The 225187-nt window shown below is 70.8% G+C and carries 214 protein-coding genes and 2 pseudogenes (1 of these 216 cut by a window edge); 113 read left to right on the plus strand and 103 right to left on the minus strand.

Annotated elements, in window-relative coordinates:
* Window positions 1-232: 232 nt before the first annotated feature.
* Together ACFSKW_RS46265 and ACFSKW_RS46270 are read left to right on the plus strand one after the other, a co-directional pair.
* Window positions 233-772: an RNA polymerase sigma factor gene (locus ACFSKW_RS46265; RefSeq protein WP_379580984.1), complete on the plus strand. Its 540-nt coding sequence runs from the start codon at window positions 233-235 to the stop codon at window positions 770-772.
* The gene (locus tag ACFSKW_RS46270; protein WP_379580985.1) at window positions 769-1680 is read left to right on the plus strand and encodes a hypothetical protein; all 912 of its coding nucleotides are present in this window, start codon (window positions 769-771) and stop codon (window positions 1678-1680) included. Before ACFSKW_RS46265 ends, ACFSKW_RS46270 begins: the two co-directional genes overlap by 4 nt.
* On the opposite strand, the gene ACFSKW_RS46275 is transcribed toward ACFSKW_RS46270, so the two are convergent.
* Entirely contained in the window at window positions 1647-2801 is a 1155-nt protein-coding gene (locus ACFSKW_RS46275; RefSeq protein ID WP_379580986.1) for an N-acetylglucosamine kinase, read from the minus strand. The two genes, ACFSKW_RS46270 and ACFSKW_RS46275, sit on opposite strands and share 34 nt — an antisense overlap.
* A gap of 60 nt (window positions 2802-2861) precedes the next feature.
* Between ACFSKW_RS46275 and ACFSKW_RS46280 the strand changes: the two genes are divergently transcribed.
* The 6 genes from ACFSKW_RS46280 (at window position 2862) to ACFSKW_RS46305 (ending at window position 9036) form a co-directional block, all read left to right on the plus strand.
* Window positions 2862-3731, plus strand: coding sequence for a MurR/RpiR family transcriptional regulator (locus tag ACFSKW_RS46280; RefSeq protein ID WP_379580987.1), 870 nt, complete (start codon window positions 2862-2864; stop codon window positions 3729-3731).
* Window positions 3728-4468, plus strand: a complete 741-nt coding sequence (locus ACFSKW_RS46285; RefSeq protein WP_379580988.1) for a sugar isomerase domain-containing protein — start codon at window positions 3728-3730, stop codon at window positions 4466-4468. Before ACFSKW_RS46280 ends, ACFSKW_RS46285 begins: the two co-directional genes overlap by 4 nt.
* Before the next feature lie 18 nt (window positions 4469-4486).
* On the plus strand, window positions 4487-5815 hold the full coding sequence (locus ACFSKW_RS46290; protein WP_379580989.1) for a cellulose binding domain-containing protein: 1329 nt from the start codon (window positions 4487-4489) through the stop codon (window positions 5813-5815).
* A gap of 42 nt (window positions 5816-5857) precedes the next feature.
* Window positions 5858-7108, plus strand: a complete 1251-nt coding sequence (locus tag ACFSKW_RS46295; RefSeq protein WP_379580990.1) for an extracellular solute-binding protein — start codon at window positions 5858-5860, stop codon at window positions 7106-7108.
* 174 nt (window positions 7109-7282) lie between these two features.
* A complete protein-coding gene (locus ACFSKW_RS46300) occupies window positions 7283-8218 on the plus strand; it encodes a carbohydrate ABC transporter permease (RefSeq protein ID WP_379580991.1) in 936 nt (311 codons plus the stop codon).
* Window positions 8218-9036 carry a carbohydrate ABC transporter permease gene (locus tag ACFSKW_RS46305; protein WP_379580992.1) on the plus strand — a complete coding sequence of 273 codons (819 nt, stop codon included), beginning with the start codon at window positions 8218-8220 and terminating at the stop codon, window positions 9034-9036. The genes ACFSKW_RS46300 and ACFSKW_RS46305 overlap by 1 nt, the downstream gene beginning before the upstream one ends.
* Here the strand turns inward: ACFSKW_RS46305 and ACFSKW_RS46310 are convergent, their stop codons facing one another.
* Window positions 9037-9987 carry an N-acetylglucosamine kinase gene (locus ACFSKW_RS46310; protein ID WP_379580993.1) on the minus strand — a complete coding sequence of 317 codons (951 nt, stop codon included), beginning with the start codon at window positions 9985-9987 and terminating at the stop codon, window positions 9037-9039. It abuts the gene before it with no gap.
* Window positions 9988-10153: 166 nt separating this feature from the next.
* Here ACFSKW_RS46310 and ACFSKW_RS46315 point away from each other — a divergent pair, with 166 nt between their 5' ends.
* The 4 genes from ACFSKW_RS46315 to ACFSKW_RS46330 are packed head-to-tail and all read left to right on the plus strand — an operon-like array spanning window position 10154 to window position 14214.
* Window positions 10154-11017, plus strand: a complete 864-nt coding sequence (locus ACFSKW_RS46315; protein WP_379580994.1) for a MurR/RpiR family transcriptional regulator — start codon at window positions 10154-10156, stop codon at window positions 11015-11017.
* A 2-nt stretch (window positions 11018-11019) separates the two neighbouring features.
* Complete coding sequence (gene ngcE / locus ACFSKW_RS46320) at window positions 11020-12432, plus strand: N-acetylglucosamine/diacetylchitobiose ABC transporter substrate-binding protein (RefSeq protein WP_379580995.1); 1413 nt, start codon at window positions 11020-11022, stop codon at window positions 12430-12432.
* Between the two features lies 1 nt (window position 12433).
* Window positions 12434-13330: a carbohydrate ABC transporter permease gene (locus ACFSKW_RS46325; RefSeq protein ID WP_379580996.1), complete on the plus strand. Its 897-nt coding sequence runs from the start codon at window positions 12434-12436 to the stop codon at window positions 13328-13330.
* Complete coding sequence (locus tag ACFSKW_RS46330; protein ID WP_379580997.1) at window positions 13330-14214, plus strand: carbohydrate ABC transporter permease; 885 nt, start codon at window positions 13330-13332, stop codon at window positions 14212-14214. The genes ACFSKW_RS46325 and ACFSKW_RS46330 overlap by 1 nt, the downstream gene beginning before the upstream one ends.
* A 6-nt stretch (window positions 14215-14220) precedes the next feature.
* Here ACFSKW_RS46330 and ACFSKW_RS46335 read toward each other — a convergent pair whose 3' ends face one another.
* The 3 genes from ACFSKW_RS46335 to ACFSKW_RS46345 form a co-directional block, all read right to left on the minus strand.
* Complete coding sequence (locus tag ACFSKW_RS46335; protein ID WP_379580998.1) at window positions 14221-14484, minus strand: hypothetical protein; 264 nt, start codon at window positions 14482-14484, stop codon at window positions 14221-14223.
* A gap of 53 nt (window positions 14485-14537) precedes the next feature.
* The gene (locus tag ACFSKW_RS46340) at window positions 14538-14918 is read right to left on the minus strand and encodes a VOC family protein (RefSeq protein WP_379580999.1); all 381 of its coding nucleotides are present in this window, start codon (window positions 14916-14918) and stop codon (window positions 14538-14540) included.
* 86 nt (window positions 14919-15004) lie between these two features.
* Complete coding sequence (locus ACFSKW_RS46345) at window positions 15005-15949, minus strand: LysR family transcriptional regulator (RefSeq protein ID WP_379581000.1); 945 nt, start codon at window positions 15947-15949, stop codon at window positions 15005-15007.
* 215 nt (window positions 15950-16164) lie between these two features.
* Between ACFSKW_RS46345 and ACFSKW_RS46350 the strand changes: the two genes are divergently transcribed.
* Complete coding sequence (locus ACFSKW_RS46350; protein WP_379581001.1) at window positions 16165-18108, plus strand: HelD family protein; 1944 nt, start codon at window positions 16165-16167, stop codon at window positions 18106-18108.
* Here ACFSKW_RS46350 and metE read toward each other — a convergent pair.
* The gene (metE, locus tag ACFSKW_RS46355) at window positions 18074-20209 is read right to left on the minus strand and encodes a 5-methyltetrahydropteroyltriglutamate--homocysteine S-methyltransferase (RefSeq protein ID WP_379581002.1); all 2136 of its coding nucleotides are present in this window, start codon (window positions 20207-20209) and stop codon (window positions 18074-18076) included. The two genes, ACFSKW_RS46350 and metE, sit on opposite strands and share 35 nt — an antisense overlap.
* A 45-nt stretch (window positions 20210-20254) precedes the next feature.
* On the opposite strand from metE, the gene ACFSKW_RS46360 reads away from it, so the two are divergent.
* Window positions 20255-21088 carry a LysR family transcriptional regulator gene (locus ACFSKW_RS46360; RefSeq protein WP_379581003.1) on the plus strand — a complete coding sequence of 278 codons (834 nt, stop codon included), beginning with the start codon at window positions 20255-20257 and terminating at the stop codon, window positions 21086-21088.
* Here ACFSKW_RS46360 and ACFSKW_RS46365 read toward each other — a convergent pair.
* Window positions 21030-21755 (minus strand): DNA alkylation repair protein, encoded by a 726-nt coding sequence (locus ACFSKW_RS46365; protein WP_379581004.1) that lies wholly within the window; start codon window positions 21753-21755, stop codon window positions 21030-21032. The genes ACFSKW_RS46360 and ACFSKW_RS46365 overlap by 59 nt on opposite strands.
* A complete protein-coding gene (locus tag ACFSKW_RS46370) occupies window positions 21752-22417 on the minus strand; it encodes a TetR/AcrR family transcriptional regulator (protein WP_379581005.1) in 666 nt (221 codons plus the stop codon). Before ACFSKW_RS46370 ends, ACFSKW_RS46365 begins: the two co-directional genes overlap by 4 nt.
* A gap of 97 nt (window positions 22418-22514) precedes the next feature.
* On the opposite strand from ACFSKW_RS46370, the gene ACFSKW_RS46375 reads away from it, so the two are divergent.
* Window positions 22515-23651 carry an acetyl-CoA C-acetyltransferase gene (locus ACFSKW_RS46375; RefSeq protein WP_379581006.1) on the plus strand — a complete coding sequence of 379 codons (1137 nt, stop codon included), beginning with the start codon at window positions 22515-22517 and terminating at the stop codon, window positions 23649-23651.
* 28 nt (window positions 23652-23679) lie between these two features.
* On the opposite strand, the gene ACFSKW_RS46380 is transcribed toward ACFSKW_RS46375, so the two are convergent.
* Window positions 23680-24141 carry a MarR family winged helix-turn-helix transcriptional regulator gene (locus ACFSKW_RS46380; RefSeq protein ID WP_379581007.1) on the minus strand — a complete coding sequence of 154 codons (462 nt, stop codon included), beginning with the start codon at window positions 24139-24141 and terminating at the stop codon, window positions 23680-23682.
* Window positions 24142-24226: 85 nt separating this feature from the next.
* Between ACFSKW_RS46380 and ACFSKW_RS46385 the strand changes: the two genes are divergently transcribed.
* From ACFSKW_RS46385 to ACFSKW_RS46400, 4 genes are read left to right on the plus strand one after another with little or no spacing between them, the layout of a single operon-like run.
* A complete protein-coding gene (locus ACFSKW_RS46385) occupies window positions 24227-24640 on the plus strand; it encodes a DoxX family protein (protein ID WP_379581008.1) in 414 nt (137 codons plus the stop codon).
* A gap of 22 nt (window positions 24641-24662) precedes the next feature.
* Window positions 24663-25964, plus strand: coding sequence for an alkaline phosphatase D family protein (locus tag ACFSKW_RS46390; RefSeq protein WP_379581009.1), 1302 nt, complete (start codon window positions 24663-24665; stop codon window positions 25962-25964).
* A 44-nt stretch (window positions 25965-26008) separates the two neighbouring features.
* Complete coding sequence (locus tag ACFSKW_RS46395; protein ID WP_379581010.1) at window positions 26009-27520, plus strand: glycoside hydrolase family 3 protein; 1512 nt, start codon at window positions 26009-26011, stop codon at window positions 27518-27520.
* Window positions 27521-27524: 4 nt separating this feature from the next.
* Window positions 27525-28196, plus strand: coding sequence for a pentapeptide repeat-containing protein (locus ACFSKW_RS46400; protein ID WP_379581011.1), 672 nt, complete (start codon window positions 27525-27527; stop codon window positions 28194-28196).
* On the opposite strand, the gene ACFSKW_RS46405 is transcribed toward ACFSKW_RS46400, so the two are convergent.
* From ACFSKW_RS46405 to ACFSKW_RS46420, 4 genes are read right to left on the minus strand one after another with little or no spacing between them, the layout of a single operon-like run.
* On the minus strand, window positions 28183-29211 hold the full coding sequence (locus ACFSKW_RS46405) for an NAD(P)H-dependent flavin oxidoreductase (protein ID WP_379581012.1): 1029 nt from the start codon (window positions 29209-29211) through the stop codon (window positions 28183-28185). The genes ACFSKW_RS46400 and ACFSKW_RS46405 overlap by 14 nt on opposite strands.
* Window positions 29208-29888 (minus strand): CoA-transferase subunit beta, encoded by a 681-nt coding sequence (locus ACFSKW_RS46410; RefSeq protein ID WP_379581013.1) that lies wholly within the window; start codon window positions 29886-29888, stop codon window positions 29208-29210. The genes ACFSKW_RS46405 and ACFSKW_RS46410 overlap by 4 nt, the downstream gene beginning before the upstream one ends.
* Window positions 29885-30661: a CoA transferase subunit A gene (locus ACFSKW_RS46415; protein ID WP_379581206.1), complete on the minus strand. Its 777-nt coding sequence runs from the start codon at window positions 30659-30661 to the stop codon at window positions 29885-29887. The genes ACFSKW_RS46410 and ACFSKW_RS46415 overlap by 4 nt, the downstream gene beginning before the upstream one ends.
* Window positions 30662-30669: 8 nt before the next feature.
* Window positions 30670-31401 (minus strand): enoyl-CoA hydratase family protein, encoded by a 732-nt coding sequence (locus ACFSKW_RS46420; protein WP_379581014.1) that lies wholly within the window; start codon window positions 31399-31401, stop codon window positions 30670-30672.
* Window positions 31402-31446: 45 nt separating this feature from the next.
* Between ACFSKW_RS46420 and ACFSKW_RS46425 the strand changes: the two genes are divergently transcribed.
* The 6 genes from ACFSKW_RS46425 (at window position 31447) to ACFSKW_RS46450 (ending at window position 35366) form a co-directional block, all read left to right on the plus strand.
* On the plus strand, window positions 31447-32193 hold the full coding sequence (locus ACFSKW_RS46425) for an SDR family oxidoreductase (protein ID WP_379581015.1): 747 nt from the start codon (window positions 31447-31449) through the stop codon (window positions 32191-32193).
* Window positions 32177-33112: an SDR family oxidoreductase gene (locus tag ACFSKW_RS46430; protein WP_379581016.1), complete on the plus strand. Its 936-nt coding sequence runs from the start codon at window positions 32177-32179 to the stop codon at window positions 33110-33112. The genes ACFSKW_RS46425 and ACFSKW_RS46430 overlap by 17 nt, the downstream gene beginning before the upstream one ends.
* A gap of 207 nt (window positions 33113-33319) precedes the next feature.
* Complete coding sequence (locus tag ACFSKW_RS46435) at window positions 33320-33577, plus strand: hypothetical protein (RefSeq protein ID WP_379581017.1); 258 nt, start codon at window positions 33320-33322, stop codon at window positions 33575-33577.
* Between the two features lie 64 nt (window positions 33578-33641).
* On the plus strand, window positions 33642-33899 hold the full coding sequence (locus tag ACFSKW_RS46440) for a hypothetical protein (protein ID WP_379581018.1): 258 nt from the start codon (window positions 33642-33644) through the stop codon (window positions 33897-33899).
* A 77-nt stretch (window positions 33900-33976) separates the two neighbouring features.
* On the plus strand, window positions 33977-34792 hold the full coding sequence (locus ACFSKW_RS46445; RefSeq protein ID WP_379581019.1) for an ATP-grasp domain-containing protein: 816 nt from the start codon (window positions 33977-33979) through the stop codon (window positions 34790-34792).
* A gap of 232 nt (window positions 34793-35024) precedes the next feature.
* Window positions 35025-35366: an RNHCP domain-containing protein gene (locus tag ACFSKW_RS46450; RefSeq protein WP_354906770.1), complete on the plus strand. Its 342-nt coding sequence runs from the start codon at window positions 35025-35027 to the stop codon at window positions 35364-35366.
* Between the two features lie 2 nt (window positions 35367-35368).
* Here ACFSKW_RS46450 and ACFSKW_RS46455 read toward each other — a convergent pair whose 3' ends face one another.
* From ACFSKW_RS46455 to ACFSKW_RS46485, 7 genes are read right to left on the minus strand one after another with little or no spacing between them, the layout of a single operon-like run.
* Window positions 35369-36115: an SDR family oxidoreductase gene (locus tag ACFSKW_RS46455; RefSeq protein WP_379581020.1), complete on the minus strand. Its 747-nt coding sequence runs from the start codon at window positions 36113-36115 to the stop codon at window positions 35369-35371.
* A 34-nt stretch (window positions 36116-36149) separates the two neighbouring features.
* Window positions 36150-37451 carry a DUF2252 domain-containing protein gene (locus ACFSKW_RS46460; protein ID WP_379581021.1) on the minus strand — a complete coding sequence of 434 codons (1302 nt, stop codon included), beginning with the start codon at window positions 37449-37451 and terminating at the stop codon, window positions 36150-36152.
* Window positions 37452-37482: 31 nt separating this feature from the next.
* The gene (locus ACFSKW_RS46465) at window positions 37483-38490 is read right to left on the minus strand and encodes a hypothetical protein (RefSeq protein ID WP_379581022.1); all 1008 of its coding nucleotides are present in this window, start codon (window positions 38488-38490) and stop codon (window positions 37483-37485) included.
* Window positions 38487-38843, minus strand: a complete 357-nt coding sequence (locus ACFSKW_RS46470; protein ID WP_379581023.1) for a PadR family transcriptional regulator — start codon at window positions 38841-38843, stop codon at window positions 38487-38489. Before ACFSKW_RS46470 ends, ACFSKW_RS46465 begins: the two co-directional genes overlap by 4 nt.
* 29 nt (window positions 38844-38872) lie before the next feature.
* Window positions 38873-39631 (minus strand): SDR family oxidoreductase, encoded by a 759-nt coding sequence (locus ACFSKW_RS46475; protein WP_379581024.1) that lies wholly within the window; start codon window positions 39629-39631, stop codon window positions 38873-38875.
* Window positions 39628-40728 (minus strand): acyl-CoA dehydrogenase family protein, encoded by a 1101-nt coding sequence (locus ACFSKW_RS46480; RefSeq protein ID WP_379581025.1) that lies wholly within the window; start codon window positions 40726-40728, stop codon window positions 39628-39630. The genes ACFSKW_RS46475 and ACFSKW_RS46480 overlap by 4 nt, the downstream gene beginning before the upstream one ends.
* A complete protein-coding gene (locus ACFSKW_RS46485; protein ID WP_379581026.1) occupies window positions 40725-41330 on the minus strand; it encodes a flavin reductase family protein in 606 nt (201 codons plus the stop codon). Before ACFSKW_RS46485 ends, ACFSKW_RS46480 begins: the two co-directional genes overlap by 4 nt.
* A 117-nt stretch (window positions 41331-41447) precedes the next feature.
* Here ACFSKW_RS46485 and ACFSKW_RS46490 point away from each other — a divergent pair, with 117 nt between their 5' ends.
* Window positions 41448-42587, plus strand: a complete 1140-nt coding sequence (locus ACFSKW_RS46490) for a thiolase C-terminal domain-containing protein (protein ID WP_379581027.1) — start codon at window positions 41448-41450, stop codon at window positions 42585-42587.
* Between the two features lie 4 nt (window positions 42588-42591).
* On the plus strand, window positions 42592-42936 hold the full coding sequence (locus ACFSKW_RS46495) for a Zn-ribbon domain-containing OB-fold protein (RefSeq protein WP_379581028.1): 345 nt from the start codon (window positions 42592-42594) through the stop codon (window positions 42934-42936).
* 114 nt (window positions 42937-43050) lie between these two features.
* Here the strand turns inward: ACFSKW_RS46495 and ACFSKW_RS46500 are convergent, their stop codons facing one another.
* A complete protein-coding gene (locus tag ACFSKW_RS46500; RefSeq protein ID WP_379581029.1) occupies window positions 43051-43248 on the minus strand; it encodes a hypothetical protein in 198 nt (65 codons plus the stop codon).
* A 292-nt stretch (window positions 43249-43540) separates the two neighbouring features.
* On the opposite strand from ACFSKW_RS46500, the gene ACFSKW_RS46505 reads away from it, so the two are divergent.
* From ACFSKW_RS46505 to ACFSKW_RS46515, 3 genes are all read left to right on the plus strand, one after another.
* Window positions 43541-44263 carry a GntR family transcriptional regulator gene (locus ACFSKW_RS46505; protein ID WP_379581207.1) on the plus strand — a complete coding sequence of 241 codons (723 nt, stop codon included), beginning with the start codon at window positions 43541-43543 and terminating at the stop codon, window positions 44261-44263.
* A gap of 186 nt (window positions 44264-44449) precedes the next feature.
* A complete protein-coding gene (locus ACFSKW_RS46510; protein ID WP_379581030.1) occupies window positions 44450-45028 on the plus strand; it encodes a GNAT family N-acetyltransferase in 579 nt (192 codons plus the stop codon).
* Between the two features lie 84 nt (window positions 45029-45112).
* Window positions 45113-45790, plus strand: coding sequence for a copper homeostasis protein CutC (locus tag ACFSKW_RS46515; RefSeq protein ID WP_379581031.1), 678 nt, complete (start codon window positions 45113-45115; stop codon window positions 45788-45790).
* A 21-nt stretch (window positions 45791-45811) separates the two neighbouring features.
* Here the strand turns inward: ACFSKW_RS46515 and ACFSKW_RS46520 are convergent, their stop codons facing one another.
* The 7 genes from ACFSKW_RS46520 to ACFSKW_RS46550 form a co-directional block, all read right to left on the minus strand.
* Window positions 45812-46975: a DUF6986 family protein gene (locus ACFSKW_RS46520; protein WP_379581032.1), complete on the minus strand. Its 1164-nt coding sequence runs from the start codon at window positions 46973-46975 to the stop codon at window positions 45812-45814.
* A gap of 9 nt (window positions 46976-46984) precedes the next feature.
* Complete coding sequence (locus ACFSKW_RS46525) at window positions 46985-48376, minus strand: cellulase family glycosylhydrolase (RefSeq protein WP_379581033.1); 1392 nt, start codon at window positions 48374-48376, stop codon at window positions 46985-46987.
* A 41-nt stretch (window positions 48377-48417) separates the two neighbouring features.
* Window positions 48418-49719 carry an FAD-dependent oxidoreductase gene (locus ACFSKW_RS46530; protein WP_379581034.1) on the minus strand — a complete coding sequence of 434 codons (1302 nt, stop codon included), beginning with the start codon at window positions 49717-49719 and terminating at the stop codon, window positions 48418-48420.
* A 21-nt stretch (window positions 49720-49740) separates the two neighbouring features.
* Window positions 49741-50886 (minus strand): class I adenylate-forming enzyme family protein, encoded by a 1146-nt coding sequence (locus ACFSKW_RS46535; RefSeq protein ID WP_379581035.1) that lies wholly within the window; start codon window positions 50884-50886, stop codon window positions 49741-49743.
* A 33-nt stretch (window positions 50887-50919) separates the two neighbouring features.
* Window positions 50920-52380: an AMP-binding protein gene (locus ACFSKW_RS46540; RefSeq protein WP_379581036.1), complete on the minus strand. Its 1461-nt coding sequence runs from the start codon at window positions 52378-52380 to the stop codon at window positions 50920-50922.
* 9 nt (window positions 52381-52389) lie between these two features.
* Window positions 52390-53382 carry a phenylacetate--CoA ligase family protein gene (locus tag ACFSKW_RS46545; protein ID WP_379581037.1) on the minus strand — a complete coding sequence of 331 codons (993 nt, stop codon included), beginning with the start codon at window positions 53380-53382 and terminating at the stop codon, window positions 52390-52392.
* Between the two features lie 132 nt (window positions 53383-53514).
* Window positions 53515-54561 carry an LLM class flavin-dependent oxidoreductase gene (locus tag ACFSKW_RS46550; RefSeq protein ID WP_379581038.1) on the minus strand — a complete coding sequence of 349 codons (1047 nt, stop codon included), beginning with the start codon at window positions 54559-54561 and terminating at the stop codon, window positions 53515-53517.
* Window positions 54562-54721: 160 nt separating this feature from the next.
* Here ACFSKW_RS46550 and ACFSKW_RS46555 point away from each other — a divergent pair, with 160 nt between their 5' ends.
* Window positions 54722-55171 carry a hypothetical protein gene (locus ACFSKW_RS46555; protein WP_379581039.1) on the plus strand — a complete coding sequence of 150 codons (450 nt, stop codon included), beginning with the start codon at window positions 54722-54724 and terminating at the stop codon, window positions 55169-55171.
* Here the strand turns inward: ACFSKW_RS46555 and ACFSKW_RS46560 are convergent.
* Both ACFSKW_RS46560 and ACFSKW_RS46565 read right to left on the minus strand, forming a co-directional pair.
* Window positions 55168-56088, minus strand: a complete 921-nt coding sequence (locus ACFSKW_RS46560; protein ID WP_379581040.1) for an acyl-CoA dehydrogenase family protein — start codon at window positions 56086-56088, stop codon at window positions 55168-55170. The two genes, ACFSKW_RS46555 and ACFSKW_RS46560, sit on opposite strands and share 4 nt — an antisense overlap.
* Complete coding sequence (locus tag ACFSKW_RS46565) at window positions 56085-56261, minus strand: hypothetical protein (protein ID WP_379581041.1); 177 nt, start codon at window positions 56259-56261, stop codon at window positions 56085-56087. Before ACFSKW_RS46565 ends, ACFSKW_RS46560 begins: the two co-directional genes overlap by 4 nt.
* Here ACFSKW_RS46565 and ACFSKW_RS46570 point away from each other — a divergent pair, their 5' ends adjacent.
* The 3 genes from ACFSKW_RS46570 (at window position 56262) to ACFSKW_RS46580 (ending at window position 59213) form a co-directional block, all read left to right on the plus strand.
* A complete protein-coding gene (locus tag ACFSKW_RS46570) occupies window positions 56262-56822 on the plus strand; it encodes a hypothetical protein (protein WP_379581042.1) in 561 nt (186 codons plus the stop codon).
* Window positions 56823-56879: 57 nt separating this feature from the next.
* Window positions 56880-58625 (plus strand): proline--tRNA ligase, encoded by a 1746-nt coding sequence (locus ACFSKW_RS46575; protein WP_379581043.1) that lies wholly within the window; start codon window positions 56880-56882, stop codon window positions 58623-58625.
* Between the two features lie 423 nt (window positions 58626-59048).
* The gene (locus tag ACFSKW_RS46580; RefSeq protein WP_379581044.1) at window positions 59049-59213 is read left to right on the plus strand and encodes an alpha/beta fold hydrolase; all 165 of its coding nucleotides are present in this window, start codon (window positions 59049-59051) and stop codon (window positions 59211-59213) included.
* Between the two features lie 9 nt (window positions 59214-59222).
* Here the strand turns inward: ACFSKW_RS46580 and ACFSKW_RS46585 are convergent, their stop codons facing one another.
* From ACFSKW_RS46585 to ACFSKW_RS46600, 4 genes are all read right to left on the minus strand, one after another.
* Entirely contained in the window at window positions 59223-59429 is a 207-nt protein-coding gene (locus ACFSKW_RS46585; protein ID WP_379581045.1) for a DUF4236 domain-containing protein, read from the minus strand.
* A gap of 66 nt (window positions 59430-59495) precedes the next feature.
* Window positions 59496-59702 (minus strand): DUF4236 domain-containing protein, encoded by a 207-nt coding sequence (locus ACFSKW_RS46590; RefSeq protein ID WP_379581046.1) that lies wholly within the window; start codon window positions 59700-59702, stop codon window positions 59496-59498.
* Window positions 59703-59823: 121 nt separating this feature from the next.
* Window positions 59824-60285, minus strand: coding sequence for a ferritin-like domain-containing protein (locus ACFSKW_RS46595; RefSeq protein ID WP_379581047.1), 462 nt, complete (start codon window positions 60283-60285; stop codon window positions 59824-59826).
* Entirely contained in the window at window positions 60282-60761 is a 480-nt protein-coding gene (locus ACFSKW_RS46600) for a hypothetical protein (RefSeq protein WP_379581048.1), read from the minus strand. Before ACFSKW_RS46600 ends, ACFSKW_RS46595 begins: the two co-directional genes overlap by 4 nt.
* A gap of 243 nt (window positions 60762-61004) precedes the next feature.
* Between ACFSKW_RS46600 and rimP the strand changes: the two genes are divergently transcribed.
* The 8 genes from rimP to truB all read left to right on the plus strand — a co-directional run bounded on the left by rimP (window position 61005) and on the right by truB (window position 69325).
* On the plus strand, window positions 61005-61505 hold the full coding sequence (rimP, locus tag ACFSKW_RS46605) for a ribosome maturation factor RimP (RefSeq protein WP_379581049.1): 501 nt from the start codon (window positions 61005-61007) through the stop codon (window positions 61503-61505).
* A gap of 12 nt (window positions 61506-61517) precedes the next feature.
* Window positions 61518-62522 (plus strand): transcription termination factor NusA, encoded by a 1005-nt coding sequence (gene nusA, locus ACFSKW_RS46610; RefSeq protein WP_379581050.1) that lies wholly within the window; start codon window positions 61518-61520, stop codon window positions 62520-62522.
* Window positions 62506-62802 (plus strand): YlxR family protein, encoded by a 297-nt coding sequence (locus ACFSKW_RS46615; protein ID WP_379581051.1) that lies wholly within the window; start codon window positions 62506-62508, stop codon window positions 62800-62802. The genes nusA and ACFSKW_RS46615 overlap by 17 nt, the downstream gene beginning before the upstream one ends.
* Before the next feature lie 125 nt (window positions 62803-62927).
* Window positions 62928-66050: a translation initiation factor IF-2 gene (gene infB, locus ACFSKW_RS46620; RefSeq protein WP_379581052.1), complete on the plus strand. Its 3123-nt coding sequence runs from the start codon at window positions 62928-62930 to the stop codon at window positions 66048-66050.
* A 497-nt stretch (window positions 66051-66547) separates the two neighbouring features.
* Entirely contained in the window at window positions 66548-66844 is a 297-nt protein-coding gene (locus ACFSKW_RS46625) for a DUF503 domain-containing protein (protein WP_354906737.1), read from the plus strand.
* A 22-nt stretch (window positions 66845-66866) separates the two neighbouring features.
* Window positions 66867-67337, plus strand: a complete 471-nt coding sequence (rbfA, locus tag ACFSKW_RS46630) for a 30S ribosome-binding factor RbfA (RefSeq protein ID WP_379581053.1) — start codon at window positions 66867-66869, stop codon at window positions 67335-67337.
* The gene (locus ACFSKW_RS46635) at window positions 67334-68464 is read left to right on the plus strand and encodes a DHH family phosphoesterase (RefSeq protein WP_379581054.1); all 1131 of its coding nucleotides are present in this window, start codon (window positions 67334-67336) and stop codon (window positions 68462-68464) included. The genes rbfA and ACFSKW_RS46635 overlap by 4 nt, the downstream gene beginning before the upstream one ends.
* Window positions 68465-69325, plus strand: coding sequence for a tRNA pseudouridine(55) synthase TruB (gene truB / locus ACFSKW_RS46640; RefSeq protein ID WP_379581055.1), 861 nt, complete (start codon window positions 68465-68467; stop codon window positions 69323-69325).
* Window positions 69326-69392: 67 nt separating this feature from the next.
* Here truB and ACFSKW_RS46645 read toward each other — a convergent pair whose 3' ends face one another.
* Window positions 69393-70379, minus strand: a complete 987-nt coding sequence (locus ACFSKW_RS46645) for a TRM11 family SAM-dependent methyltransferase (RefSeq protein ID WP_379581056.1) — start codon at window positions 70377-70379, stop codon at window positions 69393-69395.
* Window positions 70380-70468: 89 nt separating this feature from the next.
* On the opposite strand from ACFSKW_RS46645, the gene ACFSKW_RS46650 reads away from it, so the two are divergent.
* Together ACFSKW_RS46650 and ACFSKW_RS46655 are read left to right on the plus strand one after the other, a co-directional pair.
* The gene (locus ACFSKW_RS46650) at window positions 70469-71434 is read left to right on the plus strand and encodes a bifunctional riboflavin kinase/FAD synthetase (protein WP_379581057.1); all 966 of its coding nucleotides are present in this window, start codon (window positions 70469-70471) and stop codon (window positions 71432-71434) included.
* A gap of 103 nt (window positions 71435-71537) precedes the next feature.
* Window positions 71538-72332, plus strand: coding sequence for a pentapeptide repeat-containing protein (locus ACFSKW_RS46655; RefSeq protein WP_379581058.1), 795 nt, complete (start codon window positions 71538-71540; stop codon window positions 72330-72332).
* 79 nt (window positions 72333-72411) lie between these two features.
* Here ACFSKW_RS46655 and ACFSKW_RS46660 read toward each other — a convergent pair whose 3' ends face one another.
* Entirely contained in the window at window positions 72412-72993 is a 582-nt protein-coding gene (locus ACFSKW_RS46660; RefSeq protein ID WP_379581059.1) for a DJ-1/PfpI family protein, read from the minus strand.
* 295 nt (window positions 72994-73288) lie between these two features.
* Here ACFSKW_RS46660 and rpsO point away from each other — a divergent pair, with 295 nt between their 5' ends.
* The 7 genes from rpsO (at window position 73289) to ACFSKW_RS46695 (ending at window position 81162) form a co-directional block, all read left to right on the plus strand.
* On the plus strand, window positions 73289-73558 hold the full coding sequence (gene rpsO / locus ACFSKW_RS46665) for a 30S ribosomal protein S15 (RefSeq protein WP_379581060.1): 270 nt from the start codon (window positions 73289-73291) through the stop codon (window positions 73556-73558).
* 265 nt (window positions 73559-73823) lie between these two features.
* Complete coding sequence (locus ACFSKW_RS46670) at window positions 73824-76172, plus strand: polyribonucleotide nucleotidyltransferase (RefSeq protein ID WP_379581061.1); 2349 nt, start codon at window positions 73824-73826, stop codon at window positions 76170-76172.
* A complete protein-coding gene (locus ACFSKW_RS46675) occupies window positions 76169-77479 on the plus strand; it encodes a M16 family metallopeptidase (protein ID WP_379581062.1) in 1311 nt (436 codons plus the stop codon). The genes ACFSKW_RS46670 and ACFSKW_RS46675 overlap by 4 nt, the downstream gene beginning before the upstream one ends.
* Before the next feature lie 199 nt (window positions 77480-77678).
* Complete coding sequence (gene dapB / locus ACFSKW_RS46680; RefSeq protein WP_379581063.1) at window positions 77679-78416, plus strand: 4-hydroxy-tetrahydrodipicolinate reductase; 738 nt, start codon at window positions 77679-77681, stop codon at window positions 78414-78416.
* Window positions 78417-78536: 120 nt separating this feature from the next.
* Window positions 78537-79010 carry a GNAT family N-acetyltransferase gene (locus tag ACFSKW_RS46685; RefSeq protein ID WP_379581064.1) on the plus strand — a complete coding sequence of 158 codons (474 nt, stop codon included), beginning with the start codon at window positions 78537-78539 and terminating at the stop codon, window positions 79008-79010.
* Window positions 79007-79666 (plus strand): TenA family protein, encoded by a 660-nt coding sequence (locus ACFSKW_RS46690; protein ID WP_379581065.1) that lies wholly within the window; start codon window positions 79007-79009, stop codon window positions 79664-79666. Before ACFSKW_RS46685 ends, ACFSKW_RS46690 begins: the two co-directional genes overlap by 4 nt.
* The gene (locus ACFSKW_RS46695) at window positions 79657-81162 is read left to right on the plus strand and encodes a PucR family transcriptional regulator (RefSeq protein WP_379581066.1); all 1506 of its coding nucleotides are present in this window, start codon (window positions 79657-79659) and stop codon (window positions 81160-81162) included. Before ACFSKW_RS46690 ends, ACFSKW_RS46695 begins: the two co-directional genes overlap by 10 nt.
* Here ACFSKW_RS46695 and ACFSKW_RS46700 read toward each other — a convergent pair.
* Entirely contained in the window at window positions 81159-81821 is a 663-nt protein-coding gene (locus tag ACFSKW_RS46700; protein ID WP_379581067.1) for an alpha/beta fold hydrolase, read from the minus strand. The two genes, ACFSKW_RS46695 and ACFSKW_RS46700, sit on opposite strands and share 4 nt — an antisense overlap.
* A 34-nt stretch (window positions 81822-81855) precedes the next feature.
* Window positions 81856-82221 (minus strand): YybH family protein, encoded by a 366-nt coding sequence (locus ACFSKW_RS46705; RefSeq protein ID WP_379581068.1) that lies wholly within the window; start codon window positions 82219-82221, stop codon window positions 81856-81858.
* Window positions 82222-82317: 96 nt separating this feature from the next.
* On the opposite strand from ACFSKW_RS46705, the gene ACFSKW_RS46710 reads away from it, so the two are divergent.
* Window positions 82318-83211, plus strand: coding sequence for a LysR family transcriptional regulator (locus ACFSKW_RS46710; protein WP_379581069.1), 894 nt, complete (start codon window positions 82318-82320; stop codon window positions 83209-83211).
* Between the two features lie 59 nt (window positions 83212-83270).
* Here the strand turns inward: ACFSKW_RS46710 and ACFSKW_RS46715 are convergent, their stop codons facing one another.
* Window positions 83271-84104, minus strand: a complete 834-nt coding sequence (locus ACFSKW_RS46715) for a helix-turn-helix transcriptional regulator (RefSeq protein ID WP_379581070.1) — start codon at window positions 84102-84104, stop codon at window positions 83271-83273.
* 126 nt (window positions 84105-84230) lie between these two features.
* Here ACFSKW_RS46715 and ACFSKW_RS46720 point away from each other — a divergent pair, with 126 nt between their 5' ends.
* Window positions 84231-85067 carry an NAD(P)-dependent oxidoreductase gene (locus ACFSKW_RS46720; protein ID WP_379581071.1) on the plus strand — a complete coding sequence of 279 codons (837 nt, stop codon included), beginning with the start codon at window positions 84231-84233 and terminating at the stop codon, window positions 85065-85067.
* 58 nt (window positions 85068-85125) lie between these two features.
* Window positions 85126-85581: a cupin domain-containing protein gene (locus ACFSKW_RS46725; RefSeq protein WP_379581072.1), complete on the plus strand. Its 456-nt coding sequence runs from the start codon at window positions 85126-85128 to the stop codon at window positions 85579-85581.
* 1 nt (window position 85582) lies between these two features.
* On the opposite strand, the gene ACFSKW_RS46730 is transcribed toward ACFSKW_RS46725, so the two are convergent.
* From ACFSKW_RS46730 to ACFSKW_RS46760, 7 genes are all read right to left on the minus strand, one after another.
* Window positions 85583-85945: a winged helix-turn-helix transcriptional regulator gene (locus ACFSKW_RS46730; protein ID WP_379581073.1), complete on the minus strand. Its 363-nt coding sequence runs from the start codon at window positions 85943-85945 to the stop codon at window positions 85583-85585.
* A gap of 113 nt (window positions 85946-86058) precedes the next feature.
* Window positions 86059-87051, minus strand: a complete 993-nt coding sequence (locus ACFSKW_RS46735) for an adenosine deaminase (protein ID WP_379581074.1) — start codon at window positions 87049-87051, stop codon at window positions 86059-86061.
* Complete coding sequence (locus ACFSKW_RS46740) at window positions 87048-88772, minus strand: adenine deaminase C-terminal domain-containing protein (RefSeq protein ID WP_379581075.1); 1725 nt, start codon at window positions 88770-88772, stop codon at window positions 87048-87050. Before ACFSKW_RS46740 ends, ACFSKW_RS46735 begins: the two co-directional genes overlap by 4 nt.
* Window positions 88765-90114, minus strand: coding sequence for a purine-cytosine permease family protein (locus tag ACFSKW_RS46745; protein WP_379581076.1), 1350 nt, complete (start codon window positions 90112-90114; stop codon window positions 88765-88767). The genes ACFSKW_RS46740 and ACFSKW_RS46745 overlap by 8 nt, the downstream gene beginning before the upstream one ends.
* 107 nt (window positions 90115-90221) lie before the next feature.
* Window positions 90222-91097 (minus strand): 1,4-dihydroxy-2-naphthoate polyprenyltransferase, encoded by an 876-nt coding sequence (locus tag ACFSKW_RS46750; RefSeq protein WP_379581077.1) that lies wholly within the window; start codon window positions 91095-91097, stop codon window positions 90222-90224.
* Complete coding sequence (locus ACFSKW_RS46755) at window positions 91097-91705, minus strand: GNAT family N-acetyltransferase (RefSeq protein ID WP_379581078.1); 609 nt, start codon at window positions 91703-91705, stop codon at window positions 91097-91099. The genes ACFSKW_RS46750 and ACFSKW_RS46755 overlap by 1 nt, the downstream gene beginning before the upstream one ends.
* A gap of 153 nt (window positions 91706-91858) precedes the next feature.
* Window positions 91859-93256, minus strand: a complete 1398-nt coding sequence (locus tag ACFSKW_RS46760) for an aminotransferase-like domain-containing protein (protein ID WP_379581079.1) — start codon at window positions 93254-93256, stop codon at window positions 91859-91861.
* Between ACFSKW_RS46760 and ACFSKW_RS46765 the strand changes: the two genes are divergently transcribed.
* The gene (locus ACFSKW_RS46765; protein ID WP_379581080.1) at window positions 93255-94178 is read left to right on the plus strand and encodes a DMT family transporter; all 924 of its coding nucleotides are present in this window, start codon (window positions 93255-93257) and stop codon (window positions 94176-94178) included. The genes ACFSKW_RS46760 and ACFSKW_RS46765 overlap by 2 nt on opposite strands.
* A 55-nt stretch (window positions 94179-94233) precedes the next feature.
* On the plus strand, window positions 94234-95256 hold the full coding sequence (locus tag ACFSKW_RS46770; RefSeq protein WP_379581081.1) for a hypothetical protein: 1023 nt from the start codon (window positions 94234-94236) through the stop codon (window positions 95254-95256).
* Between the two features lie 68 nt (window positions 95257-95324).
* Here ACFSKW_RS46770 and ACFSKW_RS46775 read toward each other — a convergent pair whose 3' ends face one another.
* Window positions 95325-95549 carry a hypothetical protein gene (locus tag ACFSKW_RS46775; protein WP_379581082.1) on the minus strand — a complete coding sequence of 75 codons (225 nt, stop codon included), beginning with the start codon at window positions 95547-95549 and terminating at the stop codon, window positions 95325-95327.
* Between the two features lie 380 nt (window positions 95550-95929).
* On the opposite strand from ACFSKW_RS46775, the gene ACFSKW_RS46780 reads away from it, so the two are divergent.
* Window positions 95930-96367 carry an ASCH domain-containing protein gene (locus ACFSKW_RS46780; RefSeq protein ID WP_379581083.1) on the plus strand — a complete coding sequence of 146 codons (438 nt, stop codon included), beginning with the start codon at window positions 95930-95932 and terminating at the stop codon, window positions 96365-96367.
* A gap of 496 nt (window positions 96368-96863) precedes the next feature.
* Here the strand turns inward: ACFSKW_RS46780 and ACFSKW_RS46785 are convergent, their stop codons facing one another.
* Window positions 96864-97265, minus strand: a complete 402-nt coding sequence (locus ACFSKW_RS46785) for a hypothetical protein (protein ID WP_379581084.1) — start codon at window positions 97263-97265, stop codon at window positions 96864-96866.
* Between the two features lie 592 nt (window positions 97266-97857).
* Here ACFSKW_RS46785 and ACFSKW_RS46790 point away from each other — a divergent pair.
* Entirely contained in the window at window positions 97858-98505 is a 648-nt protein-coding gene (locus ACFSKW_RS46790) for a hypothetical protein (protein ID WP_379581085.1), read from the plus strand.
* A 240-nt stretch (window positions 98506-98745) separates the two neighbouring features.
* Here the strand turns inward: ACFSKW_RS46790 and ACFSKW_RS46795 are convergent, their stop codons facing one another.
* On the minus strand, window positions 98746-99243 hold the full coding sequence (locus ACFSKW_RS46795) for a GntR family transcriptional regulator (RefSeq protein ID WP_379581086.1): 498 nt from the start codon (window positions 99241-99243) through the stop codon (window positions 98746-98748).
* A 26-nt stretch (window positions 99244-99269) separates the two neighbouring features.
* Window positions 99270-99758, minus strand: coding sequence for a GntR family transcriptional regulator (locus tag ACFSKW_RS46800; protein WP_379581087.1), 489 nt, complete (start codon window positions 99756-99758; stop codon window positions 99270-99272).
* Window positions 99759-99866: 108 nt separating this feature from the next.
* Here ACFSKW_RS46800 and ACFSKW_RS46805 point away from each other — a divergent pair, with 108 nt between their 5' ends.
* Window positions 99867-100157: a hypothetical protein gene (locus ACFSKW_RS46805; protein WP_379581088.1), complete on the plus strand. Its 291-nt coding sequence runs from the start codon at window positions 99867-99869 to the stop codon at window positions 100155-100157.
* A 985-nt stretch (window positions 100158-101142) separates the two neighbouring features.
* On the opposite strand, the gene ACFSKW_RS46810 is transcribed toward ACFSKW_RS46805, so the two are convergent.
* Window positions 101143-101820, minus strand: coding sequence for a JAB domain-containing protein (locus ACFSKW_RS46810; protein ID WP_379581089.1), 678 nt, complete (start codon window positions 101818-101820; stop codon window positions 101143-101145).
* Window positions 101821-101928: 108 nt separating this feature from the next.
* Entirely contained in the window at window positions 101929-102651 is a 723-nt protein-coding gene (locus ACFSKW_RS46815; RefSeq protein ID WP_379581090.1) for a GntR family transcriptional regulator, read from the minus strand.
* A gap of 743 nt (window positions 102652-103394) precedes the next feature.
* Between ACFSKW_RS46815 and dapA the strand changes: the two genes are divergently transcribed.
* Window positions 103395-104309, plus strand: a complete 915-nt coding sequence (gene dapA / locus ACFSKW_RS46820; RefSeq protein WP_379581091.1) for a 4-hydroxy-tetrahydrodipicolinate synthase — start codon at window positions 103395-103397, stop codon at window positions 104307-104309.
* A gap of 59 nt (window positions 104310-104368) precedes the next feature.
* A complete protein-coding gene (locus tag ACFSKW_RS46825) occupies window positions 104369-106054 on the plus strand; it encodes a ribonuclease J (protein WP_379581092.1) in 1686 nt (561 codons plus the stop codon).
* Window positions 106055-106170: 116 nt separating this feature from the next.
* Here the strand turns inward: ACFSKW_RS46825 and ACFSKW_RS46830 are convergent, their stop codons facing one another.
* The 3 genes from ACFSKW_RS46830 to ACFSKW_RS46840 are packed head-to-tail and all read right to left on the minus strand — an operon-like array spanning window position 106171 to window position 108394.
* Entirely contained in the window at window positions 106171-106938 is a 768-nt protein-coding gene (locus tag ACFSKW_RS46830; protein WP_379581093.1) for an ABC transporter permease, read from the minus strand.
* The gene (locus ACFSKW_RS46835; RefSeq protein WP_379581094.1) at window positions 106935-107687 is read right to left on the minus strand and encodes an ABC transporter permease; all 753 of its coding nucleotides are present in this window, start codon (window positions 107685-107687) and stop codon (window positions 106935-106937) included. Before ACFSKW_RS46835 ends, ACFSKW_RS46830 begins: the two co-directional genes overlap by 4 nt.
* The gene (locus tag ACFSKW_RS46840; protein WP_379581095.1) at window positions 107684-108394 is read right to left on the minus strand and encodes an ABC transporter ATP-binding protein; all 711 of its coding nucleotides are present in this window, start codon (window positions 108392-108394) and stop codon (window positions 107684-107686) included. Before ACFSKW_RS46840 ends, ACFSKW_RS46835 begins: the two co-directional genes overlap by 4 nt.
* A gap of 96 nt (window positions 108395-108490) precedes the next feature.
* Between ACFSKW_RS46840 and ACFSKW_RS46845 the strand changes: the two genes are divergently transcribed.
* Genes ACFSKW_RS46845 through ACFSKW_RS46855 form a run of 3 tightly spaced genes read left to right on the plus strand, consistent with a single transcriptional unit; the run spans window position 108491 to window position 110702 of the window.
* On the plus strand, window positions 108491-109585 hold the full coding sequence (locus tag ACFSKW_RS46845) for a sensor histidine kinase (RefSeq protein ID WP_379581096.1): 1095 nt from the start codon (window positions 108491-108493) through the stop codon (window positions 109583-109585).
* On the plus strand, window positions 109582-110214 hold the full coding sequence (locus ACFSKW_RS46850) for a response regulator (RefSeq protein WP_379581097.1): 633 nt from the start codon (window positions 109582-109584) through the stop codon (window positions 110212-110214). Before ACFSKW_RS46845 ends, ACFSKW_RS46850 begins: the two co-directional genes overlap by 4 nt.
* The gene (locus tag ACFSKW_RS46855) at window positions 110211-110702 is read left to right on the plus strand and encodes a DUF402 domain-containing protein (protein WP_379581098.1); all 492 of its coding nucleotides are present in this window, start codon (window positions 110211-110213) and stop codon (window positions 110700-110702) included. Before ACFSKW_RS46850 ends, ACFSKW_RS46855 begins: the two co-directional genes overlap by 4 nt.
* A 61-nt stretch (window positions 110703-110763) precedes the next feature.
* Here ACFSKW_RS46855 and ACFSKW_RS46860 read toward each other — a convergent pair whose 3' ends face one another.
* A complete protein-coding gene (locus ACFSKW_RS46860; protein ID WP_379581099.1) occupies window positions 110764-111957 on the minus strand; it encodes an alpha-amylase family protein in 1194 nt (397 codons plus the stop codon).
* Between the two features lie 5 nt (window positions 111958-111962).
* Entirely contained in the window at window positions 111963-113219 is a 1257-nt protein-coding gene (locus ACFSKW_RS46865; RefSeq protein ID WP_379581100.1) for a glucarate dehydratase family protein, read from the minus strand.
* Window positions 113220-113331: 112 nt separating this feature from the next.
* Between ACFSKW_RS46865 and ACFSKW_RS46870 the strand changes: the two genes are divergently transcribed.
* Entirely contained in the window at window positions 113332-114759 is a 1428-nt protein-coding gene (locus tag ACFSKW_RS46870) for an aldehyde dehydrogenase (NADP(+)) (RefSeq protein ID WP_379581101.1), read from the plus strand.
* A gap of 75 nt (window positions 114760-114834) precedes the next feature.
* Here the strand turns inward: ACFSKW_RS46870 and ACFSKW_RS46875 are convergent, their stop codons facing one another.
* The 5 genes from ACFSKW_RS46875 to ACFSKW_RS46895 are packed head-to-tail and all read right to left on the minus strand — an operon-like array spanning window position 114835 to window position 119657.
* Window positions 114835-115737, minus strand: coding sequence for a 5-dehydro-4-deoxyglucarate dehydratase (locus ACFSKW_RS46875; protein WP_379581102.1), 903 nt, complete (start codon window positions 115735-115737; stop codon window positions 114835-114837).
* Between the two features lie 33 nt (window positions 115738-115770).
* Complete coding sequence (locus ACFSKW_RS46880; RefSeq protein WP_379581103.1) at window positions 115771-116529, minus strand: IclR family transcriptional regulator; 759 nt, start codon at window positions 116527-116529, stop codon at window positions 115771-115773.
* A 40-nt stretch (window positions 116530-116569) separates the two neighbouring features.
* Window positions 116570-117430 carry a carbohydrate ABC transporter permease gene (locus ACFSKW_RS46885; protein WP_379581104.1) on the minus strand — a complete coding sequence of 287 codons (861 nt, stop codon included), beginning with the start codon at window positions 117428-117430 and terminating at the stop codon, window positions 116570-116572.
* A complete protein-coding gene (locus tag ACFSKW_RS46890; protein ID WP_379581105.1) occupies window positions 117427-118353 on the minus strand; it encodes a carbohydrate ABC transporter permease in 927 nt (308 codons plus the stop codon). Before ACFSKW_RS46890 ends, ACFSKW_RS46885 begins: the two co-directional genes overlap by 4 nt.
* Window positions 118350-119657 (minus strand): ABC transporter substrate-binding protein, encoded by a 1308-nt coding sequence (locus tag ACFSKW_RS46895; RefSeq protein ID WP_379581106.1) that lies wholly within the window; start codon window positions 119655-119657, stop codon window positions 118350-118352. The genes ACFSKW_RS46890 and ACFSKW_RS46895 overlap by 4 nt, the downstream gene beginning before the upstream one ends.
* 137 nt (window positions 119658-119794) lie before the next feature.
* Between ACFSKW_RS46895 and ACFSKW_RS46900 the strand changes: the two genes are divergently transcribed.
* Window positions 119795-120589 carry an NAD-dependent epimerase/dehydratase family protein gene (locus tag ACFSKW_RS46900; protein WP_379581107.1) on the plus strand — a complete coding sequence of 265 codons (795 nt, stop codon included), beginning with the start codon at window positions 119795-119797 and terminating at the stop codon, window positions 120587-120589.
* A gap of 304 nt (window positions 120590-120893) precedes the next feature.
* On the opposite strand, the gene ACFSKW_RS46905 is transcribed toward ACFSKW_RS46900, so the two are convergent.
* Window positions 120894-121085 carry a hypothetical protein gene (locus tag ACFSKW_RS46905; protein ID WP_379581108.1) on the minus strand — a complete coding sequence of 64 codons (192 nt, stop codon included), beginning with the start codon at window positions 121083-121085 and terminating at the stop codon, window positions 120894-120896.
* A 40-nt stretch (window positions 121086-121125) separates the two neighbouring features.
* The gene (locus ACFSKW_RS46910) at window positions 121126-122010 is read right to left on the minus strand and encodes an NAD-dependent epimerase/dehydratase family protein (RefSeq protein ID WP_379581109.1); all 885 of its coding nucleotides are present in this window, start codon (window positions 122008-122010) and stop codon (window positions 121126-121128) included.
* Between the two features lie 208 nt (window positions 122011-122218).
* On the opposite strand from ACFSKW_RS46910, the gene ACFSKW_RS46915 reads away from it, so the two are divergent.
* The 8 genes from ACFSKW_RS46915 (at window position 122219) to ACFSKW_RS46950 (ending at window position 130883) form a co-directional block, all read left to right on the plus strand.
* Window positions 122219-123187 (plus strand): LacI family DNA-binding transcriptional regulator, encoded by a 969-nt coding sequence (locus ACFSKW_RS46915; protein ID WP_379581110.1) that lies wholly within the window; start codon window positions 122219-122221, stop codon window positions 123185-123187.
* Window positions 123184-124086, plus strand: a complete 903-nt coding sequence (locus tag ACFSKW_RS46920) for an aldose epimerase family protein (protein ID WP_379581111.1) — start codon at window positions 123184-123186, stop codon at window positions 124084-124086. Before ACFSKW_RS46915 ends, ACFSKW_RS46920 begins: the two co-directional genes overlap by 4 nt.
* Window positions 124087-124378: 292 nt before the next feature.
* Window positions 124379-126877, plus strand: coding sequence for an FtsK/SpoIIIE family DNA translocase (locus ACFSKW_RS46925; protein ID WP_379581112.1), 2499 nt, complete (start codon window positions 124379-124381; stop codon window positions 126875-126877).
* A gap of 76 nt (window positions 126878-126953) precedes the next feature.
* Window positions 126954-127727 carry a helix-turn-helix domain-containing protein gene (locus ACFSKW_RS46930; protein WP_379581113.1) on the plus strand — a complete coding sequence of 258 codons (774 nt, stop codon included), beginning with the start codon at window positions 126954-126956 and terminating at the stop codon, window positions 127725-127727.
* 56 nt (window positions 127728-127783) lie between these two features.
* Window positions 127784-129190, plus strand: a complete 1407-nt coding sequence (rimO, locus tag ACFSKW_RS46935) for a 30S ribosomal protein S12 methylthiotransferase RimO (RefSeq protein ID WP_379581114.1) — start codon at window positions 127784-127786, stop codon at window positions 129188-129190.
* Entirely contained in the window at window positions 129187-129759 is a 573-nt protein-coding gene (gene pgsA, locus ACFSKW_RS46940; protein WP_379581115.1) for a CDP-diacylglycerol--glycerol-3-phosphate 3-phosphatidyltransferase, read from the plus strand. Before rimO ends, pgsA begins: the two co-directional genes overlap by 4 nt.
* A gap of 4 nt (window positions 129760-129763) precedes the next feature.
* Entirely contained in the window at window positions 129764-130267 is a 504-nt protein-coding gene (locus ACFSKW_RS46945; protein ID WP_379581116.1) for a CinA family protein, read from the plus strand.
* A 259-nt stretch (window positions 130268-130526) separates the two neighbouring features.
* A complete protein-coding gene (locus ACFSKW_RS46950; protein WP_354906842.1) occupies window positions 130527-130883 on the plus strand; it encodes a helix-turn-helix domain-containing protein in 357 nt (118 codons plus the stop codon).
* 9 nt (window positions 130884-130892) lie between these two features.
* On the opposite strand, the gene ACFSKW_RS46955 is transcribed toward ACFSKW_RS46950, so the two are convergent.
* The 4 genes from ACFSKW_RS46955 to ACFSKW_RS46970 are packed head-to-tail and all read right to left on the minus strand — an operon-like array spanning window position 130893 to window position 134140.
* Window positions 130893-131672, minus strand: a complete 780-nt coding sequence (locus ACFSKW_RS46955; protein ID WP_379581117.1) for a DNA-formamidopyrimidine glycosylase family protein — start codon at window positions 131670-131672, stop codon at window positions 130893-130895.
* Window positions 131659-131802, minus strand: a complete 144-nt coding sequence (locus ACFSKW_RS46960) for a hypothetical protein (protein WP_379581118.1) — start codon at window positions 131800-131802, stop codon at window positions 131659-131661. The genes ACFSKW_RS46955 and ACFSKW_RS46960 overlap by 14 nt, the downstream gene beginning before the upstream one ends.
* A 50-nt stretch (window positions 131803-131852) precedes the next feature.
* Window positions 131853-132302, minus strand: coding sequence for an RrF2 family transcriptional regulator (locus ACFSKW_RS46965; protein ID WP_354906673.1), 450 nt, complete (start codon window positions 132300-132302; stop codon window positions 131853-131855).
* Window positions 132303-132310: 8 nt separating this feature from the next.
* Entirely contained in the window at window positions 132311-134140 is a 1830-nt protein-coding gene (locus tag ACFSKW_RS46970; RefSeq protein WP_379581119.1) for an endonuclease/exonuclease/phosphatase family protein, read from the minus strand.
* Between the two features lie 52 nt (window positions 134141-134192).
* Between ACFSKW_RS46970 and ACFSKW_RS46975 the strand changes: the two genes are divergently transcribed.
* Complete coding sequence (locus tag ACFSKW_RS46975; protein ID WP_379581120.1) at window positions 134193-135353, plus strand: ROK family transcriptional regulator; 1161 nt, start codon at window positions 134193-134195, stop codon at window positions 135351-135353.
* On the opposite strand, the gene ACFSKW_RS46980 is transcribed toward ACFSKW_RS46975, so the two are convergent.
* From ACFSKW_RS46980 to ACFSKW_RS46995, 4 genes are all read right to left on the minus strand, one after another.
* Entirely contained in the window at window positions 135354-136784 is a 1431-nt protein-coding gene (locus tag ACFSKW_RS46980) for a glycoside hydrolase family 3 protein (protein ID WP_379581121.1), read from the minus strand.
* A gap of 231 nt (window positions 136785-137015) precedes the next feature.
* Entirely contained in the window at window positions 137016-137867 is an 852-nt protein-coding gene (locus ACFSKW_RS46985) for a carbohydrate ABC transporter permease (RefSeq protein WP_379581122.1), read from the minus strand.
* Window positions 137864-138880 carry a carbohydrate ABC transporter permease gene (locus tag ACFSKW_RS46990; protein ID WP_379581123.1) on the minus strand — a complete coding sequence of 339 codons (1017 nt, stop codon included), beginning with the start codon at window positions 138878-138880 and terminating at the stop codon, window positions 137864-137866. Before ACFSKW_RS46990 ends, ACFSKW_RS46985 begins: the two co-directional genes overlap by 4 nt.
* 2 nt (window positions 138881-138882) lie before the next feature.
* A complete protein-coding gene (locus ACFSKW_RS46995) occupies window positions 138883-140217 on the minus strand; it encodes an extracellular solute-binding protein (RefSeq protein ID WP_379581124.1) in 1335 nt (444 codons plus the stop codon).
* 166 nt (window positions 140218-140383) lie between these two features.
* Here ACFSKW_RS46995 and ACFSKW_RS47000 point away from each other — a divergent pair, with 166 nt between their 5' ends.
* Both ACFSKW_RS47000 and ACFSKW_RS47005 read left to right on the plus strand, forming a co-directional pair.
* Entirely contained in the window at window positions 140384-141544 is a 1161-nt protein-coding gene (locus ACFSKW_RS47000; RefSeq protein WP_379581125.1) for an ROK family transcriptional regulator, read from the plus strand.
* Between the two features lie 12 nt (window positions 141545-141556).
* Entirely contained in the window at window positions 141557-142198 is a 642-nt protein-coding gene (locus ACFSKW_RS47005; RefSeq protein WP_379581126.1) for a M15 family metallopeptidase, read from the plus strand.
* 87 nt (window positions 142199-142285) lie between these two features.
* Here the strand turns inward: ACFSKW_RS47005 and ACFSKW_RS47010 are convergent, their stop codons facing one another.
* Genes ACFSKW_RS47010 through ACFSKW_RS47025 form a run of 4 tightly spaced genes read right to left on the minus strand, consistent with a single transcriptional unit; the run spans window position 142286 to window position 151510 of the window.
* On the minus strand, window positions 142286-144106 hold the full coding sequence (locus tag ACFSKW_RS47010; RefSeq protein WP_379581127.1) for a N,N-dimethylformamidase beta subunit family domain-containing protein: 1821 nt from the start codon (window positions 144104-144106) through the stop codon (window positions 142286-142288).
* On the minus strand, window positions 144103-145350 hold the full coding sequence (locus ACFSKW_RS47015; RefSeq protein WP_379581128.1) for a condensation domain-containing protein: 1248 nt from the start codon (window positions 145348-145350) through the stop codon (window positions 144103-144105). Before ACFSKW_RS47015 ends, ACFSKW_RS47010 begins: the two co-directional genes overlap by 4 nt.
* Window positions 145347-145583, minus strand: coding sequence for an acyl carrier protein (locus tag ACFSKW_RS47020; protein ID WP_379581129.1), 237 nt, complete (start codon window positions 145581-145583; stop codon window positions 145347-145349). The genes ACFSKW_RS47015 and ACFSKW_RS47020 overlap by 4 nt, the downstream gene beginning before the upstream one ends.
* Window positions 145580-151510: an amino acid adenylation domain-containing protein gene (locus ACFSKW_RS47025; protein ID WP_379581130.1), complete on the minus strand. Its 5931-nt coding sequence runs from the start codon at window positions 151508-151510 to the stop codon at window positions 145580-145582. Before ACFSKW_RS47025 ends, ACFSKW_RS47020 begins: the two co-directional genes overlap by 4 nt.
* A gap of 182 nt (window positions 151511-151692) precedes the next feature.
* On the opposite strand from ACFSKW_RS47025, the gene ACFSKW_RS47030 reads away from it, so the two are divergent.
* Genes ACFSKW_RS47030 through ACFSKW_RS47055 form a run of 6 tightly spaced genes read left to right on the plus strand, consistent with a single transcriptional unit; the run spans window position 151693 to window position 162662 of the window.
* Entirely contained in the window at window positions 151693-153096 is a 1404-nt protein-coding gene (locus ACFSKW_RS47030; RefSeq protein WP_379581131.1) for a class I adenylate-forming enzyme family protein, read from the plus strand.
* Window positions 153089-154489 (plus strand): condensation domain-containing protein, encoded by a 1401-nt coding sequence (locus ACFSKW_RS47035; protein WP_379581132.1) that lies wholly within the window; start codon window positions 153089-153091, stop codon window positions 154487-154489. Before ACFSKW_RS47030 ends, ACFSKW_RS47035 begins: the two co-directional genes overlap by 8 nt.
* A complete protein-coding gene (locus ACFSKW_RS47040; RefSeq protein ID WP_379581133.1) occupies window positions 154486-155346 on the plus strand; it encodes a thiamine pyrophosphate-dependent dehydrogenase E1 component subunit alpha in 861 nt (286 codons plus the stop codon). Before ACFSKW_RS47035 ends, ACFSKW_RS47040 begins: the two co-directional genes overlap by 4 nt.
* Window positions 155343-156308, plus strand: a complete 966-nt coding sequence (locus ACFSKW_RS47045; RefSeq protein WP_379581134.1) for an alpha-ketoacid dehydrogenase subunit beta — start codon at window positions 155343-155345, stop codon at window positions 156306-156308. The genes ACFSKW_RS47040 and ACFSKW_RS47045 overlap by 4 nt, the downstream gene beginning before the upstream one ends.
* Window positions 156301-157413: a 2-oxo acid dehydrogenase subunit E2 gene (locus ACFSKW_RS47050; RefSeq protein WP_379581135.1), complete on the plus strand. Its 1113-nt coding sequence runs from the start codon at window positions 156301-156303 to the stop codon at window positions 157411-157413. Before ACFSKW_RS47045 ends, ACFSKW_RS47050 begins: the two co-directional genes overlap by 8 nt.
* Complete coding sequence (locus ACFSKW_RS47055; protein WP_379581136.1) at window positions 157413-162662, plus strand: non-ribosomal peptide synthetase/MFS transporter; 5250 nt, start codon at window positions 157413-157415, stop codon at window positions 162660-162662. The genes ACFSKW_RS47050 and ACFSKW_RS47055 overlap by 1 nt, the downstream gene beginning before the upstream one ends.
* A gap of 51 nt (window positions 162663-162713) precedes the next feature.
* Here the strand turns inward: ACFSKW_RS47055 and ACFSKW_RS47060 are convergent, their stop codons facing one another.
* The 5 genes and pseudogenes from ACFSKW_RS47060 to ACFSKW_RS47080 all read right to left on the minus strand — a co-directional run bounded on the left by ACFSKW_RS47060 (window position 162714) and on the right by ACFSKW_RS47080 (window position 170144).
* Complete coding sequence (locus tag ACFSKW_RS47060; protein ID WP_379581137.1) at window positions 162714-163073, minus strand: phosphotransferase; 360 nt, start codon at window positions 163071-163073, stop codon at window positions 162714-162716.
* 383 nt (window positions 163074-163456) lie between these two features.
* A pseudogene (locus ACFSKW_RS47065) lies at window positions 163457-163789 on the minus strand (hypothetical protein); the annotation flags it as partial.
* A 14-nt stretch (window positions 163790-163803) separates the two neighbouring features.
* A complete protein-coding gene (locus ACFSKW_RS47070) occupies window positions 163804-164706 on the minus strand; it encodes an oxidoreductase (RefSeq protein WP_379581138.1) in 903 nt (300 codons plus the stop codon).
* Between the two features lie 227 nt (window positions 164707-164933).
* Complete coding sequence (locus tag ACFSKW_RS47075; protein ID WP_379581139.1) at window positions 164934-165176, minus strand: hypothetical protein; 243 nt, start codon at window positions 165174-165176, stop codon at window positions 164934-164936.
* Window positions 165177-165305: 129 nt separating this feature from the next.
* On the minus strand, window positions 165306-170144 hold the full coding sequence (locus ACFSKW_RS47080) for an ATP-dependent helicase (RefSeq protein WP_379581140.1): 4839 nt from the start codon (window positions 170142-170144) through the stop codon (window positions 165306-165308).
* Window positions 170145-170398: 254 nt separating this feature from the next.
* Here ACFSKW_RS47080 and ACFSKW_RS47085 point away from each other — a divergent pair, with 254 nt between their 5' ends.
* The 4 genes from ACFSKW_RS47085 to ACFSKW_RS47100 all read left to right on the plus strand — a co-directional run bounded on the left by ACFSKW_RS47085 (window position 170399) and on the right by ACFSKW_RS47100 (window position 173261).
* Window positions 170399-171718: a pyridoxal phosphate-dependent decarboxylase family protein gene (locus ACFSKW_RS47085; RefSeq protein WP_379581141.1), complete on the plus strand. Its 1320-nt coding sequence runs from the start codon at window positions 170399-170401 to the stop codon at window positions 171716-171718.
* 32 nt (window positions 171719-171750) lie between these two features.
* Entirely contained in the window at window positions 171751-172248 is a 498-nt protein-coding gene (locus tag ACFSKW_RS47090; protein WP_379581142.1) for a VOC family protein, read from the plus strand.
* A 243-nt stretch (window positions 172249-172491) separates the two neighbouring features.
* Window positions 172492-172686: a DUF3046 domain-containing protein gene (locus tag ACFSKW_RS47095; protein ID WP_379581143.1), complete on the plus strand. Its 195-nt coding sequence runs from the start codon at window positions 172492-172494 to the stop codon at window positions 172684-172686.
* 17 nt (window positions 172687-172703) lie between these two features.
* The gene (locus tag ACFSKW_RS47100; RefSeq protein WP_379581144.1) at window positions 172704-173261 is read left to right on the plus strand and encodes an AAA family ATPase; all 558 of its coding nucleotides are present in this window, start codon (window positions 172704-172706) and stop codon (window positions 173259-173261) included.
* Here ACFSKW_RS47100 and ACFSKW_RS47105 read toward each other — a convergent pair.
* Together ACFSKW_RS47105 and ACFSKW_RS47110 are read right to left on the minus strand one after the other, a co-directional pair.
* On the minus strand, window positions 173239-173559 hold the full coding sequence (locus ACFSKW_RS47105) for a DMT family transporter (protein ID WP_379581145.1): 321 nt from the start codon (window positions 173557-173559) through the stop codon (window positions 173239-173241). The two genes, ACFSKW_RS47100 and ACFSKW_RS47105, sit on opposite strands and share 23 nt — an antisense overlap.
* A gap of 12 nt (window positions 173560-173571) precedes the next feature.
* Window positions 173572-173913, minus strand: coding sequence for a DMT family transporter (locus ACFSKW_RS47110; protein ID WP_379581146.1), 342 nt, complete (start codon window positions 173911-173913; stop codon window positions 173572-173574).
* Between the two features lie 88 nt (window positions 173914-174001).
* Here ACFSKW_RS47110 and ACFSKW_RS47115 point away from each other — a divergent pair, with 88 nt between their 5' ends.
* Window positions 174002-174427, plus strand: coding sequence for a MarR family winged helix-turn-helix transcriptional regulator (locus ACFSKW_RS47115; protein ID WP_379581147.1), 426 nt, complete (start codon window positions 174002-174004; stop codon window positions 174425-174427).
* 15 nt (window positions 174428-174442) lie between these two features.
* Window positions 174443-174739 (plus strand): annotated as a pseudogene (locus ACFSKW_RS47120) (transposase family protein); the annotation flags it as partial.
* A gap of 69 nt (window positions 174740-174808) precedes the next feature.
* On the opposite strand, the gene ACFSKW_RS47125 reads toward ACFSKW_RS47120, so the two are convergent.
* Window positions 174809-175078, minus strand: a complete 270-nt coding sequence (locus ACFSKW_RS47125; RefSeq protein WP_379581148.1) for a hypothetical protein — start codon at window positions 175076-175078, stop codon at window positions 174809-174811.
* Window positions 175079-175326: 248 nt separating this feature from the next.
* Here ACFSKW_RS47125 and recA point away from each other — a divergent pair, with 248 nt between their 5' ends.
* Entirely contained in the window at window positions 175327-176424 is a 1098-nt protein-coding gene (gene recA, locus ACFSKW_RS47130) for a recombinase RecA (protein WP_379581149.1), read from the plus strand.
* 1141 nt (window positions 176425-177565) lie between these two features.
* On the opposite strand, the gene ACFSKW_RS47135 is transcribed toward recA, so the two are convergent.
* Window positions 177566-177901 (minus strand): hypothetical protein, encoded by a 336-nt coding sequence (locus ACFSKW_RS47135; RefSeq protein ID WP_379581150.1) that lies wholly within the window; start codon window positions 177899-177901, stop codon window positions 177566-177568.
* Between the two features lie 42 nt (window positions 177902-177943).
* On the opposite strand from ACFSKW_RS47135, the gene recX reads away from it, so the two are divergent.
* Window positions 177944-179773, plus strand: coding sequence for a recombination regulator RecX (gene recX, locus ACFSKW_RS47140; RefSeq protein WP_379581151.1), 1830 nt, complete (start codon window positions 177944-177946; stop codon window positions 179771-179773).
* 654 nt (window positions 179774-180427) lie between these two features.
* A complete protein-coding gene (gene rny / locus ACFSKW_RS47145; RefSeq protein ID WP_379581152.1) occupies window positions 180428-182047 on the plus strand; it encodes a ribonuclease Y in 1620 nt (539 codons plus the stop codon).
* 760 nt (window positions 182048-182807) lie between these two features.
* Here rny and ACFSKW_RS47150 read toward each other — a convergent pair.
* The 5 genes from ACFSKW_RS47150 to ACFSKW_RS47170 form a co-directional block, all read right to left on the minus strand.
* Window positions 182808-184625, minus strand: coding sequence for a S9 family peptidase (locus ACFSKW_RS47150; RefSeq protein ID WP_379581153.1), 1818 nt, complete (start codon window positions 184623-184625; stop codon window positions 182808-182810).
* A 38-nt stretch (window positions 184626-184663) separates the two neighbouring features.
* Window positions 184664-185575: an amino acid ABC transporter permease gene (locus ACFSKW_RS47155; protein WP_379581154.1), complete on the minus strand. Its 912-nt coding sequence runs from the start codon at window positions 185573-185575 to the stop codon at window positions 184664-184666.
* Complete coding sequence (locus ACFSKW_RS47160; protein ID WP_379581155.1) at window positions 185572-186240, minus strand: amino acid ABC transporter permease; 669 nt, start codon at window positions 186238-186240, stop codon at window positions 185572-185574. The genes ACFSKW_RS47155 and ACFSKW_RS47160 overlap by 4 nt, the downstream gene beginning before the upstream one ends.
* 72 nt (window positions 186241-186312) lie before the next feature.
* Window positions 186313-187182, minus strand: coding sequence for a glutamate ABC transporter substrate-binding protein (locus ACFSKW_RS47165; protein ID WP_379581156.1), 870 nt, complete (start codon window positions 187180-187182; stop codon window positions 186313-186315).
* Between the two features lie 14 nt (window positions 187183-187196).
* Window positions 187197-187946 (minus strand): amino acid ABC transporter ATP-binding protein, encoded by a 750-nt coding sequence (locus ACFSKW_RS47170; RefSeq protein WP_379581157.1) that lies wholly within the window; start codon window positions 187944-187946, stop codon window positions 187197-187199.
* 124 nt (window positions 187947-188070) lie between these two features.
* Between ACFSKW_RS47170 and miaB the strand changes: the two genes are divergently transcribed.
* The 5 genes from miaB to ACFSKW_RS47195 all read left to right on the plus strand — a co-directional run bounded on the left by miaB (window position 188071) and on the right by ACFSKW_RS47195 (window position 193185).
* Complete coding sequence (gene miaB, locus ACFSKW_RS47175; RefSeq protein WP_379581158.1) at window positions 188071-189552, plus strand: tRNA (N6-isopentenyl adenosine(37)-C2)-methylthiotransferase MiaB; 1482 nt, start codon at window positions 188071-188073, stop codon at window positions 189550-189552.
* Between the two features lie 1209 nt (window positions 189553-190761).
* Entirely contained in the window at window positions 190762-191334 is a 573-nt protein-coding gene (locus tag ACFSKW_RS47180) for a hypothetical protein (RefSeq protein ID WP_379581159.1), read from the plus strand.
* Between the two features lie 100 nt (window positions 191335-191434).
* Window positions 191435-192166 (plus strand): isocitrate lyase/PEP mutase family protein, encoded by a 732-nt coding sequence (locus ACFSKW_RS47185; protein ID WP_379581160.1) that lies wholly within the window; start codon window positions 191435-191437, stop codon window positions 192164-192166.
* Complete coding sequence (locus ACFSKW_RS47190) at window positions 192163-192498, plus strand: MarR family winged helix-turn-helix transcriptional regulator (protein WP_379581208.1); 336 nt, start codon at window positions 192163-192165, stop codon at window positions 192496-192498. The genes ACFSKW_RS47185 and ACFSKW_RS47190 overlap by 4 nt, the downstream gene beginning before the upstream one ends.
* 9 nt (window positions 192499-192507) lie before the next feature.
* A complete protein-coding gene (locus tag ACFSKW_RS47195) occupies window positions 192508-193185 on the plus strand; it encodes a class III extradiol ring-cleavage dioxygenase family protein (protein WP_379581161.1) in 678 nt (225 codons plus the stop codon).
* An 83-nt stretch (window positions 193186-193268) separates the two neighbouring features.
* On the opposite strand, the gene ACFSKW_RS47200 is transcribed toward ACFSKW_RS47195, so the two are convergent.
* Window positions 193269-194165 carry a ribonuclease Z gene (locus tag ACFSKW_RS47200; protein ID WP_379581162.1) on the minus strand — a complete coding sequence of 299 codons (897 nt, stop codon included), beginning with the start codon at window positions 194163-194165 and terminating at the stop codon, window positions 193269-193271.
* A 1-nt stretch (window position 194166) separates the two neighbouring features.
* Here ACFSKW_RS47200 and ACFSKW_RS47205 point away from each other — a divergent pair, with 1 nt between their 5' ends.
* Window positions 194167-194691, plus strand: coding sequence for a methylated-DNA--[protein]-cysteine S-methyltransferase (locus ACFSKW_RS47205; RefSeq protein WP_379581163.1), 525 nt, complete (start codon window positions 194167-194169; stop codon window positions 194689-194691).
* Between the two features lie 75 nt (window positions 194692-194766).
* On the opposite strand, the gene ACFSKW_RS47210 is transcribed toward ACFSKW_RS47205, so the two are convergent.
* Window positions 194767-195039, minus strand: coding sequence for an antitoxin (locus ACFSKW_RS47210; protein WP_379581164.1), 273 nt, complete (start codon window positions 195037-195039; stop codon window positions 194767-194769).
* A gap of 68 nt (window positions 195040-195107) precedes the next feature.
* Between ACFSKW_RS47210 and miaA the strand changes: the two genes are divergently transcribed.
* The 7 genes from miaA to ACFSKW_RS47245 all read left to right on the plus strand — a co-directional run bounded on the left by miaA (window position 195108) and on the right by ACFSKW_RS47245 (window position 204091).
* Entirely contained in the window at window positions 195108-196001 is an 894-nt protein-coding gene (gene miaA / locus ACFSKW_RS47215) for a tRNA (adenosine(37)-N6)-dimethylallyltransferase MiaA (protein WP_379581165.1), read from the plus strand.
* The gene (gene dapF / locus ACFSKW_RS47220) at window positions 195998-196804 is read left to right on the plus strand and encodes a diaminopimelate epimerase (protein WP_379581166.1); all 807 of its coding nucleotides are present in this window, start codon (window positions 195998-196000) and stop codon (window positions 196802-196804) included. The genes miaA and dapF overlap by 4 nt, the downstream gene beginning before the upstream one ends.
* 220 nt (window positions 196805-197024) lie before the next feature.
* Window positions 197025-197780: an SCO6745 family protein gene (locus tag ACFSKW_RS47225; protein WP_379581167.1), complete on the plus strand. Its 756-nt coding sequence runs from the start codon at window positions 197025-197027 to the stop codon at window positions 197778-197780.
* Between the two features lie 19 nt (window positions 197781-197799).
* Complete coding sequence (locus ACFSKW_RS47230) at window positions 197800-200082, plus strand: tetratricopeptide repeat protein (protein ID WP_379581168.1); 2283 nt, start codon at window positions 197800-197802, stop codon at window positions 200080-200082.
* Window positions 200083-200841, plus strand: a complete 759-nt coding sequence (locus ACFSKW_RS47235; RefSeq protein WP_379581169.1) for an SDR family NAD(P)-dependent oxidoreductase — start codon at window positions 200083-200085, stop codon at window positions 200839-200841.
* A gap of 89 nt (window positions 200842-200930) precedes the next feature.
* Window positions 200931-203351, plus strand: coding sequence for a GcvT family protein (locus tag ACFSKW_RS47240; RefSeq protein ID WP_379581170.1), 2421 nt, complete (start codon window positions 200931-200933; stop codon window positions 203349-203351).
* Between the two features lie 74 nt (window positions 203352-203425).
* The gene (locus tag ACFSKW_RS47245) at window positions 203426-204091 is read left to right on the plus strand and encodes an HNH endonuclease family protein (RefSeq protein WP_379581171.1); all 666 of its coding nucleotides are present in this window, start codon (window positions 203426-203428) and stop codon (window positions 204089-204091) included.
* Window position 204092: 1 nt separating this feature from the next.
* Here the strand turns inward: ACFSKW_RS47245 and ACFSKW_RS47250 are convergent, their stop codons facing one another.
* Genes ACFSKW_RS47250 through ACFSKW_RS47260 form a run of 3 tightly spaced genes read right to left on the minus strand, consistent with a single transcriptional unit; the run spans window position 204093 to window position 206346 of the window.
* Window positions 204093-204389, minus strand: coding sequence for a PepSY domain-containing protein (locus ACFSKW_RS47250; RefSeq protein WP_379581172.1), 297 nt, complete (start codon window positions 204387-204389; stop codon window positions 204093-204095).
* Window positions 204390-204424: 35 nt separating this feature from the next.
* A complete protein-coding gene (locus ACFSKW_RS47255) occupies window positions 204425-205669 on the minus strand; it encodes a sensor histidine kinase (protein WP_379581173.1) in 1245 nt (414 codons plus the stop codon).
* On the minus strand, window positions 205666-206346 hold the full coding sequence (locus tag ACFSKW_RS47260; RefSeq protein WP_379581174.1) for a response regulator transcription factor: 681 nt from the start codon (window positions 206344-206346) through the stop codon (window positions 205666-205668). Before ACFSKW_RS47260 ends, ACFSKW_RS47255 begins: the two co-directional genes overlap by 4 nt.
* 92 nt (window positions 206347-206438) lie before the next feature.
* Between ACFSKW_RS47260 and ACFSKW_RS47265 the strand changes: the two genes are divergently transcribed.
* On the plus strand, window positions 206439-206906 hold the full coding sequence (locus ACFSKW_RS47265) for a hypothetical protein (protein WP_379581175.1): 468 nt from the start codon (window positions 206439-206441) through the stop codon (window positions 206904-206906).
* Here the strand turns inward: ACFSKW_RS47265 and ACFSKW_RS47270 are convergent.
* Both ACFSKW_RS47270 and ACFSKW_RS47275 read right to left on the minus strand, forming a co-directional pair.
* Window positions 206887-208791, minus strand: a complete 1905-nt coding sequence (locus ACFSKW_RS47270; RefSeq protein WP_379581176.1) for a hypothetical protein — start codon at window positions 208789-208791, stop codon at window positions 206887-206889. The genes ACFSKW_RS47265 and ACFSKW_RS47270 overlap by 20 nt on opposite strands.
* Before the next feature lie 31 nt (window positions 208792-208822).
* Window positions 208823-209035, minus strand: coding sequence for a DUF2277 family protein (locus tag ACFSKW_RS47275; RefSeq protein WP_379581177.1), 213 nt, complete (start codon window positions 209033-209035; stop codon window positions 208823-208825).
* Between the two features lie 80 nt (window positions 209036-209115).
* Between ACFSKW_RS47275 and ACFSKW_RS47280 the strand changes: the two genes are divergently transcribed.
* Window positions 209116-210009 carry an SPFH domain-containing protein gene (locus ACFSKW_RS47280; RefSeq protein WP_379581178.1) on the plus strand — a complete coding sequence of 298 codons (894 nt, stop codon included), beginning with the start codon at window positions 209116-209118 and terminating at the stop codon, window positions 210007-210009.
* A 41-nt stretch (window positions 210010-210050) separates the two neighbouring features.
* On the opposite strand, the gene ACFSKW_RS47285 is transcribed toward ACFSKW_RS47280, so the two are convergent.
* From ACFSKW_RS47285 to aceB, 5 genes are read right to left on the minus strand one after another with little or no spacing between them, the layout of a single operon-like run.
* The gene (locus tag ACFSKW_RS47285) at window positions 210051-210794 is read right to left on the minus strand and encodes an IclR family transcriptional regulator (protein WP_379581209.1); all 744 of its coding nucleotides are present in this window, start codon (window positions 210792-210794) and stop codon (window positions 210051-210053) included.
* 2 nt (window positions 210795-210796) lie between these two features.
* The gene (locus ACFSKW_RS47290; protein ID WP_379581179.1) at window positions 210797-212113 is read right to left on the minus strand and encodes a (Fe-S)-binding protein; all 1317 of its coding nucleotides are present in this window, start codon (window positions 212111-212113) and stop codon (window positions 210797-210799) included.
* 5 nt (window positions 212114-212118) lie between these two features.
* Complete coding sequence (locus ACFSKW_RS47295) at window positions 212119-213288, minus strand: FAD-binding oxidoreductase (RefSeq protein WP_379581180.1); 1170 nt, start codon at window positions 213286-213288, stop codon at window positions 212119-212121.
* On the minus strand, window positions 213288-214730 hold the full coding sequence (locus tag ACFSKW_RS47300; protein ID WP_379581181.1) for an FAD-binding oxidoreductase: 1443 nt from the start codon (window positions 214728-214730) through the stop codon (window positions 213288-213290). Before ACFSKW_RS47300 ends, ACFSKW_RS47295 begins: the two co-directional genes overlap by 1 nt.
* A 52-nt stretch (window positions 214731-214782) precedes the next feature.
* Window positions 214783-216360: a malate synthase A gene (gene aceB, locus ACFSKW_RS47305; RefSeq protein WP_379581182.1), complete on the minus strand. Its 1578-nt coding sequence runs from the start codon at window positions 216358-216360 to the stop codon at window positions 214783-214785.
* Window positions 216361-216492: 132 nt separating this feature from the next.
* Here aceB and ACFSKW_RS47310 point away from each other — a divergent pair, with 132 nt between their 5' ends.
* The 5 genes from ACFSKW_RS47310 to ACFSKW_RS47330 all read left to right on the plus strand — a co-directional run bounded on the left by ACFSKW_RS47310 (window position 216493) and on the right by ACFSKW_RS47330 (window position 222620).
* Complete coding sequence (locus ACFSKW_RS47310) at window positions 216493-217185, plus strand: DUF4097 family beta strand repeat-containing protein (RefSeq protein ID WP_379581183.1); 693 nt, start codon at window positions 216493-216495, stop codon at window positions 217183-217185.
* Window positions 217186-217258: 73 nt separating this feature from the next.
* Window positions 217259-218704 (plus strand): GTPase HflX, encoded by a 1446-nt coding sequence (gene hflX, locus ACFSKW_RS47315; protein WP_379581210.1) that lies wholly within the window; start codon window positions 217259-217261, stop codon window positions 218702-218704.
* A gap of 431 nt (window positions 218705-219135) precedes the next feature.
* Entirely contained in the window at window positions 219136-220344 is a 1209-nt protein-coding gene (hutI, locus tag ACFSKW_RS47320; protein WP_379581184.1) for an imidazolonepropionase, read from the plus strand.
* 13 nt (window positions 220345-220357) lie between these two features.
* Window positions 220358-221176 carry a DegV family protein gene (locus ACFSKW_RS47325; protein ID WP_379581185.1) on the plus strand — a complete coding sequence of 273 codons (819 nt, stop codon included), beginning with the start codon at window positions 220358-220360 and terminating at the stop codon, window positions 221174-221176.
* Window positions 221177-221765: 589 nt separating this feature from the next.
* Window positions 221766-222620 (plus strand): ComEA family DNA-binding protein, encoded by an 855-nt coding sequence (locus tag ACFSKW_RS47330; RefSeq protein ID WP_379581186.1) that lies wholly within the window; start codon window positions 221766-221768, stop codon window positions 222618-222620.
* 495 nt (window positions 222621-223115) lie between these two features.
* On the opposite strand, the gene ACFSKW_RS47335 is transcribed toward ACFSKW_RS47330, so the two are convergent.
* Window positions 223116-223247: a hypothetical protein gene (locus ACFSKW_RS47335; RefSeq protein ID WP_379581187.1), complete on the minus strand. Its 132-nt coding sequence runs from the start codon at window positions 223245-223247 to the stop codon at window positions 223116-223118.
* 358 nt (window positions 223248-223605) lie between these two features.
* On the opposite strand from ACFSKW_RS47335, the gene ACFSKW_RS47340 reads away from it, so the two are divergent.
* Window positions 223606-225187: the 5' portion of a ComEC/Rec2 family competence protein gene (locus ACFSKW_RS47340; RefSeq protein ID WP_379581188.1), read on the plus strand. Its footprint extends 578 nt past the window's final position; 1582 of the gene's 2160 nt are visible here — the first part of the coding sequence; it begins with the start codon at window positions 223606-223608; the stop codon falls past the right edge of the window.

Below are 225187 nucleotides of genomic sequence, written 5' to 3' on the forward strand. Positions count from 1 at the left end.
CTCTGAACAAAGGACTCCGGATCCGTCCGGTATGTGACACCCCGATCAGTGAGGTCGATCACGTTGGCGGATGCCCTGGGTTCGCGCCCTCCCGGACTTCTCGGCCTTCCCGGAACCCTGGGCTTTCCGGGTTCCTGGGCTCGTCATGCGGGTTTGAAATGCAGGGGCGCCTTCCGACATGGAGAGGGTGTCAGACATTCCCGACCAAGGAGGCCGACCATGGGAACCGCCCGTGGCTGACCACAGGAGGGCCAGGTTCGAGGCCGTCTACGCCGGAACCTACGAACAGATCGTCGGCTACGTCGTCCGCCGATGCCCCTCGCCTGACGACGCCGCAGACGTGGTCGCGGAGACCTTCGCCATCGCGTGGCGAAAGATCGACGAGCTGCCGCCCGGCGCGGAAGCCCGGCTGTGGCTGTACGGCGTGGCCCGCAACGTGCTGGCCAACCATCGAAGGAGTACCGCCAGGCATCACGCCCGCACGGTCGAGCTCGACGCCGACCTGGCCGACCTCTACGCCGCCGCTCCCGACACCACGCTCGAGCTCGGCGCCATCGGCAGGGCCTTCCGGAGCTTGGGGGACGACGACCGCGAGCTGCTCGGCCTGGTCGCGTGGGAGGGGCTGGAACGGAGCGAGATAGCGGCCGTGCTCGGCTGTTCGCGCAACGCCGTACGGATCAGGCTTCATCGTGCGCGCAAGCGTCTGGCCCGCGCCCTGCAGGCGGCGGGCATCTCGGTCGACCGTGTCGTTCTCGCGGGGAGGGAACTGTGAAGAGCATCGAGGAGCAGGTCGGCGGCCTGGCCAGGGTCCGGGACGAGGATCTCAGGGGGCAGGGGTCCGGCGCGGGGGCGCGGACGCTGCTGGAGTCGATCACGGCTGCCGATGGGGCGCACGAGCCTGCCGTACGGCGGCGCGGGCCACGCCCCGCGCGCAGGTTGGCGGTGGCCGCGATGGCGGTGTCGGCGCTTGCCGCCGCCGTGGTGATCGGTCCGGGGCTGATCGAGGGCGGGAAGGGGGTGCCCACCTCCTACGCCAACGCCGCCATCGAGATCGAGCGGCGCGGGGACCAGTGGGTGGCCAGGGTCAAGGACCCGTACGCCGACCACGCAAGGTATGCGGAGGCGTTCAGGGCGGTGGGCCTGGACGTCAGCCTCAACCTGCTGCCGGCCTCGCCGAGCGGGGTCGGGAAGGTCGTGAGGATGGGCTTCAGCGGGAACACCTCTCCCAACAAGGGCATCGGCGGTGGTTTCGAGCCGGAGGGCTGCGAGATGGGCTCTCCCGGCTGCGCGCTGGCGGTCACCGTGTCGGTGGGTTTCACCGGTACGGGGGTGGTCTCTCTCGGACGGCCCGCCAAGCCGGGGGAGCGGTACGGGAACGCGGCGTCGGCCACCAGGAAGGGTGAGCCGCTGCACGGCCTCGAGGTGGACGAGCGCACGGTCGGCGAGGTCAGGAAGGCGGCCGCCGAGCGCGGCGTCAAGACCGAGGTCTGGGTGATCGAGCCCTCCGAAGGCGGCGGATTCGGCTACAACCCGAAGCGGCAGCCGGACGACGTCGGCGACGACTGGATCGTGTGGGACGCCGAGGTGCTGTCGGCCGACACCGTCAAGCTGCTGGTGACGGAGAAGCGGCTGGCCAAGAACCCGGTCTACGACGGCCCCAAGCCGCCGGACACCGAATAGCCGACGAAGCGGGAGTGGAGCGGCGCGGCCCTCGCGGTCCCGAGCAGGTCCAGCGCGGCCAGCCACGCCGCCGCTCCCGCTCCGTCCGCCGCCACCGTGACGGGGGCCGCCGCCCATCGCTGTTCGAGCAGGGCCCGTACGGCACGCCGGACGGGACCCGCGGAGGTCAGCACGCTCCCGGCCAGCACGATCGGGGAGCCGTCGCCAGGCTCGCGCACCTCGGCGGCGGTGCGGGCGAGCCTGGTGGCGGCGGCCTCGACGATGGACAGCGCGGCGGGGTCGCCTTCGGCGGCGGCCAGGCTGACCAGCGGCGCCAGTTCGGCCAGCGCGAGCGGCGGCCGGGACTGCACGGTGGCCGCGATCATGTCCACCAGCTCCCCTCCGAGCCCGGCCCTGCCCCCGGAACCCGGCCGCCCGGCACCTTCCGCCTTCCCGGCCGCCGGCCCTGAACCGCCCGCCCACCCGACCGTGAGATCCGGCCGAGGGTCGGCCCACGCGACCGTGAGATCCGGCGGAGTGCCGGCCCGCTCGCCCATGGGATGCGGCCCTTCAGCGCGTTCGGCCTGAGGCGCGAGCGCGTCGAGGACGAGCAGGGTGAGCGGGCCCGCCGTTCCCGCGGTGAGCTCGCGTACCGCCACCCTGGCGGCGGCCCTGCCGAGCCAGAACCCCGACCCCTCGTCGCCCAGCAGCCAGCCGAACCCGTCGGCCACCCTGTCCTGGCAGCGGTCAATAATTTTTGCCGCGATGGCCCCGGTACCTGACACGAGGACGGTGCCGTCGGCGGCGGGGGTGCCCGCCGCGAACGTCACGACCACGTCTCCCACCGGGATGGGCGGCGCGGGCAGGCCGGCGAACACGTCGGCGAAGGCCGCGGACGCTGATGGTTCGCGCAGGATGCCCGAGCCCGCGAACCCCACGACTCCGCCTTTGATCGAAGCGGGATCCGTCGAGCTCAGGGCCGACTCGACGGCTTGTCTCATGTTCCCGAAGGCCGTCGCGGTGCCTGCTGCCATCGGGTTGCCGCATCCCGCGAGTCCCCTGCCCACGAGCTTTCCGTCGAGGGACATCACCACGGCGCGGGTCGAGGTCCCGCCCGCGTCCACGCCTAACACCATCGTCATGTCAAAAATTATTCTCCCGAACCCTTGACGAGGCCAGTAGCTGAGCATAATTTTCATCGCGTGGAACTGCTGAGCCGCATCAGAGCCGAACAGGCCGACCAGCCGGAGGCGTTGCGCAAGGTCGCCGAGGTGATCCTCGCCAACCCCGCCGACGCGGCCCGATCGACGATCGTCGACCTGGCCGAGCGCAGCGGCACCTCGACCGCCACGATCACCAGGTTCTGCCGCGCGCTCGGCTTCGGCGGCTACGCCGAGCTGCGCGTGGCCATCGCCACCGAGACCGGCAGGACGGCCAGGCAGCGCTGGGAGACCGACATCGGGCAGGAGATCCTCCCCACCGACGGGCTGGACAGGGTGCTCGGCGTGGTCTCGGGCAACGACACCAGGCTCATCCAGGAGACGGCGGCCCAGCTCGACCTGGCCATGGTCGAGAAGGTCGCGGAGGCGATCGCCCACGCGGGCAGGGTGCTGCTGTTCGGCGTCTCGAGCAGCGCGGCCGTCTCCAGCGAGATGGAGCACCGCCTGCAGCGGATCCGCATCCCCACCTGGAGCAGGTCCGACGCGCACTCCGCCCTCAGCGACGCCGCACTCCTCGGCCACGGCGACGTGGCGGTGGGCATCTCGCACAGCGGCAGGACCCGCGAGGTCATCGAGGTGCTGGCGGAGGCGGGCAGCCACGGCGCCATCACCGTCGCTGTCACCTCCCACCCCGGCTCGCCTCTCGCCGAGGTGGCCGAGCTGGTGCTCACGACGGCCAGCCGCGAGACCACCTTCCGCGCCCACGGCTTCGCCGCCATCCACTCCCAGCTGCTCGTCCTCGACGTGGTCTACGTCTCGGTCGCGCAGCGCACCTACGAACGCACCCGCGAGGCGTTCGACCTGACCGTCAGGGCCGTCGAAGGCCACCGCCTACCAGAAGGAGAATCGTGAACCCGGCCGACTACGCCAGGCACATCGCCGACCTCGTCGCCGTCATCCCGCAGGATCCCGAGATCGGCAAGGCCGCCGCCCTCGTCGTCCGGACACTCGACAGGGACGGGGTGATCCAGGCGTTCGGCTCGGGGCACTCCGAGGCCACCGCGATGGAGATCTCGGGCCGCGCGGGAGGCCTGGTGGCCACCAACAGGCTCGCGCTCAGGGACATCGTCCTGTACGGCGGCGCCGACCCTGCCGAGCTCGAACGCTATGACCTGGAACGCGACCCCGGCCTCGCCCGGCGCATCCTCGACCTCGCGCCCGTCAGGGACGAGGACCTCTTCGTGATCATCTCCAACTCGGGCGTCAACGGCGTCGTCGTCGAGCTGGCCACCCTGGTCAAGGAGCGCGGTCACGACCTGATCGCCATCACCTCCCTCGCCCACAGCTCCAGCGTGCCGTCCAGGCACCCGTCAGGGCGCAAGCTGCTCGAACTCGCCGACGTGGTCCTCGACAACAGGGCGCCGCGCGGCGACGCCTTCCTCCCCATGCCAGGAGGCGGCGCGGTCGGCGCCGTCTCCTCGATCACCTCGGCGCTGCTGGTCCAGCTCGTCGTCGCGGAGGCGGTCAGGGAACTGGTGGAGGCGGGGCGGACGCCGCCGGTGTACCTGTCGGCGAACGTTCCCGAGGGCGACGCGCACAACCTGGCACTCGAGGCCCGTTACGAAGGCCGCATCAGAAGAGGCGGCTGACACCAAGGAGATCCAGCCGTGAAGATCCTCCTCGCTTTAGCCCTTCCCTTCGCCATCCTCGCCGCACTGCTGGCAGCCCCCGCGAACGCCGCGCAGGGACTGCGCCTGCAGTACAAGAACTCCTCGACCACCCCCACCACCGCGCAGGCCGAGCCGTGGTTCCAGCTGCTGAACGACGGGCCGGCCGCCGTACCTCTGAACCAGGTGAAGATCCGCTACTACCTCACCGGCACGGAGACCTACAGATTCGCCTGCTCATGGGCGGTGGTGGGGTGTTCGACCGTGACGGGCACGTTCGGGCCCGGCTACCTGGAGGTGGGCTTCACCTCGGGGACGTTGCCGCCCGGCGGCAGCACCCGTGACCTGCAACTGCGCTTCTACCGTGCCGACTGGCAGAGCTTCGACCAGTCCGACGACTACTCCTTCGGCGCCCAGACGAGCTACGCCGACTGGGACAGGGCCGCCGTCTACCTGGACGGCCTGCTGGCCTGGGGCAGGCCGCCGGGCGGGGGCGAGCCGACGCCGACCCCGACCCCGACCCCGACGGTCCCCCCGACGGGCTCGGCCGGCGTCCTGTTCGACGACTTCTCCTACACGGGCTCGAGCGACCCCCGCCTGGCCCAGCGCGGCTGGACCGTCAGGTCCAGCTCGGGTGGCCCAGGTGTTCCCGGGGCGACCTGGTCGCCCGCGGCGGTCACCTTCCCGAACGGCGTGCTGCAGCTGGAGTCCTCCACCGACGGCACCGGCGGCGGCACCGTCCAGACCGAGCTCTCGACGGCCGGGCGCAAGTTCTTCGAGGGCACCTACGCCGCACGCGTGCGCTTCAGCGACGCCCCCGTGACGGGGCCCGACGGCGAGCACGTGGTGCAGACGTTCTTCACCATCACCCCGCTGCTCCAGAACATGGACCCCGACTACGGCGAGCTCGACTTCGAGTACCTGCCCAACGGCGGCTGGGGCGAGCCAGGCAACATCCTCTACACCACCAGCTGGGAGACCTACCAGGCCGACCCGTGGCAGGCGGTCAACACCCACACGGAGGAGCGCGCGAGCTTCGCCGGCTGGCACGACCTGGTCATCCAGGTCTCGGGCGGGCACATCAGGTACTACCTCGACGGACGCCTGTTCGCCGACCACGGCGGCATCCACTACCCCGAGACGCCGATGTGGATCATGTTCAACCAGTGGTTCATCGACCTGCAGGCAGGCTCCTCCAGGCGGGCCTACCAGCAGCAGGTCGACTGGGTCTACTACACCAAGAACGAGGTCGTCTCGCCCGCCGACGTACTGGGCAGGGTCGCCGCCCTGCGCACCGCGGGGACGGCCTTCCAGGACACCGTCTCCTGACATCCGTCCGGCCAACCTCTCCTCACCCGAAGGTGACCCCCCATGAAGTACCGCCTTCTGGCCCTCGCCGCCCTGTTCGCGGTGACCGCGTGCGGTTCCGCGGACCCCGAGCCCGCCGCGAGCGCGGGCCCCGCCAAGCTGACCGTCTGGATCATGGACGGCAGCGTCACGAAGGAACTGCTCAAGCAGTTCGAGACCGACTACGAGGCCGTGCACGCCAACGTCGACCTCGACATCCAGATCCAGGCGTGGGACGGCATCGGCGAGCGCGTCACCGCCGCGCTGGCCAGCACCGACGCCCCCGACGTGATCGAAGTGGGCAACACCCAGGTCGCGCAGTACTCCGCCAGCGGCGGCGTCGTCGACCTCACCGCCAAGGTGGCCGACCTGAAGGGCGAGGACTGGATCCCCGGCCTGGCCGAGCCGGGCAGGATCGACGGCAAGCAGTACGGCGTGCCCTGGTACGCCGCCAACCGCGTCGTCGTCTACAACAAGGACCTGTGGGCGGCGGCGGGCATCACGGCGCCGCCCAGGACGCGGGAGGAGTGGCTGGAGGTCACCGCCAAGCTGGGCAAGCGCGGCAACCAGGGCATCTACCTCACAGGCCAGACGTGGTACGCCCTGGCCGGGTTCATCTGGGACGAGGGCGGCGACCTGGCGGTCAAGGACGGCGACAGGTGGAAGGGCGCGCTCGACAGCCCGCAGGCCCTGGCGGGCATGGACTTCTACCGGCGGCTGCAGGCCCTCGGCAAGGGGCCCAAGGACGCCGATGAGGCCAACCCGCCGCAGCACGAGGTGTTCGCGCAGGGCAGGGTCGGCCAGATCATCGCCGTTCCCGGCATCGCCGCCCGCGTGCTGGAGGTCGAGCCAGGGATGAAGGACAAGATGGGGTTCTTCCCCATCCCGGGGAAGACCGCCGGAAAGCCGGGCGCGGTGTTCACCGGCGGCTCTGACCTGATCATCCCTGAGGCGTCGAAGAACCAGGAGGCCGCCTACGAGGTGGTCAAGGCGCTGGCGGGAGAGAAGTTCCAGACCGAGCTGGCCAAGGCGATGAGCTTCGTGCCGAACAGGGCCTCGCTGGCGGGAGTGCTGAGCGGGGACGAGGGCACGGCCGCGATGGCGGTGGGGGCGGCGTACGGCAAGGCCACCCCGAACACGCCCAACTGGGCGGCGGTGGAGGCGACGTCGGTCATCAAGCAGTACATGACCGCGGTGCTGACGGGGAAGGACGCGGCGGCCGAGGCCCGTAAGGCGTCGGAGTCCATCACCACGACCCTCAACAGCGGCTCCTGACCTAGGCCGGTCCGCCGGAGCTGCCCCCGACCGGGCCGTCCCCCGGGGACGCGGCCATGGCCGCGCCGCCGCCCCGGGGGTGACGGTCTTCCGGCGAGCGCCGTCATCCCAGGGACACGCCCATGACCGCGCCGCCGTCCACCTGTCCACGATCCTCGCCCCAGGAGGGAGCGCATGCCCGCCGCCACCCGAGCGCCGGCTCCGCCACTCACCCGCGTGCCGCGGCCACCGCGCGGCAGCGGCCGCCGCCGCGGAAGCGCCTGGCCGTACCTGCTGATCGCCCCCGCGGTCGTGAGCGGGGTCCTGCTCCTGCTGTACCCGCTGTTCCGAGCAGGTGTGATCTCCTTCCAGCACTTCAGGATGGGCGAGCTCATCAGGGGCGGCGCCACGTTCGTCGGTCTCGACAACTACGGCGAGCTGCTCGCCGGCCACGAGTTCTGGACCGTCCTGCTCAGGACCGCGGGGTGGACGGCCGTCAACGTCGTCCTCATCGTCGGCCTGTCCACCGGCGTCGCCGTCATGCTGCTGCGCCTGGGCCGCCGCATGCGGGTGGCGCTGATGAGCGCGCTGGCCCTCGCCTGGGCCACGCCGATCATCGCCGCCACGACCGTCTTCCAGTGGTTGTTCCAGTCGGAGCTCGGCATCGTCAACTGGTTGCTGGACATGCGCGGCTACTCCTGGTTCGCCAACGGCACCGCCATGTTCGCCATCCTGGTGGTCCTCGTCGTCTGGCAGTCGGTGCCGTTCGCCGCGCTCACCCTGTACGCCGGGCTGACCACGATCCCCGTCGAGCTGTTCGAGTCGGCGCGGATCGACGGCGGCACCGGCAGGCAGATCTTCGCCAAGGTGGTCTTCCCGATCCTGCGCCCGATGTTCGCGCTGGTCACGTCGCTGGAGGTGATCTGGGTCTTCAAGTGCTTCCCGCAGATCTGGGTGCTCAGCCAGGGCGGGCCCGACGGTGCGACGACCACGCTCCCCGTCTACGCCTTCAAGGTCGCCAGGGTCCTGCACAGGTACGACCTGGGTTCGGCCGTGGCGGTCGTCACCGTCGTCATCCTCGCTGTCGCACTGGTCACGAACCTGCGGCGGATGCTCAGGCAGGAGTCGTGATGCGCAGGGCACTGCTGAACGGCGCGGCGCTCGTCACGCTCGCGCTGACCGTCTTCCCCGTCTACTGGATGGTCGTCACCGCGTTCAAACCGACCAGGGACATCCAGGCCGAGTCGCCCTCGCTGCTGCCGCTCCACCCGACGCTCGACCACTTCACCACCGCCATGAGCGCCGAAGGCTTCTGGTCCTACTGGCGCAACAGCCTGGTGGTGACCGGCGCGGCCGTCCTGCTGGCCCTGGTGGTGTCGCTGTTGTCCGCGTTCGCGGTCGCGCGGCTGCGCTGGAGGGGCAGGGGCGTGTTCGTCGTGGCGGTCTTCGCCGCGCAGATGGCGCCGTGGGAGGCGCTGCTCGTGCCGATGTTCATCATCGCCCGCGACAGCGATCTGCTCGACTCGCTGGCGATGCTGTCCGGTGTCTACTTCATGGTGACGCTGCCGTTCACGATCGTCACCCTGCGCGGCTTCCTCGACGCGGTGCCGGCGGAGGTGGAGGAGGCGGCGCTGGTCGACGGGGCGAGCAGGTTCACCGCCTTCCGGCGGGTGATCTTCCCGCTGCTGGCGCCGGGTCTGATGGCCACCTCGCTGTTCGGGTTCATCACCGCCTGGAACGAGTTCTCCTTCGTCAACGTGCTCATCATCAAGGACCAGGACAAGCGGACGCTGCCGGTCTGGCTGTCGACCTTCCGCGACGTCTACGGCACCGACTGGGGCGCCACCATGGCCGCCGCCACGCTGTTCGCGCTGCCGGTGCTGGTCGTCTTCCTGTTCCTGCAGCGCCGGGTGGGCACGGGCATGATGGCGGGCGCGGTGAAAGGCTGATCAGCCGGTGAAGGCGGCGTGCAACCGCTCGGCCTCGCCGTCCGGCAGCAGGGCCAGGGCGGCCAGCCACGCCGCCGCCCCCGCCCCGTCGCGCGCGGTGCTGACCTCGGCCTCCCATCGCCGCTCCAGCAGCGCCCGTACGGCCTGCCGTACCGGGCCTTCGTTGGTCAGCACGGAGCCGGCCAGCACGATGGGCCCGCCGTCGTAGACCCTGGCCACGGTGTCGGCCAGGTGGGCGGCGGCGCGCTCGGCGATCTCGGCGGCCATCGGGTCGCCCGCGGCCGCGGCCTGGCTGACCAGGGCCGACAGCGGGCCGAGCGTGGTGCGGTCGGCCTGGGCGAGCCTGACGATGCGCTCGGCCTCCCTGCGGGGGGTGGGGCCGCGGTCGTCGCCGAGGAAGCGGGTCACGACCAGGTCGGACAGGAGCCCTCCCCGCTCGCCGCGGTCGAGGGCGTGGACGACGGCCTTGGCGGCCTGCCTGCCGATCCAGAAGCCGGAGCCCGCGTCGCCCAGCAGCCAGCCGAGCCCGTCGGACAGCAGGGCGAGCTCGTGCTCGGTGACGCGCGCGGCGACCGCCCCGGTGCCGGACAGCAGAAGCGTGCCGGACGGCGCCGCGGAGCCGGCCGCGTAGGCGATCGGCACGTCGTTCGTCAGGCGGGGGCCCGAGGCGATGCCGTGGTCCGCCCACAGCTTGTCGAGGGCGACGCCGAAGTCGACGGTGTTGCCCGCCACGCCCGCCACCGAGCGCGACACCCGCGAGGGGTCGACTCCCTCGAGGGCATGGCCGAGCGCCTCGCCGATCGCGGAGGCCGCCGCCTCGACACCGTGGGCGCTGGGGTTGCCGCCGCCGGCCTTGCCGTAACCGAGCCTGGTGCCGTCGAGGGCGTGCACGGCGACTCTGGAGGAGGTCGCGCCGGCGTCGACACCGACCACCACGTCTGCGCGTTTCACGGGGTCACCCACCTACTCGCTCTCGCCCACCCTTGGTGGAGGCCACCGTACCGGCCATGACTTCGCAAAAAGAAGCCGTTATGCACGTGTCACATCCTGGGTCTTGACTCGACCCGATTGCAAGAATAATTTTCGCCGCAAGGTCCGATATTCGGAAGGAATATTCGTGCCATCTGGTGCCCTCGGCCGCGTCGAAACCGAACTCCCCGGTCTGCCGGAAGCTCTCCGCAGGGTGGGTGAGGTGATTCTGGGCGATCCTGCGGAGGCCGCCCGTTCCACGATCATCGCGCTGGCCGAGCGGGCGGGCAGCTCGCCCGCCACCGTGACGAGGTTCTGCCGCGCGTTCGGCTTCTCCGGTTACGCCGAGCTCCGCGTGGCGCTGGCGACGGAGACCGGAAGGGCGGCACAGGCCGGTTGGGGCGCGGGAGTGGGCCAGGACATCGGCCCTGACGACCCGCTGGACGCCGCCGTCGAGGTCATGGCCGCCGCCGACGCCCGGCTGATCCAGGACACCGCCGCGCAGCTCGACCTCGCCGCCGTCAGCCGGGTCGCCGACGCGATCGTCTCGGCCCGCAGGGTGCTGCTGGTGGGCGTGTCCACCAGCGGCGCGGTGGCCACGATGTTCGAAGGGCGGCTGCGCCGGATCGGCGTGCCGTGCTGGAGCTCGGGCGACGCGCACGTGTCCCTGTCGGACGCGGCGCTGCTCGCGCGGGGCGACGTCGCGATCGGCATCTCGCACAGGGGCCGCACCCGCGAGGTCATGGAGGCGCTGGCCGAGGCCCGCACCCACGGCGCGATCTGCGTCGCCGTCACCTCCTTCGCCCGCTCGCCGCTGGCCGAGCTGGCCGACCTGGTGCTCACCACGGCCAGCAGGGAGACCACGTTCCGTCTCGGCGGCCTAGCCGCCGTGCACTCGCAGTTGTTCGTGCTGGACGCCGTCTACGTGGCGGTCGCCCAGCAGACCTACGAACGCACCAATCAGGCCTTCGAACTGACGATCAAGGCCGTGGAGAGTCATCGACTGGAGTAGCCATGCCGAACACCCCCCAGATCACCCGACGTCAGCTTCTCCGCAGCGCCGTCCTCGTTCCCGCGGCGGGCGCGCTCGCGGCCTGTGCCACGCCGGCCGCCCCACCCGCCACCTCGGCCCCTGCCGCGGCGGCGCCGACCAGCGCGGCCAACCCCTTCGGGGTGGCCGCCGACAAACCGCTGGAGATCTGGATCTTCGACGGCGGCTTCGGCAACGCGTACGCCAAGGACATCCACCAGCCGCTCTTCGCCTCGAAGTACCCGAAGGTGGAGATCAAGCACAACACCACCAAGGAGATCACCAAGGTCCTGCAGCCGCGCTTCGCCGGCGGCAACCCGCCCGACGTCATCGACAACTCGGGCGCGAACGCCATGGACTTCGGCGCCCTCGCCCAGGACGGCCAGCTCCTCGACCTGACTCCTCTGCTCGACGCGCCCACCTGGGACGACCCCGCGATCAAGGTGAGGGACGCCATCGACCCCGCCGTGATCGACATCGGCACCTATGACGGCAAGTTCAGCGTGCTCGGCTATGTGAACTACATCTTCGGCATCTGGTACTCCAAGAAGGCCTTCGACGAGAACGGCTGGCAGGCCCCCAAGACGTGGGAGGAGTTCATCGCGCTGTGCGAGGCCATCAAGAAGTCCGGCAAGATGGCCCCCTTCACCTACGCGGGCAAGTTCCCCCAGTACCTGTACGAGGTCCTGCTGACCATGGCCGCCAAGATCGGCGGGAACGAGGTGCTGGTCAACATCGACAACCTCGAGGACGGCGCCTGGACCACCGACGCCATGAAGCAGTCCGCCACCCGGTGGGCCGAGGTCGGCTCGAAGTACCTGATGCAGGGCACCGCCGGCCTCGACCACGTGCAGACGCAGACGGCTCAGAACAAGTACGAGGTCGCCATGCTGCCTTCGGGCTCCTGGCTGGAGAACGAGCAGAAGGACACCACCCCCGCCGACTTCGCGTACCAGATGTTCGTCGTCCCCGACGTCACGGGCTCCGACAAGCTGCCGTACGGCACGCTGCACACCTCCCCCGGCGAGAACTTCATCGTGCCCGCCAAGGGCGCCAACCCGCAGGCGGGCCTGGAGTACCTGCGGGCCATGCTGTCGAAGAAGGCGTCGGGCGACTTCAGCGAGCTGGTCAGGACCGTCTCGGTGGTCAAGGGCGCGGGTGACGGCAGGGCGCTGTCGCCCGGCGCCAAGAGCGCGTCCGACGCCGTGGCCGCCGCCGGCGCGAACACTGTCTACTACCGCTGGCAGACCTGGTACGCCCAGCTCAAGGACGAGGCGATCGCCGCCACGGGACAGCTGATGAGCGGCGGGCTGACCCCTGACAAGTACCTGGAGCGCATCCAGAAGAAGGCCGACGAGATCAAGAAGGATTCCTCGATCAAGAAGTACACGCGCTGACATGCTGCGACGCCGTCTCTTCATCGCCTCCTTTCTCGCGGCGCCGGTCACGCTCTACCTCGTCTACGTGATCGCGCCGTATCTGCAGGCGTTCTACATCGCGATGACCGACTGGCGCGGCGTCTCCGCCGCGCCGCGGTTCGTCGGCTTCGACAACTTCCGGCGCCTGTTCGACGACGGGATCTTCTGGAAGGCGGTGTGGCACAACGGGCTGCTGCTGGTGCTGCTGCCCCTGATCACCATCGTCGTCGCGCTGTTCTTCGCGTTCCTGCTGAACGTGGGGGGCAACGGCATCGCGGGCGTGGCGGGCTCGAAGTTCTACCGGGTGGTGTTCTTCTTCCCTCAGGTGCTTGCCGTGGCCGTGGTCGCCGTGCTGTTCCAGCAGGTCTTCAGGCCTGACGGCAGCGGCATGCTCAACGGCCCGCTCATGTCGCTCGGCCTGTCGCCGGTCGGCTTCCTGTCCGATCCGTCGATCGCGTTCTGGTCCGTGCTGGGCGTGATGATCTGGCAGGCCGTCGGCTTCTACGTCGTGCTCTTCTCAGCCGGCCTCGCCTCGATCCCCGGAGACATGTTCGAGGCCGCGCAGATCGACGGGGCGGGACGCTTCTCGCTGTTCTTCCGCATCACGCTCCCGCTGCTCTGGGACACCGTCCAGGTCGCCTGGGTCTACCTCGGCATCCTCGCCCTCGACGTCTTCGCGATCGTGTGGGTGATGACCGACCAGCACGGCGGTCCCGACTTCTCCACCACCGTCATGGCCGCCGAGATCTACCGCAACGCCTTCCAGTACTTCCGCTTCGGCTACGCCTCCGCCCTCGGCGTCGTCATGTTCTTCTTCACCATCGGCTTCGCGATCCTGGCCCTGCGCCTCTCGCGTCGGGAACGAATCGAGTACTGATGTACCTATCGCGCAAGCGCCTCCAGGTGGAACGGCGGCGGCGACTCGGGCCGCTGTCGGCGCTCACGCACGTGGCGCTGCTGGTCTGGACCGTCCTCGTGGTCGTCCCGATCCTGTGGACCTTCCTCGCGTCGGTCAAGAGCGAGGACGAGATCTTCGGTGACGCGTGGTCGCTTCCCGCCTCGATCCGGTGGGACAACTTCGCCAGGGCGTGGGAGCAGGCCCACATCGGCCAGTACATGCTCAACAGCGTCATCGTCGTGTCGTTCAGCACGCTCGGCACGATGCTGCTGGGCTCCATGGCGGCGTACGTGCTGGCACGCTATCCCTTCCGCGGCAACCGCGGCTTCTACCTGCTGTTCGTCTCCGGCCTGGCCTTCCCCGTCTACCTGGCGCTGACCCCGCTGTTCTTCGTGGTGCAGAACATGGGGCGGGTCATCCCCTTCATCGGCCTGAACACCCACGCGGGTCTGGTGCTGGTGTACATCGCCTACTCCCTGCCCTTCACGGTGTTCTTCCTCGCCGCCTTCTTCCGCACCCTGCCGACCGCGGTGGCGGAGGCGGCCCTGGTGGACGGCGCCTCGCACACACGCGTCTTCTTCCAGATCATGCTGCCGATGGCCAGGCCTGGCATCGTGAGCATCACGATCTTCAACGTGCTCGGCCAGTGGAACCAGTACCAGCTCCCGCTGGTCCTGCTGCAGGAGCGCGACAAGTGGGTGCTCACCCAGGGCATCGCCGACATCTCCACGGCCGCGGGCTACGACCAGGACTGGTCGGCGCTGTTCGCCGCGCTGACCCTCGCCATCCTGCCGATGCTCGTCGTCTACACCGTCTTCCAACGGCAGATCCAGACGGGCCTGACCGCCGGCGCGCTCAAGTAGCCTCGCTCAGTCCGGCGGTTCGGGCACCTCGCCCCCGCCGGGCTCCGACGGGGATCCCTTCCACAGTGCCTCCCGGCGCGCGGCCTCCTCGGGGTCCCCGTCGTCGTCCTGCTCGGGACGTCCTTGGCGCAGCGGCGCCGCCTCCGCCTCCGCGACCACATGGGCGTCGCGCTGGTCCACCTCGTCCGGCGCCCCGTCGTCGTTCAGTGCCCTGTCGACGCGCTCGGCCGCTTCTTCCCCCGTGTACCTGGCATCAGGTGTCTCACTCATGCTCGGCCAGCTACCCAGGAGTCCGGCGAAACACCCATATCGCCGCCGTGGATTCAGGAGGGGAGCTGCTGCAGCGTCCAGGTGTTGCCGTCGGGGTCGCTGAACCACGCGTAGGAGATGGTCGGCTTGCCCGGCGCGCTCATGTCCTCGACCTCGCCGATCTCCATTCCCCTCTCCACCAGCGCGGCCCTGGCCTCGTGGATGTCGGGGACCACCAGGTGCAGGCCGCGCACCGAGCCCGGCGCGGTGTCGACGACGCCGATGCCGATCGCGATGGAGCAGGCCGAGCCGGGCGGGGTGAGCTGCACGACCCGGAACTCCTCTCCGGGTGAGAAGTCGAGGTCGCAGGTGAACCCGGCCTTCTCGACGTAGAACTTCTTGGCGCGGTCGACGTCGGAGACGGGGACGGGGATCAGCTCGAGCCTGAATTCCATGATCGGTCGCTCTCCTGTGGCCGGAAGGTCCCCTGATCGGGAGCCGGTCTCCAGTGTGATCCATTCCGCCGGTTCCCGGCGAGCGTTCACGGACCGAGCAGCGCCTCGTCCGCGGCGGGCAGCCAGGAGCCGGCGGGGCGGTCCATCCAGTCCTCCTCCTCGGCCACCGCCTGGAAGAGCGCGGTCAGTCCCGGATGCCGCAGCCCGGGCCGGTGAACCAGGCTGACGAGCGACAGCGGCACGGGATCCACCAGCGGACGCACGACGACCCCCCGCGTCTCGCCCCAGCCGACGCTGGACAGCACGGGCTCGCCGTGCCGCCGCACGTAGACACGCAGTTCCTCCAGCCCGATCGGGCACGCGTGCGGGTCGGCGAGCGTGAGTCCGAACTCCTCGGCCAGCAGCCTTCCGAGATCGGTCCACTCGGTGGTGTTGGGGTTGCCGCCCATGACGTCGAGGCGGAAGCCGGCCAGCGCGCTGAGCGGCACCTCCTTCAGCCGGGCCAGCGGGTGCTCCTCGGGGAGGATCACCGCCATCGGGTGCAGCCTGACGGGAACCTGTGCCAGGCGCGCCCGCGTCTCGGCGGCCAGCCCTGCGAAGCGGCCGAAGGACACGTCCACGTCTCCGGCCACGATCGCCGCGGCACCCGCCGAGAGCCCGCCGTGGAAGCGCGCGACGATCTCCGCTTCGGGCGCCAGCTCGCGTGCCCTGACCAGGTGGCGGGGCAGCCGCGTGCCGGGGCTGTTGAGGTCGACGAGCAGCGGCCCCGCGGCGCCTCGCGTCTCGGCGACCAGCTCGTCGTGGACGGCGAGCAGCCGCCTGGCCGCGGGCACCAGCCTGACGCCTGCCTCGGTCAGTTCGACCTGGCGCGTGGACCGCCTGAACAGCACGACGCCGAGCTGCTCCTCCAGGCGGCGGATGTCGCGGCTCAGCGCCTGCTGGGCCAGGTAGAGCCGGGCGGCCGCCCGGCCGAAGTGGAGTTCCTCTGCCACGGCGACGAACACCCGCAGGAGCCGGGGGTTGATGTCCACCTCCCGAGATTAACAACAAAAGAGCGTTAATCCAGAAAGTTATGGTGTTGGACGCAATGTCCGGTTCGGCGGGAGCCTTGTGGCATGTTCCTCCGCTTCTTCCGCACGTTCGGGCTGTCCAGCACGCAGGCCTTCATGCTGCTCTCCCTCCCGCAGGGCGGCGGCCACCTCCCGATGTAACCCGGTTAAAAACTTAACCGGGTTACACTATCTCCATGACCGAACTCGAGAGCGAGCGCGCCTACGTCACCGAGTGCAGAAAAGGGCTCCAGCGGATGCTCGACGGAGCCCGCGAGAACGTCATCGTGGGAGAGGCCGTCGCGGGCGACCGCTACAGCGCCGAACGTCTCGGCCGCCACCTCAAGAGCCTGGCCAAGGAGCTCAGCGAGGCCCCGGAGGGACCGCCGTTCTTCGGCCGCCTCGACGTCGAGGAGGGCCACCGCTACTACATCGGCCGCCGGCACATCTCCGGAGAGACCGGGCACCCGCCCGTCGTGATCGACTGGCGGGCCCCGGTCTCGACCGCCTTCTACCGCGCCCACGCGGGCGACAGACGCGGGATCCTCATGCGCCGCAGGTACGGCTGGGCCGACCTGACCCTCACCGGCTTCGAGGACGAGCACCTCGACGGCGGCGCGCAGGTCGCCAGCAGGATCCTCGCCGCCGAGATCGAGCGGCCCAGGGTCGGCCCCATGCGCGACATCGTCGCCACCATCCAGCCCGAGCAGGACGAGCTGGTCAGGGCCGAGCTGGAGGAGTCGATCTGCGTGCAGGGCGCGCCCGGCACCGGCAAGACCGCCGTCGGCCTGCACAGGGCGGCCTACCTGCTCTACGCCCACCGGCAGCGGCTCGACCGGCACGGCGTGCTCATCCTCGGCCCCAACCGCGCCTTCCTCGGCTACATCGGCGCCGTCCTGCCCGCGCTGGGCGAGGTCGACGTCGAGCAGACGACCGTGGACGATCTGCTCCGGCGGGTCCAGGTGAAGGGCACCGACTCCGCCGAGGCCGCGGTCGTCAAACACGACGAGCGCATGGCCGCGGTGCTCAGAAAAGCGCTGTACGGGAGGATCGCCAAGCCGGCCGAGCCGGTGGCCGTGCGCGACGGGGCCTTCGTGTGGCGGGTCCAGCAGGAGGACCTGCGGCGCATCGTCGACGACGCGAGACGGGCGGCGCTGCCGTACCGGATCGGGAGGGAGCGGGTGCTTTCGCAGACCGTCGCACTGATCAGACGCCAGGCCGAGCTGCGCGGCCGCACCGCGACCGCGGCGTGGATGCGCGCGATGACCAGAGGAGCGACGCCCGCGATCGACGCCGTCTGGCCGAACGTGAAGGCGGAGGAAGTACTGACCGAGCTGCTCGCCGACCCGACCGGGCCCGCCGAGGGGATCCTCGCCCCCGAGGAACGGCGGGCGATCACCCGCGCGCGCAAGACGTGGACGGCGGCGGACAACGTGCTGATCGACGAGTTGGAGGGGCTGCTCGACCACCCGAAGGGCTACGGGCACGTGATCGTGGACGAGGCGCAGGACCTGTCGCCGATGCAGTGCAGGGCCATCGCCCGCAGGAGCGAGTACGGCTCGCTGACGGTGCTCGGCGACCTGGCCCAGGGCACCACCCCGTGGGCGGCGGCCGACTGGGCCGACCAGCTGAAGAGCCTGGGCAAGCCGGACGCCACCGTGATCGCGCTGACGACCGGGTTCAGGGTGCCCGCCGCGGTCGTCGAGCTGGCCAACGGGCTGCTCGACGACCTGGGCGCCAACGTGCCGCGCACCCGCTCGTTCCGGTCGGAGGGACGGCTGCTGATGCGGGCCGACGGCGAGGCGGCGGCGGCCGTCACCGAGGCCATGGCCTTCGAGGGCTCGGTCGGCGTGATCGCGGCCGACCACGAGCTGCCCGGACTGGTGGCGCGGCTGCGGGCCGCGGGCGTGGACCTCGCGCCGGTGGACGAGCCCGGCGCGAGGGTGACCGCGGTGCCGGCGAGCATGGCCAAGGGGCTGGAGTACGACCATGTGGTGGTCGTCGACCCCGAGGCCATCGTCGCCGCCGAGCCGCGCGGCATGAACCGCCTCTACGTGGCGCTCACCAGGGCGGTCTCGCGGCTCGACGTGGTGGGCCCGCTGCCGCTCACACGGACCCGCGGAGCGAGCGGGCCGCGCTGACCAGGTTGGCCAGCGACGCCTCGACCTGCTCGTAGGTGCGGGTCTTCAGGCCGCAGTCAGGGTTGACCCAGAGCCGATCGGCGGGCAGCACGCCGAGCGCCTCCTTCAGCAGCGCCTCCACCTCGGCCTCCGCCGGCACGCGAGGGGAGTGGATGTCGTACACGCCGGGGCCGAGGCCGCGGGAGTAGCCGCCGACGTTCTTCAGGATCCGCGCCCCCGACCTGGCCGACTCGATCGTGGTCACGTCGGCGTCGAGGCCGTCGATGGCCGCCAGGATCTGGTCGGCGTCGGAGTAGCAGAGGTGCGTGTGGATCTGGGTGCGGTCGGCGGCCACCGAGGTCGCCCTGCGGTAGGCGGCCACCGCCCACTCCAGGTAGTCCTCCTGGGCGCCGGCCCGCAGGGGGAGCAGCTCGCGCAGCGCCGGCTCGTCCACCTGGATGATCGAGATGCCCGCCGCCTCCAGGTCGCGCACCTCCTCCGCGATGGCGTCGGCGACCTGGAACGTCACCTCGCGCAACGGCAGGTCGTCGCGGACGAACGACCAGGCGACGATCGTGACGGGGCCGGTCAGCATGCCCTTGACCGGCTTGGCCGTCAGCGAGCTCGCGTACGTCGCCCATCGCACGGTGATGGGGGCAGGGCGGCTGACGTCGCCGTGCAGCAGCGGCGGCCTGGTGCAGCGCGAGCCGTACGACTGGACCCAGCCGTGCCTGGTCACCGCGAACCCGTCGAGGTGCTCGGCGAAGTACTGCACCATGTCGTTGCGCTCGGGCTCACCGTGGACGAGCACGTCGAGGCCGAGCCGTTCCTGCACCCTGATCGCGCGCTCGATCTCCTTCTCCACCAGCGCCTCGTAGTCGGCCACCGGCAGCGACCTGTCGGCGCGGGCCGCCCGCAGCTCGCTCGTCTGCGGGAAGGAGCCGATCGTGGTGACGGGCAGGAGCGGAAGGTCGAGGTGCCCGGCCTGGGCCCTGGCCCGCACGGGATAGGGACTGCGGCGGGCGGGCGCGACGCCGTCCCTGCGGGCCCGCGTCACCGTCTCCTCCAGGCCGGGCGCCGCGCCCTCGGCGAACAGGCGGGCGAGCGTGACCACCTCGGCCACCTTCTCCTCCGCGAACGCCAGCCGCTCGCGCAGGCCCGGCTCCAGCTCGTCCTCCACCGCCACCGTGTACGGCACGTGCTGCAGCGAGCACGAGGTGCTCACCACCACGTCGTCCGCCTGTACGGCCCGCAGCGCCGCCAGCGCCCTGGCCTGCGAGGTGCGCCAGACGTCCCGTCCCGACACCACGCCCGCCACCACCGTCTTGCCCGGCAGCGCGGGCGCCTGGCCCCGCACCAGGTCCACGCCGATCGCCTCGACCGGCGTCGCCGCCAGCACAGGCAGCGCCTCGCCGAGGTCGCCGAAGTAGCTCGCCACCAGCAGCGAGGGCCTGGCCGCCGTCGAGCCCAGGCGGTCGTAGGCGGACCGCACCGCCGCCAGCTCGGCCGGCGTCCGATCCCCGACCAGCGCGGGCTCGTCGAACTGCGCCCACGCCACCCCCTCCGCGGCCAGTGCCGACAGCAGCTCCTCGTAGCAGCCGAGCACGTCGTCGAGCCGGTCGAGCGCGTTCGAGAGCAGGAGGAAGGTCACGGGGCCGATCACCACGGGCCGCGTCTCGAACCCGAGCGCCCTCGCCTGCCGCACCTCGCCGAGCGGCTTGGCGGCGTCCAGCTTGAAGACGGTGCCGGGGCCGATCTCCGGAACGATGTAGTGGTAGTTGGTGTCGAACCACTTGGTCATCCGCAGCGGGGGCAGGCCCTGGGTGCCGCGCGCCATCGCGAAGTAGGGGTCCTCGGCGTCCCTGTAGCGCTCCGGCACCGCGCCGACCATCACCGCCGTGTCGAGCACCTGGTCGTAGAGCGAGAAGGTGTTGGACGGCAGCCCTTCGAGCCCGAGCTCGGCCAGCCGCCGCCACGTCTGCTCGCGCAGCTCAGCGCCCACCCGCTCCAGCTCCGCGCGGGTGGCGCGCCCGTCCCAGTACGACTCGAGGGCTCGCTTCAGCTCGCGGTCGGGACCGATCCGCGGGTAACCCAGCACGGTGGACGAAGGAAAAGAAGTCATGCGCCAACCGAACACGCGCGGCCGCTTCCGGTGCATCATCTATTGATGCTGCTTATGCTCAGGGAGATCCAGTGCTTCGAGCGCGTCGCCGCGCTGCTCAGCTTCTCCCGGGCGGCCGCCGAGCTCGGCATGTCGCAGCCCGCGGTCAGCCAGGCCGTCACCCGGCTGGAGAAGGCCCTGGGTCTCCGGCTCTTCGACAGGTCCGCCCGCGCGGTGCGGCTGACTCCCGAGGGCAAGGCCCTGCTCGGCCACGCGCACCAGGTGCTCGACAGCGTGACCGCCTTCGGCCTCGAGGGGGCGCGACTGGCCAGGCCGGTCATTCATCTGGCTTATCCACCGCTGGCGGGGCCGCTCGTCGCCCGCGTCGCCAGAAGGCTCGCGGGGCGGGGGATCGCCGTCGAACTCGTCACCGCGGGGCGGGGCGCGGCGGCCAGGGCGCTGGACGAGGGGGAGGCCTCGGCGGCGATCGTGGCCGTGCCCGCGCCGCCCAGGTTCGTCACGGGGGCCAGATTCCATGTGACCGTGGACAGGCTCGCCGTACCGGTGGACCACGCCTGGCGGTCCAGGGTCACGGCCGCCGAGCTCGGCGGCCGTGACGTGCTGATCCCCGGCGGCCGGTGGGCCGGCCTGCCCGGCAGGCACCGGCAGGTGGCCGACGACGACTTCGGCGCGGCGCTCGACCTGGTCGCCGCGGGCGTGGGGCTGCTGCCGATCCCGCAGCTGGTCGCCAGGACCGTGCGCCGCGACGACATCAGGTTCGTCCCGCTGGAGGCCGCCGACCTGCGCCTCACCTACACGCTGGCATGGCAGGGGGAGGCGGTCACGCCCGAGCTGATGGCGCTGGTCCAGGCGGTGCAGCAGGCGCTGTGGACACGGTGACGTTCTTCAGCGCCTCGCGCCTGCTCAGGCCGCTGATGCCCTTGGCCTCGACGTAGCGGACGACCTCGCGCGGATTGGTCTTGGCGTACTCGCGCAGCGCCCAGCCGATCGCCTTGCGGGCGAAGAAGTCGATGTCGGACAGGCTCGGCTCGATGCACGCGTAGAGCAGCGCGGTGTCGGTGCGCTCCTTGAACCTGTTCTGGGCCAGGATCGCGGTGCGTCGCTTCCACAGGTTCTCCGCGTGCGCCCACTCCAGCAGGAGCGGCCGCATGGCGTCGGGGTAGGCGGCCAGCAGCCCGCCCACCCGGTGCGTGGCGATCTCGTCGACCAGATCCCACCACGCGCCCGAGACGACCATCTCCTCGTACATCGGGACGGTGTAGAGCGTCTGGAAGTCCCTGTAGAAGCGGAAACCCGACAGCTCGATCGCGGCGTAGCGCTCCTCCCGGAACTCGGCCTCCCGCCACAGCTCCAGCACCGAGCGCCGCCACTCGGGCGCGGACTCGATGCGGTGCTCGGCGAACACCTTCTTCAGCGCGGCCCGCCGCGGCCCCGACTGCACGCCGAGGAAGGGCATCTGCGACTTCATGTAGGCCTGCATCGCCGGGGCCTTGTCGGGCTCGGCGACCTCCAGCAGTGCCAGCCGTACCACCTTCGGGAGGCTCATGCCTGCGGCTGGGTGGTCCGCTCGCCGGTGGCCAGGCCGTCGAAGAGCACGGTGATGTAGTGCTCGGCCAGGCCCGCGGTGTTGAGCCTGCCGCCGGGGCGGAACCAGCGCACCGCCACCCAGATCGTGTCGCGGATCATGCGGTAGGTCAGCTTCGGGTCGACGTCGGCGCGGAACTGCCCGGCCGCCTGGCCCGCCTTGATCTGCCGCACCCACATCTGCTCCACGTCGTCCTCGGCCTTGACGAGGTAGTTGAAGCGGGGGAACTGGCGCAGATAGTTCCAGTCGTTCTGCATCACGGTGATCGCGGCGCGATGCGGCTCCAGCGTGCCGAACCCGATGCGCACCATCTCCGACAGCACGGTGCGCGGGTCGCCGCCGCTCTCCAGGGCCGCCCGGTAGCGGGCGATCAGGTCGTCGAGGAAGGTGGACAGCACCTCGTCGACGATCGTCTCCTTGGAGTCGAAGTGGTGGTAGAGACTTCCTGAGAGGATGCCGGCCTCGTTGGCGATCTCGCGAACGGTCGTCGCCTGGAAGCCCTTGCGTGCGAAGATCTCGGCGGCGAGCTTCACGAGGTGGTCACGGCGCTCCGAGGCCGATCCCGACGCGGCGGCGCGCTTGGTCTTCGGCGGCGCGGCGGTCGGGTTCTTTCGTGTTGTCACGCCTCCATTATGGGCCTTTGCGCAATCGCTTGTTCACAGAACACCCGCAGCTCACCGGCACTTCCGAACCGAACCAAGCGCTTGCTAGGATTCGGGCATGAGCGAGGCCTACATCGTCGGCGCGGTCAGGACCCCCGTGGGTCGCAGGAACGGCGGCCTGGCCGGGGCGCACCCCGCTGACCTGGGCGCCCACGTCATCGGCGCGGTGGTCTCCGGCATCGACCCTTCCGCGGTCGACGACGTGATCTTCGGCTGCGTCGACACGGTCGGCCCCCAGGCCGGCGACATCGCCCGCACCTGCTGGCTGGCCGCGGGACTGCCGGAGGAGGTGCCCGGCGTGACCGTCGACAGGCAGTGCGGCTCCTCCCAGCAGGCGCTGCACTTCGCGGCGCAAGCGGTGCTCTCGGGCACGGCGGACCTGGTCGTGGCGGGCGGGGTGCAGAACATGAGCATGGTCCCGATCTCCTCGGCCATGCCCTTCCCCGGCTTCGACACGCCGTTCTCCGGCTCCAAGGGCTGGGCGGCGCGGTACGGCTCGCAGGAGGTCTCGCAGTTCGCGGGCGCCGAACGGATCGCCGCCTCGTGGGGCATCTCCCGCCAGGAGATGGAGGCCTTCGCGCTCACCTCGCACGAGCGGGCCCTGCACGCCGTCGACACGGGCAGGTTCGCCCGGCAGATCGCCCCCTACGAGGGCGTCGAGGTGGATGAGGGACCGCGCAGGGACACGTCGCTGGAGAAGATGGCGGCGCTGCGCCCGCTGCTGCCCGACGGGTCGCTGACGGCCGCGCTGTCCTCGCAGATCTCCGACGGGGCCGCGGCGCTGCTCGTCGCCTCGGAGCGGGCCGTACGCGATCACGGGCTCACGCCGCGTGCCCGCGTCCACCACCTGTCGGTGCGCGGCGCGAACCCCATCGTCATGCTCGACGCGCCCATTCCCGCCACCGAGCACGCGCTGGCCAGGGCGGGGATGTCCATCACCGACCTCGCCGCCGTCGAGATCAACGAGGCGTTCGCCTCCGTGGTGCTGGCCTGGCTCAAGGCGACAGGCGCCGACCCCGCGATCGTCAACCCCAACGGCGGCGCCATCGCCCTCGGCCACCCGCTGGGCGCGACGGGTGCGGTGCTGGCGGTCAAGCTGCTGCACGAGCTGGAGCGGGTCGGCGGACGCTACGGCCTGCAGACGATGTGCGAAGGCGGCGGACAGGCGAACGTGACCATCCTCGAACGTCTGTGACGGCACCGTCCACGAACGCCTGTGACGGCTAGGTCGATGGCCGCATGGCCTGCCGTGCCCTGCTCATGGCCGCGGTCATCGTCTCCAGCTCCTCGGGGGTGAGCAGGTCGATCAGGAACCTGCGCACCACCTCGACGTGCCCTGGGGCGATCTCGGCGAGCTGCCGCGCGCCCTCCTCCGTGAGCACCGCGAGCACCCCGCGCTCGTCTCCCGGCGAGCTCGTGCGCTGTACCAGGCCGCGCTTCTCCAGCTGGGAGATCTGGTAGGTGAGCCCGCTCTTGGACACGACCACGCCACGGGCCAGCTCGGTCATCCGCATCCTCCGCCCGGGGGCCGCCGACAGCAGGGTCAGCACCTCGAACTGCGGATGAGTCAGGCCCGCCGCGCCCTTCAGCTGCTCCTCGATCCGCCTCTCCAGCAGGTGTGAGGCGATCAGGAACGCTTGCCACGCGGCCATCTCCCTCTCATCCAGCCATCGTGTCTCGGTCACGTTCGCCAGTCTATGAGTTGTTCAGATTTGAACGACCATCTAGAGTGGGATTGTTCAAATCCGAACAACAATGACGGAGTAAACCATGGCTCAATCGCTCACCCTGCTGCTCGCCAGGCTGGCCATCGGCGTCACCTTTCTGATCCACGGTTGGGTGAAGTTCACCACCATGGGCGTCTCGGGCGTCACCGCGTTCTTCGAGCAGATCGGCGTTCCGCTGCCCGGTCTCGCCGCTCCCGCCGTGGCCGTGCTGGAGGTCGTCGGCGGCATCGCGCTCATCGTCGGCGCCGCGCTGCCGGTGTTCGGCGTCCTGCTGGCGCTGGACATGGTGGGCGCGATCGTCTTCGTGCACCTGCCCAACGGGTTCCTGGCCGAGAAGGGCGGCATCGAGCTCCCGCTCGTCCTCGGCGCGGCCTGCCTCGCGCTGGCGTTCACCGGCGGCGGCGCGCTGGCGGCCGACCGCCTGTGGCAGCGTCGCAAGGCGGCCGTCGCGGCCTGAGCGCTGTGCGTACCATCGGGCTATGCCCAACCCGTTCACTCTGGGCGTCGCGTCGGGTGAGCCGTTACCGGACGGTGTGATCCTCTGGACCAGGCTGACCGGCCTGTCCCATCCAGTCGAGGTGCGATGGCAGCTCGCGGAGGACGACCGGTTCGCCAGAGTCGTCCAGCAGGGCACCGTGCAGGCCCTGCCCGCGTGGGCCCACAGCGTCCACGTCAGGGTCGAGGGATTACGTCCCGCGACCGACTACTTCTACCGGTTCAGGTCCGGATCGGAGCTGAGTCCTGCGGGCCGTACCAGGACCGCGCCCGACGCCGCCTCCACCCAGCAGGTCCGCTTCGCGGCCGCCAACTGCCAGCGCTTCGAGCACGGCTGGTTCACCGCCTACCGCCACCTCGCGGCCGAGCGCCCGGACGTGGTCTTCCACCTCGGCGACTACATCTACGAGTACGGCAGGCCGGCACAGGGCGTGCGCCGTGTCGATCCCCCCGAGGAGACCACCACCCTCGCCGGGTACCGCGCCCGCTATGCCGCCTACAAGCGCGATCCCGACCTCCAGGCCGCCCACGCCGCCGCCCCGTGGGTGCCGACCTGGGACGACCACGAGGTGATGGACAACTATCAGGGGCGCGGCGACGGCTCCGACCGCTTCCTCAGACGTAGGGCCGCCGCCTACCAGGCCTACTACGAGCACATGCCGCTGCGCGTGCGCCCGCGCGAGGGGGCGCTGCAGATGTACCGCAGGCGCACCTACGGCCTGGTCGCCGACTTCATGGTCCTGGACGTGCGCCAGTTCCGCGACGCGGGCACCATGCTGGGCGCCGCCCAGGAGTCGTGGCTGCTGTCCAGGCTGACCTCCACTCCCGTCAGGTGGCGGGTCCTGGTGCAGCCGCTGTTCTTCACCCGCAGGTTCGTCCCCGGGCCGCCGCCGAACCTGCGCAAGGACGCCTGGGACGGCCGCCCCGAGCAGCGCGCCCGCCTGCTCGCCGCCGTCTCGCGGAACCTGGTGGTGCTCAGCGGCGACGTGCACAACGCGTGGGCCGGTGACGTCGTCGACGCCGCGGGGCAGACGGTCGGGGCGGAGTTCGTCGGCTCCGCGATCAGCAGCAACCCCCCGGTCACTGACGGTCCCGGCGTGCTGGCCGCCAACCCGCACCTGCGCTATTTCGACGCTCATCGCGGCTACCTGTCGGGGGCGGTGAGCCAGGCCGAGTTCCGCGTCGCGTTCAAAGGGGTGGACTTCGTCGACAGGAAGGACGCCCCTGTCCGTACACTTGCCGAGTTCGTCACGGAGGGCCGTGGAATCAGACGCGTTGACGTCTGAAGATGCCTCTAGAAAATAGGAAACTTTCCTATTAGATTTCGGTCATGCCCAAGCCTGGCCGCGACTTGCTTCGCCTTGCCGACTCCGTCGTCCTCCCGGGATTCGTCGGGACGACGCCCCCCGACTGGCTCCGCCACCGCCTGTCCGAAGGCCTGGCGGGCGTGGTGCTCTTCTCCCGCAACATCGCCGGCCCCGCCCAGGTGGCCGAGCTGACGGCGGCGCTGCACGCGGACAACCCCGCTGCGCTGGTCGGAGTGGACGAGGAGTCGGGCGAGGTGACCAGGCTCGAGGTCGCCAAGGGAAGCAGCAGGCCCGGCAACTACGCGCTCGGCGTGGTGGACGACGTCGCGCTCACCGAGGAGCTCGCCCGCGACCTCGGCCGCGACCTGGCCGCCGCGGGGATCACGATCGACTTCGCGCCCTCCGCGGACGTGAACTCCAACCCCGGCAACCCCGTCATCGGCCTGCGCGCCTTCGGCGCCGACCCCGCGCTCGTGGCCAGGCACACCAGGGCCTTCGTCCGCGGACTCCAGGCGACGGGAGTGGCGGCCTGCGCCAAGCACTTCCCAGGACACGGCGACACCGCGGTCGACTCCCACCACAGCGTGCCGGTGGTGGCGGGCGACATCGAAGAGCACCTGCTCCCCTTTCGCGCGGCCGTCGAGGAAGGCGTGCGAGCGATCATGACGGGGCACCTGCTCGTGCCCCGCTACGACGACCTGCGGCCCGCCACGCTCAGCCCGCACGTGCTGACCGCCCTGCTCCGCGAGGAACTCGGCTTCGACGGAATGATCATCACTGACGGGATCGAGATGGCGGCCGTCTCCGGCGCCCACGGCGTGGGCGGGGCGTCGGCCATGGCGATCGCCGCGGGCGCCGACGCGATCTGCGTAGGCGGCGAGCGCTCGGACGAGGCGACGGCCGTCGAGGTGCGTGACGCGATCGCCCACGCGGTGCTGGAAGGCAGGCTGCCGGAGGAGCGCCTGGCCGATGCCGCGCGCAGGGTCACGGGACTCGGGGCGTGGTCGGCGGCCACCAGGGCCGCGCAGAACGGCCAGGGCGGGGCGAACGACGACGGCCACGCGGTCGAGGGCGAGATCGGCCTCATCGCCGCCCGCCGCGCCGTCAGGGTCACCCGCAGGACCTCCGCGCCCATCCTCCCGCTGACCGTCGCGCCACAGGTCGTCGAGTTCGCCCCCGAGATGAACCTGGCCATCGACAAGGGCACGCCGTGGGGCGTGGGCGAGCCGTTGAGCAAGCTCCTGCCCGGCACCACCGTCAACAGGCTCACCGCCGAGGAGTCGCGCGCCGCCGTCCTGGAGAACCTGCTCAGATCCGCCGCCGACCGCCCGCTGGTGATCGTCGCCCGCGACGCCCACCGCTACCCGTGGCAGTCCGAGGCGATCAGCCACCTGCTCAGCGCCCGCGCCGACGCCGTGGTGGTGGAGATGGGCCTGCCCGAGCGCTCCGACCTCGGCGCGGTCCACATCGCCACATACGGCTCGGCCCGCGTCTGCGGGCAGGCCGCGGCCGAGGTGATCACGGGTAGCCTGTGACGTCGTGAACTTCGACGGCGAGGACCTCTCCCACCTCTCTATGGCCGACCGTCTCACGGCGGACGAGACGCACCTCTTCCGCGACTGCGACCTCACCGAGACCGACTTCTGGGGCGCGTCGCTGGCCGGGGCCAGGTTCGAGTCGTGCGTGCTCGAGCAGACCGACTTCCGCAAGGCCGACCTCGACGGCGCAGTGTTCACCGGCGGGGGAGGCCTGCGGGCCAGGTTCGCCGACGCCGACCTGCTCGACGCCGGCTTCACCGACGTCGACCTGTCCTCCGCGCACTTCGGCGGTGCGCTGCTGACCGACGCCGCCTTCAGCGGCTGCCGCATGATCGGCGCGTCGCTCACCGGATCGAGGGGCACGGGATTCACTCTCGCGCGCTCGAACCTGACGATGGCCAACCTGGGCGGCTGCTCACTGCGCGGTCAGACGCTCGAGGGCATCAGGTTCGACGACGCCGACCTGTCGGGCTGCGACTTCACCGAGGCCGTCTTCAGCGACTGCCGCCTGATCGGCACGAAGGTGCTGAAGACGGTCTTCGCCAAGGCCGACCTGCGGGGAGCCGACCTCGGCGAACCCGACGACGCCAAGCTGCGCGCCCTGTCCGGCGCGATCATCAACCAGGCGCAGGCCAACGCGATCCTCGGTGCCCGCGGGCTCACGGTGGTGTGAGCCGCCCGAGCACCTGGCCGGCCTCGGCCATGATCCGCTCGACCAGCTCCTCGCACGAGGGCAGGTCGTCGAGCACGCCCACCACCTGGCCGGCGGCCATCACCCCGAGATCGGTGCGGCCCTCGACCATGGCCGCCCTGAGCATCATCGGGGTGTTGGCCGCCTGCAGCACCTGGGCCCAGCTCAGGTCCCTGCCCGCCCGCATCCTGCGGCCCTCGCCGACCAGCTGTCCCCAGCCGAGGCCCGACAGCCGTCTGAAGCGCGCCGCGTTGACGAGCGCGCGCAGCAGGCGGGTGCGTTCGAGCGAGGTGACGAACGGCGTGGCGAGCACCCGGTGCGGCACCCCGTCCACCTTGCGGGTCACGATCGTGTCGGTGGCCTCCAGGTAGAGCCGCTTCACCTGGTCGGGCACGGGGGAGTCCTTGGTGAGCAGGAACCGGGTGCCCATGGCGATGCCGGCCGCGCCGTACGCCATGGCCGCCACCAGGCCGCGGCCGTCGAAGAAGCCGCCGGCGGCGATCACGGGGATGTCGACGGAGTCGACGACCTGGGGCAGGAGCAGCGTGGTTGGGACGGGACCGGTGTGGCCGCCGCCCTCGCCGCCCTGGACGATCACCGCGTCCACTCCCCACGCGGCGACCTTCTCGGCGTGGCGGCGCGCGCCGACGGAGGGGATCGTGACGACGCCCGCCTCCTTGAGCCTGTCGATGAGCTCCCTGCGCGGCGCCAGGGCGAAGGAGGCCACTCTGACCCCCTCACGGATCATGATCTCAACCCGTTCGGCGGCGTCGCCGGCGTCGGAGCGGATGTTGACGCCGAAGGGCGCGCCGGTGCGCTCCTTCACCTCGCGGATCGCCGTCGTCATCTCCGCCACGGACATGGTGGAGGCGGCGATGACGCCGAGGCCCCCCGCGCCCGACGTGGCGGCGGCGAGCCTGGCCCCCGCCACGTAGCCCATGCCGGTCTGCACGATCGGGTAACGGCAGCCGACCAGGTCGGTGAGCGCGGTTCTCATAGCGCCTCGCGCAGGTTGCCGGGGTCGAGCGTCTCCAGGACGCGGCGCTCGTCGTCGGTCGGCAGCCGCGTGGTGGGCACGTCGGGCGGGACGACCAGGTCGAAGCCGGTCGCCTGGACCACCTCGGCGACGTCGACACCGGGGTGGACCGACACCAGCCGCATCGACCCGTCCGGAGTGCGGAGGTCGAGCACCGCGAGGTTCGTCACCACCCTGCGGATCATCGGGCCGCCCACGCCGGAGACCATGTCGACCTGCTCGACGAACACGCGAGGGCTGTGCTTGGGGATCCAGTAGCTCGTCGGGCAGCAGACGGTGTTGCCCGGCGCCCCCCGCACGCCGAGGAGCTGGGCCTTGGGCCGCTCCCACGGGCCGATGCAGGAGATGTTGGTGTTGCCGAACCTGTCGATCTGCGAGGCGCCGAGGAACACGTGCCGCCTGCCGTTCAGCACCAGCCACAGGTGCTCGCGGAAGGGCAGCCAGCCCTCCACCACGCCGGGCGCGTCGCCGGTCAGCAGGCACACGCCGTCGGTCGTGATCAGGTCGGGCTCGAACGTCATCCTGGCCAGGCGCGCGGCCAGCAACGTGATCGGCCCGCCGATCCCGGCCGCCACGATCTCGCCGTCGCCCCTGAACGCCTCGGCACAGGCGACCACGCACACATCAGCCCTGCTCATCGCGATGCTCCTGCCGCATACTCCTGCCACGGCGTCGTGGCGTACCTGCGCTGCTCCGCCTCGTTCCTGCCGTAGTCGGGCTCGCACGAGGTGAAGCCCGCGCCCCCAGGGGCCTCGACCACGCCCGCCACGAACGACCTGCTGATCAGCAGGGACTGCACCGGCCCCTCCTTCAGCAGGTCGGCGCTGTCGACGAGCCGCTCGCATGAGACGTAGCAGCTCGTGGCCGCCTTGGCGTAGAGGTCGTCGAAGTAGGGGTCGGGGCCGAGGTACTGCGCGTTGCCGCGCCTGTCGGCCCTGTTGAGGTGCACCAGCGCGACGTCCATGGTCAGCGCGGGCACCGCCACCAGGTCCTCCTCCGTGTACGGCGAGCGCACCGTCCTCAGCTCGGGGTTGACCCGCATGACGTCGGACCCGAGCCCCGCCCGCGTCGGCAGGAAGGGCAGCCGGTGCGCGGCGGCCAGCAGGCCGAACATGAACATGCCCTCGTCGTACTCGGTGAACTCGATCGCGCCCCGCTGCCTGGCGGTCCTGAAGTGCGGTTCGAGGGGGATGGTGTCGAGCGTGACGAAGGGGGCCACGACCCTGCGCACCTTGCCCGCCGCGCACAGCATGCCGACGTCGGCGCCGCCGTACGAGATGATCGTCAGGTCGGTGGCGGGGGAGCGGAGCAGGGCGTGGACGAGCGCCATCGGCTTGCGGCGCGACCCCCATCCGCCGACGCCCACGGTCATGCCGCTCTCGATCCTGGCCGCGACCTCGTCGGCCGTCATCACCTTGCTCACCGCAGGAACCTCTCTCTGTGCTCGTCGCCCGCGCCCATCAGGTTCAGCTCGAAGGTGAGACCCTGCTCGAAGCGGTAGCTGCGCTTGACGTCGACCGGGTCGATGCCGTTGAGCGACTCCTTGGCGCGGCGGATCACGTAGGGGTCCTTGTCGGCGATCCGTCCTGCCACCTCCATGGCCGTGGCGCGCAGTTCGTCGCGCGGCGTCACGTGCAGCACCGAGCCGAACGCGTGCAGCTCGTGCGCGGTGACGTTCCTGCACGTGTAGACCATCGCGCGCATGAGGTGCTGCGGCACGAGCCTGGCCAGGTGGGTGGCCGCGCCGAGCGCGCCCCTGTCCACCTCGGGCAGTCCGAAGTAGGCGTCCTCGCTGGCGAGCACGATGTCGGCGTTGCCCGCCAGGCCGACGCCGCCGCCCAGGCAGAAGCCGTGCACGGCCGCGATCACCGGCACCTCGCAGTCGTAGACGGCCGCGAACGCCCGGTAGCACCCCCGGTTGGCGCCCACGAGCGCGGCGTGACCTTCGTCTTCCTGCATCTCCTTGATGTCCACGCCCGCGTTGAACCCGCGGCCCTCCGCTCTCAGCACCACGACCCTGGTCCCGGGGTCCTGCCCCGCGGCCTGGACGGCCTGCGCGAGGTCGTGCCAGTCCCGCACCCGCAGCGCGTTGACAGGGGGGACGTCGACGACCACCTCGGCGATCGGTCCCGCCCGCAGCGTGATTCCCATGACGCTCCTGTCGTTACCTAACGCTTGCTTGGTACCGTAGCATCCGTGATCTCCTACGACTACACCGGCAAGGTGGTCCTGGTGACCGGCGGAACCAAGGGCCTCGGGCTGGGGATCGCCCGCGCCTTCGCCGCCGCGGGAGCCGACGTGATCGTCTGCGCCAGGACCCCTCCCGCGGGAGCGCCGGATCTCGGGCCTGGCGCCCGGTTCGTCCAGGCGGACGTGCGAGAGCCCGGCGACCTGGAGCGGCTGTTCGGCGGGCTCGACCGGCTCGACGTGGTGGTCAACAACGCGGGCGGCGCGCCGTACGCGATGGTCGCGGGCACCTCGTCCCGCCTGCACGCACGCGTCATCGAGCTGAACCTGACGGCGCCGCTCCTGGTCGCCCAGCGCGCGCACCCTCTGCTCGCCGCCGCGGGCGGAGCGGTGCTCATGATCGGTAGCACCAGCGGCACCCGCCCGTCCCCCGGCACCTCCGCTTATGGCGCGGCCAAGGCGGGCCTGCACCACCTCGCCGCGTGCCTGGCCGCCGAGTGGGCCCCCGACGTCAGGGTGAACACGGTCGTGGTCGGCCTGGCAAAGACGGAGAACGCCGCCGAGCACTACAACGACAGGATCGACGTCATCAACGCGACCATCCCCGCGGGACGGATGGCCGAGCCGGACGACGTCGGCGAGGTCTGCCTGTGGCTGGCGGCCTCCCGGTACGTCACGGGCGCGCAGGTTCTCGTGCACGGAGGCGGCGAGACCCCTGCCTGGAAATGGCTCGCATCTGATGAAATCTCCCGATAACCAAGGAGGGCGTGTGGCGAGGATCTGTGAAGACCGGGTCGTCATCGTGACGGGCGCGGGGCGCGGCATCGGCAGGGAGCACGCGCTGGAGTTCGCCAGGCAGGGTGCCAAGGTCGTCGTCAACGACCTGGGCACCGGGCGCGACGGCGGCGGCAGGTCGGGCGCGCCCGCCCTCGACGTGGTGGAGGAGATCCGCGAGTCGGGCGGCCAGGCGGTGGCCAACTGCGACGACGTGGCCGACTGGGACGGCGCCGCCAGGCTCGTCAAGATGGCGGTCAGCGCGTACGGCCGGCTGGACGTCCTGGTCAGCAACGCGGGCTTCCTGCGTGACCGCATGCTCGTCTCGATGACCGAGCACGAGTGGGACGAGGTGATCAGGGTCCACCTGAAGGGCCACTTCCTCCCCTTGCGGCACGCCGCCGCGCACTGGAGGGAGCGGGCGAAGGCGGGCGAGCGGGTGGAAGGCCGCGTCGTCAACACCTCGTCGGGCGCGGGCCTGCTCGGCAGCGTCGGGCAGGGCAACTACGCCGCGGCCAAGGGCGGCATCGCGACGCTCACCCAGGTCGCCGCGGCGGAACTCGGCCGTTACGGGGTGACCGTCAACGCCATCGCCCCCGCGGCCAGGACGAGGATGACCGAGGAGGTGTTCGCCGCCACCATGACGAGGCCGGAGGCGGGCTTCGACCCCATGGACCCGGCGAACGTCGCGCCGCTGGTGACCTGGCTCGGCTCCGTCGGCTCCGGGCATGTCACGGGGCGGGTCTTCGAGGTGGAGGGCGGGAGGATCGGGCTGGCCACCGGCTGGCGCCATGGACCCGCCGTGGACGGAGGTCGCCGCTGGGATCCCGCCGAGGTGGGCGAGGCGGTCACCGCCCTGCTCGAGCGGGCACCCGAGCCCGAGCCGGTCTACGGATCGTGAGGCCGCCGTCCGGTGGAGAAGCCTGAGCGGCGAGGAGTCTGCCACAGAATAATCTTCTGATTACTAAGAGCTACACATCGAATGCACTCAGCTATATGATCGCTTTGGCTTTGACCTCACCCGGTCAAGCGGAGTCAAACGGACAGTCGCGCACCATGGGCCCAAGGTGCGCATCGGTCCACGACCCCCACTGGCGAAGGAGCTGAAGTGATCAAGAAGCTGTGCGCAACCGGTGCCGTTCTGGCAGCGGCCACGGGCGTCACGCTGCTGGCGGCCCCCGCACACGCCGATACCTGGACCAGCAACTGGAGCCGCAACAGCGACTCCTGGCAGTCCGGCAACAACTTCGGGAACGTCGCGGCCTTCAATCACGGCGGCAGCGATTCCACCAACGTCAACAACATCAACGGTATCGCCAACACCGCCACCGACGGCAGCATCACGGTGACATACATCTTCTACTAGGCGGCACGTCTTCCTCATGCCTAATGGAACGTTCCATCATCCCCTGAACTGGAAGGAAGTCGACATGCTCAAGAAGCTCTGCGTCACCGGGATCGTCGTCGCGGCCGCCGGCGCCACCCTCATGAGTGCTCCTGCCAGCGCCGACACCTACATCCGCAACGGCAGTCACAACCACGAGGCGTCGCAGTCGGGCAACAACTTCGGCAACGTGTATGCGGGCAACATCGGCACGCGTCGCGCGACCAACGTCAACAACATCAACGGCAACGCCGCCACCGCCACCAACGGCAGCGGTGTGGGCATCAGGGTCTGGGTCGACTAGCCGGCCCCGAAAGCGTGCGAGCCGGGTCGGCGACGGCCCGGCTCGCGCCGGTTTTCCTACCGCGTACTATCCCTCGGGTGACTATCTGTGCATATGTGACATTTGGTGATGACGACTCCCGGGACGACGAGCGTGACCTCGTCATCGCCGCGTGGCGTGCCGCGGGCATCGACGGGCAGGCCGTGCGCTGGGACGATCCCGAGGCCGACTGGAGCGCGTTCGACGCGGCCGTCGTGCGCTCGGTGTGGGACTACCTGGACAGGCGCGAGGAGTTCCTGGCATGGGCCAGGGCGACGGCGGGTGTGACCAGGTTGCTCAACCCGGCTGCGGTCCTGGAGACCAATACCGACAAGACCTACCTGCGTGAGCTGGGCGTGCCGACCGTGCCGACGCACTGGTCGGCGGACGGCATGCCGCAGTGGAGCGAGTACGTCGTCAAGCCGACGGTCTCGGCGGGGGCGCGCGACACGATCAGGACCACCGACAGGGCGGTCGCGCAGGCGCACGCGCAGGCGCTGGAGGCCTCGGGGCGCACGCCGATGGTCCAGCCGTACCTCGACATGGTCGAGGCCGAGGGCGAGACGTCACTGCTCTACTTCAACAGGACCTTCAGCCACGCCGTCCGGCGCAACGCGATGCTCGCCGGCGGGCAGAGCCTCGCCGACAACTCCCGTGCCGAGCCGCGCACGCCTGCCGACGACCAGGTCGAGCTCGCCGAGAAGGTGCTCGCGGCGGTGCAGGGCGAGCTCCTCTACGCCAGGGTCGACCTCATCAGGCTCCCCGACGGCAGCCCCGCGCTCATGGAGCTGGAGCTCACCGAGCCCTACCTGTTCCTGCGCTACGCCGAAGGGGCGGCGGCCAACCTTGCGAGGGCGCTCACCGAGCTGCTCTGACGCGCGGAAAACCCGTTGCGAGGTGCGGCGGCGGATTGGTTGACTGCCGATGACGAGCAGGCACACGAGCGGACGCGAGGGGGGATGTTGATGCCCGCGGGCACCGAGGTCGCCGTCGCGCGCCCTCGAGCGGACTCACCTTCTCGCCGGAGCGGCCGGCGGGGCTGACTCCGCATGGCGGTGAGCGACGGCACAGATGTCCCGTCCTCAACGTCACGAAAGCGCTACTCCGTTGCCTCGTAAGAGTTCGTTCCGCTGCGTCAACTGCCGGCTCGACGTCCCCATGGACGCCCCCGGCACCCGCCACCGCAACCACTGCCCCACCTGCCTGTGGTCCCGTCATGTCGACAGGACCCCGGGCGACCGCGCCGCCGACTGCGCGGCGGGGATGGCGCCCATCGCCATCCACGTGAGACAGGGCGGCGAATGGCAGATCATCCATCGCTGCACCTTCTGCGGCGAGCTGGACGCCAACCGCATCGCGGGTGACGACAACCCGCTCACGCTGATGCGTCTGGCCGTCGCCCCGCTCGCCCAGCCGCCCTTCCCTCTCGACTGGTTCGCCCGTCTCTAGGCTCAGGCGGTGATCCCGCCGTCCACCGGGATCACCGTGCCGGTCAGGTAGGCGCCCGCCCGCGAGGACAGGAAGATCGCCGCTCCGGCCATGTCGTCGGGGCGGCCGATCCTGCCCAGCGGCACACCGGCGGCGACCATCTCGCGGGTGGCGGGATCGTCCAGGGCGAAGGCCATCATCTTCGACTCGAACGGGCCCGGCGCGATCGCGTTGACCGTGATGTGCTCGGGCGCCAGTTGCCTGGCCAGGTGCCTGGTCAGCATGTGGACGCCCGCCTTCGCCGCGGAGTAGGCGTAGTTCTCCATCGCGGGCACCCTGATGCCGTCGACGGAGCCGATGTTGATCACTCTGGCCGGGTCGTCGGCGCTCGCCGCGGCCCGCAGGTGGGGAAGGAGGCGCTGCGTCAGGTAGAAGACGCCCTTCACGTTGATGCCCCACAGCTTGTCGAAGGCGTGCTCCGGATACTCCTCGAGCGGCGCACCCCAGGTCGCGCCCGCGTTGTTGACCAGTACGTGCAGCGGACCGTCGACCGCTTCGGCCAGTGCGGCGACGCCCTCGGGGGTCGACAGGTCGGCGGGCACGGCTGCGCAGCCCAGCTCGGCGGCGGCCTTCTCGACCTCGGCCGTCTTGCGCGCGGAGATGTGAACCGTGGCCCCTGCCGCGACGAACCCTGCCGCGATCATCCGTCCGATGCCTCTGGAGCCGCCGGTGACGACGACCTTCTTGCCTTCCACCGAGAACAGAGTCATGTTCTGGAAGCATGCCATACCAACCGGTCGGTTCCTAGAGCCCTGGGATCCTGCCGTTCCTGAACAGGTCGACGAAGGTCTGGTGGTCCTGGCGTGCCTGCGCGCCATAGGCGTGGGCGAAGTCCACCAGCATCCTGAGGAACCCGGCCGAGTCCCCGTCGATGACGGCCACGATCGCCTCCTCGGTCGAGAAGTCGACCAGGTCGTGCGCGGACTCGTCGTCGGCGACCGAGTGCATCCGCGCCACCGCGCGCCCGAGGTCGCCCACGATCGAGAGCAGCTCGCGGGGCTCGTTGACGTCGTCCCAGTCGAGATCGGCCGAGTACGGCGAGACCTCGGCCACCAGTTGCCCGATCCCGTCGAGCGTGGTGTAGCCAAGCCACGGATCGGCGTAGGCCTGCAGGGCCCGCTGCGACTCGGCGGTCCTGTGCCCCTGGTGCCGGAAGTAGGCCGAGACCTTCTCGTCGTGGATGTGCCTGGCCACGGCCGGCACCTGGGCCTGCTTCATGTAGAGGATGACGTCGTTCTCCAGTGCCTGCGTGTGGCCCTCCAGCAGCAGGTTGTAGGAGGGCAGTCCCGCCGAGCCGATGCCCACGCCCTTGCGCAGCGCCACGTCCTTGATCACGTGCTCGACGGGGTTGGTGTGGCCGGGCAGCGTGGCGAGGTAGTCGGCGAAGGCGGCCAGCACCGCCGCCCTGGTCTGCTCCGAGACCGCTTCGCGCCCTTCGATCAGCGCGAAACGCCGGTCGTAGTCGTCGATCACGGTCTCGACCTCGAGCATGGCCACGCGGGTGCGCAGCCGCGCCGACAGCAGCACCCGGTGGAGCACGCCCTTGGTGGTGTTCAGCGTCAGCGAGCCGATCGCGTCGTCGCCGCCCTTGGCGATGGCGGTCAGCTCGGTCAGGTAGGCGGCGCCGAAGTCGCTGACCAGGCGGGAGATCGCCTCGTCGGACAGGGCCTTGCCGTACCCGATGAGGGCGACGCTGGCCGCGAAGCGCTTCAGGTCCCAGGTGTAGGGCCCGACGTAGGCCTCGTCGAAGTCGTTGACGTTGAAGACGAGGACGCCCGAGGCGTTCATGTAGGTGCCGAAGTTCTCCGCGTGCAGGTCGCCGTGGATCCACACCCGGCCTGTCGGCCCGTCGAGGTAGGAGTCGTCGGCGAAGCCGCCCGTCATGTCGGCGTAGAAGACGGCCGCGCTGCCGCGGTAGAACGCGAACGCCGACCCCGCCATCTTCCTGAACTTGCGCAGGAACGCGGCGGGGTCACGTTCGATGGAGGGGCCGAACTCGGTGGTCAGGACCTCGAGGAGGTGTGACGCGCGGCTCTGTGTCGCCATAGCTCACAGTAGGCCCGCGCGCCCCCTCAGGCTAGGTGGGGCGCGGCAGCGACCTGACGCTCACGACGGCGAGCGCGGCGGCCAGCACCAGCAGTGCCGCGAACTGGGCGATCATCGTGGTCCCCAGCGGCTGCGTGGCGAAGCTCTCGGCGTCCAGGGGCAGCGAGGGCGCCCGCATCACGCCCTGCAGCATCGCGACCACGGCCAGGGCCAGACCCCAGGCAGGCGGTGAGGCCCGCCGGACGAGGCAGTGCACGCCGGCCACCCCGATCGCGATCGCGCTCAGACCGGACAGGTCGGTCCACGCGGCTATCCAGGTCAGATCGTCGCCGTTGTAGAAGGCCAGGCGCTGAGTGGTGGCGAAACCGACAGCGACGTGCAGGGCAGTCAATCCCAGCGGAAGCACCGCGAGCAGCGGCGAGCGGCGCACCGGCGCGTCGTTGTGGTAGCCGATCAGCAGCGCCACGCCGGGCGTCGCCATGACCAGCAGGTAGAGCACCTGCTCGGTGATCGTCCGCTCCCACATGAACAGACCCATCCCGGTCATGACCGCGATATACAGCAGGCTCAGCCAGGTGAGGATCCTGGCCGCGTGCACCCGGCCCAGTGCGAGCGAGGCGAAGGCCGCGACCCCCACCAGATCCGCGGCCGCGGACACGAGCCCCCACGCCTGCCCGGCCGGATCGGTGATCACGTACTCGGGGTCGAGGTCGCCCACGATGCCGAAGGAGAACAGCGTGCTGATGAGGCCCTCCCAGCCCAGGACGGCGTGGTAGCCCAGGCCGAGCAGGGCGACCAGCCTGACCGCGTCTCCCATCTCCCGGTAGCGGGGGGCGGCGCCGGGCCCGCCCGCCCTCACCCGGATCGCCAGCGCGGCCACGGAGGCGACCTCGCGCCACGTCGGCCGGGCGTTGTCCTCGTCGCGGACCTGCCCGGTGCTGTCGAGGAAGGCGTCGACCATCTCCTCTTCGCGCTTGGCCCGGTAGGACGCGGGCAGCATCCTGAGCACGAAGCGGTAGCGCTGCTCCAGCAGGGTCATGCGGAACCTCCGGCGATCGAGGGGCGGGCGGTGAAGGAGCGCCCGCGGGCGCTGAGCCGTTCGGTGGCGGCCTGGAGGGTGCCGGTCAGCCTGGCGACCTCCGCCTGGAGCGCGTCCTCGCCCGCGTCGGTGAGGCGGTAGTAGCGGCGCAGCCGCCCCGACTGGACCTCTTCGTGATCGAGCTCGACGAGGCCGTCGGAGGCGAGCCTGTCGAGCACGCCGTACAGAGTGCCGATCTTGAGCTGCACCTTGCCTTCGGACAGCCGTTCCACTTCCTGCACGATGCCGTAGCCGTGGCGGGGCTCGTCGAGAAGCGCCGTCAGAGCCAGGAACATGGGCTCTGTCATATTCATGCCTTCACGATAACATGCGAGGCAAGATATCAGGCGCGCTGGCTCGAAACCGAGACCACCTCTCCCGTCATGTAGCCGGAGTACTCGCTCGCGAGGAAGACGATCACGTTGGCCACCTCCCACGGTTCCGCCGCCCTGCCGAACGCCTCCCTGTCCACCAGCTCGGCCAGCACCTCCTCCGTGGTGACCCTGCTCAGGAACGGATGCATGGCCAGTGAGGGCGCGACCGCGTTGACCCTGATCCCGTGCTCGGCGGCCTCCACGGCCGCGCACCTGGTCAGCGCCATCACTCCCGCCTTGGCCGCGGCGTAGTGCGACTGGCCGCGTTGCGCCCTCCAGCCCACCACCGAGGCGTTGTTGACGACCACGCCGAAGCCCTGCGGCATCATGTGCCGCAGCGCCGCGCGCGTGCAGCGCATCGTGCCCGTCAGCGTCACGTCGAGCACCGCGTGCCACTGCTCGTCGGTCATCACGGCCAGCTCGGCGGTGCCGCCGAGCCCCGCGTTGTTGACGAGCACGTCCAGCCGCCCGTGAGCCTCCACCGTCGCCTCGAACAGCGCGCGCACCTGCGCCTCCGAGGTGACATCGCACGGTACGGCCAGCGGCTCGGCGCCCGCGTGCTCGGTCAGCGCCTCGGCCGCCTCCCGCAGCCGCCGCTCGTGCCGGTCGGAGATGACGACGATCGCCCCCTCCTCCGCGCAGCGCCTGGCGGTGGCGTACCCGATGCCGGTGCCCGCCGCGGCGGTGACCAGCGTGACCTTTCCTTCGAGCAGGCCGTGTGACTTCACTTGGGCAGCCCCAGGGTGCGTTCGGCGATGATGGTGCGCTGGATCTCGCTCGACCCCGCGTAGATGGTGTCGGCGCGGCTGAACAGGTAGAGGCGCTGCAGGTCGCCGAGCTCGCCCACCAGGCCCTCCTTGCCCAGCACCGCCTGGGCCAGCTCACCCAGGCGCTGGTGCCACTGCGACCAGTAGAGCTTGGCGATCGACGGCTCGGCGTCGGGGCGCAGCGCGTTGAAGCGCATGATCCGCAACTCCAGCCACGACCGGGCGAGCTCGTCCCTGATCAGCGGATCGTCCAGCGCGCCGGTCCGCCGCGCCGCCTCGACGACCTTGGCCAGCTCACGCTGGAAGCCGATCTGCTGGCCGAGGGTGGAGACGCCGCGCTCGTAGCCGAGCGTGGCCATCGCCACCCGCCAGCCCTCACCCGGCGCGCCCAGGATGTTGCCCTTCGCGGTCCTGGCGCCGTCGAAGAAGACCTCGTTGAACTCGGCGGTGCCGGTGAGCTGCCTGATCGGGCGCACCTCGACCCCGTCCTGCCGCATCGGGACCAGCAGGTACGACAGCCCGTGGTGCCGCGCGGAGCCCTGCTCGGTACGGCACAGCACGAAGCACCAGTCGGCCACGTGCGCGAGCGACGTCCAGACCTTCTGACCCGTGACGACCCACTCGCCGCCGTCGAGCACCGCCCTCGTCTGGACGTTGGCCAGGTCGGAGCCCGCCTCGGGCTCGGAGTAGCCCTGGCACCACAGCTCGTCGCCGCGCTGGATCGGGGGCAGGAAGCGGTCCTTCTGCTCCCGCGACCCGAAGTCGAGGATCGTGGGGCCGATCAGCCCCTCGCCGATGTGGCCGACCCTGGCGGGGGCGTCGGCCCTGGCGTACTCCTCGTGGAAGGCGATCTGGTCCTCGAGGGAGGCTTCGCGCCCGCCGTACTCCTTGGGCCAGGCCAGGCACGTCCAGCCCGCCCTGCCGAGGTGGCGTTCCCACGCGTGCCGTACGTCGTGGCCCTCGTGCTCGCGGCCCGGACCGCCGAGCCCTCGGGCGTGGGCGAACTCGGCCGAGAGCGCCGACTCCAGCCAGTCCCTGGCCTCCTGCCTGAGCGTCATGAGGCGAATCGCCCGTAGCCGCCGCGGAAGAACAGCAGCGGGCCTCCGTCGGCGTGGGTGTCGAGCTGGTGGACCCTGGCCACGACGATCACGTGGTCACCCGCGGGGTGCTCGGCCTCGACCGAGCACTCCAGCCAGGCCAGCGCGCCTTCGAGTAAGGGGTTGCCGCCGGGGGAGCGGGTCCAGGAGAGGCCCGCGAACTTGTCGCCGCCCTTGGTCGCGAGCTGCGCGCACACCGGCTGCTGGTGCTCGGCGAGCACGTTGACGGTCAGCGTCCTGGCCGCGCGGAGCCTGGGCCAACTGGTGCTGGTGTGCGCCACGCAGAAGGCGACCAGCGGCGGGTCGAGTGAGACGGAGGTGAAGGAGTTGGCCGCGAGGCCGCTCGGCCTGCCGCTCTCGGGATCGAGGGCGGTGATGGCGACGACGCCGGTGGCGAACCTGCTCAGCACCGACCTGAAGTGCTTGGCGGCCCCGTTGGGCCCTCCCGCGGAGGTGCTTGCGATGGGGGTGTTCCCGTTGGTGGTGCCGTGCTGGTACGGCGCGCCATGCGGCCTGCCGTCACAGCCGTCCGGCGCGATCAGCCGGGCAGCGTGTGTGCTCATGGGCGCCTCCTCGTCCACCACTGTATCTTACCAAGCGCTTGCTTGGACGGTAGGCGTCTCCCCGAAAGCCTGTCAACGCGTTGACAGCCGTTTCGTGCGCGGCATAGCGTCGAACACGTGGCCAAGCGCTTGCTTGATTTCAGAGATGCGGCCGCGATCGCGGGAGTCGGGTACACGCCGTTCTCCAAGGACTCGGGCGTCAGCACGCTGACCCTGGCCTGCAGGGCCGTGCTCGCCGCGCTCGAGGACGCGGGCCTCACCGCCGGCGACGTGGACGGCCTGGCCACCCACAGGGTGGGCGACTCCGCCGCGCCCTCCGTGGTCGGCCCCGCGCTCGGGATCACCGCGCCCACCTGGCACCTCGACCACTTCGGCGGCGGCAGCGTCTCGCACGCCGTCGTCGGCCAGGCGGCGCTGGCGGTGGCGGCGGGCATCGCGGAGACGGTGGTCTGCTACCGGGCGATCAACGCCAGGTCCGAGTTCCGCATGGGGACGGCGCCGAACCCCAGCCCCGAGACGCAGTACCTCGCCCCTTACGGCTACGGCGCGCCCGTGCAGCAGTTCGCGATGTACGCCCGCGCCCACATGCTCGAGTACGGCACCAGGCCCGAGCACTTCGGGCACGTGGCGGTCAGGCAGCGAGCCCACGCCGTGGCCAACCCCCGCGCGCTGATGCGCACCCCCATCACCCTCGACGACTACCTCGCCAGCCGCCCGATCGCCGAGCCGCTGCGCCTGCTGGACTGCTGCCTGGAGACCGACGGCGCGTGCGCGGTGGTCGTCACCACCGCCGAGCGCGCCCGCGACCTGCGCAGGCGGCCGGTGCTGATCTCCGGCGCCGCATGGGGAGGCGGCGACTCCTTCCTCGCCCCCGGCGAACCGACCGTGACCGCCGCCGCCGCCCTGGCCCCCCGCCTGTACGGCATGGCAGGCGTGGGCCCGGGCGACGTCGACGTGGCCGAGCTCTACGACTGCTTCACCTACTCGGTGATCGTCCAGCTGGAGGACTACGGATTCTGCGCCAAAGGCGAGGGCGGCCCCTACGCCGCCTCGGGAGAGGGGCCGCCGGTCAACACCCACGGCGGATTCCTGTCCGAGGGATACGTGCACGGGCTCAACCACATCGCCGAGGCCGTCTCCCAGCTGCGGGGTGACGCGGGCGAGCGGCAGGTGCGCGGGGCCGAGGTGGCGCTGTCCACGGCCCAGCCAGGCCACATCCTGCCGGCCACCTCGGCGCTGATCCTGCGGAAGGGGTGAGCGGGTGGACAGGGACTCGGCCGAGTGGTGGCAGCTGGTGGCCAAGGGGGTGCTCGCGGTCCAGCGGTGCTCCTCGTGCGGGCTGCTCAGGTTTCCCGCCAGGGCGTTCTGCGCGGGCTGCCGTACCGAGGGGTGGTCGTGGGCGCCCGTCGTGCCCGAAGGGCTGGTGGAGAGCTGGATCGTCAGCCACTGGCGGGCGCCGGCGCCCTACACGGTGGTGCGGGTGCGGCTGGCCGAGGCGCCGGGTTGCGTGCTGTACGGCACCTGGCGGGGCGAGGGCGAGCCGCGGCGGGGACAGCGGGTGCGGGCGCTCCTCACCGGCGAGCCGCTGATCGAGTGGACCGCCTGACCAGGCGGCGGGATGGTCGGCAAAGAGAACGCGCCCTGGCGGGCGTGGGGGACCCGCCAGGACGCGTCTCCGTACCGTGCGCGTCGACCCAGGACCCCGGCGAGGGATGGGGTCCTACGCCGAGTGCTCGCGCACGGAGCGGGTGGGGGAGTGACCGTCTGAAGTTGGGTGGCGGTAGTGCTCGGCGATGCGGAGTGCCGCTCCTACCGGGTCGTCGATCGGGTGGGTGACGGTCTCTCCCTCCTCGTTCCATTCGAACGAGCCGTCCCTGCACCACACGGTCAACTCGGTCAGTACGGATAACACCGACATGCCGTTCCCATTGCTCTGGTAGGTGTGGGTGAACCCCTGGCGATGCAACGCGTAACGCAGTAAACGTGTTGCCTCGCGGGGGTCGTGCCAGGGCAGGTACGGCGTACCCGCGCGGACCGGTAACACCGGCCGTCACCCCCCTCGCCCGACCTTTCGATGGATTTGTACCAACGAATGGATGATGCGGCTGTCAAGGCGCTCCGGTCAAGGGGTTGTAGCTAGCTAGAACCAGATCGTCTAAATTGTTGGAACAAAAGGGGTGAAAGTGGCTCGGTCGTCGCTGTACCAGCAGGTGGCTTCGGATCTGCGAAGGGCCATCTACTCCGGCGACCTCGGCCCCGGGGCGCAATTGCCCACAGAAGCCCATCTTCAGGACAAATACGGAGTAAGCCGCAATACCGTCAGGTTGGCCCTCGGCGAGCTGGTGAACGAGGGTCTGGTCACGCGTGCCCCCCGGCGCGGCACGGTCGTGCGGGATCGCCGGCCGTTGCTGATGTATCCGCAGCGAGAGCTCGCTCCGCAGCCGCGCGGTGAGGTGCGGGAGGCATTCGCGTACGCCGTCTCACAGGAGGGTCGCGAGCCGAGCCAGACGATCGAGGTGCAGATCGTCAGTCCGGTCGAGGAGATCGCCAGCCGTCTGGAGCTGGGCGACACCGACCTGGCGGTCGTCAGGCGCAGGCTGCGGTTCGTCGACGGCCAGCCGTACAACACCAACGACTCCTACTTCCCGCTGGCCCTGGTGCAGACCTCGGAGATCGCCAGGCCCGGGGACATCGCCCGCGGGGCGAACAGGGTGCTCGAAGAGCTCGGCCACGGACAGGTGAGGGTGGTCGACGACATCATGGCGCGGATGCCGAACCAGGAGGAGGCCGAGCGCCTCCAGCTGGAGCTGGGGACCCCGGTCGTCGTCTACATCAGGGTGGGCTACGACCGCGCCGACACGCCCGTGCGTGTGGCGGTGTCGGTGCTCCCGGCGGACAAGCACTTGATCCGATACGAGCTGGGTCTCCGCTAGACCAGGCTCGCTTGGGGGTGATCCCGTCCGTGCGGCGCGGGTCACTCTTCCGCGCTGGGCACGGTGGAGTTGTGCATACTCCCCCAAATTGCATTTTTCCCTGAAATATCGCCATGAAAGCCGTGTGCCACCGAGTGGACACGTTCCGTGTTCACTCCGTCACCCATCGGAACGAAGGGCAGAAACATGCACTCCAACATCCTCCTTCCCCCGCTGACCCTCCGGCGGGCCATACCCGACGACCTCCCCGGCGTCCTCACCCTCCTCGCCGACACCGCCGAGTGGCTCCATCTCCAAGGCGTCCGGCAGTGGCCGCGCGGCGGCTTCGGCCCCGAGCGGATCGTGCCGCTGATCGAGGAACAGGTCCTCTACCTGCTCGAAGGCCACTTCGGTGAGACCGTCGCGACCATCGCGCTCGACGGTCACGCCGACGCCGAGTTCTGGGCGCAGGCCGACGAGCCCGCCTCGGCCCTCTACGTCCACAAGCTGGCCGTCTCCCGCGCGGCCGCGGGCACGGGCCTCGGAGACGCGCTGCTCGACTGGGCGGGTGGCGCCGTCGCCGCCTCGGGTCTCGACTGGCTGCGGCTCGACTGCTCGAAAGACAACCCGCGGCTCCAGCAGTACTACCGGCGCCGCGGATTCCGCCATCTCCGCACGGTCGACCTGCCGCACCGGGCCTCAGGCGCGCTGTTCCAGCGCCCCGCCGAGGTGCGCACCTGCGTCGCGGAGGGTCTGTTCCGCACGCTCGATCTTGTCGACGTCTGACCTGGCCTGACATGAATTGTCAGAAATGACCACTGCCCTCCTCCATGCCGAGAGGAGGGCAGATTAGGCGATAACCTCTTTTTCATGACCGGATCCTTGCTTGAGGTGATCGCGCTCGACGCGCGTGACGCCGTGGCCGCGGAAGAGGGCGGCGCCGACCGTGTCGAGGTCGTCGCCGACATGGCCGCCGACGGCCTCACCCCTGCGACGGAGACGGTCGCCTCGATCGCGCGAGAGTGCGCGCTACCGCAGATGGTCATGCTGCGCGCCGACGCGAACTTCACCCCCGAGTCGCTCGACAAGCTGGTCTCCGCGGTGAAGGAGCTGGCAGAGGCGGGCGCGGCGGGGTTCGTGTTCGGCTTCCTCACCTCCGAGGGCGTCGTGGACCTGGAGGCGACGCAGACGCTCATCCACGCGGTCTCGCCGTTGCCGTGGACGTTCCACCGGGCCGTCGACCACGCCGCGGACGTGCAGGCCTCGTGGCGGGCGGTCCGGCTGCTGCCCAACCTGGCGACGGTGCTGACCTCGGGCTCGCCCGCGGGCGTCACCGAGGGACTCCCCGTGCTGCGGGCGCGCGCCGAGGCGGGCGACGCCGGACTGATCCTCGCCGGCGGCGGGCTCAAGCTGCGCCACATCCCGACGCTGCTCGACTACGGCGTGCGCGCCTTCCACGTGGGCAGCGCCGTCCGCTCGGCGTGGACCGCCCCCGTGGACCCCCATCTCGTCGCCCAGTGGCGCGCGCTGATCGACCGCGACATCTAGCCGCTACGCCTTCGGGACCCGCTACGCCTTCGGGGAGGCCGGGCTGAGGGCCGAGTCGGCCCTGTGCAGCGCGGCCACGAGCGTCTTGATCGTGGCCGGCTCGTCCAGCACGCCGCCGTCGGCCGCCCTCCGCTCCTCCCACGCCCGCACCCTGGCCGCGTGGGCGTCGTAGTGCGCCAGATGGAAGGCGTAGACGGTGGCGAAGCGCGACACCAGGTGCGAGGGATGCATGTCCCACCCCTGGTAGAAGCCGTGCGACAGCGAGTGCCTGACCAGGGCGGCGTGCCTGCGCCACAGCGCGTGCACGTCCTCCGTCGAGGCGGAGGCGGGCGAGGCGGCCAGCGACCCGTCCGACAGCTCGACGCCCGTCCCTGCGAACGCGGTCTGCATGACGTGGCGGGCGTGGTCGCAGGCGGGATGGTCGAGCCGCTGCTCGTGCGGCGGCAGGCCGAGCGCCGCGGTGTAGTCGAACACGCCGAAGTGCGCCGCCGCGAGCCGGCCGCCGAGCGACTCGGCCAGGTCGGCGCGCAGGAACATGACGGTCTGCGGCGCCTCGACCTGGATCTCGAACCGCACCGGCGAGGGCAGGGCGAGCCGACTCTCCAGCGCGGCCAGCACCTCGCAGAACTGTCCCAGGTACTCCTCCATCAGCACCTTGGGGAAGGTGAGCGTGAAGCCCGGCGGCAGCGCGCCGGCCCGCGTGACCACCTCGGTGAGGAACAGCTCCAGCGTGCGGACCGAACGGCCGGGGTCGCCGTCGGCGAACGACTTGACCCTGAGCCCCCACCTGCGTGGCAGACCGCCTTCGGCGTGCAGGCGGGCCAGCGCCGAGGCGGCCGCGACCGCGTCGCCGTCCTCGGCGTCGGGCCGCACGCCGTACCCGTCCTCGAAGTCGACGCGCAGGTCCTCGACGGGCTCGGCGGCGAGCTTGGCGGCCACGCGCGCGTGCACGTCGGCCGCCAGGCCCGCGGGGAGCTCGAACACCTCCGCCATGGCCGCGGCGTCGGGCAGGTGCGCCTTCATCAGATCGAACGCCTGGCCGCCCCACGAGGACGGCGTCGAGGACGAGAACAGGTCGGCGGGAACGTAGATCGTGTGCACGGGCTGCCAGCGGGGCTCCAGCACGGGATAGCGGGCCTGCTGGACCCGGTGGACGTCCTCGAAACCGTCGACGGTGATGCGCATCGTCACACGTTATCGAGGGCTCACTGTCACGGTCACGGCGGTGCCGGGGCGGGCGCCGACTGCCACCTTCAGCAGGCCGTCGCGCTGCGACGTCACGGCGGAGCGGACCCCGGAGACCTTGACCCGCACGCCGCGGGGGAAGAACTCTCGCGGCACCGCGATCTCGGTCGGCGCGTGCACGCCGCGCCTGGTGGTGTAGGTGAGCGTGAGCGTCCTGGCGGCCGCGTCGTAGGACTCGGCGACCGGCAGCCCCGCGACGCGGCGCGCGTAGGCGCCGAGGGCGGGCTCGGCTCCCGGAGCCGTGCGGCCTCCGCCGTCGAGCTGGCAGTAGCCGCCGGAGTCCGACCTGCACCAGTAGAACATCGCCCAACCGGTCGAGAAGCGGTTCATCGCGGCGACCGAACCGCTGACGAGCCGCCGGTTGCCGGGCAGGCGGCTGTTGGGCGGCCCCCACTCGCCGACGATCACCGGCATCTGGTTGGCGGCGGGGTAGAGTCCGATGGCCGCCTCGTAGCGCTCGATGAAGCCGCTGGACGGATCCCAGTCGCCGCCCGCCTCGACGCCGGTGGAGTACATGTGCGGGGCGTAGCCCACCTTCGGGTCGTCGAACCTCGGCAGCTGCGTCGGAACGCCCTCGCCGACCAGCACCGTCGGCTCCACGAAGATCCATGACTTCCTGTCGTGGACCCTGATGCCCGCGATCAGGCGGCGGTACATGTCGGCGAGCTGGGTCCGCTCGATCCTGGCCGAGGCCGTGACCAGGTCCTCGCCTTCCAGGAACCTGCCGAACGGCTCGTTGAAGAGGTCGTAGCCGAGCAGGGAACGGTGCCAGGAGACCTTCCTGACCAGCGTCTGCCACATCTCCACCTGCTCGGCGCGCAGGTCGGCGTCCTCGTAGAGGTGCTCGAAGGCGGCCATCACGGCGGGCTGGAAGTAGTCCTGGAACCAGTCGCCGGGGTTGCGCTCGAACGGCAGGCCGTCGTCGCGCGTCGCCCACTCGGGGATGCCGTTGTGGCCGCCGAACCTCGGCCCGTAGACGTCCTGGTGCATGTCGATCATGACGTGCAGGCCGTACCTGTCGGCCCAGCCGAGGACGCGGTCGACGTAGCCGAGGTACTCCTGGTCGTAGACGTCCTTCCGCGGCTCGATGTACTGCCACTGGACGATCAGCCGGAGGAACGTGAGCCCCTTGCCTGCCATGGCCCTGACGTCGTCCTCGGTGACCCTGTCGGTGGGGTACTTGCCGGCGTTGAAGCCGCGCAGCCTGATCACGCGGCCGTCGTCGTCGGTGAGGTAGGTCCGGCCGTCGGCGGTGATCTTTCCGGGGGTGCGGGAGGCCTCGGCGGGCAGGGGAGCGGTGAGGAGAGCGGCGAGGGTCACGAGGGCGAGTGAGCGGCGCATGGTGGACCCTAACCCGCCGGTCCGCTAAAGGTGAACGGTACTCATGTTGCAATTCGGCCGCAGGCCGCCAGCATCGCCTCGAGCCCGACCAGCTTGACCCGCTCACCCCTGCCGAGCGTCCTGGCGAGGTCCGCCTCGGCCGCCTCGATGGCCTGCCAGTCCTCGTAGGTGACGGGCCTGACGCCACGTGCGGCCAGCAACTCGTCGATCGAGGCGACGGCGCCCGAAGGAGCGTCGGCCAGCAGCGTACGGACGGTCTCGGCGGCATCGGACTTGTTGGTCCCGATCACGCCGGTCGGCCCGCGCTTGAGCCAGCCCGCCACGTACTCGCGGTCGCGGACCCTGCCTGCCAGGTTCGGCACCGTCATCGTCTCGGTGGAGAACGGCACACCGGGCAGCGGCACGCTCTGGTAGCCCACCGAACGCAGCACCATCCCGACCGGCAGCGTCTCGAACTCGCCCGTGCCCACCACCCTGCCGTCCTCCGACAGCCTCGTCCGCTCCAGGCGCAGGCCCTCCACCCTGGTGGTGCCCAGGATCTCCACGGGGCGCAGCCAGAAGCGCACGTCCAGCCTGCGGGGGCGGCCCACGGGGGAGCGCTCCGACCATGACCGCAGCACGTCGATGTTGCCCTTGATCTGGCGCGGGAAGTCGCCGCCCAGCACCACGGCCTCGTCGGGGCGCACGCACACGTCCGCGTTGGCCACCTCGCCCAGCTCGCGCAGCTCCTTCAGCGTGAACTTGGCGTGCTCGGGGCCGCGCCGCCCGATCATGTGGATGGCCTTGACCTGGCTGTCGGCCAGCCTGGCCAGCACGTCGTCGGGCACGTCGGTGGCCCTCAGATCCTCGGCCGTCTTGGCCAGCACGCGCACCACGTCCACGGCCACGTTGCCCACGCCGATCACGGCGACCTCGGGACTGTCGAGCTCGAACGCCTCGGGCGAGACGTCGGGATGGCCGCAGTACCAGTTTACGAAGTCCGTCGCGGCGACGCTGCCCAGCAGGTCCTCCCCCGGGATGCCCATCTTCCTGTCGACCATCGCGCCCGTGCAGTAGACGACCGCGTCGTAGCAGGCGAGCAGGTCCTCCACGGAGACCTCGGAACCGAGCGTCACCCCGCCGAGAAACCGGACCCGAGGCAGCTCGAGCACCTTCCTGAGGTAGTTGGCGATCGACTTGATCGAGGTGTGGTCGGGTGCCACCCCGTAACGCACCAGCCCGTACGGCGTCGGCAGCCGTTCGAGCACGTCCACATCGACGGGATCCGCCGACTGCTTCACCAGCGCCTCCGCCGTGTAAATGCCGGCGGGGCCCGATCCGACGACTGCCACGCGCAACGACACGCTGCCTCCTCGGTGGCGACGCTATGTCCGTGATTCTGTACCTACCAGACGCAGGCGGCCAAGCTCGTCGAGGAATCCCGTGTCGCCTGTCCTGACGAACCCGTCCTTGGCGAACACTCCAGGCTCGCCGTCTCCGACGTACCCGCTCATGACCGCCTGGGAGCGCAGCAGCACGTCGCCCTTCGCGCCCACGGGCAGCGGTCGGCCCGCGGGATCGCGGACGGACAGGTCCACGCCGGTGCGCGGCCTTCCGACGGTGAGCTCTGCGTCCTGCGGCGGGTCGCCGGGGCGGGTGCCGAGGCCGAGGCCGGCCTCCGTGCACAGGTAGCGGTTGCACACGGGCACCCCGAACCGCTCCCGCAGCCGTCTGATCAGCTCAGGCGCCGCGGGCCCTCCGCTGGACAGGACCAGGTCCAGCGACGGCGGCGCGCCGCTGACCTCCAGGATGGCGGCCAGCTGGGCGGGCGTGCCGTGGAGCACCCGCAGCTCCTTCTCGCACACCAGGCGCAGCACCGCCTCGGGGTCCCAGCGCGGCAGCACGTGAGTGGTCCTGCCGGTCTGCAGGAAGACCGGCAGGCGCGTCGCGAACGCCATGTGACCCATCGGATGCCACAGCACGCGCGAGTCGCCCTTGCCCCACCTCACGCCCGCGCCGTGCGCCCTGATCGCCTCCAGCTGCCGCTCGCCGAAGACCGCGGCCTTGGGCGGGCCCGTCCTGCCGGAGGTGTAGGTGATCACGACGGGCCGTCCGGGGTCCGGGGGCAGCGGGGGCGGCGGGGCCTCGTTCCTCGCCAGCGTGCCGTACCCGCTGCCGGGCAGCGTCACGACGTCGAGCCCCGGCAGGGAGGGGAGCAGGCCCGGCATGGTGACGACGATCATCGGGTCGAGCGCGGCGAGCAGGCGCACCCTCAGGGGATGGCGCGGGTCGACGCCCGCCGCGACCGCGCCGATCTTGGCGGCGGCCACGTAGCAGACGGCGAACTGGGGGCCGTCGGGCAGCACGAGGGCGACCACGTCGCCGATGCGCGTACCGCGGTGGGCGAGTCCCGCGGCCACCTGGTCGGAGAGGCGGTCAAGTTCGGAGAAGGACAGGCGGGAGGTGCCGGAGTCGACCGCTACGCGCCCCCCGAACCTGCGCGCGGCCTCCCCGGCCAGCAGGCGCAGCATGGCGGCTCCTGACGAAAAGGCGCACTGGAGTTCCTACCCGTGTCGCGCTGCCTCACGCAGGGCGATCTTGTCCAGCTTGCCGTTGACGTTCACGGGCAGCTCGTCGAGGACGAAGACCCGCCGGGGCACCTTGTAGTCGGCCATGTTGGCCTTCGCCCACGCGCGCAACCCCTCCTCGCTCACGTCGGCGCCCGCCCTCGGCACCACGTAGGCCCAGCCGGCCTCGCCCGACCTGTCGTCCGGCACGCCGATCACCGCCGCCTGCGCCAGCGACCCCTCTTTGAGCAGGAGCGACTCGACCTCCGCGGGCGAGACATTGAACCCGTTGACTATGTAGAGCTCCTTCTTCCTGTCGACGATCGTCAGGTTGCCCACCGGGTCGAGCACGCCGATGTCGCCGGTGTGCAGCCACCCGTCGGCGTCGATCACCTCGGCGGTCCTGTCGGGCTCGTCCCAGTAGCCGCGCATCACGCCGTAGCCCCGCTGCAGGATCTCGCCGCGCTCGCCCTGCGGCACCTCCTTGCCCATCGCGTCCACGATCTTCACCTCGATGCCCGGCACCGGCCGGCCCGCCGAGCCCGCGATCACGTCGACGGGGTCGTCGTGCCTGGTCATCGAGACGACGGTGCCCTCCATGAGTCCGTAGGCGTTGATCATGCGGTCGAGCCCGACGCGCTCGACCAGGCGGGTGACGAGCGAGGCGGGCACGGCCGCCGCGCCGCAGATGGCGACCCTCAGCGACGACACGTCGTGCGGCCGCCTGTCCAGCTCGTCCAGGAGCCGGGCGAAGAGTGTGGGCGGCCCCGCCAGGACGGTGATCTTCCCCGACTCGATGAGCGTCATCAGGGCGTCGGGACTGAACGTCGCGACCGGCATCATCGTCGCCCTGCGCAGCACGCACGCCAGCAGCCCGGCGTTGAGCCCGAAGCCGTGGGCGAAGGGGGCGATCACCGGATACCTGTCGCCCTCGCGCAGCGTGACGATCTCCGACCAGTCCCAGTAGCCGCGCAGGACCTGCGCGTGGTCAAGCATGACGCCCTTGGGCGTCCCCGTCGTGCCCGACGTGGACATGATCTCGCACAGGTCCTCCCCTCGTACGGCGAGTGCCCTGGCCTCCGCCTCCTGCACGCTCGCCATCGCCCGCCCCGCTTCCTCGAAGCGGCGCACGGAGGGCAGACGTTCCCCGCTGATCAGCAGCGACGCTCCCGTCTTCTGGGTCAGCTCGGCGGCCTCGAGCCGCTTGGCGCGGGCCGAGATCGGCACGAGCACCGCGCCCGCGTCCCACACGCCGAAGGCGTTGACCACCCACGACAGGTCGTTGGGTCCCCAGATCGCCACCCTGTCCCCGTGACGCACGCCCTGGGCGATGAGCGCGCGCGCCACCGTCTGGGCGCGCTCGCGCAGGGCCGCCATGCCGAACTCGAGGGTGACGGGGGCGTCGGGGTGGCGTTCCGCCTGGTCGCGCAGCATCCGGGGGATCGTTTCCCACTGCATGGCGTGCTCCTATACGAGAGCGCGGTCCCTGCCGAGGTGGTGGCCTCGGTGGTCGATCACGACCCCGGGCGAGGAGTTCTCGGCCACGTCGGGCGAGACCTCCACGGCGATCGAGATCGGGGTGAGCGCGGCGAGGGCCTGCTGGATGCGCGAGCGCCACATCGGGTTCTTGACGAGGCTCTCCCTGCCGAAGGTCACGGTGAGCGTGGCGGCGTCGAGCGTGCCCTGCCTGCTGACGGCCAGCTCCCAGCCCGACACCCCGTCGATCTTCGACAGCGCCTTCTCGATTCTCGGCAGCGAGACCCACACCCCGCGCACCAGGACGTGGTCGCCGACGGTGTGCGCGAGCCTGCCGTCGGACGTCACGTGTCCGGTGCGCATGGTGGCCTCGCCGTGCGTGACGACCAGTTCGGCGAGTCCCCCGTCGGTCATGGAGTCCTTGGCCAGCGCGCCGAACCCCAGCGCGCCGTCGGCCAGCGGGGTCAGCGGGTCGTCCTCGGCCGCGCGCCAGGCGAGCGCGCCGCCGGAGAACGGGCTGGAGTAGACCTCGCTCACCCTGGCGTCGAACTCGGCCGCCAGGTGGCCGAGTGTCCGCTTGCTGGCGATCTCGCCGGTCAGGACGACGGTTCTCAGCCCGAGATCGAGGGGGTCAAGGAGGAACTCCAGGTGCAGCCTGGCCAGGAAGTCCATCGCGCCCGTGGGAGTGGCGACCAGCGTCGTGGCCCCGACCGCCTGGAGCGCCCGGTGCAGCCGCATCCTGCCGCGCGGACCCACCGAGGCGGCGGCCTCGGCCACCTCGGCGGCCGCCGCTGCCCACAGGCCTCCCGCCGGCTCGGCCAGCGCCACCACCACCCTGTCCCGCTCGCCCACGCCCGCCGTCCTCAGCGCCTGCGCCGTCAACTCGGGACGCAGCGGGAAGCCGAAGGAGGCGTCGGGCGCCAGGTGGAGCAGCCCCATGGCCCTCCCCGGCACCAGGTCGTCACGGGTCAGCCACCGGCTCACTGATCACCTACAGCGTGGAGGTCCCGTCCTTCGGGACGGGGAGGAAACGCGGCACGAACGGACACTTCACTCTCCTGGTCTTGTCGGTGGCGGTCGGTCGGCGGGATCCACCGCCCTCAGGCGGGGGAGAGGTCAATGCATCACCTCGGTCATGAAGACGTTCATGGAGTCGCAGACCAGGTCGTGGCGCAGGCCGCCGACCTGGCACTGCAGGATCAGATCGGTCGCGCCCGCCTCCGCGATGCGCGCCACGGCCTTGCGCGACCCCTCCACGTCGTCGACCACGACCATCAGGTGCTCGCGGAGGGTCGCCATGGCCTCCTCCGGGGGCATGCCCGCGGCGAGCTGGCCGAGCACCCGGTGGGTGGCGTGGCGGGCGTCGTAGTAGTCGGGCGGGGTGACCAGGTTGACCTGGCGGCGGATGTACCAGAGGACCGCGTCGGCGGCCTCGTCGCGGGCGTCGCCGACGTACCACGGGATCATCAGCGCGATCCGCCTGGTGGCGGGGTCGAAGCCGCTGTCGGCGAGGCACTCCTTGTAGCGGGCGATGTCGGCGGCCACGTCGTCGACGCCCTTGAGCATCGTCATGCCGAGCAGGTTGTAGCCGTGCCTGGCCGCGGCCAGGTATCCCTCCAGGGAGGTGGAGGCCACCCACACGGGCGGGTGGGGCACCTGGGCGGGTCGCGGGTAGACCGCCACGTCGGGGATCTCGAAGAACTCGTTCGACCTGCTGATCGGCTCGCCGTCGGCCCGCCAGATGTCCAGCGTCGCCTCCAGGCTGTCCTCCCAGATCTGGCGCGACTTCTCGAACGGCCGCTGGAAGGCCTGGTACTCCAGGGGTGAGGCGCCGCGTCCGGTGCCGAACTCGACCCTGCCGCCGCTGAGCACGTCGAGGGTGGCCACGCGCTCCGCGGTCCTGATCGGCGACTGGAAGGGCAGCAGCACCACGCCGAGTCCGAGGTGGATGCGGGTGGTGCGCTGGGAGATCGCGGCGAGGACCAGATCGGGCGCGGAGGAGTGGGAGAAGCCGCGGGTGAAGTGGTGCTCGACGAACCACGCGGTGTCGAACCCCAGACGGTCGCCGAGGACGACCTGGTCGATCACGTTCTGGAATGCCTGCCGTTCGACCTCGCGGGTCCGACCGCGGACCTCCAGCTCGTATCCCAGGCTGATCCGCATGCACGCCTCCCGATAGAGAACCAAGCGCTCGCTTGGTTGAGCGTAGCAGCAGACCGGGACTTGCGGGAAGGGCGCGGGGAGATCAGAGTGAGTGTCCGTGAGCGCGGAGAAGCGGCGAAAGCAGGGGCTGGGGCGGTCGAAAGATGACACGCTCCCAGACATGAGATTGCGTCGCGCCGGAGAGGCTCACGACGAGCCCGCACTGGCCAGCGCCCGCAGGTTCGAGGCGTTCGGCAGAGTGATGGCCGCGCTGGCGAGCGAGGCCGAGTTCATCGAGTCGTGCCGCGACCTCACCTGGTGGCGCGGCGCCGACCACAGCTGGCACATCTCGTGGCGAGACGGGCCCTACGCCTCCGAGGTGGTCACGCTCCTGGCCGAGCACGTCCGCGATCCCGGTTTCGACGGGAGCCTGGTCACGGTGGTGGGCCCCGGCACGCCCTCCTCCGCCGTGCTCGACGTGATGGGCGTGCGCTTCGAGCTGCAGGCGGTCGACCCGCTCGGCAGGTCGAGGGCCGACGCGCGACCCGGGTTCTGGCGGTTGGCCGAGGCGCTCGACACCACCCGCAGCACCAACGCCAGGCGGCCGTGGGAGGAACTGCTCGGCGGTTAGCCGATCTCCAGCCGCGCCCTGTGCGAGCGGGGCGGGCCGAACAGCTGCGCGTCCGAGGTGGCGCGCTTGAAATGGCGGTGGGCGTCGTGCTCCCACGTGATGCCGATCCCGCCGTGGATCTGGATGTTCTCGCCCGCCGCCCTCAGATAGGCCTCCGAGCAGTAGGACCCGGCGACGGCCGCGTTCTCCCTCGTCGGCTCCTCCGCCGCCGCCCACGCCGCCGACCGTGCGGACTCCACCACGAGCAGCAGGTCGGCCAGCCTGTGCTTGATCGCCTGGAAGGAGCCGATGGGGCGGCCGAACTGGTGGCGCAGCTTGGCGTAGGAGGTCGCCTCCTCCAGGCACCTGGCCGCGCCGCCCGCCTGCTCGGCGGCCAGCGCGATGACCGCCAGGTCGCGCACCCGCTCCCATGCGGCGCCGTCGCCGGCCTGCCGTACGCGGACGTGGTCGAAGGACAGCGCGGTCAGCGGGCGGCTGGCGTCCATGGTCTCGTACGGCACGCGAGCCGAAGGCTCGGCCTCGACCAGCCGCCCCCCGGCGTAGACGAGCACGGTCTCGGCGTCCAGCACGTAGGGGGCGGCTCCGCTCAGCCGCTCGCCCTCCAGGACGCACGAGTGCTCGGACGGCAGCACCACGGTGGCGGTGCGCGTCCCCTCGGCGATCGCCCTGAGCAGGGCGGGGTCGTCGGTGGCGGCCGCCGCCATCACGGCGGTCTGGAGAAACGGATGGGGCGACAGTGATCTGCCGATCTCCTCGCACACGACGGCCAGTTCTCGCATGCCGTATCCCGCTCCGCCGAAAGGCTCGGGAACGGCGAGTCCCGCGATTCCGAGTTCGCCGGCGAAACGCGCCCACGGCGCGTCCGGATGGGCGGCGAGAAACGACCTGACGACGGCCCGCAGCTCGGGAAGGCTCACAACGATTGATTTAACCAAGCGATTGCTTGATTTTCCAGCCTGACCATCGGTTGACCTAAATTTACTTTTCCTGTATGTCCGCATAGTCTGATAAGCGAACTATGGAGAAGATTGCTATCGAATACGCTGATTTTGCCGAATATGATCGGCGTCAGCGAGGCATCCAGCGCCATGTGCTGGCCGCCTTCGTCGGGGGACTGGTGGTCGGCTCTTTCGGCGTGCTCATGTCCGGCCTCCGCCTGGGGGTCTACGACCCCTACGCCTACCTCGCGCTGGCGGTCGTCGTCGGCGCGACGGCGACGGGCTTCGGCTGGGCGCTGCTGACCACCTTCCTCGCCTCGGTCTCCACCCTGGTGGCCGCCATGGCGGGCAGCGCGCTGCACGGCGACCTGCGCTTCGAGGCCATCGGCGGCAGCGCCGCCGGCGTCAACCTCCTGCTCGTCCAGCTGGTGGTGTTCGGGCTGCTCGCCTACTTCACCCGCAGGCGCGACCTGTGGGGTGACCTCGCCGCGGGCGTCATCTCGGGGCTGCTGCTCGGCGACGTCATCGACCGCGCCAGTCCTGGCGGGGTCGACTGGGAGATCGGCTTCTGGCCCGTCCCCGCCATCGCCATCGGCTCTCTGGCCGTGGTCGGCGTCCTCGCCCTGCGGCGCACGATGGCGGGCAGGGCGCGCGCCGCCACGATCGCCTGCGTGGTCGCGGGAGCCGTCGCGGCGGCGCTCCTCGCCCTGTGAAGGGCGAAAGTCGGTAGCCTGTAGGTCTTCACATCCGGGCCCTAACTAGGAGTAGCCGTGTTGCTGCGCATGTCGTCGTTGTTGCTTCGCACCCTGCGGGACGACCCGGCGGACGCGGAAGTGCCGAGCCACAAGCTCCTCGTCCGCGCCGGATACGTCCGCCGCGTGGCCCCTGGCATCTACTCCTGGCTCCCGCTCGGCAAGATCGTCCTGGAGAACGTCACCCGCGTCGTCCGCGAGGAGATGAACCGCATGGGCGGCCAGGAGGTGCTCTTCCCCGCGCTGCTGCCCCGCGAGTACTACGAGTCCACGGGCCGCTGGACCGAGTACGGCGACACGCTCTTCCGCCTCAAGGACCGCAAGGGCGGCGACTACCTGCTCGGCCCCACCCATGAGGAGCTGTTCACCGACATGGTGAAGGGCGAGTACTCCTCCTACAAGGACTACCCCGTCACGCTCTACCAGATCCAGACGAAGTACCGCGACGAGGCGAGGCCCAGGGCGGGAATCCTGCGCGGCCGCGAGTTCCTGATGAAGGACTCCTACTCCTTCGACCTCGACGACGACGGTCTCAAGCGCTCCTACGAGCAGCACCGCGAGACCTACATCCGCACCTTCGACCGCCTCGGTCTCGACTACAAGATCTGCTTCGCCACCTCGGGCGCCATGGGCGGCTCGGCGTCGGAGGAGTTCCTGGCGCCCACGCCCACCGGCGAGGACACCTTCGTCAACTGCCACCACTGCGGCTACGCCGCCAACGCCGAGGCCGTGGTCACCACCGCGCCCGCCGCCAGGCCGGTCGAGGGACAGCCCGCGCTCCAGGTGCTCGACACCCCCGACACCCCGACCATCGAGACGCTCGTGTCGCTGGTCAACGCCGAGCACGGCCTGAACATCACCGCCGCCGACACCCTCAAGAACGTCGTCGTCAAGGTCACCACGCCCGGCTCCGACAAGGTCGAGACGCTGATCATCGGTGTGCCCGGGGACCGCGAGGTCGACTTCAAGCGCCTGGAGGCCTCCCTCGCCCCCGGCGAGCCCGCCATCTTCGAGGCCGAGGACTTCGCCAAGCACCCCGGCCTGGTGCGCGGCTACATCGGCCCGCAGGTGCTCAAGGACCTCGGCATCCGCTACCTCGTCGACCCGCGCGTGGTCACCGGCACCTCGTGGGTGACCGGCGCCAACGAGCCGGGCAAGCACGCCGCCAACGTCGTCGCGGGACGCGACTTCGTCCCCGACGGCACCATCGAGGCCGCCGAGGTCCGCGAGGGCGACGCCTGTCCCCGCTGCGGCAATGGGCTGTCCATCGACCGCGGCATCGAGATCGGGCACATCTTCCAGCTCGGCCGCAAGTACGCCGACGCCGCGGGCCTGGACGCCCTCGGCCCCGACGGCAAGCCGATCAGGATCACCATGGGCTCCTACGGCATCGGCGTCTCGCGCGCCGTGGCCGTGATCGCCGAGCAGAAGTTCGACGAGCTCGGCCTGGTCTGGCCGCGCGAGGTCGCCCCCGCCGACGTCCACATCGTCGGCACGGGCAAGGACAACCAGGTCGAGGTGGCCGTCCAGCTCGCGGAGGAGCTCGAGTCGCGCGGGCTGCGCGTCCTCGTCGACGACCGTCCCTCGGTGTCGCCCGGCGTGAAGTTCAAGGACGCCGAGCTGCTGGGCCTGCCCACCATCCTGGTGATCGGCCGGGGTCTGGCGCAGGGCGTCGTCGAGCTGCGCGACCGCGCGACGGGGACCAAGGAGGAGATCCCGCTCGCGGAGGCGGCCGAGCGCGTGCTCGCCGCCTGCCGTAGCTGACCCGTCCGTTACGGCGGGCACGGGCCAGGCCACCGGTGTCACCGGTGGCCGCCCGTCCACCACGCCGCTGCGGCGCGACTTCGGCGGGCCGCCGTTACATCGCCCCGTACGCCCGCGGACTTCCCCTACACCTTCGACGGGTACGCCGCGTTCCTGGACCGGTTCGCCTGGGGCAGGCGGTGAGCCAGGAGGGGTTCATGGACGAGTTCGTCGGCGAGGTCGCCGACCATCTCGTCGAACGGATCAGCCCCGACCTGTGGCGGCTGTCGTGGCCGCTGATGGACACGCCCACCCGCCGTGAGATCGCCGTCGGCCTGATGGAGGGGCTCAAGGAGAACCTCGACTGGCTGCCCCGCTACCCAGGCCTACCTGAGGGAGCACCGGCCGCCCACGCTGGTCGTCTGGGGTCCGCAGGACGGTTACATGCCCGAGGGCGCCGCTCGCGCCTACCTGCGCGACCCGCCGGACGCCGAGCTGCACCTGCTGGATGGCGGGCACTGGGCGCTGGAGACCGACCTGGACGAGATCGTCGCCCTCGTCCGCGCCTTCCTGTCCCGCCTCGCGCCCGGTAGCGCCTCAGGCCGGTAGGGGCGGTGGCTAGTACCGGTAGTGGCGGTGTCCGCGCCCGCCGAGGGACTTGCTGAGGTGGAAGCCGCCAGGAAGCCTGAGCGTGAGGTGGCGGCGGCCGTCGGGAGTGGTGCTGACGTGGAACCTGCGGTTGCCGAAGCTGTGGCCGACCCCGTGACGAGAGAGGTGGATCCTGAACGGTCCCACCTTGATCGACTTGCGGTAGTGCCAGCCCATCGAGCCTCCTTGGGGAAAAGTCCGTGGTGCCCTGAAAACGAAGGGCACCACGGATGAGTTCCCTGATCAGCGGCGAGAGCCGCTCCCCAGAGTCTTGCGCCAGTGCAGGCCACCGGGGAGGTTCACCGACAGCGTCCGCCGCCCGTCGGCCGTCCTCGTCACGCGGAAGGCCCTGTTGCCCCAGCTGTGGCCGACGCCGCCGCGGGACAGGTTGAGTCGGAACGGACCTATTTTGATGGACTTCCTGAAGCTCCAGCCCATGAATGCCTCCATCGGGGGAAAGGTGACGCACCCCCGGCTACCCGTGACGATCGTTTCCAACCTGTCCCCAGGGTGAGAGGAGCCCCGCGCCACAGCTCCCTGCAAGGGCCTTCCGGTGAGCCGCCTCCTGGGGTCAGCCGCCGGGCGTGGGAGAGGGCGGCTGGGGTGCGCGCGGGGGCATGCCGGGGAAGACGGCGACCGCGGGGCGGAAGCCGTACGACCTGACGGCCGACTCCTGCATGGCGAGCGCCGCCATGCGGCGCGTCGTGGCCTGGCCGGCGGCGGCCAGCTCCAGGTAGGCCGCGGTGACGCCCGCCTCCACGAGGACGGCCAGCCGCACGGCCTCCGTCGCGTTGTCCGGCATCACGGGCAGCGAGTAGGCGGCCTCGGGTTCGGCCGGCTTGCCGCCGCCCGACGAGATGAGCGCGCGCAACTGGTCGCGTCTGGCCCTGTGGGCGTCGAAGGCGGCCGTCACCTTGTCCCGCAGCGCGCCGGTGGTGCGCGCGCCCATCAGGCCGTAGGCGTAGACGGCCGCGTGCTCGGCGGCCAGCGCCTTGTTCATGGCCACCAGGTCGTCGGCCGCCGCGGCCCTCACAGCGACCTCGGCAGGGCGACGGCGTGCAGGGCCTCGCAGGCCCCGATGCTGGCGATCAGCTGGGCCAGCGAGGGGGAGGCGGTGCCGAGCTGGCGGGCGCGCATGGCGGCGGCCTTCCGCTCGGTGTCGCGCAGCCTGGTCAGCGACACCTTCGGCGGCTTCTTCGACGGCGAGGGCTTGACGGAGGGCGTGGCGGGGGCCGGTGGCAACGGCTCGGCGGAAAGCCGCTCGCGCAGCGCGGCCAGGTGCTGCTCGTGACGCTCCTTGAACGGCGCCAGCTTCGCGCCGTCCGCGCCCACCAGGGCGGCGTAGAGGCCGATCGTGCGTTCCTTCTCGGCGATCAGCTCGCGCAGCAGCAGCTGTTCGGGGTCGGGCGCCTTCGAGGCGGCGGGCTCGGGCGGCCCCGCCGTACAGCCGGAGAGCGCCGCCATCGCCGCGCCGCCCGCGAGCACGGCACGCCGGGACAGGGGACGCAAGGAGAACCTCCGGTCGGGTGAGGAAGGCACACAGCATCGTAAGGGCTGACACGTGCCGTTGGCGCGTTCCGCCCGACCGTGCCGTGGTGCGATATGGTCTCGCTCTCAACGAGTCTCCGCCGCCCGACCCTGTCGAGTGGCGCTCTTTCCGTGCCTTGGTACCGATAGGGTTATTGAGCAGTCGTCGACTGAGCGGCCGCCATCACGGGCGGTCATGGATCGCAACACAATAGGGAGGTCGATATGGGCAGCGCATCATCCCGCGACCACCTGATGAAGCTCCTGGAGCCCGTCGTCGCCACCGCAGGTCTCGACCTGGAGGACGTCACGGTCACCCGGGCGGGCAAGCGAAGCCTGCTGCGCGTGGTCGTCGACAAGGACGGCGGGGTGACGCTCGACGACATCGCCGAGGTGAGCCAGGCGGTGTCCGACGCGCTCGACGGCGACGACACCATGGGCCAGTCGCCCTACACGCTCGAGGTCTCCTCGCCGGGCGTCGACCGCCCGCTCACCGAGCCGCGCCACTGGCGACGCGCTGCCAAGCGCCTGGTCAAGGCGGATCTGCGCGACGGCGGCCTGGTCGAGGGCCGCATCCGCGGCGCCGACGACGAGGGCGTGGAGATCGACGTCGACGGCGCGCTGCGCAGGATCGACTATCAGGACCTGACCCGAGGACGGGTACAGGTGGAATTCCGCCGGTTCGAGGACGAGGAAGACGACCTCGACGACGGCGACGAGGGCTAAGGGGGAAGCCTCGTGGACATCGACATGAGCGTCCTGCGCAGCCTTGAACGGGAGAAGGACATCTCCTTCGACCTGGTCGTGAAGGCGATCGAGGACGCGTTGCTGATCGCCTACTTCCGCACGGAGGGCGCCGCGGCCAAGGCCAGGGCGGAGCTCGACCGCGCCACCGGGCACGTCACCATCTACGCCGCCGAGCTCGACGACGAGGGTGACATCGTCAGGGAGTTCGACGACACCCCCGGCAACTTCAGCCGCATCGCGGCCACCACCGCCAAGCAGGTCATCCTGCAGCAGCTGCGCGACGCCGAGGACGAGATCAACTTCGGCGAGTTCGCCAGCCGCGAGGGCGAGCTGGTCTCCGGCGTGATCCAGCAGGGGCAGGACCCCCGCGTGGTGCTCGTCGACCTCGGCAAGATCGAGGCCGTGCTGCCCCACAACGAGCAGGTCCCCGGCGAGGACTACGTGCACGGTGAGCGCATCCGCGCGTACGTGGTGCAGGTGAAGAAGGGCCACAAGGGCCCGTCGGTGACGCTGTCGCGCACCCACCCTGGGCTGGTGAAGAAGCTCTTCGCCCTGGAGGTGCCCGAGATCGCCGACGGCACCGTCGAGATCGCGGCGGTCGCGCGCGAGGCGGGGCACCGTACGAAGATCGCGGTTCGCTCCCGCAAGCCGGGCGTCAACGCCAAGGGCGCCTGCATCGGGCCGATGGGCTCGCGCGTGCGCAACGTGATGACCGAACTCCACGGCGAGAAGATCGACATCATCGACTGGTCGGAGGACCCTGGGGAGTTCGTCGGGAATGCCCTGTCCCCCGCGCGTGTTTCGCATGTCGAGGTTCTCGATCTGGAAGGCCGTGTGGCGCGCGTCACAGTGCCCGACTACCAGCTCTCCCTGGCCATCGGCAAGGAGGGGCAGAACGCCCGGCTGGCGGCGAGGCTCACGGGGTGGCGGATCGACATCCGTCCTGACACCCAGGCGGATGATCCCGCCGGTTCCGTAGATGCGTCCAAGCGGTAAGCTGGAATATGGTGGCCAGGCGGCCCCGCTGAGAACATGCGTGGGCTGCAGGGTTCGCACGGCTAAGTCCGAGCTGCTCCATCTGGTGCTTGTCGAGGGCCACGTGGTCCCTGACCTGCACGGACGGCTTCCCGGCCGAGGTGCCTCGCTGCATCGCGACCTGAGCTGTCTGGAGCTTGCCGAGCGTCGCCGAGCGTTTCCGCGCGCTTTTCGCGTGCCGGGGCCGCTTGACGTCTCGCGACTGCGAGCGCACCTAGAGGGAGAACCACATGTCATGTAGGACGCCGAGTTGATGGGCGGAGTCAGATTGCTATGAGCGCCTGATGAGCACGCGGCGATGAAGACGTCAAGGTAACGACGGTCCGGACGGCACTGCCAGCCTCCCGGGCCGAGTAAGGGAGTGCAGTGGCGAAGGTCCGGGTATACGAGCTCGCTAAGGAGTTCGGCGTTGAGAGCAAGGTCGTCATGGCCAAGCTCCAGGAGATGGGAGAGTTCGTCCGTTCGGCGTCCTCGACCATCGAAGCGCCGGTAGTCCGCAGGCTCACCGAAGCTTTGGGCGTATCCAAGCCCTCGAAGGGCGGCGGTTCGTCGTCCAAGCCGCAGCCGCCGAAGGCTGCGCCCCGGCCGGCTGACAGCCAGGCCGGTAACGGCGCCGCGGAGGCGCCTGTCTCGTCGAGCCCGCGTCCGGGCCCGATTCCGAAGCCGGGGCCGCGCCCCGGTCCCGCCGGTGGCACTCCGCGCCCGCCGGTTCCCATGCCTCACCAGACGCAGCCGGAGGCCGCGCCCGCGGAGGCTCCTCGCGAGGCCCCGCAGGCCCCGCAGGCTCCCAGGTTCGAGGGCCCGCGCCCGACGCCTGGTCCCCGTCCGGGTCCCGCGGCCCGTCCCGGTCCGCGTCCCGGTCCCGCCCAGCAGGGCGGCCGTCCCTCCGGCCCCGGTGGTCAGCAGTCCGGCGCACCGCGTCCCGGTGGCCAGGGCGGACCTGGCGGCCAGCGCGAGGGTGGGCGTCCGGGCCCGAAGCCGGGTCCGCGTCCGGGTCCCCGTCCTGGCAACAACCCGTTCTCGTCCAACGCGACCGGCATGGGCCAGCGTCCGCCGCGTCCCGGCGGTCCTCGTGAGGACCGTCCTCGTGAGGACCGTGGTCCGCGTCCCGGTGGTCCTGGCGCCGGCGCGCCGCGTGACGGCGCCATGCCGCGTCCGCCCGCCGGCCGTGGCCAGGGCGGTCCCGGCGCCGGTGGTCCGCGTCCCGGACCTGGCGCGGGCGGTCCGCGTCCCGGGCCCGGTGCGGGTGGTCCCCGTCCCGGCGGGCCGCGTCCCAACCCGATGATGATGCCGCAGGGTCGTCCTGCCGGCCCCGGCGGCGGTGGCGGCGCAGGCCGTCCCGGCGGTGGCGGCGGTGGTCGTCCCGGCGGTGGCGGCGGTGGTCGTCCCGGTGGTGGCGGCGGCTTCGGCGGTCGTCCCGGCGGTGGCGGTGGCGGCGGCTTCGCCGGCCGTCCCGGCGGTGGCGGCGGCGCGGGTCCGCGCACCGGCACCGGCGGTCCCGGTGGCGGCGGCGGTGGTTTCGCCGGTCGTCCCGGTGGCGGCGGTCGTGGTCGCGGCGGCGGTACGGCAGGCGCGTTCGGCCGTCCCGGCGGCCGTCCCGCGCGTGGTCGCAAGTCCAAGCGTCAGAGGCGCCAGGAGTTCGACAACATGTCGGCGCCGGCGATCGGCGGCGTGCAGGTTCCTCGCGGCAACGGCGCGACGATCAGGCTCCCGCGTGGTGCGTCGCTGTCCGACTTCGCCGACCGCATCGGCGCCAACCCCGCCTCGCTGGTGCAGATCATGCTGCACCTCGGCGAGATGGTGACCGCCACGCAGTCGGTCAACGAGGAGACCCTGCAGCTGCTGGGCGCCGAGCTCGACTACAACATCCAGGTCGTCAGCCCGGAGGAGGAGGACCGCGAGCTTCTCGAGGCCTTCGACATCGAGTTCGGCGAGGACGAGGGCGACGAGGGCGACCTCGCCGCGCGTCCGCCGGTCGTGACCGTCATGGGTCACGTCGACCACGGTAAGACGAAGCTGCTCGACGCCATCCGCAACACCAACGTGGTGGCGCGCGAGGCCGGTGGCATCACCCAGCACATCGGTGCCTACCAGGTCGCCACCGAGCACGAGGGCGAAGACCGGAAGATCACCTTCATCGACACCCCCGGTCACGAGGCGTTCACCGCCATGCGTGCCCGCGGTGCCAAGGCCACGGACATCGCCGTCCTGGTGGTCGCGGCCGACGACGGTGTGAAGCCGCAGACCATCGAGGCGCTCAACCACGCCCAGGCGGCCGACGTGCCCGTCGTCGTCGCGGTCAACAAGGTCGACAAGGAGGGCGCGGACCCGAACAAGGTGCGGGCCCAGCTCACCGAGTACGGCCTGGTGGCCGAGGAGTACGGCGGCTCGACCCTGTTCGTCGACATCTCCGCCAAGAACGGGACCGGCATCGAGAATCTCCTCGAGGCCATCCTGCTCACCGCGGACGCCGAGCTCGACCTGCGGGCCAACCCGTCGATGGACGCCCAGGGCATCACCATCGAGGCGCGCCTGGACAAGGGCCGCGGCCCCGTGGCGACCGTCCTGGTCCAGCGCGGCACGCTGCGCGTCGGCGACTCCATCGTCTGTGGCGAGGCCTTCGGCCGCGTCAGGGCGATGCTCGACGACAACGGCGACCCGGTGGAGGAGGCCACGCCGTCCTTCCCGGTCCTGGTGATGGGTCTGACCGCCGTCCCGAGCGCGGGAGACAACTTCATCGTCGTCTCCGACGACCGGATGGCCAGGCAGATCGCCCAGCAGCGCGCGGCGCGCAAGCGCAGCGCCGACATGGCGAAGTCGAGCCGTCGCCGCACCCTCGAGGAGCTGTTCAGCGACCTCGAGAAGGGCCGCGTCGACGAGCTCAAGCTCATCATCAAGGGTGACGTGTCCGGTTCGGTCGAGGCGCTGGAAGACGCCCTGCTCAAGATCGACGTCGGCGACGAGGTCAGGCTCCGTGTCCTGCACCGCGCCGTCGGTGCGATCACCGAGTACGACGTCAACCTGGCCGTCGCCGACGACAACGCGGTCATCATCGGCTTCAACGTCAGGCCCGAACCCCGGGCCCGCGACCTGGCCGAGCGCGAGGGCGTCGACATCCGCTACTACTCGGTCATCTACCAGGCGATCGAGGAGATCGAAGCGGCGCTCAAGGGCATGCTCAAGCCCGAGTTCGAAGAGGTCCAGATGGGCACCGCCGAAGTCCGCGAGGTCTTCAAGGTGCCGAAGATCGGCAACGTCGCCGGTTCGCTGGTCCGCTCGGGCACGATCGTGCGCAACAGCAAGGCCCGGATCATCCGGGACGGTGTCGTCATCGCCGACAACCTCACCGTTTCGTCGCTGCGTCGCTTCAAGGACGACGCGACCGAGGTCCGCGAGGGCTTCGAGTGCGGTATCGGTGTCGGGTACAACGACATCAAGCTCGACGACGTCATCGAGACGTTCGAGATGCGGGAGAAGCCGCGCGTGTAACGCGCGGTAGGGCGCCTGGCGGAGTGTTCGCCGGGCGCCCCTCGCACGCCCGGGTCCCTTCGGACCTCCCACCCGTGTCCCGGAGCGCGCTTCGGCGCGTCCCGGTGACACAGGTCAGGGCCTGCCCGGCATCGCCGGGCTCCGCACTCTCCCTGGTCCCCCTGGGCAGGCCGGGACCCGTGCCTTCCTGGATCCCTCCAGGGCGGCGCGGACCGGTGTGCGCGGGGGTCCCCCCGGAGCGGGTGGGTCTCGCGTCGGCTGGAGCCGTACGGGTAGGTGGGGTGTGCAGTCTCACCCAGGCGAACCGGACTAACGGGTCGTGTGGGAGCGTTGTCGATACTGGTGCCGATCGTGTGCGCACGGACGGCGCCGCACCGCATACCGGGGGACGGCCCGGGTGTGCGGGGCGTGCGAGGAACCGGGTAGGGCCTTCCACCGCGGCCCGTCCGGACGGCCTCGCACGCGACCGGAAAACGGACTCGCGGTGGTTGCCAACGATGTATGTCGGTGCCCTGACCCTGGACATCCTGCTCGGCGACGTTCACTCGCTGAAACAGAAACGATCCGTGGTGCGTCCCATCGTCGCCGAGGTGCAGCGGCGCTTCCCCAGCGTCGCGGTAGCCGAGACCGGCCATCTCGACCTGCATCGCAGGGCGGAGATCGGCATCGCCGTCGTCTCCGCCACCGCGGGCAACTGCGGTGAGGTGATGGACGCCTGCGAGCGGTTGGTGGCCTACCGCCCCGATATCGAGTTGCTGTCGGCCAGGCAGCGGCTCTACAACGACGAAGATTGACCGAGCACTAGGGGGATCGAAGATGGTGGACGCCGCACGAGCGCGCAAGCTCGCCGACCGCATCCAGCAGGTCGTCGCCGAGATGTTGGAGCGCCGGATCAAGGACCCGCGGCTGGGCTTCGTGACCGTGACCGACACGCGCATCACCGCTGACCTGCGGGAGGCGACGGTCTTCTACACGGTGTTCGGCTCCGAGGCCGAGCGGGCCGACAGCGCCGCGGCGCTGGAGAGCGCGAAGGGCGTCATCCGCTCGGAGGTGGGCAGGCAGACGGGCGTCCGCTTCACGCCCACGCTGACGTTCAAGCACGACCCGTTGCCCGACAGCGCTCGCCAGATGGACGAGCTGTTCGCGGCGGCGAAGGAGCGTGACCAGGAGGTCGCCAAGCGCGCCGAGGGCGCCTCCTACGCGGGTGAGGCCGACCCGTACAGGAAGCCGGAGCTCGACGAGGAAGAGGACGAGCCCTCCGACCGCGCGGGATACTCCGCGACGTGACGCCGGACGTGCGCGACGAGACCCTCCGCCCGTCCGCCGGCCCCTCCCAGGGGGCGGCGGGCGGGGGTGCGGCGCGCCCCGCGTCCCAGGACCGCGACCCCGAGCGCGCGGGCGTGAGCGCGCAGGCGGGTGGCGGCCCTGCCGGTGGCGCGGCGAAGGCGATCCCCGAGCCGGCATGGGACAGGGCGCTCGACCTGATCCGCGGCGCCGACGAGGTGGCGCTGGCCTGCCACATCTCGCCCGACGGAGACGCGCTCGGCTCGATGCTGGCCGCGGCCAAGGCGCTGAAGGCGATGGGCAAGCGGGTCGTGGCCTCCTTCGGGGACCGCAGGTTCGCGGTGCCGCGGCTGCTGCGCTTCCTTCCGGCCCAGGACCTGCTCACGGTCCCCTCCGCCTTTCCCTCCGAGCCCGAGGTGATGATCACCTTCGACTCCTCGACGCTCGACAGGCTGGGTCTGCTGGCGGTCAACGCCGCGAAGGCGCGCGAGGTCATCGTCATCGACCATCACGCCTCCAACGACGGCTTCGGCACCGTCAGCCTCATCGATCCCGGTGTGGCGGCGACGGCCGTCCTCACCGAGGAGCTGATCCGCCGCCTCGGGGTGCCGCTCGACCGCGACATGGCGACGCTGCTGTACGTGGGGCTGGTGACCGACACGGGGTCGTTCAGGCACTCCTCGACCACGCCCGCCGCGCACGAGATGGCGGCCAGGCTGGTGGCGGCGGGGCTGCGCACCGACGAGATCGCCCGCGAGCTGTGGGACCGCTCTCCGTTCGGCTACCTGAAGGTGCTCGGGGCGGCGCTCGAGCGCGTGGTGCTGGAGGACGACCTGGTGTGGACGTACGTCACCCACACCGACAGGGCCGCGTACGGCCTGCCGTACGACGAGGTGGAGGGGATCATCGACGTGATCCGCCGCACCGACGAGGCCGATGCCGCGGTGGTGCTGAAACAGGACGACGACGGCGTGTGGCAGGTGTCCACCCGCTCCAAGGGCGGCGCGGACGTCGGCGCGATCTGCACGGCGCTCGGCGGCGGCGGGCACGCCTACGCGGCGGGGTTCACCTCGCACGACAGCGTGGAAGTGACGATGGACCGGTTTCGAGAACTGCTGAGGAAAAGGTAGATGGCCGAGAGCGGTCTGATCATCGTGGACAAGCCCGCCGACTGGACCTCCCACGACGTGGTCGGCAAGATGCGGCGCATCGCGGGCACCAGACGGGTCGGGCACGCCGGCACCCTCGACCCCATGGCGACCGGGGTGCTGGTGATCGGTGTGGAGAAGGCGACCAGGTTGCTCGGGCACCTGGCGCTGACCGAGAAGGTGTACGAGGCGACGATCAGGCTCGGGGTCACCACCAACACCGACGACGCCGAGGGCGAGGTCACGGCCACCGCGCCGACCGACGGCGTGACGACCGAGGCCGTGCGCAAGGAGATCGAGGCGCTCACCGGGCGCATCATGCAGGTGCCTCCGCAGGTCTCGGCGATCAAGGTGAACGGCGAGCGCGCCTACAAGCGGGCCAGGGCCGGCGAGGACGTCGAGCTGGCGGCCCGGCCCGTCACCGTGTACGACTTCGACGTCACGTCCATCGACGGACCCGAGGTCAGGGCCACGATCAGGTGCTCCAGCGGGACCTACATCAGGGCGCTCGCCAGGGACCTGGGGTCGGCCCTCGGGGTCGGCGGTCACCTGACGTACCTGCGCAGGACCAGGGTGGGGCCCTACGACCTGTCCCTCGCCAAGACGATCGACGAGCTGGCAGGGGAGTGCGTGGTGCTGCCGATCGGGGAGGCGGTGTCCGCGGCCTTCCCCCGGCGGGACGTGAACGCCGACGAGGCGCGGGTGATCTCGCACGGGGGGCGGCTGCCTTCGGCGGGGCTCGGCAAGGGGCCGATCGGGGTATTCGGGCCCGAGGGCGAGTTGCTGGCGCTGGTGGAGGAGCAGGGGCGCCTGGCCAAGCCCCTGGCGGTCTTCGTCGGCTGATTCCTCGCCGCACGGGCGGGACGTCGCCGCCGAGGTTCTCAGGCGAGCCGTGGCCCGGTGGCGGAGCTCACGGCTTGCGGGCGACCATGATGTCGCGGACGATCGCCTGGTCCACCCAATGGGCGAAGTCGGGGTAGTCCCGCACGTCGAGTCCGTTCGAGGTCAGGATCGCCGCCAGGTCGTCGCGTGAGCCGCCGTAGGTGTTCCACGCGATCCCGATCGCCCCTCCGGGCCGCAGTAGCTCGGCCCACACCGGCACCGCCTTGGCGATCAGGTCGAGGGGGCTGCGCGACAGGCCGGTGGAGCCCTTGCTGCCGTGCTGCACGCCGTACGGCGCGTCGGTCACGATGACGTCGAACGAGCGCGGCTTGAAGAACTCGCGGCTGCGCAGGGTGTCGGCGTTGACCACGGCCACCTGCTGCGTCTCGCCCGCCTTGTAGGCCTCCTTCGACAGCCCGAAGCTCACGTTGAGCCGCCGCCCGACCAGCGCTCGCTCCCGCCTGACGGGCACGGTCTCGGCGGTGTGCTTGAGCCGCTTGTTCTTCAGCCACGTCCTGAGGAAGCCGCTGTAGGCGTCGAAGTCCTTGCCGTCGACGTCGATCCCGTAGGCGTCGTAGCCGTACATGAGGGCCTGGTTGAGGGTCGTGCCGCGCCCGCACATGGGGTCGAAGACCGACAGGTGGCCGTCCAGCGGGAAGTCGGAGGCGAGCACGGTGACGTTGAGCAGCAGCTTGGTGAAGTGTTCGTTGGTCTTGCCCGCGTACTTCTGGATGGTGATGAGGTCGCTGGAGAGCCGGTCGAGCGGGCGCATCTCCATGGGCCTCAGCAGGTCGCCCTCGACGCCGAAGATCGCGTAGACGGAGGACAGGTTGGACAGGAGCGCGAGGTCGGGCTCGTCGGCCTCGAACGTCACGTACGGCACGCCGCCGATCCGCGTCTCCTCCACGTCGGAGACGGCGGCGAACACCTCCAGCTCACCGTGGGTCAGGCGGATGGAGCTCTCGCCGTAGACCCGGTTGTAGGCGGGCAGGATCAGCAGCGCGTATCGGGACATGCAGCGGATGGTACCGCGCGGCCGTTTGCGCTGTTCCCGACGGGAGCGCGGTGACGGTACTCACCCCGTTGCGAACCACCCCGCGGGGCATGGCACGCTTGAGGGTGATTGATCCGCCACGAGACGAATGGGGCGCGGGCGTGCAGGAGTCGGAAAGATCCGTCGTCACGATCGGCGTGTTCGACGGCGTGCACCGCGGCCACCGGCGAGTGGTCGAGCGCGCCGTGGCCGTCGCCCGATCGCGCGGCCTGCCGTGCGTGGCCGTCACGTTCGAGCCGCATCCCGCCGAGGTCGTCAGGCCGGGTACCCAGCCGCGCCGGCTGACCACGGTGAGGCACAGGGCGGAGCTGCTGACCGCGCTGGGCGTGGACGAGGTGTGCGTGCTGCCGTTCACGATGGACCTGTCGCGCCTCAGCCCCGCCGACTTCGCGCAGAGCGTGCTGGCCGATCGGCTGCGCGCCGCGGTGGTCGTGGTCGGCGCGAACTTCACCTTCGGCCACAGGGCGGCCGGTGACCCCTCGACCCTGCGCGAGCTGGGCGACAAGTACGACTTCACGGTGGAGGAGATCCCCCTGGTGTCCGGTGTTTCATCCACTCTTGTCCGCGAGCTCGTCGCGGCGGGGGACGTCGAGTCCGCCGCCGAGGCCCTCGGCCGCCCGCACCGGGTCGAGGGCGTCGTCGTCCGCGGCTACCAGCGCGGCCGCCAGCTCGGCTTCCCCACGGCCAACGTCGAGACCCCGCCGAACACCGCCATTCCCGCGGACGGCGTCTACGCGGGCTGGTTGCGGTGCGTGGCGGTCGGCAACCTGCCCGCGGGCTACGACGGCTGCGTCTGGCCCGCGGCCATCTCGGTCGGTACGAACCCCACCTTCGAGGGCGTGCCGCGGACGGTGGAGGCGTACGCGCTCGACAGGGACGACCTCGACCTGTACGGCATGCACGTGGCCGTCGACTTCGGCGCGCGCCTGCGCGGGAACACGAAGTTCGACTCGATCGAGGCGCTCATCGCCCAGATCCACGCCGACGTCGACGAGGTCCGCCGCCTGACCAGCTAGAGGCCGGTCGGACAGGGGTGTCCACGGGTGCCTCCCGCCCGCCCTTCCGCGTGGACTCGCACTCCGCGGCCGGGACTATCGTTGGGGACCTATGGGAGGTCATGTGGACGGATCCGGCGGCCGTCGGGCCCTGGCGACGCTGCGCGCCGACTGCGAGCGCTGCGCCGGGTTGTGCTGCGTCGTGCCCGCGTTCGCGGCCTCGGCCGACTTCGCGATCGACAAGCCGGCGGGCAAGGCGTGCCCCAACCTGCGCGCCGACCACCGCTGCGGGATCCACGCCCGGCTGCGGGAGAAGGGCTTCGCCGGGTGCACGGTCTACGACTGCTTCGGCGCGGGCCAGCAGGTCACCCAGTCGGGCCTCGCCGACAGGGCCGTCGAGGTGTTCCCCGTCATGCGGGACCTGCACGAGCTGCTCTACTACGTCACCGAGGCGCTGGGCTGGCGGGCCGCCGAGCCCGTGCACGGGGAACTGGCGGGTGCCGCCGCCGAGATCGAGGGCCTGATCGGCGGTGACGCCGACGTCGTCGCCAAGGTCGACACGGGAGCGCTGCGCGCGCGGACCAGCCCGTTGCTGCTGAGGGCAGGCGAGCTGGTGCGCAACCACGGTGGCCGGGTGGGGCGCAAGATGAAGATGGACCTCATGGGCGCCAAGCTCAGGGGCGCCGACCTGCGCCGCGCGACCCTGCGGGGCGCCTACCTGATCGGCGCCGACCTCAGAGGGGCGGACCTGCGCGAGGCCGACGTCATCGGCGCCGACTTCAGGAACGCCGACCTCGGCGGCGCCGATCTCAGGGGCTGCCTGTTCCTGACCCAGTCGCAGCTCGACGCCGCCAGGGGCGACGCGGCGACGCGCATCCCCGCGGCGTTCACTCGTCCGGGACACTGGCGACAGCGGTGATCTCCACCCGCTGTCCCGGACAGCCGGGACAGACCCCGCCCAAGGGGCGGAGGTGCTCGGTCGGCGCGGGCAGTGCCTGTCAGACCGGTGGCATCGGGTCGTACTGAATGAACCGCCGCACCTGGGCGGCCCTTTCGACTCCCGCCAGCCTGGCCACCAGGTGGAGGGCCATGTCGATCCCCGCCGACACCCCGGCGGACGTCACCACGTCGCCGTCGTCGACGAACCTGTCGTCCGCCCGTACCTCGATGCTGGGGTCCAGCTCGGCGAGCCGGTCGAGGGAGCCCCAGTGAGTGGTCGCCGGACGGCCCTTCAGCAGGCCCGCCGCGGCGAACACCAGCGACCCCGTGCAGACGCTGGTCATCAGCGGCACCTTCGCCCTCATCTCGCGCACCCACGCCAGGTGCGCCTCGTCCGACACCAGCGGCCTGGTGCCGAGGCCGCCGGGATGCAGCAGCAGGTCCAGGTGACCGACGTCGGCGAAGCCGTACTGCGCGTGCAGGCCGAGCCCCTTCGAGGCGCGGACCGGCCCGGGTTCTCGGGCGAAGGAGACGAGGTCGGCCTCGTCAGGCCGCTGCTTCGACCACATCCCGAACACCTCCCAGGGGCCGACCGCGTCGAGCTCCTCCACGTCGTCGAAGAGCAGGATGCCTATGCGCATGTGGTCCTCCTGATGAAGTGTCGCGGCGCCGGGGAGGTTCCCGGCGGCTCGCCCATCTTCAGGCTGGTCGGAGGTGGGGTCTGGCGGCAAGGACACCATCATGACGATTTCCGCCATGGCCGGCCGCCCATGAACGATGTGTCAGGGGACGGACCGCGATGGTAACCTTGCATGTCGGCTCTGTAACGGTGGCGCTGCGCGCTGCCCTGAAGTGCCTTCTCGCGGCGACTGTAGGCACGCACGGTCGTTCGCTATCTCATCTCATCGACGCGTGTCCGTAGATCGAAGGAGAGCCGTGTCCCTCGACACCGCTGCCAAGAAGGCAATCATCGGCGAGTACGCGACGGCCGAGGGCGACACCGGGTCGCCCGAGGTGCAGATCGCGCTGCTCAGCAAGCGCATCAGCGAGCTCACCGAGCACCTGAAGACGCACAAGCACGACCACCACAGCCGTCGTGGTCTGCTGCTGCTCGTCGGTCGCCGGCGCCGCCTGCTGAAGTACCTGCAGAACAACGACATCGCGCGTTACCGTTCGCTCATCGAGCGGCTCGGCCTGCGCCGATAGACTAAGAAGGGAGCGGCGCACAGGCGCCGCTCCCTTCTCATATAGCTCCCGGCGCGCCTAGTGTCGGACAACTGAATATCCGAGACACACTGAAAGCCCCCGCGTCCGCTACAGCACCATGCGACCCGCGACGCCTGCGGGCCGGTCCTCGGTAGTGGCTTCCGGTCATCGTGACCGGGCGCTTCGATCGAAGACCGGCGCTGCACCTTACGAAGGGTGCCGGTGAAAGAGGGCGCGGGAGACCAACTCATCTAGGAGGTCCCCCGTGGAGGGTGTCCACACCGCCGAAGCCGTCATAGACAACGGCTCCTTCGGCACGCGCACGATCCGGTTCGAGACCGGTCGGCTCGCGCGGCAGGCGGCCGGCTCGGCCGTCGCCTACCTCGATGGCGAGACCATGGTCCTGTCCGCCACCACCGCGTCCAAGAGCCCCAAGGACAATCTCGACTTCTTCCCGCTGACGGTCGACGTCGAGGAGCGCATGTACGCCGCGGGCCGCATTCCCGGCTCGTTCTTCCGCCGTGAGGGCCGTCCCTCCGAGGACGCCATCCTCACCTGCCGCCTGATCGACAGGCCGCTGCGCCCGTCCTTCGTCAAGGGCCTGCGCAACGAGGTCCAGGTCGTGGCGACCGTCATGGCGCTGAACCCCGACCACCTCTACGACGTGGTCGCGATCAACGCCGCCTCGCTGTCCACCCAGCTGGCCGGGCTGCCCTTCTCCGGCCCGATCGGCGGCGTCCGCGTCGCGCTGATCGACGGCCAGTGGGTCGCGTTCCCGACGCATCCGGAGCTGGAGCGGGCCACGTTCGACATGGTCGTGGCCGGTCGCGTCCTCGAGGACGGCGACGTCGCGATCATGATGGTCGAGGCCGAGTCCACCAGGCAGACGCTCAAGCTCGTCGCCGACGGCGCGGTCGCCCCGACCGAGGAGACCGTCGCGCAGGGCCTCGAGGCGGCCAAGCCGTTCATCAAGGTGCTGTGCGAGGCGCAGTCCAAGGTCGCCAAGGTCGCGGCCAAGGAGACGGCCGAGTTCCCCGTCTTCCTCGACTACCAGGAGGACGCGCTCGAGGCCGTCGAGGGCGCGGTCAAGTCCGAGCTCGCCGCGGCGCTGACGATCGCCGGCAAGCAGGAGCGCGAGACCGAGCTCGACAGGGTCAAGGGCCTGGTGGCCGAGAAGCTGCTGCCGGACTTCGAGGGTCGCGAGAAGGAGCTGAGCGCCGCCTTCCGCAGCCTGACCAAGAAGCTCATGCGCGAGCGGGTCATCAAGGAGGGTGTCCGCATCGACGGGCGCGGTCCGAAGGACATCCGCGCGCTCAACGCCGAGGTCCACGTGGTCCCGAGGGTCCACGGCTCGGCCCTGTTCGAGCGCGGCGAGACCCAGATCCTGGGCATCACCACGCTGAACATGCTGCGCATGGAGCAGGTCGTCGACACGCTCAACCCCGAGCGGACCAAGCGCTACATGCACAACTACAACTTCCCGCCCTACAGCACGGGCGAGACCGGTCGCGTGGGCTCGCCCAAGCGGCGCGAGATCGGTCACGGCGCGCTGGCCGAGCGGGCGCTCATCCCGGTCCTGCCGACGCGTGAGGAGTTCCCCTACGCGATCAGGCAGGTCTCCGAGGCGCTCGGCTCCAACGGCTCGACCTCGATGGGCTCGGTCTGCGCCAGCACGATGGCCCTGCTCGACGCGGGTGTCCCGCTCAAGGAGATGGTCGCCGGCATCGCCATGGGCCTGATCGGCGAGGGCGACACCTACGTCACCCTGACCGACATCCTCGGCGCCGAGGACGCCATGGGCGACATGGACTTCAAGGTCGCCGGCACCAAGGACGTCATCACCGCCCTTCAGCTCGACACCAAGCTCGACGGCATCCCGGCCTCCGTGCTGGCCGCCGCGCTGAAGCAGGCCAAGGGCGCCCGCCTGGCGATCCTCGACGTGATGCAGGAGGCGATCGACTCCCCGGCGGAGATGAACCCGACCGCGCCGCGCATCATCACGATCAAGGTCCCCGTCGACAAGATCGGCGAGGTCATCGGCCCCAAGGGCAAGATGATCAACCAGATCCAGGACGAGTCCGGCGCCGAGATCACCATCGAGGACGACGGCACGATCTACATCGGCGCCACCGACGGCCCGTCGGCCGAGGCCGCGCGCAGCGCGATCAACGCCATCGCCAACCCGCACATGCCCGAGGTGGGCGAGCGCTACCTGGGCACGGTCGTGAAGATCGCCGCCTTCGGCGCGTTCGTCTCGCTCATGCCGGGCAAGGACGGCCTGCTCCACGTCTCCCAGATCCGCAAGCTGCACGGCGGCAAGCGCATCGAGAACGTCGAGGACGTCATGAGCGTCGGCGCCAAGATCCAGGTGGAGATCGCCGAGATCGACTCCCGCGGCAAGCTCTCGCTGGTGCCGGTCGAGGTGATCGAGAAGGAGGCCGCCGCCAAGGAGGCCGCCGGCTCGGGCGTCGAGGAGGAGGCCGCTCCGGTCGCCGAGTCGGCCCCCGTCACCGAGGACAAGTCGCGCGAGGACAAGCCGCGTGACGACAAGCCCCGTCGCACCCGCACCAGGGTCCGCAAGCCCGCCGGCGACGGAGAAGACCGGAACTCGTGACCACGACCACACTGCATCCCGGCAAGGACGGTGCCGGGGTCGTCAGGCGCACCGTCCTCCCCGGTGGGCTGCGTGTGGTGACCGAGACCATGCCGACCGTGCGTTCCGTCGCGGTCGGCATGTGGGTCGGCATCGGCTCCCGTGACGAGGCCCCCGAGCACATGGGGGCCACCCACTTCCTTGAGCACCTGCTGTTCAAGGGCACCCCCACGCGCGACGCCATGCAGATCTCCGCGTCCATCGAGGGCATCGGCGGCGAGATCAACGCCTTCACCGCCAAGGAGTACACCTGCTACTACGCGCGGGTCCTCGACGAGGACCTGCCGCTGGCCGTCGACGTGCTGGCCGACGTGGTCACCTCGTCGCTGGTCACCGAGGAGGACGTCGAGTCCGAGCGTGGCGTGATCCTCGAAGAGATCGCCATGCACGACGACGACCCCTCCGACGTGGTGCACGAGCAGTTCTCCTCCGCCTTGTACGGCGACTCGCCGATCGGGCGGCCGATCCTGGGCACCGTCGAGTCCATCAACGCCCTCGGGCGCGACCGGATCGTCGAGTACTACCGCGCCTACTACCAGCCGCCGCGCACGGTCGTCTCCGTCGCGGGCAACATCCGGCACGAGCACGTGGTGGAGCTGGTGGCGCGGGCGTACGAGCGGGCAGGGGCGCTCGCGGGCCCGCGCGAGTGCGCGCCGCCGCGCACCAGCGGTCCAGGAGCGGAGGCCCGCTCCGAGGTCCGGGTGCTCGACCGGCCCACCGAGCAGGCCAACCTCGTGCTGGGCACGACCGGCATGTCGCGCACCGACGACCGCCGGTTCGCGCTGGGCGTGCTCAACGCGGCGCTGGGCGGCGGCATGTCGTCCAGGCTCTTCCAGGAGATCAGGGAGAAGCGCGGCCTGGCGTACTCCGCCTACAGCTACACCTCGGCCTACGCCGACACGGGCCAGTTCGGGATCTACGTCGGCTGCATGCCGTCGAAGATCGACGATGTGCTCCAGATCTGCAGGGACGAGGTGGCCAGGGTCGTCTCCGACGGGATCACCGAGGAGGAGATCCTGCGCGGCAAGGGCCAGATGCGCGGCGGGCTGGTGCTCGGGCTGGAGGACACCGGGTCGCGGATGTCGCGGATCGGTAAGAACGAGCTGGTCTACGACGAGCTGATGGCGGTGGACGAGGTGCTGTCGCGGATCGAGTCGGTCACGCCCGACGAGATCTCGGAAGTTGCCAAGGACGTCCTGAGCCGCCCGCTGACGCTGGCGGTCATCGGCCCGTACGCGGACAAGGACTTCTCCGCGGCGATCGCGTAGCGGTCGCGCGTGTTCCTTCCGCCGTGCCGGCGGGCGCGGAGCCCGCGTCAGTACGGCACGGCGGGGTCGAGGCCACCGGGGTCACCCGGTGGCCTTCCGCTTTCCACGCCACTCCAGCGGGACTCCGGTGCCCGCCGTCACGCCGGGGCCGGCTCGCCGTACAGGATGAACCGGGCGTGACCCCGCTATGGTGGGGGGCGTGATTAGAGTGGGTGTGCTCGGGGCGCGCGGCAGGGTCGGCGTCGAGGTGTGCAAGGCCGTCGAGGCGGCAGGTGACCTGGAGCTCGTGGCGGCGATCGACAGAGACGATCCGATCGAGTCGCTGCAGGGCGCGCAGGTGGTCGTCGACTTCACCCATCCCGACGTGGTCATGGGCAACCTGGAGTGGGCCATCTCCCACGGCATCCACCCGGTGGTCGGCACCACCGGGTTCGACGAGGGGCGGCTGGCCACCGTGCGCGGCTGGCTGGAGCGCTTCCCCGGCACCAACTGCCTCATCGCGCCGAACTTCGGCATCGCGGCCGTGCTGATGATGCACTTCGCCCAGCAGGCGGCCAAGTACTTCGACTCGGTCGAGATCGTCGAGTTGCATCACCCGAACAAGGCCGACGCCCCCTCGGGCACCGCCCGCCGTACCGCCGAGCTGGTGGCCGAGGCGCGCGCGAAGGCGGGGATGGGGCCGATGCCCGACGCGACCAGCTCGGAGCTGGACGGGGCGCGCGGCGCCGACGTCAACGGCGTCCACGTCCACGCGGTGCGGCTGGCCGGGCTGATCGCCCACCAGGAGGTGCTGCTCGGTGGCAACGGCGAGATCCTGACCATGCGGCACGACACGATGAACCGCGCCTCGTTCACCCCCGGCGTGCTGCTGGGCGTGCGCAGGATCGCCGAACTGCCCGGCCTCACCGTGGGCCTGGAACCCCTTCTCGACCTGTGAGAAGAGAATGTGCCCATGCCGAGGCATGGGCACATTCTGTGGAGGGGATTCCGGCCCCGCACGGCCGGGCTCGATCATCACACTAATGCCAAACTCGAGCATCCTCTGAAAGGTGCGTGCGTGTCGGTGGTGCGTTGGGCGGACAAGGGGGAACTGTCGGGCCTGGCCGACGTGGAGAGGGCGGCCGACGGGCTGTTCGCGCAGGTCGGAATCGTTTTCCCGCCCGGGACGACGATGATCGAGGAGTGCGACGACCCGAGCAGGGTGCTCGTCGAGGGCAGGGGCTTCGCCATGATCAGCATGGTGGACGGGAACGTGCACCTGGACCAGCTCGCCGTCCACCCCGACAGCATGCGGCAGGGGATCGGCGGCAGGCTGATGTCGGCCGTGATCGACCACGCGCTGGCCGTGGGCGCGCCGGGCGTGACGCTGACGACGTTCAGGGACGTGCCGTGGAACGGGCCGTGGTACGAGCGGCACGGGTTCGCGGTCATGGACGACCCGGGCCCCGAGCTGAGGGCCATCGTCGAGCACGAGCGTGAGCTCGGCATCGAACTCGCACCACGGATAGTGATGTACCGTCCCGTAGTGTGAGGTTTCGCGATGAACTGTGGCGGGCGATGGACGGCATCTACCGCCAGATCCTGCGGCATCCCTTCCTCGAAGGACTGACCGACGGGTCGCTCCCGCGCGAGGCCTTCCGCCACTACGTCATGCAGGAGGCGCACTTCCTGCCCGACTACGCCAGAGCCCTGGCCGCCTGTGCCGCCAGGTCGCCGCAGCCGGCCGCCGTGCACAGGTTCGCCGCCGACGCGGCCAGGACCGTCGAGGTGGAGCACAGCCTGGTGGTCGAGCTGCTGGCCGCGTTCGGGCTCGACGTGGCCGAGGCGCTGAAGTCGCCCGCCGGGCCGACCACCGTCGGCTACGCCTCGTACCTGGTGCGGACGTGCTCGCTCGGCACGTTTCCCGAGGCGCTCGGCGCGATCGTGCCCTGCTACTGGATCTATGCCCGCGTGGGGGAGAAGCTGCTGGCCGACTCCTCGCCCGACCCGCTCTACGCGTGGTGGATCGAGACCTACGGCGGCGAGGACTACCAGGACACCGTCGCGGGGGTGCTCGACCTGCTCGACGGCCTCTCCCTGACCGCGGACGAGCGCGAACGGCTGGTGGAGCGGGCGGTCACCACCGCCCGTTATGAGTGGATGTTCTGGGACGCGGCGTGGCGCCAGGAGAGCTGGCCATGCGGCTGAGGGACCTCGTCCGCGACGACCACCTCGCACTGAAGGTGCTGACCGGGCACGACCTGCTCGACCGCAGGGTGCGCGGCGTCGCCACCACGGACCTGCCCGACCCGTCGCGCTTCGTCAAGCCCGGTGAGCTGGTGCTGACGGAGCTGACCTGGCACACCGGCGCCGATTCGTCCACCGCGTTCGTGCGCAGGCTGGGCGAGGTGGCGGCGCTCGTCTGCGGCACGGGGCTGAAGGTGCCGCCGTCCGACCTTCTGGACGCCTGCGCCGCCGCGGGGCTCCCGTTGCTGACGCTGCCGGTGGACGTGCCGTTCAGCCGGGTCACCGAGCACGTCCTGCGAGCGCTGATCGCCGAGCTCGGCGCTACTCCCCGCAGGCCGTACGGCGGGCGCAGGCGCCTGGCCAGCACCCTGGTGGACGGCGGCAGCCTCACCAAGCTGGTCGACACCGTCGCGGGTGAGCTCGACGTGCCCTGCTGGGTGATGTCGCCGACCGGACGCGTGATCGTCGGCTCGCAGCCGCTCGACGAGGACTCGCGCGCCCGCCTCGCTCACACGTTCCTGACCGCGCGTTTCCTGCCCGGCATGCTCGATCGCCTGTCGGTCTTCCCGATCAGCAAGGGCGCCCCCCACCGGATCGCCAACTGGTTCCTCGCCTACAGAGGGGAGGGCGTGCCGGGCGACAGCGAAGACGTCCTGGTCGAGCTGGCCGCCCTCGTCGCGCTCGAACGCTCGCGGCTGGAAGCCGCCCAGCGCATCGAACGCCGCGTCCTGGACCAGCTCCTGCGGCTGCTGGAGTCGGGCGACGCCTCCCTGCCGGGAGTCGTCTCCCGCCTCCACACCCTCCACGTGGAGACCGAGCACGGGTTGCTGGTCGTCGCGCTCACGGCCGGTGGGCCCGAGACGGGCGTCGCCGTACTCGACGAGCTGCTCCGCCCCCTGGCCCCCGGCATCGTGACCGCCTCGGGGGAGGAGGCCGTCGCGCTGGTCCCTCTCGCGGGCAACAGCGCGGCCGAGCTGACCGAGCACCTGGTGAAGGGCGCGCGGATCCTCGAAGCGGGCCTGGGAGAGGAACGCATCGCGCTCGGCGTCAGCAGCGTCACGACGGGTCCCGCCGGGCTGAGCGGGCTGATCGAGGAGGCCAGGCACGCCCGCTCCCTCGCCTCGCTCGGCGCGGACAGGGTCAGCGTGGTCACCGGCGACGACGTCAGCTCGCACCGGACGCTGCTGGCGGCGATCCCCGACCCGCTGCGCCGCTCGTTCAGGGCCCGGCTGCTGGGGCGGCTGGAGGCCTACGACGCGACCAACCAGACGGACCTGCTGGAGACGCTGGAGACGTTCCTCGATGAGTCGGGATCGTGGTCGGCGACGGCCGACCGGTTGCACGTGCACGTCAACACGCTGCGCTACCGGTTGAAGCGCATCGAGGAGCTGACCGGCCGGTCCCTGAACTCGTGGGACGAACGCGTGGACTTCCTGCTCGCCCTGCGGATGCGCTAGCCGTTGAGAAGGATCTTCAGCAGCTCGTCGGGCGCGTCCCGCATGAGGTTGTGCCTGCTGTCCAGCGCGTGTGTCGTCCACGTCGGGTCGTCGCGCAGCCGCTGGTAGATGGGGGTGAACGGCGACTCGCCCGCCCATCCGGCCGCGTAGACGTAGTCCCTGCGCCGGAACCGGCCGAGGTCGTCGCTGAGCTGGATCGGCTGGAGCAGCGAGGCGAGCGGGTGGGGGGTGGCCCGCGGGTCGAAGAACGGCAGCGGCCGTACGGCGTGGCCGCTGTCCGTCACGTCCATGTACCAGGCGCGCTCCTGGTCGGAGACGAGGGTCCAGCAGGAGTCGCCGTGCCGTGGCACGACGGCGTCCAGGTAGACCAGGGAGCCGACCCGCTCGGGGACACGGTCCGCGGCCCCGGTGATCACCATGCCGCCGTAGCTGTGGCCGACCAGCACCGCGTCCTCGACGTTCTCGACCTGGAGCACGCCGACCACGTCCTGGACGTGCGTTTCGAGGTTCACTCCCGCGTTCAGCAGGTGGCCGCGCTCGCTGAGTCCGGTCAGTGTCAGCGGGTACACGCGGTGACCGCGCTGCCGTAGCCGTTCGGTGAGCGGCTCGTAACTCCAGCCGCCATGGCACATGCCGGGAACGAGAACGAACGTCGCCACGATCACACTCCTCGATCGGCGGGGCGGGCGGGTGTCAACGGGTGGGTGGGACGAATTCGGGCTGGTCGAGCAGGCGCAGCCAGCTTCCGTCGGGCTGGCGCCTGACGACCTGGGCTCGGGCGCCGGCCCCGTCCTTGGGCGGGGTCGAGGTGAGGGCGATGTCGCCGCTGACCAACGTCGGGAGCGGCTGTTCAGGCTCGAAGCGGGGACGGCCGGCCAGCACCTTCTCCCACAGCGCGCGGATCGCCTGCCTGCCCACGGTCTGGCTGCCGGGCGGGTAGGCCAGCACCGCCTCCTCCTCGTAGAGGGCGGCGACTCCTTCCGCGTCGCCGGCGTTGGACCGTTCGACGAACAGGCGGGTGATGTCCTCGGGCCGCATGGCCTTCTCGTACTCCGGCATGACTTCCTCCTGAGGTGGGCTTGCGCCTCCCAGTCTCGCCACCGTCTGGTCCAGAAGTCCAACAGCTGGTTCTGATGGAAACTAGAATCAACAGTTATGGAGCTGAGGCAGCTGGAGTACTTCGTCGCGGTCGCCGAGGAGCAGAACTTCACCCGGGCGGCCGAGCGGGTGCACATCAGCCAGTCCGGCGTCAGCGCGCAGATCCGCCGGCTGGAACGCGAACTCGGCGCCGAGCTGTTCGACAGGTCGGCGCGCAACGCCACGCTCACCGTCGCGGGGAAGGCCGCGCTCCAGCACGCCCGCGCCGCGCTCGCCGCCGCGGGAGCCGTCGGGCAGTCGGTGGGGGAGGTGGCCGACCTGATCCGGGGCAGGCTCACGATCGGGATGGTCATCGGCTGCACCATCACGCCGCTGTTCGACGCCCTGGCCGCGTTCCACCGGGCACACCCGGGGGTGGAGCTCTCGCTGCTGGAGGACAACTCCGACCGGCTCGTCGAGGGGGTGCGCGCCGGCGCCCTCGACCTGGCTCTCGTCGGGACGGCGACCGCCACCCCCGACGGGCTCGACTCGATGACGATCATCAGCGAGCGGCTCGTCGTGGCGGTCCCGCCCGGGCATCCCCTGGCCGCACGGCCGCGAGTGACGCTGCGCGATCTGGGCGCCCACCCGATCGTGTGCATGCCACCGGGCACCGGCCTGCGCACCGTCTTCGACCAGGCCTGCGCGGCACAGGGCCTCCAGCCGGCCATCGCGTTGCAGGCCAGCGCCGCGGACGCCATCGCCGACCTCGCAGCCCGGGGGCTCGGCGTCGCGATCCTCAGCGACTCGATGGCCGCCCGGTATCGTGACCGGCTCACGGCCTTCACGATCGACGACGTCGAGGCGCCCGCCCTGCTGGCCCTGGTCTGGAAGGGCGGGCACAGCCCCGCCGTCCGCGAACTGCTCGTGCACGGCCGTCAGGCGTTCACCCAGGCCGATCCCGGCAGGTGACGTGCGCGGAGCGTGCTCCGAGACGGCCGTGCCTCAGGGGCGGTCCCCTTCGGGCTGGTTCAGGACGGCGCCGCGGTCGCGAGGCCGAGCAGCATCATCGCGTCGTGGTCGGGAGTGCCGGGTTCGGCCTGGTACACCACGAGCCGGTGCCCCTCGCTGCGGGCCACGGTCAGCACCTCGTAGCTCAACGTCATCCGCCCGACGACTGGATGCTGGAAGCGCTTGCGCCCGTTGGTCCTGGCCCGCACGTCATACCGCTCCCACAGCCCCGCGAACTCGCCGCTCTTCACCGACAACTCATCGATCAGCCCGGTCAGCTCCTCGGCGTCGGGGTGCGCGCCCGCGGCGGCCCGCAGATGGGCGACGGTCGCCGCCGCGACCTCCTCCCAGTTGCCGTAGACCCGCCTGGCGTCGGGGTGCAGGAAGGTGTACCTGGCGGTGTTCCTCGCCGCCGCGGGCCACTGCTCGATGCCGGGCAGCAGCTTCATCCCCTGCTCGTTGGCGGCCAGCAGATCGTTGGCGCGGCTGAGGACATAGGCCGGGTACGGCCTGACGATGTCCAGGAGGCGGCGGACCTCCGCCCGGATCCCGCGTGAGGGCCTCGCCGGAGCGGTCGCCTCCACCGGCAGGCGGGCCAGCTCGAACAGGTGCCGCCGTTCGTCCTCGTCCAGACGCAGCACCCCTGCGACGGCCTCCAGCACCGGTCTGCCGGGGTTGTTCTGCTTGCCCTGCTCCAGCCGGGTGTAGTACTCGATGCTCACCCCCGCGAGCATCGCCACCTCCTCCCTGCGCAGCCCCTCGGTACGGCGGCGGCCCGTCGTCGCAGGCAGCCCGGCCTCCTGCGGCGACACCCTGGCCCGCCGCGAACGCAGAAACTCTCCCAAACCACTCACTCGTCGAGTATGCCGCCCGGCCGGTCCTGTGTGGGGTGCCCTGCCAGGGCACCCCTTCGGCAGGTCTGCCTCGTCCCGCCGGCGGGGCGCAGACTGTTGCCGTACCGAAGAACGAGGAGAGACGTGATGACGAAAGTCGCAGTGGTCGGGCTGGGGATCATGGGCAGCGGCATCGCCGCCAACCTGGTCGCGCACGGACACGAGGTCGTGGTGTGGAACAGGACTCCGGGTCGCGCGGGTGGGCTGACGGAGGTCGCCACCCCCGCCGAGGCGGCCACGAGCGCCGAGGTGGTCTTCGAGGTCACCGCGGACGACGACTCCTCCAGGCAGGTGTGGCTGGGCGCCGACGGGATCCTGGCAGGCGCCAGGCCGGGCACGGTGCTCGTTTCCTCGGCGACCCTGTCCGTGGACTGGGTGGCGGAACTGGCGGCCGCATGCGCCGAGCGCGAGCTGACCTTCTACGACATGCCGGTCACCGGGGGTGCGGCCGGTGCCAGGACCGGAAACCTGGTCATGCTCGCGGGTGGCGACCCCGCCATGCCCGCGACGCTGGAGGACGCTCTGGCGGCGATCTCCAAGGAGGTCAGGCACTTCGGACCCGTCGGCGCGGGAACCAGGTTCAAACTGGTGCTCAACGCCCTTCAAGCGACCCACATGGCGGCCTTCGGGGAGGCGCTCAAGCTGGCCACGGCCGTGGGCCTGGACCGTGAGCAGGTGGGAAGGGCCCTGGTCGACAGGCCCGGCGGGGTCATCACCGAGATGGCGTGGCAGAGCGTGATCGCCCCGCCCGAGCCGATCAACTTCTCGGCCGAGTGGGCGCGCAAGGACCTGGACTACGCCGCCCGCATGGGTCAGAGCGGCGCGCACCCGATCCTGGACAGCGTGCTGTCGGCGTTCTCGGCCGCGGTGGCCCAGGGGCACGGGCAGGACGACTGGAGCACCGTGGCGGTTACCCCGGTGTGAGAAGGTTCCGAAAAAGTGCGATCTACCTGCGGAGCGCGTCCGGGCTCAGACTTCTGCCATGAGCATCGTCACTCGCCTGGACTACAGGCCCTTTCCCGAAGATCCGCACAACTACAAGCCGAACTCGCTGCACTCGTTGGTGATGGATCCGGCCCGGCCCGACGGCCGCCACGTCAAGGACATGGTCCTGAACTTCGAGCTCCTCGCGCCCGACGAGATCATCCCGGTGCACGTGCACACGAACGAGGAGGTCCTCATCGTCGACGAGGGCGAGGCCGAGGCGTTCTACGACGGGGAGTGGCAGCCGGTGGGGCCGGGGGCGGTGATCCTGGTGCCGGCGGGCGTCTCCCACGGGTTCCGGAACACGTCAGGCGGGACGGTACGGCTCCACGCCGTGTTCGCGGGCTCCGTGGTCGGCACCCGGCTGCTGGAGCGGAGCCCGGCACCGGGCACCGAGAGCGAGCCGGTGCCGCCCCCGTCCATCATCGACTTCCGCGCCTACCTGGGCCGCTGACTCACTCGGCGCGGGCGTCGTAGGCGGCTCGGGCCGCGTCGATCTCGTCGAGGTGGTCCTCCGCCCAGGTGACGAGCCCGCCGACGAGGTCGAGAAGGGTACGGCCCAGCGGCGTGAGCGCGTACTCGACGCGGGGCGGCACGACCGGGTAGACCCTCCTGGAGACGATGCCGTCGCGCTCCAGGTCGCGCAGGGTGACGGTCAGCATCCGATGGCTGACGCCTTCGATGCCGCGGCTGAGCTCGGTGAACCGCTTCGTCTCCGCGCCGAGCTGGGAGATCACGGACAGCGACCACTTGCCGCCCACCCGGTCGAGGATCTCGCGAGCCCGGCACGCCGCCGGAGTGTGGTCGAGGACGCCCATGGTGATCTCCAACCGCGATGGTTCCTGACAGGAACCCTCTTACTCGACGTAACCTATCCGCGGCCGCCGAGGTTGTCGATCACATCGCGCGATGCCGAGCCCGCGAGCCGCCGTCAGGACCGGGCGGCGTACTCCTCGAGCTCGGCGAGGTATCCCTCCTTCACGTGCCGGGGCAGCCACGTGATCTCGAAGGCGTTCCGCTGCACCTGCAGCAGCTCCTCCCGCGACAGCTCCAGAGCCTGCAGGTTCTCCTGCACGTATCCGGGGAAGTACGCCGGATCGTCGGAGTTGATCGTGACCCGCACCCCCAGATCCAGCAGCTTCCTGATCCCCGTGGCCTTCATCGAGTCCGTGACGATGGAGTTGGAGATCGGGCAGCACGTCAGCCCGATCCCCTTGTCGATCACCCGCTGCACCAGCTCGGGGTCCTCCAGGATGTTGACGCCGTGGTCGATCCTGTCGACGCCGATCTCATCGAGGCACTGCCGGATGTGCTCGACGGAGTTCTCCTGATCGACGTCGCAGTGCATGGTCAGCAGGTAACCCTCCTGCCTGGCCCGCGCGTACACCTCGGCGAACTTGACGGGCGGGTTGCCCTTCTCGTCGGAGTCGAGGCCGACGCCGACGATCCACTCCTTGTACGGCAGCGACTCCAGCAGCGTCGCCATGGCGTACTCGGCCTGGAAGTCGCGCAGGAAGCACATGATGAGCTGGGCGCGGACGCCGAGCTGGGCGTGGCCGTCCATGAGCGCCCTGCGCAGGCCGCGGATCACCACGTCGAACGGGACGCCGCGAGAGGTGTGCGCCTGCGGGTCGAAGAAGATCTCGGCGTAGCGGACGTTCTGCGAGGCGGCCTTGCGCAGGTACGCCATGGCCAGGTCGTAGAAGTCGGGCTCGGTGCGGAGCACGCCCATGCCCTCGTAGTAGACGCCGAGGAAGGACGGCAGGTCGTCGAAGGCGTAGGCCGCGCGCATCTCCTCCACCGACGCGTACGGCAGCGCGATGCCGTTGCGCCGGGCCAGCTCGAACTTGAGCTCCGGCTCGAGGGTGCCCTCGATGTGCAGGTGGAGCTCGCACTTCGGCAGCCCGGCGATGAAGTCGTTCAACGGATGACCTCCACGATCTCGAGGTTGACGCAGTCGACCAGACCGAGGTCGGTGACCGCGTAGTCGGGGATTGCGGTGATGGACAGGAAGAACAGGTACATCAGCGGCGCCGGCAACGCGCACCCCAGCGAGCGTGCCACATCGTCGAGCCGCTCCTCCAGCACCGCCATCTCGGCGGCAGGGAGGTCGGACACGATGCCCGCGACGGGCAGCGGCAGCGACTCCACGACGGCGCCGTCGACGACGACGACCTGACCGCCGCCCATCGCCGAGACGGTGTTGATCGCCAGCGCCATGTCGGAGCGGGAGGCGCCCACGCAGATGATGTTGTTGTCGTCGGGCGCGGCGCTGGTGGCGATGGCCCCCTTGCGCAGGCCCATCCCGCTGACCATGGCGACGGGCCTGTTGCCCGTCTTGCCGTACCGCTCGACGACGGTGACCAGCAGCGCGTCGTGTTCGACGGACGGCTCGACGACGCCGTCGACGACGGGAAGCGTGACGTCGCGCCGCCTGCGCACGAAGACCTGCTCGGTGAACTCGAGCGTGAGCACGGTGACCTCGTCGGCGTCCGAGCGCAGCGCCAGGTCGTCGGCGGTGACCTCGCGCACGGGGAAGGGCCGCACCTCACCCCTGGCAGGCGGTACGGCGGGCACGACCATGGCCCCGCCCCTGGCCACCAGGCGGCCTCCCGCGACCACCTCCCTGATCGTGAAGTCCTCGAGGGAGTCCACGATCAGCACGTCGGCGAAGCGGCCCGGCGCGATGCTGCCGACCAGGTCGTCGATGCGGTACATCTCGGCGCAGTTGACCGTGGCCATCTGGATCGCGGTGACGGGGTCCACGCCCGCCTTGATCGCCATCCTGACCAGCTTGTCCATGTGCCCGCCCGCCAGTACGTCGGCCGCGTGGACGTCGTCGGTGCAGAACGCGACGCGGCGCGCGCCGACCTTGGCGACCACCTGGATGTTCTCCTGCAGGAAGTGCGCGACGGACGACTCGCGGACGATCGCGTAGATGCCCTGGCGGAGCTTCTCCAGCATCTCCTCGTGGCTGTAGGACTCGTGGTCGAGCCTGATGCCGGCGGCGGCCAGCCCGGCGATACGGCGGGCGTCCGACAGCGGCGCGCAGCCGAAGATCGGCAGCCGCCGGTTGTGGGCGAGTTCGAGCGCCTCCATCACGGCGGGGTCGCCGTGCTCGACCATCTCCTGCACGGTCTCCCAGATGCCCACGCACTCAGGCCATTCGTGGGCGACGCGGTGCTCGGCGGGGCCGAAGATGTGGCCGACGGTCGACTGCGGGACGGTGTAGGGGGCCTTGGCGGGGGCGCCCCACCAGATCCGCATGCTGGTGGCGGCCGCCTCGTTCAGCGCCTGCCGTACCCCGTCGAGGCCCTCGGCCACGAGGATCTGGTCGAGGCCCGAGACCACGCTGGTGGTGCCGAAGGGGACGACCAGGTTGGCGAAGCTGGTCACGGACAGTTTGCTGCACTCGATGTGCAGGTGACCGTCGATGAGGCCGGGCACGAGGAAGCCGCCGCGCGCGTCGATGATCTCGGTCAGCGGGCCGCGCTCGAGGGAGGGACCCACGGCGGCGATCCTGTCGCCGCTGATGCCGATCTCGGCGGGGTAGAGCTCGCCGGTCAGCACGTTGACGAGCGTGCCGTTGGTGATGATCGTGTCGGCGGGCCTGCGGCCGTAGGCGACGTCGAGCAGGTCATGCATGAGCGAGCTCCTTGACGGGGACCGGACGGCGGTCCAGGGCGGCGTAGACGATTCCGGCGACGACGAAGCCGGCGAAGATGCTGAAGTCGGAGCCGCCGGTCGCGCCGGACACCCAGCCGACGAACACGCTGGAGTTCAGCCAGAGGGCGGCGGCCACCATGCCGAAGGCCTGGGCGACGAGGCCGGACCAGCGGACCTGGCCGGGCGCGTGCTCGTCGAAGAGCGACGCGGCGTCGTAGCGGCCCCTGCGGCGCAGCCAGTCGGTGACGTACACGCCCGCCCACGGCGCCAGCCAGATCACCAGCAGGCCGAGGAAGGCGTTCAGCATCGTGTTGAACGAGTCGGAGGTGATCGCGACGAAGGTGATGATCACGCACAGGATCAGGTCGAGGACGACCGCCAGCCACCGCTTGACGTTGATCCCCGCGGCCTGCAGGTTCAGTCCCGAGGAGTAGAGGTCGGTGGTGTTGGCGGCGAAGAGCGTGACGACCGTCAGCAGCAGGTACGGCACGACGAACCAGGACGGCAGCGCTCCCGGCAGGCCGGAGATCGGGTCGCTGGCGTTGGTCACGACCGTCGCGACGGCCGCTCCCAGCACCATGAGCAGCAGGTACGGCACGAAGCCGCCCAGGAACGCGTAGCCGAACACCGCCTTCCTGGAGGAGTCGACGGGCAGGTAGCGGGAGTAGTCGCCGCCGAGAGGCGCCCACGACAGACCGCCGCCCGACATCACCAGCATGACCGCCAGCGTGAACGTCGAGAAGTCCGCCGACCCGGCGGCCGACAGGTTCGCCTTGGGCGCGACCAGGATCGCCATGATCACGAACATGACCAGGAACACCCAGGTGAGGTACTTCTGCGCCTTCATGACGGCGGAGTGCCCGATCAGCGGCAGGATGAGCTGGATGAGTGCGGCGACCAGCACGATGGCCACCTTCAGCCCGAGGCCGTCGCTCTGCACGCCCGCCTGTTCCAGCAGCGTCAGCCCGGCCAGGGTGATCATCACCATGCCGCCCGCCTCGAAGCCGACCATGTTCAGCCAGCCGAAGAAGCCGAGCACGCGGGCGCCCTTGTTGCCGTAGGCGGCGCGGGAGATCGCCATCGTGGACGTGCCCTGCTGCATCCCCTGGATGCTGCTGAACCCGACCAGCGGGAAGGCCAGCAGGTTGCCGATGACGATGGCCGCGACGGCCTGCCAGAAGCTCAGCCCCATCGCGACCACGATCGTGCCGTAGACCACGGTGAACACGGTCGTCGTCGTGCCTGCCCAGAGGAAGAGCAGGTCGCGAGGACGGCCGTACCGTTCGGCCGCAGGAACCAGCTCGATCCCGCGTTGCTCCATGGACGGTCCCTTCCGGAGTCACTGAATATCCGGATTCAGTGAACCAGGCGGGTTTGACCAGGGCGCTTATGCGCGCATACGAGATCGGCTCGCCGGTTTGTATCCGCCTACAAGGTGATCGCCAGGCCGACGGCGAACAGCAGGCCGTAGGCCATCTGCAGCTTGCCCGTGGCCTGCAGGACGGCGATGAGCGCGGGGCCGGTGGCGCCCGACCGGACGGTCTTGACCGGGCCGATCGCCAGCGGCGCGGCGAGCACCGGCAGCGCGGCGAACGGCGTGAACGGGATCAGCAGCAGCGGGATCACGAGCGGGGCGACCAGGCACACCGTGTACATCACCCTGGTGCGCTCGGCGCCCAGCACCACGGCCAGCGTGCGCTTGCCCGCGGGGCCGTCGGTGACGACGTCGCGCAGGTTGTTGATGACGAGCATCGAGCACGACAGCAGGCCGATCGGGATGGAGGCGGCCAGCGCCACCCACGACAGGTGCCCTGTCTGGACGAAGGCGGTGCCCATCACGGGGACGGGGCCGAAGAAGACGAAGACGGCGGCCTCGCCGAGCGCGCGGTAGCCGTAAGGGCGCTTGCCGCCGGTGTAGAACCAGGCGGCGGCGATCGCCGCCGCGCCGACCAGCAGCACCCACCAGGCCTGCGTGGCGACCACCAGCGTCAGGCCGGCGACGGCGGCCGCGGCGAAGCAGCCGAGCGCGGCGGCCAGCACCTGGCGTGGCGCCGCCACGCCGGAGCCGACCAGGCGCATCGGGCCCACCCGCTGGTCGTCGGTGCCCCTGATGCCGTCGCTGTAGTCGTTGGCGTAGTTGACGCCGATCTGCAGGAGCAGCGCCACCAGCAGCGCCACGACGGCGCGCCACCAGATCGGGCTGCCCTCGCCTATCGCGACGCCCGTGCCGACCACGACGGGCACGACCGCGTTGGGCAGGGTTCGGGGGCGTGCGCCCGCCACCCACTGGTTGAGAGTCGCCATCAGCTGATGTCCGTCGTGAGCCTGACCATCCGGATCGGACGGCCCATGTCCAGCACGCGTTCGGCCATGTCCTCGCCCCAGCCCGCCGACTCCAGGAAGCCGAGCATCGCGTAGTTCTCGGCGAACACCCAGGTGACGATCTGACGGAAGCCGTCCTCGCGGAGGTAGTCGACGGTCGCGTTGAGCAGGCGGCTGCCGTGGCCGCGCCGGACGAAGTCCGGGTCGACCAGCAGCGTCAGCATCTCGGCCGTCACCGTCGGGTCGAGGTCGGGGTCCTCGGCGGGGGCGTGGGAGGCCAGGCCGACCACCCGCTCGCCGCCGCGCGGGGTGGCGGGGGCGTTGGCGCCGCCGAGACCGAGAGCGGGAAAGCCCTCGGTGTCGAGGATGGTCTCCACGGCCACGAGGACGCGGTGCATGCGCGTGGGCGGCGCGACGATCGCCTCGTCCCACTGGCGCAGCCACATCTTCTCGGCCGCGGGACCCGTCATCTGCTCAAGAGGTCCCTCGGGCAGGAAGTCCCGATAGCCGTAGCGCCAGGCGCGGATCTGAGTGTTCGCAACCTGGAGCACATCCTCGCGCCGGGCCGCCCGGACGCCTACGTCTGCCATCTCGGCCCGCTCCTTCGCCTGCCGTTGTGCCCGCGACCGGAGGATCTCGAGGGCACGTGTTACACCGTATCGGTGATTCGGGGCTCGCGATGACGCCTGGCTCGATAAGCGCGGGTGTTCGTCCGGTTACGGGACACCATCGTAAACGCTTGATCAGCTCAACCGGGCGTAGGCGTCGGCCAGCCGCCGTACTCCCTCGGTCAGCTCCGCCACGTGGACGGCGGCGCTGTGGGTGAGCCGCAGGCGGGGACCCGGCGGCTCGGCGGGGTAGTAGATGCGGCCAGGACTCACCTGGACCCCGTTCCTACGCGCCTCCTCGACCAGCGCGGCCTCGTCGACGTGCGGCGGCAGCCGTACCCACACGTGCTTGCCGCCGCGCGGCAGCAGGTGCGGCTCGGCGTCCGGCAGCAGGGCGGCCAGGGCGGCGAGGAGCGCCGCGCGCCGCGTGGCCAGCTCGGTGTGGACCGCGGCCAGATGGCGGGGCCACGCGGGCGAGCTGACGAACTCCAGCGCCGTCTCCTGCAGGGGTCTGGCCACGAAGAACGACTCCACGAGCTGTCCGGCCCTCAGCCGCTGGGCGGCGGGCCCTCTGGCGATCACGGCGGCCAGGCGCAGGCTGGGCGCGAGGATCTTGGTGAGCGAGCTGACGTGGACGACCGTGCCGTAGCGGTCGAGAGCGACCATCGGGGTGGGGGCGCGATCGGTCAGGTAGCGGGCGTAGTCGTCCTCGATCACGAACGCGTTGTGCGCCCTGGCGACCTGGAGCACCTGCTCTCTGCGCTCGCCCGTGAGCGTCGCGCCCGTCGGATTGTGCAGCGTCGGCTGGCAGTAGAAGACCCGCGCGCCCGTCACCGCGAACGCCTCGGCCAGCAGGTCGGGCAGGACCCCGTCCGCGTCCATCGGCACCGCCGCCGTCCGCAGCCCAGCGGCCTTGGCCGCCGCCATCGCCCCGGGATAGGTGGGCGTCTCCATCAGCATGGTCGTGCCGGGGGCGGCCAGCGCGCGGAAGGCGTGGCTGAGCGCGGCCTGCCCGCCGCTGACGATCAGCGCGTCGGCCGCGGTCACCTCGCCGCCCGCCTGCCTGGCGAACCAGCCGCGCAGCTCGGCGACGCCCGTCAGTGGTGGCGCCGCCCACGCGTCCAGGCGCTTGACCGCCCGCGACGCGGCCGCGGACAGCTGCCTGTCGGGGCGCATCGCGGCGTTGAGGTATCCGCCGGTCAGCGGGATCACGTCCTCGGGAGGCGCGGTGAGCAGCGCCGTGACGCCCGAGTCGTCGATCACCCTGTCGCCGAGCGCCACCGTCTGCCAGGAGAGGTCGGGGACCTCCCTCAGCGGCGTCGGCCGTGGGGCGACGAAGGCGCCGCTTCCCGGCTTGGTGATGACCCTTCCCTCGGCGGCGAGCTGCCCGATCGCCCTCGACACGGTCACGGGACTGACCCCGTGGCGCCGCATCAGCTCGCGGCTGGACGGCAGGCGGTCTCCCGGCTGCCTCGCCGCGATCTCCTCGCGCAGCATCGCGGCGATCTGGGCGATACTGCTATCGTCTTTCATGAGAGATAACAATAGCGCTATCGTCGCCGCTGGAGTAACGGTTCCTGCCCCCCTCCAGCACGCGCGGCGCGGCACCCTCCTGGCCTTTCTCGGCGTGCTCGCCTTCTCCGGCTCCTTTCCCGCCACCGTGTTCGCGATGCGCGGCTTCGACCCGTGGCTGGTGGCGATCGGGCGGGCGCTGCTGGCCGGGCTCGTCGCGATGGCCTGTCTCAAGGCCGCCCGCCTGCCGCTGGTGCCGCCGCGCGCCCAGTGGGGCTCCTACGCGATCATCTCTCTGGGCGTGGTCTTCGGCTTCCCCGTCTTCAGCGGCCTGGCGCTCCACCTGGGCGCCAGCACCGCCCATTCCGCCGTGGTGATCGGCCTGCTGCCCGCCGCGACCGCCGCGTTCGCCGTCTGGCGCGCGGGCGAGCGCCCGCGCCCGCTGTTCTGGGCCGCCTGTACGGCCGGAGCCGTCGCGATCACCGTCTTCACCGTCTCCCAGGGCGGCGGAAGCGTGTCCCTCGCGGACGTCCTGCTGATCGCCGCGCTGCTGTCGGCGGCCATGGGCTACACCGAGGGCGGCCGGCTGGCCCGCACCACGCCCGGATGGCAGGTCATCTCCTACGCCCTGGTGATCTCGCTCCCCGTGACGCTGCCCGTGTCCGTCGCGCTGGGTCTCGCCACGCCCATCGTGCTCTCTCCCGCGTCGGTCGGCGGGTTCCTCTACGTCGGGATCATCTCGATGTTCCTCGGATTCGTCCCCTGGTACGCGGGTCTCGCCCAGGGCGGCATCGCCCGCGCGGGACAGACCCAGCTCACCCAGCCGCTGCTGACCCTGGTGTGGGCGTGGCTGCTCATGGGGGAGCGGTACGGCGTGGCCACCGTGCTCGGCGCGCTCGCCGTCTTGGTCTGCGTGGCGGTTACGCAGCGGAGCCGTACATAGTGCTTGAAAGACGTGACACCTCAGCGCAGGATGGGGGCAGGAGGTGTCACAAATCATGGCCGACCTCACGATCCCCGAAGGCGGATTCTGGCCAGCGCCCGAGATCCCCCAGCCGAACATCTATCCGATGGAGTGGCGGGTCGAGACCGAGAAGCTGGCGGCTATCTACGAGAAGTCCAAGCGCATGGTCTGGAACCCCGCCGACCTGCCATGGGACGGGCTCTCCCCTGACGACTTCACCGTCGAGCAGCGTCTGGGGATCATGTACTGGTTCGCCGTCCTCGCCAACTTCGACGCCTCGGGGCCGGCGGTGTTCGCCCGCGCGACCATCCAGGCGTTCGAGAAACACGAGGAGGACCCGGTCCGCAAGTGCTTCTTCTCGATCACCAGGGACGAGATGAACCACGAGGAGTGCTGCCAGCGCACCATCGCCAAGCTGTGGCCCGGCGGCCCCCTCGACTGGACCCCCGTCACCGACCTGGAGAAGGCCGCCCACAACAACATCGGCTGGCTGTACCACAACGGCGGGCGCTACTGGAACGGCTACACCGCGGCGGTGGGGAAGTACTCGCTCCCGGTGCTGTTCACGTCGTTCATGATGGGGGAGATGGCGGCCTCGACGCTGTTCAGGGGGATGGCGTCGGGTACGCGGCACCCCGTGTTCGGTGAGATGTTCCAGCGCATCGGCAGGGACGAGTCCCGGCATCTGCAGATCTGCATGACGATCCTGGAGAACGAGTGGCCGGGCCTCACCGACGACGTCCGCTCCCTCATCACCCGGCAGCTACGGGCGGGCTTCGTCTTCCTGTCGATGATCCTGTGGGAGCCGCCCGAGGGGTTCTGGGACCTGCCGCCGTACTTCCTCGCCAACCACCGGGTGCTGATGGACCACGCGCGTACGGCGGGGCTTGGCGTGCTGTCGTACGAGGAGCAGGCGGAGAACTGGCGCGTGGCGATGGCAAGGGTGCGAGCGATCGTGGAACGGTGGGGGATCGAGTTCCCCGCGATTCCCGAGCTGGACATCGAGGGCGTCCCCGTCGACTTCATCGACCCCGAGGACATCATCCCCGTCTTCTGAGCCCCGGCGCGCGAAAGCCCTTCCCGGCTGTCCATGGGACGCGAGCCGGGAGGGCTGCTCTCCTGGTCCTAGTAGCCGCCGCCTCCGTCGCCGTGGTTGTCGCCGAGCCGGGCGCGGCACTTGTCCGGGTTCGGCTTGTCGTCGCAGGGGCCGTTCACGGACGTGAGAGACGTGGTCGAGGGCGTCCCCGTCACGGTTTCGGCACTGGCGAACTGGGCCGGCATCGTCACGGGCGCGATGAGTACCGAGGCTCCCATCGCCCCGGCCGCGAGAACGTTTCTGATCTTGGTCATTGACGACTCCAGGGGTGGATCAGCCGCGCCCCGGACGAGGCCAGGGTCACAGGGGCGCCGCATCGCGTTCGGCGTCGATGTCCACGCTAGCCAGCGAGGGCTCCGGCGGTCGCCAAAGGAACCTCAAAGCCTTGAGTCGGGCATATTACCCTTTCGCCACGTAGAGCGATATTTCATTACTTAGAGCGATATGTGGTCATGGCCTTGTGTCGGGAGCCCCTGTGGCCACTCGGGCGGACGCCGGACCGGGATGGCAATGTTCCGTCAAGTCGCTGCGATGCGGATGGGTTGTCGTCCCGGTCATCCGGGGTCCAGGGGCCGGCGCGACCGGTGTGTCGGAATCGGGATCTTGGTCGCCGGGCCCGGGTAGGCTGCGGATCATGTGGGGGCGAATCGACGGGCTCAGGATTCTGGGTCTCGGAACCCCAGGTGACATGCGCACCTGGCTGAACGACCTGGTCATGTCCAAAGCCAAGACCGGCACGGCGGGCCTGCTGGAGTACGACTACCGAGCGGAGAACGAGGAGCTCGAGCACGTCGGAGAACGTCTGGCCCTCGTCGACGACAACGGCGGACAGCTGGCCGAGGTCGAGGTCACGGCGGTCACGGTCGTCCCGTTCAACGAGGTGACCTGGGAGTTCGCCGACTCGGAGGGTGAGGGTTACCGTTCGGTCGACCACTGGGGCGAGGCCCACCGCCGCTTCTGGACCGACGCAGGTTACAAGGTCCACGACACCACCGAAGTCGTCTGCATGTCCTTCCGCCTGATCGACGGCGACGGTCGTCCGGCCTCGGAGGGCGTGGCCTCCGGATCCTGAGGCCGGTCAGGGGTCCCCGGACGCGATGCGGCCCCCGGACGGCACCCTTGTGATTCCACGCGCGTCGCGCTGTGGCGCGGGTGCGGCCCGAGGGCGATCCGGTATGTCGAGGATGTTGGACAGGCACCTCAAGGCGCGCGGGACCGGACCGGCCGCTGATCTTCAGGATGCCCTGGGCCGATGCCAAGGGCTGGATCAGGCGAGCATCCGATCGATGGTTCCACTGTCACGGGTGCCATGGCTTCGGCAGGCGCTGTGCGAGTACGCCACGCGCCTGCCGAAGGTGGTGGTAGGGCCCTCTCTGGGTGCGGTTGCCGTCCGCCTCCGGATCGAGGCGCTGACCGGGCGGTGCGGTCCGGGTATCGGTGTCGAGCCGCCGCGGTCGAACGGCCACGCGAGGCCGCCGTGGTTCTCGAACCTGCGGAGTCCACTCCTGGCTGTCCAGGCGGGGCGGGCCGGGGAGGGCCTTTCTGTCAGCCTCCGAGGACGCGGAGCGTCAGTCGTTGCCCCTGCCGTTTCGGCGACTGGTGATGCTGTCGTCGAGGCTGTCGCCGAGACCGCCGCTGCCCATGCCGTTGCCGTGGCTGTAGCCCAGCATGGAACGGCACTTGGAAGGGTTGCTGGCGAATTCGCAGGGACCGGCCGAGGAGGCGAGAACGGGCGCGGCCGAGAGCGTCCCGGCCACGCTCACGGCACTGGCGAGCTGTGTCGGCATCGTCACCGGCACGACGAGGACTGAGGCCCCGATCGCCCCGACCGCGAGAGCGTTCCTGATCTTGATCATGACGGATGACTCCATGGTGTGTGAATCAGTGGCGTCCTGGCGATGCGCGGGCTGATAGAGCAGCGGAACCGGCATCGCGCCTGGCATCGATTCAACGTTGAACCAGATTCCCACGCTAATGAACGAGGGCTTCGGCGGTCGCCTAGGGAAACTCAAAGCCTTCAGCCGATCGGATTACCCTCTCGCCATATAGAGCGACATAGGCGCTACTTAATGTGATATTTCGCCACGCCTCCGCGCGGGGAGCTCCTGTACCGACTCGGGGCGTGCGTGACGTTCTGATGGCAATGTTCCGACAAGCGTCACGGTGTGGACCGCCCTTTACCCGGGCGGTACTGCAGACGCGCTCTTTACCTGGCCGGCGGCTTCGATGCGGGCGGCGCGACAGGCACTTCCGCGCACGCGCAAGCCATATCTGGCCAGAACGGCAGCGGAGCGCTGTAGACACCTTTCACCGGCACTTTCCCTTTTTAGGGGACTCCGGCGTGGCGTGGCGTCACAAGACAGCCCTCGACGACTGTAAGCATCCTTATTGTTACGTTGAGTCACTCAGCGAACGAGCATTCGGCCGTAAACCGGCCAGCGAGTTAGTCGCGGCCACGGGCCGCGTTCCGAGAGGAACGGTATTTCTATGTTCACGCCATATCCCCGAACAGATGTCACCGTCACACCTACGCTGCCGACGCGACAGAGGCCGCTGCGCAGGATGGCGAACCTGGCTCTGGCGGGATCCGTCTCCGTGGTCCTCGGCGCCAGCCTGTGCTCGGCCGCCCTCGCGTCCCCGGTTACGGAGGACCAGTTCGACTCCTCGGAGGTCGAGGCGTCCGACCCCAATCCCCACAACCGCCCCTCGCTGAGGCGCGAGGCTCATAGGAAGTGCCGGCCCAGGGCCTTCTTCAGGTTCCACAACTTCAGGCCGAGGAACTTCTTCATCCCTCGCACCCGCTTCGTCGACGGCCCTGGTGGCACGATGACGGCCACCGTCAGGCGCCAGCACCGCGTGTACTTCGAGATCGAGATCGAGCGGATCAAGGCCAGCGACATCACCACGACGTTCGACCGGCAGGAGCTGGTGCGCGCTCTGGCAAACAATGTGAACCCGCTGATTGCCGAGGAGCACGTCGTCGAGGCCGGCCACGACTACACCCACGAGGTCAGCAAGGGCAAGTACGGCAACCTGTGGTACCGCGTCTTCGGCTACCGCGTGGGCTTCTCCGCCTGGCGGCAGTTCGAGGACTGCAGGGTGAACAGGGTCGCCACCGGTATCGCCAACGTCCCGTCCAGGGTCGAGGGCTGGAGGTACTGGGAGACCGTCCACCCGACCTTCCACGGACGCGTGCTGTCACCCAAGTAAGGACACCCGCGGTGACCGTGCCGGACGGGTCCAGGTCTGGACGACCGGCGGTGACCGCACCACCGGAGGCCTGGCATCCAAGCCGCCGGACAGACGCCCTGACCTCGGCGCCAGCCGAGGTCAGGGCTGTTTCACGCCTGGCCCGATCGTGAACCGACGTGCATGGGGAGCCTCGGCGCCATCCGAGCGGGTGCCTCGACGCTTGGTGCGGCCGCATGGCTGGGGAGTCGAAACAAGGGCTCAGGAGGCTTGGCCTCCGGTGCCGGAGGGTGGCCGGGAGTCCTCTGGCGAGACGTAGCTCCCCCGGGCCGGCACGGTGTAGATCCACCCTTGTTCGCGGAGCAGCGCCATCGCCTTACGAACCGTCTCGCGCGCCACGCCGTACTGCCGGACCAGCGTCGCCTCGGCCGGGATCGGGCGGCGAGGAAGCAGGGCACCCGACCTGATCTGCTCCTGGATGTCGCCCGCGATCTGCCGGAACAGCGGCGGCTTTCCCGGGTTGCGCGGTGCCGGGTCAGGCCCGACGAAGCTGCCCTGTCCTCGGGCGGTGTGGATGAGGCCCTCGTCGCGGAGCACTCGGATGGCGCGTCGCGCCGTGGTGCGGGCGACGCCGAACTCCCGCTGCAACTCCGCCTCGCTGGCGACGAGGTCGCCGGGGGAGAGCCGACCGAGGATGCGCGACCGGATGATCTCACTGATCTGCAGATAGAGATGGGTGTCACCATCAGGATCGAGCATGGGCTCAGCATATACAGGTGATAGGACTAGCGGGCCCCGTCTTGCGGCCAGTTCTCCTCCGCCGCCACGTATGTGCCGCGATACGGCACCGTGAATGCCCAACCCTTCTCTCTGAGGTGCGCCACCGCCTGCCGGGCCGTGACCTTGGCGACGCCGTACTGCTTCATCAACGCCTTCTCGCTGGGGATGGCGCGGTTCGGCGGGATCTGGCCGCGGCGAATCCGGTCGGCGAGCTCCTCGGCGATCTTCTGGTACATCGGCGTCTTCCGCGGGGCCCGTGGGATGCCCGGCTCGCCGACGAACGTTCCCTCGCCCTGGACCGTGTAGACGACGCCCTGCTCGCGCAGCTCGCGCGCCACTCGTCTGGCCGTCGTCCGCGCGATGTCGTAGTCCGCCTCCAGCTGAGCCTCACTGGGGACGGGCTCGCCGGGCTTGAGGTCGCCGCTTTCGATGCGGGCGCGGATCAGATCGGCGACCTGCTTGTAGATAGGTACGGGTCCGTCTCGGTCAAGCACAGTCGAACTATAGACGAAAAGGTACATGAGCCTACAAAGCAGACGTCTAAGTGAACCTATAGAGAGGAGTAAGTAGACCTAAGGAGACGGCTGACCTATAGTCAAAGCGTGCTCGAGGACGACGAGGAATGGCACTCCTTGCATCCTCAACCTTTGACCGAGGACTGCAGGAGCATCGACTGGTCGCTGGAGGTCCCGCGAGCCGATCGGGTACGGGTGAGGTCCTACACATGTAGCTGCATGCCGGTGTTCTACGAGCTTTGCCAGGCGGCGGGGCTGATGTTCATCCGGCGTCTGAGCCGAGGAGGAGACGTGACCGTGGTGCACGAGTCGCCGTGGATGCGTTGCGCCGAGGTGGAGGGGTTGTGGGAGCGCCTGCTTCGTGGGGAGGCGCGGTGATCATGTTCTGGCGGGTGGTGGCGTGGCGCGCGTACCTGGCGGGCGCGCGACAGCGACCCCGGCGCGGACGCCATCGGTCAGGAACGCAGTCGTGGGGATGGTGGATGCCCATGCTCGGCCTGTCCGAGGGCGGCGTTCATCGCGGCCGATGGGACTGAATCGGGTCCCGCGGCCATCGTGGTCGTACCTCAGGCGTGGTGCCCTGCCGCCCTGAGGTGCTCGGCCTCTCGCGGGGGTCATCCCATGTTCGTCGCTTCCGCGAGAGGCCACTTCGGAGGGCTGGGCCCGGCCCTCCGGAGACGGTAGGGGTCGGTCCCGCGCCCGGGTCGCGCGGGACCACCTCGAGTTCTGGGCATCAGTCGTGCCTCGGGCGGGTGGTCCTCTCGTCCGCCCGAGGCGCTCGGCCTCTCGCGGGGTTTCGCGATCCCTCGTCCTCGCGACAGGCCATTTCCGGCAGGTGGGCTCCTGCCTGCCGGCAGTGGTCCCGTACTGCGCTGCGGAACCACCTGGACGGCCTCAGGCAGGAGTCAGCGGCTCTTGCCGGGGGTGCTGGGTCTCCCGTGGGGGTTATCCCCTTTGCTCACTCGCCTCTGCGGGAGGTCGGCTCCGGTGGGTCAGGCGCGGCCTGCCGGAGTCAGTGCGAGGGTGGTCCCGTCGTTGGACGGCGGGGCCACCTGGGTGCTGGTTCGGATCGTGCCTCGGGTGGGATGTTCGCTCGCTGCCCGAGGTGCTCGGTCTCGGCGGGGGTGTCGTCACCGGTGTCTGTCACCACCCCGCCGAGGCCGCTCCGGCGGGTCGGGCGCCGGCATGGGCCCGCCGCAGGAGGCGCCGGGCGGGTGGTCCTGCGCCTCATCGCCCGGGACCACCCGGGTGCACCAGGCCCGAGCACGATGTGGTCGTCCGCTGGGCGAACGGGTCGATGGGTTTCCGGGTTCGGGTGAGGTCCCCGGAGGCCCCTCGGGCGTTCGGCCGGCGGCTCCGCCTTCTAGCGAGCTTCCGGCTGCTGGGGTAGGGGGATGCGGCGCCAGGCGGTGTCGGTGACGATCACGTGGTCGAGGAAGCGGAGCCCCACCGTGTCGGCCGCCTCCGCGAGGCGTCGGGTGGTGGCCAGGTCCGATTCGCTGGGGTCGAGGGAGCCACTCGGATGGTTGTGGGCCACGCCGAACGCGGCGCCGCTCGACGTGAGCACCGTCGTGATGATCTCGCGGATGGGGGCGGGTGTGTGGTCGGCGCCGCCCTCGGTCATGAGGGCGCGGCGCAGGACGGAGCCGCGTGGGTCGCAGATCACGACCACGAGGCGCTCGCGGGGATGCCCGCGGAGGAACGGCGCGGCCTCGGAGGCCAGATCGCCCGACGAGGTGATCCTGGCGCGGGCGGGGCCCTGCTGCGCTCGCCGTACGAGATGGAAGGCGGCGGCGATGCGGGCCGCCTTGGCAGGGCCGACGCCGCGGACGGCGAGGAGGCGGTGGGCGTCGGAGCGGGCCAGCTCGCCGAGATCGCCGCAGTGGGCGATGAGCTGGGCGGCGAGGTCGACGGCGTCGCTCTCCCTGGTGCCGTGGCCGAGGAGGAGGGCGAGCAACTCCCTGTCGGCCAGCGCCGCGGCACCGCTGGCGAGCAGGCGCTCGCGCGGGCGGTCGGTGACGGGCAAGTCCTTGACGCGCAATCGACACCTCCGGATCGGCACCCTGCAGGTTTATCAACGGGCACCGACAAATCCGGGCCGGGCGGCGCGAGGGAGGCACCGCCCGGGGGTCGCCCGGGTACGACGGGCCTACAGGTGCACGGCCATGCTGTAGACGATTTCGAAGCGGTCGCCGGGGACCACGATGTCGCTCGTCTCCACGGGACGTTCGCCCGCCCAGTGGGTGCGTTTGAGATGCAGGACGTGGACCCCGGCCGAGAGGTCGAGGGCGTCGATCTCGGCCGGGCGGGGCACCCGGGTGTGCACGCTCTCGATGATCTCGGTCACCTTGATCCCGTAGGAGGAGAGCCGGCCGATCAGGCTGCGCCGTTCCTCGTCCGAGTGGGGGGCGAACTCGAGCGGTTCGTAGGAGGTGGCGAGCTGGAGGGGTTTGCCGTCGCCGCGGAACACGTAGTGGGTCCTGGTGAGGGTGGTCGACTCGTCGACGCGGAGGCGCTGGGCGATCTCGGGGGTGGCCTCCACGGGTTCGCTGTGCCAGTCCCACGTGACGCGCCTGCCCTGGCTCTGCAGGTCGGCCGCGAACGGGGCCTGGTGATCATGGAAGCGCCAACGATGCAGGGGAGCGAGGTCCGGGCGCTCCCTGACGTAGTGTCCCGAACCCACCCGACCGAAGATGAGCCCTTCGCTCGCCAGGACGCGGAGCGCGTGGCGGGCGGCGGTCTCGCCGACCTGATACTTGCGGGTCAGCTGCGCCCGTGAGGGGATGGGCGCGCCGGGGGGAAGGGTGCCGTCGTTGATCTGCCGTCGAATGTCTTCGACGACGCGCAGGTAGACCGGATCGGAACTTGCCACTAGTCCATCCCTGGGGTTGCTGTGAGGCGTTGCCCCATGTTGCCGTATTCGGCAGGTAACCCACCGTCATCGAATGGACTTGGAGTTCCAACTTTGGGGAGGTCGGAAAATAATTCTGAGATCTCTGTAACGCGGGCGTAAGGTGCGGCGATTCTCCGGTAGAGGTCGTCGATGTGTGTACCCCCGAGCACATATCGGCGACCTCTTCCATGCGCGGCCCTTCCCGCCCAGAACGCCCATCTCGTACGGCAAGCGCCCCCGCCGCCACCCTGGTCACGTGGCTGAGGTCTGTCCAGGGATACGCGTCACCGAGCGCGCGTGGCCGGGCGCCCCGACGGAAGGCGTCCCAAGGGGAGGTCATCCCGGCGAAAGGTGTTCCCCACGGGAAAACGGTCACGCTGAGCGACGGACGACGTGACGGCGGCCCGCCGGAGTCCTGCCGCAGCGGCGTGATGGACAGGCGGTCGGCGGTGACCACGGTGGCCTCGCGGGTGCCTGCCGTACCGGCCGGGCCCGGACAGGCCGCGCCGGGGATCCGCGGCGAGCGGAGGCACGCGCTGATCCGGTCTTCGCCCGAGGCGACGGCTCCGCGCGGCCGGTGAGGTGCTCGCGGGAGGGGGCGGGCCGGCGGCTCCGGGGCGGGAGAGCCGCCAGGCCGCGGCAGAGCGGGACAAGGGCTCGGAAATGGCGTTATAGGGGTGGCGGGGTTCGGGACATGAGGGAATCCGGGTACCGTTCGCACTATGGCATCGCCCTCACGCACCTCCGAAGCCCCCTTCGGCCGCATGCTGACCGCCATGGTCACGCCGTTCACCGCTGACGGCGCCGTCGACTACGACAACGCGCGCAAACTGGCCACCTATCTGGTCGACGAGCAGCGCAACGACGGCCTGATCGTCAGCGGCACCACGGGGGAGTCGCCGACCACCAGCGACGCGGAGAAGGAGCGTCTGCTGCGGGTCGTGCTGGAGGCCGTCGGAGACAGGGCGACCATCGTCGCCGGTGTCGGCACGAACGACACCCACCACACCATCGAGCTGGCCAGGCAGGCCGCGAAGGCCGGCGCCCACGGCCTGCTCGTCGTGACGCCGTACTACAACAAGCCGCCCCAGGAGGGCATCTACCGGCACTTCGCGGCCGTCGCCGACGTGACGCCGCTGCCCGTGATGCTCTATGACATCCCCGGCCGCGCCGGCGTCCCCATCCATACCGATACGCTCATCAGGCTGTCGCAGCACGAGCGGATCGTGGCGGTGAAGGACGCCAAGGGCGACTTCTTCGCGGGTTCCATGGTGATGACCGCCACCGACCTGGTCTTCTACTCGGGCGACGACGCGCTGAACCTGCCGTGGCTGTCGGTGGGCGCGGCGGGGTTCGTGAGCGTGGTGGGCCATGTGGTGGGCGCCGAGCTGGCCAGGATGATCGAGCTTCACAGGGCGGGCGAGGTCGCGCAGGCGACCGCCGTCCACCGGCAGCTGCTGCCCGTCATCGACGGTGTCATGAACCGCGCCGGGGGCGCGATCATGGTCAAGGCGGCGCTCAACCTGACGGGCCGCCCTGTCGGCCCGATGCGGCCTCCGCTGGTGGAGGCCACCCAAGAGCAGATCGCCGAGCTGCGAGCGTGTCTCGTGGCCGGCGGAGTGAAGTTGGTTGACTAATGGAAACGGGGAGGAACGGAGATATTGAGCTCACGATTTAACCGACCTGGGGGCAGCGTATGAGCCACCCGCATCCGGAACTCGGCCCCCCGCTGCGGCTACCCGATGGCGGGTTGCGCATCGTGGCGCTCGGCGGTCTCGGTGAGATCGGCCGGAACATGGCGGTCTTCGAGTACGAAGGCCGACTGCTGATCATCGACTGCGGGGTGCTGTTCCCCGATCCCGAGCAGCCGGGCGTCGACCTGATCCTGCCCGACTTCGACTACATCAGGGACCGTCTCGACGACATCGAGGCGCTCATCCTGACCCACGGCCACGAGGACCACATCGGGGCCGTGCCGTACCTTCTGCGTGAGCGGCGCGACATCCCGCTCGTCGGGTCCAAGCTGACGCTGGCCTTCATCGAGGCCAAGCTCGCCGAGCACCGCATCCAGCCGGAAAAGGTGCAGGTCACGGAGGGTGAGCGGCGCAGGTTCGGGCCGTTCGACTGCGAGTTCCTCGCGGTCAACCACTCCATCCCCGACGCGCTCGCCGTCGCCGTCAGGACGCCTGCGGGCATCGTCCTGCACACCGGCGACTTCAAGATGGACCAGCTGCCCAGCGACGGACGGCTGACCGACCTGGGCGGGTTCGCCAGGCTCGGATCCGAAGGCGTCGACCTGCTGATGTCCGACTCGACCAACGCCGAGGTGCCGGGGTTCGTCACGTCCGAGCGGGAGATCGCCCCCGTCGTCGACGAGGTGATCCGCACCTCGACCAAGCGGGTGATCGTGGCGAGCTTCGCCTCCCACGTCCACCGCGTCCAGCAGGTGATCGACGCCGCCGAGAAGCACGGCCGCAAGGTCGCGCTCGTCGGCCGGTCGATGGTGCGCAACATGGGCGTGGCCCGCGAGCTCGGCTACCTGCGCGTACCGCCTGGCCTGATCGTCGACTCGCGCGACATCGAGATGTGGCCGCCGGAGGACGTCGTGCTGATCTGCACGGGTTCGCAGGGCGAGCCGATGGCGGCGCTGTCACGCATGGCCGACCGCGACCACGCCATCCGCATCGCGCCCGGCGACACCGTGCTGCTGGCGTCCTCGCTGGTGCCCGGCAACGAGACCGCGGTGAACAAGGTCATCAACGGGCTGACCAGGTGGGGCGCCCGCGTCGTCCACAAGGGCAACGCGAAGGTGCACGTCTCGGGGCACGCGGCGGCCGGTGAGCTGCTGTACGTGCTCAACCTGACGCGTCCCTCGAACTTCATGCCCGTGCACGGCGAGTGGCGGCACCTGAGGGCGCACGCCGCGCTGGCCGAGCTGACCGGCGTGCCCAGCGACCACATCGTGATCGCCGAGGACGGCGTCGTGGTCGACCTGGTCGACGGCCGCGCGAAGATCACCGGCGCGGTGCAGGCCGGATACGTCTACGTGGACGGCATCTCGGTCGGCGAGATCACCGACACCTCGCTGAAGGACCGGCGCATCCTGGGCGACGAGGGGTTCGTGTCGGTGGTGGTCGTGGTCGACTCCAACACCGGCAAGATCACCGCTGGGCCCGAGATCCACGCGCGCGGGTCGGGCATCGACCCTGAGCGGTTCGACGAGATCATCCCGGTGATCGAGAAGGCGATCGAGCAGCACGCCGCCGACGGCGTCGTCGACATGCAGCAGATCCGCCGCGTGGTCCGCAGGACGGTGGGCCGTTGGGTGAGCGACACCTACCGCCGCCGCCCGATGATCATCCCGGTGGTCGTCGAGGTCTGACCTCCGCTCCGCGAAACCCCGGCCCGCCCACGCGCACGTCCGCGATGGACCGCGGCCGGGGTTTCCCGTTGGGCCCTTTCGGGTCACGTCCGGGGGCGGGCTGCGGCCGGTGGCGGTCAGGCGTCGCGGTGGCGGAGGAGCAGCGCACCCGCCAGCAGGGGGACGACCGCGTAGAGCGCCAGCACCACCCCCGCCGCCACCGGGGGCAGGAGGGCCCCGTAGACCGATGATGTCAGGTCGGCCCCCGTGATCTCCCGGGGCAGCGCGCCGATCATCAGGGACCCGAACCGCTCGCTCCATGGTTCGGGTAGGTTGCCCACCACGATCGGGATCACATACACCAGTCCCACGAGCACCGCGATCGATCCCGCCGCGGACCGCAGGACGGTGCCGAGTCCCAGGCCGACCAGCGCGAACACCGCCACCGTCAGCGACGAGGTCACGAGCGTCGGGAACCGCTCGGCGAACGACGCCACGGGGTAGCGCCCCTCCAGCATCTGCTTGGCCACCGCGTACGTCACGAACACCACGACGGGCCCGACGACGAGCCCGAGGCCGCCCACGACCGCCGACTTGGCCATCAGCACGGGCCAGCGCCGCGGCACGAGCGCGAGGCTGGTCCTGATCTGTCCTGTGGCGTACTCGGAGGTGATCGCCAGCACCCCCATGATCCCCATGCACAGCTGCGGGACGATCAGCACCACCTCCTCGAGTTCCGCGATCCGCGCGCTGCGCCGCATCGCGGGGGACGCGTTGTCGTACATGGAGATCGCGGAGAACGCCACCGCGACCGCGAGCAGGATGGCGCCGAGGCCGATGAGCACGAGCAGGTGGCTGGACCGGATCGAGCGGATCTTGAGCCACTCCGAGGCGAGCACCTTCACGCGTCCCTCCTGTCGAAGACGACGAAGGCGATGGCCAGCGCGACGGCCGCGTATCCGACGAGTACGGCCACCGCCACCGCGGGCGGCAGTACTCCTTCGAGTCGGGTGGAGATCCGGTCCCCGGCGATCTGCGGCACCAGGTTCGGCAGCATCCACGCGCCGATCCTGACGTTCCAGGGCGGCGGCAGGTAGGGAGCGATCCCGGGCAGCACGAACAGCAGTCCGACGACGGAGCCGATGGCCGCGGCGGTCGATCGGGTGACCACGCCGAGGCCGAGCCCGACCAGCGCCGGCACCGTCACCGACAGCACCGACCCGAGCAGCGACGGCAGGTCGTCCGCGATCGAGCCCGCGTTGTAGCCGACCGCGCGATCGCCCGCGACGAGATGGCTCACGGCGTAGGTCGTGAAGATCACGATGAACCCCGTGGCCGCCGTCGTGGCCGTCACCACGGCCGCCTTGGCCAGCAGCAGCGCCCTGCGGCGCGGAACGGCGGTGAGCGAGGGACGGATGGTGCCCGTGCCGTACTCGACGGTGATGGCCAGCACGCCGATCACGGCCAGGCTGATCTGGACCAGGGGCAGGAAACCCTCCTCGGGAGCCGCTGCCCTGACAGAGCCGCGCTCGTCGGCGAGCGCGCCGACGTAGAGGCTCCACGCGGCGCCGAGGACGACCATGAGCGCGGCGGCGCCGACGGCGTAGTAGGTGGAGGCGACCGAGCGCAGCTTCAGCCACTCCGAGGCGATCAACGGGTGGCCCCGTACTCGACGCTGCCCGCGGTGAGGGCGAGGTAGGCCGACTCCAGGGAGTCGTAGGCGTCGGTGAGGTCCTTCATCGCGGACTCGACGATCAGGCGGCCCCTGCCGACGATGACGATCCTGTCGGCGGTCAGCGCCATCTCGCTCATGAGGTGGCTGGACAGCAGGACGGTCCTGCCCTCGGCGGCCAGCGAGCGCATCAGGTCGCGGATCCAGCGCACGCCGTCGGGGTCGAGTCCGTTGACCGGCTCGTCGAACATCAGCACGCCGGGGTCGCCGAGCAGCGCGGCGGCGATGCCGAGCCGCTGCTTCATGCCGAGTGAGAACCCGCCCGCCTTCTTGCGGGCCACGCCCGCGAGCCCGACGCGTTCGAGGACCTCGGCGACGCGGGTGGGCCCGATCCCGTTGGTGAGGGCCAGGCCGAGCAGGTGGTTGTAGGCGCTCCTTCCCGGGTGCAGGGCGTTGGCGTCCAGGAGCGCGCCCACCTCGTGCAGCGGCCTGCGCAGGCTCGTGTAGCGGCGGCCGTTGACGAGGGCCTCGCCGGAGGTGGGCGCGTCGAGGCCGAGCAGCACCCGCATCGTGGTGGACTTGCCCGCGCCGTTCGGGCCGAGGAACCCGGTGACGTGCCCGGGCTCGACGGTGAAGGTCAGGCGGTCGACGGCGCGCGTCCCGCCGTACTTCTTGGTCAGTTCTCTCACTTCGATCACCTCCTCACGGTCGGGTACGGCCCGCGGCCCGCGCATCGGACCTGGGTATGACGCGGCACGGGCGGGCCGCCGGATAGCGTGCTGGGCGTGGACTTCACCAGACGGCTGACCCGCGGCCAGCTCATCGCGCTCGACTGCGCGGCCGGCTGGGTGGTCGCGCTGGTGGCCATGACGTCCGCGGCCGACGCGCCGGTGCCGCTGTGGGGCAAGGCGGTCTTCGCGCTCGGGCTGGGGGCCCCGCTGGCGGTGCGCAGGCTGTGGCCGGTGGGCGTCTTCGTCGTGGTCCTCGCGGTGGCGCTGGCGGCCGGCTTCTCCGGCGTGGTGAGCGGCGCCTACGTCGCGCCCGCGTACGCGCTCTACATGGTGGCGCTGTCCCGCTCGGGCAGGGCGCCGACGACCGCGATCGCGGTCGTCACGGTGGTGGCCGTCCTGGCGCTGGCCGTGGCGGGCGCTCCGGTGGGCTGGGCGCGCGGGGCGGGGGACGTCGTCCTGGGAATCGCGGCGCTGGGCGGGTCGTGGACGGTGGGGCGGGCGGTGCGCGAGCGGCGGATCTACGCGGCGCGCGCGGCCGAGCGGCTGGTCACCGAGGAGCGGTTGCGCATCGCCCGCGAACTGCACGACGTCGTCGCGCACAGCATGGGCCTCATCGCGGTCAAGGCGGGCGTCGCCAACCATGTGATGCGCACCAGGCCGGAGGAGGCGCACGACGCCCTGAAGGTGATCGAGACCGCGAGCCGCGACGCGCTGACGGAGATGCGTCACCTGCTGGGCGTGCTGCGCACCGAGCCGCCGGACCTGCGTCCCGTGCCTGAGCTCGGCGAGCTGGCCGAGCGCGCCAGGCTCGCGGGCGTGCGGGTCGAGCTGGCGGCGTCGGGGCTGGAAGGGCTTCCTGACGGCGTAAGGCTGGCCGTCCACCGCATCGTGCAGGAGGCGCTCACGAACGTCGTCAAGCACGCCGCCCCCGCCCGCTGCACGGTGACGGTGGCGGCCGACGGGGCGCGGGCGCGGGTCGAGGTGACCGACGACGGCCCCGGACACGGGGTGCTGCCGCAGAAGGGCGATCACCAGGGTCACGGCCTGGTCGGGATGAGAGAGAGGGTCATGATGTACGGCGGAGCGTTCTCGGCGGGGCCGCGCCCCGAAGGCGGCTTCCGCGTGGCCGCGACGATTCCCTACGCATGATCCGCGTCCTCATCGCCGACGACCAGGTCCTGCTGCGCGGCAGCTTCAGGGTGCTGGTGGACAACGAGCCCGATCTCGGCGTCGTCGGCGAGGCCGGCACGGGCGCGCGGGCGGTCGAGCTCGCCATGGCCACCCGACCCGACGTGGTGCTGATGGACGTCAGGATGCCGGAGATGGACGGCATCGAGGCCACCCGCAGGATCGGCGACACGGCCAAGGTGCTGATCGTGACCATGTTCGACCTCGACGCCTACGTCTACGCGGCGCTGCGGGCCGGGGCGTCGGGGTTCCTGCTCAAGGACACCCCGCCCGCCGACCTGCTGGCGGCGATCAGAGTCGTCGCCGCGGGGGAGGCGCTGCTGGCGCCCACGGTCACGCGCAGGCTCATCGAGGAGTACGCGCGCCCCTCGGTGCGCGGGCTCGAAGGGATCACCGGCAGGGAGCGCGAGGTTCTGACGCTGATCGCGCGCGGCCTGTCCAACACCGAGATCACCGAACACCTGCATCTCAGCATGGCCACCGTCAAGACGCACATCGGCCGCCTGCTGACCAAGCTCGGAGCCCGCGACAGGGCCCAACTGGTCATCGCCGCGTACGAAAGCGGGCTCGTTGTACGGTCGGGGACATGAAGGTCGTATTCCGCAAGTACGGCGGCTCCCTCCACTGGCACCACCCGGCCAGGCTGCTCGGCGAGGACGTACACGGTGTGTGGGTGGGATGCGAGGCGGGCACGACGGGGGCGAAGGGCGACGGGCCTCCGGTGGTGTGGGAGCGCGCGTTCGTGATGCTGTTCCCGAGGAACGAGTGGTGGGTCGCGCTGTTCAACGACGAGGGCCACAAGCTGGACGTCTACGTCGACGTCACCACGGTCCCCGAGTGGAACGACGGCGAGGTGACGATGGTCGACCTGGACCTCGACGTGGTCCGCACGCGGGAGGGGCGAGTGTTCGTCGACGACGAGGACGAGTTCGCCGACCACCAGGTGCTGCTGGGCTACCCGCCCGAGGTGATCGCGCAGGCGGAGAGCGCGGCGGCGGCGCTCACGAAGGCCGTCACCGACCGCCTCGCCCCGTTCGACGGTGCCACCCACCTGCCCTATCTCTCCCAGGTTCGCTGACCGCGGTCCTGCGCCCGGCGCGACGGCCCCCCGGGCTCACAGGATCCGGGGAGCGGGGTGGCTAGGAGCGGGCGAGCCGGAGGGCCTCGGAGAGGGCGCTCATGCGCGCGGGGGAGGCGAGGCCCACGTGATACAGGTGCAGCTCGTCCGCCCCCGCCTTCGTGAAGGCGGCGAACGAGGCGGCCAGATCCTCGGCGGCGGCGGGCTTGGGCGGCAGGAACAGCGCGTAGGCGCCGAGCCGCTGTCCCTCCGCGAGGTTCGCCGACAGCCGTTCGAGGTTGGAGGTGGCTTCTTCGGGGGTGCCCCAGCACATGGCCACCAGCCCGTCGAGCGAGGGATCGCCGGCGTGGAGCGTGGCGAACGGGCCCGCCGCCCACGGGTCGGGGTTGGCGTGGGTCCTGATCGGCAGGCCTGGTGCCAGCTCCCGCACCGCCGCGACGAGCCTGGCCCGCAGCGAGGCCGCCAGCCCCGTCCGCCGGTCGCGCACGCCGTCGGCCGAGTCCCCGAGAGTCTCCTCCACCGACCCCGCCGGTCGCGCCGCCCCTGATGCCTTCGCCGATGCCGGCAGGCCGGGCGCCGGCCCCTCTCCTGGGGAGGCGGGCAGGCCGTCGACGCCGGAGCGGACCAGCGCTCGCAGCCGGTCGGGGTCGGCGTAGCCGGGGACGCAGGCCGGACAGAAGCAGAGCGAGAGCAGCGCCGCCTGCACGGACGTCCAGTCGGCGCCGCCGGTCTTCTCGTGGACGCTCTGGTGGCCGAATCCCATCGGGCCGCACGCCTCCAGGATGATCCCGTCGGGCGCCCCCACCGAGACGATCTCCCGCACCAGCCGCTCGCAGTACTCGCCGACGTCCTCGTGCGAGGGGCACAGGGCGTAGGGGTAAGGGTCGCCGAAGGCGTTGCGCACGACCAGGTCGGGGTGGGCGGCGCCGAGGTGGCTGCTGTGGGTCAGGACGGTCCACGCGTGCACGGGCAGGCCGGCGGCTCTGAGCGCGTCGCGCGCATGGAGGAAGGAGTCGGGCGTGGTCCACGTCGGGTTCGGCGGGACGAGGCGGCCCCATGCCGCCTGCCGTACCGGGAGGTAGAAGGCGGAGTAGGGCACGTCGAGCACCCGGTGCGCGGGATGGAAGGGGGTGGCGGCGCGGGTGGAGTGGTAGGAGGCGGCCAGCGCGACCGCGTCCACGCCGAGCGCGGCGAGCCTGGCGGGCGCGGCGGGGTCGCCGACGATGTCCCACGGGTAGACGTAGGCGATGTTCACGGGCGTCACCAGCGAGGGCGGCTGTTGACGAACGAGGGGTCGAACCTGCGCATGTAGCCGGTGTCGTCGCGCGAGGTGAGCCCGCACTTGAGGTACTGCTCGTGCATCACCGCGAGCGCGTCCCTGTCCAGCTCGACCCCGAGCCCGGGTCCCGTGGGCACGGGCACCGCGCCGTCGACGAACCGGAGCGCGCCCGGCGCCACGACGTCCTGCCCGTCCTGCCACGGTGTGTGCGTGTCGCAGGCGGTGGCGACGTTCGGGACGGCGGCGGCCAGGTGCGTCATCGCGGCCAGGCTGATCCCGAGGTGGCTGTTGGAGTGCATCGACAGCGAGATCCCGAAGGTCTCGCACAGCCGCGCGAGCTGCACGGAGCGCGCCAGGCCGCCCCAGTAGTGGTGGTCGGACAGCAGCACCCCGATCGCCCCCTCCCTGATGGCGGGCGGCAGGTGCTCGAAGGTCACCACGCACATGTTGGTCGCCAGGGGCATCGGGGCCTGATTCGCGACGGCCGCCATGCCGGAGATGCCGGCGGTGGGGTCTTCCAGGTATTCCAGGGTCCCGTCCAGGGCGCGGGCGACCTCGATCGAGGTCTCGACCGACCAGACCGCGTTCGGGTCGAGGCGGAGCGGGTGGTCGGGGAAGGCCTCGCGCAGCGCGCGGATCGCCTCGACCTCCCGCATGGGCTCGAACACGCCGCCCTTGAGCTTGATGGAGCGGAAGCCGTACTCCTCGATCAGCAGACGGGCCTGCGCCACGATGCCTTCGGGGTCGAGCGCCGCGCCGAACCTGTCGTCCGGCTCTCCGGGGTGGCCCGCCCACTTGTAGAAGAGGTAGGCGCTGTACGGCACGGCCTGCCGTACGGCGCCGCCGAGCAGGTCGCTCACCGGACGGCCCGTCGCCTTGCCGCGGATGTCCAGGCAGGCGACCTCGAACGGCGAGTAGACCCTGTCGACGCTCTTCTCCTTGGTGGCCGCGCCGGTCAGCCCGTGCAGGTCGCTGACGACGTCGCCGACGAGGGCGGAGACGCGGGAGTAGATCTCGTTCTGGGCGTGTACGTCCAGGCCGATGAGGGCAGAGGCCGCGGAGCGCACCTTTTCCAGGTGGCCCAGGTCCCCGTAGGTCTCGCCGAGCCCTGAGAGGCCCTCGTCGGTAGCGACCTCGACGATCGTGCGCAGCGCCCACGGTTCGTGGACTCCGGCGGCGTTGAGCAGGGGCGGGTCGCGGAAGGCGACCGGGGTGACAGTGATCTCTCTAATGTTCATATATGTGAACAACCGCCAGAATTGTGGACGACTGTCGGTACTGTAAGAATCGGGCCGAGCGAGTGTCAAGGGCACGCTAGAGTGAAGTGTGATATTGCATAGGGGTGAAGCGATGATCCACGCATATGACCCGCGCACCGGCGAGACCTTCGGCGAGGGGATTCCCGAGACCACCGACGCCGGCGTCGACGCGGCCGTCGAGGCCGCCGACGCGGCGGGAGTCGCCTGGCGGACGGCGAGCAGGCCCGAGGTGCTCGAGGCCGTCGCCGCCGCGCTGGAGGCCAACGTCGACCGGCTGTGGGCCGTGGCCGACAGGGAGACCGCGCTGGGCGAGACCAGGTTGCGCGGGGAGGTCGCCCGCGCGGCCGGCCAGTTCAGGCTCTTCGCCGACGTGCTGCGCGACGGCGGGTACCTGGAGGCGATCATCTCGGTGCAGGCGGACGTGCGCCGGATGAACCGCCCGCTGCACGGGGTCGTCGGCGTCTTCTCGGCGTCGAACTTCCCGTTCGCGTTCTCCGTGGCGGGCGGCGACACCGCCTCGGCGCTCGCCGCCGGATGCCCCGTCGTCGTCAAGGCGCACCCCGCGCACCCGCTGACGTCCGAGCTGTCGGCCGAGATCATCAGGTCGGCGCTGCCCGACCCCGCGCTCCTCGGCCTGGTCCACGGCCTGTCGGCGGGCAAGCGGCTCGTCCAGCACCCCGATGTGGTCGCGGTCGGCTTCACCGGGTCGATTCCCGGCGGCAAGGCCATCCAGGCGCTCATCGACGAACGCGAGGAGCCGATCCCGTTCTACGGCGAGCTGGGCAGCGTGAACCCCGTCGTCGTGCTGCCCTCCGCCGCGCGCGAGGGGCTCGCCGACGGCTTCGCCGCCTCGCTCACGCTCGGCACCGGACAGTTCTGCACCAACCCTGGCCTGGTCTTCGCCCCCGACGACGCCGACCTCGTCGCCTCCCTCGGGGCGGCGGTCGCGGGCAGCAACGGCTCGGCGATGCTGAGCTCGCGCATCAGGGAGGGCTACCTCCAGGGCCTCGAGCGCCTGTCCAAGCTCACCCTGCTGGCCGAGGGCACACAGGGCGACGGGGAGTGGGCGGTCGCGCCCAAGGTCTTCACCATCGACCTGGCCGCCTTCGCCGCCCAGCTGCCCTCGGTCGCCGAGGAGTGCTTCGGCCCCTCGTCGATCGTGATCACCTACAACGACGTGGCCGAGCTCGTCGAGGTGCTGGGACGGCTCGACGGCTCCCTCACCGCCACGGTGCACGCCACCGACACGGCCGAGGCCGTCCCGGTCGCGGAGGCGCTGGCGGGGAAGGCCGGGCGGCTCATCTGGAACGGCTGGCCGACCGGCGTGGCGGTGTGCTGGGCGATGCACCACGGCGGTCCATGGCCGGCCAGCACCTCGCCCGAGCACACCTCGGTGGGCGCGATGGCGATCCGCAGGTGGCTGCGTCCGACGGCGTACCAGGGGTGGCCGCAGGAGCTGCTCCCGGCGGAACTGCGCGACGACAACCCGGTGGGCGTGCCGCAGCGCATCGACGGCTGACACCGGCGGTCGCGGGGCCGGGCGAACGCTCTCGGCCCCGCGGCCACCCGGCGCGCAGGGCGGGCCAGGGGAGGGCTAACCCGCGAGCTCCAGCCCCGCCGCAATGATGCGCTCGAGCTCGGCCACGTGTTCCGGGGCCGGGTCCACCAGCGGCGCGCGCACACCGCCCACGTCCAGCCCCCGCAGCCGCACCCCCGCCTTCACCAGCGACACCGCGTACCCAGGCACCAGGTCCCTGAGCTCCACCAATGGCAGGTAGAAGCTCGTGAGCAGCCGCTGCACCATCACCTCGTCGCCGCCCGTCACCGCCTTGTGGAAGGCCAGCGCGATCTCCGGCGCGAACGCGAACACCGCGCTCGAGTACAGCGGCACCCCGAGCCCCCGGTAGGCGGGCACGGTCAGCTCGGCCGTCGGCAGCCCGTTGAAGAACGTGAACGGGCGGTCCGTCGCTTGCCGTACGCGGAGGATGATCCGCTGCAGCAGGTCGAAGTCCCCCAGCCCGTCCTTGAACCCGATGACGCTGGGCAGCGAGGTCAACTCCGCCACGGCCGAGGGCGTGAAGCGGGCCGTACCACGCTGGTAGACGATGATCGGCAGGTCGGTGACGGCCGCGACCTGGCGCACGTAGCCGACCAGGCCGGTCGCGGGGGCGCTCACGAGGTAGGGCGGCATGAGCAGCAGCCCGTCGGCGCCCGCCTCGGTGGCGGCTCGCGCGCACGCCTGGGCGAACGGCAGCGACCCGCCCGCGCCGGAGAGCACGGGCACCTGCCCCGCGGCGGCTGACACGGAGGTGGAGACCACGGAGGAGTACTCTTCCAGCGCCAAGGCGTTGAACTCGCCTGTGCCGCAGGCGGCGAACACTCCTCCTGCCCCCGCCGCGACCCCCTTGGCCACGTGGACGGCCAGCGTGCGGCCGTTCACGGAGCCGTCGTCACCGAAGGGCGTCACAGGGAAGAAGAGAACACCATCAAGACGCATTTCTTTCCTCCAGAGAACGCGCCGGATGATGTGTTATCGGATGCCCTCCCGGCGCAGAGTGGCAGCGAACCTGCGGGTGTGCCTGATGACCGCCTCGGCGATCCGCTCGATCTCCTCGTGGGGCAGCCCCGCGGGCATCGAGCAGCTGATGGCGTCGGTGGCGGGGATGCGGTAGTCCACCGCCACGGCCACGCAGGCCACGCCAGGAGTGCCCTGCTCGCGTTCGAGCGCGTAGCCGCGGGCGCGGACCTGGTCGAGTTCGTCGGTGAGCTTGGCCAGGTCGGTGATCGAGTGCCCGGTGAGGGCCGGCAGCGGGTCGGGCAGCAGCGCGGCCACCTCGTCGTCGGTCAGCTGCGCCAGCAGCGCCTGGCCGAGCGCGGTGACGCTCGCGGGCAGCCTGCGGCCCACCCTCGAGATCGCGTGCCGGTCGCGCGACTCCCTGGTGGCCAGGTAGAGGACATGCGCGTCGTCGCGGCGGGCGAAGTGGACCGTGTGCCCGATCTCCTCCCTCAGGTCCTCCAGCGCGTCGTGCGCCAGCGGCAGGGCGGGGTCCTTGTCCAGGTAGGCGGTGCCGGTCAGCAGCGCGTGCGGGCCGATCCCGAAGGAGGATACGCCGGGCTCCGTCTCGATCCACTTCAGCTCGACGAGCGTGCGCATGAGGGCGTGCAGGCTGCTGCGGGGGAAGCCGGTGCGCTGCTGGAGCTCCGACAGCGTCAGGCGCTCCGGCGAGGCCGCCAGCGTTTCGAGGATGCGGACCGTTCGCTCGGCCGACTTGACCATCGAGGGCTCCATGGGTGACAGAATAATGGATGCCATCCATATACATGGACATCTAACCCTTGATAGCGCCGCTGGTAAGACCGCGCATGAACTGCCGCTGGAAGGCCAGGAAGGCGATCACCGACGGCAGCAGTGCCAGCAGCGACGCGGCCAGCAGGATGCCGATGCCGACCTCCTCGTCCGAGCGGAGCGAGCGCAGCGCGATCGGCAGCGTCCAGTGATCCGACTCGTTGGCCACGATCAGCGGCAGCAGGTACTGGTCCCAGATCATGGTGAACCCGAAGACGCCGATCACGCCGAGCGCGGGCTTGCACAGCGGCAGGATGATGGTGAAGAACGTGCGCAGCTCGCCCGCGCCGTCGATCTTCGCGGCCTCCTCCAGCTCGACCGGCACCTCCTTCATGAACTCGGTCATGACCAGGATCGAGAAGCCCCACGCGCCGACCGGAAGGATCATGCCCGCGTAGGAGTCGATGAGGTTGGCGTGGATGAGCGGCATGTCGGCCAGCACCAGCGAGAGCGGGATCGCGATGATCTCCTCGGGCAGCATCATCGTGGCCAGCATGATCAGCATGACGAACGCCATGCCCCTGAACCTCTTGCGCGCCAGCGAGTAGGCGGCGAAGACGCTCACCACCATCTGCAGCGCCAGCCCGAACCCGACGACCACGAAGGAGTTGAACAGGTAGAGGTAGACGTTCTTCTCCGCCGCCTGGGTGAAGTTCTCCAGCGTGAACTCGTCGGGCCACAGCGTGAAGCTGGTCGGGTCGAGCGTCTTGCTGAACGCGCTGACGAGCAGGCCGACCAGCGGGCCGGTGAAGACCAGCACCATCATCGAGTAGAGCAGGACCTTGCCCGCCGTCGCCGGCGGCCCCTTGCGGGACTCCAGGCCGAGCGCGCTGTCGAATCTCATGCCGCCTGCCTCCTGCGCATCAGCTGGACCACCACGGTGAGCGCCAGGGTGGCCGCGAACAGCACGATGCCTCCCGCTGCCGCGATGCCCAGCTCGCTGCGCTGGAACCCGAGCTTGTAGATGAGGGTCATGAGCACCTCGGACGAGCCGTTCGGCCCGCCGTTGGTGAGCACGTACACCTCGACGAAGACCCGCAGTCCCCGGATGGCCGCCAGCGTGAAGAGGATCCAGAAGACGGGCCGCAATGCGGGCAGCGTGATGTGGCGCAGCCTGGACCAGGTGCTCGCCCCGTCCACCGCCGCCGCCTCGTACAGGGTCCTGTCGATCCCGACCAGCCCGGCCAGGAAGATCATCATGTCGTACGGCGTGCCCCGCCAGATGCTCATCCCCATGATCGACCACAGCGACGAGTGCTCGCTGGCCAGGAACGGCTGGGGGTCGAGGGCGATCCAGCCGAGGATGCTGTTGAGCAGGCCGGTGTCGGCCGGGTGGTACATGATCCGCCACACCTCGGCCACCGCCGCCATCGTGGTGACCACCGGCAGGAACGCCGCGGTCCTGACGAACCACAGGTAGCGGGCCGGACCCTCGATGAGCAGGGCGAACGCCAGACCGAGGAGCAGTGACCCGATCGTCGTGCCCACGGCCAGGACGAGGCTGTGCCAGACGGCGCTGACGAACGCGTCGTCGGACATGATCGTCCGGTAGTTGTCGAGCCCGACCCACTCGTCGCCAAGGAAGGGCTGGACCTTGAAGAAGCTCATCCGCAGGCCCTCGAACATGGGGATGAACTTGAAGTACAGGAACAGGATCAGCGCGGGGGAGAGGAACAGCCACGCGACGGCGGTGCCGCGCCACCGCCCCTGTCGGGGGCGGCGACGCGGTGCCGTGCGCTGCTCCGGCCGCGTGAGCGTCGTGGTCACGATGCCTTCTGGGCCTGCAGTTCCGAGGTCAGCTTGGCCGCCAGGCCGTCCATGCCCGCCTTCACGTCGGCGCCGCAGTCGGCCCACACCGCGTTGATGGCGTCGGCCGAGGTCTGCCTGATGGGCGCCCAGTTGGGGACGGGGGAGCTGTAGACGGCGTCGGCGTAGGCCTCCTGGAACACCTTCCACCGCGGGTCGGTACGCTCGGCGGCCATGTCGACGCCCTTGTTGACCGGCAGCCTGACGATGGCGCCGTTCGCGTCCTTGTTCATGCCGATCCGCTGGCCCTCGGGGGAGACGGCGAACTCGGCGAACTTCTGCTGGCCGTCCTCGTTGCCCGAGCCGGCCATGAGGTAGACGTTCTCGCCCTCGCCGAGGGTGCCGGGACCGCCCGAGGGGCCCTTGGGCACCTTGACGACCTCGAGCTTGTCGGTGCCGATGCTCTTGACGAACCGGGCCAGCACGTAGGGGCCGACCAGGTAGATGCCGCCCTGGCCCTTCTCGAAAACCTCGTGGGTGACGGTGGTGTCGTTGCTGACCGCGCCGGGGTTGACGGTCTTGGCGACGCAGAACTGGTCCTGCAGCCACTTGACCGCCTCGACGGTCTTGGGGTCGGCGACCGCGGGGGCGAACTTGCCGCCGCCGCTGTCGGTGAGGAAGTTGCCGCCGTTGGCGTAGATGAGGGAGGAGGCGTACCAGGAGGCGTAGCCGCGCTTGGTGCCCGCAGGGGCGACGAAGCCGTAGGTGTCCTTCTGGCCGTTGCCGTCGGGGTCCTGCTCGGTGAACGCCTTGGCCAGCTTCGCCAGATCGTCCCAGGTCTGCGGAGGTTGCAGGCCGACCTTCTCCCTCCAGTCCTTCCTGATGATCAGAGCGAACGCCTGGGCGGAGAACGGCGCCGCGTAGTACTTCCCGTTGCCGGCCTGGGCGGCCTGCCACGCCCGGTCGGCGAGCTGGTCGCCGCCCTTGAGCTTGGCCTTGTCGACCTCGCGCAGCCAGCCCTGCGTCTGCATGTTGCCGAGCTGTGCGGTGTCGTTGATGACGATGTCAGGCAGGTTCTTCTGCGCCGCCTGCTGCTGCAGCTTGGTCTCGAAGTCGTCGAAGAGGGCGACGACCTTCGTCTTGACCCCGCTGGCCTTGGTGAACGCGTCGGCCAGCTTCACCGCTGTCTTGGCGGAGTCGGAGTCCGGCGCCTGCCGGATCCAGATCTCCAGGGCGTCGTCGCCAGAACCCCCGCCGGAGCCGCAGCCGGACAGGGTGACGGCGAGCGCCGTGACAATCGCGGCCCCGAGCAGATGACGTGGCATCAGACCGCCTCCTTGTTCACATACGTGGATGGGTTTCGCGGATGTGTATTTCGTTCATGCGACCGTAACGAGTGGCCTAGATCACGTCAATATTCCATGTATGTGAATTCAGGTCAGAGCCGTGTACAACAGTCACCATGCGCATCCTTGTCACCGGCGCGGCCGGGAAAGTCGGCACCCTGCTCCGCCCGCTGCTGGCCCGCGAGGGACGGATCCTCCGCCTGTCCGACCTGGTCCCCCTGGAGGCGGGACCCGGCGAGGAGGTCGTCGTCGCCGACCTCGCGGACGCCGCCGCCATGGCCGTCGCCATGAAGGACGTCGACGCCGTCATCCACCTCGGCGGCCAGAGCCGCGAGCACCCGTGGGCCGACATCGTCGAGGCCAACATGAACGGCACCTACGTGCTGATGGAGGCCGCCCGCCAGGAGGGGGTACGGCACGTCGTGCTCATGGGCAGCCACCACTCGGTCGGCTTCCACACCCGCCCCGACGGCGGCGCCGAACTGCCCGACTACGCCTTCCCCCGGCCCGACACGCTGTACGGCGTGAGCAAGGTCGTGATGGAGGCGCTGGGCAGCCTGTACCACGACAGGTTCGGGATGAACGTGACGATCGTCAGGCTCGGCACCTGCAACGAGGGTTCGGGCGACACCAGGGGCCTCGCCACCTGGATCTCGCCCGGTGACTGCGCCCGCCTCCTGGAGGCGGCCATGGAGGCGACGGGGTACCACGTGGTGTGGGGCGTGTCCGACAACACGCGCAGGTGGTGGTCCCTGGACGAGGCGAAGGCGATCGGCTACGAGTCGCGCGACGACTCCGAGGGGCACGCCGCCCCGATCATCGCCGAGCAGGGCGAACCCGACCTGACCGAACCCCTGCACGACAGGGTCGGCGGCGTGTTCACCCTGCACGAGCTGGGCGGGCGCTGGTGAAACCCCATAGGCAGTGATCGCGGCACCCGACCTCCCGGGGCACAAACGGTTCCCGGGTCGCCTGTCGACCCGGGAACCGTCTCGGACAGCGGCAGGCGTTCTCGCTCCGGCACATCCGCCGGCGCAGGAGCGGCCTGGAGCTCCGCCGGCGCGAACTGGTCGGAAACCTTGGGCGCCCGATCCATGGGGGCGGGCACCTGATGGCAACCGGTTTCCCTCCGCCTCCGGCCGGTCGGGAACCCGCGCTTCGGTCGGTCCTGGCCTCCGGGTGGCGGCGTGGAGCTTCCGCCGGCGACGTCAAGGCCTACGTGTCGCTCGCCGCCGCAAGCGCTTGCACCGCCCACGGGGTGTCGAGCTCCGAGTAGAGCGCCAGTCGCTCCGCGCAGGTGGCGACCAGCTCGCGCATGCCCGGCAGGACCCGGTCCTCGCCGGTGATCTCCTGGCGGACGTCGGCGATCGGTACCGGGTCGGGCGCGACCCTGACGGCCTCCAGCACGCGGGTGAAGGCCAGAGTCCTGTCGAGGGGGACGAGCAGCTCATGCCTCGGCCAGCTCGGTGCGCCAGCTGCGCTTGGCCGTCCAGCCGAGCAGCCGCTCCGCCTTCGCCGAGGTGAAGGCCGGTGCATTACCGGTCAGGGCGGGGGCGGCGGCCGCGGTGGTGGGGACGACCTCGGGCAGGAGTTCGGCCAGCGGCGCGCGGGCCAGCGCGTCGGCCGCTCCGGCGAAGAACACCTCGCCGCTCGGGATGACGGACAGCCGATCGAGCAGGGCGGCGACGAGGTCGGAGGCGTCCCTGGCGTCGATGTAGTTGAAGAGCGAGACCCCTGCCAGCTCCGGTCTGTCCAGGCGCTCGGCCATCGTGTGGCCCTGCTGTGTGGGGGCGCCCTCCCATTCCTCGGGCGCGACGACGTAGCACGGTCGCACGGCCGCGAACCTGGTGGCGGACGCGCGCGCGAAGGTGGTCATCACCTGCTCGGCCACCTGCTTGGACAGGCTGTAGGCGTTCCACGGCTCGGTCGGGTGCTCCTCGTCGATGGGCAGGTAGCGCGGCGTCCAGGCGGGCGTGCCGTACCCGATCACGGTGGGGCTGCTGGCGACCACGACGCCGCCGACGCCCGTGGCGGCGGCCGCCTCGCACACGTTGAAGGCGAGCTGCGTGTTCGTGCGGAACGTGACTCCTTCCGTCCTGCTGAAGGGGGTGGCGATGGCGGCCAGGTGGACCACGTTGTCCGGCCTGAACCGGGTCATCACCTCGTAGGCCTCGCCCAGGTCGGCCAGGTCCGCGGGCATGGTGGCCGCGGCATGAGCGGGAGTGCCCGCCACGGTGTCGATCCCGATCACCTCGTGGCCCGCCTGCGACAGCGCGGTGACGACGCTGCGGCCGAGCCGTCCGGCGCTGCCCGTCACCAGTGTTCGTGTCATCGGACTTCATCACTCCTGAGCGCTCGAGCTTAGCAACCGGTTGCACTGGAGTATTGGGGCATGACACTGACCAGTCAAGCGTTCGTGACCACCCGCCCGAGCAGCAATAACGCGCCGCTGCTGCGGCGAGCGGTCAGGGACAGGGCTGGTTGACAGTGATACAACCGATTGCAGTAGAGTGCGGGCGAGTGGTCGGAGGAGGCCGGGTGTGACGGTGACGATCCGGGACGTCGCGCGGGCGTCGGGAGTGCACGTGTCGACGGTGTCGCGCACCTTCTCCGCGCCCCATCTGGTGAACGCCGAGACGCGCACGAGAGTGCTCGCGGTGGCCGACGACCTCGGCTACCGGCCCAACAGGGCGGCCAGGGCGCTGACCACGGGCAAGACCCACAATCTCGGGCTGATCGTGGCCGACATCGCCAACCCCTTCTTCTCGTCGCTGATCAAGGCGGCGCAGGCGCAGGCGAGGCTGCGCGACTACCACGTGTTCGTCGCCGACACCGACGAGGACCCGCAGGTGGAGGAGGAGCTGATCCAGGCCTTCGCCAAGCAGGTCGACGGCGTGCTGCTCTGCAGCCCCCGCCTGACCAACAAGACGATCGAGCGGCTCGGCGAGGAGGTGCCGCTCGTGGTCGTCAACCGCAGGGTGAAGGGCATGCCGACCGTGCTGATGGACGTCGGCAGGGGTGCGGGGCTGGCCCTCGAGCACCTGGTCGCGCTCGGGCACCGCAGGATCGCGCTGGTCACGGGTCCGAGCGGGTCGTGGACGAGCAAGGAGATGCAGACCGCCGCCGCGACGAGCGAGGCGGACGTGGTCTTCCTCGGCCCCAACCCGCCGACCGCGCTGGGCGGGCTGTCGGCGGTGACGGACGTGCTCGCCTCAGGTGCGACCGGCGTGCTGGCCTACAACGACCTGGTCGCCATCGGGCTGATGGAGGGGCTGGCCGAGCGCGGCACCGAGGTGCCGCGCGACCTGAGCGTGATCGGCGTGGACGACATCGTGACGGGCAGGTTGGGAAGTCCCAGGCTGACCACGATCGCGATGCCGACGGCCGCCGCCGGGCGTATGGCCGTCGACCTGCTGCTGCACTCCGTCGACGCCGAAGGCGCGCCGGGGGTGACGACGTTGGAGACCAGCCTGGTCGTCCGCGAATCGACAGGAGAGGCACGCAGGTGAGCATCGAGCGTCACGAACTGTCCACCGAGGGGCTGCGTGCGGCCGTCCTGACCTACGGCGCGGCCCTGCAATCGCTGGAGGTGGACGGCGTGAACGTGGTCCTCGGCCTCGAGGACCCCGAGGACTACCGCACGCGCAGCCGCTACTTCGGCGCCGTCGTCGGCAGGTACGGCAACCGCATCGCGGGCGGCCGCTTCACCCTCGACGGCACCACCCATCAGCTGCCGGTCAACAACGGCGGCAACAGCCTCCACGGCGGCGTGGACGGCTTCGACAAGCGGCTCTGGCAGGTGACCTCGGCCTCGGGTTCGGCCGTCACGCTCGAACTGGTCAGCCCCGACGGCGACCAGGGCTACCCGGGGACGCTGACCGCCTCGGTCACCTACACCCTCGCCGACCGGGCGCTACGCCTCGACTACCGGGCCACCACCGACGCGCCGACCGTGCTCAACCTGACCAATCACACCTACTTCAACCTCGCGGGCGGCGGCGACGTGCTGGGGCACGTGCTGCAGATGGACGCCGAGCACTACCTCCCCGTGGACGACGGGAAGATCCCGACGGGTGAGACGGCACCCGTGAAGGGCACCGGCTTCGACTTCACCGAGCCCCGCCCGATCGCCGGCTGGGAGGACCACTGCTTCGTCCTCGACGGCGGGATCAGGGTCGTCGAGCCGGTCAGCGGGCGGGTCATGGAGGTCTCCACCACCGAGCCGGGCGTCCAGTTCTACGCGGGCGGGATGCTCGACGGGGTGGCCACGCCGTACGGCAGGCACGCGGGTTTCTGCCTGGAGACGCAGCACTTCCCCGACTCGCCCAACCAGGCGCACTTCCCCTCCACGGTGCTGCGGCCCGGCGAGACCTTCACCTCGACGACGGTCTACCGCTTCCCCGCCTGACGCTCCTCGCGGCGGCCGGTCCGCCTCCCAGCCCGAGGCAGCTCGCGGTGGTCGTCCGCCGGCCTGTCTGAGGAGGCTCGCGGTGGTCGTCCGCCGGCCTGTCTGAGGAGGCTCGCGGCGGCCGGTCCTGGGCCCGTCCGGTAGGGAGGGGCCCGGCCGGCGTGATCCTCGTGCGTCGCGCAGTGAACCGCCCTCGCGGCGTCCGATCGGCCGAGACGGCTGCAATCTAGACATTGGGGACATCGGCGAGCCTCCGCGCCATCGCCGTGGTCTCCGACGTACCTTTGGCATCATGGCCACCCGTACGCCGAAAGGCGCATCGAAGGGGCCGGCGAAGCGACCGACCTCGTCACGCTCGACTCCGGCCAAGCGGACGACAGCCCAGTCATCCTCGCGACCCAAGGCGAAGACGTCGGCGTCGGCCCGCAGACCCCCCGCCACTCACCAGGACCCGATCAGCTGGGTCTTCACCATGATCGGCAAGCTGATCGTCGGCCTGTGGATGCTGGTGGCCAACGGCATAGGCAGCGCCGCCAGGGCCCTGGGCAACCAGGCGCGCGAGCTCGACCCCGTCCACCGGCGCGACGGGGCGGGCCTGGCGGTGCTGGCGGGCGCGATCGTGCTGGCCGCCATGACGTGGCGGCAGTCGAAGGGCACGGTCTCCGAGTTCGTCAGCGCCGTCATGCACGGCGTCTTCGGCTCGCTCGCGTGGGCGATCCCGCTGTTGCTCGGCCTGCTGGCGTGGCGCTTCCTGCGCCACCCCGACCAGAACGCCGACACGGGGCGCATGGTGATCGGCTGGAGCGCGCTGCTGACCGGCGTGCTCGGCGTCATCCACGTGGTCAACGACGTGCCCTATCCGGCCGGCGACACCACGGACGGCATGGACAAGGTGTCGGCCGCGGGCGGCATGGTCGGCTTCATCGTCTCCGCGCCGCCCGCCAGCATCCTGCCCGCGTGGGTGACGATCCCCCTGTTGCTGCTCCTGTCGGGCTTCGGCGTGCTGGTGATCACCGCGACGCCCGTGCACAGGATCCCCGAGCGGCTGGCCGAGCTGCGCCACATGCTGTTCGACAAGAGCGCGCCGCCCAAGCAGGGCGAGACGGGCAAGAAGCGGGTCAGGACGAAGAAGCAGGACCTGCCCGACGGCGCCAAGCCGTACGACACCCCGGTGATCGCGGAGAAGGACAGGCACTCTCCCGAGATCGTCCCCGGCCTGGTCGACGAGGAGCCGCAGGAGGCGCCCGAGCCGCCGCGGCAGCCCACAGCGCCGCCCGAGCCGACCCCCGCGCCGCGCAAGGTCGAGCAGCTCGTACTGTCGCCCCAGGCGGGCCCGTACGTCCTGCCCGACCTGCAGTCGCTCAGCCCGGGCACCGCGCCCAAGCCGCAGACCAAGGCCAACACCACGGTGGTCAACGCGCTGACCAGCGTGCTCGAGCAGTTCGCCATCGACGCGCAGGTGATCGGCTTCACCCGCGGCCCGACGGTCACGCGCTACGAGATCGAGCTCGGCCCCGCCGTGAAGGTGGAGAAGGTCACCGCGCTCGCCAAGAACATCGCCTACGCCGTGAAGTCGGCCGATGTCAGGATCCTGTCGCCCATCCCCGGCAAGTCGGCCATCGGCGTCGAGATCCCCAACGCCGACAAGGATCTGGTCGCGCTCGGCGACGTGCTGCGCGCCCAGGTCGCCCAGGCCGACCACCACCCGATGATCGTCGGTCTCGGCAAGGACGTCGAGGGCCGCACGATCGTCGCGAACCTGGCCAAGATGCCGCACCTGCTCATCGCGGGCGCCACCGGCGCGGGCAAGTCCGTCTGCGTCAACGGCCTGATCACCTCGATCCTCATGCGCGCCACCCCCGACGAGGTCCGCATGGTCCTCGTCGACCCCAAGCGCGTGGAACTGTCGGTCTACGAGGGCATCCCCCACCTGATCACGCCGATCATCACCAACCCCAAGAAGGCCGCCGAGGCCCTCGAATGGGTGGTGGGCGAGATGGACCGCCGCTACGACGACCTGGCCGCCAGCGGCTTCAGGCACGTCGACGAGTTCAACAAGGCCGTCAGGGCGGGCAAGTTGGTGCCGCCGCCCGGCAGCGAGCGCGTCTACCAGCCCTACCCCTACCTGCTGGTGATCGTCGACGAGCTCGCCGACCTCATGATGGTCGCCCCCCGCGACGTCGAGGACTCCATCGTCCGTATCACCCAGCTGGCCCGCGCCGCGGGCATCCACCTCGTGATCGCCACGCAGCGGCCCTCCGTCGACGTCGTCACCGGGCTCATCAAGGCCAACGTCCCCTCCCGCCTGGCCTTCGCGGTGTCCTCGCTCACCGACTCGCGGGTCATCCTCGACCAGCCCGGCGCCGACAAGCTGGTCGGACAGGGTGACGCGCTGTTCCTGCCGATGGGCGCGAGCAAGCCGATCCGCATCCAGAACGCGTTCGTCTCCGAGAAGGAGATCGCCGGGATCGTCGGCCACTGCAAGCAGCAGATGCAGGCCGAGTACCGCGACGACGTGGCCGCCGTCGCGGTCAAGAAGGAGATCGACGAGGAGATCGGCGACGACCTCGACGTGCTGATCCAGGCCGCCGAGCTGATCGTCACCACCCAGTTCGGCTCGACCTCCATGCTCCAGCGCAAGCTCAGGGTCGGCTTCGCCAAGGCGGGCCGTCTGATGGACCTGCTGGAGTCGCGTGGCGTCGTCGGCCCCAGCGAGGGTTCCAAGGCCCGAGAGGTGCTGCTCAAGCCCGATGACCTGCCCGGATTGCTGGCCGACTTGCGGGGAGAGTGACCCCTGCGCACCGTTGCCGACAATAACTGATTGAATAGGAGTAACTACGCAACGTCGGGGCGGGGAGGCGTTCGTCGTGAACGAACAGAGCATTGGGGCCATCCTGGCCGAAGCCAGGCAGATGGCGGGGCTGACGGTCGGCCAGCTGAGCGCGACCACCCGGATTCGCGAGGCACTGCTGTACGCCATCGAGCGGGACGACTTCTCCATGTGCGGGGGTGATTTCTACGCCAGGGGCCACGTCAGGGCGATCGCCAAGGCGGTCGGCGCCGACCCCGAGGCGATGGCGCATCTCTACGACGCACAGCACGGCGGCGTGTCGCAGCCACTCAGGGCGGCGGCCGTCTTCCAGAACTTCAAGGGGCTGAAGCTGCGCGAGCGCAGGGGCCCCAACTGGACGATGGCGCTGGGCGTCGCCCTGGCCATCGTGGTGGTCTTCGGCGTCGTCAGGGTGATGGGCGGCTCAGGCGAGGTGCCCACGGCGGACGTCCAGCCCGCCTCCTCTGTGCCGCGCGTGCCGCCGAACGCGAGCCTGGCGCCGGGGTCGGGGCCTGCCCGCCGTACGGCGGCGCTGTCCACGCAGAAGAAGAACGACATGGTGGTCGTCAAGGTGAAGGCCAAGCGGACCTCTTACCTCAACGTGCGCGACTCGGAGGGGCGCAAGCTCTTCGCGGGCACGCTGAAGGCGGGCAAGACCTCGACGTGGACGGCCAAGAAGACGGTCAACATGACCATGCACGACGCGGGAGCGGTGTCACTCCAGGTCAACGGCAAGGACCTCGGCTCGCCCGGTGCGCGGGGCGAGGTGGTCAGCAGGACCTACGGGGTGTCGGCGGCCCGTCCGCGATGACTAGTGCGGGGGAGGTGCGCCGGTAGTGGCCAAGTGCCGATACCGTAGTGTCCACCATGTCATCCCGCCGAACCGTATCGCTGATCACTCTGGGCTGCGCGCGCAACGAGGTCGACTCCGAGGAGCTCGCCGCGCGACTTGATGCTGCCGGTTGGCAGCTGGGCGACGACGACGCCGATGTCGTCGTCGTCAACACCTGCGGCTTCATCGACTCGGCGAAGAAGGACTCCATCGACACACTGCTGGCCGCGGCCGACTCGGGCGCCAAGGTGGTGGCCGCGGGCTGCATGGCCGAGCGCTACGGCAACGAGCTCGCCGAGGCGCTGCCCGAGGCCAGCGCGGTGATCTCCTTCGACGACTACGCCGAGATCGGTGAGCGCCTCGACGACGTGCTCGCCGGCAGGACGCTCAAGCCGCACACGCCGCGCGACCGCCGTACGCTGCTGCCGATCTCGCCTGTGGAGCGCTCCGCGGCCAAGGCGAGCATCCCCGGCCACGGCGACCTGCCGGCCGGCCTCGCGCCCGCCAGCGGCCCCCGCGTGCTGCGCAAGCGCCTCGACGAGAGCCCCGTCGCCTCGCTGAAGCTGGCCTCCGGCTGCGACCGCCGCTGCTCGTTCTGCGCCATCCCCGCCTTCCGCGGCGCCTATGTCTCGCGGGCCCCTGAGGAGCTGCTGGCCGAGGCCGACTGGCTGGCCCACCGCGGCGTGCGCGAGCTGGTCCTGGTGAGCGAGAACTCCACCTCCTACGGCAAGGACCTGGGCGACCTGCGCGCGCTGGAGAAGCTGCTGCCGCAGCTGGCCGCGGTCGAGGGCGTCGAGCGGGTGCGGGTCAGCTACCTGCAGCCCGCCGAGCTGCGCCCGGGGCTGCTCGACGTCATCGCGGCGACCGAGGGCGTCGCCCCCTACTTCGACCTGTCCTTCCAGCACGCCAGCGGCACCGTCCTGCGCAGGATGCGCCGCTTCGGCGACCCCGAGCGCTTCCTCGGCCTGCTGGAGCAGATCAGGGCCAAGGCTCCCGAGGCGGGCGTGCGCTCCAACTTCATCGTCGGCTTCCCCGGCGAGACCGACGAGGAGTTCGGCGAGCTCGTGGGCTTCCTCGAGGAGGCCAGGCTCGACGTCGTCGGCGTGTTCGGCTACTCCGACGAGGACGGCACCGAGGCGGCGACGTTCGAGTCGAAGGTCGAGCAGGAGGTCGTCGACGAGCGGGTGCGCATCCTCACCGAGCTGGCCGAGGAGCTGACCTCGCAGCGCGCGGAGGAGCGCATCGGCACCGAGGTCGACGTGCTGATCGACGAGGACCTGGGCGACGGCGGGTATGAGGGCAGGGCGGCCCACCAGGGCCCTGAGGTCGACGGGTCCGTCACGGTTCAGGGCATCGGTCTGGTCCCGGGACAAATCGTCAGGGCGATCGTGGTCGACGCCGAGGGGGTCGATCTGATCGCTCGCATCAAGGCCGGTCCATGACCCGGGACGAGCGTCGGGTGGTGAGCCCGTGGAACATCGCCAACGTCCTCACGGTGCTCAGGTTGGCGCTCGTCCCCTTCTTCGTCGTCTGCCTCTTCCTGCCAGGCACGGGCTGGAGATACGCGGCCCTGGGAGTGTTCGGGGTGGCTTCGATCACCGACCATCTCGACGGGGAGCTGGCCAGGCGCTACCACCTGATCACCGACTTCGGGAAGATCGCCGACCCGATCGCCGACAAGGCGCTCACGGGGGCGGCACTGGTGAGCCTGTCGGTCCTGAACGAGCTGCCCTGGTGGGTCACGGTCGTCATCCTCGGCCGTGAGGTCGGCATCACGCTGCTGCGCTTCATCGTGATCAGGCACGGCGTCATACCGGCCAGCTACGGCGGCAAGGTCAAGACCGTGCTGCAGATCGCGGCGATCGTGCTCTACCTCTTTCCCGGCGTGCCCGACGTGATCCGCTGGGTGGTCATGGGGGCCGCGCTGGTCGTGACGGTCGTCACGGGCGTCGACTACGTCATCCGCGCGATCAGGCTGAGGCAGGTGGCCAAGCGGGCCAGGGCGGAGTGAGCTGATGCGGACCGACGTGCCGGGCGCCGCCGGGGTGATCGACCTGCTGGTCCGGCAGGGCGCGACGCTCGCGGTGGCGGAGTCGCTCACCGGCGGGCTGCTCGGCGCGACCTTCACCGCGGTGGGCGGGTCGTCGGCGGCCTTCAGGGGAGGCGTGATCTCCTACGCCACCGACCTGAAGCGGGACCTGCTGGCCGTACCTGGGGAGCTGCTCGAACGGGAGGGCGCGGTGCACCCCGAGGTGGCCGCGGCCATGGCGCGCGGGGTCGCCCGGCTCTGCGGCGCCACGTACGGCCTGGCGGTCACCGGAGTGGCCGGACCCGACCCGCAGGACGGAAAGGCCGTCGGGACCGTCCACGTGGCGCTGAGCGGCCCTGAGGGGAGAATCTGGCACCGGGATCTGGTGCGGGGCGGCTCGCGTGGGCGCATCAGGCAGAGAACCGTGGACGAGGCCGTAGATCTCCTTGCAGGTGTGCTTGAGACGAACATGGGGGAACATTCCGGGTGATTACCGTGTTACGTCCCCAGCGAACATGCGAACCACGGTCTGACGCGGTGTCGGTGGATACAGGTACGGTGGAGCTGTGAGTGAGGTCCGTGAGCCATCTGCAAGCCCCGCGAGCCAGGCTGGCGGGCCCAACGATCCGCGCAGGCGCCCGATGATGACGGCGAGGAGTATGTACGAAGCGAAGAGAAAGAACGGGCGGCACGATCCGATCGCGCATGGCACGGTGAAGAAGACCACCGCGCCGGGGAGGGAGCGACAGATGATTCTGCTGCGTCAGCTTCTTGGAGACGTTCTGAGGCGGCTGAGGGTGCGGCAGGGACGCACCCTGCGTGAGGTGTCGACGCTGGCGCGCGTGTCTCTGGGCTACCTGTCCGAGGTGGAGCGTGGTCAGAAGGAGGCTTCGTCCGAACTGCTGGCCTCGATCTGCGGCGCACTGGGCGTGCCGCTTTCGCAGGTGTTGCGTGAGGTTTCCGACCAGTTCGCGCTGGCGGAGCTCCAGGCCGCTCCTGTGCTGGCGGATGTGCCGGAGCGAGAGCGCCTGCCGCTGTCCGAGACGGTTCCCGGGTCGATAGGCGACTCGGTCTTCCCCGAAGTCAAGGACATGGTGGCCGCCTGACGGCTGGGCTCAGCCCGGTTGGCAGCGGTCGCACCACAGGATCAGCCGTTCCTGTGGCTGTGCCCCCATCTCCCCGCGTCTGATGCGAGATCCGCATCGGCGGCAGGGTCTCCCAGCCCTGCCATAAACCCACGTCTCGAAGCCACGACGGCGGTCACCCGTGGTAATGGTGCTCGCGTGATCCTTGTTCGCCTCCAGCAACCGCCGGGCGAGCGAGACCAGGCCGTCGAGATCGGCTACGGCGCCGACGGGGCGCCAGGGTGACACCCCCCTGAGAAAGAGTGTCTCCGCGCGGTAGATCGTGCCGATCCCCGCGAGATTGCGCTGGTCGAGCAGCGCCTCCCCGATCGTCGTGTCCGGATTCCCGCGCAGCCTGGCGACCGCCTCGTCCTGATCCCAGTCCTGGCCGAGCAGGTCGGGCCCGAGGTGGCCGATCACACGGTCCTCGTGCTCGGTTCTGAGCAGGTCCACCATCCCGAGTCTGACGCCCACCGCCTGCCATTCGGCGTTGGCCAGCACGAGCCGCACCTTGTCGCCCTGCGGGAGCCGGCGCCCCTCGGGCATGACGACCCAGCTCCCCTCCATCCGCAGGTGCGTGTGCACGGTCAGGCCGCCCTCGACCCTGGTCAGCAGGTGCTTGCCGTACGACTCGGTGCGTGTGACCGCGCGGCCGGTCAGGTCGGCGGTGGCGTGGCGCGGCACCCGGAAGTCGGACCTGGTCAGCACGCGGCCGTCGAGTGCGTGGCGCAGGCGCTCGGCCGTCCGGTAGACGGCATCACCCTCGGGCATGGGCGCTCACCCCCGGCCGGCCGCCCGCGGCCGGCCCCTCGATCTCGCGGATCAGCCTGGCGACGGCCAGGTGGTCGACGATCGCGTCGGGCAAATCGGAACGCCGCTGAGGGTCCGCGGTCCTCGCCATGCCGTTCCTCCCGAGCTTGTCGCGCTCGCCCTGTTCCGGTGGGCGGGACGTCAGTCCCAGGCGGCGGGGTCGGCGGCCAGCGACCGCACGCTCTCAGGCAACGCGCCGGTCGCCACATGATCCAGCGTGACCTCCTCGAGGATGGCCCGCTCGGTCGCCCGCAGGGCGATCCAGACCTGCTGGAGCGACTCGGCCGGCCCCCGGTAGCCGACGTGCTCGGGGCGCTCGCCCCGCACGTTGGCCAGCGGGCCGTCGACCGCGCGGATCACGTCGGCAAGAGAGATCTCCGCCGCGGGTCTTGCCAGCACGTAGCCGCCCTCGGGTCCGCGCTGGCCGCGGACGAGCCCGGCACGGCGCATCTGCAGCAGGATGTTCTCCAGGTACTTGGGCGGCATGTCCTGCTCTTTGGCGAGTTCGCCCACGGTGGTCGGGCCCGCCCCTGCTGCGGCGAGTTCAGCGGCGGCACGGAGGGCGTAGTCGACACGAGCGGAAAGGCGCATGTTGTCGATTATCCCTCCTGGTCAACACTGGTTATGCGCATGGTCACCTTCACGGGCAGATGATCCGAGTACGGCAGGCGCGGTACCTCGGCCGATTCCGCCGCCAATCCCGCGGTGAGCAGCACGTGGTCGATCCTGTCGACGGGCGCTTCGGCGGGTGAGGTGGCGGGATCACCCAGCGCGGCCAGCGGATCGGACAGTCCAGCCGACTCCAGCACGCGCATCTCGGGGTCGCCCGGCCTGGTGTTGAGGTCGCCTGCCAGGACGACGGGCCGCCGCGCTCCGGCCTTCGCGTCGCCTCCCGTGCTCATGGGGCCCGCGGCATTCGGCCCCGCCTCGCCGGCGCTCAGTCCCGAGGCCAGGTTCCGCACCAGCGCCGCCACCTCGGGAGCCTGCCCGGGAGGCGACTGCAGATGGGTGTTGACGATGCCGACCTCCCTGCCGCCCACCTCGATCACGGCCGCCTGCGCCTGGGCGAGCGTCGGGTAGCCGTGCCTGCCGAGCGGGTGCGAGGCCAGCTGCTTCACCGGCAGGTTCGTCAGCAGCGCGTCGCCCCACACCCGGTCGGCCGCGGGCGCGAAGTAGGCCCGCATGCCCAGGCCGCGCGCGATCCTGTCGAGGTCGTCGTGCCCCCCGTTGAGCAGCCAGCCCCTGTCGACCTCGCTGAGCAGCACCACGTCCGGTCGCTCGCCCGCCGCCCACGCGGCGATCTCGTCCAGCGACAGCCGCCCGTCCAGCCCGAAGCCCATCCTGATGTTGTAGGCGACGAGCGTGAACGAGGCGTCCCGCTTCTCCCGTACGGGAGGCGAGACCCGCCACCACGGCGCGAGAGCGAGCCCCGCGATCACGACCGCCGCCACGAGCGGACGCCACGAGAGGCTCACGGGCTCCTTCACCGTCGCTCCCGCCCCTGCCGCGGCGGCCGCCGCCAGCGCGACGAGGACCACCACGACGGAGTTGGGGAAGCCGAGGTCCATGTCGTAGGCCGCGTAGTAGCCGAACACGCCCACCAGGAACACCAGCCCGCCGCCGAGCAGCCCCGCGCCGGGACGCGTTGCCGCGCGTTCATGGCGGACCGCCGCCGCGAGCAGGCCGCCGACGCCCACGGGAACGAGCGCGCCCTGGCCGGTGGTGAGCATCACGGTGGTGCCGCCGCACAGCAGGGCCGCGTAGACGAACACCGACCAGGGGAAGGCAGGAGGCCACAGCATGAGCGCGAGGCCGAGGGCGAAGGCGGCCAGCCACAGCGGCCGGTCGTGCCACGCGGCCGTGGACAGGCCGGCGCTCATGCCGACGAGCAGCAGCGAGGGGCCGAGCAGGAACCAGGCGGTGCCCGGCGCGAGGTCGCCGGACGGCGGGGGCGCCTGCCGTACCAGGGCGAGGAAGGCGGCGCACAGCGTGAGGACGGCCGACCATGCGAGAAGGCCGTCACGCCAGACCAGGTCCACGTCGTCGAGCAGCAGATGGACGGTGATCGCGAGCGCCAGGCCTGCCGCGATGCCGGTGGGGACGGCGGCGCGGGGCAGCGTGCGGGCGCAGCCGTACAGGAAGAACAGGCCCGCGCTGACGCCGGCCGAGGCGAGCGCGAGCTGCGGCGTGCCGCCGTCGAAGGCCTGCAGGCCCAGCCGGGCCGCCACCAGGACGGCCGCGCCGCCGAGCAGCGACCAGCGGGGCCGCAGCAGCGGAGCAAGGCACGGCAGGACGAACCAGGCGGCGGCGTACAGGCCCATGAGCTCGGCGGGCGTCTCGCCCGCGCGGCCGAACAGGGTGATCAGCGAAGGGAGGAAGACGCGCAGCACCTCACACAGGAGCGCGAGGCCTAAGGCGAGCAGGACCATGAGCCATCCTCACGTCATGCGAGCCGTCAGACAAGGGGGCTAAGCTTTGAACGTGGAGCGACGTCCTGGTGTGCCCAGGTTGCTGAGGGAGATCAACGACCGGGCCGCATTGGAGTTGCTGCTCGCGACAGGGCCCATGACCCGCGGCCAGATCGGCGATCACACCGGCCTGTCGAAGGTGACCGCCTCCCAGACTCTCGCGAGGCTGGAGGAGCGTGGCCTGGTCGAGGTGGTCGGCGAGCAGGCGGGAGGGCGCGGTCCCAACGCGGCCCTCTACTCCGTGGTCGCCTCCAGCGCCTACGTCGCGGGCCTCGACGTCGGGCCCGAGTTCGTCTCCACCGCGATCGCCGACATCCACGGCCGCACGATCGCCGAGGTCACGGTCGCGCCCAACGGCAGCGACGACCCCGTCTCCGTCGTCCACAGCGCCGTGGTCAAGGCCTGCCGCAGCGGCAAGGTCAGCCTGGCCAAGCTGCGCGGCGTCGTGATCGGCACGCCGGGCGTGGTCGACCCGCGCAGCGGCGACGTGCGCTTCTCCTTCGACCTGCCGGGCTGGCACGAAGGTATCCACGAGGCGCTGGCGGGCGACCTCAAGCGCGAGGTCACGATCGAGAACGACGTCAATCTCGCCGCTCTGGCCGAGCGCGCCACGGGCGCGGCCAAGGGCGTCGACGACTTCGTGCTGCTGTGGGCGGGCCGCGGCCTCGGCCTCGCGGTGATGCTCGGCGGCAAGCTCCACAGGGGCAGGTCGGGCAGCGCGGGCGAGATCGGCTACCTGCCTGTGCCAGGCGTGCCGCTCGCCGAGGACATCAGGGCCGTTCCGGGGAGGCTGCCGTCCCTGGCCGGCGGTCTGCAGTCGCTCGTCAGCGCGGTCGCGGTGCAGGAGCTCGCCCAGAGTTACGGCTTCGACGGCGTCGCCGAGGCGGTCGCCGCAGGCGAGCCGGGCGCGCCGCTGCTCGACGAGATCGCCCACCGGCTCGCGCTCGGCGTGGCGTCGGTGTGCGTGGTGCTCGACCCCGGGCTCGTCGTGCTCGGCGGAGACGTAGGGAAGGCGGGCGGCTCGGCGCTCACCACGCGGGTGGAGGAGGCCGTGGCCAGGATCTGCCCGATCAGGCCCGAGGTCGTCACCAGCTCCGTGGAGGACAACCCCGTGCTCCGCGGCGCCGTCCTCGCGGCCCTCGACCAGGCCCGCGAGGAGATCTTCGCGTCCTGATCAGGCGGTCAGCAGCTCGACGGCAGCCTGCGCGTTCGCCCTCGCCGCGCCGTACGTCGCGATGTAGGCGGCGCTGTCGGGCCGCCAGATCGGCAGGCCCATCTCGATCACGGTGGCGTCCGGGCGGGCGCTCACCAGCGCGGTCACCAGGTCCCTGCTGTCGGTGTAGCGGTGGGCGTCCTTCACCACCACGACGAGCGAGCGGCCGTGGGCCCTGCGCAGCAGGGTGTCGGGATCGGCGTCGGCGGGCTTGAGCCGTACCGTCTCCGCCCTGGGCAGGTCGAGGCCCCACGGCACGTCGCCGACCGCGATGGTGGGCGGGGTGTCGATCTCGATCACCAGCGGGTCGCGCAGCGGGTTGGTCGAGCCGGTGACGCTGACCGCCCTGCGGGCGGCGTCCAGGCCGATGCCCTTCTCGACGGCGGTGGCCGTGTCCGAGCCGAACCAGGCGCGCAGCCCGGCCACGCGGGCGGCGGCCTCCTCCAGCCGCGACAGCGGGACGCGTCCGTCGTCCACCGCGGCGACGATCTCCGCGATGATCTGCCGGACGTCGTCGTAGGTCGGCACGGGGCCGAGGCACAGCAGATCGGAGCCCGCCGCCAGGGTCCGTACCGCGCCGCCGGCCAGGCCCACGCTCTCGGTGATCGCGTGCATGTCGAGCGCGTCGGTGATGACGACGCCCTCGTAGCCGAGCTCACCCCTGAGGAGCTCGGTCAGCGCCGCGGCCGACAGGGTCGCGGGCTGGTCCCCGGTGATCACGGGGACCGCGACGTGCGCGGTCATGACCGACTTCGCGCCCGCCTTGATCGCGGCGTGGAAGGGCACGAGCTCGCGCTCGCGCAGGACGTCCAGCGAGACGTCGACGACCGGAACGGCCAGGTGGGAGTCGACCCTCGTGGCGCCGTGGCCGGGGAAGTGCTTGACGCAGGCGGCGACGTTCACCGACTGCAGGCCGCGGACGGCGGCGACGGTGTGCCTGGCGACCAGCGCGGTGTCGTTGCCGAACGAGCGGGTGCCGATCACCGGGTTGTCGTCGGCCGTGTTGACGTCGGCGTCCGGCGCCATGTCGAGGTTCACGCCGCAGGCGGCCAGCTCCGAACCGATCGCCTGGTAGACGCGGTGGGTCAGTTCCACGTCGTCCACGGCGCCGAGAGCGGCGTTGCCCGGGTAGGGGCTGCCCACGTGGTAGGCCAGGCGGGTGACGTCGCCGCCCTCCTCGTCCAGCGAGATGACGGGCTCGCCCGCGCCCTTCAACGTCGTGGTGAGGTCGCTCAGCTGGGCGGGGTCGGCCACGTTGAAGCCGAAGAGCGTGACGCCGCCCAGGCCGGCCTCCAGCTCGCGAAGGACCCAGTCCGGGGCGGTCGTGCCCCTGAAGGCGACGAGCAGTGTGCCGGCCGCGAGACGGCGCAGCCCCCGATCACTCTGGCTCATCTGAAAACTCCCCTTTGTGGCGGTCGTACCCCTCTGCGGCCGGCCCATCTCGTTGTGGAGGGAAACCGGGCCCGCGGGGGCGAGTGTGCGGTGGTCTGTGGGCAGGGGAGTCGGTACGGCCCGCACGCCCGCTGTCCGGGGCGCGAGCCGTACCCCCTGCTGGTGGGCAGGGTCAGGTACGGCCGCCGCGGAGGGTGTGCGACAGCCGTACGAGCACCTTGGGTGTGTCGGTCAGCCCTTCACGGCGCCGGCCACCAGGCCGGAGACCATGCGGCGCTGTACCAGAAGGAAGAAGATGACGACGGGGATCGTCATCAGCGTCGACCCGGCCATGATCGCGCCCCAGTCGACGCCCTTCTGTCCGAAGAAGAACTGGAGGGCGACGGGCATGGTGTAGCCCTCGGAGCCCGACATCAGGTAGAGCGCGAAGACCAGGTCGTTCCACGCGGTGATGAACGAGAAGATGCTCGTCGCCACCAGGCCGGGCGCGACCAGGGGGAACAGGACCTTCCAGAAGGTCGTGAACCGGCTCGCGCCGTCGATCCACGCCGCCTCTTCGAGGGTCTTGGGCACCGCGGCCACGAAGGTCCGCAGCATCCAGATGCCGAAGGGCAGGGTGAGGGCCACCTGCGTGACGATCAGGCCGAGGAGCTGGTCGCCGAGGCCGACGCGCTTGACCATCATGTACAGCGGGATCAGCAGGCCCTCGGAGGGGAGCATCTGCACGATCAGCAGCACGATGAGGAACGGCGCGCGGCCCCTGAACCTGAACCTCGCGATGGCCGTGGCCGACAGCAGCGCGAACGTCGAGCCGATCAGCACCGTGCCGAGCGCGACGATCGCGCTGTTGCGCATGTAGAGCCAGATCGAGTTGTTGGCCACGCCCTCGGTGAGCACCCGCGCGAAGTGGTCGAAGGTGAAGTGCGTGGGGAAGAGGATGAAGTCCGTGGTGAAGATCTGGTCGTTGGCCTTGAAGCCGGTCGAGACCATCCAGTAGACGGGGAAGGTCGCGTAGAGGAAGACCAGGACCCCTGCCCCGTTGAGGAGGATCTTGCCGAGCCTCTTACGGGCGATCGGAGTCATGACATTTCCTCCTGCTTCACGATTTGCCGGACGTACACCACCGTGATGATCAGCAGGATGATCGTCAGGATCACGGAGATGGCGGCGCCGCTGCCGAGCTTCTGCGGCGGCTTGAACGCCTCCGCCACCGAGTACATCGACAGGTTGAACGCCTCACGGTTGGTCGGGCCGTTCATCAGCACGTAGAGCTGGCTGAAGACCTTGAAGTCCCAGATGATCGACAGGATCGTCAGGACGGCGAAAACCGGCTTCAACAGCGGCAGGGTGATCTTCCTGAATGTCCGCCACGGGCCCGAGCCGTCCACCTTGGCCGCCTCGTAGAGCTCGGCGGGAATGCCCTTCAGGCCGGCGAGCACCGAGACCGCGATGAACGGGAAGCCGGCCCACACCACGCAGAAGACCAGCACCACATAGAGGGTGAACGCGTCGTTCAGCCACGGCTCGCCCGTCCAGTCGGCCCTGCCGAACAGGAGGCTGGACAGGCCGTCGGGCAGCAGGTTCAGTGCCCAGTTGATGATGCCCGCGTCCGCGTCGAACAGCCAGCGCCAGATCACGCCCTGCGCGACGGGCGGCACGGCCCAGGCGAACATGCAGCCGATGACGACGAACAGCGACATCTTCTTGCCCAGCTTGTTCAGCAGCACCCCGACGGCGGTTCCCACGATCAGGGTGAGGCTCACCGCCACGACCGCGAAGATGACCGTGTTGCGGAGCGCCGACCAGAAGATCTCGTTGTCGAGGACTCTCTGGAAGTTGTCCCAGCCGACCCACTCCGCCGGCCTGGTGCCTCTGACCTGGGCCAGTCCGACCTTCTGGAAGGCCATGACGGTCAGCTGGACCATGGGGTAGAGCAGGAGTCCAGCGATCACCAGCAGTCCGGGCACGAGCAGGACGTACGGGACCGCCCATGCGGGGAGCCCGCTGGCCCGGGTGGGGCGGGCGGAGCTCTTGCGGCGCCGCCCCGGGGCGGGGGTGTTCCCCCCGCCCCGGGCGATCGTAGACGTGTTCGTCATTACTACTGGTTCAGGATCTCTTCGAGTTCCTTGTTGGCGTCACCGAGGGCCGTCGTGGCGTCCTTCTTGCCCTCGATGACCGCCCTGGCCGCGTTCTGGAGCACGGCCTTGGTCTCGTTGGCCTCGGTCCAGTTCGGGTCGGCGGGGAAGGCCTTGGCCTTGGCGAACGCGCGGGCGAACGGGCCCTGGGCCGGGTCCTCGTTCAGCGCGGCCAGCGTGTCGGGGTAGATCGGCAGCAGGCCGCCCTCCTTGGCGTACCGGTCCGCCCAGGTCTTGCTGGTGGCCAGCTTGATGTACTCCTTGCCCAGGTCAGCCTGCTGCGTGCTGCCCCAGAGCGCGATGTCGTTGCCGCCGAAGAACGAGGGGGCCTCGCCGCCCGTCTTGGCAGGCAGCGGGAAGAAGGCGAGCTTGTCGCCCTTCAGCTTGCCCTTGCTGTCCTCTTCGATGCCGGGCAGGTCCCAACCGGCGGTCAGGTACATGCCGACCTTGTCGTTGGCGAAGCGCTTGCGGATGTCCACCGTGTTCTGGGTGAGGCGGGACTTACCGGACAGGCCGTCCTTCACCAGGCCGGTGTAGGTCTCGAACCCCTTGGCGAAGGCCGGGTCGGTCAGCTTGCCGACCCACTTGTCGCCCTCCTTGACGGCGTACTCGCCGCCCTCGGACCAGGCGAACGCGCCGAGCAGGTGGTTGGCGTCGGAGCCGCCGTTGAAGGCGAAGCCGTCGACGTCCGCGCCCTTCTCCTTCTGGATCTTCTTGGCCGCGGTCACGAGCTCGTCCCAGGACTTGGGAACCTCGATCTTGAGCTCCTTGAACCAGTCGGCGCGGTAGAGGACCGCACGCGCGCCCGCGCCCCACGGCACGCCGTAGACCTCGTTGTCGATGGTCTCGAGGCCGAACAGGTTCTTCGGGATGGCCGCCTGGTCGCCCGCCTGCGCGATGTCGGTCACCGGGGTCAGGGCGTCCTGGCTCTGCCACAGCGGCACCTGGTCGTTGCCGATCTCGGTGACATCGGGGCCGCCCGTGCCGGTGGCGGCGGCGGCGAACTTGTCGTTCACCGTCGGCCACGGGATCCACTCGAGCTTCACGTCGGCGCCGGTCTGCTTCTTGAACTCGGCGTTCAGCTCTTCCATGTACTTGGCGGCGGCGGGGTTGCTGTCGCCAAGGCGCCAGACGCTGAGGGTCTTGCCCGCGTACTTGGGCCCGGCCTCGGAGGCGGCGGCGGAGCCGGAAGCGGCGGGCGCGGCGGTCTGTGCGGGCTCGCTCGAGCCACAGGCTGCCAGGCCCAGTGCGAGTGCGGCGGTGGTCGCCGTAGCGGCCGTGATCTTCGCGATCTTCACTAGGGTTCTCCCTTCCCGGCTAACGCGTCGGGGGTTGCGCTCATTCGATGCCGTAGAGATCACCGAAGCCTTGATCGCCGGCCTCGGTTGACTGCTGCTAAACTAACAAGAAACTTTCTTAAAAAAAACGGGCGTTAGCGGATCGTGACGAGAGGAGGGGCCGCCCATGGCGCGGAACCCGGGAACCCCGCAGTTGTTGCGCAGATTGAACGACCGCACGGCACTGGAGCTCCTTCTGTCCGAAGGGCCGCTTACCCGTGCCGAGCTGGGGGAACGCACCGGGCTCTCCAAGGTGACCGCAGGTCAGCTGTTGTCCCGCCTGGAGGAGAGAGGCCTGGTCGAGGTGGCGGGGCAACGTGCGGGAGGCAGGGGTCCGCACGCCGCCCTCTACACCGTCGTTCCCTCCAGCGCGTACGTCGCCGGCCTCGAGGTGCTGCCCGAGAGCATCACGGTGGGTGTGGCCGACATCACAGGTAAAGTCGTGGTCGAGGTCACAGTCGATCCCTCCGACGGCCGCGACCCGGTCCGAACCGTCCACGACGCCGTCCAGCGGGCCTGCGACTCGGCCATGATCGGCCTCTCCCGGCTGCGCGCCTTCGTCATCGGCACCAGGGGGGTCGTCGACCCGCGCACCGGCGACGTGCGCTTCTCCTACGACCTGCCGTCCTGGCACGTCGGCGTGCTGGCCAGCCTGCGCGAACGGCTCGGCGCCTCCGTCACCATCGAGAACGACGTCAACCTCGTCGCCCTGGCCGAGCACAGGTACGGCATCGCGGCCGGGCACGACGACTTCGCGGTCATCTGGGCCGGCGTCGGGCAAGGACTCGGCGTCATGCTCGGCGGGCGGCTGCACAGGGGCATCACCGGCGGCGCGGGCGAGATCGGCTGGCTGCCCGTGCCAGGCGAGCCGCTGCCCGTCGACGTCTCCCACCCGCAGTCGGGCTCGTTCCAGCGGCTGGTCGGCAAGGAGGCGCTGGAAGGCCTCGCCGAGACGTACGGCATCGCAGGCATGAGCGTCGCCGACCAGGTGCGCACGGCGAGCGCGCAGGGCAACGACGCCTACCTGAAGGAGGTCGCGGCGCGGCTGGCCGTCGGGGTCGCCGCCGTCGCCGTGGTCCTCGACCCCGGGCTCATCGTCCTGAGCGGCGACCTCGGCAGGGCGGGCGGGCAGGCGCTGGCCGAACGGGTGGAGCAGGCCGTGGCCAAGGTGTGCCCGAGCCAGCCGCGCGTCGCGGCGACGGCGGTGGCCGGCAACCCGGTGCTGCGCGGAGCCCTGGTCGCCGCGCTGGAGCAGGCCCGAGAGCAGGTCTTCTCTGACACTGTGTGAGAATTTTCGACTATGCGTGACATCGTGTTGATCTCCGATCCCCGGGTGGCGACCATTCCCGTGCAGGAGTGCGGCGAGCCGCTCGAGGACGTGCGGGGGAGGCTGAGGGTCGACTCGCGTCTGGCGGACGCGGACGGTGCCTACGCGCACCTGCGCGCGGGGTTGCTCGCCAGGCTGGAGAAGGCGTCGCTGCCCTCGGGGTTCGAGCTGCTGATCGTCGAGGGGTACCGGCCGATCGCGACGCAGCGCCGGTACTTCGAGGAGTACCGCGACCAGTTGGTCGCCGACTTCCCCGCCATGTCGGCGGAGGAGGCCTACGCCGCGGCCAGCCGCTACGTCTCGCCGGTGTCCGTCGCCCCGCACACGGCGGGAGCGGCGGTGGACCTGACGTTGTGCTCGCCCGACGGGGAGGAGTACGACATGGGGACGGCGGTCAACGACAACCCCGAGCAGAGCGAAGGGGCCTGCTACACGGGGGCCGCCAACATCTCGCCGCGGGCCCGCGGGCACAGGGAGATCCTGACGGCGGCGCTGGAGGAGGTCGGGCTGGTGAACTACCCGACCGAGTGGTGGCACTGGTCGTACGGCGACCGGTACTGGGCGATGTCGACCGGGGCTCCACACGCCCTCTACGGTCCGACGGACCTGAGCTGATCGCGCCGTCCGAACCCCGGCCCGCGGGCCGGGGTTCCTTCGTGTGCGCTCCTTCCGAGGCCGGCACCGTCGGGGTGCCCGCGGTGGTCAGCGGACCGCCGGCTTGCGGGCGGGGTGCCAGCGGAGAGGATCGTCGGGACCGCCGGTGACCAGCAGTCCCGCATGCGCCGTGAGGGCCCGGCCCGGCACCGCGGTCGCGTGCTCCTCCCACCCCGACCCCGGGATCCGCGTGCGCAGGACGCCCGCCGCGTCCAAGGAGTACAGCCTGCCGTTCATGCCCGCCAGGGACACCGCTCCCGCGGACGACCCGTCGTCCTCCCACGTGGCCGCCCCGAACGGCAGCCGCCACAGCGACCCTGACGCGGTCGCCACGTAGAACGCGCAGTCGGCGATCGCCAGCCCCACCGCCTCACGCGGGGCGGGGCCGACAGGACGCCACGCCTCCCCCTCCCTGTACAGCAGCTCACCCGACGCCGTCACGCCGTACAGGCCGACACCCACGCCGCCCGCCGCCTCCCTGGGGACGGCCAGCCCGACGACCGCCGACGCTCCGGGCAGCGGCTGCCACGCCAGGTTCTGCCCGCACAGCTCCCGCGCCAGCAGCACCCCCTCGCCGTCCACGGCGTGCAGCCTGCGCCCCACCACCGCGAGCGCCCGGACGTCGGCGGGAGGGCCGATCACCTCCCATGACGGGGACAGCGGCCGCGACAGGCGGTCGAGGACGTTGCGGGTGACGCGCGCGACCACGGGGTCGTGCAGCGTGTTGCCCCAGTTCACGGTGCCCACGGTGAAGACCGTGCCGAGGCCGCTGGTGAACACGCCCATCGTGGCCGCGCCGCCCTGGCCGTACGTGCTCCAGTGCCGCAGGTCCGCGGTGGCCAGCACGACGAAGGAGGACGGCGTGCCGTCACGGCACGTCACCCTCGGCACCCCGCCGATCTCCTCGAACTCGGCCGCGTCGGTCTCGTAGCCGAGGCAGCCCTGGCCGAACTTGTCGCCGTCGGTCAGCCCCGTGCCCTCGAAGGCCCAGTGCCCGGCGAACCGCGCGGTGTACGACTCCTCGAGCATGCGGGGCATGTGCTCGCCCCACGCCCCGGCGCCCGCGCGGAAGCTGACGCCGGTCAGCGTGTTCTCGGGGCGGTAGGCGGCCGACCACTCGACCGTCGCCAGGAGCGGGTCGGCGGCCGGGTCGGAGACGGGGTCGCGATGGCAGACCATCGTCCGGCCGCCGTCCTCCAGCCGCATCTGCCACCAGGCGGTGTTGCCGGAGAAGAAGGCCACGTTGCCGCCGCGCCTGACGAACTCCTCGACCGCGTCGCGCATCCCCGCCGACCAGTACTCGTCGTGGCCGTTGACCACGAGCAGGCGGTGCCTGGACAGCAGGTCGAGCCCGTCGTGCAGGTCGAGGTTGGAGCAGTAGCCCACCTCGTAGCCCGACGGCCGCAGCCAGCGCATCAGGCCCTCCTCCCACCGCTCGGGAGGCGGGCCGCCGCCGGGACGGTCGAAGCTCACCTTGGCCGCGCGGGTGGGCGACTCGGTCCAGTAGACGCTCTGGTCGGGCTCGCCCGCCCTGTTGTAGGCCTGCCAGGTGGTGAACGGCACGCTGACCAGGATCGCGGCGGTGGGCTCCGCCTGCCGTACGACGAAGTGGACCTCGTTGTCGGGGCAGGGCGCGCCGCCGGGAAGCGAGCGCGGCCACGGCCGCGCGGGACCGAAGCGGGCCACGTAGAGGGAGCTCGGCCAGGAGCGCGGGATCTCCAGCGACCAGTCGGTGCCGGCGTGACCGGTGTGAACGACGCGGTCGTCGGTGGCGTCGCTCACGACCACGGGGGAGGGGCGGTCGAGCACGAAGCGGAGGCTCTCGCCCTGGGCGAGCGAGGTCGCGAGGGCGTAGGCGCGGACGGTCATCCGACCGCCGTTCCGACGAGCAGGTCCTCCAGGTCGAACAGGTAGCGCTCCATCTTCGGCCGGGGCAGGTAGCGGGTGTCGGCGGTCAGGGAGACGCCTTCGGTGGTGACGTGCACGCAGAAGCGGCAGTCGAGCTCGTCCTGGCTCAGGGGCCAGGTCAGCGTGGTCTCCGCGCGCGCCTTGCCGATCTCGTCGGGCCCGGCGGCGGCCGGTCCGGGGTCGGCGAAGCGCATGTCGTTGAAGCAGCAGTGCGGGTGGACGGGCTCGCCCCGCCTGGCGCTCTCGGCCGCGACGATCCTGTCCCTGTCGGCGGGGTCGTGGTAGGCGCTGCGGTAGGCCCGCAGCGCGGCGGGGCCGGCGGCCCGCAGCGCCTCCGCGAAGGAGCGGCCTGTGTCGAGCGTGAACAGGCCCTCCATGGACAGCGTGCTGACGACGTTCATCGTGTCGCGCCTGAACCTGTTGCTCACGATCGTCAGCACCGAGCTGATCTCCTGCCCTGTGTGGCGGCCGGCCAACTCGGCCACGGCGGCGAGCAGCACGGTGGAGGTGGAGGCGCCGTGGGCGGCGGCGATCGAGCGCACCGAGAGGTCCAGCGCGGGCGAGCGCAGCAGGGCGCGCCAGATCGGCGGTCCGGCGGCCTTCTCGGCCCTGGGGGCGGGAGCGGGGAACATCGAGGCGGCGATGCGCCGGTGCTCGCGCTCCCAGTGCGCCGCCGCCGTCGCGGCGACGCGCTTGCCCTCCTCGCTCCGCTGCCACGTGGCCAGGTCGAGAGGGCGCGGGGCGGGCGTGGACGGCGGCCTGCCCAGCAGCAGCATCCGCAGGTCGCGCACGGCCACCTCGGCTCCCGCTCCGTCGGCGGCCAGGTGGCAGAAGACCAGCTTGAGGTGCGTGACCCTGTCGCCTTCGGTGACCAGCCCGACCCGCAGCGGCCATTCCCGCTCGTAGTCGAACCTGGTGGCGGGCGGGTCGCCGAACGTGACGGGCAGCAGCCCCTCCCGCTCCAGCCTCTGGTACGGCTCCCGCCGCTCACCCAGCCTGGTGCGGAACGCCCCATGCCGTTCGACGAGCGCCTTCACGGCCGACAGGACCTCGGGCACGGTCCTGGTGCCGGGGACCTTCACCACCCTGTCGAAGTTGAAGTAGTGGTCGTCGGGCTCGGTGTTGAGCACCGCGTCCCAGATGGCCCGCTGCCCCCAGGTCAGCGGCGCGACGCCCTCGTCGGCCGCCGAGAACGCGACGTTCATCGGGCCGCGAGGTGCGTGGCCAGCCGGTCCAGGTCGTCGAGCAACTCCAGACCCTGCTCGGTCAGGTCGACCTCGACGCCGAACTCCGTCTCGATCGCGTCGATGAGGCGCATCTGCCCCACCGACGTCAGGCCGAGCGCGGACAGCGGCACGGTCGCCGAGAGCGCCTCCGGCGCGGTGAGCGCGCCGTCGGAGGCCTCCTCGACCAGCTCGGCGAGTCTTTCCTTGATCATGTCAGCTCCCTGGCGAGGCGTTCGGCCTCCTCGTCGGACATCTGGCCGAGCTCGGCCACCAGCAGTTCCTCGACCGCCTGGGCCAGCGCTCCGACCGTCGGCCGGGCGAAGAGCGTGCGGATCGGGACGTCCAGGTCGATCGCGGCGCGGATCCTGGCCACCACGCGGACGGCGAGCAGGCTGTGCCCGCCGAGCGCGAAGAACTCGTCGTGCACTCCTGCCTTCTCCACGCCGAGCACCTCGGCGAAGACCTCGGCGATCAGCTGCTCGGCGTCGGTGGACGGCGGCAGGTACTCCGCGTGGACGGCCTCGGGCTCGGGCAGCGCGGCCCTGTCGACCTTGCCGTTGGGGGTGAGCGGCAGGCGGTCCATGCGGACCCAGCGGGTGGGGATCAGGTACGGCGGCAGCGTGGCCGCCAGGTGGTCGTGCAGGTCGCGCGGGTCGGCCTCGCCCGTGAAGTAGCCGGCGAGCGTGTCTCCCACAGCGGCGACGGCGGCCGCGCTCACGCCGGGGTGCGTCATGACGCGGGCCTCGACCTCGGCGGGCTCGATCCGGTGGCCCCTGACCTTCACCTGCTCGTCGAGGCGGCCGAGGAACTCCAGCAGGCCGTCGCCGCGCCAGCGCGCCCTGTCGCCCGTCCGGTAGACGCGCTCGCCGGGCTCCTCAGGACGCGCGGGGTTTGCGGGGAGGCGGCCCTCGTCCGGCCGCACTGCTTCCGCGAGGCGGTCGCCGGTGAAGGTGACGAAGCGGGCGGCGGTCAGGCCGGGCAGGCCGAGGTAGCCGTCGGCGACGCCCGCGCCGCCGACGCACAGCTCTCCGGGGGCGCCGGGAGGGGCGAGCCTGCCCTCGGCGTCCACGACGTAGGCGGTGGTGCCGGCGATCGGGCGGCCGATGGGCGGTGAGCCCGGAGAGTCGTCGAGGTCGGCCGCCGTGGCGATGATCGTCGTCTCGGTCGGGCCGTAGGTGTTGACCAGCCGTACGGCGTCGCCGAAACGGGCCCGCCAGCGAGCGACGGCGGAGGCGTGCGCCTGCTCGCCGCCGAGGATGACCAGCCGCAGCGTCGAGGGCCAGGAGATCGCGTCGATCTGGTCGACGAGGTGGTGCCAGTACGCCGTGGGCAGGTCGAGGACGGTCACGCCCTCCAGATGGTCGGGCAGGGTGACGGCGCCGTCGGGCAGCACGACGACCTGCGCGCCCGAGACGAGCGCGGGATAGATCTCCTCCGCGTGGGTGTCGAACCCGAGCGAGGCGAACTGTGTGATCCGGTCGCCGGGAGCGAGGCCGTACTCCTGGCTCATCCACGCCACGCGGGCGGCCAGGTTGCGGTGGCTGACGACGACCCCCTTGGGGGTGCCGGTGGAACCCGAGGTGTAGAGGACGTAGGCGGTCTCGGCCGGGGCGACGGGTGTGAGGGGCGCGGGCGGCTCGCAGGTGCGGGCGAGCGGCGTCCCCTCGGGCAGCCGCCCGGCCAGGTCGGCCGAGGTGAGAACGAGGGTCGCGCCGCTGTCGGCGAGCAGGTGGCCGAGGCGCGCGGGCGGGTGGGCGGGGTCGAGCGGCAGGTAGGCGGCGCCCGCCCGCCACACAGCGAGCAGGGCGGCGACGGCGTCGGCCGAGCGGTCGAGGCACACGCCGACGAGGTCGCCCCGCCGTACCCCCTTGGCCTGCAGGAGACCGGCCAGCTCGGTGACCCGTAGGTCGAGCCGGCCGTAGGTGAGATCGCCGACGGCGGGAAGGCCTGCGTTGTCCCGCACGGCGAGCGCCAGCCGGTCGGGTGTGGACGGACCCTCGGCCTGGGCGGGGCCCACTCCCCACGACCGCAGCAGTGCCAGGTCGTCAGCGGACAGGATCCGGGGCGGCAGCGAGGGATCCTGGAGGAGAAGGCGCTCCAGCCTGGCGGCCATGGCCGCGATCGTGGCGGCGTCGAAGAGCGCGCGGTCGTAGGACAGCACGAGGGTCAGCTCGTCGGGGTCCTGCCAGGCCTCCAGCATGAGGTCGAACTTGACCTGCGCGAACCCGTGCGGGAACGGCCCGGCCTCCAGCCCGGCGAAGGCGGCGGGGACCCGCCCTGCGTCCTGGGTGTGCAGGATCGCCATGGTCTCGAACGAGGGCGCGCGCTCCAGCGGCGCCCCCTGGTGCGCGAAGGCGTCCATGACCGTGTCGCGGGTGCGCTCGACGAGCTCACCGAAGGTGGGCGCGCCCGTCAGGTCGCCGCGGATCACGAGGGTGTCGGCGAAGTAGCCGACGACGCCGTCGAGCGAGGCGCGGTCGCGCCCGGAGGTGACGGTCGCGACGGAGATGTCCCTCTGCCCGCTGTGGGCCGCGAGCACCGCCTGATAGGCGGCCATCAGCGTCATGAACATCGTCGCGCCACGAACCCGGGGAACGGCGGCGACGGGAAGCGTCACCGTGTGGAAGGCCGCCCTTCGCGGCCCGTCGGACGGCGGGCGGTCGGTGGGCAGCGTGAGCGGCTGCCTGCCGTCGAGCCTGGCGTCCCAGTAGGCGGCCATGGAGTCCTGGGTGAGCTGCCAGCGCGCCACGTCGCCGAACTGCAGCGGCGGTTCGGGAAGCGCCCGGCCCGAGTAGAGCGCGGCCAGGTCGTCGAGCAGGACGTTGAGCGACCAGCCGTCGCCGAGCATGTGGTGCAGGACGACGCACAGCACGTGCTCCTCGGCCCCGACCCTGACGAGCGTCACCCTGAACGGCGGAGCGGCGGCCAGGTCGAAGGGCGCGTTGGTGCGCTCGGCCACCAGCTTCTCCGCGTCACCCGTGACGATCTCCACGGGCACGTGACCCGGCGGCTCGACGAGCGCGTACGGCACGCCGTCCTCCTCAGGGAAGCGCGTGCGCAGGCTCTCGTGCCTGGCGGCCAGCGCGTCCACCGCCCGGCCCAGCGCCGCGACGTCGAGCGGGCCGCGCAGCCGCCGGACGATCCACATGTTGTAGGCGGCGTCGCGGGGGTCGAGCCTGTGCAGGAACCAGAGACGTTCCTGGTTGCGGGACAGCGGCACCGGCGCGCCGGGCGGCCTGGGCCGCGGCCCCTCCTCCCCCGGGGGAGCGTCGAGAAGCGCCGCCAGCGCGGCGACGGTCGGCCGCAGGAACAGCTCGCGCACGGGCACCCTGACAGGCAGGCGGGAGGTGACCACGGTCGCCAGCAGGGAGTGGCCGCCGAGGGCGAAGAAGTCGTCGTCCGCGCCGACGTCCCGCACGCCGAGCACGTCGGCGAAGACGTCGGCGACCAGACGCTCGTGGGGTGTGCGCGGAGGGGTGAAGGCGCGCGGCGCGACGGCGCCCGCCTTCGGCAGCGCCTTGCGGTCCACCTTGCCGTTGGGCGTGAGGGGCAGGGCGTCGAGGGCGACGACGGACGAGGGGAGCATGTAGCCGGGCAGCTGCTCGGCGGCGTGCTCCCTGACGCCCGTGGGGTCGCCGACGACGAAGGCGACGAGCAGGTCGTCCTGGACCGCCGCGACCGCCTGGGTGACGCCGTGGTGGGCTTCGAGGACGGCCTCGATCTCGCCCAGCTCGATGCGGTGGCCGCGCAGCTTGACCTGGTTGTCGGTCCTGCCGAGGAACTCCAGCGTGCCGTCGGGCAGCCGGCGGACCAGGTCGCCCGTGCGGTAGACGCGCTCGCCGGCGTGCCGTACGAACCGCTCCTGGGTCAGGTCGGGGCGGCCCAGGTAGCCGGTGGCCAGGCCCGCGCCGCCGATCAGCAGCTCGCCGGGAACGCCGATCGGGGCGTCCACGTGGACGGTGGTGTTGGCGATGGGCCGGCCGATCGTCACCCGCTCGGGGTCACGCGGCACCTCCCACGCGGTGGACCAGATCGTCGTCTCGGTGGGGCCGTACATGTTGATCAGCCGGTCCACCCGGTCGCGCAGCTCCGCCGCCAGCCTGAGCGGCAGCGGCTCGCCGCCCGCCAGCGCGGTCAGCGCAGGCAGCTCGCCCGTGAGCAGCACCCGCCAGCCCGACGGCGTCGCCTGGACGTGGGTGACGCCGCTGCCGGCGATCAGTCTGGACAGGGCGGCGCCGTCGCGGGCGGTGTCGGAGTCGGCGACCACCACCCTGCCGCCGGTGATCAGGGGTAGGTAGAGCTCCAGCGCGGAGATGTCGAAGGACAGCGAGGTGAGCGCGAGCCAGACGTCGTCGGGGGAGGAGTCGACGAGCGTGCGCATGGCGAGCAGGAAGTTCGTCAGCGCGCGGTGCGGGACGACCACGCCTTTGGGCCGGCCCGTGGAGCCGGAGGTGTAGAGCACGTAGGCGGTGTCGTCGGGCCGCGGCGGCGACACGTGGGCCGACGCGGCGGAGGGGAGGTCCTCGTCGGTGAGGACGAGGGCCGCACCGGAGTCCTCCAGCACGTAGGAGACCCTGGCCTGTGGGTAATCGGGATCGACCGGCAGGTAGGCGGCGCCCGACATGGCCACGCCGAGCAGCGCGACCAGCATGTCGGCGCCGCGCGAGAGCCGGACCGCGACCAGCGAGCCCCTGCCGATCCCGCGCTCGCGCAGGGCGGCCGCCGTGCGGCCCGCCTTCTCGACCAGCTCGCCGTAGGTCAGCGTGGTGGCGCCGCAGACGACGGCGATCGCGGAGGGCGTCCGCTCGGCCTGCGCCATGACCAGGTCGACCAGCGTGACGGGCGGCAGGTCGGCGGCCGTGTCGTTCCACGCGGCGAGCAGGTCCCGCTCGCTTCGGGGCAGCAGGTCGAGCTCGTCGATCGGCAGCTCGGGGTCTGCCACGATCGAGGAGACCAGCACGGCGAAGCGCTCCATGAGGCGCTCGGCGGTTGCCCTGTCGAACAGCTCCTCGCTGTGGATCGCCACGCCGAGCATGCGCCCGTCGGGCAGGTCGTACAGGTCGAGCGACAGGTCGAAGCGCGCGGGCCGCCAGCCCATGGGGAACGGCTCGGCGGAAAGCCCGGGAACCGGCTCGTCGATCTCGCCCTGGGTGTGCAGCGCGAACATGGTCTGGAACAGCGGCGTCCTGCTCAGGTCGCGTTCGAGCCCGAGCGCGCCCACCAGCCGCTCGAACGGCACCTCCTGGCGGGCGAGTCCCCGCAGGACCGACTTCCTGGTACGGCGCAGCAGCTCGGAGAAGCTCGGCCGGCCCGAGAGGTCGCACCTGAGCACCATCATCGTGGACAGGTAGCCGATCACCCCCTCCAGCTCCGTGCTGGCCCGCCCGGCTGAGGGGGTGCCCACGCAGAAGTCGTCCTGCCCGCTGTGCCGCGCGAGCAGCACCTGGTAGGCGGCCAGCAGCACCATGTACGGCGTGCACCGCGCGGCTCTGGCCAGCGCGGCCACCCGCCCCACGAGCTCGGGGGACAGGTGGAAGAGCACCTCGCCGCCCGCCGTACCTCGCTGCGGGGGGCGCGGCCTGTCGGTCGGCAGTTCGAGCACCGGCGCTCCGGACAGCCGCTCCACCCACCACCGGAGGTCCTCGGCGTCGTCGCCGTCGCGCAGGTGCGGGCCGAACTGCGGAGGGTCGTCGGCCGGCGGCTCGCCCGCGTAGTGGGCCGCCACCTCGGCGCGAAGCACGTTGAACGACCAGCCGTCGCCGTTGATGTGGTGCAGCACCACGCACAGCACGTGGTCGCAGGGACCGACCCGGACGACGGTCACGGAGAAGGGCGGCCTGGCGGCCAGGTCGAAGGGCGCGTTGGTGCGCTCGGCCACCAGCTTCTCCGGATCGCCCTCGACGACCTCGAAGGCGATGCGGCCCGGCGGCTCGACGACGGCCACGGGACGCCCTTCCACCTCGGGGAAGCGGGTGCGCAGCGCCTCGTGCCTGGCGGCGACGGCGGTGAAGGCCGCCTCGAGCCTGGCCAGGTCGAGATCGCCGCGCAGCCGGTAGGCGTACGCGGTGTTGTACGAGGGATCGCCGGGGTCGAGCTGTTGGAGGAACCAGAGCCGTTCCTGGGCGTACGAAAGCCTCACGTATCCCTTCCCCCGAATCTGGAAAGGTTCTTAACTGTTGGGAGTCAACCACGGATCTTGAGGTGGTCGCAAGGGCCGATAAACACGGGGTTTCCGGGCTTGTCACCCTCTCGTGACCGTGCCAGACTGGCGCCGTCCATCGAATAAGGAAAGTTTCCTTTCAGTATTTTCGGGGGTCTGTCGTGAGCGTGACCCTTCCTGACCTGCTGAGAGCGCGCGCCGCGGCCGATCCCGACCGGGTGGCGATGACCGTCCACGGCGTCGGCTCACTGACCTTCGGCGAGTGGGAACACCGATCCAACAGCGTCGCCGAGAGGCTGCGCGTACGGCCCGGCGATCGCGTGGGGCTGGTGTTCGGCAACAGGGACTGGCTGGAGTACGCGGTGGCGTTCTTCGGCGTCGTCAAGGCAGGGGCCGTGGCGGTGCCGCTGTCCGACCGGCTGGCCGCCGCCGACATCGAGGCGATGCTGGCCCACTGCGGCGCGAGCACCGTACTGCGTCCAGGGGCGTTACCCTCCGCGGAGACGGGCGCGGCACCTTTCTCGGAGGGCGTGCCCGACCCTCCGCGACCGCACGACCTGGCCCAGATCCTCTACACCTCGGGCACCACCGGCAGGCCGAAGGGCGTCGCCGCCACCCACGCCAACCTGGCCTACGGCTGCGGCGGCAGGCGCAGGCCGTTCACGCACAGCGAGCACCTGGCACACGCCTTCCCGATCGGCACGAACGCGGGACAGTGGATGCTGGTCAACGCCGTCGACGCCCACCCGCGGGTCGTGACGCTTCCCCGGTTCACTCCCGGCAGGTTCGCCGCGCTGATCGAGCACTACCGGGCAGGCACCGTCTTCCTCGTCCCCGCCATGGCGATCGAGTTGCTCGCCGCCCGCGCCCACGCCTCGCACGACCTGTCGAGCGTGCTGCTGCTCGGCTCGGCGGCCGCGCCGCTTCCCTCCCAGGTCGCGACCGACCTCAGCGCCGCGTTCCCCAACTCGACGATCACCAACTACTACACCTCGACCGAGGCGGCGCCCGCGCAGACCGTGATGATCTTCGACCCCGAGCGGCCCGCGAGCGTCGGCAGGCCCGCCTCCGGCGGCGCGGTCAAGATCGCGACGGTCAAGGGGGACCCGCTGCCGCCGAACGTCACGGGAGAGGTGTGGATGCGCTCGCCCGCCGCCACCCGCACCTACTACGGGGACCCGCACGCCAGCGGCGAGGTGTTCCGCTCCGGCTGGGTCCGCATGGGCGACCTCGGCTACCAGGACGACGACGGTTACCTCTACCTGGTGGACAGGGAGAGCGACGTCATCAAGTCGGGCGCGTACAAGGTCTCCACGATCCACGTCGAAGAGGTCGTCCACCAGCATCCCGACGTGGTCGAGGCGGCGGCGTACGGCGTGCCGCACCCCACGCTCGGCAAGGCCGTCGCCGTGGCGGTCGTCGGCCCCGTCGCCCACGACGACCTGCGGATGTTCCTGAAGGGGCGGCTGGCCCCGCACGAGCTGCCCGCCCGGCTCGTCACCCTCGACGCCCTGCCGCGCAACCACGGAGGCAAGGTCGACAAGCGGAGGTTGAGGCATGACTGAGGTGTCGCCCGTCCAGCACGGGATCTGGATCAACGAGCTGGCCGGCGCGGGATCGGCGTACCACATGCCGCTCGTGATCAGGCTCGAAGCGCCCGTCGACGAGGGGGCGCTGGCCAAGGCGTGCGCCGCGCTGGTCGAGCGGCATCCGCTGCTCGGCATGGCCTTCGCCGAAAGCGACGGCGTGCCGCGGCTGGTGCTCGCGCAGGAGCCGCCGGCCCTGTCCTTCGAGGAGCGGGCGGAGGCTTTCGACCTCGCCCGCGGCCCGCTCGTCAGGTTCACGCTGTCCGGCCGTTCGCTGCGGGTCGTGGCCCACCACGCGGTCTTCGACGGCCGCTCCAAGGAGGTGCTCGTCGCCGACCTGCTGGCCGCCTACCGGGGCGAGGTCCTGCCCCCGCTGGAGCCCGTCACCCCCAGGGAGGCCCCCGCCGACGATGCCCGCGCGTTCTGGGCGTCCAGGTGGCGCGCGCCGGCCGAGGTGCTCGTGCCGGGCGGGGTGCTGCGCTCGCGGCGCGCGGGTGAGGGACGGGTGCTGGAGTTCCCGCTCGACGTGCCCGACATCGCGGGACTCACCAGATTCGAGGTGCTGATGGCGGCGCTGCACGCCGTCCTCGGCTCGTACGGCAACACCACGGTCGTCACCGCGATCGACCTGTCCACCCGCACCCCTGACGAGGAGGACCGCATCGGCCCGTTCGTCAACGAGCTGCCGCTGTTCTCCGAGCCCAGGCCAGGCACGCCGTTCGCGGTGTTCGCCGGGTCGCTGCGGGCCGAGTTGCGCGAGATCTACCGGCACCGGCGGGTGCCGCTTGCCAGGGCGGTGCAGGGTCTCAAACCGCACGCGGCGCTGGCTCCCGTGTCGGTCAGCTACCGGCGCGGAGGAGGCGACGAGCGGGTGGACTGGCTCGCCTTCAACGGGGCCGTCCGGGGCGCCTTCCAGCTCCAGCTCCTCGACGGGCCGGCCGGGCTGGCGGCGAGCCTGCGCTACGACGCACTCGAGCTGCCCGACCCGCGGCCGATCGTCGCCGGACTGCGCGCGTGGCTGGAGAGGGTGGCAGGGGACCCGTCCGTGCCGCTGCCCGCGGCCGCCCTCCCGGCTGCCGCCTCCACGGCCACCCTGGACTCGGCGGGCTCGGCGGATCCCGTGGGCGGTTCCGAGAGCTCGCCAGGGCTCGGGGACGATCCGCTGCTCGCCGGGCTCACCGCGATCTGGGAGGAGGTCCTCCAGCTGTCGCCGATCGAGCCTCACGACGACATCTTCGACCTCGGCGGCCACTCGCTGACCATCACCCAGATCATCGCCCGCATGCGCAAGCGGCTGAACATCGAGGTCGAGCTCGACGACTTCTTCGACAACCCCACGATCGCAGGGGTCCTCGGAGTGATCAGGCGGTGATCGACGCGGACCTCTCGCGGATGCTCATGATCCGTGCCTTCGAGCGCAAGCTCCTCGACCTGTTCGGCAGGGGCCTGCTCAACGGCACCACGCACACGTGCCTCGGCCAGGAGTACGTCCCTGTGGCCGTCGAGGGCCTGCTCGACCCGGCCGACCACGTCTTCAGCAACCACCGCGGCCACGGCCACTACCTGGCCCGCTTCGACGACCCCGAAGGCCTGCTGGCCGAGATCATGGGGCGTGAGGGCGCGGTGTGCTCGGGGGTGGGCGGCAGCCAGCACATCCGCCGCGACCGCTACCTGTCCACGGGCGTCCAGGGAGAGAGCCTGCCCGTGGCGGCCGGCGTCGCGCTGCATCTCAAGCGCACCGAGCCGGGCCGCCTGGCCTGCGCCTACATCGGCGACGGCACGTTCGGCGAGGGGTCGGTCTACGAGGCGCTGAACCTGGCCGCGCTCTGGCGGCTGCCGCTGCTGGTGGTCGTCGAGAACAACGGCATCGCCCAGTCGACACCGACGTCGGCGAACCTGGCGGGCACGATCGAGGGCCGAGCGGCGGCGTTCGGCATCACGCACGCGCTGGTCGAGGGTGCTGACGTCGACGCGATCAGGGACCGGCTCGCGCCCCTGACGGCGGCGGTGCGGCAGGGCGGGCCCGCCGTGGTCGAGTTCGTCACGCACCGGCTCGGCCCGCACAGCAAGGGCGACGACACCAGGCCCGCGCACGCCATCGGCGTGGACTGGCGGGACAAGCTCCTCTCGCCGCGCCTCGAAGCTCTCGAGGCCGAGGCCGAGGCCCGAATCGAGGCGGTCGCCGCCGACGTCATGGCCCGCCCGCTGTCCAGGTGGGAGACGCGATGAGGGTCTCGGAGAACCTCAACGCCGCGCTCCACGAGGTGATGGCGGCCGCGGACGACCTGTACCTGCTGGGCGAGGACGTCGCCGACCCCTACGGCGGCGCCTTCAAGATCACCCGAGGACTGTCCACCCGCTTTCCCGGCCGCGTGCTGTCCACGCCGATCAGCGAGAGCGCCATCACCGGCGTCGCCGCGGGCCTCGCGCTGTCCGGCGACGCGGCGATCGTCGAGATCATGTTCGGCGACTTCGCGGCGCTCGCCTTCGACCAGATCATGAACTTCGCCGCCAAGTCCGTCTCCATGTACGGCTCGCGCGTCCCCATGCGCATGATCGTGCGCTGCCCCGTCGGAGGCGGCAGGGGCTACGGCCCCACGCACAGCCAGAGCCTGCAGAAGCACTTCGTCGGCATCCCCGGCCTCTCGCTCTACGAGATGTCGCCCTTCCACGACAACCTCGCGGTGCTCACCGACATGCTGCTCCGGCAGGAGCCGTGCGTGCTGTTCGAGGACAAGGTCCTCTACACGCGGCCCATGCACGCCGTGCCCGCGCCCTTCTCCGTGTCGGTCGCGGACGGCGTGGCCACGGTGTCCCTCGACGCCGAGCCAGACTGCGTGATTGTCGCCACCGGCGGGACCGCCCACAGGGCGCTGGCCGCGATGCGCTCGCTCCTGTTCGAGGAGGAGATCGTCTGCACGCTGCTGGTGCCCTCCCGCCTCTACCCCTTCGACGTGGCGATGCCGTACGCGCGGCACGTCTTCGTCGTCGAGGAGAGCAGCGCGGGCGGGACCTGGGGCGCCGAGGTCGCCCACCAGGTCCACCGGCGGCATTGGGAGCGCCTGGCAGGCCCCGTCACCCTCGTCCACTCCGCCGACTCCGTCATCCCGACCGCCGCGCACCTGGAGGACGAGGTGCTGGTGTCGGAGTCCGCGATCCACCGCGTGATCAGGGAGACGCTCCGTGGCTGAGCTGCGCGTGCCCAAGCTGAACAACAACGACACCGAGTACCTGCTGGTCGAGTGGCTGGTGGCGGACGGCTCCCCGGTCCACGAGGACGACATGGTCGCTGTCGTGGAGACCTCGAAGGCGGCGGAGGAACTGCCCGCCGACGCCTCGGGAGTCCTCCGGCACGTGGTGCGCGCGGGCGCGTGGTGCCGCCCGGACGAGGTCATCGCCCGGATCGCCGGCGAGAGCGCCGGCGAGAGGGCCGACGAGCCCGCGGACATGGCCGCCGATGCAGCCGCCGTCGAGGACCGCGCGGTGACCCCCACCCCTGGCCCGGCGGGACCGGCCACGGAACCGGCGGCCGCGGACCCGACCGCGTCAGGACCCCTGATCACCGCACCGGCTCAACGGCTCATCGACGAGCTCGGCGTCCCCATGGAGCGGATTCACGCGCTCGGCCTGGAGCTGGTCAGGAAGACCGACGTGGAGCGCATGCTCGGGCTCGTCCACGAGCTGTCCAAGGTCCAGCGCGCGGTCGCGAGGGCGGTGGAGCAGTCGCACCGGACGATTCCCGCCGCCTACCTGGCCGTCCGCATGGACCTGGCAGGCGCGCTCGACCATGCGGCCGCCCAGACGCGAGCCGTCAGACGGCCCGTCGGACTGGCCGAGATCTTCGTCCAGGCGGTCGCGGGCCTCCACGGAGGCTTCCCGCTCTTCTTCGCCGCCCTGGACGGCACGACGGCCCGCCTGTCGCGCGCCCCCGACATCGGGGTCACCGTCGACATGGGGGAGGGGCTCTACGTGCCGGTCATCCACGACGCGGCCGGCCGTACCACCAAGGAGATCGCGTCCGCGCTCATGCGGCACAGGGTGGCGGCCACCACCGGCGACTTCAAGGAGTCGGACCTCACAGGCGCCAACTTCGTCGTCACGCTGCACACCGACGGCGGCGTCGTCCTCGCCGTCCCGTTCGTCTTCCCCGGGACCGCGTGCGCGCTGGCCGTGACCGCCCCGCAGGAGGGCACCGTGGCCGACATCGGGCTGGCCTACGACCACCGCCTGATCAACGGCAGGGACGCCGCCCTCTTCATGAACGCACTCAGAGCCGTCATCGAAGGGCTGAGCTGATGTCCGTCGTCGACCTGTCAGGCGCCAAGAGAGAGCTGCTGCGGCGCAGGTTGCAGGGCAGGCAGTCCGCGCAGGCCATCCCGCGCAGGCCCGAGGGCAGCCCGCCGCCGCTGGCCCCCGCCCAGGAGCCGCTGTGGTTCATGGAGCACCTGTCGCCCGGCACCGCCACCTACACGATCACCCTCGCCGTACGGCTGCGCGAACCGCTCGACGAGGAACGGCTGCACGCCGCGCTCGACGAACTGCCGAGACGGCACGAGAGCCTGCGCCACCGGTTCCCCACGAGCGAGGAGGGGACGCCCGCCGTCCACGTGGCGGACGCCGCCGAGGTCCCGCTCGCGATCGAGCGGGCCGCCGACGACGACGAGGCCGCCGCGCTGATCGGGGCGGCCGCCGCCGTACCGCTCGACCTGGCGCGAGGCCCGCTGCTCACGGCGCTCGCGGTGACGCTCGACGACCGCCACCACGTGCTCACCCTGCTCGTGCACCACATCGTGGCCGACGGACAGTCCGCGCAGCTCCTCATGCGCGACCTGCTGGCGCTCTACAGGGGCGAGAGCCCCGCCGCGCCCGCCGTCAGGTTCGGCGACGTCGCGCTGTGGCTGCGCGAGCGGCCCTTCGAGCGGGAGCTCGACTACTGGCGCGCCCAGCTCGACGGGCTGCCGCGCGCCGAACTGCCCGCCGACCGCGCTCGACCGGCCCAGCAGCGCTTCGACGGCGCCACCCACGTGCACGAGCTGGACGCCGAGCTGACCGAACGCGTCGCCGAGCTGGCAAGGCGGCACGGCGCGACGCCGTTCATGGCGCTGCTCGCCGTCTTCCACGTGCTGCTGGCGCGCCTGTCGGCCCAGGACGACGTGGCCGTCGCCACCCCCGTGGCGGGCAGGACGCGCCCCGAACTCGACGACGTGGTCGGCATGTTCGTCAACACGCTCGTGCTGCGCGCCACGCTCGACGACGACCCGAGCTTCGCCGACCTGCTCGGCAGGACCAAGGACATGGTCGTCGACGCGCTCGACCACCAGGAACTGCCGTTCGCCACGCTGGTCGACGCGCTCGGCGTGCCACGCGACCCGAGCAGGCAGCCGCTGGTCGACACGTTGTTCTCGATGCACGACCTGGCGGCGGGCGAGGACGACTTCCCGCTGCGCCCAGGTTCGTCTAGGTACGACCTGGAGCTGTACGTCGTACCGGCCGGTGACGGGCTGGCGTGCGCCTTCACCTACAAGACCACGCTCTTCTCGGCCGACACCGTCGCGCGGATCGCCGGCCACTTCGGGGCGCTGGTGCGAGCCGCCGTGGACACGCCCGACCTGCAGGTGAGCCGCCTGCCCCTGGGCGACATCTCCGAGATCGCCGCGTGGAACGCCACCGAAGCGGACTATCCCGCCCACCAGACGCTGCACGGCCTGGTCGAGGAACAGGTGGCGCGGACACCCGACGCGGTGGCCGTCACCTTCGACGGCCGCTCATTGACCTACCGCGAGCTGGACGAGCGCGCCAACCAGGTGGCCGGCCTGCTCACCGACCTCGGGGCGGGCCCGCTGGTCGCCATCTGCGCCGAACGCTCGCTCGAACTCGTCGTCGGCCTGCTCGGCATCCTCAAGTCCGGCGCCGCCTACGTGCCGCTCGACCCCGAGTACCCCGAAGACCGCCTGGCGTTCATGCTCGCCGACGCCGCCGCGCCGTTCGTGCTCACCCAGACCCACCTCGCGCCCCTGCTGGTCTCGGGCGGCGCGACCATCCTGCCGCTCGACGACCAGGAGATCTGGGCCGGCCGGCCCACCTCCGCTCCGGAGGCCGCCCAGGGCGAGGCGGCCTACATGATCTACACCTCGGGCTCGACGGGCAAGCCGAAGGGCGTCCCCAACGGCCACCACGGCATCGTCAACCGCCTCGACTGGATGCAGAAGCGCTACCTGCTCACCGCCGGCGACGTGGTGCTGCAGAAGACCCCCGCCGGCTTCGACGTCTCGGTGTGGGAGTTCTTCTGGCCGCTGATCGCGGGGGCACGCCTCGTCCTCGCGGCGCCCGGCGGCCACAAGGACCCCGCCTACCTGCGTGACCTCATCAACGCCGAGCACGTCACCACGCTGCACTTCGTGCCCTCCATGCTGGCGGTGTTCCTCGCCGAGGAGGGCGTGGCCACCTGCACCTCGCTGCGCACGATCATCTGCAGCGGCGAGGAACTGCCCGTCGACCTGGCCGCCCGCTGCCTGCGCGCGCTGCCGGCCGAGCTGCACAACCTGTACGGCCCGACCGAGGCCGCCATCGACGTCTCGTCATGGCAGTGCACGCTCGAAAAGCTGGAGGGACGGGCCACCGTACCGATCGGCTCGCCCATCCAGAACATCACGCTGCACGTCCTGGACAGGCACGGCGCGCCGGTTCCCGTCGGGGTGCCCGGCGAGCTGCACATCGGCGGCGTCGGCGTCGCGCTCGGCTACCACGACCGTCCCGAGCTGACCGCCGCCCGCTTCGCCGGCGGGCGGTACAGGACGGGCGACGCGACCCGCTGGCTGCCCGACGGCACCATCGAGTTCCTCGGCCGCCTCGACAACCAGGTCAAGCTGCGCGGCCTGCGCATCGAGCTGGGCGAGATCGAGACGGCGCTGCGTGAGAAGGCGGGCGCGAGCGAGGCCGTCGTGGTCGTCCGCGCCGACAAGCTCGTCGCCTACCTCGTCGGCGGGCCGTCCGAGCCGGCGCAGGTCAGGGCCGCGATCCGCGGGTTCCTGCCCGAGTACATGCTGCCCTCGCTGTTCGTCCGGCTCGACGCCCTGCCGCTCACCCCGAACGGCAAGCTCGACCGCAAGGCGCTGCCCGAGCCCGTGTTGACCTCGGACGTCGCCTACGCCCCGCCCTCGACACCCGCCGAGCAGGTCATCGCCGGCGTGTGGGCCGAGATCCTCGAAGCCGAGCGGGTGGGCGTCGACGACGACTTCTTCGACCTGGGCGGGCACTCCCTTCTGGCCATCCAGGTCGTGGCCAGGCTGCGCAAGGCGGGCATCGGCCCGCTCGGGCTCGTGGACCTGTTCACCTACAGGACGGTCCGCGAGATCGCGGCCTTCCTGGAGACGGCGGCCGACCTGCCGCGCCCGCTGCTGCAACGGCTGACGGGCCCGCGCACCGCGTCCGTCACCTACGTCTGCGTGCCGTACGGCTCGGGCAGCGCGATCGTCTACCAGCCGCTGGCCGACGCGCTCCCCTCCGACCAGGCCCTCTACGCCCTGGCCATCCCCGGGCACGACGTCGGCCTGGACGAGGAGGCGATGGAGTTCGAGGAACTGGCCGCCAGGACCACCGAGGAGATCCTCCGCATCGAAGGACCGCTGGTGATCTACGGCCACTGCGGGGTGGGCGCCGCGCTCGCCGTCGAGCTGGCCAGGCGGGTCGAGGCGGCCGGCCGTACGCTGGAGGCGCTCTACATCGGGGCGATCTTCCCCTTCGCCCGGCCGCGCGGATGGCGGCGCTTCGGGCTGATGGACCGGCTCAGCTCCTACCAGACCGACATCAACCGGCTCAAGGCGCGGGGGGTGGACCTGGAGGAGCTCGAGCCAGGCGTCGCCGACCGCATCATCAGGACGATGCGGCACGACTCGAAAGCGGCGGAGAAGTACTTCACCTCGCTCTTCCACGAGCAGGACAGACCCAGGCTGCGCGCCCCGATCATCTCGGTGATCGGCGAGCGCGACCCCGCCACCGACTACTACGAGGAGCGCTACCGCGAATGGGGCTTCCTCGGCGACACCACGGCGCTGGTCGTCCTGGACGAGGGCGGCCACTACTTCCTGCGCTACCGCGCCGCCGAGCTCGCCGCCGTCCTGCGCACCCACCGGCGGCTCGAACCCACCGACCGGTCCTCCTCGTGGTGGGTGCACGCCGTCTCCACGCCTGACCAGCCGGCCGCCGCGTCCACGTCCCCGGCGCCCAGCATGCAGCGCTTCCTCACCATCGCCTCCGGACAGCAGATCTCGATGATCGGGTCGGCGCTCACCGGCTGGGCGCTGCCGATCACCGTCCTGGTCGATTCGGGGTCGATCGCCCAGTTCTCCATCCTGGCCGTGCTCAATCTGGCCGGGCTGCTCATCTCGCCGCTGGCGGGGGCGATCGTCGACAGGGGAGACCGCAGGCGGGTGCTGCTCTTCTCCGACGTGTGCGCGGCCGCGATCCAGGGCGTGCTCGCCGTACTGATCTTCTTCGGCGACCTGCGGCTCTGGCAGATCTACGGCCTGATCGTCGCCCTGTCCGTCGCCACCTGCTTCCAACGCCTCGCCTACTCCTCGGCCGTGCCGCAGCTCGTGCCCAAGCGCTACCTCGGGCACGCCGTCGGCATCACCCAGATGACCAACGGCGTCGCCCAGCTCGTCGTCCCGCTCATGGCGGCGGGACTCCTGGCGTGGATCGGCCTCGGCGGCATCGTCGCCCTCGACGTGGCCAGCTACGTCTTCGCCGTACTGGTCGTGCTGCTCGTCCGCTTCCCCGACACGCTGCCGTGGCGCCCGCGTGAGCCGCTGTCCACCGAGATCCGCAAGGGTTTCGCCTACACCTGGCACGCGCACGGCCTGCGGGCCATGCTGGGCTGGTTCGCGGTGCTGAACATCTTCCTCTCACCGCTCCTGCTGCTGGTCTCGCCGCTGGTCCTCACCTTCGCCACGCTGCGCGAGGTGAGCGCGGTCTCCGTGGTGACCGGGCTCGGCGTGCTGCTCGGCGGCCTGACCATGGCCGTGTGGGGCGGGCCGCCCAGACGCAGGTTCAGGGGCGTGCTGCTGACGACGCTGGCGATCGCGGCGGGAAGCGTCGTCACCGGGCTCGCCCCGTCGGTGATGCTGGTCGGGGCAGGCGCGTTCGCGATCACGTACTTCCTGACGCTCATGAACGGGATCTACTCGCTGATCGTCCAGATCAAGGTGCCGTACCGGTACCACGGGCGGGTGTTCGCGCTGAACACGCTCGTCGCCTGGTCGACGCTGCCGATCGGGATGGGGCTCGTCGCACCGCTGGGCGCGGCGCTGTTCGACCCGATGCTGGCCCCGGGCGGCGCGCTGGCGTCCACGGTCGGCGCGGTGATCGGCGTGGGCGAGGGGAGAGGGATCGCGTTCCTCTACCTGGTGTGCGCGGTCGCCATGGTCCTGGTGGTCGCGGGGGCGCTGCGGGTGCGGCGGCTGGCCCGCTTCGACGCCGACGTGCCCGACGCGCTGCCCGACGACCTCGTGGGCGTGGAGACGATCGCCGCGAAGACCGCCGCCTGACCCGAGGCGGTGTGCCTGGCCCGAGGCGGCTCGCCTGGCCCGAGGCGGCGGTCAGGCGAGCCGTTTGACCAGGTCGTGCAGGGTGGTGGCGAGCATGCCCAGCCTGGCCTGGGTCCGCTCGCCCTCCTCCTCACCGGCCCGGCCGAGGAAGTCCAGATAGCCGCGCGCCCACCCGCCGAACACCCACGGCTCAGCGGGGACCTTCCCGCCGCCCTCCCGGTAGCCCTCGACGGCGGCGTCGAAGCGTTCCAGGTCGAAGGAGCCGTCCACGCGCGTCGCCCAGTCGAGCGCGACGCCGACGGCCTCCCGTTCGGCGAGATAGCCGCCGGCGGTGTCCCAGTCGAGCAGCGCCAGCGAGCCGTCGGAGCGCAGCAGGGCGTTCTTGGGATGCAGGTCCCCGTGCGAGCGCACCGGCGTGCCCCGCCCCGCGGGCCGTTCGTCGCCGCGAGCAGCTCACCCGCCGGGTACGGCGCGACGGCCCTCGACCTGCCCTCCTCCTGGGCGGTGTCGGCTCCGGCGTGCACCGTGTGGGTTCCGGTGTGGGCGGTGTCGGTTCTGGCGTGCATCGTGTGGGTTCCGGTGTGGGCGGTGTCGGTTCTGGCGTGCATCGTGTGGGTTCCGGTGTGGGCGGTGTCGGTTCTGGCGTGCATCGTGTGGGTTCCGGTGTGGGCGGTGTCGGCTCCGGCGTGCACGGTGTGGGTTCCGGTGTGGGCGGTGTCGGCTTCGGCCTGCCGGGCGGGTCCAGCGGACCCGGCGCGGTGGACGGCCGACAGCAGGGCACCCACCCGGCGGGCGAGCGCGGGAGTCAGGTCGGCGGCGCCGGGAGCGCGGCCGTCCATCCACCTGTGCACGCGCACCACGCCGCCGTCGATCTCCGCCGTGTACCGCCCGGTGGCGGTCTCCTGCACGGGCCCGGGCATCGGCACCCCGGCGGCCAGCGCCGCCCGCTCGATCTCGATCGCCGTGTCGGAAGGCGCCCACCCCAGCCGCTTCACCGCGTAGGCGCCGGTGGTCGTGTCGATCCGCCAGACCTCGTTGTGGTGGTAACCGGCCAACCGCAGACCCCGCGTGACCGCACGCCCGAGCCCGAACCTGCCGCACACCTCCGCAACAGCAAGATCGCCCATGCGGGCAGTGTGCCCTACCCGTTCACATCAAAGTGAACATTTGTGAATTCTTCCGAAACTTCCCACAACTTCGCCGCGGCGTTCAGATCCTTCGACGCGGGAGAGGAATCGACGATCTGCGGATACCCCCACACCTCGAACGGTCCGCCGGGCCCCACGAAGCTCCCGCCCGGCAGGCCCCGCACCGTCGCCGCGTACAGCACCGGCAACGCTCCCCGGCCCGCGCTCTGCGCGAAGAGGGCGTTGGCGACCTTCTGCCCCACCTCCATGAACCGGTTGCCCGCCATGCGCGGACCGGTCGCCTGCAGGTTCGTGGAGGCGTAGCCAGGATGCGCCGCCACGCTGGTCAGCACGTTTCCCGCCCGCCGCTGCAGCTCGTAGGCGAACAGCAGGTTGGCCAGCTTCGACTGCCCGTAGGCCAGCCACTTGTGGTAGCCCAGCTCGCTGTTGAGGTCGTCGAACCTCATGCGCCCCGCCACGTGCGTCAGGCTGCTCACCGTCACCACCCTGCCGCCGCGCAGGCGCGGCAGCAGCAGCCCGGTCAGCGCGAAGTGCCCCAGATGGTTCGTGCCGAACTGCATCTCGAACCCGTCGGCCGTCTTCCTGTACGGCAGCGCCATCACGCCCGCGTTGTTGACCAGGATGTCGACGTCGCCTGCGATGCCCGCCGCGAACTCCCGCACCGAGGACAGGTCGGCCAGGTCCAGCCGCCGCACCTCGATGGCACCCTTGGGCGCCGCCAGGAGCATGCGCTTCCGCGCGCTCTCGCCTCTCGCCGTGTCCCTGCAGGCCAGCACGGTGGTGGCACCGCGCCTCGCCAGCTCGCCCGCCGTGATCATGCCGAGGCCGCTGTTGGCTCCCGTCACGATCGCCGTCTTGCCCGACAGATCGGGAATTTCCGCCGCTGTCCACACCATGACGATCACCGTAGCCCGTTCTCCGGAGCGAGCGGCACTTCCCTTCACGCCCTCCTCCCATGCTCCTTCACACACTCCTCCGGCCTCTCGGGCTCCCCGGCCTCTCGGGCTCCCCGGCCTCTCGGGCTCCCCGGCCTCTCGGGCTCCCCGGCCTCTCGGGCTCCCTGGCCTCTCGGGCTCCCCGGCCTCTCGGGCTCCCCGGCCTCCCGGCCTCCTTCGGGCGGGGCTCAGACGCCCGCCACGATCCCCTGCGGCACCAGCGGGATCGGGCCGAACGACCAGCAGAGCATGCTCATGGTCTTGCCCCGCCTGGACATCTCCGGCATCGCCATGAAGCCGAACGCCGACGCAGGCCGGCGGCCGGTGCGCATCATGTCGAGCAGTTCGGGCCCGTGGGTGCGCAGCCTACGCTCGGTCAGCAGCCCGAACCCCCACGCGAACAGCACACCGGTGACCAGGCCGACCGCCACGCCCGCCCATCCGAAGAACGCGGCGGCTCGCCGGGGTCGGGTTTGGAGACCGGCGCCGGAAAGGGCGCTCCAGGACGAGCGCGCCCCGCGTCCCGATCGAGGGCCGCCCCGAGTGGGAACCGCCGGGGGTCAGGCGCGGAGGCGGAGACCGCGGGGAGTGGGGTGGAATCCGGCCGTCTCCAGCGCCGCCGCCAGCGGCGACTCGTTGATCGACCCGCCGTCGGCCCGCTCCACCGTCAGCTTCCCGAGCGCCCCATCCCGTACGGCCAGCGCCAACGCGTCGACCGCGGGCTGCAGCCGTCCGTCATCGGCGAACGACAGCAACGTCTTCCCGCCCCGCTCGACGTACAGCACGAGATGCCCGTCGACGAGCACGACCAGCCCGCCCGCCTTGCGACCCGGCTTGTGCCCCACGTCTCCCGGATGCGCGGGCCAGGGGAGCGCCGCGCCGTAGGGGTTGGCGGGGTCGGCCGCCGCCAGCACCACCGCGCGCTGACCCGATCCGTCCCCGAGCCCGACCGAGGTCGAAGGATCGCCGGAAGGAGCCCCGTGGAAACCGGACCCGCCGGTGGCGTCCGGTGACAGTGCGCGCATCCGGTCGACGGCCCCTGGCAGGGCGAACTGCGCCCCGCCGAGCCCCTCGACGAAGTAGCCCCGCCGGCATCGCCCGCTCTCCTCGAACGCACGCAGGACCTGGTAGACGGCGGCGAACCCGCCGGGCAGCCGCTCGGCCATCACCGCTCCGCGCGTCACCACTCCGTGCCGTTCGAGCAGGGCCTCCGCCTGCGCGTGCGCCCGCTGCGTGGTGTCGGGCGACGGCGAGGGCAGCAGCCACCACCGGCCACCGACCAGCGGGGAGCCGCTCCGAGACGGCAGGACGGCCCGCCGTCTCCGGGTCGTCGCGGGCCGGTGCGCGGGCCGGCCCGAGCCGAGCGTCGCCCTGAGCGGAGCGAGCGTGTCGCCGGAGACCCTGCCCGACCAGACGAGGTCCCACAGGGCGGCGGTCAGCGTGAGGTCGTCCAGCGATCCCACCCGGTCGGACAGCCCGCGGAAGAACAGGGCGCCTCCGCCGCCGAGCACGTCGAGCACCTGCTTGTGCAGCGGCGTTGTGGTGATCTCGGCGGGCGGTGCGAGCAGCAGGGGGGCGGTGTCGGCGAAGTACAGCGACACCCAGCCGTCGCCGCCCGGCAGCGACCCCTGCCCTGCCCAGATGACCTCTCCCGAGGAGGTGAGCTCGTCGAGGAGCGCGGGGTGGTAGCCCGGCACCCGCGAGGGCAGCACCAGCGTCTCGAGAGAGGAGGCGGGCACCGCCGCGCCCTGCAGTTGCTCGATGGCGTTGACCAGGGCGTCCATCGATCGGGCCGCGCCGATCGCCCCGCCGACGGCGGAGCCTGCCCTGCCGGAGGATGCGGGGCGCCCCGAGATGCCGTGCCAGCTCGGCGCGAACAGCGCGAGCGTCTCCGGCGGTACCGGCTCGACCTCCTTGCGCAGCCGCGCCAGCGACCGGCGCCTGAGCATCCGCAGCACACCCGCGTCGCACCACTCCTCGCCGCGGCCGCCCGGCCTGAACTCGCCGCTCACCACCCTGCCCTGCGCGGCCAGACGGCGCAGCGCGTCGGTGACCACCGCGACGCCGAGCCCGAACCTGGTCGCCGCCGTGGCGGCGTGGAAGGGCGTGCGGGTGCGCGCGTGCCTGGCCACGAGGTCGCCGAGCGGGTCGGCGACGGGCTCGAGGAAGGCGTGCGGAACGCCCACGGGCAGGGGTGCGCCGAGCGCGTCACGCAGCCTGGCCGCGTCCTCGATCGCCGCCCACTGGTCCTCGCCCGCGATCCGCACGCTGATCGCCCGGCGTGCCCGCTCCAGGTCGGCCAGCCACGCGGGGTCCCCGCCGCGCACGCTCACGTCGGCGGCCAGCAGCGGCCCGTGCGAGCGCAGCAGGTCGGCGAGGTCCTCGGCGTCGCGCAGCGGCCTGTCGAGCCTGGCCAGCTCCCGCTCGGCGTCGGCGATCACGTCTGGATCGAGCAGTTCGCGCAGGTCGGCCTGGCCCAGCAGTTCGGCGAGGAGACTGGTGTCGAGCGCGAGCGCCTGCGCCCGCCGTTCGGCCAGCGGCGCGTCGCCCTCGTACATGAACGCGCCGATGTAGTGGAACAGCAGCGAGGCCGCGAACGGCGAGGCATGCGAGGTCTCCACTTCCACCACCCGCACCCGCCGCGCCGCGATGTCACGCATCAGCCGCACGAGCCCCGGCACGTCGAACACGTCCTGCAGGCACTCGCGCATCGTCTCCAGCACCACGGGGAAGCTCGCGTACTGCGAGGCCACCCCGAGCAGGTGAGCGGCTCGCTGGCGCTGCTGCCACAGCGGGGTGCGCTTGCCAGGGGTACGGCGCGGCAGCAGCAGCGACCGCCCCGCGCACTCCCTGAAGCGTGAGGCGAACAGCGCCGAACCGCCGAGCTCCTCCGTGACGATCTGCTCGATCTCGTCGGCGTCGAAGGCGGCCACATCGCTCGGCGGTTCGGCCAGCGTGTCGGGGATGCGCAGCACGATGCCGTCGTCGGAGTGGACGGCCTGCACGTCGACGCCGTAGCGCTCGCGCAGCCGCCGGTTGATGGCCAGGGCCCACGGGGCGTGGACGCGCGCGCCGTAAGGAGAGTGGATCACCACGCGCCAGTCGCCCAGCTCGTCGTGGAAGCGTTCGACCAGCAGCGTGCGGTCGTCGGGCACGTAGCCCGTCGCCTCGCGCTGCTCCTCCAGATAGGCGAGCAGGTTGCCCGCCGCCCACTCGTCTAGCCCCGCCGCCCGCATCCGCTCGATCACGCCGTCCGCTGGAGACCCCCCGTCCGGTGGAGAACCGCCGTCCGGTGGAGAACCGCCGTCCGGTGAGGACCCGCGGCCCGAAGACGAACCGGTCGCGCCGTCCGTGGAAGCCGCGCCGCGGCCGCCCGCCGTACGCTGCCCGGAGGCGACCTGCTTGGAGACAGCCTTCCCGGAGGCGGCCTGCTTGGAAGCGGCCTGCTTGGAGGGAGCGGTTCCCGAGGAGGACAGCTCGCGGAGGAAGGCTCCGATGGCCCTGCCCAGCTCGGCGGGTCGCCCGGGGGCGTCGCCGTGCCAGAACGGCAGCTTGCCGGGCTGGCCAGGCGCGGGGGAGACCAGCACCCGGTCGGCCGTGATGTCCTCGATCCGCCATGAGGTGGCGCCGAGCACGAACACGTCGCCGGCCCGCGACTCGTAGACCATCTCCTCGTCGAGCTCGCCGACCCTGGAGCCCTTCTCGCCGACCAGGAACACGCCGAACAGCCCGCGGTCGGGGATGGTGCCGCCGTTGGTGACGGCGAGCCGCTGAGCGCCCGGACGCCCCTGCAGCACGCCGGTCACCCTGTCCCACACCAGCCGGGGGCGCAGCTCGGCGAACTCCTCGCTCGGGTATCGGCCCGCGAGCATGTCGAGCGTCGCCTCCAGCGCGCTGCGCGGCAGCGTGGCGTAGGGCGCCGCCCGCTTGACCACCTCTTCGAGCTCCTCGACCGTCCAGTCGTCGAGCGCCGTCATCGCCACGATCTGCTGGGCGAGCACGTCGAGCGGATTGCGCGGATAGCGCATCTCCTCGATCTCGCCGCTGCGCATCCGCTCGGCGACCACCGCCGTCTGGATGAGGTCGCCGCGGTACTTGGGGAAGATCACGCCCTTGGACACCGCACCCACCTGGTGCCCTGCCCTGCCGATCCGCTGCAGGCCGCTGGCCACGCTCGGTGGCGCCTCCACGCAGGCCACCAGGTCGACGGCGCCCATGTCGATGCCCAGCTCCAGGCTGGAGGTGGCGACCACCGCCGGCAGCCTGCCCGACTTCAGCGCCTCCTCGATCTGCGACCTTTCCTCCTTGGACACCGAGCCGTGGTGGGCGCGGACGATCTCGGGAACCGCGCCCTTGCTGGCCCCCGCCTGCGCCATCATCTCCGCCGGTGGCCGGGTGACCGGGGGCTCGTCGCGCGGTGTCTCCCATATCGACAGGTCGATCGCCTCCGCGCCCTGCTCGCGCTCGTAGGCGAGCTCGTTGAGCCGCGTGCACAGGCGCTCGGCCAGCCGCCGCGAGTTGGCGAAGACGATCGTCGAGCTGTGGGCCTCGATCAGATCGAACAGCCGGTCCTCCACGTGCGGCCAGATCGACCTGCGCGCGGGCTCCTGGACGAAGGCGTCGGGATCGGTCATCGGCTGCGCGTCGAGCTCCGTCATGTCCTCGATCGGGACGACGACCTCCACCTCGAGACGCTTGTCGGAGGGCGGCTGCACCACGGTCGCGGGGCGCGCGCCGCCGAGGAAGGCGGCCACCTCGCTCACGGGCCGCACGGTCGCCGAGAGCCCGACGCGCTGGGCGGGCCTGTCGAGGAGCGCGTCGAGCCGCTCCAGGCTGAGCGCGAGGTGCGCGCCGCGCTTGGTGGCGGCGACCGCGTGCACCTCGTCGACGATCACCGTCTCCACGCCGCGCAGCGCCTCTCTGGCCTGGCTGGTGAGCAGCAGGAACAGCGATTCGGGCGTCGTGATGAGAATGTCGGACGGCTTGGCGGCGAACCGCCTGCGGTCCTCCGCCGAGGTGTCGCCCGAGCGGATCGCCACCGAGATCTCGGGTACGGCGAGGCCGAGGCGTCGCGCGGTCTGCCTCATCCCCGCCAGCGGGGCCCGCAGGTTGCGCTCCACGTCGACGGCGAGCGCCTTCAGCGGCGAGACGTAGAGCACCTTGCAGGACTTCTTCGGCTCCTTGCCGGAGGCCGGGGGGGAGGGGGCCTCGGCGGCGAGCCTGTCGAGCGACCACAGGAACGCGGCGAGCGTCTTGCCCGAACCCGTGGGCGCGACGACCAGCGTGTTGTCGCCGCGCGCGATGGACTCCCACGCCCCCAGCTGAGCGGGCGTGGGCGCCGCGAAGGCCCCGGTGAACCAGTCACGGGTCACCCTGCTGAAGTGGTCGAGGACAGTCACCTCATCATGGTGCCTTCTGGCACCGACAAAACCGAATCCCGGCAGCTCAGGCCGACTGTGACCCCTCGCCGAAGCCGCGCGGCGCACCGGCCGGTGTCAGGCCTCGACCGGGCGGGCCCGGCACATGGCTGCGGCCCCGGGCAGCCCTGAGGACGATGCCCAGCCGCCGCGTGCCATGCCGTACCGGACAGGAAGATTTGAAGATCTTTGACTGGTATTTCCCATTTTTTCGTTTTTATCCGCATACTGCATGCGTGCATAGCTACGACGAGCGCCTCACCACCCTGGTCTTCGACTACATGAGGCAGCGCCTCGCCCTGGACCCCGTACCCCTCGACCATCCGGGCGAGAAGGACAAGCTGGATGCCGCGCTCGCCGGGCTCATCACTCCGGAAGGCGCCGACCCGGCCAAGGTGCTGGACATCTACGACCAGCAGCTGTCCCGCGCGGTCATCTCCGCCGACAGCAACCGCTTCCTGTCCTTCATCCCCGCGGCCCCCACCAAGGCCGCGCTGCTGTTCGACATGGTCGTCTCCTGCGCCTCGCTCCAGGGCATCAGCTGGCTGGAGGCCTCGGGCGCGATCGCCGCGGAGAACCAGGTCCTGCGCCTCATCGCCGACTACGCGGGCCTGCCCGAGACCGCGGGCGGGTGCTTCGTCTCCGGCGGCAGCGCGGCCAACCTGTCCGCCCTTGTCGTGGCCAGGGACACGGCCAACGTGCCGAACGCGAAGATCGCCGTGAGCGACCAGGCGCACTCCTCGATCTCCAACACCCTGCGCATCATCGGCGTCGAGGCGCTCGTCGTGCCCTCGGAGGACCACCGTCTCACGGGCGCGTCCCTGCGGAAGGCGCTCGAGGGCCAGGAGAACGTCATCGGCGTCGTCGCCACCTCGGGCACGACGAACGCCGGCATCGTCGACGACCTCAAGGGCGTCGCCGAGGTGGCGCGCGAGCGCGGCCTGTGGTTCCACGTCGACGGCGCGTACGGCGGCGCGGGGCTGTTCGCCCCTTCCGTACGGCACCGCTACGAAGGCATCGAGCACGCCGACTCGTTCGTGGTCGACCCGCACAAGTGGCTGTTCGCCCCGTTCGACTGCGCCGCGCTCGTTTACCGCAATCCCGGCCTGGCGCGTGCCGTACACACGCAGGACGCCTCCTACCTGGACGTCCTGCACACCGACGGCGGCGAGTGGAACCCCACCGACTACGCCTACCACCTGACCAGGCGCGCCCGCGGCCTGCCGCTGTGGTTCTCGCTCGCGGTCAACGGCACCGACGCCTACACCGAGGCCGTTGAGCGCGGGCTGAGCCTGGCGAGGGAGACGGCCGAACTGATCAAGGAGAGCGACCACCTGGAGCTCATCCGCGAGCCCGAACTGTCCGCCGTTCTCTTCCGCCGTCCCGGATGGACCGCTCAGGACTACTACGACTGGTCCGAGCGGCTGCTGGCCGGGCAGATCGGATTCGTCACCCCGACCGGCTGGGAGGGCGAAACCGTCGCGCGTTTCGCTTTCCTGCACCCCGGCACCACCATCGAGATCGTGAAGGAGATTGTCGCCACCATGCGCGATTGAGAGGGGACTCCCGGGGACATAGAGCGGGAGAGGTGAGCGACGTGACCATCGACTATCCAGCCATCGAGGCTGATCGCGAGCGCATCAAGCGGGAGTACCTCCTACCGCACCGACCATCGAGCAGCGCACGCGGCCTGCACCACTTCGCGCTGATCTCCTCCGATGTGGAGCGGACGATCCGTTTCTACCAGGAGCTCCTGGAATTCCCCCTCACCGAGATCTTCGAGAACCGCGACTACAAGGGCTCCAACCACTTCTTCTTCGACATCGGCAACGGCAACCTGCTGGCCTTCTTCGACTTCCCCGGGCTCGACCTCGGGCCGTACCAGGAGGTCCTCGGGGGGCTGCACCACATAGCGATCTCGGTGGACCCCGCGACGTGGGAGCGGCTACGCGGCAAGCTGGAGATGGCCGGCGTGCCGCACCAGATCGAGAGCGGCGCCTCCATCTACTTCAAGGACCCCGACGGCGCCCGGCTGGAGCTGCTCGCCGACCATCTGGGAGAGATGTACGGCTCGCGTGTGCTGTAACCGCTTATCTCCGTGATGCCCTGCGGGTACGCGGTGCGCCCTCGCGGGGTTCGCGTCTCAGGCCGCCGTGCCGCTCGGCACGTTCGGCCTTCTCCTTCTGTACGGCGAGCCGCTGCTGGAGGAGCAGGCTGCGGCGACGCTCCCGATGTGATCTGGCGGTGGCTGACGGCTTGGGCGCCGTTTTGGGGGTTTTCGCCATGCACGATGTCCTACCCAGTCTGGAGCCGGTTCCATACTGGGTAGATGCGCCTGACCGAGTTCTGGAGACGGATGCGCGCCCACTTCGGTGACGAATACGCCGAGTCGTGGGCCAAGGACTACGTGCTCTCCCCGCTGGGAGGGCGCACCGTCGAGCAGGCCCTCGCGCAGGGCGAGAGCGCCAAGGACGTCTGGCGGGCGGTGTGCCAGGTGGAGAACGTCTCCAGCAAACTGCGCTGACCGCTCGGGGGGAACGGGTGCACACCTGCTCGTGCTGTACGGCCGGGCCTCGGCTCGTCGTCTTCACCGGGGGTCCAGGATCGGGCAAGAGCACATTGATCGGCCGCCTGGGCCTGTTCGCCTCGGAGGAGGCCGGACGGGCGATCATCCAGGACCAGGTGGCGATCGGCGGCTTCGCGCTGCCGTGGAAGGACGTCGAGCTGTTCGCCGAGCTCATGCTGAGCCACGAACTGCGCTCCTACCGGCTCGCCGCGAGCAGGGAGGGCACGGTCGTCTTCGACAGGGGGGTGCCCGACATCGCGGGCTACCTGCGGCTGGAGGGGCGCCAGGTGCCCGCCCACGTCGACGCCGCGGCCAGGAGCTTCCGCTACCACCGCACGGTCTTCGTCGCGCCCCCGTGGCCGGAGATCTACGAGAACGACGCCGAGCGGAAGCAGACGCCCGAGGAGGCCGAGCGGACCTACGCGTCCGTGTCCTCGGCCTACCTCGACTACGGCTACGAGCTGGTCGAACTGCCTCGCGTCCCCGTGGAGGAGCGGGTCGCCTTCGTGCTCAGGCACCTGCGGCGAGCTTGAGCAGGACGACGCCGCCGATGATCGCGGCGAAGGAGACCAGCTTGGGCGCGGTGATCTTCTCCTTGTAGACGAGGGCGCCGAGGACGACGGTGCCGATCGAGCCGACGCCGGTCCAGATGGTGTAGCCGACGCCGACGTCGAGGGTTCTGAGCGCGAGGCTGAGGGTGAAGATCCCGCCCGCGGCGGCCAGCAGGGTGAAGACCGACGGCCACAGGCGGGTGAAGCCCTGGGTGGCGTTGGTGCCGAGCGCGAAGCCGATCTCGAAGACGATCGCGATGGAAAGGTGGATCCAGGCCATGGTGGTGACTCCTCAGACGGTGGGCGTGGTGGGGGAGAGGCGGTCGGCCAGCTTGAGGCCGAGGACGCCGCCGATGATCAGGACGAACGCCAGGGCCTTGCCGGGCGTCATCGCCTCCTCGAAGATCAGGGTGCCGAGCACGACCGTGCCCACGGAGCCGATGCCGGTCCACACGGTGTAGCCCACGCCGACGTCCAGCGTCCTGAGCGCCAGGCTGAGGAAGAAGATCCCGCCTGCCGCCGCGGCGATGGTCAGCAAGGAGGGGCCGAGCACGGTGAAGCCTTCCGTGGCGTTGGTGCCGAGGGCGAAGACCACCTCGAACACGGCGGCGACGAGCAAGTAGATCCATGCCATGGGGGACTGAACTCCTTCATTAATTGCTTGTACATGCATATTCTGTGCATACATATAGAGTGGGTGTCAACACGCGAAGGAGGAACAGATGGCGACGCTCGACGACGACATGTGGGTCGGGGTGGTACGGCTGCACGCCAGGGTGGAGTACGAGCTGTCCACCGCGCTGCAGCGGCACGGTCTCGGCCTTTCGGAGTACAGGGCGCTCTGTCATCTGTCCACGGCCGTGGGCGGCGAACTGCGCATGCAGGAGCTCGCCGACCTGCTCGGGCTCAACCAGAGCTCGGTCACCCGCCTGGTCGGACGGCTGGAGGCCTCCGGCCTGACCCGTCGCGACCTGTGCGCCAACGACCGCCGAGGCGTCTACACCGTGATCACCGACGCGGGCAGGGAGCGCAAGGAGGGGGCGGGCGCCACCTACGACGAGACGCTCACGGCCTCTCTCGACCGGGCCGCCGCCGACGGCCTGGAGTCCACCGTGGCGGGCCTGCGGGCGGCTTTCGTCGGCCGGTAGGCGGTCTCGCCCGGGTCGCCCGCCGGCCGCGGACACCGTATCGCGGTGATCACGCCAGGAAGGAGGCATCCCCTCGCGCTCAGCCTGACCGGCGGCAACCGCAACGACGTCACCCAGCTCATGCCGCTGCTACGGGGCATTGCGCCCGTTCGCTCCGGCCTGGGCGTGCATCGGTGGGTGATCGAGCAGACGCTCTCGCTGCTGCACTGGTTCCGTCGCCTGCGCATCCGCTGGGAGATACAAGACGACATCCACGAGGCTTTCATGACCCTTGCCGCGGCGATCATCTGCTGGCGCCGCCTCGTCCGCTGATCTTCCTGCCAGGGAACGCGAGGTGGTGCAGGAGCCGGCCGCAGACCAGATCATTTTTGTTAGGGGCTCTCAGGTGGCTTCGGCCAGCGAGGTGTGAAGCGCCTCCGCCGTACCGGCGAGATCGTCGGCGTGCCCCTGGCCGCCCGGGGACCACAGGAAGACCCACGCGGTCGCCGACGGAGTGGCGAAGATGATGGTCTGGCGGCCCGTACGCGGGTGCCACACCCACAGCACGGGGTCGTCGCCACCGACCATCCGCCCGACGAGCCCGCAGTCGGGGAGCAACGCCGCGAGCGCCTCCAGGTGGGCGCGCCGCTGCCCGGTGTACGTGCTCGTCACGTCGCCGCCTCTCGACCTTTTTCCCAGGATCTCCCCAGGTCAGCGCCATGGCAACAGGCCCGGCGTATTGTCTGGGAATGTCGGTCGGGGCCGGTGTGACTGTTGGCGTGTTCGAGGCGCGATCGAACAGCCGTTCGGCTACCATGAGAAGCGCCGGACCGCGGCTTCCTCGGGTCGGCGGAAAATTGTCGGTCCCACCGCGTAGCTTTCACTCGACCGACCAGACCACGACCCTCCGGGGAGTTCCCATGGCTATCAACGACCGCGAGAAGGCCCTTGAGACTGCCCTCGCACAGATCGAGCGGCAGTTCGGCAAGGGCTCCGTCATGCGCCTCGGCGATGACGCCAGGGCTCCCATCGAGGTGACCCCGACCGGTTCGATCGCGCTCGACGTGGCGCTCGGCATCGGCGGCTTCCCCAGGGGCCGCATCGTCGAGGTCTACGGTCCCGAGTCCAGCGGTAAGACCACGGTGGCGCTGCACGCGGTGGCCAACGCGCAGCGGGCCGGCGGCATCGCGGCGTTCATCGACGCCGAGCACGCCCTCGACCCCGAGTACGCCAAGAAGCTCGGTGTCGACACCGACGCCCTGCTCGTCTCCCAGCCCGACACGGGTGAGCAGGCGCTCGAGATCGCCGACATGCTGATCCGCTCGGGTGCCGTCGACATCATCGTCATCGACTCGGTCGCGGCCCTGGTGCCCAAGGCCGAAATCGAGGGCGAGATGGGCGACAGCCACGTCGGTCTCCAGGCCCGCCTGATGTCCCAGGCGCTGCGCAAGGTCGCGGGCGCGCTCAACAGCACCGGCACCACCGCCATCTTCATCAACCAGCTCCGCGAGAAGATCGGCGTCATGTTCGGCTCGCCCGAGACCACGACCGGCGGTAAGGCGCTGAAGTTCTACGCCTCGGTCCGCCTCGACATCCGCCGCATCGAGACGCTGAAGGACGGCACGGAGGCGGTCGGCAACCGCACCCGCGTCAAGGTCGTCAAGAACAAGATGGCGCCGCCCTTCCGCGTCGCCGACTTCGACATCCTGTACGGCGTGGGCATCTCCCGCGAGGGCGGTCTCATCGACATGGGCGTGGAGCACGGCTTCGTTCGCAAGTCGGGCGCCTGGTACACCTACGAGGGCGACCAGCTCGGCCAGGGCAAGGAGAACGCGCGCAACTTCCTGCGCAACCACCCTGACGTGGCCAACGAGATCGAGAAGAAGATCAAGGAGAAGCTGGGCGTGGGCCCGCGGGTCGACGCCCCCGCCGAGGCCGCCGCTCCCGCCGCCCCTCCGGCCCCCGCCACCACGGGCCGCGGTTCCAAGGCCTCCACGCCCAAGCCTGGTGACGTCTGATCCGGTTTGAGTCATGAGCATGTCGTCGGACCCTGACCAGAAGCCGCCCGGTTCCACCCCGGAGCCGCTTCCGCCTCACCCCCCTGCCCGCCGACGGGCAGGCCAGGGTCCCGACAGCTCCGGCCCCGAGGCCGCGCGCGGCTCCCTCGGGGACTCTCCGCCCCACCCCGCGGGCGGCGAGTCTCTCGACAACGACACTGCCATCGCACAGGCCGGCGACGGCTCATCCGGGATGGGCCGGACCAGCGACGACGGCGTCGCCAGGGACGCTTTCGGCCAGAACGGCCCCGGCGGCTGGGGCGCCGCCGACCAGGCATCGAACGGATGGGGTGCTGACGACCAGGCCCCTGACGGCTGGGGCACGCGGGGCTCCGGCGTGTGGGCCGCGCGTGAGTCCGACCCCTGGGGCGTGCGCGATCCTGACGGCTGGGGCCCGGGCCACAGTCGGCGGCCCGACGGCTGGGGCCCGAATCCTGGGGCGTGGAGCCCGAGGTCCCGGGATGCGAACGACTCCAGTCCGAGCGCCTCGGGCACCAGCGGCTCCGGCGTGAACACCTGGGGCCCGGGCGGTCCCGGTTCGGGCGCTTGGGACAGGGGCGACTCGGCCCCCTGGGACGTGACCGGCTCTGGTCCGGGCGCCTGGGACACGGGGAGCTCAGGCTCGAACGCCTGGGACACGAGCGGATCCCGTCCGAACACATGGGATGCGGACGGCTCCGGTCCGAACACGTGGGACTCGGGCGGGTCCGGCCCGAACGCCTGGGATGCGGGCGGCTCCAGCCCGAACGCTTGGAGCGAGATCCCCGACGGCTTCGCCGATCTCGCCGCGCCCCGCTCCACCCGATCACGTGGCACCACAAGTCAGGAGCCGGAGCACGGCCCCGCGTGGCCGTTTGCCGGAACCGGCCCAGCGTGGTCGCCCCCCAGCAAGGCTGACCCGCCCGCCGACCCCCTTGCAACCAGCCAGGACCGGTCCCAGGACGAGGCGCCGGAGCAGGCCGCCTCGCCCGCCCCGAGCGGGAGGGCCGACACCACGCAGTCGGGCAGAGAAGAGGGCGACCTCCCTCAGGAGAACGTTGGGTCTGCGCAGGGTGTCGACCTCGTGCAGGGCGCTGCGGAGGCCCTGTCGTCAATGGAAGCGTCACCCCGAACGGCGGACAGGACCCGTGGAGACGGCACCATTTCGGCCGACCACAACCAGGTTCCCGGCTCTGACCGGGATACTGGCTCTGACCACGGCACGGACGCCGATCGCGACACTGACCGCGACGTCGATGCCGACGTTGGCCGCGTCATCGACGCTGGCTCTGACCGCGGCACGGAGGCCGACCGCGACACTAAGGGCGACCTCGACGCTGACGCCGGCCGCGGCGCTGACCGCGAGGCCGACGCTGGCCGCGGCACCGACGCAGGCTCCCACCGCGATCAGGACCTGAGCCGCGGCCAGGACCTGAGCCGCGACCAGGGAACTGATCATGATCCTGGGCTTCGCGTTCAGTCCACGGGTCGATCTCGGAGGATGCAGATCGGGCCGCCCGCCGACGAGGCCGACCACCCGGGGGCGGCGCACGACTGGGGTGCGTGGCCGGACGTCGCGCAGCGGGGGCCGCGTCCGAAACGTCGACCCCGTTCACGATCGTCGTCGGGTGAGTGGGCCGTTCCCGATGGAGGGCTTGGCTCGGGCGATGACGGCGGCCGCTCCTACGAGTGGCTGGACTCGGGTGACGACGGTGGCCGGCCGTACGGCGGGTTGGAGTCGGGAGACGACGGCGACTTCCTGGACAGAGGGCTCGGCTCGGGAGACGACGGCTCGTCGGGGCGTCGCCGGACGTCGCGCTCCCGCAAGAGTTCGCGTCGCAACCGGGACGACGGCTGGCCTGATGCCGATGCGGGGACCCGATCCGTTCGAGGGCGGACCGCCTCCGGGGGAGACGGCTCCTCTGCCGCGGGGGGTGTGTCTTCATCCGGCGCTTGGGGCGCTGGGCGGGCTGGGCGCTCCCATGGACGTGACAGCTTCGACTCCGTGGGTGAGCCGCCCGCGTGGGCCAGGGGCGAGGGCGGCTCGTCCGACTCGACGCCTGATGGCGCATGGCCTGAGCCGACTCCCTACAACGGCCGTTCTACCGGCTCCGGGGCGTCTGACTCCCGGAAGGCATCCGGCTTCCGGAAGGTTGGCGGATCCCAGACCGGGGCGTCCGAGGGATGGCCAGATGCCGTCCCTCGACGTCGAAACGCCGGAGAAGCACGTCAGGACGCCTCTCTCGAGGAGCGGATCGGTGCGAGCCAGCCGGAAGTCTCCCGTGATGAACGGGATGGTGCAGGGCAGGCGGAGGTCTCCCGCGACGAGCGGGTCGGGGCGTCGCGTCCACAGGTCTCCCGTGGCGAACGGGGTGGTGCGGGCCAGCCGGAGGTCTCTCGTGACGAGCGGGGTGGCGCGTCGCGTTCGGAGGTCTCCGGTGACGAACGGGCTGGTGATCGGCGCCAGGACATCTCCCGCGACCGGCACGCGGAAGAGGAGCACCAGAGCGTCTCTTCCGACCCGCGGACTGGCGGATGGCAGGAGGGCGGATTCCCGGCCGGAGCGTCCGGTGAGGGAAACGACGGTTACTCCGGCGCCGGCCGGCGGGGCGGCTCTGCGAGGGGCGGCTGGCCGGGTGGCGGCGCGGGCGGCCTGTTCGGCGAGACCTCAGGACGCGGCCCCGATGAGTCGGAAGACGGTCCTGATGAGGGGCGACGCGGGGGCCGGGGAAGGCGGCGTGCCGGTGGGGCGCGGCGAGGGACGGGGAGAGCGCGTTCGGCCGGATGGGCGGATGGGCCGCAAGAAGGTTCCGTGGCGGGCTCCGGTCCCGAGGCGGACCCGGAGTCGGTCGCGCGTGCCATCTGCCTGAGGTTGCTCACGATGGCGCCGAAGACGAGGGCGCAGCTCGCCGAGGCGATGCGGAAGCGCGATGTGCCGAGGGAGGCGGCGGACGCCGTACTGGATCGGTTCACCGAGCTGGGGCTGATCAACGACGAGGCGTTCGCCGAGGCGTGGGTGGACTCGCGGCATCACGGGCGCGGGCTCGCGCGGCGGGCGCTGGCGGCGGAGCTACGGCACAGGGGCGTGGACAGCGACACGGTCAACGAGGCCGTCGAACGCGTCGACACCGACCAGGAGGCCGAGACGGCGCGCAGGCTCGTGGAACGCAAGCTCGCCTCGACCCGTGGCCTGGATCCGCAGGCCCGTACCCGGCGGCTGGCCGGGATGCTGGCGAGGAAGGGATACGGGGCCGGAGTGGCCTACCGGGTGGTCCGCGAGGCGCTGGAGAACGAGGGCGTCGCCGTCGAGGACGACTTCCCCGAGGCATGACCGTCGCATGGCCGGGGCGGGAAGGTTCGCGGACGTCCGCGTGGCCGTGGGTTTGCCCCCGGATGGGGCGGTGCGCGGGCTCGGGCGGGCCGGAGGGCGGGCGGGCGGAGGGTTCCACCTGATCCGCCTGGGGTCCGCGCGGGCCGGTGAAGAAGGTCGTCGGATGTCCGAAACGATCGGGGTGGGTGATGGCCGATTCGGCGTGTGCGCAGGGGGTATTCGGGTCGCTGCGGCGGTCGGGTCATGGGTCGGTAAGAGCTGCTGAGATCTGGGTAGCTCAAGTGCGTCAGATGCGGATTAGCTGGGTAAATGACGGCATGTCGGCCATTCCAGGCAAGATCGTGCGGTATGTGCTCGATTCGGTGGTAGGACACGCTTGACAACACGTCTTTGCTTGCCCGTTACCTCTTCGACGCATAACCTCGACGGCAGTGAGGAGTTACTCCGCGCAGTGCGGATTGCCATACCGGTGAACTACGGACGAGCGAGCTCGATTGACCATGAACGACACGGTGGCGGCTGTCCAGGTCGGCGCCCGGTCCGCTTTGGCTTGATATTTGTCCTGGTGGAGACACCGATGGGGCGATCCGTGCCGTGCACGTGACCCCTCCTGAGGCGTTTGGAAATTTGTGACGCGAGGAGGGCGGGGCGCACATGGAGACGCCTGTCGTGGTGTTGGCGGTTGCGGTGCTGCTGCTGGCATGCGTGATGATCGTCGCGTTTGTCATACTTCTGCGCCGCACTGCCGCCCTGGCGCCGCCCAAGGTGTCCAAACCGTCGCCTGACGCGCTGGCCGAGGTGCACGCGGAGTTGGAGGAAGCGCGCCGCGAAGCCGTGGAGATCAGGGACAAGGCCCAGTCCGACGCCGTTGAGATTTTGCGCAGGTCCGAGGTGGCGGCCGAGTCGGCCGCGCAGATGCGGCAGGAGGTCGAGGAGGAGAGCCGCATCCTGAAGTCCGAGCTGAAGGAGCTGCGGGCCGACCTGGAGCGGAGAGAGAACCGCCTGGGCGAGCGGGAGCAGCGGCTCGACGAGGAGACGCGCAGACAGGTCGAGCGCGGTAGGAAGCTGGCCGAGACCGAGACCGAGCTGGCCGACCGGCGTGAGGAACTGCTGCAGGTCGAGAACGAGCGCAGAACCATCCTCGAGCGGGTGGCCGGGCTGACGGCCGAGCAGGCCAAGAACGAGCTGGTCAAGGAGATCGAGAACCAGGCCAAGCGCGAGGCCGCGCTGATCGTCAGAGAGATCGAGGGCGAGGCGCGCAAGGAGGGCGAGAAGCGCGCCACCAAGATCGTGACACTGGCGGTGCAGCGGGTCGCGGCCGAGCAGACGGCGGAGTCCGTGGTCAGCGTGCTGCACCTGCCCGGTGACGAGATGAAGGGCCGGATCATCGGTCGTGAGGGGCGCAACATCAGGGCGTTCGAGTCGACGACCGGGGTGAACCTGATCATCGATGACACGCCCGAGGCGGTGCTGCTGTCCTGCTTCGACCCGGTGCGGAGGGAGACGGCGCGGCTGACGCTGGAGAAGCTCGTGCTCGACGGGCGGATCCACCCGCAGCGCATCGAGGAGGCCCACGATCGCAGCCGCCAGGAGGTGCAGGACCTCTGCGCCCGGGCGGGCGAGGACGCGCTGGTGGAGCTCGGGATCACTGACATGCACCCAGAGCTGACCTTGCTGCTCGGCCAGCTGCGCTACCGCACGAGCTACGGTCAGAACGTGCTCAAGCACCTGATCGAGTCGGCGCACATCGCCGGCATCATGGCCGCCGAGCTCAAGATGAACCAGCCGCTGATGAAGCGGTGCGCGCTGCTGCACGACATCGGCAAGGCGCTGACGCACGAGGTCGAGGGCAGCCACGCGCTGATCGGCGCGGAGATCGCCCGGCGGTACGGCGAGCACGAGGACGTCGTCCACGCGATCGAGGCGCACCACAACGAGGTCGAGGTGCGGACCGTGGAGGCGGTGCTCACGCAGGCGGCCGACGCGATCAGCGGGTCCAGGCCAGGAGCGCGGCGCGAGTCGCTGGAGGCCTACGTGAAGCGGCTCGAGCGGCTGGAGGAGATCGCCACCTCGTTCGACGGGGTGGACAAGGTGTTCGCCATGCAGGCGGGGCGCGAGATCCGCGTCATGGTGAAGCCGGACGCGATCGACGACATCCAGGCGCAAGTGATCGCGCGCGACGTGGCCAAGCAGGTGGAGGAGGAGCTCACCTACCCCGGCCAGATCCGCATCACAGTGGTCCGCGAGTCCCGAGCGACCGAGTTCGCCCGCTAGCCGGCGACTGTTCTTCCTCCTTCTTTGCACGGCCCGGCACGGGCGGCTTGTACGGCCCGGCACGGGAGGGGCTTCTTGTACGGCCCGGCACGGGAGGGGCTTCTTGTACGGCCCGGCACGGGAGGGGCTTTTTGCACGGCCCGGCACGGGCGGCTTGCACGGCCCGGCACGGGAGGGGCTTCTTGTACGGCCCGGCACGGGAGAGGCCACCGGGGTCACCGGTGACCGCCCGTCCTCCCACGCATGCTCCAGCGGGACTTCGGTGGCCCGCCGTCACGTCGGGGATGTTGGCCGGGTTCTTCGAGATCGGGTGAGGTTCTCCCGATGCGGTGGGTTCGACGGCGACCACCGCCTGAGATGCCCGAGAGGTTTCCTCGCCGTGTGGGTGGATGTCACGTAACGGCGCGTGGGAGACCGGCCCGTGATGACGACCGCCGCCGAAGGTGGTCGTGGCTGTCCCTCTGCGTGGGGGACGCCGCTCCAGGGCTGATCGCCCGTGGCACCATCCGCCGCGATGCCGCGATGCCGCGATGCCGCGATGCCGCGATGCCGCGATGCCGGGATGCCGGGATGCCGGGATGCCGGGATGCCGGGATGCCGGGATGCCGGGATGCCGGGATGCCGGGATGCCGGGATGCCGGGATGCCGGGATGCCGGGATGCCCGGGATACCGGGGCAGGGAAGCAGGGTGCCAGGAGGCCGGGACGCCAGGATGCCGGGTGCCGTGCCGGGGTGCTGGGTGTCGGGGTGGGGAGTGTGGCTATGCCATCGTGAAGATCTGCTGGTAGAACGACAGCTCCGCCGCCAGGGCCGCCGTTCTGGTCTCCGTGCGGCGGAAACCGTGCGACTCCCCCTCGAACGCGAGATACGTGCACGGCACCCCACGCTCCGACAGCGCGTCCGCGAACGCCGACGACTGGGAGGGCGGCACCACCGGATCGTCCAGCCCCTGGAGCAGCAGCATCGGGCACGACACCCCGCCCGCCAGCGCGAGCGGTTCCCGCGAGGCGTAGAGCGCGGGATCCTCGGGCCCCACCAGCCACTCGGTGTAGCGCGACTCGAAGTCGTGGGTGTGCGCGTTGAGCGGGGCGAGCGCGCTCACCCCGAAGTAGGACACCCCGCCCGCGAACACGTTCGACCTGCAGCAGGCCGCCATCACGGTCCAGCCGCCCGCACTGCCTCCTCGGACGGCGACGTGTGCCGGGTCGGCGTGCCCCTCGGCGACCAGCCATTCGGCGGCGGCGACGGTGTCCTCGACGTCGACGATGCCCCACTGCCCGCGCAGCCGGTCGCGGTAGGCCCTGCCGTACCCGGTGGACCCGCCGTAGTTGACGTCGATGACGCCGATGCCGCGGGAGGTGAAGAACGCCTTCTCCAGGTCGAGCGCGGACCCGCTGTGGGCGGTCGGCCCGCCGTGGACGAACACCACGTAGGGGGCGGGACCTTCGGCGTGGAGCGGCCGGTAGAGGAAGGCGTGCACCCGCCGGCCGAACCGGCCGGTGAACTCGACGGGCTCGGGTGTCGGCAGGTAGGAGACGTCGGGCAGTTCGGCGATGTCGCGGCGCAGCCCTTCGACCCTGCCGGTGACCGTGTCGATCCTGGCGACCGAGCGGGGGATCGCCCCGCCGTACGCCACCCCCGCCAGGGTCGTGCCGTCGGCGGACAGGGCCGGGTCCCACCCCGAGTAGGGCACGTCGAGGTCGCGCAGCTCGCCGGTCTCCGGGTCGAGGAGGCCGAGGCGCAGGTCGCCCTGCCCGTGGAGCACCGCGAGTCGCCCGTCGGCCATCACGAGGTACGGCCGGCCGCCCAGCTGCCACAGCGGCGATCCGAACTCCTCCTCGGCGGGGTGGAGCGCCTGGGAGGAGGTGCCGTAGATGCCGATCTGGTAGAGGTTCCACCAGCCCGACCAGTCGGAGACGAGGTAGAGGTGGCTGTCGTCCTTCCACGCCGGCGCGAGGACCGACTCGCTGGATCCGCCCTTGACGGTCCAGGAGTTGCCGTCGGCCAGGCGGGTGATGCGCAGCTCGGTGCCGTTCCACGGCATGCGCGGGTGGTTCCAGCAGATGTAGGCCAGGTGCAGGCCGTCGGGGGAGAGCGTGGGGTAGGCGTAGAAGTCGTTGCCTGTCACCAGCTCCTCGACCGGTCCGCCGTCGAGGGGGACGGAGACGATCGCGCGGGTGACCTTGCCGTCGTGGCGTTCGCGCACGCACCACAGCCGGTCCTCGCCGAGGTGCAGGTCGGCGTAGCGGGAGCCGTCGTCGGGGGTGAGTGGTTCGGGTTCGCCCGAGGTGATCAGGTAGAGGCGCTGGTCGGTGATGTCGACGAAGACCACGCCGCGCGGCGTGACGAGGTACGGCTGGCCGCCGTACTCGTGGACTCTGCTGCGGGCGTTCCACGGGGCGGCCAGCAGCTCGGTGCGCGTGCCGTCGGCCGCCCGGTGGACGATGGTGGTCCGGCCGCCCTCGTCGGGCCGGTCCTCGGTCCACCAGACCTCGTCGCCGGAGACAGTGGGCCACGCCAGGCGCAGGCCCGAGCTCGCGACGTCGGTGGTGGAGATGGGAGAAGGCCAGAGAGGCATAGCCGCATCCTGCCGGAAAACCACGCCTCTCGTGGCCGTTACTCCATCGTGGCCACGGCCTCCGTGCCAGGTCCCGCTTGGGAGGGACCCCCGCCGATGATGCCCGCGGCGGGCGGGGCGACCGGCGGCGCCGCGGTCTTGCGGCTGCGCCTGCTGCGCTTCTCCAGCCACGTGGCCAGGGCGCTCAGCGCCATGTTGAGGCCGATGTAGATGATGCCGATGACGATCGCGGCCGGGATGAGCGAGCCGAAGAACGCCGCGGGCAGGATCTTGAACCCGGTGTTGAGCAGGTCGACGTAGGCGATGATGTAGCCGAGCGCGGTGTCCTTGAGCAGGACCACGAGCTGGCTGACGATCGCCGGCATCATGGCCGTGACCGCCTGCGGCAGCAGGACCAGGCGCATGACCTGGTTCTTGCGCATGCCTACCGCGTACGCCGCCTCCGACTGGCCCTTGGGCACGGCCAGCACGCCGGCCCTGACCACTTCGGCCAGCACCGAGCCGTTGTAGAGCATGAGGCCCAGGACGAGCGCGATGAAGGCGTAGTCGCCGCCGCCGAAGATCGTGGGCGCCAGGTAGAAGATGAAGAAGATCAGCAGCAGCAGCGGGATGGCGCGGAAGACCTCGACCACCACGCCCGCGGGCACTCTGATCCACTTGTGGTCGGAGAGCCTGGCGAGGCCGAACACCGCGCCGAAGACCAGCGCCAGCACGGCGGCCACGGCCGCCGCCTCCAGCGTTCCGATCAGGCCGGGGATGATGTAGATCTCCCACGTCTCGGCCTGTAGGAAGGGCTGCCAGATCCGGCCCTCCCACTGCTTCTTGGCGTCGAAGCCCGCGTAGATGCCGTAGAGCACGGCCGCGACCGCGACCACGCTGACAACGGTCAGGATGCCGTTGCGGACCCTGGCCCGCGGCCCCGGCGCGTCGAACAGGACAGAGGTGCTCATCGGGCCACCGCCAACCGTCGGGAGAGCCAGCCAGTGAAGTAGCCGATGGGCAGGGTCACGGCCATGAAGGCGAACACGATGCCCAGGAAGATCGGGATCGAGGCGCCGGTGGTGTCGAAGATTTCCTTCATGTTGGCCGCCACCTCACCGAGGAAGCCGCCGGCCGTCGCGACCGTGGTGTTCTTGACCATCGCGATCATCACGCTGCCGAGCGGCGCCACGACCGCGCGGAAGGCCTGCGGCAGGATGATCAGCCTGAGCGACTGGAAGAACGTCAGCCCGATCGCCCTCGCCGCCTCCGCCTGGCCGAGCGGGACCGTGTTGATGCCCGAGCGCAGCGCCTCGCAGACGAACGCCGCCGTGTAGCACGACAGGCCCATCGCGACGATCCAGAAGGAGTTCGTCCTCGGCACGCCGGAGAACACCAGGCCGAGCGTGTCGCTGAGGCCCAGCGCGGAGAACGCCAGGACAAGCGTCAGCGGCGTGTTCCGCACGACGTTGACGTAGACCGTACCGGCCAGGCGCATCACGGGGATCGGGGACACCCGCATCCCCACCAGCACCGTGCCGAGGATGAGCGAGCACACCATGCCCACGAGGGAGAGCTTGATGTTCTCCAGGAACCCCTCAGCAAGCTGAGGAGCGTATTGAATCAGTTCGTCCACAGTGCTCCACCGTTGGTATGACAGCGGCGGCCGAGATCACCCGGCCGCCGCGTCCGGTCTGTCGCCGTCTGGCTACGCGCAGCCCTCGGCCTTCGGGGCTTCCGACGACAGCTTGAGGCCCTGAATGCCGCCGAACCACTTGTCCAGCAGCGTCTTCATGGTGCCGTTCGTCCACACCTTGGCCACGGCCGCGTTGACGGCCTCGCAGGTCTTGGTGTCGCCCTTCTTGAGGCCGATGCCGTACTTCTCGTCGGTGAACGGCTGGCCGAGCACCTTGAAGTTGCCACCGGAGGCCTGGGCCTGCTTGGCGAAGCCGGCCAGGATCAGGTCGTCGGTGGTGACGGCGTCGAGGTTGCTGCCCTGCAGCTTCTGGACGCACTCGGAGTAGTTGGCGGCGTCGACGGTCGTGGCGTCGAGGTCGAGCTGGCCGTCCGGCGGCGGGTCGGTGATCCGCTTGTAGGAGTTGGAGCCGGAAGCCTTGCAGATGCGCTTGCCGGTCAGGTCCTGGGGCTTGGTGATCGTGGCGTCGTCGCCGCGGACCATCACGTCCTGGTGGGCGATCACGTACGGCCCGCCGAAGGTCACCTTCTGCTTGCGGGCCTCGGTGATGGAGTAGGTGGCGAAGACGATGTCGACCGTGCCGTTCTGGAGGAACGGCTCGCGGTTGGACGACGCCGACTCCTTCCATTCGATCTTGACGTCCTTGCCGCCGTTCATCTCCTTGAGAACGGCCTTGGCGACGTCAACGTCGAAGCCCTCGGGCTCGGCGCCCTTCTTCAACCCCAGGCTCGGCTGGTCCCACTTGGTGCCGACCACAACGGTCGCACCGTCCGCGGCCTTGTCCACCACGCTGGAGTAGGTCTTGTCGCCGCCACAGGCCGCCAGGCTCCCTACAAGGACGCCGGCGGCCGCGATCGCGGCTCCCGCACGTTGGATACGCATGTGTGACACCTCTTCTAGTGCGTAAGAATCTTGGAGAGGAAATCCTTGGCCCGATCGGTCTGGGCGTTGGTGAAGAACTCGTCGGGGGTGGCCTCCTCGACGATCTGGCCGTCGGCCATGAACACCACCCGGTTGGCCGCCCTGCGGGCGAACCCCATCTCGTGCGTGACGACCACCATGGTCATCCCGTCACGAGCGAGCCCGATCATGACGTCGAGCACCTCCTGAACCATCTCGGGGTCCAGAGCGGAGGTGGGCTCGTCGAACAGGATCATCTTGGGGTCCATGGCGAGCGCTCTGGCGATGGCCACGCGCTGCTGTTGACCGCCGGACAGCTGGGCAGGGTACTTGTCCGCCTGGGCGGCGATGCCGACGCGCTCCAGCAGCTCCATCGCCCGCGAGTCGGCCTTGTCCTTGCTGATGCCGCGCACCTTGATCGGCCCGAGCGTGACGTTCTCGCGAATCGTCTTGTGGGCGAACAGGTTGAACGACTGGAAGACCATGCCGACCTCGGAGCGCAGCCCTGCCAGCGCCTTGCCCTCGGCTGGAAGCGGAGTGCCGTCGAAGACGATCTGACCGCCGTCGATGGTCTCCAGGCGGTTGATCGTCCTGCAGAGCGTGGACTTGCCACCGCCCGAAGGGCCGATCACGACCAGGACCTCACCGCGGGAAACGGTCAGATTGATGTCCTTCAGGACGTGTAGCGCCCCGAAGTGCTTTTGGACATTCTCCAGCTTGACCAGCGGAGTCGAGTTCTCCGTCATGGATGACAACGTAGAGGGGTCGGATGCACTGGTCACTAACCAGGTGGTACCGATCCGATCACGGCACCCTCATTTTCGCCCCCGGCGCAAGTGTTACGCAGGAACGCCTACGCTTGGAAGTGCCATGACTGTGACCCGGACTTATCAGGTGCGCACCTACGGGTGCCAAATGAACGTGCACGACTCCGAACGGCTTTCGGGCCTGCTGGAGGACGCCGGTTACGTTCCCGCCCCCGAGGGCCAGGACGCCGACGTGGTCGTGTTCAACACGTGCGCCGTTCGCGAGAACGCTGACAACCGCCTTTACGGCAACCTCGGCCACCTCAGGCCCGCCAAGGTGAAGAACCCCGATATGCAGATCGCCGTCGGCGGCTGTCTGGCGCAGAAGGACCAGGGCGAGATCGTCCGCAAGGCGCCGTGGGTCGACGTGGTGTTCGGCACCCACAACATCGGGTCGCTGCCCGTGCTGCTCGAACGGGCCCGCATCGCGGGCGAGGCGCAGGTCGAGCTCAAGGAGTCGCTCGAGGTCTTCCCCTCGACGCTGCCCACCAAGCGCGAGTCGCCGTACGCGGCGTGGGTGTCGGTCTCGGTCGGCTGCAACAACACCTGCACCTTCTGCATCGTGCCCTCGCTGCGCGGCAAGGAGAAGGACAGGCGTCCGGGCGACGTGCTGGCCGAGGTCAGGACGCTGGTGGAGCAGGGCGTCCTCGAGGTCACGCTGCTCGGCCAGAACGTCAACACCTACGGCGTCGAGTTCGGCGACCGGCTCGCCTTCGGCAAGCTGCTGCGCGCCTGCGGTGACATCGACGGCCTCGAGCGGGTCCGCTTCACCTCCCCGCACCCGGCCGCCTTCACCGACGACGTCATCGCCGCCATGGCGGAGACGCCCAACGTCATGCACCAGCTCCACATGCCTCTGCAGTCGGGCTCGGACCGGGTGCTGAAGGCGATGCGGCGCTCGTACAGGGCCGAGCGCTACCTCGGGATCATCGAGCGGGTCCGCGCGGCCATGCCCGACGCGGCCATCTCCACAGACATCATCGTCGGCTTCCCCGGCGAGAGCGAAGAGGACTTCCAGGCGACCCTCGACGTCGTAAGGCAGAGCCGCTTCGCCAACGCCTTCACCTTCCAGTACTCCATCCGTCCCGGCACCCCCGCGGCCACGATGCCCGACCAGGTGCCGAAGGAGGTCGTGCAGGAGCGCTACGAGCGCCTGGTCGCCCTCCAGGAGGAGATCTCGTGGGAGGAGAACAAGAAGCAGCTGGGCCGCACGCTCGAGGTCCTGGTCGCCGAGGGTGAGGGCCGCAAGGACGAGACCACCAGGCGCCTTTCGGGACGGGCCGCCGACAACAGGCTCGTGCACTTCGCCGTGGGTGAGGAGACGCCGAGGCCGGGCGACATGGTGACCGTCGAGGTGACCTACGCCGCCCCGCACCACCTGGTCGCCGACCGCGCGCTCGGCCTGCGCCGCACCCGGGCGGGCGACGCATGGGAGGCCCGTCAGGGCGCCCCCGCCAAGCCGAAGGGGGTGTCGCTCGGCATGCCGACCATCGGCAGGCCCGCGCCGCTCCCCGTCGAACCTTCGGGCTGCGCCGTCCCCTCCTGACCCGGGCCGCCCGACCCGCCGGGCAACTCGTGTGATGGCGCTTGCACGTCTGGCCGGGCCGCTCGTGTGACGGCGTTCGCATGTCTGGCTGGACCGGTCGTGTGATGGCGTTCGCATGTCTGGCCGGGCCGTTCGTGTGACGGCGTTCACACGTCTGGCCGGGCCGGTCGTGTGATGGTGCCCGCACGACCGGCCGTGCGATCCCTCCGCGGTCCGTCGGACCGTTCCGCCCGGCCTGCCGGAACGTCCCGCGTGAAGGCACTCCCGCGACGGCCCGATCGCTCCGCGCGACGGCACGCGAGACGGCCTCCGCGGCGGGCAGAACCACCTCCACCTCGGATGACGACCCCGGCGATCTCCCATCGCCGGGATCGTCGTCGTGTTCGCGGGGCGGGGCGGGTCGGTGGTCGACGTGGGTGGGTCAGGACGCTCAGCGCGTCAGTCTGTCGAGCACCTGGTAGCAGTAGTCGCGTCGCAGGTCGTTGAACGTGGCGCACGGGTCGGGCCGGACGCCTGCGGGCGCGGGAGCGGGCGAGGCGGGCGCGACGGCGGGCGGGCGGGGCGCGGTTCTCGGCGTCTGTACCGCGACGCGGGCCCGCGGTTCGCCACCGCGGGAAGTCCCACCGTCGACCCGAGATCCGCCGACCCGGGATCCGCCGACCCGCGATCCGTTGACTCCCGATCCGTCGACGGCCGGCTCGTCGCCGTGCGGTCCGCCGGGGCGAGGGCCCTCGGCATGAAGTCCCTCGGTGGGTGACCCGTCGGTGGGCGACCCCTCGACGGGTGATCCGTCCGTCAGGGATCCGTCAGTGAGTGGGTCCTGGTCGTCACGCGTCCACCCCGCGCGGCGCGACGGGGCGGGGACCTGCCGTACCCAGGAGATCTCCAGGAACCCGGATCCGGCAGAAGTTGATATTTCAGGAATTGCGGTAATGGGCCTTATCGCGGCGGGCTCCGCGGCCCCGGAACGATCACTGGAATCCCCGGAAAACGCCAGGAAAACGCCCAGTCCAGCAGTACCGAGGACGGCGGCCACGCCCGCCACCGGAACCGCCCTCGCTCGCCAACCTGGGCGTATGGGACCAAGAGAAGACAAGTCGTGATTCCTTCGTGATTGGTGCGCACGCATTCCACTCCTGCGGTTAGTGTGGTCCATCACCCGCGGAGGCCATCGCGTTTCCCCCCGATACGACCGCAGGGAGTTTTCTCATGCACGGGCACGTCCCCTCACCGACGGGCCAGCCTGACCAGGATCGCCTGGAGATCCTTTCCGGCCCTGGTCACGATCCACGACAGCAGAAGAGCAGGAAGGGCCTCGTCATCGCGGCTTCCGCCCTCGTCGCCCTCCTGGCGGCCGGCGGGGTCGGGTTCGCGGTGCTCGGCTCGGACGCCGGTGGCGGACAGGGCGCATCGGTCTCGCAGCCCACCGGTGAAGCAGGGCGGTCCGGTGAAGCAGGGGAGTCCGAGGACGCCGAAGGCCCCGGCGAGGACCTCGGAGACTCGGGCGAGTCGGCGGAGGGCGACGCCACGCTGCCCGAGGAGAGCGGCGAGTCCGCCGAGGGCGACGCCACTCCCGTCGACCCGCCCGCCGATGAGTCCGACACCGGTTCGGCGGGCCCGGCGAGCAACGGCGACGGCTCGAAGGGCACGCCGGACACCGGCTCGAAGGACAAGCCAGGCACTCAGACCGGCAACGGCCAGCAGCAGAAGCCGGCGGAGACCGGTCCCGCCGACGGCCCCGCGGGTGCCGTCGCCGGCCAGTGCGCCAAGGACGGCTGCTGAGCGGCTACCAGGAGGATCCCGAGGGTCTGGCGGGTGGCTCAGTCGTTTTGCCGTGAATTGGCCCTTCAGCCCCGGTGGGGGCCTGCGTAGGGTCCACGGCATGACGACAGACAGAGCCGCTCGCCTGCGCGCCCTCCACGTCAAGGGGAGCCCGCTGATCCTGCCCAACGTCTGGGACGCCGCCTCGGCCAGGGCCGTGGAGGAGGCGGGCTTTCCCGTCGTGGCCACCGGAAGTTCGGCGATGGCGGCGGTGCTCGGCTACGAGGACGGTGAGCGGACGCCTGCGGAGGAGATGTTCGCGGCCATCGCCAGGATCGTCAGGGCGGTCGGCGTCCCCGTGACCGCCGACGTCGAGCGCGGTTACGGGCTCAAGCCCGCCGAACTGGCCGGGCGCCTCGCCGAGGCGGGCGCCGTCGGCTGCAACCTGGAGGACTCCCGCGACGACGTGCTCGTCGAGCCAGGCGAGCAGGCCGACTACCTGGCCGCGGTGAAGGCGGCGGCGGGCGACGACCTGGTGGTCAACGCCCGCGTCGACACCTACATCGTGGGAGACGGCGGCATCGCCGACGCCATGGACAGGGGTCGCCGGTACGTGGCCGCGGGCGCGGACTGCGTCTATCCGATCGGCCTGGCCGACCCGGAGGAGATCCGGATCCTGGCCGCCGACCTTCCGATCAACGTGTACTTCCGTCCTGGCGCCCCTTCGCACGCCGAGCTGGCCGCGCTCGGAGTCTGCAGGGTCAGCTACGGCCACGGCCTGCACAGGGCCGCCCACGTCTACGCCGAGAGTCTGTTCGCCGCCGTCGCGGCCGGCCGGAACCCGTACGAATAGGCCCGCGCCAGGAGGCCCGCGCAAGGAGGCCCGCGCTCGCCGACTTCGGTCCGCACGCCCAGCGCGACCTGGCCGCCCGGCTGGCCATCGACCCGAGTGACGTGGTCAAGGTGGTCGACGAGCTGGCGGCCGCCGGTTACGCCGAGCGCGCCCGCGACGAGGCCGACCGGCGCAGGGTCCTGGTCAGCCTGACCCCCGCCGGCAGGTCGGCGCTCGCCGGCCTCGACGCCACCGCGCGTGCCGTACAGGAGGAGGTCCTCGAGCCGCTCGACGCCCGCGAACGCGAGATCCTCCACGATCTGCTCAGCCGGGTAGGGCGGCGACTCGGTTAGCCTGGGCGGGTGCTTGTCGCCGCGGCCGTGTGCCCGCATCCGCCCCTGCTCGTGCCAGCGCTCGCCGGCGCCGCGGCGCCCGAGCTCGACGGCCTGCGCACCGCCTGCGCCGCCGCGGTCGAGGCCCTGCTCGCCGTGGAACACGACGCGTTGGTGGTCGTGGGCGGCGGCGAGACCACCAGGTCGTACGGCGGGCGGCCCGCGGGCACGCTGCGCCCGTGGGGCGTCGACGTGAGGGTGGGCGCAGGCGAGCCCGTCCTGCCGCTGTCGCTGACGATCGGCCGGTGGCTGCTGGGCGACCAGGCGGGCGACAGGGCCGCCTTCCACGAGGTCGCGCTCGACGCGAGCACGGGCGAGTGCCTGCGCCTGGGGGAACGGCTCGCCGGAGACGGGCGGACGGCGCTGCTGGTCATGGGCGACGGCTCGGCCCGCCTCACCGAGAAGGCTCCCGGCTACCTCCACCCCGCGGCTCCGCCGTACAACGAAGGGATCGCGGGGGCGCTGGCCGGGGGTGACGCGGGCGCGCTGGCGGCGCTCGACCCCGAGGAGGCGGCAGAGCTCTGGGTCGGTGGAAGGGCCGCGTTCCAGGTGCTGGCGGGCGCCGCGGGCGGCGCGAGGCCGCAGGCCGAGCTGCTGGAGAGCACCGCGCCCTACGGGGTGGGCTACTTCGTGGCGACCTGGACCTGAGGACGAGACCTCATGGCTGAATGGCCGATGTCCCGAGGCGGCCCTCACCCCTAGCGTCTAGCGCGACGAAGGGGGCCCAACGCTCAGCGCCGCCTGGGCACGGGGACGGTCGTGAAGTCGCGTGCCACCACCACCTCGCCGTCGTAGCTGCGCCGCACCTCCTCCAGGAACGCGGGCTCCTCCGCGACGCCGTACCGCTCGGAGAAGTGGGTCAGCACCAGCCGCCTGACGCCGGCGCGGGCGGCGACGACCCCAGCGTCGAAGGCGGTCAGGTGGCCGTACTCCTTGGCGAGCGCCGCCTCCGACGACAGGAACGTCGACTCGATCACCAGCAGGTCCACGCCGTCGGCGAGCTCGAACACCGCGTCGCAGAGCCTGGTGTCCATGACGAAGGCGACGGACTGCCCCGGACGCGGCACGCTGCACTGGTCGAGCGTGATGCCGCGCACCGAGCCGGTCCGCTGGAGCAGGCCGATCTCCGGACCCTTGATCCCGAACGCCCTGAGCCTGTCGGGCAGCATGCGCCGGCCTTCGGGCTCCTGCAGGCGGTAGCCGTACGACTCGACGGGGTGCGACAGGAGGCGGGCCGTCAGCGGCCCCACCGCGTCCGCCTCGCCCGTGACGGGGTGCTCGGTGATCCTGTCGGTGTCGGCGAAGGCCGCGGCGTGCCTGAGCCTGCGCCAGTAGAGCTCGCCCGATCCGGGGAAGACCGCGCGCACCTGGTGCCTGACCTTGTCGCGGGCGATGCGCTGCACCACGCCTGGCACGCCGAGGCAGTGGTCGCCGTGGAAGTGGGTGACGCAGATCCAGTGGACGTCGTGCGCGCTGACGCCCGCGTGCACCATTTGCCGCTGCGTGCCCTCGCCGGGGTCGAAAAGCAGGCCTTGGCCGTCCCAGCGCAGAAGGTACCCGTTGTGGTTACGGTGTCTGGTAGGCACCGCACTGGACGTGCCCAGCACCACGAGTTCACGAGAGGACACGATGACCTCCCAGCCGAGTCCCGAGCCGGTCACCGTCGCGTTCGCCGAGGTTTCGACGCCCGTCGGCAGGTTCACGCTGGCCGTCACGGAGGTGGGGCTGGTCGCCGCCGGTTGGGGTTCCAGGCCGCGCCTGAAGGACCTGGTCGAAGTTCATGACCCGGATCGTACGGCCGGCGTCGTATCCGAGTTGACCGAATATTTCGCCGGGCGGCGCCGCGTCTTCGAGACGCCCGTCGACTGGCGGTTCATCTCCCCGACGCCGCGGCGGGTGCTCCAGGCGCTGCACAAGGTGCCCTTCGGCACGGTCGTCACCTACGGCGAGCTGGCGCGCAAGGCGGAGTCCACGGTCCCCGCGCGGGGCATCGGGTCGATCATGGGAGCGAACCCCATCCCGATCGTGGTGCCGTGCCACAGGGTGGTGGCGGGCAACGGGCTCGGCGGGTTCAGCGGGGGAGAGGGCGTCGAGACCAAGCGCTGGCTGCTCACCCACGAGGGTTACCTGCAGCCGACCCTCCTCGATCTCTGAGGCGGGCCCTGAGGAGACCGGGAGGGCCCGGGGCTGGATGCGGGACGGGCTGAAGGGCGCGTCCCGCACGCGGTGTCAACCCTGCTCGCCGTCGATCTTGTCGGCGATGTTCCTGGCCTGTTCCGCGCCCTGGTCGATCTGGTCGGTGAACCTGCCTCCTGTGGCCTCGTCCACGTTCCTGGCCGCCTCGTCGATGCCGCTCATGGCGGCCTCCTCGGCCTTGTTCCTGAAGTCGCTGAGCACGTCACCGGCCTGGGCGGTGGTCTCGTCGGTCGCGGGCCCGCCCTGTTCTGGGACGTTCTTGTGCTTCTCGCCCAGCATCTCCTTGACCTTGTCGAAGATCGACATACTTTCCCCCGAATGGTGTGTCGATACTGCGGACCGTTCATACCCATCGGCTTGTCACACTTATCCGTGTGGGGAAACAGCCAGTGATCGCCGTCGTCGGACCGACCGCGGCCGGAAAGTCTGATCTCGCCGTGGATCTGGCGCTCCGGCTGGGCGGGGAATGCATCAACACCGACTCCATGCAGCTTTACCGAGGAATGGACATCGGTACAGCAAAGCTGGATGAAACCGAGCGTCGCGGTGTCAAGCACCATCTTCTAGACATATGGGATGTCACGGTCACGGCGAGCGTCGCCGAGTACCAGCGGCTGGTCAGGCCGCTGATGGACGCCATCGACGTGCCCATCCTGGTGGGCGGCTCCGGTCTGTACGTCAGGGCGGCGCTGGACGACCTGGAGTTCCCTGGAACGGACGCCGGCATCAGGGCCGGGCTGGAGGCCGAGCTGGCCGAGCGGGGATCAGGGGCGCTGCACGCGCGCCTGCGCGAGAAGGACCCCGCCGCGGCCGCGGCCATCCTGCCGAGCAACGGCCGCAGGATCGTGCGCGCCCTGGAGGTCATCGAGCTCACCGGGCGCCCGTTCTCGGCCAACATGCCCTCCTACGACGCCGTCTACCCCAGCGTCCAGCTCGGCGTCGAGGTGCCGAGGCCGGTGCTCGACGAGCGCATCGAGCTGCGCGTCCGGCGCATGTGGGAGGCGGGCCTGGTCGACGAGGTGCGCGGGCTGCTCCCGCACGGCCTGGCGCACGGCCGTACGGCGAGCAGGGCCCTGGGCTACGCGCAGGTCCTGCGGTTCCTGGACGGCGAGTGGAGCGAGGACCAGGCCTTCGAGGAGACGGTCAGGGCCACGCGCAGGTTCGCCAGACGTCAGGAGTCGTGGTTCCGCCGCGATCCCAGGGTGGTCTGGCTGCCCTTCGACGCGCCGGATCTGCTGCGGCAGGCCCTGGATAGGGTTGAGACATGAGATTTCTCAAGGGGCACGGCACCGACAACGACTTCGTCATCCTCCCCGATCCCGACAACGAGCTCGACCTGCCCCCCGCCAGGGTGGCCGCGGTGTGCGACCGCAGGGCGGGCATCGGCGCGGACGGCGTGCTCCACGTGGTCAGGACCAAGCTCAGCCAGGAGGTGGTCGACCAGGCCGACCGCGCCGAGTGGTTCATGGACTACCGCAACGCCGACGGCAGCATCGCCGAGATGTGCGGCAACGGCGTGCGCGTCTTCGCCCGCTACCTGGTGGAGGCGGGCCTGGCCGAGCCGGGCGAGTTCGCCGTGGCGACCAGGGGAGGCCCCAAGCTCGTACGGCTGGCCGCCGACGGCGACGTGACCGTCGACATGGGCAAGCCGGTCGTGCTCGGGTCGAGCACCACCACCGTGAGCGGCCAGGAGTACACCGGGCTGCACGTCGACATGGGCAACCCGCATCTGGCCTGCGTCATCGGCGACCCCGTCGCGCACCTCGACCTCACCCACCAGCCGGCCTTCGACCCCGCGGTCTTCCCCAACGGGGTCAACATCGAGCTGCTGAACGCGGTGGGCACGCACCGGGCGTTGATGCGGGTGTACGAGCGCGGATCGGGCGAGACCCGCTCGTGCGGGACCGGCGCGGTCGCCACGGCGGTCGCGGCGGCGCACCTGGCGGGCGAGGACACGGGCACGTGGACGGTGGAGGTGCCGGGCGGGATCCTCACGGTCACCCTCGACGAGCGGACCAGCTACCTGGCGGGACCCGCGGCGATCATCGCCTCGGGGGAGCTGACTCTCTGACCCTGCCTGCCTCCGGCCCCAGGCCACGGTTTCGCGCCTCGGGGTCGTGGTCCCCGCGGTCCGGGGGGCGGCACCACGGGGACGAGGTCGCATCGCGGGGCCGTCCTCCCGTGCGTCCGGCCTTCCGGTCGCGGGCCGGAGGTGTCCGGGACCGGCTCTTCGGGTGAAGACCGTCGAGGAACCCTTGCAGAATGATGTTCTGGTGGGCGATGCTGGCCGCATGGTCGACTCCAAGAGCACCGCGGTGGCGGTCAAGGGCACGATCGGCAGGCTGGGCGGCGGCTTCATGCTCTCCCGCGAGGCCAAGGAGCTGTGCGCGCGGACGGGTCTCGGCCCGCGCGAGCTCTACTTCAGAGGCAGGTGCGGCGTCCTCGGCGAGGTCGACGCCGACGTCGTCACCTCGGCGGCGGTCTTCTTCCCTCCCAGCCACGTTCGCGAGAGTTGGGAAGGCGGCCGCAAACTCCCCGTCGAGGAGGCCGTCGCGCTCTACACCACGGCCTGCCACGCATGGGGCCACCGCAAGCTCGGCGCCGTCGAGGGCTGCGACCGCATCGCCCACCTCCTGGAGAAGGTCGCCGGCGCCGCCTCCGTGCTCGGGTCGCCGCTGTTCGCGGGCTGGCGGGCCGTACCGCTGCCCGACGACCCCGTGGCCAGGGCCACCCAGCTCATGCACGTGGTCAGGGAACTGCGCGGCGGCCTGCACGCGATCGCGATCCTGTCGATGGGGTTCGACCCGCTGACCGCGGCCCTCGCCACCGACCATGAGGGCACCCCTCTCGGTATCTCCTCCGGCCAGGACATGGCGCGCTTCTTCACCTGGCCCGAGCCGTACCCGGCCGTTCCCGAGGAGACGGTGGCGCGCAGGCGGGAGGCCGAGGAGTTGACGGACGAGCTGATGGCGCCCGCTTTCGCCGCCCTTACCGACGCGGAACGCGACGAGCTCGTCACCTTGATGCGTTTGGGGCACGTCCGTTGACCTGGCAGACTGGCTGCCCATGGACGTGGACATCTGGGCCTGGGTCGGCGAAGCCCAGCAGCAGCTTTCCGAGGCGGGTAACGCCCCGTTCGCCATGGCGCTTGGCGACCTGCCGGCTCAGGCCTACGAGGGTCGGTACCCGCAGCTCGACGTGATGGCCCCGGCCATCGCGCAGCAGGCGGAGACCCTCGGCCTGCCGTGGCTCGAGTTCTACGCCCGCTACTGGCACCTGATCGGCCGCATCGGTGACAGGGCGCAGGGCGCGGTCGCGATCGGTGACGCGGAGGAGCTCGTGGCGTTCGCCCAGCGCGAAGACGTTCGCGACTGCCCCTCGGCTCCCGCGGCCGTGGAGGCGCTGGCGCTCGCCCAGGCCAACGCCGACGGCCCCGGCTACGCCGCCGAGCGCCTGGCCGCCCTCGGCCCCGCCATCGAGGCGCTCGAGCCGACCGACGTCGCCTACGCGGGCCTGGTCACGCAGTACGTCTCGGCGCTCACCGACGCCGGACGCGCCGACGAGGCCGTCGCCTACGCCGAGACCGCCATCCAGCGCCTGGGCGCGGTCAGTCGCGAGGCGAGCTGGGAGCTCGGCGCGGAGAGCTCGCGCGCGCTGCTGGCCGCGGGCCGCGCCGACGACGCGCTCGCCGCCATCCAGGCCGCCGCCGATTTCAAGCCCGACGACCCCGTCGCCAAGCCGCACCGCGAGGGCGTGCGCCGCGCGCTCATCCTCGCCACGCTGGGGCGCACGGCCGAGGCCGTCGACGCGCTGCCCGACCTCGACGTCGTCGGCGACCACCCGCGCGACTTCGTGGAGTGGGCGCAGGCCGTCGCGAAGCTCGCGGGCTCCGCGCAGATCACCAACACCTGGCAGCTCGGGCGCGTCCTCCGCCAGTGGATCGACTACTTCGGCATGATGGGCGGCTACCGCGCCCGCGTCGAGCTGGCCCTGGTCGCCGGTGACCTCGCCGTGGACAGGAAGGGCGTCTGGCAGGCCGAACTGCTGGCCGACCTGGCCGAGCACGCCGCGACCGAGCTGCGCTCCGCCGAGGGCGTCGCCGAGCGGGTCGCCGCACTGCGCGCCGCCGCCGCGGCGACCGCCGCGCCCGAGGCGTCCAGCCCGCTGGAGGAGCGCGTCGCCTACTTCGACGCCGCCGACGGCATCAACGCCAACCCCGAGGAGTGGGTGGGCTGGCTGGCCCCGCTGTCGGGCCAGGACATCGAGGCCACGCGCCGCCACACCACGACGCTCGGCTTCCTCGGCTACCCCGCCACGGGCGCCGACATCTACTGGAAGATGCTCGTCGACGGCGGCCGGATCGCCACCGCCGACGCCCAGGACGTCGACTTCCTGACCAACCTGCTCGTCGAGGCCCGCCAGGACGAGCGGCTGGAGCAGATGGCCGAGCTGCTGCCCGGCGCGTTCAAGCATCTCGCGCTTGCCAGGCTTCACCTGGCCCGTGAGCGCTGGGAGCAGGCTGTCTCCGAGGCCGAGCAGGCGCTGGCGGCGGGCGCGGGCATCGAGGCCAGGCGCGCGCTGGCGAGCGCCAGCCAGCAGCTCGACCAGAACGCCAAGGGCGCCCAGGTGCTGCGCGAGGCCCTCGGCGGCGACGACATGACCGACGAGGACGTCTGGCGCATGATCGTGCTGGCGACCTCCGCCGAGGACTGGGAGACCGTCCGCGTCGGCGCCAAGAGGATCGGCATGCCGGTCAAGTCGGCCGAGGGGCCGATCGAGGAGGAGCTGGGCCTGGTCAGGATCATCCTGCCCGCGCCCGACGGCGGCCAGCGGCAGGTGCTGTCCATCCGCACGGGCCCCGCCACGGCCAGGCTCGCGCTGCCGCAGCCGCGCGGCATGGAGTACAACGCGGGCGACCTGGTCGTCTTCGACCCGCAGCTGCTCGAGCCCGTCCCCGACGACCCGCAGGAGCAGCAGAACTTCGTGCCGCCGTTCGCGGCGGTCCGCATGCTCCGCCCTGGCGGCTACACCAGCTACTTCTTCGACGGCGCCGCGCCGAGCGAGGAGGACTGGGCCGAGTTCACCGAGGTCATGGCCGAGCGCGGCTGGCCCATGTGGGTCTACAGCGACGAGAACTACCAGGTCTCCCACCCGACCAGCGGCGAGCAGCTGCCCGGCGTGTTCGGCTGGGTCGCGGTGCCGCCGGACGTCTCGCCCGTCGAGGTCGACGCCCTGCTCGACGACGCCACCGAGCGTTGGGTGCACCCCCTGGCCTGGCTCGACCTGGCCAGGGAGGTCGACGTCGAGGTGGAGCGCCACGAGCGGATCGTGAAGGAGTACGGACTCTAGATGCTCGACAGGTTCAGCCTTCAGGGGAAGGTCGCCATCGTCACAGGAGCCTCTTCGGGGCTGGGGGTGGCCTTCGCGCGGGGGCTGGCCGAGGCGGGCGCCGACATCGTGATCGGCGCCCGTCGCAAGGACCGGCTGGAGGAGACGCGCCTGCTGGTCGAGGAGACGGGCAGGCGGTGCGTGGCCGTACCGACCGACGTGACCGTCGTCGCCGACTGCGACGCGCTGGTCGAGGCGGCGGTGTCCACCTTCGGGACGGTCGACGTGCTGGTCAACAACGCGGGCGTGGGCACCGCGGTGCCCGCCACGCGGGAGACGCCCGAGCAGTTCCGTCAGGTCGTCGACATCAACCTGCACGGCACGTACTGGATGGCGCAGGCATGCGGGCGGGTCATGCGGCCCGGCTCGTCGATCATCAACGTGGGCAGCGTCCTCGGCGAGACGACCGCGGGCCTGCCGCAGGCGGCCTACAGCGCGTCCAAGGCGGCGGTCATCGGGCTGACCAGGGATCTGGCGCAGCAGTGGACGGGTCGCAAGGGCATCAGGGTCAACTGCCTGGAGCCCGGCTTCTTCCACTCGGAGATGACCGAGGACTACAAGCAGGACTACCTGGAGACGATGCTCGAGCTCCGCGTGCCGATGAAGCGCGTGGGCGACGCCTCCGAGCTGGTCGCCGCCGCCGTCTTCCTGGCCTCCGACGCCTCCTCCTACATCACCGGCGTGACGCTGCCGGTCGACGGCGGTCTCCTCATCACCTGACGTCCGCTGCCGACGGCGCTGGTGTTTGCGGCAGGTTGCCCGTTGTGTTCCGATACTTCTGCGTACCGGGGAACGGCGGGAGGCGTCGCATGGCTCGTGTGGTGATCATCGGCGCGGGGATCGTGGGCTGCGCCCTCGCCGACGAGCTGACCGCCCGCGGCTGGACCGACGTGACGGTCGTCGAGCAGGGGCCGCTGTTCGAGGCGGGCGGGTCGAGCTCGCACGCCCCGGGGCTGGTCTTCCAGACGAACGCGTCGAAGACGATGACCGAGTTCGCCGCCTACACCGTCGAGAAGTACACCGGTCTGGGCACCTTCGACCGGGTGGGCGGGCTGGAGGTGGCGACCACGCAGGAACGACTCGAGGACCTGCGGCGCAAGCACGGGTGGGCCGAGTCGTGGGGCGTGGAGGGAAGGCTGCTCGATCCCGCGCAGTGTCACGAGCTGTGGCCGCTGCTCGATGTCGGCAAGGTGCTCGGCGGCTTCCACGTGCCGGGCGACGGGCTGGCCAGGGCGGTGCCGAGCGGTGCGGCGCAGGCCCGCAGAGCGGTCGAGCGCGGGGCGCGTCTCCTGGAGCGGCACAGGGTCACCGGGATCGCCCAGCGGGGCGGACGGGTCACGGCGGTGGAGACCGACCAGGGTGTCGTTCCCGCCGACGTGGTCGTGTGCGCGGCCGGATTCTGGGGCCCGTCCATCGGGGCGATGGCGGGCGTCACCGTGCCGCTGCTGCCGCTGGCTCACCAGTACGCCAAGTCGGGTGCGCTCGCCGTGCCCCCTGGGCTGCCGATCCTGCGGCACCAGGACAAGGACCTGTACGTCCGCGGACACGGGGACAGGGTGGGGATCGGGTCCTACGCCCACCGGCCGATGCCGGTGAAGCAGCACGAGATCGACGACAGGGGCACGGTGATGCCCTCGGTGCAGGCGTTCACACCGGAGGACTTCGAGCCCTCGTGGAAGGACGCCGCCGAGCTCCTGCCCGCCCTGCGGGAGAGCACCTACCTGGACGGGATCAACGGGATCTTCTCCTTCACGCCCGACGGGTTCCCGCTGATCGGGCAGTCGTCGAAGCTGGAGGGGTTCTGGCTGGCCGAGGCGGTCTGGGTGACCCATTCGGCGGGCGTGGCCAGGGCGGTCGCCGAGCTGCTCGCCGACGGCCACTCCAGCGTGGACCTGCACGAGTGCGAGCTGGAGCGCTTCGAGCCCGTGCAGCTCGCCCCCGCCTTCATCGAGGAGCGCGGCAGGCAGAACTTCGTCGAGGTCTACGACATCATCCATCCGCTGCAGCCGATGGAGTCGCCGCGGCCGATGCGGACGAGCCCGTTCCACGTCAGGCAGCGCGAGCTCGGCGCCTACTTCCTCGAAGGCGCGGGATGGGAGCGGCCGCAGTGGTTCGAGGCCAACAAGCCGCTGCTGGAGGAGCTCGCCCTGCGCCGCAGAGCCGACGCCGACCTGCCCGACGAGGTGCGGGGGGCGTTCGTCGAGGCGGCACTCGGCGTCGCGCAGCGGGCCGAGTGGGCCTCCAGGTACTGGTCGCCGATCGCGGCGGCCGAGGCGTACGCGACGCGCGAGAGGGTCGCCCTCTACGACATGACGCCGCTCAAGCGCATCGAGGTCAGCGGGCCGGGGTCGGCGGACATGTTGCAGTGGCTGACCACCAACAATGTGGACAAGAAGCCCGGCTCGGTCACCTACACGCTCATGCTCGACGCCAGGGGCGGCATCAGGTCCGACCTGACCGTCGCCAGGCTGGAGGAGGACCGCTTCCAGGTCGGCGCCAACGGCAATCTGGACCTGGCGTGGCTGCGAGGGCACGCGCCGAAGGGCGTGGAGGTCCGCGACATCACGCCGGGCACCTGCTGCGTCGGCGTCTGGGGGCCGATGGCGCGCGAGCTGGTCCAGCCGCTGACGGACATGGACCTGTCGCACGAAGGGTTCCGCTACTTCACCTGTAAGTCCGGATATGTCGGTCAGGTGCCGGTGCTGGCCATGCGCGTCTCCTACGTCGGTGAGCTCGGCTGGGAGCTCTACACCAGCGCCGACCTGGGATTGAAGCTCTGGGACACGCTGTTCGGCGAGGGGGTGACGGCGGGCGGCAGAGCCGCGTTCAACAGCCTGCGCCTGGAGAAGGGCTACCGGCTCTGGGGCGTCGACATGACCCACGAGCACCGCCCGTACGAGGCGGGGCTGGGCTTCGCCGTACGGAAGGACAAGGACTTCCTCGGCCGCGACGCGCTGGACGGCGAGCTGACCCGCAGGCTGGTGCCGTTGCTGACGACCGAGGTGGTGATGGGCAAGGAGCCGGTCAAGCACGAGGGCAGGACGGCGGGATACGTCACCAGCGCCGCCTTCGGGCACACGATCGGCAGGCCGATCGCCTACGCGTGGCTGCCGGTGGAGCTGACGAGCCCCGGCACGCCCGTTGACATCGTGTACTTCGGCCGGCGCGTGCCCGCGGTGGTCGCCGAGGAGCCGCTCTTCGACCCGAAGATGGAGAAGATCCGGAGATAGGGATCTCCGTCGCTTTGATACCTGGCTGACGCGTTACTCGCGGGCTTGACCGTTTACATCCTAGAATTTTACGAATGAAAAGGATGTTGGCGGGTGCTCTGGCCTCGATGGCGTTGCTGACGGGGTGCGGGGCGCTACAGGCGGCCGACGTTGACTCCGACGCGGGTAAGGCGCCGTCCGCCGACGTCGGCGAGGCGCGCAAGGACCTGGACAAGCTCGAGGTCAAGGGGCGGGCGCCGAAGACGGGGTTCGAACGGGAGAAGTTCGGGCCCGCGTGGGCGGACGTCGACCACAACGGCTGCGACACCCGCAACGACATCCTCAAGCGGGACCTGCGCGATGAGACGTTCAAGCCGGGCACGCACGACTGCATCGTGCTGACCGGTGTCCTCGACGACCCGTACTCGGGCAAGACGATCAACTTCAAGCGCGGCCAGGACACCAGCTCGGACGTGCAGATCGACCACCTGATCCCGCTGTCGGACGCCTGGCAGAAGGGCGCGCAGCAGTGGGCCAAGGACAAGCGCAAGGAGTTCGCCAACGACCCGCTGAACCTTCTGGCCGTCGACGGGCCGCTCAACGGCCAGAAGAGCGACGCCGACGCGGCGACATGGCTGCCGCCGCGCAAGGCGTACAGGTGCGCCTACATCGTCCGCCAGGTCAAGGTGAAGACGAAGTACGCGCTGTGGGTCACCGCGGCGGAGAAGGCCGCGATGAAGGACATCCTGTCCTCCTGCTGAGTCAGTCGTCGTCCCCGTGGCGGTCCCTGCCACGGCCGTCGTCGTCACGGCCCCCGTCGTCGCGGTCCCTGTCGACCTTCACGATCCTGCCGTTCTTGACCGCCACGTGGACCTCGTACTCCCAGCGGCCCTTGCGCAGCTCGACCTCCCAGGTGCGGTGGCCGTGCTCCCAGTCGCGATGGACCTCCACGACGCTCGCGCCCGGCACGCGCGCCTTCGCGATGTCGACGGCCTGGGCCTGGGTGACGGGGGCGGCGGTGAAGAGCAGGGCCGCGGCGATGAGTGTTGTCGTCGTCATGGCCACAGGTTCGCCCCGGCCGCGATAGCACCGCGCTAGGAGATCGTTAAAGGTGGGCTAAGCGTGAGCGTGACCGTCGCGCCTGGCCCGGTGGAGAGTTCGATCGCGCCGCCCGCCGACTCGGCGGTCCTGCGGGCGATGTCGAGGCCGAGGCCGGTCGAGCCGGCGCCGCTGCGCCCCCGCTCCAGAGCCGCAGGAGGAAAACCCGGTCCCTCGTCGGCGACGACGAGCCGCACCCCGGGACTCAGCCGTACGGCGAGCGCGACGCCTTCGGGGGTGTGCGCGAAGACGTTGCCGAGCAGCGCGTCGACGCACGCGCCCAGCTCGGCCGCGCCCACCCGCACCGGCAGCGGGCCTGGAGCCAGGTCGAGGTCCATGCGGCGATCCTGGTCCTCGGCCAGAACCGACCAGAACGTGGCCCGCTCCGACACCACGGCAGCGGCGTCGCAGGACTGCTGCTCGCCGGTACGCCGCCTGGCCTCGGTGATGACCGCGCTGACGGCACGCTGCAACTCGTCGATCCTGGCCGACACCCTGGCCGCCTCGTCGGGGTCGCGCAGCGACTCCGCGTCCAGCCGCAGCCCGGTCAGCGGGGTTCGCAGGCGGTGCGAGAGGTCGGCGACCGACTCGCGCTCGGCGGCCAGCAGGTCGTCGATCCGCCCGGCCAGATGATTGAGCGCCAGCGCCACCGAGCGGACCTCGGGCGGGCCGTCCGGCGCCGCTCTGGCGGTCAGATCGCCGCCGGCCAGCCGGTGCGAGACCTGCGCCATCGCGCCGATCGGCCTGGTGATCGCCAGCGCCAGCCGGTCGGCCAGCACGATCCCGAGCGCGACCAGCGCCAGGCCGAGCAGCGCCAGACCGAGCCACGCCTCGCGCACGCCTTTGGTGAGCTCCGCGTCGCCGACGAACACCCGCACCACGACCGTCCCCTGAGGGGTGAGCGCCGAGACCAGCACGGCCCTGCCGCCGGGGGCCTCGGCGGTGACGCTGCGGCCCGTGGCGGCCAGCCGTACCGCGTCGTCACGAGAGGCGCCGGCTCCCAGCACCCCGCCGCCTGGCAGGAAGACGGTGACGGGGAAGGGGCCGCCGCGCGCCTGCTCCACGGTCAGGACCAGGTCGGGGGAGCCGGCCGCGACCGCGACCGACTCGGCGGCGCCCGTCGCCCTGGCCATCGCGCCGCTCTCGGCGACCGAGCGGATCAGCAGCGCCATCGGCACCAGCAGCGCCACGAGCACGAGAGAGGTGATCGCCGCGGCCAGGAGCGCGAGCCAGCGCCTCACGAAGGGCTCACGAGCTTCACACCCACGCCACGGACCGTGTGCAGGTAGCGGGGGTTCGCGGCCGTCTCACCCAGCTTGCGGCGCAGCCACGACAGGTGGACGTCGACCGTCTTGTCCGCCCCGCCGTACGGCACCTGCCACACCTCCACCAGCAGTTCGCGCTTGGTCACCACCTCGCCGGGCCTTGCGGCGAGGTAGTGCAGGACGTCGAACTCGCGCGGCGTGAGGTCGAGCGTGACGCCGCCGAGGGCCGCCGTCCTGGCCCGCGGGTCCAGGAGCAGGTCGCCGACCGTGAGCTCCTGCTTGTCCCTGACGTCGCCCGTCCGCCTGAGCACCGCCCTGATGCGGGCGTCGAGCTGGGCGGAGCTGTACGGCTTGACCACGTAGTCGTCGGCGCCCGCGTCGAGCACGGGGACCATCTCGGCGTCGCCGTCGCGGGCCGTGGCCACGATCACCGGCACCTTGCTGACCGCCCGCAGCATGCGCAGCAGGTCGACGCCGTCGAGGTCGGGCAGGCCCAGATCGAGGACCACCAGGTCGGGACGGTCCTGTACGGCCAGCCGCAGCCCGTCGAGCGCGGTGGGGGAGGAGGAGACGGCGTGGCCGAGCTCCCGCAGGCCACGGCTGAGGGCCGCCCGGATGGTCGCGTCGTCCTCGATGAGCAGGATGTCGGCCATATGAGGAAACCGTAGACGGTCGCGGGGGCCGCGTTAACCGGCTTATCGCCGCGTTAACCTCGCGTTATCGCGAGATGGGGGATGGTGGAAGGGTGAAACGCCTCTTCCTGGCCTGGGTGGTCGTCGCGCTGGTCGCCACGGGCTCCGGCATCGCGGTGCTCGGGCTGCTCGGCGGGTCGCTGACCGGGACCGTCGGCCGTCCGATGTCGGACGCCGAGGTCCGCGCCGCGCTGGCCGCGGCGCCCCAGCCGGCGGCCTCGCCGAGTCGGCCTGCGCCTTCGAGCGCCGCCCCCTCCGGCGACCGGCCCTCCACCCCGGGGCCGCGGGCCGCGGGCCGGGCCGAGGTGTTCAGGACCGCGGGCGGGACCGTGGTCGCCGCCTGTGACGCGGGCCTGGTGCGGCTGCGCTCGTGGAGCCCCGCCCAGGGCTACACCACCGACGACGTCGAGACCGAATCGCGTGACAGGGTCGAGGTCGAGTTCGAGTCGGGCGAGCGCGACGTCAAGATCGAGATCAGCTGCGACGGGCAGGACCGGCCCGTCATGACATCTCGGCGCTGAGCGCCTGCTTGGTCAGCGTCGCCTGCCGCCTGATCTGGCCCAGCACGATGGGATTGATCCCTTTCGCCGCGAACGTGGACACCATGTCGTCCATGAGGCCGAGCGCGCGGTCCAGATCGCCCCTCCTCGCCACGGCCCGCGCCAGGCGGCGCGTCACCATGTTGAGCGTGATGTTGTCGATCGACGCCTCTCTCGCCACCTCGCCGAGCAGCTCGATGCTCTCCCTCGTGTCGGGCGGGCGCACGTGCAGCTTCTTGTCCGCGCCGAGGTCCTTGAACTCACGCTCGGCGTTCAGGCCCTTCACCATCCGCGCGTAGACGGCCAGCGGGTGGTCGCCGAACCTGCCGATGACCTCCTCCAGCGCCTCGTTGCCCGAACGCAGCGTCGGGGAGTCGGAGCCCAGCAGCGAGAACAGCTTGCCCTGCTCCTCACCCAGCATCAGCTCGCCCACCTTGTGGTCGTCGGTGGTGATCGGATGGCGCACCCGCACCGGGCAGGAGGCGGAGACGATGCGGGAGCCGTCGGCCGCGATGTACTGCCCGCGCACCAGATAGTCGCCGGGCTGCTGGAAGTAGTGCCCGTCGCGGCCGTGACCGATGTAGGCGCTGCGGTACATCGCCGGATTGCCGGCGTCCAGCCTGATCTCGGGCGACTCGTCCACGCAGTGCCGCATCATCGGGCGGTACAGCACGGTCCTGCCCGACGGCTGGGTGATGGAGATCTGCGTGAACTCGGTGTCGGGATGCAGGTGGCCGTGCGTCGTGCGGGCCTCGCCCGTGGACGACAGCTTGAGCTCGACGACGACCGGCTCGCCGTATCCGAAGGAGTCCTTCGCCCGCACCTCCAGCAGCAGCCCTGACCGGTCGTCGACCGGCTGCTCGAACGGGTCGAGCTCGGCCGCGCCCGTGCCGAAGGCGTTGGCGCCCATGACCACGTCGCGGAAGAAGCCGTGACGCAGGTGAACGAGCTCGGCGTCGGTGAACTGGAACGGGAAGGACTGCCAGTAGGCGCGCTCGCCGCCGGGGACGTAGTTCTGCACGTAGTTCATCCACGACAGGTCGCCGAAGCCGCCGTGCAGGCCGAGCGGCTGCGGCGGGCGGGCCAGGTTCTTCTGCCAGGAGTGCAGGAGGTTGAAGGCGTGGCCGAGCTCGTGCACGTACGTGCGCAGCTGGGCCCGCTGAGCCTGCGGCGATTCACCCTTGATCGCGTCGTAGAAGACGGCGGCGCCCTGGCGCTGGCAGCCGTCGTTGTAGTCGAACATGATGCCGCGGAAGCCGCCCACGTGCCTGCTGGCGACCAGCAGCCACACCCGCCACGCCGCCTGGTCGCCGAACGAGGCGAACTGCCTGGTCATCGCGTTGTGCAGCTCGGAGTCGTCCCACGCCAGGTCATCGCCGGCGCCGTCCACGGGGACCACGCCGGGCTCGGCGACGCGCAGCTCCACGCCCGCCTCCGCGTACGCCTCCGCCACCGTCAGCATCCGCCCGCCCGACGGGCACGGCAGCGAACCGGTGTCGTAGGACACGAACGGCACCGCTCCCGTGACCGAGTCCTGCTCCAGCAGGACGCTCCTGAAGAACGGCGAGGCCCGGTCGAGCCTGTACGTCCTTCCGGCGACCGTCGCGGTGGCCGAACCTTCGGTGACGGTGACGGTCACGTGCCTGTCGGGTGCGGCGAACGTGAAGGCGCCCTGCCCCTCGATCCTGTCGCCCTGCCTGGTCGTCGCGTGCACGACGAACGAACCGTGATAGGTGGTCGTCGCGCCGGTCGTGGTGAACAGGTCGCCGCTGAGCCGCCCTGTCGGTCTCGCTCCGTCGACGTCGACCCTCAGGTCGAGCTGGGATTCACCGTCCTGGCCGCGGTACAGGCCGCTGATGGGGGGCATACGAGGAACATTCCCCCGCCCTGTGCGGCTGTCAATGGGCCCTGCGGATCTGCAGGCCGGCCAGGAGCTCCTCGGAGGCCTTGGTGATGGCCTCGACGGCGGCGTCGAAGGCCGCGGCGTTGTGGGCGGCGGGGGCGCGGAAACCGGAGATCTTCCTGACGTACTGCAGGGCCGCGGCGCGCACGTCGTCCTCGGTGACGTCGTCGGTGTACGGCGGGCGCAGCGTCTTGATGCTTCTACACATGCCTCGCACGCTACCTCCCAGCACCGACCTTTCTCCGGCGCCGGCCCTTCCCGGGAAAGCGCCCAGTAGTATCTCGCCGCGTGAGAAGAGGACTCTTAATCGCGGCGGCAGGCGCGGTGCTCGTCGCCCTGGTCGTCATCGCCACCGGCTTCTCCCGCGTCAGCACCGAACCCGACGAGGTCGTGCTCCACTACGCGGGAGGACCGATCGAGGCGATCAAGTTCGAGCGGTGCATCAACCCGTCCAGCGGCGCCACCTGGCTCGGCCCTGGCGACACCGACTACCACTACCCCTTCGGCCAGCGGACCTTCGACTTCTCCGGCTCCGACGACGCCGAGTCCGGCGGGATCAGCATCGTCTCGAAGGACAACGTCGAGATGAAGGTGTCAGGGTCGGCGACCTTCACGCTCAACACCGACTGCAAGGTCCTCCAGCAGTTCCACGAGAAGATCGGCCGCAAGTTCGGCGCGTTCTTCGAGGACGGCTCGTCCCGCGGCTGGACCAAGATGCTCAACTTCTACTTCAAGCAGCCGCTCGACCGGGCGATGGACGCCGCCTCGCAGGAGTTCGAGTGGAAGAAGCTGTTCAACGACCCCACGGTCAAGCAGCAGTGGGAGCAGCGGGTCGGCCAGCTGGCCAGGCAGTTCATCAAGGAGACCGCCGGCGCCGAGTACTTCTGCCAGCCCAACTACGCGGGCACGGGCGACTGCGGTGACGTGGTGCTGACCATCCAGAAGCCGCAGCCGCCGGAGAGCCTCATCAACGCCCTGGCCGCCGAGCAGGCAGCCAAGCAGCAGAACCTGGCCCAGCAGCAGATCAACGCCAAGGTGAAGACGGAGCTGGAGTCGATCCAGGACCTGGTCAGGGTGCTCGGGCCGAACGGCGCGATCCTGTGGAAGGCGATCCAGGACGGCAAGGTCGACGTGGTGCCCGTCCCGCAGAACGGCACGATCAACATCACGCCGAGGCGCTGAGCCGCGCGCGACCCCCGGCCGGTGGGGGCCGGCCGAGGACCTCACCAGCCGTTCGGGGAGCTCAGTTCGCGGCCGAAGTCGAGGGCGATCTTCCGCATGCCCTCGGCCAGCTCGTCCCTGTCGAGCGCCTCGATGCGCTCGGCAGGCCCCGACACCGACATGGCCGCCACCACGCGGACCCCGTCGTTCACCGGCACGGCGAGGCAGTGCACGCCGAGCTCCTCCTCGCCGAGGTCCATGGCGTACCCCCGGTCCCTGACCGCGGCCAGTTCGGCGCGCATGGCCTCGCCGTCGGTGATGGTGTTGGCGGTGCGCCTGGGCATGCCGGTCCGCTCGAACACCGCCATCGCCTCGGCGCCGGGCCTGTCGGCCAGCAGCACCTTGCCCACGGCCGTGCTGTGCGGCAGCACGCGCCTGCCGACCTCGGCGAACATCCGCAACCTGCGCGGCGAGGGCACCTGCGCGACGTACACGATGAAGTCGCCCTCCAGCACCGCCAGGTTGGCGGTCTCGCCCGAAAGCTCGACCATCCTGGTCAGGTACGGCTGCGCCCACACCCCCACCATCCGTTCGGCGACCCCGCCGAGCCTGACGAGCGCCCCGCCGAGCGCGTACCTGCGGTCGGATTCCTGCCGCACGTAGCCGCGGGCCAGCAGCGTCTGCAGCAGGCGGTGGATCGTCCCGTACGGCAGGCCGGTGCGAGCCGCGATCTCCGACAGCCCCGCCTCGCCGCCGTGCGCGGCCAGCGCCTCCAGGACGTCCAACGCCCGGTCGACCGACTGCACGCTCACGCGAGCCCCCCTCGGGGACGACCGCCGTCACGACCTCTGGTCCCCGGGCCGGAGCCATCGCGGCCACCGCGCCCTGTGGCACCCAGGACGGACGGGGAGACGCCGCGCAGGGAGGCGTCCAGCACCTCCGCCGTGTGCGCGACCCTGATCTCCTCGCCCCGCCGCCGCATCGCCGCCGCGATCTGCATCGTGCACCCGGGGTTGGCCGACACCAGCAGCTCCGCCCCCGTCGACCGGACCCGCGCCGCCTTCCTGTCCCCGAGGTCGCGCGCCGCCGCCGGCTGGAAGATGTTGTAGGTCCCCGCCGACCCGCAGCACAGGTCCGACTCGGGAATCTCCTTGAGCGACAGCTCGGGGATGCCGCGCAGCAGTTCCCTCGGCTGTGCCCTGATCCCCTGGGCGTGCGCCAGATGGCAGGCGTCGTGGTAGGCCACGCTCACCGGCAGCGGATGCCGTTTCGCCACGGGCCCCAACTCGGCCAGCCACTCGGCCAGGTCGACGGTCCTGATCGCGCGTGCCCTGGCCGCCCACTCCTGTGAGTCGCCCAGCAGCTCCGCGTACTCCTTCATCGACGAGCCGCAGCCCGCGGCGTTCACCACGATGGTGTCGACCCCGGCTCGCTCGAACGTCCTGATCGTCCGCCTCGCGAACCTTCGCGCCTGGTCCGAGCGCCCCGAGTGCACGCTCAACGCCCCGCAGCACCCCTGATGCGGGGGGATCACCACATCGCATCCCTCCAACGCCAGTACCCGTGCGGTGGCCGCGTTGACCTGGGGGAAGAACTCGCCCTGCACGCACCCGGTCAGCATCCCGACCACGGCCCTGCGCGGGCCCACGGCCGTGACGCGGCGCGGCAGCCGCTGCCGCCTGCCCGGAGCGGGCGCGAGGGCGATCATGGCACCCAGGCTGGGGTGCGCCCGTTCGAGCAGCGGCTGCAGCCTTCTGGCCACCCCGAGCGTCGGACGCAGGGCGCGCAGCCTGCGTGGGTAGGGGAACAGTCCGAACACCAGCCCGCGCACCGCCCGCTCCTGCGGCTCGCGCACGTGCTCGCGCTCGACCTCGGCGCGCGTCTGCTCGATCAGCAGGTCGTACCGCACGCCCGAGGGGCACGCGGTCACGCACGCCATGCAGCCCAGGCACGCGTCGAAGTGGCCCGCCATCGCGGGCGTGATCGGCGTGCCTTCGACGTGCTGGCCCATCAGGTGGATGCGGCCGCGAGGGGAGTCCATCTCCTCGCCCCACAACACGTACGTCGGGCACGTCGGCAGGCAGAACCCGCAGTGCACGCAGTCCTTGATCAGCTCGGGTTCCATCGGGGTCAGATCCCTCCCACGAACCTGCCGGGAGACATCCTGCGCCCGGGATCGAAACGTTCCTTCACACGCCGCATCAGCGGCAGCGCGCTGATCTCTCCCCACCTGTCCAGGCCCTGGTACGGCTCGCCGACCACCACGGTGACCCTCCCGCCGTACTCGCCGAGCCGCTTGCGCAGGGGCACCACGGCCTCCATGAGGTGCTCGTCGCCGCCGAGCCACACGACCCCTGAGGCGGGCGAGCCGCGCACCGCCGCGCCGAGGCCGAGCGTCTCCTGCAGGACCTGGTCGGCCCGCGAGGGCGGGAAGCGCACCTCGAGCAGCACCTCGTCGTCGGGCAGCACGCCCCACCACGACGGGGGCCGCCCCTCGATCGCGGCTTGACCTCCGACGAGGGCGGCGACGGACTCGGCACGCGACCGGGCGGCCGTGCCCTCCACCAGGACGGCCAGCTCGACCCGCCCTTCGCCGGCCGTCCGGTCGACCTCGATGGCCGTGGGCTCGTCCTGGGAGGCGGCCAGGGTCGTGACGACGGAGCCCAAGGCGGTGGCCTGCGGTACGGACGAGGTCACCCAGCGGCGGTCGGCGGCACGGGGGTGGAGGCGGAACGTCGCGTCGGCGATCACGCCGAGTGTCCCGTACGAGCCGGTGAAGAGCTTGCCGAGGTCGTAGCCCGCCACGTTCTTGACCACCTTGCCGCCCGAGCGGGCGACGGTTCCGTCGGCGAGGACGACGGTGATGCCGATGATCAGGTCGCGGGCCGTGCCGTACCGGAAGGAACGCGGGCCCGCCGTCGCGGTGGCGAGGGTGCCGCCGACGGTCGCGCCCTCCACGGGAACGTCGAGCGCCAGCTCCTGGCCCTGGGCGGCGAGGGTGCCTGCGAGGGCGTCCATGGTGACGCCCGCCTGAACCTTCACCACCAGGTCACCCGAGGCGTGTTCGACGACCTGGTTGAGACAGCAGGTGTCCAGCAGCACGTCACAGCGCTCGGGCGGCGGGCCCCAGTGCAGCTTGGAGCCGCCGCCGGCGGGGACGACCGCCAGGTCCCGCTCGGCGGAGGCCTTCAGGACGGCGGCGATCTCCTCGACGCTCTCCGGGAGCGCGACCCAGCGCGGACGCACGCCCGCGACCTCGTCGTCCGGACCCGCCTGCCTGACCGTGACCCCGCTCGGCATCAAAACTGCTCCGCCTTTCCCGACTCGACCAGCGGGTGCACGCCCTTGCGCACGCCCGGCACCTCCCCGCACAGGCGCGGTGTGGGGAACACCTTGCCCGGGTTCGACAGCCCGCGCGGATCGAACGCGCACCTGACGAGCTGCATGGTGTCGAGGTCCTCCGCGGAGAACATCCTCGGCATGTAGCGGGCCTTGTCGACGCCGACGCCGTGCTCGCCGGTGATCGAGCCGCCGTGCTCGATGCACAGGTCGAGGATGCGGCCGGAGACGATCTCGGCGCGCTCTCCCGCTCCGGGCTCGGCGTCGTCGAACAGCACCAGGGGGTGCAGGTTGCCGTCGCCGGCGTGGAAGACGTTGGCGACCTTGATGTCGTGCTCGTGGGAGAGCCTGTCGATGCCCGCCAGCACCTCGGGCAGCGCCGTGCGCGGCACCACGCCGTCCTGCACGATGTAGGCGGGGCTGATCCGGCCGACGGCGGCGAAGGCCGACTTGCGCCCCTTCCAGATCGCCGCCCGTTCGGCGGGCCCCGCGGCCACCCGCAGCTCGAAGGCGCCCGAGCAGATCTCCTTGAGCTGCTCGAACTGCGTCTCGACCTCCGCGCTCGGCCCGTCCAGCTCGACGATCAGCACCGCGCCCGCGTTCTCCGGGTAGCGGCAGGCCACGGCCGCCTCAGCGGCGGCGATGGCCAGCGCGTCCATCATCTCGATCGCCGCGGGGACGATGCCCGCCGCGATGATCGCGGACACGGCCTCACCGCCCCGCTCGATGCCGTCGAAGGCCGCCAGTACCGTGATCACCATCTCGGGCGCGCGGCTGAGCCGTACGGTCACCTTGGTCGTGATCCCCAGCGTGCCCTCGGAGCCGATGAAGGCGCCGAGCAGGTCGTAGCCGGGATCGTGCCGGTCCAGCACCACGATGTCGCCGTCGGGCGTGACGATCTCGCAGGCCTCGACGTGGTTGACCGTGAACCCGTACTTCAGGCAGTGCGCGCCGCCCGAGTTCTCCGCCACGTTGCCGCCGATCGAGCAGATCTGCTGGCTGGAGGGGTCGGGCGCGTAGTAGTAGCCCTGGTCGCGGACCGCCTCGGTGATCGCCAGGTTCGTGACGCCCGGCTCGACGACCGCCCTGCGGTTGGGCAGGTCGATCTCCACGATCGCCCGCATCTTCGAGGTGACGATCAGCACGCCGTCGGTGCGGGGGAGCGCGCCGCCCGACAGGCCGGTGCCCGAGCCGCGCGCCACGAACGGCACGCCGTGCTCGTTGCACAGCCTGACCACCGCCGCGATCTGCTCAGCGGTCTCCGGCAGGACGGCGACACCCGGCATGGCGCGGTGATAGGTGAGGCCGTCGCACTCGTAGGTGCGCAGCCGTACCGGGTCGGTGATCACCGAGTCCTCCGGCAGGAACGCCCGAAGGCCCTCGGTGAGCTCGGTCGAGATCATGGGCACCTACCTCCCCGGAACCGGTCGCTCCCACCGGTCCCGGGTCAGAAAGCTACGGCATGCGGGCATAGGCGGGGAGGGTGAGGAACTCGGCGAAGTCGTCGTTCAGCGCGACCTCCTTGAACAGCGCCTCGGCCTGGCCGTACAGCCGCTCGTCGTAACCGGGCTCCGCGGCGATCTTGGCGAGCTCCTCCGCGATGATCTGCTCGACGAGCTCCCTGGTCACCGGCGCGCCGGTGTCGGCGAGCGTGATGCCGTTGTGGATCCACTGCCAGATCTGGGAGCGGGAGATCTCGGCGGTGGCCGCGTCCTCCATGAGGTTGTGGATCGCGACCGCGCCGAGCCCGCCCATCCAGGCGGCCAGGTAGCGCAGGGCGACGTCCACGTTGTTGCGCAGGCCGTTCTCCGTGATGTCACCAGGGGTGGCGGAGACGGCGAGCAGGTCGGCGGCGGACACCTCGACGTCCTCGCGGAGCCTGTCGAGCTGGTTGGGGCGCTCGCCGAGCACGGAGCCGAAGACCTCGCGGCAGATCGGCACCAGGTCGGGGTGGGCCACCCACGAACCGTCGAAGCCGTCACCGGACTCGCGGGTCTTGTCCGCCCTGACCTTGTCGAGGGCGACGGCGTTGACCTCGGGGTCCCTGCGGCTGGGGATGAAGGCGGCCATGCCGCCGATGGCGTGGGCGCCGCGCTTGTGGCAGCTGCGCACGAGCAGTTCGGTGTAGGCGCGCATGAACGGCGCGGTCATCGTCACGGCGTTGCGCTCGGGCAGCAGGAACTCGCGCCCCCTGGTGCGGAACTTCTTGATCACGCTGAACAGGTAGTCCCAGCGGCCGGCATTGAGGCCGGCGGAGTGGTCGCGCAGCTCGTAGAGGATCTCCTCCATCTCGAACGCCGCGGGGTAGGTCTCGATCAGCACGGTCGCCCTGATCGTGCCGTTGTCCAGGCCGAGAGCGCGCTGGGCGTGGACGAAGACGTCGTTCCAGAGGCGGGCCTCCAGGTGCGACTCCATCTTCGGCAGGTAGAAGTACGGCCCCTTGCCCTTCGCGAGCTGCCGGGAGGCGCAGTGGAAGAGGTACAGGCCGAAGTCGAACAGCGAGGCCGAGACCTCCTGTCCGTCGACCAGGGCGTGCTTCTCGTTGAGGTGCCATCCGCGCGGCCGCACGACGATGGTGGCCAGCTCGGCGTCGGGCTTGAGCGTGTAGCTCTTGCCGCCGGTCTCGAAGTCGATCTCGCGGTCGAGCGCGGCGCGCAGGTTGAGCTGGCCGCTCACGCAGTTCTCCCACAGCGGGGAGTTGGCGTCCTCGAAGTCGGCGAGCCACACCTTGGCGCCTGAGTTGAGGGCGTTGATGGTCATCTTCCTGTCGACCGGCCCGGTGATCTCGACGCGGCGGTCCTCGAGGCCCGGCGCGGGCGGCGCGACCTGCCACTCGCCCTCCCTGACCTCCTTGGTCTCGGCGAGGAAGTCGAGCGTGCCGCCGGCGGACAGTTCGGCCTGCCTGGCCTGCCTCGCGTCCAGGAGTTCCAGGCGCCTGGCGTCGAACTTCCGGTGGAGCTCCGCCACGAAGGCCAGGGCCTCCGGCGTGAGGATCTCCTCGAACCGGTCGAGCATCGGGCCTGTGATCTCCATGACAGCCTCTTTCCGCATAGTGGAAAAATAGTTCTGGATTATGGAAGTGACGCTACTTCACCGGGTCGGTTCGGGACAAGGCAAGGGTCATCCCCGATGCTGTCTTTTCCTTCGCGGGGAGACCATGGAGAGATGAAGGCGAAAGGCGTGATCGCCCTGGGCGCGCTGGTGGCTTCGGCCACGGCGCTGACGGGCTGCGGCTTTGTCGGGACGGGCACGGCGGAGGACGAGAAGACCGAGACCTACGTGGTGTCGGAGAAGGTCGCCGGTCTGGCCGTCGACAGCGGGTCCGGTGACATCGTGGTCAACGAGACCGACAGGACCGGCATCAAGGTCACCGAGCAGCGGCACTGGCGCGACCACGAGCCCGAGACCTCGCACGAGGTGGCTGGGGACACCCTCGAGCTCTCCTACAGGTGCATGCAGAACGACAGCTGCTGGGTCGACTACACGATCGAGATTCCCAAGGGCCTGCGGGTCAAGACCGACGCCGGTTCCGGTGACGTCTCGCTGCGCTCGCTGTCAGGGGAGACCGAGGCGACGACGGGCTCGGGCGACATCGACGCCAACGGCCTCGTGGGCAAGCGCGTCCTCGCCGAGACCGGCTCCGGCCGGCTCGAGCTGAGGTTCGCCGCCGCGCCCGACAGCGTCGAGATGAAGGCGGGATCGGGCGACGCCACGCTCTATCTGCCGAAGGACGCGTACGACGTCACCACCGAAACCGGCTCGGGCGACGCCGAGGTGAAAGTGACCGACGACGCGGGCTCGTCGCGCAAGGTCACCGTTCGCACGGGATCGGGCGACGTGCGGGTCCTTCCTCTTTAACCAGGTGACTGACGGGCCGCATGTCGGGGATGATTCTGGGACGTCCGAACGTTCCCTATTAGAGATGACACGAATGCACAACGACTCCCGTACTCGCTACACGCGTGACTCCGCCGCCAACTCCGCCTTCGACGACGTCGAGCTCGGCGAGCTGGATCTGGAAGAGCGCCATGCGCTCCGCCGTGTGGCGGGCCTGTCCACTGAGCTTCAGGACGTCACCGAGGTCGAGTACCGCCAGCTACGGCTGGAGCGGGTCGTCCTCGTGGGCGTCTGGACCTCGGGTACGGCGGCCGAAGCCGACAACTCGCTCCTGGAGCTCAAGCTCCTGGCCGAGACCGCGGGCTCGGAGGTCCTCGACGGCCTCATCCAGCGGCGGCAGAGCCCCGATCCTGCCACCTACATCGGCTCGGGCAAGGCGCTCGAGCTGCGCGACATCGTCGAGTCGACCGGCGCCGACACCGTGATCTGCGACGGCGAGCTGAGCCCTGGCCAGCTGCGCCAGCTCGAGGAAGTGGTGAAGGTCAAGGTCATCGACCGCACGGCGCTGATCCTCGACATCTTCGCCCAGCACGCCAAGAGCCGCGAAGGCAAGGCCCAGGTCGAGCTGGCCCAGTTGCAGTACCTCCTGCCGCGCCTGCGTGGTTGGGGTGGCAACCTGTCCAGGCAGGTCGGTGGTCGCGCCGCAGGCGGCGTGGGCATCGGCGGCCGCGGTCCCGGTGAGACGAAGATCGAGCTGGACAGGCGCCGCATCCGCGAGCGCATGGCCAAGCTCCGCCGCCAGATCAGCGGCATGTCGACCGCGCGCGAGACCATGCGCGCGCACCGCGCGGGCCGCGAGGTGCCCGCCGTCGCCATCGCCGGCTACACCAACGCGGGCAAGTCCTCGCTGCTCAACCGCATCACCGGCGCGGGCGTGCTGGTCGAGGACGCGCTGTTCGCCACCCTTGACCCGACCGTCCGCAGGGCGCGCACGCCTGAGGGCCGGCTGTTCACGATCGCCGACACCGTCGGGTTCGTGCGGCTGCTGCCGACCCAGCTGATCGAGGCGTTCCGCTCCACGCTGGAGGAGGTCGCCGACGCCGACCTGATCCTCCACGTGGTCGACGGTTCGCACCCCGACCCCGAGGGGCAGCTCAGCGCGGTCCGCCAGGTGTTCTCCGAGATCGACGGCGCGCTCGACGTGCCCGAGATCGTGGTGATCAACAAGGCCGACGCCGCCGACCAGGAGGTGATCGACCGGCTCACCAGGAGCGAGCGCGACAGCATCGTCGTCTCGGCCCGCACGGGCGCGGGGATCGACGAGCTGATGGCCATGATCGAGCGCGAGCTGCCCAGGCTCGACCACGAGGTGTCCATGCTCGTGCCGTACGAGCGGGGTGACCTGATCTCCCGTGCGCACAAGGAGGGCGAGGTGCTCTCCGTCGAACACGTGGGCGACGGCACCATCCTCCACGCTCGCGTCCTGTCGAGCCTCTTCCACGAACTGGAGCAGGTGGCCAAGCCCGTCGAGCGGGTGTGAGCTGCAGAAAATCGCGCGGGGATTCCCCGCGCGATTTTCGCATTTTCGGACAAAAACGGCGGTGGTCCTTGAACGCTTGGATTGCTACCATAAGTCAAGCCTTACGACACTGATGGCGCGGGTATCGAGATGGCTGCTGCGAGTGATGTCGCCTGCGGGGGCCGATGGGGATTGACGGGGCTGAGCTGCCCCAAGGGACGCATACGTCGTTTTGATACGCATGCTTTCTTCCGAATAACCCTGTACAGCGAGCCGACCTGTGAAATAACGTAACTGAACTGAAATCGCCGGATCATGAGCCCGGCGACCGGTCACCGCACGATCGCTGCGGATGAGAGCAGGAGACCCCCGATGTCGGCCGGACCCGGAGCGGACTCAGTGGGCGCGGTAGCCGCCGCTCGCTCTCCGCTGCCCAAGTGCGGGGTGGTGCGATGACCGTTCGGCTGCTCACCAACATCGGCCGCATGTGGACAGGCAACGACGTCATCAGCAACGCGGCCCTTCTCGTACACAACGACCGCATCGCCTGGGTGGGCCGTGCGGCAGACCTCCCGCAGAGCGTTCCCGGCGTCGTCGACGACATCGTCGACGTCGACCAGGTCGAGAACCTCAGCGGCGCGCTCGTCACCCCCGGCCTGATCGACGCGCACACCCACCCCGTCTACGCAGGCAACCGCTACGCCGAGATGGCCATGCGCTCCAGCGGCTCCTCCCCATCGGCGATCAACGCGGCAGGCGGCGGCATCGGCTCCACCGTCACCGTGACCCGCGGCACCGACCCCTGGACCCTCTGCAACGGCGTGCGCGAGCGACTGCGTTCGTGGCTGCTCAGCGGCACCACCACGGTCGAGGCCAAGACCGGCTACCACCTCACCCGCGACGGCGAGCTCGCCGACGTGCGGCTCCTGCGCGAGCTGGAGAAGGAGCCGATGATGCCGCGCGTGCACGTCACCTTCCTCGCCGCGCACGTCGTGCCACCCGAGTACTTCGGCCGCCAGCGCGACTACGTCGAGGCCGTGGGCGCGTGGTGCGCCGACGCCGCCGCGGCGGGCGCCGACAGCGTCGACGTCTACTGCGACGAGGGCCACTTCACCACCGAGGAGTCGCGCTGGGTGCTGGCCTCGGGACGCAACGTCGGCCTGCTGCCCCGCGTCCACGCCGGTGCCTACAGTCGCCGCGGCGCCGTGCAGCTGGCCGCCGAGCTCGGCTGCGCCTCCGCCGACCTGCTGCACCACACCTCCGACGAGGACATCGCGGTCCTGTCCCGCTACGGCGTCCCCGCCGTCCTCTGCCCCGCCACCGCGATGCAGCGCGGCAGCCTCCCTCCCGTCCGCCGGATGATCTCCCAGGGCGTCACCATCGCGCTCGGCAGCGACCACAACCCCGGACACTGCGGCATCACCTCGATGGCGCTGGTCATCAGCCTGGCCGTGGCGGCCTTCGGCATGAGCGTCGGCGACGCGCTGCGGGCGGCCACCCTCGGCGGCGCCACCGTGCTCGGCGCGCCCGACAGGGGCGTCCTCGCGCCTGGCCGGCTGGCCGACATCGTGCAGTGGGACGCCGACCACGAGGGCGCCTTCGCCTGGTCCTTCGGGCTCAAGCCGCGCAGGGTCTGGCGGGGCGGAATGCCCGTCCAATAGCTAATCTCTGGGTATGTCGCCTTCGGTTGTGATCGTCACCGATTCCACGGCCTACCTGCCTGCCGTTCCCCCGGGGGTGACGGTCGTGCCGCTCCAGGTGATCGTGGGCGGCCGCCCGTACGACGAGGGGACGCAGGCAGGCATCGGCGAGTGGACCCCCGTGACCACCTCCCGCCCCGCCCCCCACCGCTTCGCCGCCGCCTACGCCGCCGCCTTCTCCTCCGGGGCCACCGGCGTGGTCTCCGTGCACCTGTCAGGCGACCTGTCCGGTACGGCCGAGGCCGCCAGGCTCGCCGCCGCCGAGGCTCCGGGCCCCGTCGAGGTCGTGGACAGCAGATCGATCGCCATGGGGCTCGGCTTCCCCGTGCTCGCCGCCGCCAGGGCCGCCGAAGCCGGGCGGACGCTGGCAGACGTCGTGACGATCGCCGCGACGTCGGCCGCCCACACCGAGACGTACTTCTACGTCGACACGCTGGAGTACCTGCGGCGCGGAGGACGCATCGGAGCGGCGGCGACGCTGGTCGGATCGGCGCTGGCGATCAAGCCGATCCTGCACCTGGAAGGCGGGCGCATCGTGCCGCTGGAGAAGGTCCGCACGGCCGCGCGGGCCATCGCGCGGCTGGAGGACCTGGCGGTGGCCACGGCGGGGGAGGAACCGGTCGACGTGGCGGTCCAGCACCTGTCGGCCCAGGGGCGGGCCGAAGCGTCGGCCGAGCGGCTGTCCAAGCGGCTGCGGAAGCTGGTACGGCTGAGCGTGGTCGAGGTCGGCGCGGTGATCGGCGTCCACGTGGGCCCAGGAGCGCTGGGCATCACGGTGTCACCCAGCTCCTGACCGTCCACAGGTGCTTCCGGGCCGGTTCGGTTGTCCACAGAACGCCGTTCTGCGCCTCGGCCCACGGGGCGGTCGGCCTACCTTTCCGCCTGTGCGGAACTCAGAGGAGAACGTCGAGCGAGCCGTGGCCGCGAGACGTCTGCAGAGGCTCTGGCGAGCCGAGGACGGCGCGTCAGGGCTGCCACTGGCACGCTCAGCCCTGCGGGGCGGCGATCGGCCTCCCACATCGCCTCGTTCCCCCCTCGACCCACCCCTTTCCCACCGAGCATCGAGCGACGTCCTGTCTTCCTCTCGCGGAGCGCCGAGCGACGTCCTGTCTTCCTCTCGCGGAGCGCCGAGCGGCGTCCTGTCTTCCTCTCGCGGAGCGCCGAGCGGCGTCCTGTCTTCCTCTCGCGGAGCGCCGAGCGACGTCCTGTCTTCCTCTCGCGGAGCATCGAGCGACGTCCCGCCTTCCGCTCACGGAGCGCCGAGCGACCGCAGGCCCCTCTTGTCGCGAGTCTCAGCCGACGACCCTGTGGGTCCCGTCGCCTCCCGCCTGGCGCCGGGCGGCCTTCCGTCTGTGGGTCGCCTGACCTCAGGTGACGACCCCGTGGACCCGCTCGTCTCCTCTTGGTCGTCGGGCGCAGGGGCATCGTCCTCGCGTCGGCCCACGGCCGCCGACCTCGGCACACCCGACTGGGACGTTGACGACGCCTTCGCGCCCTCGTCCTCCACCATCGGCCGGACGGGCCGCGACAGCCTTGAGCCCGGCCACGGTCGAGCGGGCGACGACGCCCCTGGCGGCATCTCGCCTCCTGTCCCCTCCTCCTTCGCCGCCTTCCGCGCTGCCGTCACCAACCAGGCGCCCGCCCTCGACCCCGGACGTCCAGGACTGCGCGTCCTTCTCGCCCTCGGTCTTGTCGCCGCCGTCGTCGGCGGAATCTACGCCTGGCGCTCCAGCCCCACCCCCGAACCCGTTGCCGCCCCATCCCCGATCCACGGCTCGGCCGCGCCCCCGTCGGACGTCGTCACCCCCACGACCACGCCATCGGTGATGGTCCACGTCGCAGGAAAGGTACGGAAGCCGGGCGTCTACACCCTCCCCGGCGGCTCCCGGGTGACCGACGCGGTCCAGGCGGCGGGCGGCGTTCGCACCGGCACCCCCACCGGATCGGTCAACCTCGCCAGACGTGTGGTCGACGGCGAGCAGATCGTCGTCGGCGCCCCAGGCGCGCCGAGCGGGGAAGGGACGATCGCCGCCGCGCCCGTCCCCGACGTCCTCGACCTCAACACCGCCACCCCCGACCAGCTGGAGCAGTTACCAGGGGTCGGCGAAGTGCTCGCGGCCCGGATCGCCGAGTTCCGAACGACCCACGGCGGATTCAGCAGCGTCGACCAGCTGCGGGAGGTGACCGGGATCGGTGATCGAAAGTACGCGGAGTTGAAGGACAAGGTCCGCGTCTGACGTGATCCGGATCGGCACGTGTGCGTACTGGCCCGGCCCCGCAGGCGTGCCCTGAGGAGTGGGGATACGCCGCGGCAACAGCCGTGGACCGCGTTCGCTCGGCCCCGTCATATCCGCACGGGGACGTGAGGGGTGGGTGTGTCCGCTTCAGGGTGGGCACGGCGCACGGCCAGGTCGGCTGGGTCGGCACGGTGTGCGGCTGGGTCGGCTGGGTCGGCACGGTGTGCGGCTGGGTCGGTACCTGGTGGCTGCCTCTGGTGGCGTGTCGGGGGCGTGGCGGGCGCGTGTCCGGTCAGCACAGGAGCGCGTTCGAGTGACAACGGAAGGGTGTGTTCGGGTGAGCGAGGGGGCGGGGCAACGAATGCCGCCGTCGAAGCGCGGCCACCCAGGCGCGTCGGCGTCGAGAGCCCCAGACGGTCATGCCGCTCGGCGCGGGGACGGGGAGTCTCCGGATGGTCATGGCGCTCGGCGCGGGGACGGCGAGTCTCCGGCGGCCTACTCGCTGGTTCTCGTGCTACCGGCGCTCGCCTCATGGGCGACGGCGTTGGTCCTGTTGGGCTGTCCCGCGCCGGTGGGTGCCACCTGCGCGGTGGTGGCCGCCGCGGGCGTGGTCACGATCCCGATCACGGTCGCGTGCCGTCGTACGCCACACCCACCCCCGCCTACGGCCGCGTCCCTGATTCCGCCCCCCGGCCTGTCCATCGAATCGCCCGCTCCGCGCCCATCCGATCTCCACGGCGCCCTCGTCGCCCCGAGCCGTCACCTCCGGAGCTCGGGCCGTCGCCTCCGGAGCTCGGGCCGTCACCTCATGGGCCTGGGCTCTCACCTCTGGGGCCGCGGCTTTCATGTCTGGAGCCTGGGTTCTCGCCTCTGGAGATGGAGCCGACTCAGGAACAGCGGAGCCGGGCAGGGCGTCTCACCGGCTCGTCATCTCCGGAAGCCCGACCGCGATACGGGGCGCCGGCGCTCCGGTGTCCGGGTCAACGTGGCCGTCGCCGTGCTCGGTTGTGTCGCCGCGACCTCGGCAGGGGTGGCGTTCCGGGTGCACGCCGTCACCACCGGCCCGGTCGCCGAACGGGCAGCCAGGGAGGCCGTCGTGCACGGCGACATCGTGCTCACCGGCGACCCCCGGGTGCGACAGGCGAAGGCCGCCTTCCACGGCGAGAGCGTGGTCGTCGACGCCACGCTCGAGTCCGTCGACACCCCGGACGGGCGGCTTGCCGTACACGCTCCCATCGTGGTGTTCGGGTCAGGTGGCGCGTGGCGGTCGCTCCTGCCCAGCCAGCGCCTGCGCGTCAGCGGCAGGCTGAGCTCCGCCGAGCCGGGCGAACTCGTCACCGCTGTGCTGCTCGTTCGTGGTTCGCCAGTGGTCCTGTCCGGGCCTTCAGGCCTGCAGGGAGTCGCGGGTGAGCTGAGGGCGGGGTTGCGCCGCGCGGCGGACGTCCTGCCGCCCGACCAGCGGGGTCTGCTGCCGGGACTCGTGGTGGGCGACGTGTCGCGCATGGATCCGAACGTCAGCGCCGACTTCAAGGACGCGGGCCTCAGCCATCTGACCGCCGTCAGCGGAGCCAATCTCGCGATCATGTCGGGGGCGGTGGTGGCGCTGTCGCGGTTGGCCGGGCTGCCGCTCGCTGTACGGGCGATGCTCGCGGCGGCCGCCATGCTCGCCTTCGCCGTCGTGGCGCGGCCTTCGCCGAGCGTGCTGCGGGCGCTGCTCATGGGGCTGGTCGGAGCGATCGCGCTCGGCACGGGCCGCGCCAGGGACGGTGTCGCGGCGCTGTCGGCGACTGTACTGCTGTTGATCATGTTCGATCCTGGCCTGGCCCGCGAGTACGGCTTCGCGCTGTCGGTCTGCGCCACTGGCGGCATCCTGCTGCTCGCGCCCCGGTGGCGCGACAGGCTGTCGGCCAGGATGCCGCGCTGGGCGGCCGAGGCCGTGGCCGTGCCCGCCGCGGCGCAGGCGGCGGTCACGCCCGTGCTGGTGCTCATGGCAGGACAGCTGCAACTGGTCGCGGTGCCCGCCAACCTGCTGGCGGGTCCCGCGGTCGCGCCCGCCACCGTCATCGGGTTCGTGGCGGCGCTGGTGGCACCCGTGTCGCTGGACCTGGCGCGACTGCTCGTCGTTCCCGCCGGCTACGCGGTCGGCTGGATCATCACGGTGGCTGAGCACGCGGCCCGCGTTCCCTTCGCGGGGCTCCCGTGGCCGGGCGGCCTGCCCGGAGTGCTCCTGCTGGCCGGGGCCGCCGCGGTGGCGGTACCCCTCCTGCGGCGCGCGGGCACGCGAACCATCGTCCTGATCACGGGTACGGCAGGCATGGCGACCGTACTCGTCGCGGGCCCGGTGATCGCCCCATGGCCGCCAACCCGGTGGCTGTTCGTGGCGTGCGACGTCGGCCAGGGCGACGCGCTCGCGGTCGCCGCGGGGCAGGGGAGGGCCGTCGTCGTCGACACCGGGCCGGATCCCGGTCTGGTGGACCGCTGTCTCCGCGATCTGGACATCAGAGAGGTGCCGCTGGTCATCCTCACCCACCCACACCGCGACCACGTGGGCGGTCTCGACGGCGTCT

The sequence above is a fragment of the Nonomuraea mangrovi genome (assembly GCF_042681425.1).
GTDB classification, from domain to species: Bacteria; Actinomycetota; Actinomycetes; order Streptosporangiales; family Streptosporangiaceae; genus Nonomuraea; species Nonomuraea mangrovi.

Coding starts and splice junctions, on each gene's coding strand:
- ACFSKW_RS46275 (WP_379580986.1), bottom strand. CDS start 2,801: ATGACGATGGTGTTAGGCGTGGACGCGGGCGGGACCTCGACCCGCGCC.
- ACFSKW_RS46295 (WP_379580990.1), top strand. CDS start 5,858: ATGAAGTACCGCCTTCTGGCCCTCGCCGCCCTGTTCGCGGTGACCGCG.
- ACFSKW_RS46300 (WP_379580991.1), top strand. CDS start 7,283: ATGCCCGCCGCCACCCGAGCGCCGGCTCCGCCACTCACCCGCGTGCCG.
- ACFSKW_RS46305 (WP_379580992.1), top strand. CDS start 8,218: ATGCGCAGGGCACTGCTGAACGGCGCGGCGCTCGTCACGCTCGCGCTG.
- ngcE (WP_379580995.1), top strand. CDS start 11,020: ATGCCGAACACCCCCCAGATCACCCGACGTCAGCTTCTCCGCAGCGCC.
- ACFSKW_RS46325 (WP_379580996.1), top strand. CDS start 12,434: ATGCTGCGACGCCGTCTCTTCATCGCCTCCTTTCTCGCGGCGCCGGTC.
- ACFSKW_RS46330 (WP_379580997.1), top strand. CDS start 13,330: ATGTACCTATCGCGCAAGCGCCTCCAGGTGGAACGGCGGCGGCGACTC.
- ACFSKW_RS46335 (WP_379580998.1), bottom strand. CDS start 14,484: ATGAGTGAGACACCTGATGCCAGGTACACGGGGGAAGAAGCGGCCGAG.
- ACFSKW_RS46340 (WP_379580999.1), bottom strand. CDS start 14,918: ATGGAATTCAGGCTCGAGCTGATCCCCGTCCCCGTCTCCGACGTCGAC.
- ACFSKW_RS46350 (WP_379581001.1), top strand. CDS start 16,165: ATGACCGAACTCGAGAGCGAGCGCGCCTACGTCACCGAGTGCAGAAAA.
- metE (WP_379581002.1), bottom strand. CDS start 20,209: ATGACTTCTTTTCCTTCGTCCACCGTGCTGGGTTACCCGCGGATCGGT.
- ACFSKW_RS46360 (WP_379581003.1), top strand. CDS start 20,255: ATGCTGCTTATGCTCAGGGAGATCCAGTGCTTCGAGCGCGTCGCCGCG.
- ACFSKW_RS46365 (WP_379581004.1), bottom strand. CDS start 21,755: ATGAGCCTCCCGAAGGTGGTACGGCTGGCACTGCTGGAGGTCGCCGAG.
- ACFSKW_RS46375 (WP_379581006.1), top strand. CDS start 22,515: ATGAGCGAGGCCTACATCGTCGGCGCGGTCAGGACCCCCGTGGGTCGC.
- ACFSKW_RS46385 (WP_379581008.1), top strand. CDS start 24,227: ATGGCTCAATCGCTCACCCTGCTGCTCGCCAGGCTGGCCATCGGCGTC.
- ACFSKW_RS46390 (WP_379581009.1), top strand. CDS start 24,663: ATGCCCAACCCGTTCACTCTGGGCGTCGCGTCGGGTGAGCCGTTACCG.
- ACFSKW_RS46395 (WP_379581010.1), top strand. CDS start 26,009: ATGCCCAAGCCTGGCCGCGACTTGCTTCGCCTTGCCGACTCCGTCGTC.
- ACFSKW_RS46405 (WP_379581012.1), bottom strand. CDS start 29,211: ATGAGAACCGCGCTCACCGACCTGGTCGGCTGCCGTTACCCGATCGTG.
- ACFSKW_RS46410 (WP_379581013.1), bottom strand. CDS start 29,888: ATGAGCAGGGCTGATGTGTGCGTGGTCGCCTGTGCCGAGGCGTTCAGG.
- ACFSKW_RS46415 (WP_379581206.1), bottom strand. CDS start 30,661: ATGACGGCCGACGAGGTCGCGGCCAGGATCGAGAGCGGCATGACCGTG.
- ACFSKW_RS46420 (WP_379581014.1), bottom strand. CDS start 31,401: ATGGGAATCACGCTGCGGGCGGGACCGATCGCCGAGGTGGTCGTCGAC.
- ACFSKW_RS46430 (WP_379581016.1), top strand. CDS start 32,177: ATGAAATCTCCCGATAACCAAGGAGGGCGTGTGGCGAGGATCTGTGAA.
- ACFSKW_RS46440 (WP_379581018.1), top strand. CDS start 33,642: ATGCTCAAGAAGCTCTGCGTCACCGGGATCGTCGTCGCGGCCGCCGGC.
- ACFSKW_RS46455 (WP_379581020.1), bottom strand. CDS start 36,115: ATGACTCTGTTCTCGGTGGAAGGCAAGAAGGTCGTCGTCACCGGCGGC.
- ACFSKW_RS46460 (WP_379581021.1), bottom strand. CDS start 37,451: ATGGCGACACAGAGCCGCGCGTCACACCTCCTCGAGGTCCTGACCACC.
- ACFSKW_RS46465 (WP_379581022.1), bottom strand. CDS start 38,490: ATGACCCTGCTGGAGCAGCGCTACCGCTTCGTGCTCAGGATGCTGCCC.
- ACFSKW_RS46470 (WP_379581023.1), bottom strand. CDS start 38,843: ATGAATATGACAGAGCCCATGTTCCTGGCTCTGACGGCGCTTCTCGAC.
- ACFSKW_RS46480 (WP_379581025.1), bottom strand. CDS start 40,728: ATGACGCTCAGGCAGGAGGCCAGGGACTGGCTGGAGTCGGCGCTCTCG.
- ACFSKW_RS46485 (WP_379581026.1), bottom strand. CDS start 41,330: ATGAGCACACACGCTGCCCGGCTGATCGCGCCGGACGGCTGTGACGGC.
- ACFSKW_RS46500 (WP_379581029.1), bottom strand. CDS start 43,248: ATGTCGGTGTTATCCGTACTGACCGAGTTGACCGTGTGGTGCAGGGAC.
- ACFSKW_RS46510 (WP_379581030.1), top strand. CDS start 44,450: ATGCACTCCAACATCCTCCTTCCCCCGCTGACCCTCCGGCGGGCCATA.
- ACFSKW_RS46515 (WP_379581031.1), top strand. CDS start 45,113: ATGACCGGATCCTTGCTTGAGGTGATCGCGCTCGACGCGCGTGACGCC.
- ACFSKW_RS46520 (WP_379581032.1), bottom strand. CDS start 46,975: ATGCGCATCACCGTCGACGGTTTCGAGGACGTCCACCGGGTCCAGCAG.
- ACFSKW_RS46525 (WP_379581033.1), bottom strand. CDS start 48,376: ATGCGCCGCTCACTCGCCCTCGTGACCCTCGCCGCTCTCCTCACCGCT.
- ACFSKW_RS46535 (WP_379581035.1), bottom strand. CDS start 50,886: ATGCTGCGCCTGCTGGCCGGGGAGGCCGCGCGCAGGTTCGGGGGGCGC.
- ACFSKW_RS46540 (WP_379581036.1), bottom strand. CDS start 52,380: ATGCAGTGGGAAACGATCCCCCGGATGCTGCGCGACCAGGCGGAACGC.
- ACFSKW_RS46550 (WP_379581038.1), bottom strand. CDS start 54,561: ATGCGGATCAGCCTGGGATACGAGCTGGAGGTCCGCGGTCGGACCCGC.
- ACFSKW_RS46555 (WP_379581039.1), top strand. CDS start 54,722: ATGAGATTGCGTCGCGCCGGAGAGGCTCACGACGAGCCCGCACTGGCC.
- ACFSKW_RS46565 (WP_379581041.1), bottom strand. CDS start 56,261: ATGGCGCTGGATGCCTCGCTGACGCCGATCATATTCGGCAAAATCAGC.
- ACFSKW_RS46580 (WP_379581044.1), top strand. CDS start 59,049: ATGCCCGAGGGCGCCGCTCGCGCCTACCTGCGCGACCCGCCGGACGCC.
- ACFSKW_RS46585 (WP_379581045.1), bottom strand. CDS start 59,429: ATGGGCTGGCACTACCGCAAGTCGATCAAGGTGGGACCGTTCAGGATC.
- ACFSKW_RS46590 (WP_379581046.1), bottom strand. CDS start 59,702: ATGGAGGCATTCATGGGCTGGAGCTTCAGGAAGTCCATCAAAATAGGT.
- rimP (WP_379581049.1), top strand. CDS start 61,005: ATGGGCAGCGCATCATCCCGCGACCACCTGATGAAGCTCCTGGAGCCC.
- ACFSKW_RS46615 (WP_379581051.1), top strand. CDS start 62,506: ATGCGTCCAAGCGGTAAGCTGGAATATGGTGGCCAGGCGGCCCCGCTG.
- ACFSKW_RS46625 (WP_354906737.1), top strand. CDS start 66,548: ATGTATGTCGGTGCCCTGACCCTGGACATCCTGCTCGGCGACGTTCAC.
- rbfA (WP_379581053.1), top strand. CDS start 66,867: ATGGTGGACGCCGCACGAGCGCGCAAGCTCGCCGACCGCATCCAGCAG.
- truB (WP_379581055.1), top strand. CDS start 68,465: ATGGCCGAGAGCGGTCTGATCATCGTGGACAAGCCCGCCGACTGGACC.
- ACFSKW_RS46645 (WP_379581056.1), bottom strand. CDS start 70,379: ATGTCCCGATACGCGCTGCTGATCCTGCCCGCCTACAACCGGGTCTAC.
- ACFSKW_RS46650 (WP_379581057.1), top strand. CDS start 70,469: ATGGCACGCTTGAGGGTGATTGATCCGCCACGAGACGAATGGGGCGCG.
- ACFSKW_RS46660 (WP_379581059.1), bottom strand. CDS start 72,993: ATGCGCATAGGCATCCTGCTCTTCGACGACGTGGAGGAGCTCGACGCG.
- ACFSKW_RS46695 (WP_379581066.1), top strand. CDS start 79,657: ATGCGGCTGAGGGACCTCGTCCGCGACGACCACCTCGCACTGAAGGTG.
- ACFSKW_RS46705 (WP_379581068.1), bottom strand. CDS start 82,221: ATGCCGGAGTACGAGAAGGCCATGCGGCCCGAGGACATCACCCGCCTG.
- ACFSKW_RS46710 (WP_379581069.1), top strand. CDS start 82,318: ATGGAGCTGAGGCAGCTGGAGTACTTCGTCGCGGTCGCCGAGGAGCAG.
- ACFSKW_RS46720 (WP_379581071.1), top strand. CDS start 84,231: ATGACGAAAGTCGCAGTGGTCGGGCTGGGGATCATGGGCAGCGGCATC.
- ACFSKW_RS46725 (WP_379581072.1), top strand. CDS start 85,126: ATGAGCATCGTCACTCGCCTGGACTACAGGCCCTTTCCCGAAGATCCG.
- ACFSKW_RS46730 (WP_379581073.1), bottom strand. CDS start 85,945: ATGGGCGTCCTCGACCACACTCCGGCGGCGTGCCGGGCTCGCGAGATC.
- ACFSKW_RS46740 (WP_379581075.1), bottom strand. CDS start 88,772: ATGCATGACCTGCTCGACGTCGCCTACGGCCGCAGGCCCGCCGACACG.
- ACFSKW_RS46745 (WP_379581076.1), bottom strand. CDS start 90,114: ATGGAGCAACGCGGGATCGAGCTGGTTCCTGCGGCCGAACGGTACGGC.
- ACFSKW_RS46750 (WP_379581077.1), bottom strand. CDS start 91,097: ATGGCGACTCTCAACCAGTGGGTGGCGGGCGCACGCCCCCGAACCCTG.
- ACFSKW_RS46755 (WP_379581078.1), bottom strand. CDS start 91,705: ATGGCAGACGTAGGCGTCCGGGCGGCCCGGCGCGAGGATGTGCTCCAG.
- ACFSKW_RS46765 (WP_379581080.1), top strand. CDS start 93,255: ATGAGAGATAACAATAGCGCTATCGTCGCCGCTGGAGTAACGGTTCCT.
- ACFSKW_RS46760 (WP_379581079.1), bottom strand. CDS start 93,256: ATGAAAGACGATAGCAGTATCGCCCAGATCGCCGCGATGCTGCGCGAG.
- ACFSKW_RS46770 (WP_379581081.1), top strand. CDS start 94,234: ATGGCCGACCTCACGATCCCCGAAGGCGGATTCTGGCCAGCGCCCGAG.
- ACFSKW_RS46775 (WP_379581082.1), bottom strand. CDS start 95,549: ATGACCAAGATCAGAAACGTTCTCGCGGCCGGGGCGATGGGAGCCTCG.
- ACFSKW_RS46780 (WP_379581083.1), top strand. CDS start 95,930: ATGTGGGGGCGAATCGACGGGCTCAGGATTCTGGGTCTCGGAACCCCA.
- ACFSKW_RS46790 (WP_379581085.1), top strand. CDS start 97,858: ATGGCGAACCTGGCTCTGGCGGGATCCGTCTCCGTGGTCCTCGGCGCC.
- ACFSKW_RS46795 (WP_379581086.1), bottom strand. CDS start 99,243: ATGCTCGATCCTGATGGTGACACCCATCTCTATCTGCAGATCAGTGAG.
- dapA (WP_379581091.1), top strand. CDS start 103,395: ATGGCATCGCCCTCACGCACCTCCGAAGCCCCCTTCGGCCGCATGCTG.
- ACFSKW_RS46825 (WP_379581092.1), top strand. CDS start 104,369: ATGAGCCACCCGCATCCGGAACTCGGCCCCCCGCTGCGGCTACCCGAT.
- ACFSKW_RS46850 (WP_379581097.1), top strand. CDS start 109,582: ATGATCCGCGTCCTCATCGCCGACGACCAGGTCCTGCTGCGCGGCAGC.
- ACFSKW_RS46855 (WP_379581098.1), top strand. CDS start 110,211: ATGAAGGTCGTATTCCGCAAGTACGGCGGCTCCCTCCACTGGCACCAC.
- ACFSKW_RS46865 (WP_379581100.1), bottom strand. CDS start 113,219: ATGAACATTAGAGAGATCACTGTCACCCCGGTCGCCTTCCGCGACCCG.
- ACFSKW_RS46870 (WP_379581101.1), top strand. CDS start 113,332: ATGATCCACGCATATGACCCGCGCACCGGCGAGACCTTCGGCGAGGGG.
- ACFSKW_RS46875 (WP_379581102.1), bottom strand. CDS start 115,737: ATGCGTCTTGATGGTGTTCTCTTCTTCCCTGTGACGCCCTTCGGTGAC.
- ACFSKW_RS46880 (WP_379581103.1), bottom strand. CDS start 116,529: ATGGAGCCCTCGATGGTCAAGTCGGCCGAGCGAACGGTCCGCATCCTC.
- ACFSKW_RS46885 (WP_379581104.1), bottom strand. CDS start 117,430: ATGAGATTCGACAGCGCGCTCGGCCTGGAGTCCCGCAAGGGGCCGCCG.
- ACFSKW_RS46895 (WP_379581106.1), bottom strand. CDS start 119,657: ATGCCACGTCATCTGCTCGGGGCCGCGATTGTCACGGCGCTCGCCGTC.
- ACFSKW_RS46900 (WP_379581107.1), top strand. CDS start 119,795: ATGCGCATCCTTGTCACCGGCGCGGCCGGGAAAGTCGGCACCCTGCTC.
- ACFSKW_RS46910 (WP_379581109.1), bottom strand. CDS start 122,010: ATGACACGAACACTGGTGACGGGCAGCGCCGGACGGCTCGGCCGCAGC.
- ACFSKW_RS46925 (WP_379581112.1), top strand. CDS start 124,379: ATGGCCACCCGTACGCCGAAAGGCGCATCGAAGGGGCCGGCGAAGCGA.
- rimO (WP_379581114.1), top strand. CDS start 127,784: ATGTCATCCCGCCGAACCGTATCGCTGATCACTCTGGGCTGCGCGCGC.
- pgsA (WP_379581115.1), top strand. CDS start 129,187: ATGACCCGGGACGAGCGTCGGGTGGTGAGCCCGTGGAACATCGCCAAC.
- ACFSKW_RS46945 (WP_379581116.1), top strand. CDS start 129,764: ATGCGGACCGACGTGCCGGGCGCCGCCGGGGTGATCGACCTGCTGGTC.
- ACFSKW_RS46950 (WP_354906842.1), top strand. CDS start 130,527: ATGATTCTGCTGCGTCAGCTTCTTGGAGACGTTCTGAGGCGGCTGAGG.
- ACFSKW_RS46955 (WP_379581117.1), bottom strand. CDS start 131,672: ATGCCCGAGGGTGATGCCGTCTACCGGACGGCCGAGCGCCTGCGCCAC.
- ACFSKW_RS46960 (WP_379581118.1), bottom strand. CDS start 131,802: ATGGCGAGGACCGCGGACCCTCAGCGGCGTTCCGATTTGCCCGACGCG.
- ACFSKW_RS46965 (WP_354906673.1), bottom strand. CDS start 132,302: ATGCGCCTTTCCGCTCGTGTCGACTACGCCCTCCGTGCCGCCGCTGAA.
- ACFSKW_RS46970 (WP_379581119.1), bottom strand. CDS start 134,140: ATGGTCCTGCTCGCCTTAGGCCTCGCGCTCCTGTGTGAGGTGCTGCGC.
- ACFSKW_RS46980 (WP_379581121.1), bottom strand. CDS start 136,784: ATGAGCCAGAGTGATCGGGGGCTGCGCCGTCTCGCGGCCGGCACACTG.
- ACFSKW_RS46985 (WP_379581122.1), bottom strand. CDS start 137,867: ATGACTCCGATCGCCCGTAAGAGGCTCGGCAAGATCCTCCTCAACGGG.
- ACFSKW_RS46990 (WP_379581123.1), bottom strand. CDS start 138,880: ATGACGAACACGTCTACGATCGCCCGGGGCGGGGGGAACACCCCCGCC.
- ACFSKW_RS47000 (WP_379581125.1), top strand. CDS start 140,384: ATGGCGCGGAACCCGGGAACCCCGCAGTTGTTGCGCAGATTGAACGAC.
- ACFSKW_RS47005 (WP_379581126.1), top strand. CDS start 141,557: ATGCGTGACATCGTGTTGATCTCCGATCCCCGGGTGGCGACCATTCCC.
- ACFSKW_RS47010 (WP_379581127.1), bottom strand. CDS start 144,106: ATGACCGTCCGCGCCTACGCCCTCGCGACCTCGCTCGCCCAGGGCGAG.
- ACFSKW_RS47015 (WP_379581128.1), bottom strand. CDS start 145,350: ATGAACGTCGCGTTCTCGGCGGCCGACGAGGGCGTCGCGCCGCTGACC.
- ACFSKW_RS47020 (WP_379581129.1), bottom strand. CDS start 145,583: ATGATCAAGGAAAGACTCGCCGAGCTGGTCGAGGAGGCCTCCGACGGC.
- ACFSKW_RS47035 (WP_379581132.1), top strand. CDS start 153,089: ATGACTGAGGTGTCGCCCGTCCAGCACGGGATCTGGATCAACGAGCTG.
- ACFSKW_RS47045 (WP_379581134.1), top strand. CDS start 155,343: ATGAGGGTCTCGGAGAACCTCAACGCCGCGCTCCACGAGGTGATGGCG.
- ACFSKW_RS47055 (WP_379581136.1), top strand. CDS start 157,413: ATGTCCGTCGTCGACCTGTCAGGCGCCAAGAGAGAGCTGCTGCGGCGC.
- ACFSKW_RS47070 (WP_379581138.1), bottom strand. CDS start 164,706: ATGGTGTGGACAGCGGCGGAAATTCCCGATCTGTCGGGCAAGACGGCG.
- ACFSKW_RS47095 (WP_379581143.1), top strand. CDS start 172,492: ATGCGCCTGACCGAGTTCTGGAGACGGATGCGCGCCCACTTCGGTGAC.
- ACFSKW_RS47105 (WP_379581145.1), bottom strand. CDS start 173,559: ATGGCCTGGATCCACCTTTCCATCGCGATCGTCTTCGAGATCGGCTTC.
- ACFSKW_RS47110 (WP_379581146.1), bottom strand. CDS start 173,913: ATGGCATGGATCTACTTGCTCGTCGCCGCCGTGTTCGAGGTGGTCTTC.
- ACFSKW_RS47115 (WP_379581147.1), top strand. CDS start 174,002: ATGGCGACGCTCGACGACGACATGTGGGTCGGGGTGGTACGGCTGCAC.
- recA (WP_379581149.1), top strand. CDS start 175,327: ATGGCTATCAACGACCGCGAGAAGGCCCTTGAGACTGCCCTCGCACAG.
- ACFSKW_RS47135 (WP_379581150.1), bottom strand. CDS start 177,901: ATGATCAGTTCCCTGGTCGCGGCTCAGGTCCTGGCCGCGGCTCAGGTC.
- recX (WP_379581151.1), top strand. CDS start 177,944: ATGCAGATCGGGCCGCCCGCCGACGAGGCCGACCACCCGGGGGCGGCG.
- rny (WP_379581152.1), top strand. CDS start 180,428: ATGGAGACGCCTGTCGTGGTGTTGGCGGTTGCGGTGCTGCTGCTGGCA.
- ACFSKW_RS47150 (WP_379581153.1), bottom strand. CDS start 184,625: ATGCCTCTCTGGCCTTCTCCCATCTCCACCACCGACGTCGCGAGCTCG.
- ACFSKW_RS47155 (WP_379581154.1), bottom strand. CDS start 185,575: ATGAGCACCTCTGTCCTGTTCGACGCGCCGGGGCCGCGGGCCAGGGTC.
- ACFSKW_RS47165 (WP_379581156.1), bottom strand. CDS start 187,182: ATGCGTATCCAACGTGCGGGAGCCGCGATCGCGGCCGCCGGCGTCCTT.
- ACFSKW_RS47170 (WP_379581157.1), bottom strand. CDS start 187,946: ATGACGGAGAACTCGACTCCGCTGGTCAAGCTGGAGAATGTCCAAAAG.
- miaB (WP_379581158.1), top strand. CDS start 188,071: ATGACTGTGACCCGGACTTATCAGGTGCGCACCTACGGGTGCCAAATG.
- ACFSKW_RS47180 (WP_379581159.1), top strand. CDS start 190,762: ATGCACGGGCACGTCCCCTCACCGACGGGCCAGCCTGACCAGGATCGC.
- ACFSKW_RS47185 (WP_379581160.1), top strand. CDS start 191,435: ATGACGACAGACAGAGCCGCTCGCCTGCGCGCCCTCCACGTCAAGGGG.
- ACFSKW_RS47205 (WP_379581163.1), top strand. CDS start 194,167: ATGACCTCCCAGCCGAGTCCCGAGCCGGTCACCGTCGCGTTCGCCGAG.
- ACFSKW_RS47210 (WP_379581164.1), bottom strand. CDS start 195,039: ATGTCGATCTTCGACAAGGTCAAGGAGATGCTGGGCGAGAAGCACAAG.
- dapF (WP_379581166.1), top strand. CDS start 195,998: ATGAGATTTCTCAAGGGGCACGGCACCGACAACGACTTCGTCATCCTC.
- ACFSKW_RS47225 (WP_379581167.1), top strand. CDS start 197,025: ATGGTCGACTCCAAGAGCACCGCGGTGGCGGTCAAGGGCACGATCGGC.
- ACFSKW_RS47230 (WP_379581168.1), top strand. CDS start 197,800: ATGGACGTGGACATCTGGGCCTGGGTCGGCGAAGCCCAGCAGCAGCTT.
- ACFSKW_RS47235 (WP_379581169.1), top strand. CDS start 200,083: ATGCTCGACAGGTTCAGCCTTCAGGGGAAGGTCGCCATCGTCACAGGA.
- ACFSKW_RS47240 (WP_379581170.1), top strand. CDS start 200,931: ATGGCTCGTGTGGTGATCATCGGCGCGGGGATCGTGGGCTGCGCCCTC.
- ACFSKW_RS47245 (WP_379581171.1), top strand. CDS start 203,426: ATGAAAAGGATGTTGGCGGGTGCTCTGGCCTCGATGGCGTTGCTGACG.
- ACFSKW_RS47250 (WP_379581172.1), bottom strand. CDS start 204,389: ATGACGACGACAACACTCATCGCCGCGGCCCTGCTCTTCACCGCCGCC.
- ACFSKW_RS47260 (WP_379581174.1), bottom strand. CDS start 206,346: ATGGCCGACATCCTGCTCATCGAGGACGACGCGACCATCCGGGCGGCC.
- ACFSKW_RS47270 (WP_379581176.1), bottom strand. CDS start 208,791: ATGCCCCCCATCAGCGGCCTGTACCGCGGCCAGGACGGTGAATCCCAG.
- ACFSKW_RS47275 (WP_379581177.1), bottom strand. CDS start 209,035: ATGTGTAGAAGCATCAAGACGCTGCGCCCGCCGTACACCGACGACGTC.
- ACFSKW_RS47290 (WP_379581179.1), bottom strand. CDS start 212,113: ATGGAACCCGAGCTGATCAAGGACTGCGTGCACTGCGGGTTCTGCCTG.
- ACFSKW_RS47295 (WP_379581180.1), bottom strand. CDS start 213,288: ATGCCGAGCGGGGTCACGGTCAGGCAGGCGGGTCCGGACGACGAGGTC.
- ACFSKW_RS47300 (WP_379581181.1), bottom strand. CDS start 214,730: ATGATCTCGACCGAGCTCACCGAGGGCCTTCGGGCGTTCCTGCCGGAG.
- aceB (WP_379581182.1), bottom strand. CDS start 216,360: ATGGAGATCACAGGCCCGATGCTCGACCGGTTCGAGGAGATCCTCACG.
- ACFSKW_RS47310 (WP_379581183.1), top strand. CDS start 216,493: ATGAAGGCGAAAGGCGTGATCGCCCTGGGCGCGCTGGTGGCTTCGGCC.
- hflX (WP_379581210.1), top strand. CDS start 217,259: ATGCACAACGACTCCCGTACTCGCTACACGCGTGACTCCGCCGCCAAC.
- hutI (WP_379581184.1), top strand. CDS start 219,136: ATGACCGTTCGGCTGCTCACCAACATCGGCCGCATGTGGACAGGCAAC.
- ACFSKW_RS47325 (WP_379581185.1), top strand. CDS start 220,358: ATGTCGCCTTCGGTTGTGATCGTCACCGATTCCACGGCCTACCTGCCT.